The sequence below is a fragment of the Limnohabitans sp. TEGF004 genome (assembly GCF_027924965.1).
Classification (GTDB): Bacteria; Pseudomonadota; Gammaproteobacteria; order Burkholderiales; family Burkholderiaceae_C; genus Limnohabitans.
In genome coordinates this window covers 1,704,326-1,928,468 of sequence record NZ_AP027056.1, presented here as the reverse complement: position 1 = coordinate 1,928,468, position 224,143 = coordinate 1,704,326, and the positions used below count along the sequence as shown (strand labels likewise).

228 protein-coding genes, 1 other RNA gene, 2 pseudogenes and 2 riboswitches (2 of these 233 cut by a window edge) are annotated in these 224,143 nt (G+C 54.5%); of the genes and pseudogenes, 133 read left to right on the top strand and 98 right to left on the bottom strand.

Features of this window, described 5'->3' with window-relative positions; genetic code table 11:
- On the bottom strand, positions 1-98 hold the start of the coding sequence (gene yegQ / locus LINBF2_RS09270; RefSeq protein ID WP_104801028.1) for a tRNA 5-hydroxyuridine modification protein YegQ. 1,270 nt of this gene lie to the left of the window's left edge; the window shows 98 of its 1,368 coding nt (coding positions 1-98); the start codon lies at positions 96-98; the stop codon falls past the left edge of the window.
- A 32-nt stretch (positions 99-130) separates the two neighbouring features.
- Positions 131-1,102, bottom strand: a complete 972-nt coding sequence (locus tag LINBF2_RS09265) for a tripartite tricarboxylate transporter substrate binding protein (protein WP_281888364.1) — start codon at positions 1,100-1,102, stop codon at positions 131-133.
- 89 nt (positions 1,103-1,191) lie between these two features.
- Between LINBF2_RS09265 and LINBF2_RS09260 the strand changes: the two genes are divergently transcribed.
- Positions 1,192-2,412 carry an FAD-dependent monooxygenase gene (locus LINBF2_RS09260; RefSeq protein WP_104801026.1) on the top strand — a complete coding sequence of 407 codons (1,221 nt, stop codon included), beginning with the start codon at positions 1,192-1,194 and terminating at the stop codon, positions 2,410-2,412.
- A gap of 6 nt (positions 2,413-2,418) precedes the next feature.
- Here LINBF2_RS09260 and LINBF2_RS09255 read toward each other — a convergent pair whose 3' ends face one another.
- The 3 genes from LINBF2_RS09255 to LINBF2_RS09245 are packed head-to-tail and all read right to left on the bottom strand — an operon-like array spanning position 2,419 to position 4,867.
- Positions 2,419-2,724 (bottom strand): YkgJ family cysteine cluster protein, encoded by a 306-nt coding sequence (locus tag LINBF2_RS09255; RefSeq protein ID WP_281888362.1) that lies wholly within the window; start codon positions 2,722-2,724, stop codon positions 2,419-2,421.
- A gap of 2 nt (positions 2,725-2,726) precedes the next feature.
- Positions 2,727-3,662 (bottom strand): ornithine carbamoyltransferase, encoded by a 936-nt coding sequence (gene argF / locus LINBF2_RS09250; RefSeq protein WP_281888360.1) that lies wholly within the window; start codon positions 3,660-3,662, stop codon positions 2,727-2,729.
- Positions 3,659-4,867: an aspartate aminotransferase family protein gene (locus LINBF2_RS09245; RefSeq protein WP_281888358.1), complete on the bottom strand. Its 1,209-nt coding sequence runs from the start codon at positions 4,865-4,867 to the stop codon at positions 3,659-3,661. The genes argF and LINBF2_RS09245 overlap by 4 nt, the downstream gene beginning before the upstream one ends.
- Before the next feature lie 198 nt (positions 4,868-5,065).
- Here LINBF2_RS09245 and LINBF2_RS09240 point away from each other — a divergent pair, with 198 nt between their 5' ends.
- The gene (locus tag LINBF2_RS09240) at positions 5,066-5,386 is read left to right on the top strand and encodes a DUF3579 domain-containing protein (protein ID WP_104801022.1); all 321 of its coding nucleotides are present in this window, start codon (positions 5,066-5,068) and stop codon (positions 5,384-5,386) included.
- Positions 5,387-5,531: 145 nt separating this feature from the next.
- On the opposite strand, the gene rpsT is transcribed toward LINBF2_RS09240, so the two are convergent.
- A complete protein-coding gene (gene rpsT, locus LINBF2_RS09235) occupies positions 5,532-5,831 on the bottom strand; it encodes a 30S ribosomal protein S20 (protein WP_104801021.1) in 300 nt (99 codons plus the stop codon).
- Positions 5,832-5,903: 72 nt separating this feature from the next.
- Here rpsT and murJ point away from each other — a divergent pair, with 72 nt between their 5' ends.
- A complete protein-coding gene (gene murJ, locus LINBF2_RS09230) occupies positions 5,904-7,469 on the top strand; it encodes a murein biosynthesis integral membrane protein MurJ (protein ID WP_281888354.1) in 1,566 nt (521 codons plus the stop codon).
- A 15-nt stretch (positions 7,470-7,484) separates the two neighbouring features.
- Positions 7,485-8,210, top strand: a complete 726-nt coding sequence (locus tag LINBF2_RS09225) for a transglutaminase-like domain-containing protein (RefSeq protein ID WP_315259811.1) — start codon at positions 7,485-7,487, stop codon at positions 8,208-8,210.
- 86 nt (positions 8,211-8,296) lie between these two features.
- On the opposite strand, the gene purM is transcribed toward LINBF2_RS09225, so the two are convergent.
- Positions 8,297-9,325, bottom strand: a complete 1,029-nt coding sequence (purM, locus tag LINBF2_RS09220; protein ID WP_281888352.1) for a phosphoribosylformylglycinamidine cyclo-ligase — start codon at positions 9,323-9,325, stop codon at positions 8,297-8,299.
- Positions 9,326-9,407: 82 nt separating this feature from the next.
- Here purM and LINBF2_RS09215 point away from each other — a divergent pair, with 82 nt between their 5' ends.
- The 8 genes from LINBF2_RS09215 (at position 9,408) to LINBF2_RS09180 (ending at position 16,001) form a co-directional block, all read left to right on the top strand.
- Positions 9,408-10,481, top strand: a complete 1,074-nt coding sequence (locus LINBF2_RS09215; protein ID WP_281888350.1) for an AI-2E family transporter — start codon at positions 9,408-9,410, stop codon at positions 10,479-10,481.
- A 6-nt stretch (positions 10,482-10,487) separates the two neighbouring features.
- Positions 10,488-11,174, top strand: a complete 687-nt coding sequence (gene hda, locus LINBF2_RS09210) for a DnaA regulatory inactivator Hda (RefSeq protein ID WP_281888349.1) — start codon at positions 10,488-10,490, stop codon at positions 11,172-11,174.
- Entirely contained in the window at positions 11,174-11,845 is a 672-nt protein-coding gene (locus LINBF2_RS09205) for an HAD family hydrolase (RefSeq protein ID WP_281888347.1), read from the top strand. Before hda ends, LINBF2_RS09205 begins: the two co-directional genes overlap by 1 nt.
- The gene (gene pcnB, locus LINBF2_RS09200; RefSeq protein WP_281888345.1) at positions 11,842-13,386 is read left to right on the top strand and encodes a polynucleotide adenylyltransferase PcnB; all 1,545 of its coding nucleotides are present in this window, start codon (positions 11,842-11,844) and stop codon (positions 13,384-13,386) included. The genes LINBF2_RS09205 and pcnB overlap by 4 nt, the downstream gene beginning before the upstream one ends.
- A 14-nt stretch (positions 13,387-13,400) precedes the next feature.
- A complete protein-coding gene (folK, locus tag LINBF2_RS09195; protein WP_281888343.1) occupies positions 13,401-13,871 on the top strand; it encodes a 2-amino-4-hydroxy-6-hydroxymethyldihydropteridine diphosphokinase in 471 nt (156 codons plus the stop codon).
- 34 nt (positions 13,872-13,905) lie between these two features.
- Entirely contained in the window at positions 13,906-14,268 is a 363-nt protein-coding gene (locus LINBF2_RS09190; protein ID WP_281888341.1) for a DMT family protein, read from the top strand.
- Positions 14,269-14,329: 61 nt separating this feature from the next.
- A complete protein-coding gene (locus LINBF2_RS09185; protein ID WP_104801009.1) occupies positions 14,330-14,977 on the top strand; it encodes a DUF47 domain-containing protein in 648 nt (215 codons plus the stop codon).
- A gap of 13 nt (positions 14,978-14,990) precedes the next feature.
- A complete protein-coding gene (locus LINBF2_RS09180) occupies positions 14,991-16,001 on the top strand; it encodes an inorganic phosphate transporter (protein ID WP_281888338.1) in 1,011 nt (336 codons plus the stop codon).
- Here LINBF2_RS09180 and LINBF2_RS09175 read toward each other — a convergent pair whose 3' ends face one another.
- Entirely contained in the window at positions 16,002-16,448 is a 447-nt protein-coding gene (locus tag LINBF2_RS09175) for a TM2 domain-containing protein (protein WP_104801007.1), read from the bottom strand.
- Positions 16,449-16,555: 107 nt separating this feature from the next.
- On the opposite strand from LINBF2_RS09175, the gene rpsP reads away from it, so the two are divergent.
- The 6 genes from rpsP to LINBF2_RS09145 all read left to right on the top strand — a co-directional run bounded on the left by rpsP (position 16,556) and on the right by LINBF2_RS09145 (position 20,400).
- Entirely contained in the window at positions 16,556-16,810 is a 255-nt protein-coding gene (gene rpsP / locus LINBF2_RS09170) for a 30S ribosomal protein S16 (RefSeq protein ID WP_104801059.1), read from the top strand.
- An 18-nt stretch (positions 16,811-16,828) separates the two neighbouring features.
- The gene (gene rimM / locus LINBF2_RS09165; RefSeq protein ID WP_281888335.1) at positions 16,829-17,392 is read left to right on the top strand and encodes a ribosome maturation factor RimM; all 564 of its coding nucleotides are present in this window, start codon (positions 16,829-16,831) and stop codon (positions 17,390-17,392) included.
- 24 nt (positions 17,393-17,416) lie between these two features.
- Positions 17,417-18,178, top strand: a complete 762-nt coding sequence (trmD, locus tag LINBF2_RS09160; RefSeq protein WP_281888333.1) for a tRNA (guanosine(37)-N1)-methyltransferase TrmD — start codon at positions 17,417-17,419, stop codon at positions 18,176-18,178.
- A 92-nt stretch (positions 18,179-18,270) separates the two neighbouring features.
- Positions 18,271-18,666, top strand: a complete 396-nt coding sequence (gene rplS / locus LINBF2_RS09155) for a 50S ribosomal protein L19 (RefSeq protein ID WP_104801005.1) — start codon at positions 18,271-18,273, stop codon at positions 18,664-18,666.
- Between the two features lie 57 nt (positions 18,667-18,723).
- Positions 18,724-19,398 carry a CoA pyrophosphatase gene (locus LINBF2_RS09150; protein WP_281888330.1) on the top strand — a complete coding sequence of 225 codons (675 nt, stop codon included), beginning with the start codon at positions 18,724-18,726 and terminating at the stop codon, positions 19,396-19,398.
- A gap of 39 nt (positions 19,399-19,437) precedes the next feature.
- Positions 19,438-20,400, top strand: a complete 963-nt coding sequence (locus LINBF2_RS09145; RefSeq protein ID WP_281888328.1) for a CobD/CbiB family protein — start codon at positions 19,438-19,440, stop codon at positions 20,398-20,400.
- Positions 20,401-20,452: 52 nt separating this feature from the next.
- Here LINBF2_RS09145 and rsgA read toward each other — a convergent pair whose 3' ends face one another.
- Complete coding sequence (rsgA, locus tag LINBF2_RS09140; protein WP_281888326.1) at positions 20,453-21,340, bottom strand: ribosome small subunit-dependent GTPase A; 888 nt, start codon at positions 21,338-21,340, stop codon at positions 20,453-20,455.
- Entirely contained in the window at positions 21,337-22,593 is a 1,257-nt protein-coding gene (locus tag LINBF2_RS09135) for a M48 family metallopeptidase (RefSeq protein ID WP_281891317.1), read from the bottom strand. The genes rsgA and LINBF2_RS09135 overlap by 4 nt, the downstream gene beginning before the upstream one ends.
- Before the next feature lie 56 nt (positions 22,594-22,649).
- Here LINBF2_RS09135 and orn point away from each other — a divergent pair, with 56 nt between their 5' ends.
- Together orn and LINBF2_RS09125 are read left to right on the top strand one after the other, a co-directional pair.
- On the top strand, positions 22,650-23,240 hold the full coding sequence (gene orn / locus LINBF2_RS09130; protein ID WP_281888324.1) for an oligoribonuclease: 591 nt from the start codon (positions 22,650-22,652) through the stop codon (positions 23,238-23,240).
- A 217-nt stretch (positions 23,241-23,457) separates the two neighbouring features.
- Complete coding sequence (locus tag LINBF2_RS09125) at positions 23,458-25,455, top strand: DEAD/DEAH box helicase (RefSeq protein WP_281888322.1); 1,998 nt, start codon at positions 23,458-23,460, stop codon at positions 25,453-25,455.
- 111 nt (positions 25,456-25,566) lie between these two features.
- Here LINBF2_RS09125 and LINBF2_RS09120 read toward each other — a convergent pair whose 3' ends face one another.
- Genes LINBF2_RS09120 through LINBF2_RS09105 form a run of 4 tightly spaced genes read right to left on the bottom strand, consistent with a single transcriptional unit; the run spans position 25,567 to position 27,170 of the window.
- Entirely contained in the window at positions 25,567-26,166 is a 600-nt protein-coding gene (locus LINBF2_RS09120) for a 2-hydroxychromene-2-carboxylate isomerase (RefSeq protein ID WP_281888320.1), read from the bottom strand.
- Between the two features lie 21 nt (positions 26,167-26,187).
- Positions 26,188-26,325 (bottom strand): hypothetical protein, encoded by a 138-nt coding sequence (locus LINBF2_RS09115; protein WP_161499763.1) that lies wholly within the window; start codon positions 26,323-26,325, stop codon positions 26,188-26,190.
- A 16-nt stretch (positions 26,326-26,341) separates the two neighbouring features.
- A complete protein-coding gene (locus LINBF2_RS09110; protein WP_281888317.1) occupies positions 26,342-26,557 on the bottom strand; it encodes a SlyX family protein in 216 nt (71 codons plus the stop codon).
- Positions 26,558-26,570: 13 nt separating this feature from the next.
- Entirely contained in the window at positions 26,571-27,170 is a 600-nt protein-coding gene (locus LINBF2_RS09105; protein WP_281888315.1) for a hypothetical protein, read from the bottom strand.
- A gap of 100 nt (positions 27,171-27,270) precedes the next feature.
- Between LINBF2_RS09105 and LINBF2_RS09100 the strand changes: the two genes are divergently transcribed.
- A complete protein-coding gene (locus LINBF2_RS09100; RefSeq protein WP_170108465.1) occupies positions 27,271-27,441 on the top strand; it encodes a hypothetical protein in 171 nt (56 codons plus the stop codon).
- 74 nt (positions 27,442-27,515) lie between these two features.
- Here the strand turns inward: LINBF2_RS09100 and minE are convergent, their stop codons facing one another.
- Genes minE through minC form a run of 3 tightly spaced genes read right to left on the bottom strand, consistent with a single transcriptional unit; the run spans position 27,516 to position 29,374 of the window.
- Positions 27,516-27,767, bottom strand: a complete 252-nt coding sequence (minE, locus tag LINBF2_RS09095; protein ID WP_104800996.1) for a cell division topological specificity factor MinE — start codon at positions 27,765-27,767, stop codon at positions 27,516-27,518.
- Positions 27,768-27,770: 3 nt separating this feature from the next.
- On the bottom strand, positions 27,771-28,586 hold the full coding sequence (minD, locus tag LINBF2_RS09090; RefSeq protein ID WP_281888312.1) for a septum site-determining protein MinD: 816 nt from the start codon (positions 28,584-28,586) through the stop codon (positions 27,771-27,773).
- A 41-nt stretch (positions 28,587-28,627) separates the two neighbouring features.
- The gene (gene minC / locus LINBF2_RS09085) at positions 28,628-29,374 is read right to left on the bottom strand and encodes a septum site-determining protein MinC (RefSeq protein WP_104800994.1); all 747 of its coding nucleotides are present in this window, start codon (positions 29,372-29,374) and stop codon (positions 28,628-28,630) included.
- 71 nt (positions 29,375-29,445) lie between these two features.
- Here minC and LINBF2_RS09080 point away from each other — a divergent pair, with 71 nt between their 5' ends.
- Positions 29,446-31,635, top strand: coding sequence for a TonB-dependent receptor (locus tag LINBF2_RS09080; protein ID WP_281888309.1), 2,190 nt, complete (start codon positions 29,446-29,448; stop codon positions 31,633-31,635).
- On the top strand, positions 31,632-32,489 hold the full coding sequence (locus LINBF2_RS09075) for an alpha/beta hydrolase (protein ID WP_281888307.1): 858 nt from the start codon (positions 31,632-31,634) through the stop codon (positions 32,487-32,489). Before LINBF2_RS09080 ends, LINBF2_RS09075 begins: the two co-directional genes overlap by 4 nt.
- Positions 32,490-32,590: 101 nt before the next feature.
- Here the strand turns inward: LINBF2_RS09075 and LINBF2_RS09070 are convergent, their stop codons facing one another.
- Positions 32,591-33,568 carry a GMP reductase gene (locus LINBF2_RS09070; RefSeq protein ID WP_281888305.1) on the bottom strand — a complete coding sequence of 326 codons (978 nt, stop codon included), beginning with the start codon at positions 33,566-33,568 and terminating at the stop codon, positions 32,591-32,593.
- 140 nt (positions 33,569-33,708) lie between these two features.
- Between LINBF2_RS09070 and LINBF2_RS09065 the strand changes: the two genes are divergently transcribed.
- Positions 33,709-36,093, top strand: coding sequence for a UvrD-helicase domain-containing protein (locus LINBF2_RS09065; protein ID WP_281888303.1), 2,385 nt, complete (start codon positions 33,709-33,711; stop codon positions 36,091-36,093).
- Between the two features lie 38 nt (positions 36,094-36,131).
- Here LINBF2_RS09065 and LINBF2_RS09060 read toward each other — a convergent pair whose 3' ends face one another.
- Positions 36,132-36,908, bottom strand: a complete 777-nt coding sequence (locus tag LINBF2_RS09060; protein WP_281888301.1) for a BPSS1780 family membrane protein — start codon at positions 36,906-36,908, stop codon at positions 36,132-36,134.
- 3 nt (positions 36,909-36,911) lie between these two features.
- Positions 36,912-37,874 carry a homoserine kinase gene (locus tag LINBF2_RS09055; protein WP_281888300.1) on the bottom strand — a complete coding sequence of 321 codons (963 nt, stop codon included), beginning with the start codon at positions 37,872-37,874 and terminating at the stop codon, positions 36,912-36,914.
- A 400-nt stretch (positions 37,875-38,274) separates the two neighbouring features.
- Here LINBF2_RS09055 and polA point away from each other — a divergent pair, with 400 nt between their 5' ends.
- Positions 38,275-41,055 carry a DNA polymerase I gene (gene polA / locus LINBF2_RS09050; protein WP_281888298.1) on the top strand — a complete coding sequence of 927 codons (2,781 nt, stop codon included), beginning with the start codon at positions 38,275-38,277 and terminating at the stop codon, positions 41,053-41,055.
- 21 nt (positions 41,056-41,076) lie between these two features.
- Complete coding sequence (locus tag LINBF2_RS09045) at positions 41,077-41,709, top strand: LysE family translocator (protein WP_281888297.1); 633 nt, start codon at positions 41,077-41,079, stop codon at positions 41,707-41,709.
- Here LINBF2_RS09045 and LINBF2_RS09040 read toward each other — a convergent pair.
- The gene (locus LINBF2_RS09040; protein ID WP_281888295.1) at positions 41,706-42,146 is read right to left on the bottom strand and encodes a MarR family transcriptional regulator; all 441 of its coding nucleotides are present in this window, start codon (positions 42,144-42,146) and stop codon (positions 41,706-41,708) included. The genes LINBF2_RS09045 and LINBF2_RS09040 overlap by 4 nt on opposite strands.
- Before the next feature lie 124 nt (positions 42,147-42,270).
- Between LINBF2_RS09040 and LINBF2_RS09035 the strand changes: the two genes are divergently transcribed.
- Complete coding sequence (locus LINBF2_RS09035) at positions 42,271-44,181, top strand: FAD-dependent monooxygenase (protein WP_281888294.1); 1,911 nt, start codon at positions 42,271-42,273, stop codon at positions 44,179-44,181.
- A gap of 197 nt (positions 44,182-44,378) precedes the next feature.
- Here the strand turns inward: LINBF2_RS09035 and LINBF2_RS09030 are convergent, their stop codons facing one another.
- The 3 genes from LINBF2_RS09030 to LINBF2_RS09020 all read right to left on the bottom strand — a co-directional run bounded on the left by LINBF2_RS09030 (position 44,379) and on the right by LINBF2_RS09020 (position 48,121).
- Positions 44,379-45,653, bottom strand: a complete 1,275-nt coding sequence (locus LINBF2_RS09030) for a D-amino acid dehydrogenase (RefSeq protein ID WP_281888292.1) — start codon at positions 45,651-45,653, stop codon at positions 44,379-44,381.
- 170 nt (positions 45,654-45,823) lie between these two features.
- Positions 45,824-45,924: riboswitch (glycine riboswitch) on the bottom strand.
- 27 nt (positions 45,925-45,951) lie between these two features.
- A complete protein-coding gene (locus tag LINBF2_RS09025) occupies positions 45,952-47,124 on the bottom strand; it encodes a M20 aminoacylase family protein (RefSeq protein ID WP_281888291.1) in 1,173 nt (390 codons plus the stop codon).
- Position 47,125: 1 nt separating this feature from the next.
- Positions 47,126-48,121 (bottom strand): tripartite tricarboxylate transporter substrate binding protein, encoded by a 996-nt coding sequence (locus LINBF2_RS09020; protein ID WP_281888290.1) that lies wholly within the window; start codon positions 48,119-48,121, stop codon positions 47,126-47,128.
- Between the two features lie 107 nt (positions 48,122-48,228).
- Between LINBF2_RS09020 and LINBF2_RS09015 the strand changes: the two genes are divergently transcribed.
- Entirely contained in the window at positions 48,229-49,113 is an 885-nt protein-coding gene (locus tag LINBF2_RS09015; protein ID WP_281888288.1) for a LysR family transcriptional regulator, read from the top strand.
- Positions 49,114-49,178: 65 nt separating this feature from the next.
- Here the strand turns inward: LINBF2_RS09015 and LINBF2_RS09010 are convergent, their stop codons facing one another.
- The 10 genes from LINBF2_RS09010 to catA form a co-directional block, all read right to left on the bottom strand.
- A complete protein-coding gene (locus LINBF2_RS09010) occupies positions 49,179-49,895 on the bottom strand; it encodes an ABC transporter ATP-binding protein (protein WP_281888286.1) in 717 nt (238 codons plus the stop codon).
- Position 49,896: 1 nt separating this feature from the next.
- Entirely contained in the window at positions 49,897-50,652 is a 756-nt protein-coding gene (locus LINBF2_RS09005; RefSeq protein ID WP_281888285.1) for an ABC transporter ATP-binding protein, read from the bottom strand.
- Positions 50,649-51,668: a branched-chain amino acid ABC transporter permease gene (locus LINBF2_RS09000; protein WP_281888284.1), complete on the bottom strand. Its 1,020-nt coding sequence runs from the start codon at positions 51,666-51,668 to the stop codon at positions 50,649-50,651. The genes LINBF2_RS09005 and LINBF2_RS09000 overlap by 4 nt, the downstream gene beginning before the upstream one ends.
- Before the next feature lies 1 nt (position 51,669).
- Positions 51,670-52,554 (bottom strand): branched-chain amino acid ABC transporter permease, encoded by an 885-nt coding sequence (locus tag LINBF2_RS08995; protein WP_281888282.1) that lies wholly within the window; start codon positions 52,552-52,554, stop codon positions 51,670-51,672.
- Positions 52,555-52,616: 62 nt separating this feature from the next.
- Complete coding sequence (locus LINBF2_RS08990; RefSeq protein WP_104800970.1) at positions 52,617-53,789, bottom strand: ABC transporter substrate-binding protein; 1,173 nt, start codon at positions 53,787-53,789, stop codon at positions 52,617-52,619.
- 79 nt (positions 53,790-53,868) lie between these two features.
- Positions 53,869-54,645 carry a benzoate diol dehydrogenase BenD gene (gene benD / locus LINBF2_RS08985; protein ID WP_104800969.1) on the bottom strand — a complete coding sequence of 259 codons (777 nt, stop codon included), beginning with the start codon at positions 54,643-54,645 and terminating at the stop codon, positions 53,869-53,871.
- A 5-nt stretch (positions 54,646-54,650) separates the two neighbouring features.
- On the bottom strand, positions 54,651-55,676 hold the full coding sequence (gene benC, locus LINBF2_RS08980; protein WP_281888279.1) for a benzoate 1,2-dioxygenase electron transfer component BenC: 1,026 nt from the start codon (positions 55,674-55,676) through the stop codon (positions 54,651-54,653).
- Positions 55,677-55,695: 19 nt separating this feature from the next.
- Positions 55,696-56,187: a benzoate 1,2-dioxygenase small subunit gene (gene benB / locus LINBF2_RS08975; protein ID WP_281888278.1), complete on the bottom strand. Its 492-nt coding sequence runs from the start codon at positions 56,185-56,187 to the stop codon at positions 55,696-55,698.
- The gene (locus LINBF2_RS08970) at positions 56,187-57,548 is read right to left on the bottom strand and encodes a Rieske 2Fe-2S domain-containing protein (protein WP_281888276.1); all 1,362 of its coding nucleotides are present in this window, start codon (positions 57,546-57,548) and stop codon (positions 56,187-56,189) included. The genes benB and LINBF2_RS08970 overlap by 1 nt, the downstream gene beginning before the upstream one ends.
- Positions 57,549-57,661: 113 nt before the next feature.
- The gene (gene catA / locus LINBF2_RS08965; protein WP_281888275.1) at positions 57,662-58,597 is read right to left on the bottom strand and encodes a catechol 1,2-dioxygenase; all 936 of its coding nucleotides are present in this window, start codon (positions 58,595-58,597) and stop codon (positions 57,662-57,664) included.
- Positions 58,598-58,835: 238 nt separating this feature from the next.
- On the opposite strand from catA, the gene LINBF2_RS08960 reads away from it, so the two are divergent.
- Positions 58,836-59,840 carry a LysR family transcriptional regulator gene (locus LINBF2_RS08960; RefSeq protein ID WP_281888273.1) on the top strand — a complete coding sequence of 335 codons (1,005 nt, stop codon included), beginning with the start codon at positions 58,836-58,838 and terminating at the stop codon, positions 59,838-59,840.
- Here LINBF2_RS08960 and cynR read toward each other — a convergent pair.
- On the bottom strand, positions 59,833-60,729 hold the full coding sequence (gene cynR / locus LINBF2_RS08955; RefSeq protein ID WP_281888272.1) for a transcriptional regulator CynR: 897 nt from the start codon (positions 60,727-60,729) through the stop codon (positions 59,833-59,835). The two genes, LINBF2_RS08960 and cynR, sit on opposite strands and share 8 nt — an antisense overlap.
- Before the next feature lie 178 nt (positions 60,730-60,907).
- Between cynR and LINBF2_RS08950 the strand changes: the two genes are divergently transcribed.
- The 8 genes from LINBF2_RS08950 to LINBF2_RS08915 are packed head-to-tail and all read left to right on the top strand — an operon-like array spanning position 60,908 to position 67,726.
- Positions 60,908-62,068, top strand: a complete 1,161-nt coding sequence (locus LINBF2_RS08950; RefSeq protein WP_104800962.1) for a muconate cycloisomerase family protein — start codon at positions 60,908-60,910, stop codon at positions 62,066-62,068.
- A gap of 38 nt (positions 62,069-62,106) precedes the next feature.
- Positions 62,107-62,385 carry a muconolactone Delta-isomerase gene (gene catC / locus LINBF2_RS08945; protein WP_104800961.1) on the top strand — a complete coding sequence of 93 codons (279 nt, stop codon included), beginning with the start codon at positions 62,107-62,109 and terminating at the stop codon, positions 62,383-62,385.
- Between the two features lie 7 nt (positions 62,386-62,392).
- Positions 62,393-63,382 carry a tripartite tricarboxylate transporter substrate binding protein gene (locus LINBF2_RS08940; RefSeq protein WP_281891316.1) on the top strand — a complete coding sequence of 330 codons (990 nt, stop codon included), beginning with the start codon at positions 62,393-62,395 and terminating at the stop codon, positions 63,380-63,382.
- 10 nt (positions 63,383-63,392) lie between these two features.
- Complete coding sequence (locus LINBF2_RS08935) at positions 63,393-64,163, top strand: alpha/beta hydrolase (RefSeq protein ID WP_281888270.1); 771 nt, start codon at positions 63,393-63,395, stop codon at positions 64,161-64,163.
- A 42-nt stretch (positions 64,164-64,205) separates the two neighbouring features.
- Entirely contained in the window at positions 64,206-64,922 is a 717-nt protein-coding gene (locus LINBF2_RS08930; protein WP_281888268.1) for a 3-oxoacid CoA-transferase subunit A, read from the top strand.
- Between the two features lie 11 nt (positions 64,923-64,933).
- A complete protein-coding gene (locus LINBF2_RS08925; RefSeq protein ID WP_281888267.1) occupies positions 64,934-65,578 on the top strand; it encodes a 3-oxoacid CoA-transferase subunit B in 645 nt (214 codons plus the stop codon).
- A gap of 52 nt (positions 65,579-65,630) precedes the next feature.
- Positions 65,631-66,833 (top strand): 3-oxoadipyl-CoA thiolase, encoded by a 1,203-nt coding sequence (gene pcaF / locus LINBF2_RS08920; RefSeq protein ID WP_281888266.1) that lies wholly within the window; start codon positions 65,631-65,633, stop codon positions 66,831-66,833.
- Between the two features lie 53 nt (positions 66,834-66,886).
- Positions 66,887-67,726 (top strand): ZIP family metal transporter, encoded by an 840-nt coding sequence (locus tag LINBF2_RS08915; protein WP_281888264.1) that lies wholly within the window; start codon positions 66,887-66,889, stop codon positions 67,724-67,726.
- Between the two features lie 2 nt (positions 67,727-67,728).
- Here the strand turns inward: LINBF2_RS08915 and LINBF2_RS08910 are convergent, their stop codons facing one another.
- Genes LINBF2_RS08910 through LINBF2_RS08900 form a run of 3 tightly spaced genes read right to left on the bottom strand, consistent with a single transcriptional unit; the run spans position 67,729 to position 70,684 of the window.
- Positions 67,729-68,601 carry a sulfurtransferase gene (locus tag LINBF2_RS08910; protein WP_281888262.1) on the bottom strand — a complete coding sequence of 291 codons (873 nt, stop codon included), beginning with the start codon at positions 68,599-68,601 and terminating at the stop codon, positions 67,729-67,731.
- Between the two features lie 46 nt (positions 68,602-68,647).
- Positions 68,648-69,544, bottom strand: a complete 897-nt coding sequence (locus LINBF2_RS08905; RefSeq protein ID WP_104800953.1) for a DMT family transporter — start codon at positions 69,542-69,544, stop codon at positions 68,648-68,650.
- Between the two features lie 9 nt (positions 69,545-69,553).
- Complete coding sequence (locus tag LINBF2_RS08900) at positions 69,554-70,684, bottom strand: aromatic ring-hydroxylating dioxygenase subunit alpha (protein WP_281888260.1); 1,131 nt, start codon at positions 70,682-70,684, stop codon at positions 69,554-69,556.
- Between the two features lie 168 nt (positions 70,685-70,852).
- Between LINBF2_RS08900 and LINBF2_RS08895 the strand changes: the two genes are divergently transcribed.
- The 4 genes from LINBF2_RS08895 to LINBF2_RS08880 all read left to right on the top strand — a co-directional run bounded on the left by LINBF2_RS08895 (position 70,853) and on the right by LINBF2_RS08880 (position 75,146).
- Positions 70,853-71,098: an exodeoxyribonuclease VII small subunit gene (locus LINBF2_RS08895; protein WP_281888259.1), complete on the top strand. Its 246-nt coding sequence runs from the start codon at positions 70,853-70,855 to the stop codon at positions 71,096-71,098.
- Positions 71,099-71,106: 8 nt separating this feature from the next.
- Complete coding sequence (locus LINBF2_RS08890) at positions 71,107-72,027, top strand: polyprenyl synthetase family protein (RefSeq protein WP_281888257.1); 921 nt, start codon at positions 71,107-71,109, stop codon at positions 72,025-72,027.
- Between the two features lie 6 nt (positions 72,028-72,033).
- Positions 72,034-73,890 carry a 1-deoxy-D-xylulose-5-phosphate synthase gene (gene dxs, locus LINBF2_RS08885; protein WP_281888256.1) on the top strand — a complete coding sequence of 619 codons (1,857 nt, stop codon included), beginning with the start codon at positions 72,034-72,036 and terminating at the stop codon, positions 73,888-73,890.
- A 176-nt stretch (positions 73,891-74,066) separates the two neighbouring features.
- Complete coding sequence (locus LINBF2_RS08880) at positions 74,067-75,146, top strand: TRAP transporter substrate-binding protein (RefSeq protein WP_104800948.1); 1,080 nt, start codon at positions 74,067-74,069, stop codon at positions 75,144-75,146.
- Positions 75,147-75,219: 73 nt separating this feature from the next.
- On the opposite strand, the gene LINBF2_RS08875 is transcribed toward LINBF2_RS08880, so the two are convergent.
- The 4 genes from LINBF2_RS08875 to LINBF2_RS08860 all read right to left on the bottom strand — a co-directional run bounded on the left by LINBF2_RS08875 (position 75,220) and on the right by LINBF2_RS08860 (position 79,122).
- Positions 75,220-75,735: a hypothetical protein gene (locus LINBF2_RS08875; protein WP_281888254.1), complete on the bottom strand. Its 516-nt coding sequence runs from the start codon at positions 75,733-75,735 to the stop codon at positions 75,220-75,222.
- Positions 75,736-75,809: 74 nt separating this feature from the next.
- A complete protein-coding gene (locus LINBF2_RS08870; protein WP_104800947.1) occupies positions 75,810-77,330 on the bottom strand; it encodes a TRAP transporter large permease subunit in 1,521 nt (506 codons plus the stop codon).
- A gap of 12 nt (positions 77,331-77,342) precedes the next feature.
- Complete coding sequence (locus tag LINBF2_RS08865; RefSeq protein WP_104801055.1) at positions 77,343-77,882, bottom strand: TRAP transporter small permease subunit; 540 nt, start codon at positions 77,880-77,882, stop codon at positions 77,343-77,345.
- 118 nt (positions 77,883-78,000) lie between these two features.
- Positions 78,001-79,122 (bottom strand): substrate-binding domain-containing protein, encoded by a 1,122-nt coding sequence (locus LINBF2_RS08860; RefSeq protein WP_281888252.1) that lies wholly within the window; start codon positions 79,120-79,122, stop codon positions 78,001-78,003.
- A gap of 61 nt (positions 79,123-79,183) precedes the next feature.
- Between LINBF2_RS08860 and LINBF2_RS08855 the strand changes: the two genes are divergently transcribed.
- The 4 genes from LINBF2_RS08855 to LINBF2_RS08840 are packed head-to-tail and all read left to right on the top strand — an operon-like array spanning position 79,184 to position 81,705.
- Positions 79,184-79,921 carry an ABC transporter permease gene (locus tag LINBF2_RS08855; RefSeq protein ID WP_281888251.1) on the top strand — a complete coding sequence of 246 codons (738 nt, stop codon included), beginning with the start codon at positions 79,184-79,186 and terminating at the stop codon, positions 79,919-79,921.
- Positions 79,918-80,619, top strand: coding sequence for an ATP-binding cassette domain-containing protein (locus LINBF2_RS08850; protein ID WP_281888249.1), 702 nt, complete (start codon positions 79,918-79,920; stop codon positions 80,617-80,619). The genes LINBF2_RS08855 and LINBF2_RS08850 overlap by 4 nt, the downstream gene beginning before the upstream one ends.
- Positions 80,616-81,437, top strand: coding sequence for a substrate-binding domain-containing protein (locus tag LINBF2_RS08845; protein ID WP_281888248.1), 822 nt, complete (start codon positions 80,616-80,618; stop codon positions 81,435-81,437). The genes LINBF2_RS08850 and LINBF2_RS08845 overlap by 4 nt, the downstream gene beginning before the upstream one ends.
- 52 nt (positions 81,438-81,489) lie before the next feature.
- Entirely contained in the window at positions 81,490-81,705 is a 216-nt protein-coding gene (locus LINBF2_RS08840) for an oxidoreductase-like domain-containing protein (protein ID WP_281891315.1), read from the top strand.
- Here the strand turns inward: LINBF2_RS08840 and LINBF2_RS08835 are convergent.
- From LINBF2_RS08835 to gyrA, 12 genes are all read right to left on the bottom strand, one after another.
- Positions 81,692-82,039 carry a helix-hairpin-helix domain-containing protein gene (locus tag LINBF2_RS08835; protein ID WP_281888246.1) on the bottom strand — a complete coding sequence of 116 codons (348 nt, stop codon included), beginning with the start codon at positions 82,037-82,039 and terminating at the stop codon, positions 81,692-81,694. The two genes, LINBF2_RS08840 and LINBF2_RS08835, sit on opposite strands and share 14 nt — an antisense overlap.
- Before the next feature lie 11 nt (positions 82,040-82,050).
- Positions 82,051-83,049 (bottom strand): ADP-glyceromanno-heptose 6-epimerase, encoded by a 999-nt coding sequence (gene rfaD / locus LINBF2_RS08830; protein ID WP_281888245.1) that lies wholly within the window; start codon positions 83,047-83,049, stop codon positions 82,051-82,053.
- A gap of 64 nt (positions 83,050-83,113) precedes the next feature.
- On the bottom strand, positions 83,114-84,043 hold the full coding sequence (gene rfaE1 / locus LINBF2_RS08825) for a D-glycero-beta-D-manno-heptose-7-phosphate kinase (protein WP_281888243.1): 930 nt from the start codon (positions 84,041-84,043) through the stop codon (positions 83,114-83,116).
- Complete coding sequence (lapB, locus tag LINBF2_RS08820; RefSeq protein WP_281888241.1) at positions 84,040-85,191, bottom strand: lipopolysaccharide assembly protein LapB; 1,152 nt, start codon at positions 85,189-85,191, stop codon at positions 84,040-84,042. Before lapB ends, rfaE1 begins: the two co-directional genes overlap by 4 nt.
- Positions 85,181-85,480, bottom strand: coding sequence for a lipopolysaccharide assembly protein LapA domain-containing protein (locus LINBF2_RS08815; RefSeq protein WP_281888240.1), 300 nt, complete (start codon positions 85,478-85,480; stop codon positions 85,181-85,183). Before LINBF2_RS08815 ends, lapB begins: the two co-directional genes overlap by 11 nt.
- 61 nt (positions 85,481-85,541) lie before the next feature.
- Positions 85,542-85,859, bottom strand: a complete 318-nt coding sequence (locus tag LINBF2_RS08810) for an integration host factor subunit beta (protein ID WP_108357859.1) — start codon at positions 85,857-85,859, stop codon at positions 85,542-85,544.
- Positions 85,859-87,538 (bottom strand): 30S ribosomal protein S1, encoded by a 1,680-nt coding sequence (rpsA, locus tag LINBF2_RS08805; RefSeq protein ID WP_281888238.1) that lies wholly within the window; start codon positions 87,536-87,538, stop codon positions 85,859-85,861. The genes LINBF2_RS08810 and rpsA overlap by 1 nt, the downstream gene beginning before the upstream one ends.
- A 182-nt stretch (positions 87,539-87,720) precedes the next feature.
- Positions 87,721-89,736 carry a bifunctional 3-phosphoshikimate 1-carboxyvinyltransferase/cytidylate kinase gene (locus LINBF2_RS08800; protein ID WP_281888237.1) on the bottom strand — a complete coding sequence of 672 codons (2,016 nt, stop codon included), beginning with the start codon at positions 89,734-89,736 and terminating at the stop codon, positions 87,721-87,723.
- A 46-nt stretch (positions 89,737-89,782) separates the two neighbouring features.
- Positions 89,783-90,688, bottom strand: coding sequence for a prephenate dehydrogenase/arogenate dehydrogenase family protein (locus LINBF2_RS08795; RefSeq protein ID WP_281888235.1), 906 nt, complete (start codon positions 90,686-90,688; stop codon positions 89,783-89,785).
- Positions 90,685-91,785, bottom strand: a complete 1,101-nt coding sequence (pheA, locus tag LINBF2_RS08790; protein WP_281888234.1) for a prephenate dehydratase — start codon at positions 91,783-91,785, stop codon at positions 90,685-90,687. The genes LINBF2_RS08795 and pheA overlap by 4 nt, the downstream gene beginning before the upstream one ends.
- Before the next feature lie 27 nt (positions 91,786-91,812).
- Positions 91,813-92,919, bottom strand: a complete 1,107-nt coding sequence (serC, locus tag LINBF2_RS08785) for a 3-phosphoserine/phosphohydroxythreonine transaminase (protein ID WP_281888233.1) — start codon at positions 92,917-92,919, stop codon at positions 91,813-91,815.
- A gap of 7 nt (positions 92,920-92,926) precedes the next feature.
- The gene (gene gyrA / locus LINBF2_RS08780) at positions 92,927-95,614 is read right to left on the bottom strand and encodes a DNA gyrase subunit A (RefSeq protein ID WP_281888232.1); all 2,688 of its coding nucleotides are present in this window, start codon (positions 95,612-95,614) and stop codon (positions 92,927-92,929) included.
- A 216-nt stretch (positions 95,615-95,830) separates the two neighbouring features.
- Here gyrA and ompA point away from each other — a divergent pair, with 216 nt between their 5' ends.
- The 4 genes from ompA to ssrA all read left to right on the top strand — a co-directional run bounded on the left by ompA (position 95,831) and on the right by ssrA (position 98,256).
- Positions 95,831-96,415, top strand: a complete 585-nt coding sequence (gene ompA / locus LINBF2_RS08775; protein WP_104800924.1) for an outer membrane protein OmpA — start codon at positions 95,831-95,833, stop codon at positions 96,413-96,415.
- Positions 96,416-96,484: 69 nt separating this feature from the next.
- Complete coding sequence (ubiG, locus tag LINBF2_RS08770) at positions 96,485-97,204, top strand: bifunctional 2-polyprenyl-6-hydroxyphenol methylase/3-demethylubiquinol 3-O-methyltransferase UbiG (protein WP_104800923.1); 720 nt, start codon at positions 96,485-96,487, stop codon at positions 97,202-97,204.
- Entirely contained in the window at positions 97,204-97,869 is a 666-nt protein-coding gene (locus LINBF2_RS08765) for an HAD-IA family hydrolase (protein WP_104800922.1), read from the top strand. The genes ubiG and LINBF2_RS08765 overlap by 1 nt, the downstream gene beginning before the upstream one ends.
- 12 nt (positions 97,870-97,881) lie before the next feature.
- Positions 97,882-98,256: a transfer-messenger RNA gene (ssrA, locus tag LINBF2_RS08760) on the top strand.
- Positions 98,257-98,949: 693 nt separating this feature from the next.
- Here the strand turns inward: ssrA and LINBF2_RS08755 are convergent.
- The 5 genes and pseudogenes from LINBF2_RS08755 to fabR all read right to left on the bottom strand — a co-directional run.
- Positions 98,950-99,525 (bottom strand): annotated as a pseudogene (locus LINBF2_RS08755) (DUF2461 family protein); the annotation flags it as partial.
- Positions 99,526-99,675: 150 nt separating this feature from the next.
- Positions 99,676-101,211: an FAD-binding domain-containing protein gene (locus LINBF2_RS08750; protein WP_281891314.1), complete on the bottom strand. Its 1,536-nt coding sequence runs from the start codon at positions 101,209-101,211 to the stop codon at positions 99,676-99,678.
- 162 nt (positions 101,212-101,373) lie between these two features.
- Entirely contained in the window at positions 101,374-102,039 is a 666-nt protein-coding gene (locus LINBF2_RS08745) for a TetR/AcrR family transcriptional regulator (RefSeq protein WP_281888230.1), read from the bottom strand.
- A gap of 328 nt (positions 102,040-102,367) precedes the next feature.
- Positions 102,368-103,576 (bottom strand): D-alanyl-D-alanine carboxypeptidase family protein, encoded by a 1,209-nt coding sequence (locus LINBF2_RS08740; protein WP_236658052.1) that lies wholly within the window; start codon positions 103,574-103,576, stop codon positions 102,368-102,370.
- A gap of 130 nt (positions 103,577-103,706) precedes the next feature.
- Positions 103,707-104,384, bottom strand: coding sequence for an HTH-type transcriptional repressor FabR (gene fabR / locus LINBF2_RS08735; protein ID WP_104801857.1), 678 nt, complete (start codon positions 104,382-104,384; stop codon positions 103,707-103,709).
- A 63-nt stretch (positions 104,385-104,447) separates the two neighbouring features.
- On the opposite strand from fabR, the gene LINBF2_RS08730 reads away from it, so the two are divergent.
- The 5 genes and pseudogenes from LINBF2_RS08730 to LINBF2_RS08710 all read left to right on the top strand — a co-directional run bounded on the left by LINBF2_RS08730 (position 104,448) and on the right by LINBF2_RS08710 (position 110,294).
- On the top strand, positions 104,448-105,848 hold the full coding sequence (locus LINBF2_RS08730) for a 3-oxoacyl-ACP reductase (protein WP_104801858.1): 1,401 nt from the start codon (positions 104,448-104,450) through the stop codon (positions 105,846-105,848).
- 1 nt (position 105,849) lies between these two features.
- Positions 105,850-106,764, top strand: a complete 915-nt coding sequence (locus LINBF2_RS08725; protein ID WP_158270139.1) for a MaoC/PaaZ C-terminal domain-containing protein — start codon at positions 105,850-105,852, stop codon at positions 106,762-106,764.
- A gap of 8 nt (positions 106,765-106,772) precedes the next feature.
- Positions 106,773-108,083: an acetyl-CoA C-acetyltransferase gene (locus tag LINBF2_RS08720; protein WP_104801860.1), complete on the top strand. Its 1,311-nt coding sequence runs from the start codon at positions 106,773-106,775 to the stop codon at positions 108,081-108,083.
- A 2-nt stretch (positions 108,084-108,085) separates the two neighbouring features.
- Positions 108,086-109,906 (top strand): acyl-CoA dehydrogenase C-terminal domain-containing protein, encoded by a 1,821-nt coding sequence (locus LINBF2_RS08715; protein ID WP_108326952.1) that lies wholly within the window; start codon positions 108,086-108,088, stop codon positions 109,904-109,906.
- A 95-nt stretch (positions 109,907-110,001) separates the two neighbouring features.
- Positions 110,002-110,294, top strand: a pseudogene (locus tag LINBF2_RS08710) (addiction module antidote protein).
- Positions 110,295-110,470: 176 nt separating this feature from the next.
- On the opposite strand, the gene LINBF2_RS08705 reads toward LINBF2_RS08710, so the two are convergent.
- Positions 110,471-111,379: a hydrogen peroxide-inducible genes activator gene (locus LINBF2_RS08705; protein WP_104801849.1), complete on the bottom strand. Its 909-nt coding sequence runs from the start codon at positions 111,377-111,379 to the stop codon at positions 110,471-110,473.
- A gap of 132 nt (positions 111,380-111,511) precedes the next feature.
- On the opposite strand from LINBF2_RS08705, the gene LINBF2_RS08700 reads away from it, so the two are divergent.
- On the top strand, positions 111,512-111,652 hold the full coding sequence (locus tag LINBF2_RS08700; RefSeq protein WP_161499785.1) for a hypothetical protein: 141 nt from the start codon (positions 111,512-111,514) through the stop codon (positions 111,650-111,652).
- Positions 111,653-111,681: 29 nt separating this feature from the next.
- A complete protein-coding gene (locus LINBF2_RS08695) occupies positions 111,682-112,110 on the top strand; it encodes an organic hydroperoxide resistance protein (protein WP_104801850.1) in 429 nt (142 codons plus the stop codon).
- Between the two features lie 194 nt (positions 112,111-112,304).
- Here LINBF2_RS08695 and LINBF2_RS08690 read toward each other — a convergent pair whose 3' ends face one another.
- From LINBF2_RS08690 to LINBF2_RS08670, 5 genes are all read right to left on the bottom strand, one after another.
- Positions 112,305-112,928, bottom strand: coding sequence for a tyrosine-type recombinase/integrase (locus tag LINBF2_RS08690; RefSeq protein ID WP_281888226.1), 624 nt, complete (start codon positions 112,926-112,928; stop codon positions 112,305-112,307).
- Between the two features lie 336 nt (positions 112,929-113,264).
- Positions 113,265-114,404: an ABC transporter permease gene (locus LINBF2_RS08685; protein WP_066692014.1), complete on the bottom strand. Its 1,140-nt coding sequence runs from the start codon at positions 114,402-114,404 to the stop codon at positions 113,265-113,267.
- A gap of 1 nt (position 114,405) precedes the next feature.
- Positions 114,406-115,578, bottom strand: a complete 1,173-nt coding sequence (locus tag LINBF2_RS08680; protein WP_066692050.1) for an ABC transporter permease — start codon at positions 115,576-115,578, stop codon at positions 114,406-114,408.
- Positions 115,579-115,585: 7 nt separating this feature from the next.
- A complete protein-coding gene (locus LINBF2_RS08675; RefSeq protein ID WP_104801856.1) occupies positions 115,586-116,554 on the bottom strand; it encodes an efflux RND transporter periplasmic adaptor subunit in 969 nt (322 codons plus the stop codon).
- A gap of 1 nt (position 116,555) precedes the next feature.
- Positions 116,556-117,974: a TolC family protein gene (locus LINBF2_RS08670; protein ID WP_233249852.1), complete on the bottom strand. Its 1,419-nt coding sequence runs from the start codon at positions 117,972-117,974 to the stop codon at positions 116,556-116,558.
- Positions 117,975-118,067: 93 nt separating this feature from the next.
- Here LINBF2_RS08670 and LINBF2_RS08665 point away from each other — a divergent pair, with 93 nt between their 5' ends.
- Positions 118,068-118,661 carry a TetR/AcrR family transcriptional regulator gene (locus LINBF2_RS08665; RefSeq protein ID WP_066692010.1) on the top strand — a complete coding sequence of 198 codons (594 nt, stop codon included), beginning with the start codon at positions 118,068-118,070 and terminating at the stop codon, positions 118,659-118,661.
- Positions 118,662-118,761: 100 nt separating this feature from the next.
- On the opposite strand, the gene LINBF2_RS08660 is transcribed toward LINBF2_RS08665, so the two are convergent.
- On the bottom strand, positions 118,762-119,712 hold the full coding sequence (locus LINBF2_RS08660) for a LysR family transcriptional regulator (RefSeq protein ID WP_104801855.1): 951 nt from the start codon (positions 119,710-119,712) through the stop codon (positions 118,762-118,764).
- A gap of 209 nt (positions 119,713-119,921) precedes the next feature.
- Here LINBF2_RS08660 and LINBF2_RS08655 point away from each other — a divergent pair, with 209 nt between their 5' ends.
- Complete coding sequence (locus LINBF2_RS08655) at positions 119,922-120,359, top strand: DUF4148 domain-containing protein (RefSeq protein ID WP_199221736.1); 438 nt, start codon at positions 119,922-119,924, stop codon at positions 120,357-120,359.
- A gap of 647 nt (positions 120,360-121,006) precedes the next feature.
- On the opposite strand, the gene LINBF2_RS08650 is transcribed toward LINBF2_RS08655, so the two are convergent.
- From LINBF2_RS08650 to LINBF2_RS08625, 6 genes are all read right to left on the bottom strand, one after another.
- Entirely contained in the window at positions 121,007-121,399 is a 393-nt protein-coding gene (locus LINBF2_RS08650) for a 4-oxalocrotonate tautomerase family protein (RefSeq protein WP_104801848.1), read from the bottom strand.
- Positions 121,400-121,444: 45 nt separating this feature from the next.
- A complete protein-coding gene (locus tag LINBF2_RS08645) occupies positions 121,445-121,861 on the bottom strand; it encodes a MarR family transcriptional regulator (protein ID WP_104801851.1) in 417 nt (138 codons plus the stop codon).
- Positions 121,862-122,062: 201 nt separating this feature from the next.
- On the bottom strand, positions 122,063-122,473 hold the full coding sequence (locus LINBF2_RS08640; RefSeq protein ID WP_104801847.1) for a hypothetical protein: 411 nt from the start codon (positions 122,471-122,473) through the stop codon (positions 122,063-122,065).
- Positions 122,470-123,810, bottom strand: coding sequence for a recombinase family protein (locus LINBF2_RS08635; RefSeq protein ID WP_104801846.1), 1,341 nt, complete (start codon positions 123,808-123,810; stop codon positions 122,470-122,472). The genes LINBF2_RS08640 and LINBF2_RS08635 overlap by 4 nt, the downstream gene beginning before the upstream one ends.
- Positions 123,807-124,289 carry a DUF2924 domain-containing protein gene (locus LINBF2_RS08630; protein WP_104801845.1) on the bottom strand — a complete coding sequence of 161 codons (483 nt, stop codon included), beginning with the start codon at positions 124,287-124,289 and terminating at the stop codon, positions 123,807-123,809. Before LINBF2_RS08630 ends, LINBF2_RS08635 begins: the two co-directional genes overlap by 4 nt.
- Positions 124,286-124,525, bottom strand: coding sequence for a hypothetical protein (locus LINBF2_RS08625; protein WP_104801844.1), 240 nt, complete (start codon positions 124,523-124,525; stop codon positions 124,286-124,288). The genes LINBF2_RS08630 and LINBF2_RS08625 overlap by 4 nt, the downstream gene beginning before the upstream one ends.
- 290 nt (positions 124,526-124,815) lie before the next feature.
- On the opposite strand from LINBF2_RS08625, the gene LINBF2_RS08620 reads away from it, so the two are divergent.
- From LINBF2_RS08620 to LINBF2_RS08605, 4 genes are all read left to right on the top strand, one after another.
- A complete protein-coding gene (locus LINBF2_RS08620; RefSeq protein WP_104801843.1) occupies positions 124,816-126,057 on the top strand; it encodes a hypothetical protein in 1,242 nt (413 codons plus the stop codon).
- A gap of 10 nt (positions 126,058-126,067) precedes the next feature.
- Positions 126,068-127,048: a hypothetical protein gene (locus LINBF2_RS08615; protein WP_104801842.1), complete on the top strand. Its 981-nt coding sequence runs from the start codon at positions 126,068-126,070 to the stop codon at positions 127,046-127,048.
- Positions 127,049-127,144: 96 nt separating this feature from the next.
- Positions 127,145-127,582 (top strand): helix-turn-helix domain-containing protein, encoded by a 438-nt coding sequence (locus LINBF2_RS08610; RefSeq protein WP_104801841.1) that lies wholly within the window; start codon positions 127,145-127,147, stop codon positions 127,580-127,582.
- Positions 127,579-128,838 carry a HipA domain-containing protein gene (locus LINBF2_RS08605; RefSeq protein WP_281888224.1) on the top strand — a complete coding sequence of 420 codons (1,260 nt, stop codon included), beginning with the start codon at positions 127,579-127,581 and terminating at the stop codon, positions 128,836-128,838. Before LINBF2_RS08610 ends, LINBF2_RS08605 begins: the two co-directional genes overlap by 4 nt.
- A gap of 245 nt (positions 128,839-129,083) precedes the next feature.
- Here the strand turns inward: LINBF2_RS08605 and cadR are convergent, their stop codons facing one another.
- On the bottom strand, positions 129,084-129,533 hold the full coding sequence (gene cadR, locus LINBF2_RS08600; protein ID WP_104801839.1) for a Cd(II)/Pb(II)-responsive transcriptional regulator: 450 nt from the start codon (positions 129,531-129,533) through the stop codon (positions 129,084-129,086).
- Positions 129,534-129,629: 96 nt separating this feature from the next.
- Here cadR and LINBF2_RS08595 point away from each other — a divergent pair, with 96 nt between their 5' ends.
- The 7 genes from LINBF2_RS08595 to LINBF2_RS08565 all read left to right on the top strand — a co-directional run bounded on the left by LINBF2_RS08595 (position 129,630) and on the right by LINBF2_RS08565 (position 138,927).
- Entirely contained in the window at positions 129,630-131,858 is a 2,229-nt protein-coding gene (locus LINBF2_RS08595; RefSeq protein WP_281888223.1) for a heavy metal translocating P-type ATPase, read from the top strand.
- A 61-nt stretch (positions 131,859-131,919) separates the two neighbouring features.
- Positions 131,920-132,291: a cation efflux protein, CzcI family gene (gene czcI / locus LINBF2_RS08590; protein WP_281888222.1), complete on the top strand. Its 372-nt coding sequence runs from the start codon at positions 131,920-131,922 to the stop codon at positions 132,289-132,291.
- A gap of 136 nt (positions 132,292-132,427) precedes the next feature.
- Entirely contained in the window at positions 132,428-133,690 is a 1,263-nt protein-coding gene (locus tag LINBF2_RS08585; RefSeq protein WP_281888221.1) for a TolC family protein, read from the top strand.
- Between the two features lie 8 nt (positions 133,691-133,698).
- Entirely contained in the window at positions 133,699-134,280 is a 582-nt protein-coding gene (locus LINBF2_RS08580) for a hypothetical protein (protein WP_281888219.1), read from the top strand.
- A 35-nt stretch (positions 134,281-134,315) separates the two neighbouring features.
- On the top strand, positions 134,316-135,401 hold the full coding sequence (locus LINBF2_RS08575) for an HlyD family efflux transporter periplasmic adaptor subunit (protein WP_281891313.1): 1,086 nt from the start codon (positions 134,316-134,318) through the stop codon (positions 135,399-135,401).
- Position 135,402: 1 nt separating this feature from the next.
- Complete coding sequence (locus tag LINBF2_RS08570) at positions 135,403-138,522, top strand: efflux RND transporter permease subunit (RefSeq protein WP_104801833.1); 3,120 nt, start codon at positions 135,403-135,405, stop codon at positions 138,520-138,522.
- A 21-nt stretch (positions 138,523-138,543) separates the two neighbouring features.
- Positions 138,544-138,927, top strand: a complete 384-nt coding sequence (locus tag LINBF2_RS08565; protein WP_104801832.1) for a hypothetical protein — start codon at positions 138,544-138,546, stop codon at positions 138,925-138,927.
- Between the two features lie 75 nt (positions 138,928-139,002).
- On the opposite strand, the gene LINBF2_RS08560 is transcribed toward LINBF2_RS08565, so the two are convergent.
- The 4 genes from LINBF2_RS08560 to LINBF2_RS08545 form a co-directional block, all read right to left on the bottom strand.
- Positions 139,003-139,329: a YnfA family protein gene (locus LINBF2_RS08560; protein ID WP_281891312.1), complete on the bottom strand. Its 327-nt coding sequence runs from the start codon at positions 139,327-139,329 to the stop codon at positions 139,003-139,005.
- Positions 139,330-139,385: 56 nt separating this feature from the next.
- Positions 139,386-139,772, bottom strand: coding sequence for a YkvA family protein (locus LINBF2_RS08555; protein ID WP_281888217.1), 387 nt, complete (start codon positions 139,770-139,772; stop codon positions 139,386-139,388).
- Positions 139,773-139,787: 15 nt separating this feature from the next.
- Entirely contained in the window at positions 139,788-140,366 is a 579-nt protein-coding gene (locus tag LINBF2_RS08550; protein WP_281888215.1) for a TMEM165/GDT1 family protein, read from the bottom strand.
- 3 nt (positions 140,367-140,369) lie between these two features.
- Positions 140,370-140,540: riboswitch (yybP-ykoY riboswitch) on the bottom strand.
- A gap of 94 nt (positions 140,541-140,634) precedes the next feature.
- Positions 140,635-141,675, bottom strand: a complete 1,041-nt coding sequence (locus LINBF2_RS08545; protein ID WP_281891311.1) for a DMT family transporter — start codon at positions 141,673-141,675, stop codon at positions 140,635-140,637.
- A gap of 345 nt (positions 141,676-142,020) precedes the next feature.
- Here LINBF2_RS08545 and LINBF2_RS08540 point away from each other — a divergent pair, with 345 nt between their 5' ends.
- From LINBF2_RS08540 to LINBF2_RS08505, 8 genes are all read left to right on the top strand, one after another.
- Positions 142,021-142,293: a helix-turn-helix domain-containing protein gene (locus LINBF2_RS08540; RefSeq protein WP_348773705.1), complete on the top strand. Its 273-nt coding sequence runs from the start codon at positions 142,021-142,023 to the stop codon at positions 142,291-142,293.
- Positions 142,294-142,303: 10 nt separating this feature from the next.
- A complete protein-coding gene (locus LINBF2_RS08535) occupies positions 142,304-142,789 on the top strand; it encodes a hypothetical protein (RefSeq protein ID WP_281888214.1) in 486 nt (161 codons plus the stop codon).
- Between the two features lie 37 nt (positions 142,790-142,826).
- Complete coding sequence (locus tag LINBF2_RS08530; RefSeq protein ID WP_281888212.1) at positions 142,827-143,534, top strand: hypothetical protein; 708 nt, start codon at positions 142,827-142,829, stop codon at positions 143,532-143,534.
- A 15-nt stretch (positions 143,535-143,549) separates the two neighbouring features.
- Positions 143,550-144,002: a DUF6511 domain-containing protein gene (locus LINBF2_RS08525; RefSeq protein WP_281888211.1), complete on the top strand. Its 453-nt coding sequence runs from the start codon at positions 143,550-143,552 to the stop codon at positions 144,000-144,002.
- A gap of 96 nt (positions 144,003-144,098) precedes the next feature.
- Positions 144,099-144,401 carry a hypothetical protein gene (locus tag LINBF2_RS08520; protein ID WP_281888209.1) on the top strand — a complete coding sequence of 101 codons (303 nt, stop codon included), beginning with the start codon at positions 144,099-144,101 and terminating at the stop codon, positions 144,399-144,401.
- Positions 144,394-146,712, top strand: a complete 2,319-nt coding sequence (locus LINBF2_RS08515) for a phage/plasmid primase, P4 family (protein ID WP_281888208.1) — start codon at positions 144,394-144,396, stop codon at positions 146,710-146,712. Before LINBF2_RS08520 ends, LINBF2_RS08515 begins: the two co-directional genes overlap by 8 nt.
- A gap of 188 nt (positions 146,713-146,900) precedes the next feature.
- The gene (locus tag LINBF2_RS08510; RefSeq protein WP_100146969.1) at positions 146,901-147,137 is read left to right on the top strand and encodes a hypothetical protein; all 237 of its coding nucleotides are present in this window, start codon (positions 146,901-146,903) and stop codon (positions 147,135-147,137) included.
- Positions 147,130-147,534, top strand: coding sequence for a DUF6362 family protein (locus LINBF2_RS08505; protein WP_281891310.1), 405 nt, complete (start codon positions 147,130-147,132; stop codon positions 147,532-147,534). The genes LINBF2_RS08510 and LINBF2_RS08505 overlap by 8 nt, the downstream gene beginning before the upstream one ends.
- A 406-nt stretch (positions 147,535-147,940) precedes the next feature.
- Here the strand turns inward: LINBF2_RS08505 and LINBF2_RS08500 are convergent, their stop codons facing one another.
- On the bottom strand, positions 147,941-148,156 hold the full coding sequence (locus LINBF2_RS08500; protein WP_281888206.1) for a hypothetical protein: 216 nt from the start codon (positions 148,154-148,156) through the stop codon (positions 147,941-147,943).
- Between the two features lie 44 nt (positions 148,157-148,200).
- Between LINBF2_RS08500 and LINBF2_RS08495 the strand changes: the two genes are divergently transcribed.
- Positions 148,201-149,448 carry a site-specific DNA-methyltransferase gene (locus LINBF2_RS08495; protein ID WP_281888204.1) on the top strand — a complete coding sequence of 416 codons (1,248 nt, stop codon included), beginning with the start codon at positions 148,201-148,203 and terminating at the stop codon, positions 149,446-149,448.
- A 26-nt stretch (positions 149,449-149,474) separates the two neighbouring features.
- Positions 149,475-149,786 (top strand): HU family DNA-binding protein, encoded by a 312-nt coding sequence (locus LINBF2_RS08490; protein ID WP_281891309.1) that lies wholly within the window; start codon positions 149,475-149,477, stop codon positions 149,784-149,786.
- 58 nt (positions 149,787-149,844) lie between these two features.
- On the opposite strand, the gene LINBF2_RS08485 is transcribed toward LINBF2_RS08490, so the two are convergent.
- The 3 genes from LINBF2_RS08485 to LINBF2_RS08475 all read right to left on the bottom strand — a co-directional run bounded on the left by LINBF2_RS08485 (position 149,845) and on the right by LINBF2_RS08475 (position 151,023).
- Entirely contained in the window at positions 149,845-150,204 is a 360-nt protein-coding gene (locus LINBF2_RS08485) for a hypothetical protein (protein WP_281888202.1), read from the bottom strand.
- The gene (locus LINBF2_RS08480; protein ID WP_281888201.1) at positions 150,201-150,698 is read right to left on the bottom strand and encodes a DUF3489 domain-containing protein; all 498 of its coding nucleotides are present in this window, start codon (positions 150,696-150,698) and stop codon (positions 150,201-150,203) included. Before LINBF2_RS08480 ends, LINBF2_RS08485 begins: the two co-directional genes overlap by 4 nt.
- Before the next feature lie 109 nt (positions 150,699-150,807).
- Positions 150,808-151,023, bottom strand: coding sequence for a hypothetical protein (locus LINBF2_RS08475; protein ID WP_281888199.1), 216 nt, complete (start codon positions 151,021-151,023; stop codon positions 150,808-150,810).
- Positions 151,024-151,184: 161 nt separating this feature from the next.
- Here LINBF2_RS08475 and LINBF2_RS08470 point away from each other — a divergent pair, with 161 nt between their 5' ends.
- From LINBF2_RS08470 to LINBF2_RS08400, 15 genes are all read left to right on the top strand, one after another.
- Entirely contained in the window at positions 151,185-151,736 is a 552-nt protein-coding gene (locus tag LINBF2_RS08470; protein WP_281888198.1) for an elements of external origin, read from the top strand.
- Positions 151,737-151,747: 11 nt separating this feature from the next.
- Positions 151,748-153,898 (top strand): phage terminase large subunit family protein, encoded by a 2,151-nt coding sequence (locus LINBF2_RS08465; RefSeq protein ID WP_281888196.1) that lies wholly within the window; start codon positions 151,748-151,750, stop codon positions 153,896-153,898.
- Entirely contained in the window at positions 153,898-154,107 is a 210-nt protein-coding gene (gene gpW, locus LINBF2_RS08460; RefSeq protein WP_281888194.1) for a gpW family head-tail joining protein, read from the top strand. The genes LINBF2_RS08465 and gpW overlap by 1 nt, the downstream gene beginning before the upstream one ends.
- Entirely contained in the window at positions 154,107-155,615 is a 1,509-nt protein-coding gene (locus tag LINBF2_RS08455) for a phage portal protein (protein ID WP_281888192.1), read from the top strand. The genes gpW and LINBF2_RS08455 overlap by 1 nt, the downstream gene beginning before the upstream one ends.
- A gap of 35 nt (positions 155,616-155,650) precedes the next feature.
- On the top strand, positions 155,651-157,096 hold the full coding sequence (locus LINBF2_RS08450; protein WP_281888190.1) for a S49 family peptidase: 1,446 nt from the start codon (positions 155,651-155,653) through the stop codon (positions 157,094-157,096).
- A 9-nt stretch (positions 157,097-157,105) separates the two neighbouring features.
- Positions 157,106-157,483, top strand: a complete 378-nt coding sequence (locus LINBF2_RS08445) for a head decoration protein (protein WP_281888188.1) — start codon at positions 157,106-157,108, stop codon at positions 157,481-157,483.
- A 3-nt stretch (positions 157,484-157,486) separates the two neighbouring features.
- On the top strand, positions 157,487-158,491 hold the full coding sequence (locus LINBF2_RS08440) for a major capsid protein (protein ID WP_281888186.1): 1,005 nt from the start codon (positions 157,487-157,489) through the stop codon (positions 158,489-158,491).
- A gap of 74 nt (positions 158,492-158,565) precedes the next feature.
- Complete coding sequence (locus LINBF2_RS08435) at positions 158,566-158,823, top strand: hypothetical protein (RefSeq protein ID WP_281888184.1); 258 nt, start codon at positions 158,566-158,568, stop codon at positions 158,821-158,823.
- 2 nt (positions 158,824-158,825) lie between these two features.
- Complete coding sequence (locus LINBF2_RS08430) at positions 158,826-159,473, top strand: DUF6441 family protein (protein ID WP_281888182.1); 648 nt, start codon at positions 158,826-158,828, stop codon at positions 159,471-159,473.
- A gap of 45 nt (positions 159,474-159,518) precedes the next feature.
- A complete protein-coding gene (locus tag LINBF2_RS08425) occupies positions 159,519-159,953 on the top strand; it encodes a hypothetical protein (protein WP_281888180.1) in 435 nt (144 codons plus the stop codon).
- Positions 159,954-159,978: 25 nt separating this feature from the next.
- Complete coding sequence (locus tag LINBF2_RS08420) at positions 159,979-160,923, top strand: phage tail tube protein (protein WP_108360333.1); 945 nt, start codon at positions 159,979-159,981, stop codon at positions 160,921-160,923.
- A gap of 23 nt (positions 160,924-160,946) precedes the next feature.
- A complete protein-coding gene (locus LINBF2_RS08415; protein ID WP_100146950.1) occupies positions 160,947-161,297 on the top strand; it encodes a hypothetical protein in 351 nt (116 codons plus the stop codon).
- A gap of 83 nt (positions 161,298-161,380) precedes the next feature.
- Positions 161,381-161,626, top strand: coding sequence for a hypothetical protein (locus LINBF2_RS08410; protein ID WP_143474188.1), 246 nt, complete (start codon positions 161,381-161,383; stop codon positions 161,624-161,626).
- A complete protein-coding gene (locus LINBF2_RS08405; RefSeq protein WP_281888172.1) occupies positions 161,619-164,240 on the top strand; it encodes a phage tail tape measure C-terminal domain-containing protein in 2,622 nt (873 codons plus the stop codon). The genes LINBF2_RS08410 and LINBF2_RS08405 overlap by 8 nt, the downstream gene beginning before the upstream one ends.
- Positions 164,237-164,716 carry a hypothetical protein gene (locus LINBF2_RS08400; protein ID WP_281888170.1) on the top strand — a complete coding sequence of 160 codons (480 nt, stop codon included), beginning with the start codon at positions 164,237-164,239 and terminating at the stop codon, positions 164,714-164,716. Before LINBF2_RS08405 ends, LINBF2_RS08400 begins: the two co-directional genes overlap by 4 nt.
- A gap of 265 nt (positions 164,717-164,981) precedes the next feature.
- On the opposite strand, the gene LINBF2_RS08395 is transcribed toward LINBF2_RS08400, so the two are convergent.
- The 3 genes from LINBF2_RS08395 to LINBF2_RS08385 all read right to left on the bottom strand — a co-directional run bounded on the left by LINBF2_RS08395 (position 164,982) and on the right by LINBF2_RS08385 (position 166,447).
- On the bottom strand, positions 164,982-165,128 hold the full coding sequence (locus tag LINBF2_RS08395; RefSeq protein WP_281888168.1) for a hypothetical protein: 147 nt from the start codon (positions 165,126-165,128) through the stop codon (positions 164,982-164,984).
- 230 nt (positions 165,129-165,358) lie between these two features.
- Positions 165,359-165,613, bottom strand: a complete 255-nt coding sequence (locus LINBF2_RS08390; RefSeq protein WP_281888166.1) for a hypothetical protein — start codon at positions 165,611-165,613, stop codon at positions 165,359-165,361.
- A gap of 255 nt (positions 165,614-165,868) precedes the next feature.
- Positions 165,869-166,447 (bottom strand): hypothetical protein, encoded by a 579-nt coding sequence (locus LINBF2_RS08385; protein ID WP_281888164.1) that lies wholly within the window; start codon positions 166,445-166,447, stop codon positions 165,869-165,871.
- A 688-nt stretch (positions 166,448-167,135) separates the two neighbouring features.
- Here LINBF2_RS08385 and LINBF2_RS08380 point away from each other — a divergent pair.
- The 13 genes from LINBF2_RS08380 to LINBF2_RS08320 all read left to right on the top strand — a co-directional run bounded on the left by LINBF2_RS08380 (position 167,136) and on the right by LINBF2_RS08320 (position 176,588).
- Positions 167,136-167,387, top strand: coding sequence for a hypothetical protein (locus LINBF2_RS08380; RefSeq protein ID WP_281888162.1), 252 nt, complete (start codon positions 167,136-167,138; stop codon positions 167,385-167,387).
- Positions 167,388-167,399: 12 nt separating this feature from the next.
- Positions 167,400-167,996, top strand: coding sequence for a hypothetical protein (locus LINBF2_RS08375; RefSeq protein ID WP_281888160.1), 597 nt, complete (start codon positions 167,400-167,402; stop codon positions 167,994-167,996).
- Between the two features lie 11 nt (positions 167,997-168,007).
- Entirely contained in the window at positions 168,008-168,811 is an 804-nt protein-coding gene (locus LINBF2_RS08370; protein ID WP_281888159.1) for a hypothetical protein, read from the top strand.
- Positions 168,811-169,605 carry a hypothetical protein gene (locus LINBF2_RS08365; protein WP_281888156.1) on the top strand — a complete coding sequence of 265 codons (795 nt, stop codon included), beginning with the start codon at positions 168,811-168,813 and terminating at the stop codon, positions 169,603-169,605. Before LINBF2_RS08370 ends, LINBF2_RS08365 begins: the two co-directional genes overlap by 1 nt.
- Entirely contained in the window at positions 169,602-170,318 is a 717-nt protein-coding gene (locus LINBF2_RS08360; RefSeq protein ID WP_281888154.1) for a hypothetical protein, read from the top strand. The genes LINBF2_RS08365 and LINBF2_RS08360 overlap by 4 nt, the downstream gene beginning before the upstream one ends.
- Complete coding sequence (locus tag LINBF2_RS08355) at positions 170,315-170,524, top strand: hypothetical protein (protein ID WP_281888152.1); 210 nt, start codon at positions 170,315-170,317, stop codon at positions 170,522-170,524. Before LINBF2_RS08360 ends, LINBF2_RS08355 begins: the two co-directional genes overlap by 4 nt.
- Positions 170,521-171,942 (top strand): SPASM domain-containing protein, encoded by a 1,422-nt coding sequence (locus LINBF2_RS08350; RefSeq protein WP_281888150.1) that lies wholly within the window; start codon positions 170,521-170,523, stop codon positions 171,940-171,942. The genes LINBF2_RS08355 and LINBF2_RS08350 overlap by 4 nt, the downstream gene beginning before the upstream one ends.
- Positions 171,935-172,477: a DUF1833 family protein gene (locus LINBF2_RS08345; RefSeq protein WP_281888148.1), complete on the top strand. Its 543-nt coding sequence runs from the start codon at positions 171,935-171,937 to the stop codon at positions 172,475-172,477. Before LINBF2_RS08350 ends, LINBF2_RS08345 begins: the two co-directional genes overlap by 8 nt.
- Before the next feature lie 10 nt (positions 172,478-172,487).
- On the top strand, positions 172,488-172,931 hold the full coding sequence (locus tag LINBF2_RS08340; protein WP_281888146.1) for an NlpC/P60 family protein: 444 nt from the start codon (positions 172,488-172,490) through the stop codon (positions 172,929-172,931).
- On the top strand, positions 172,904-175,183 hold the full coding sequence (locus LINBF2_RS08335; RefSeq protein WP_281888144.1) for a phage tail protein: 2,280 nt from the start codon (positions 172,904-172,906) through the stop codon (positions 175,181-175,183). Before LINBF2_RS08340 ends, LINBF2_RS08335 begins: the two co-directional genes overlap by 28 nt.
- 66 nt (positions 175,184-175,249) lie before the next feature.
- Positions 175,250-175,633, top strand: coding sequence for a hypothetical protein (locus LINBF2_RS08330; protein ID WP_281888142.1), 384 nt, complete (start codon positions 175,250-175,252; stop codon positions 175,631-175,633).
- A complete protein-coding gene (locus LINBF2_RS08325) occupies positions 175,630-176,094 on the top strand; it encodes a glycoside hydrolase family 73 protein (protein ID WP_281888140.1) in 465 nt (154 codons plus the stop codon). Before LINBF2_RS08330 ends, LINBF2_RS08325 begins: the two co-directional genes overlap by 4 nt.
- On the top strand, positions 176,091-176,588 hold the full coding sequence (locus LINBF2_RS08320) for a hypothetical protein (protein ID WP_281888138.1): 498 nt from the start codon (positions 176,091-176,093) through the stop codon (positions 176,586-176,588). Before LINBF2_RS08325 ends, LINBF2_RS08320 begins: the two co-directional genes overlap by 4 nt.
- Before the next feature lie 3 nt (positions 176,589-176,591).
- Here LINBF2_RS08320 and LINBF2_RS08315 read toward each other — a convergent pair whose 3' ends face one another.
- The gene (locus LINBF2_RS08315; RefSeq protein WP_281888137.1) at positions 176,592-176,741 is read right to left on the bottom strand and encodes a hypothetical protein; all 150 of its coding nucleotides are present in this window, start codon (positions 176,739-176,741) and stop codon (positions 176,592-176,594) included.
- Between the two features lie 242 nt (positions 176,742-176,983).
- Between LINBF2_RS08315 and LINBF2_RS08310 the strand changes: the two genes are divergently transcribed.
- Genes LINBF2_RS08310 through LINBF2_RS08300 form a run of 3 tightly spaced genes read left to right on the top strand, consistent with a single transcriptional unit; the run spans position 176,984 to position 182,064 of the window.
- Positions 176,984-177,910 (top strand): DUF4007 family protein, encoded by a 927-nt coding sequence (locus LINBF2_RS08310; RefSeq protein ID WP_281888135.1) that lies wholly within the window; start codon positions 176,984-176,986, stop codon positions 177,908-177,910.
- Complete coding sequence (locus tag LINBF2_RS08305) at positions 177,903-181,229, top strand: ATP-binding protein (protein ID WP_281888133.1); 3,327 nt, start codon at positions 177,903-177,905, stop codon at positions 181,227-181,229. The genes LINBF2_RS08310 and LINBF2_RS08305 overlap by 8 nt, the downstream gene beginning before the upstream one ends.
- Positions 181,222-182,064 carry a phosphoadenosine phosphosulfate reductase family protein gene (locus tag LINBF2_RS08300; RefSeq protein WP_281888131.1) on the top strand — a complete coding sequence of 281 codons (843 nt, stop codon included), beginning with the start codon at positions 181,222-181,224 and terminating at the stop codon, positions 182,062-182,064. Before LINBF2_RS08305 ends, LINBF2_RS08300 begins: the two co-directional genes overlap by 8 nt.
- A 9-nt stretch (positions 182,065-182,073) precedes the next feature.
- Here LINBF2_RS08300 and LINBF2_RS08295 read toward each other — a convergent pair whose 3' ends face one another.
- Genes LINBF2_RS08295 through LINBF2_RS08265 form a run of 7 tightly spaced genes read right to left on the bottom strand, consistent with a single transcriptional unit; the run spans position 182,074 to position 193,718 of the window.
- The gene (locus tag LINBF2_RS08295; RefSeq protein WP_281888129.1) at positions 182,074-182,691 is read right to left on the bottom strand and encodes a class I SAM-dependent methyltransferase; all 618 of its coding nucleotides are present in this window, start codon (positions 182,689-182,691) and stop codon (positions 182,074-182,076) included.
- Positions 182,688-183,632, bottom strand: a complete 945-nt coding sequence (locus LINBF2_RS08290) for a hypothetical protein (RefSeq protein WP_281888127.1) — start codon at positions 183,630-183,632, stop codon at positions 182,688-182,690. The genes LINBF2_RS08295 and LINBF2_RS08290 overlap by 4 nt, the downstream gene beginning before the upstream one ends.
- Positions 183,629-189,025 (bottom strand): FtsK/SpoIIIE domain-containing protein, encoded by a 5,397-nt coding sequence (locus LINBF2_RS08285; RefSeq protein WP_281888125.1) that lies wholly within the window; start codon positions 189,023-189,025, stop codon positions 183,629-183,631. The genes LINBF2_RS08290 and LINBF2_RS08285 overlap by 4 nt, the downstream gene beginning before the upstream one ends.
- Entirely contained in the window at positions 189,019-190,548 is a 1,530-nt protein-coding gene (locus LINBF2_RS08280) for a hypothetical protein (protein ID WP_281888123.1), read from the bottom strand. The genes LINBF2_RS08285 and LINBF2_RS08280 overlap by 7 nt, the downstream gene beginning before the upstream one ends.
- The gene (locus tag LINBF2_RS08275; RefSeq protein ID WP_281888121.1) at positions 190,545-192,440 is read right to left on the bottom strand and encodes a hypothetical protein; all 1,896 of its coding nucleotides are present in this window, start codon (positions 192,438-192,440) and stop codon (positions 190,545-190,547) included. The genes LINBF2_RS08280 and LINBF2_RS08275 overlap by 4 nt, the downstream gene beginning before the upstream one ends.
- A 38-nt stretch (positions 192,441-192,478) precedes the next feature.
- Entirely contained in the window at positions 192,479-193,453 is a 975-nt protein-coding gene (locus LINBF2_RS08270; protein WP_281888119.1) for a WYL domain-containing protein, read from the bottom strand.
- Between the two features lie 22 nt (positions 193,454-193,475).
- Positions 193,476-193,718, bottom strand: coding sequence for a hypothetical protein (locus LINBF2_RS08265; protein WP_281888117.1), 243 nt, complete (start codon positions 193,716-193,718; stop codon positions 193,476-193,478).
- Positions 193,719-193,885: 167 nt separating this feature from the next.
- Here LINBF2_RS08265 and LINBF2_RS08260 point away from each other — a divergent pair, with 167 nt between their 5' ends.
- The 6 genes from LINBF2_RS08260 (at position 193,886) to LINBF2_RS08235 (ending at position 200,256) form a co-directional block, all read left to right on the top strand.
- Positions 193,886-194,425 carry a macro domain-containing protein gene (locus LINBF2_RS08260; protein WP_281888115.1) on the top strand — a complete coding sequence of 180 codons (540 nt, stop codon included), beginning with the start codon at positions 193,886-193,888 and terminating at the stop codon, positions 194,423-194,425.
- 39 nt (positions 194,426-194,464) lie between these two features.
- Positions 194,465-194,947 (top strand): hypothetical protein, encoded by a 483-nt coding sequence (locus LINBF2_RS08255; protein ID WP_281888113.1) that lies wholly within the window; start codon positions 194,465-194,467, stop codon positions 194,945-194,947.
- Between the two features lie 2 nt (positions 194,948-194,949).
- A complete protein-coding gene (locus LINBF2_RS08250; RefSeq protein WP_281888111.1) occupies positions 194,950-195,558 on the top strand; it encodes a hypothetical protein in 609 nt (202 codons plus the stop codon).
- Between the two features lie 203 nt (positions 195,559-195,761).
- The gene (locus tag LINBF2_RS08245; protein WP_281888110.1) at positions 195,762-196,985 is read left to right on the top strand and encodes a hypothetical protein; all 1,224 of its coding nucleotides are present in this window, start codon (positions 195,762-195,764) and stop codon (positions 196,983-196,985) included.
- A 266-nt stretch (positions 196,986-197,251) separates the two neighbouring features.
- Entirely contained in the window at positions 197,252-198,454 is a 1,203-nt protein-coding gene (locus LINBF2_RS08240) for an SIR2 family protein (protein WP_281888108.1), read from the top strand.
- Positions 198,451-200,256 carry an ATP-binding protein gene (locus LINBF2_RS08235; RefSeq protein WP_281888106.1) on the top strand — a complete coding sequence of 602 codons (1,806 nt, stop codon included), beginning with the start codon at positions 198,451-198,453 and terminating at the stop codon, positions 200,254-200,256. Before LINBF2_RS08240 ends, LINBF2_RS08235 begins: the two co-directional genes overlap by 4 nt.
- A gap of 329 nt (positions 200,257-200,585) precedes the next feature.
- Here LINBF2_RS08235 and LINBF2_RS08230 read toward each other — a convergent pair whose 3' ends face one another.
- Positions 200,586-201,068 carry an Lrp/AsnC family transcriptional regulator gene (locus LINBF2_RS08230; RefSeq protein ID WP_104801075.1) on the bottom strand — a complete coding sequence of 161 codons (483 nt, stop codon included), beginning with the start codon at positions 201,066-201,068 and terminating at the stop codon, positions 200,586-200,588.
- A gap of 104 nt (positions 201,069-201,172) precedes the next feature.
- On the opposite strand from LINBF2_RS08230, the gene mdeB reads away from it, so the two are divergent.
- Complete coding sequence (gene mdeB / locus LINBF2_RS08225; RefSeq protein ID WP_104801076.1) at positions 201,173-203,779, top strand: alpha-ketoglutarate dehydrogenase; 2,607 nt, start codon at positions 201,173-201,175, stop codon at positions 203,777-203,779.
- Between the two features lie 16 nt (positions 203,780-203,795).
- Here mdeB and LINBF2_RS08220 read toward each other — a convergent pair whose 3' ends face one another.
- Positions 203,796-204,704 (bottom strand): LysR family transcriptional regulator, encoded by a 909-nt coding sequence (locus LINBF2_RS08220; protein ID WP_281888102.1) that lies wholly within the window; start codon positions 204,702-204,704, stop codon positions 203,796-203,798.
- A gap of 109 nt (positions 204,705-204,813) precedes the next feature.
- Between LINBF2_RS08220 and LINBF2_RS08215 the strand changes: the two genes are divergently transcribed.
- Positions 204,814-206,166 carry an SAF domain-containing protein gene (locus LINBF2_RS08215; protein WP_281888101.1) on the top strand — a complete coding sequence of 451 codons (1,353 nt, stop codon included), beginning with the start codon at positions 204,814-204,816 and terminating at the stop codon, positions 206,164-206,166.
- Between the two features lie 144 nt (positions 206,167-206,310).
- On the top strand, positions 206,311-207,147 hold the full coding sequence (otnI, locus tag LINBF2_RS08210; protein WP_281891308.1) for a 2-oxo-tetronate isomerase: 837 nt from the start codon (positions 206,311-206,313) through the stop codon (positions 207,145-207,147).
- Here otnI and LINBF2_RS08205 read toward each other — a convergent pair.
- Positions 207,131-207,913 (bottom strand): IclR family transcriptional regulator C-terminal domain-containing protein, encoded by a 783-nt coding sequence (locus LINBF2_RS08205; RefSeq protein ID WP_281888099.1) that lies wholly within the window; start codon positions 207,911-207,913, stop codon positions 207,131-207,133. The genes otnI and LINBF2_RS08205 overlap by 17 nt on opposite strands.
- A gap of 137 nt (positions 207,914-208,050) precedes the next feature.
- Between LINBF2_RS08205 and pobA the strand changes: the two genes are divergently transcribed.
- On the top strand, positions 208,051-209,235 hold the full coding sequence (pobA, locus tag LINBF2_RS08200; RefSeq protein ID WP_281888097.1) for a 4-hydroxybenzoate 3-monooxygenase: 1,185 nt from the start codon (positions 208,051-208,053) through the stop codon (positions 209,233-209,235).
- A 77-nt stretch (positions 209,236-209,312) separates the two neighbouring features.
- Here the strand turns inward: pobA and LINBF2_RS08195 are convergent, their stop codons facing one another.
- Positions 209,313-211,208, bottom strand: a complete 1,896-nt coding sequence (locus tag LINBF2_RS08195) for an FAD-dependent monooxygenase (protein WP_281888095.1) — start codon at positions 211,206-211,208, stop codon at positions 209,313-209,315.
- 100 nt (positions 211,209-211,308) lie between these two features.
- Here LINBF2_RS08195 and LINBF2_RS08190 point away from each other — a divergent pair, with 100 nt between their 5' ends.
- The gene (locus LINBF2_RS08190; protein WP_281888093.1) at positions 211,309-211,992 is read left to right on the top strand and encodes a helix-turn-helix domain-containing protein; all 684 of its coding nucleotides are present in this window, start codon (positions 211,309-211,311) and stop codon (positions 211,990-211,992) included.
- A 3-nt stretch (positions 211,993-211,995) separates the two neighbouring features.
- On the opposite strand, the gene hpaR is transcribed toward LINBF2_RS08190, so the two are convergent.
- A complete protein-coding gene (gene hpaR / locus LINBF2_RS08185) occupies positions 211,996-212,445 on the bottom strand; it encodes a homoprotocatechuate degradation operon regulator HpaR (RefSeq protein WP_104801083.1) in 450 nt (149 codons plus the stop codon).
- Between the two features lie 181 nt (positions 212,446-212,626).
- On the opposite strand from hpaR, the gene LINBF2_RS08180 reads away from it, so the two are divergent.
- The 12 genes from LINBF2_RS08180 (at position 212,627) to LINBF2_RS08125 (ending at position 223,908) form a co-directional block, all read left to right on the top strand.
- Positions 212,627-213,292, top strand: coding sequence for a fumarylacetoacetate hydrolase family protein (locus tag LINBF2_RS08180; RefSeq protein WP_281888090.1), 666 nt, complete (start codon positions 212,627-212,629; stop codon positions 213,290-213,292).
- Complete coding sequence (locus LINBF2_RS08175; protein WP_281888088.1) at positions 213,289-214,056, top strand: fumarylacetoacetate hydrolase family protein; 768 nt, start codon at positions 213,289-213,291, stop codon at positions 214,054-214,056. Before LINBF2_RS08180 ends, LINBF2_RS08175 begins: the two co-directional genes overlap by 4 nt.
- Before the next feature lie 23 nt (positions 214,057-214,079).
- A complete protein-coding gene (hpaE, locus tag LINBF2_RS08170; protein ID WP_281888086.1) occupies positions 214,080-215,537 on the top strand; it encodes a 5-carboxymethyl-2-hydroxymuconate semialdehyde dehydrogenase in 1,458 nt (485 codons plus the stop codon).
- 2 nt (positions 215,538-215,539) lie between these two features.
- Positions 215,540-216,466, top strand: a complete 927-nt coding sequence (gene hpaD / locus LINBF2_RS08165; protein WP_281888084.1) for a 3,4-dihydroxyphenylacetate 2,3-dioxygenase — start codon at positions 215,540-215,542, stop codon at positions 216,464-216,466.
- 16 nt (positions 216,467-216,482) lie between these two features.
- Positions 216,483-216,938, top strand: a complete 456-nt coding sequence (locus LINBF2_RS08160) for a 5-carboxymethyl-2-hydroxymuconate Delta-isomerase (RefSeq protein WP_104801088.1) — start codon at positions 216,483-216,485, stop codon at positions 216,936-216,938.
- A 3-nt stretch (positions 216,939-216,941) separates the two neighbouring features.
- A complete protein-coding gene (gene hpaH / locus LINBF2_RS08155) occupies positions 216,942-217,763 on the top strand; it encodes a 2-oxo-hept-4-ene-1,7-dioate hydratase (RefSeq protein ID WP_281888081.1) in 822 nt (273 codons plus the stop codon).
- An 11-nt stretch (positions 217,764-217,774) separates the two neighbouring features.
- A complete protein-coding gene (gene hpaI, locus LINBF2_RS08150; RefSeq protein WP_104801090.1) occupies positions 217,775-218,581 on the top strand; it encodes a 4-hydroxy-2-oxoheptanedioate aldolase in 807 nt (268 codons plus the stop codon).
- A gap of 16 nt (positions 218,582-218,597) precedes the next feature.
- On the top strand, positions 218,598-220,067 hold the full coding sequence (locus LINBF2_RS08145) for an NAD-dependent succinate-semialdehyde dehydrogenase (RefSeq protein WP_281888078.1): 1,470 nt from the start codon (positions 218,598-218,600) through the stop codon (positions 220,065-220,067).
- A 33-nt stretch (positions 220,068-220,100) separates the two neighbouring features.
- On the top strand, positions 220,101-220,871 hold the full coding sequence (locus LINBF2_RS08140; RefSeq protein WP_104801092.1) for a class II aldolase/adducin family protein: 771 nt from the start codon (positions 220,101-220,103) through the stop codon (positions 220,869-220,871).
- Between the two features lie 141 nt (positions 220,872-221,012).
- Positions 221,013-221,528 carry a TRAP transporter small permease gene (locus LINBF2_RS08135; protein WP_104801093.1) on the top strand — a complete coding sequence of 172 codons (516 nt, stop codon included), beginning with the start codon at positions 221,013-221,015 and terminating at the stop codon, positions 221,526-221,528.
- A complete protein-coding gene (locus LINBF2_RS08130) occupies positions 221,525-222,847 on the top strand; it encodes a TRAP transporter large permease (protein WP_104801094.1) in 1,323 nt (440 codons plus the stop codon). Before LINBF2_RS08135 ends, LINBF2_RS08130 begins: the two co-directional genes overlap by 4 nt.
- Positions 222,848-222,870: 23 nt before the next feature.
- Complete coding sequence (locus tag LINBF2_RS08125) at positions 222,871-223,908, top strand: TRAP transporter substrate-binding protein (protein WP_104801095.1); 1,038 nt, start codon at positions 222,871-222,873, stop codon at positions 223,906-223,908.
- A gap of 65 nt (positions 223,909-223,973) precedes the next feature.
- On the opposite strand, the gene LINBF2_RS08120 is transcribed toward LINBF2_RS08125, so the two are convergent.
- Positions 223,974-224,143 carry the 3' end of an Hsp70 family protein gene (locus tag LINBF2_RS08120; protein WP_281888072.1) on the bottom strand. The gene runs 1,096 nt beyond the window's last position, so the window shows 170 of its 1,266 coding nt (coding positions 1,097-1,266); its start codon lies off the right edge, out of view; it ends in the stop codon at positions 223,974-223,976.

The following is a 224,143-nucleotide window of genomic DNA, read 5'->3' as shown; positions in this document are numbered from 1 at the left end:
CCGGCATACACGGCATCAGCGCCGAAGTCATAAGCGGCTCGCATTTTGTCGAGCGAACCTGCAGGCAACAGGAGCTCGGGGGCTTTGAGTGTGGTCATAGAGGTGTGCTGCTTACAGGGCAGCTAAAAAATCATTCAGGGTCGATTTTCGCATCCCGCACGACTTTTGCCCAACGTGGGGCTTCTGCTTTGATGAGTGCCGCAAATTGCTCGGGCGTGCCGCCACCCACTTCATTGCCTTGGCTCAAGATTTTTTCTTTCACCTCAGCGGTTTGTAGTGCTTGGTTGCACACCGTGTTGAGCTGTTTGACCAGTTCGGGGGACATCCCTTTGGGGCCAATCAGGCCTTGCCAGTTGAGTACTTCAACTTCAGGGAAGCCTTGTTCGGCCATCGTCGGCAAGTTGGGCAACAAGGGCGAGCGTTTTTTGCTGGTGATGGCCAATGCGCGCATGCGGCCACCTTGGATGGAGGGCATGGCGGCATACATCTGTTCAAACATCATGTGAACTTGGCCGCCCATCAAATCGGTGGCCGCTGCAGAGCCGCTTTTGTAGGGGGCATGAATCATGTCGATGCCGGCCGCGTGCTCAAACAAAGCACCGCTCAAATGGTGCGAGCCACCAATGCCGCCCGAGCCGTAGCTGAGTTTGCCGGGCGATGCTTTGGCGGCGGCCACGAGGTCTTTGACCGTCTTGTACGGCGAGTCGTTGCGCACCATCAAGATGAGGGGACCGCGCTCAATCAGGCAAATGGGGGTGAGGTCGTTCAGCGGGTCGAAGTTGAGCTTTTTGAACAAGGCCTGGTTGACAGCCAAGGGCGCGAAGTTGCCCATGCCCAAGGTGTAGCCATCGGGCTTGCCGCGAGCAATGGCTTCGGTGCCAATGTTGCCGCCAGCGCCCGCCTTATTGTCAATGATGATGGGCTGGCCCAAGAGGGTGCCCATGGCTTTGGCCACTTGGCGTGAGCGGCTGTCGGCGTTGCCGCCTGCCGCATAGGGGCAGATCCAAGTGATGGTTTTGCTCGGGTATTTATCTTGAGCCAAGACGGATGTAGATACAAGGCCTAAGCCCGCTGTCGCTTTTAGCAATTGACGACGTTGCATGTCGAAGTCTCCTTGGTATTAAAGATTTCATTCATCATAGGCGGACCCGCGCCGTATTGAGGTGATGCAGACATAGCACAATCACGTATATGAATCGAAATGTGTTGATTGCAGGGGGCGGTATTGCAGGCATGGCCACAGGCTTTGCGCTAGCCCGTGCAGGAGGACAAGCTGCAGTAATTGAGCGTGCGCCTGAGTTCTCAGAGGTCGGGGCTGGCGTGCAGCTGGGACCCAACGTGACGCGCATTTTGCAAGCGTGGGGTTTGGGTGACGCACTCAAACACGTCGCCGCATTTCCTGCGGGCTTGCAGGCCCGCAGCATGAACACGGGTGAGGTACTCGCGATCTTGCCTTTGAAAGACGCGGTGAGCACTTACGGCGCACCGTACGTCACCCTCCATCGCGCTGATTTGCATGGTTTGTTGTTGCAGGCGGCTGTGCGCGAAGGCGTGCAAGTGCACCGTGACGCGGCGGTGCAACGCGTCGACCAAACGCCTGATGCCGTCATGTTGGATGTAATGCAACACGCGCAGCTTCAACACCATCACGCTGCCATGGCGGTGGTCGCCGATGGCGTGTGGAGTCCCTTGCGCCAACAGTTGCTGGGCGATGGCTTGCCCGCTTTCACAGGTCATGTGGCTTACCGCACATTGGTGGCGCAAGCCGACTTGCCTGTGCATTTGCGCAGCCAAGATGTGTCGGTATGGATGGGCGAAAAAGCCCATGTGGTGAGCTACCCTGTGCGCGGCGGTGAATACCTGAACATCGTGTGTTTGGCTGAAGGCCGTTTGTTGGACCACGATGCCAACAATCTCACAGCCTTACAAACATGGAATGCGCAGAAGTCAGAGGCGCAAACGTTGGCCGAGTTGCACCATGCCTTGCGCGGCGCCTGTGCGCCGTTGACTGATTTGATGGCGGCTTGCAGCGATTGGCGTTTGTGGCCCTTGTGCGGCAGACCCGCTATGCAAGGTGCGCACGAACATGTGCAAGGGCGTATCGCTTTGGTGGGTGATGCCGCGCACCCCATGCTGCCGTACTTGGCTCAAGGTGCGGGCATGGCGATCGAGGACGCCTCTGAACTGGCTGTGCAGTTGGGCCAAGTCGCCGCAGAAGGTGTGCCGCAGCGATTGCAAGCGTTTGCCCAAGCCCGCTGGGAGCGCAATGCACGTGTACAAGAAAGGGCGGTGCGCAATGGCCAAATTTTTCATGCGCAAGGGCCGATGCGCGTGGGGCGTGACATGGGCTTGCGCCTGATGGGCGCGCGTTTGATGGATGTGCCGTGGCTGTACGGCTATGGCCGCAGCTAAGCGGGCTTAGTCGAGCGCCGACAAGCCTTGGCGCATGCGTGCACGTTGGCAAGCATCACTGCCTTCTTCAAACTCTCGGCAAGGGGAGGGACGCCATTCGTAAATGCCGCAGGTAGCTTTCTCGCCCACTTTGCCACTCAGCGCTGCGCAGCGTGGTGGCGAGTAATCGGTGCCGCGCATGCGGCACATCGTGGCGGTGAGTTCTTGGCCCAAGCCTGTAGGTACACAGCCGCCGTGCGTGTCCATTTCTTCCACGCTGAAATCCACCCGAAAACTGGCGCAGCAAGCGCCGCAGCTGGTGCAGGCCGACATGCTTATTGACGTCCGAGTAGCAGGTACTCCATGAGTGCTTTTTGCACGTGCATGCGGTTTTCGGCTTCGTCCCACACCACGCTTTGTGGCCCGTCGATCACGTCTGCCGACACTTCTTCGCCACGGTGGGCGGGCAGGCAGTGCATGAAGAGGGCATTAGGTTTGGCCACGGCCATCATCTCGTTGTCCACGCACCAATCGGCGAATGCTTTTTTGCGCGCTTCGTTTTCAGCTTCATAGCCCATGCTGGTCCACACGTCGGTGGTGACCAGGTCTGCGCCTTCGCAGGCTTGCATGGGGTTGGTAAATACTTTGTAGCAATCGCTGTTGCTCAGGCCTGCAATGGCAGGGTTCACCTCGTAGCCGCTGGGCGTGCTGACGTGCACTGTGAAGCCCAGCATGTCGGCCGCTTGCAGCCAGGTGTTGGCCATGTTGTTGCCGTCACCCACCCAAGCCACCACTTTGCCTTTGAGGCATTCGAGTGGGTGCACGGTCAAACCACGGTGCTCGATGAAGGTGAACAAGTCCGCCATGATTTGGCAGGGGTGAAACTCGTTGGTCAAGCCGTTGATCACGGGTACGCGCGAGTTGGCCGCAAAGCTGCTGATTTTGTCTTGGCCGTAGGTGCGAATCATTACCAAGTCAGTCATGCGGCTGATGACTTTGGCGCTGTCTTCAATCGGCTCTGATCGGCCCAGTTGACTGTCGCCCGTGGTCAAGTGAACCACCGAGCCGCCCAGCTGATACATGCCAGCCTCAAAGCTCACGCGTGTGCGCGTGGAGGCCTTCTCGAAAATCATGGCCAGCGTGCGGTCAGCCAGCGTGTGGTGTTTTTCGTAGGCTTTGAATTTCTTCTTGATCAGCGCTGCACGTTGGAACACGTATGCGTATTCATCCGCCGTGAGGGAGGTGAACTGCAGGTAATGTTTGATCGTCATGCTTTTTCTGCCAAGAAGGTTTTGATCAGAGGCACCAAGATGGAAATCAATTCATCACACTCAGCTTGGGTGATGATGAGTGGTGGCAACAAACGCACCACGGTGTCAGCCGTGACGCTGAGCATCAGGCCTGCATCCAAAGCACGCTGCATGATGGCACCGCAAGCGCGGTCGAGTTCAATGCCAATCATCAAGCCTTGGCCGCGAATGTCTTTCACGCCCGCTTCATTGGCAAGCTCACGCTCGAATGCGTTGGTCAGGTACTCACCCATGCGAGCCGCATTGCCCATGAGGTCGTCTTTTTCCATGATGCGGATGGTTTCTAAACCCGCGCGCACGGCCAGCGGGTTGCCGCCGAATGTGGAGCCGTGGGTGCCCGCAGTTAATACGCCTGCTGCTTTGGGCCCAGCGACCACCGCGCCAATTGGCACGCCTGAAGCCAAGCCTTTGGCCAGTGGCATCACATCAGGCACCACGCCTGCCCATTGGTGGGCAAACCATTTGCCTGTGCGGCCCATGCCGCTTTGCACTTCGTCGACCATCATCAACCAATCGTGTTGGTCGCACAGGGCGCGCACGTCACGCAGGTAGTCCATGTGCATGGGGTTGACGCCACCTTCGCCTTGGATGGTCTCCAAGAACACAGCCACCACATTGGAGTTGCCTTCAGTGGCTTGCTTGAGTGCGTCGATGTTGTTCACGGGCACACGGATGAAGCCTTCGAGCAAAGGCTCAAAGCCTTTTTGAATTTTGGGGTTGCCCGTGGCGCTGAGTGTGGCAATGCTGCGACCGTGGAAGGCTTTTTCGTAGACCACGATTTGTGGGTTGCTGATGCCTTTGTCGTGGCCGTATTTACGTGCCAGTTTGATGGCGGCTTCGTTGGCTTCCAAGCCGCTGTTGCAATAGAACACATTGGTCATGCCTGAGAACTCGGTCAGCTTGGCAGCCAGCTTTTCGGCATTGGGTGTGTAGTAGTAATTGCAGCAGTGAATGACTTCTGTCATTTGTTGCTGCAAAGCGGCCACAAACTCAGCGTGGTTGTGGCCCAAGGTGTTGACCGCAATGCCAGCCAAGGCGTCTAAGTAAGCGCGACCTTCTGTGTCCCACACGCGGCAGCCTTGACCGCGTGCAATGGCGATGGGCAAGCGCCCAAAAGTCGGCATGACATGAGGTTCGGTAGGCACAGTGCGTGTAGCGGATGACATGTAGGTACTCCAAAAAGAAAACGACCCAACGAAGGTTGAGCCGTTGAAACGAGATTTTAGAGGCAGAGCTGTGACAAAACAGAGGCAAATCAGAGGTCATGAAAATGCCACAAGTCTTATATAAGATAGAATACTAGTCACCCTAGCGACTGAGGGAGATCCCCCGTTCGCCACGCAACTGTTTTCAGCCTCTACCCGATGGTTTCACACTCCGCCAAAGAAGTTTTTATTCTGGGTATCACCCAAGATGGACGCACGTTTCGCCCCAGCGATTGGGCCGAGCGTTTGGCGGGCGTGATGAGCCAATTCCGCCCGGGCGGCGCCACCCCTGGCAGCCATTTGAGCTATTCGCCTTGGTGTGTGCCCAACACGCTGGACAACAAAAAATGTGTGATTGTTCACACCGACTTGCGCGACGAAGAACCCATGGCTTGGAACTTCGTGATGAACTTTGCCCGTGATAACAATTTGCAAGTTGTTGAGGCTTGTTTGCTGCCTGAGCACCCACCTGCGGTTTAAGTCTCTGGCCCAATGGCCAGGCCTTCAAAAACGAATAGGCAACAAAAAACCCGCTCAAGAGCGGGTTTTTGCTTTTTCTTTGCTGACAGCGCACCCGTTACAAACGGCGGGCTGAACGTTCAGCCCGGGCTGGTTGCCTAATAAATTAGGCGGCGAGTGCCAAGGCTTTCACCTTGGTAGACAAGCGGCTCTTATCGCGAGCTGCTTTGTTTTTGTGGAAGATGCCTTTGTCAGCAATCGTGTCCACAACCGCTTGCATCTTGGCAAACAGTTCGGTAGCTTTGGTTTTGTCGCCAGCGATGACAGCTTTTTCGACGTTCTTCACCGCAGTGCGGTACTTCGAGCGCAACGATGTGTTGGCAGCGTTGATTTTGATGTCCTGACGGACGCGTTTACGGCCTGATGCCAGGCGTGGGTTCTTTTTCTTGGGTTTGGCTGAAGCCATGATAGTTTCCTTATGTGTCTGAGGATGATGTCAGCAAAGCCTGCGATTGTAGCAAATCGCTACACTCATCACGTGTCACTGTTCAAATCTGCCTCCATTGTCTCGGGCTTGACCCTGGTTTCCCGCATCACTGGGCTGATGCGCGAACTGCTGATTGCCTCGACCTTTGGGGCCAGCGCCCTGACCGACGCCTTCAATGTGGCGTTTCGCATCCCCAATTTGTTCCGACGTCTGTTTGCCGAAGGTGCCTTCAGCCAAGCCTTTGTGCCCGTGTTGGCCGCCAGCCGCCAACAGCATGGTGATGACGCCACCCATGTGTTGATCAACCAAGTGGCCACCCTGCTGATTTGGGCCTTGTTCATCACTTCAGTGTTTGGCGTTTTGGCTGCACCTTGGTTGGTGTGGGCCATGGCCAGTGGTTTGCAGCAGTCGCCCGAGGGTTTTGAAGTGGCGGTGGTGATGACGCGCTTTATGTTTCCGTACATCGCTTTTATGTCGTTGGTGGCTTTGGCCGCAGGGGTACTCAACACTTGGAAGCGTTTTGCTGTGCCAGCTGCCACGCCTGTGTTGCTGAACGTGTCCATGATTGCCGCTGCATGGTGGGGCGGCCCATGGTTTGGAACTTTGGGTGTGCCCCCGATTTATGCCTTGGCCGTGGGCGTGATGCTGGGCGGTGTGGCCCAGCTCAGTATTCAGCTTTTGGCGTTGCGTCGTTTGGGTATGTTGCCCCGCATGGGCCTCAGCTGGCGTGCGGTGCGCGAGGCTTGGGGCGGCGAAGGCCCCAAACGCATCTTGCAGCTGATGGTGCCTGCTTTGCTGGGCGTGAGCGTGGCGCAGATTTCTTTGCTCATCAACACGCAAATCGCCTCGCACCTCATGGCTGGTAGTGTGAGTTGGCTCAGTTATGCAGACCGTTTGATGGAGTTCCCCACCGCCTTGCTAGGCGTGGCTTTAGGCGTGGTGCTGATGCCTCAGCTGTCGGCGGCGAAGGCGGCCAACGACACTGCCAAATATTCAGACATGCTTGACTGGGGCTTGCGCCTAGTGCTGCTGCTGGCGCTGCCGTGTGCCTTGGCCTTGCTGATTTTTTCTAAGGCCTTGGTCGCTGTTCTTTATAACTACGGCGCATTTAGTGCCCACGATGTGCAGCAAACCACACTGGCGCTGATGGGCTACGGCGTAGGCTTGCTCGGGCTGGTGGCCATCAAGGTGCTGGCGCCTGGCTATTACGCCAGTCAAGACATTCGCACGCCGGTGCGCATTGCCGTGGTGGTGCTGATCATTACGCAGTTGTTTAACGTGGCATTGGTTCCATACTTCGCGCATGCTGGCTTGGCCTTGTCAATTGGCTTGGGAGCCTTGGTCAATGCTGCTTGGCTGCTGTGGGGCTTGCGCAAGAATGGCACGTATGTGATGAGCGAGGGTTGGTTGCGCTTTGTGCTGCAAGTGTTGGTGGCCTGTGCTGTTCTGGGCGCATGGCTGTGGTGGTCGGCCCAGCATTGGGATTGGACGGCTTTGCACGCCACGCCGCTCTTGCGCGTGGGACTGATGGCAGGTGTGCTGGCTATGAGTGCATTGTTGTACTTCGCCACACTCGCCATCACAGGCTTGAAACTGCGTGCGTTGTTGCGTCGATAAAAAAGGGGCAGAGCTATGGATTTCAAACTCGAAGTACCCACCGCCTTGGAATACTTTGCGTCCTTGGTGCAAAGCGACGAGCAGTTTCCTTTGCTCGAAGCCGCCGCCAGTTTGGCTCAAGACGAATACCCAGAGCTAGATATTCAAGAGGTGCTGGATCTGGTGGATCAGCTCAGCAGTCGCCTCAAACAACGCTTGCCCTCAGATGCAGGTGCCTTGCAGAAGCTGCGCTTGCTCAATAAGTTCTTTTTTGAGGAACATGGTTTCAGCGGCAACCTCAACAACTACTACGACCCCGACAACAGCTACTTGCATGTCATGCTGCGCACGCGCCGTGGTATTCCTATCAGCTTGGCGGTGTTGTGGCTAGAGCTGGCGCAAAGCATCGGGCTGCGTGCGCAAGGTGTAGGCTTTCCGGGGCACTTCTTAGTCAAAGTTCGTTTGCCTTTCCCGAACGAAGGGCAGGTGGTGATTGACCCATTCACGGGTGAGTCGCTCAGCAAAGAAGATTTGTCCGAGCGCTTGGTGCCTTTGCATGCCGAGTCGGGCTTGTTGCGTGATGGCCATGTGTCGGACGAATTGCTCAAACACTATTTACGCGCCGCCACGCCACGCGAAATCGTGGCGCGCATGTTGCGTAACTTGGAAGAGGTCTACACCTCGCATCAAGACCCAGAGCGATTGCTGTTGGTGAGGCAAAGGTTGATGGTGTTGTTGCCCTCGGTCGACGACCAAGATTGAATGCACGGGACAACCTAGCCTGTTCAGAAAAGCAAAAGACCCGCTACAGCGGGTCTTTTGCTGAGTGGGGTCCGAGTTCTGGCTGTTTAAGCCACCACCACCGCAGGGCCATCACCCAGTTCTGCAATCACGCCAATGGTGTGCACTTGTTCGCCATGGGCCTTCAGGACCTCGGCGCAAGCAACTGCGTGGGCGGCGTCAATGACCACCACCATGCCAATGCCGTTGTTGAAAGTGCGGTTCATTTCGATGTCGTCAATGCCCGCTGTGTTTTGCAACCAAGCAAACAGCTCGGTTTGCGGCCAGCTGCCTTTTGTCAGGTGAGCGGCGGTGCCTTCGGGCAACACGCGTGGGATGTTTTCTAACAAGCCGCCACCGGTGATGTGGGCGAGGGCTTTGATGGGGGTCTCGGCCAAAGCCGCCAACACGCTCTTCACATACAAGCGGGTAGGGGCCATGATGGCTTCTTTGAACGGCTTGCCGTCCAAGGTGGCGGGGGCGTTGGCGCCTGCGCGGTCAATCACCTTGCGTACCAATGAGAAGCCGTTGGAGTGCACGCCAGCCGAAGCCAAGCCGAGCACTACATCGCCTGGCTTGACGTTTTGGCCGGTCAAGATTTTGGATTTTTCCACCGCACCCACGGCAAAGCCGGCGAGGTCGTATTCGCCGTCTGGGTACATGCCGGGCATTTCAGCGGTTTCGCCGCCAATCAGGGCGCAGCCTGACAACTCGCAGCCTTTGGCAATGCCGCCCACCACCGCAGCGGCGGTGTCGATGTGCAATTTGCCGCACGCAAAGTAGTCGAGGAAGAACAGGGGTTCAGCGCCTTGCACCAACACGTCGTTCACGCTCATGGCCACCAAGTCGATGCCCACGGTGTCGTGCATTTGCCATTCAAAGGCCAGCTTGAGCTTGGTGCCCACGCCGTCAGTGCCACTCACCAGCACAGGTTCTTTGTAGCGCTTGGGCACTTCAAACAAGGCGCCAAAACCGCCGATGCCTGCCAACACGCCCTCGCGCATGGTTTTCTTGGCCAAGGGTTTGATGCGTTCGACCAATGCATCGCCTGCGACGATGTCGACGCCGGCGTCTTTGTAGGAGAGGGGTTTGTTCATATTGATGAGGTGCTGGGGCGCTGCAAGGTGTGCGCCGATAGAATCAAGCGGTAATTTTAAAGCCATCACCTTCACACGCTGTATGCAATTCACCCCCGCACAACAACACGCCCTCGCTTGGACTGGCCTCGCCGGCGTGACTGCGCTTGTGCTGTGGTTGCTGGGCCCTGTGCTGATGCCGTTTGTGGTGGCTGCCGTGTTGGCTTATGTACTGAGCCCGATGGTGCGAAGTCTCCAGCGTGTGTTTGGTGGGCGTTTGCCCCGTTTGGTGGCGGTCGTGTTGGTGGAAGTGGTGTTTTTGCTGCTGCTGGTGGCCTTGTTCACCTTGTTGATCCCCATCTTGGCTAATGAACTGCCCCGCATGCGCGACCAAGTACCTGTGTTGATTGAGCGCTTGCAAAGCGACATCGCTCCTTGGCTGCAGGCCAAAGGTATTCCGGTCATGTTGGACAGTGCCAGCATCAAAGCCTTTGTGCTCCAAACCTTCAGCACCTCGTTTGACGATGGCTTCAGACAAGCGCTGACTTCGCTGCGCATTGGTGGCAGCGTGGCCTTGGCGGTGGTGGGCAATTTGATCTTGATACCCGTTGTGCTGTTTTATTTGTTGGTCGATTGGCAGCGTTTGGTGCGCCATGTGGAAGCCTTGGTGCCCATGCCTGCACGGGGTACATACGACAGTTTTGTGAACGAATGCGACGAAGTGCTGGGCCAATACCTGCGTGGCCAGTTGTCGGTCATGGCCTTGTTGGCTGTGTATTACAGCGTGGCCTTGTGGGCCTTTGGCTTGGAGCTGGCATTCCCGATTGGCGTATTCACAGGCTTGGCGGTGTTCGTGCCGTACGTGGGCTATGGCGTGGGTTTGGCTTTGGCAGTTCTGGCGGGTGTGTTGCAGTTTGCGCCCAGCGAAGCTTTGCTGATGGTGGCAGTGGTCTATGGCTTGGGCCAACTCATTGAGAGTTTTGTGCTCACGCCCCGCTTGGTGGGTGAGCGCATTGGCTTGCACCCGCTGCATGTGATTTTTGCTTTGATGGCCTTTGGCCAGTTGTTTGGTTTTGTCGGCGTGTTGGTGGCTTTGCCCGCTAGCGCCGTCTTGCTGGTGGCCATTCGCCGCTTGCGTGCGCAGTACCAAGCCAGCGCTTTGTACCGTGGTGTTTGAGTGCAGATGAAGCAAATCGCACTCGACATTGGTTTGGCCCCCGGCCCGACGCTCAAAAACTTTTTCGCAGGCCCCAATCAAGCAGCGTTGCAGCACTTGCAACTGTGGGTGGGTAACGACAAACGCTCACCCGTGCCCACGTATGTGTGGGGCGAGGGTGGCAGTGGCAAAACCCATTTGCTGCGTGCCGTGCAAGCCAGCTTGCGCGATCAAGGCTGCGCCGTTGGTTGGATGGATGCGTCAGTGGCAGAACCCACCGCGTTTGAAGAGTCATGGCGCGTGGTCATCTTGGACGACGTGCACCTCTACACCGCTGTGCAGCAGCACGCCGCCTTCAATTGGTTTGTGAACGCCACCACGCCCAGCGATGGCCAGCAGCGTTGGGTGTTGGCTGCTGGCAATGTGCCGCCCAGCGACTTGGCCCTGCGCGAAGACCTGCGCACCCGTTTGGGCTGGGGCCATATTTTTCAATTGCAGGTGCTCAGCGAGCCTGAGCGCCGCGCCGTGCTGCGCCAACAGGCCGACGACCGAGGTGTGTTCTTGAGCGATGAGGTGATGGACTTCATGCTCAACCGCTTCAGCCGCGACCTCAGCAGCCTCATTCAACTCCTCGATCAACTCGATGGCTATGCCCTGCAAACGCAACGCGCCATCACCATCCCGTTGATCAAAGCCATGCTGGAAGCCATGTGATGAAACTCGCCTTATTTGACCTCGACCACACTTTGTTGCCCATTGACTCGGACCAATCGTGGGGTGAGTTCACCGTGCGTTTGGGTTGGCACGAACGTGATGCGTTCATCAAGCGCAACGACGAGTTTTATGCCCACTACCAAGCAGGCACTTTAGATATTCACGACTACGTGCGTTTTGCGTCTGAGGCGTTTTGCCGGCGTGGGCCCGAAGTTGCGGCGCAGGCCCATGCGCAATTCATGCATGAAGTCATTCAGCCTGCCATTCGCTCCGAAGCGCTGGCGCTGGTGCAAAAGCACCGTGATGCGGGTGACCGCGTCATCATCATCACCGCCACCAACGAGTTCGTGACCCGCCCCATTGCAAAAGCCTTTGGCGTGGACGAGCTGATTGCGGTGGAGTTGGTGCGCGATGCCAAGGGCTGGTTCACCAACGAAATTTTGGGCGTACCTAGCCTGCGCGAAGGCAAAGTGCAACGTCTGCAACAATGGCTCATACGCGAAGGCTTGGATTGGGCCGATGTAGAGACCACCTTCTACAGCGATTCCCGCAACGATTTGCCCCTGTTGGAGCGCGTCAACCACCCCGTGGCGACCAACCCCGACGACACACTGCGCGCCGTGGCCTTAGAAAAAGGCTGGCCGATTTTGGAACTGTTCCCAAAACAATGATCAAACAATTCATCAACAAGCTGATGGGCAAGTCGCCCGCCAGCACGCTGCCCAACTTAGGCAAACGCCATGTGGTGCCTGCCAAAGTGCACGGCATCAACGTCGACTGGGTGGACGAACGCGCCTTGAATGTGGTGCGTACCCTGCAAGACCGTGGCTTTGAAGCCTACATCGTGGGCGGTGCCGTGCGCGACTTGTTGTTGGGGCTCAAACCTAAAGACTTTGACGTGGCCACCAACGCCACGCCTGAGCAAGTGAAGGCGGCATTTCGCCGCGCCTTCATCATTGGCCGACGCTTTCGCATCGTGCACGTGGTGTATGGCCGAGGTCGTGAGCATGAAGTGATTGAGGTCTCGACCTTCCGTGCTCACCTAGATAACACCGAAGCCGAGCAAGTCAAAGGCAACGAACGCAGCAGCAAACAAGAGCTGGCCAACATGAAACACGCTGTTGATGCCAGCGGCCGTGTGCTGCGCGACAACGTGTGGGGCCCGCAAGACCAAGACGCGGCGCGCCGCGACTTCACCATCAACGCCATGTATTACGACCCTGAAACGGGCAACGTGATCGACTACCACGGCGGCATTGCCGACGCGAAGAAAAAAGTCATCCGCATGATTGGCGACCCCGCCACGCGTTACCGTGAAGACCCCGTGCGCGTGATTCGCGCGGTGCGTTTTGCCGCCAAGCTCTCGGTCTTGGGCTTCAAGATGGAAGCTAAGACGGCCGCTCCGTTGAAGAAAGCCGCCAAGCTGCTGGCCGATGTGCCGCAAAGCCGCTTGTTTGACGAAATGCTCAAGCTCTTGCAAACCGGTCACGCGCTGGCCAGCATTCAGCAACTCAAGCTGCAAGGCTTGGCCAAAGGTATTTACCCGCTGCTTGATATCGTGGTGGCCCGTTCAGACGAACAGTTTGTCACCACCGCGCTCAACGACACCGACCGTCGCGTGGGCGAGGGCAAGCCTGTGGCACCTAGCTTCTTGCTAGCTTGCGTGTTGTGGTCTGACGTGCGCGAAACCTGGGCGCATCGCAGCGTCAAGCAGCCATCGTTCCCCGCGCTGCAAGATGCGATTGACGAAGTGTTCGATTCCCGCATTGGCGACGTGTCGGGCCGTGGCAAGTTGGCTGCTGACATGCGCGAAATTTGGATGATGCAGCCGCGCTTTGAAAAGCGCACAGGCAGCGGTCCTTGGACCTTGGTGGACCAAGCGCGTTTCCGTGCCGGCTTTGACTTTATGCGCTTGCGTGCCGATGTGGGCGAGGTGGATGAAGCCTTGTCGGATTGGTGGCAAGAGTTCAGCGTGGCCAGCGACAGCGAGCGCGAAGACTTGTTGCAGCAAGTGCGACTAGAGCAACAAAAAGCCCAGCGCGCACCCCGCGTGCATGCGGTGCGTCGTGCACCCAAGCCCGAAGGTGAAGACCCACGTTTTCGTGAGGTAGAGCCTGAAGGCGAAGACGGCGCCGCATCGCCCGCCAAAAAACGCCGCCGTCGCCGTCGCAAGCCCACGGGCGAAGCCGGTGGTACACCCGCCGCCGAATAAGCAGAGTCTTCGCCATGTCAGCAGCACCCGTCATGGCGTGTGTGGCCCTCGGCGCCAACTTGGGCGATGCGGTGGCCACGGTGCAGCAAGCCTTGCGCGATGTGGCGGGCTTGCCTGAGACGCAACTGTTCAAAGCCTCGTCGCTGTATCGCAGCGCACCCTACGAGGCCCAAGGGCCAGATTTCATCAACGCTGTGGCCTTGATTCACACCCAGCTCAGCCCACTGGCGCTGTTGCATGCCTTGCAAGCGCTAGAGCTGCAAAGTGGGCGTGAGCGACCTTTTAAGAATGCGCCGCGCACGTTGGACCTTGACATCATTTTTTATGGTGACACCGAGTTAGCGACTCAAGAGCTGACCTTGCCCCACCCGCGCTGGCAGGAGCGTGCTTTTGTCTTGCAGCCCTTGGCCGAAGTTTGGCCGGAGCGTGTCAGTGCCGTGCAGTTGGCTGGGGTGAAAGACCAAGCCATCCAGCGCATGGCCTGAGGCCCTGCTTCATCTCACGACCGACGGATTTGCCATGAACTTCTCTGCCATTCCCCTCGCTTTGCAAGCGGTGTTGTTGCTGGTCGCAGCCAACGTGTTCATGACGTTTGCTTGGTACAGCCACCTCAAGAGCCTGGCCAACTCGCCTTGGTACACAGCGGCATTGGTGAGCTGGGGCATTGCGCTGATGGAGTATTTGCTGCAAGTGCCGGCCAACCGCATTGGGTTTCATGAAGCGGGCTTGCAAGTAGGGCAGCTCAAAATCATGCAAGAAGTGATCACTTTGGCAATCTTTGTGCCGTTCTCCGTCTTTTTCTTGAATGAGCCACTGAAATTGGATTATTTGTGGGCTGGGTTATGCATGGTGGGGGCTGTGTATTTCATCTTTCGCACGTGAGCTGGGTTTACACTTCCGTGTCATTTAACTGTCACAAATAAGTCATCCACAGGAGATCCAAATGCTGTTTGGAAAGTTGCTGCCCACCGAGGGCAATTTTTTCGTCATGTTCAACCAGCACGCTGATCGCATCGTCGAAGCTGCGCATGCTTTTTCAAATTTGGTGGCCAATTACGGTGACGCCAATTTGCGTGACAAATACAACCAAGAGGTAGACAACGCTGAGCGTGCCGCCGATCGCATCACACACGAGTGCAATGTGGCGATTCACAAAACCTTCATCACCCCCATCGATCGCGAGCAAATTCACTCGCTCATCAACACCATGGACGATGTGGCCGACTTGATTCAAGACAGCGCTGAAACCATGGCTTTGTATGACGTGCGCGTCATGAATGAAGAGATCGTCCGTTTGACAGACCTGAGCTTGAAGTGTTGCGAGCGCTTGCGCGATGCGGTGTACATGTTGGAAAAAATCTCTGACCACAACACGGCAGAGGCGGCCCTCAAGACGTGTGAAGAAATCGACAAGCTCGAGTCAGATGCCGATCGCGTGATGCGCGGCGCGATGAGCAAGTTGTTCCGCGAAGAGCCTGATGTGCGTGAAGTGATCAAACTCAAAGCCATTTACCAATTGTTGGAAACCATCACGGACAAGTGTGAAGACGTGGCCAACTTGATCGAGGGCATCGTCCTCGAAAACTCTTAATCACGAGCGCCGTATGGAAACCGTACAAACCGCCTTTTGGGTGGTCGCTTTGTTGGTAGTGTTGGCCCTGATGTTCGATTTCATGAACGGCTTTCACGATGCTGCCAATTCAATTGCGACTGTGGTGTCAACGGGGGTGTTAAAGCCCGGTCAGGCCGTGTTGTTTGCTGCCTTCTTTAACTTCGTCGCCATTTTTATTTTCCATTTGAGCGTTGCTGCCACCGTGGGCAAAGGGATCGTGCAGCCCGGCATCGTCGACACCCATGTGGTGTTTGGGGCGCTGGTGGGAGCGATCACTTGGAACGTCATCACTTGGTACTACGGCATCCCCAGTAGTTCGTCGCATGCGTTGATTGGTGGTATTTCGGGCGCTGTGATTGCCAAAGCAGGCACGGGCGCCTTGATTTCTGCTGGCATCTTCAAGACCGTGGCGTTTATTTTTGTGTCGCCTTTGTTGGGCTTCACACTTGGCTCGTTGATGATGGTGGCGGTGGCTTGGATTTTCCGAAGCTTTCGTCCTTCACGCGTGGACAAGTGGTTCCGTCGCTTGCAGCTGGTGTCTGCGGGCGCTTACAGCTTGGGCCACGGCGGTAACGATGCGCAAAAAACCATTGGCATCATTTGGATGTTGCTGCTGGCCACAGGCTATGCCTCGGCCGAGGACAAGTCACCACCCAGCTGGACCATCGTGAGTTGCTACATGGCGATTGGCTTGGGCACCATGTTTGGTGGCTGGCGCATTGTGAAGACCATGGGTCAAAAGATCACCAAGCTCAAGCCGGTGGGTGGCTTTTGCGCGGAAACAGGCGGTGCCATGACGCTGTTCTTGGCGACAGGCCTGGGTATCCCCGTTTCAACGACGCACACCATCACGGGTGCCATCGTGGGCGTGGGCTCTACGCAACGCGCCAGTGCCGTGCGTTGGGGTGTAGCTGGCGGCATTGTGTGGGCTTGGATTTTGACGATTCCCGCCAGTGCCTTTGTGGCTGGCGTGGCGTATTGGATCAGCCTGCAGATTTTTTAATTATTCCGACAGCTCTTTGGCCGCTTCGATTTGGTATTCGAAGTAGCGTTGAAAGCTGAACACGATGCTCGACATGAGCACCGTGGTGCCAATCAATAAGGCAAATGCAATCGCACCGATGGTCAACCAATTGGTTTGACCAGCCGGTGCGTCTTTGTTTTCGGTGCCGTTGAAACGTGTATTCCAAGCTTCCGGCGTCATCAGGCCATACACGATGGCGTTCAAGGCGCAGGCCGCAAAGGTGAAGCCTGCGATGGGAATGAGCCACCAACTGGCGACATCGTCTAAACCGTATTGCTGGACCCGCTCGACCCCGTAAAAGCCCAGGGCCGTTGGAATGGGCAACAACCAGCCCAGGGTGTCCCAGAGGCCAAACAGGTAAAAACGGTGAAGGCCAAAAGGGCCGCCCAAGAAGGCCAACCAGGCTGCGATGGTTTTATTTTTCATAGCCTGAGTGTAGAGCGCTATAATAGAAGGCTTTTCAGCGTGTCGCAGGCCGGGTGGCTTAGCGCGTGTCTCAAACGTTGAAAAAAATTCCACCCGAAGGATTCATCATGGTCGTCATCCGACTTTCACGCGGCGGTTCTAAAGCCCGTCCGTTTTTTAACATTGTTGTTGCCGACAAGCGCGATCGTCGCGACGGCCGTTTCATTGAGCGCATTGGTTTTTACAACCCAATCGCCAAAGGTCAAGCTGAAAGCTTGCGCGTTGCGCATGACCGTTTGAACCACTGGACCAGCGTGGGCGCTCAGTGCTCTCCTACCGTGATCCGTTTGGTCAAGCAAGCTGCTGCTAAGGTTGCTGCTTAATTGAACAAAGGCAATGCAATGATGCTGAACCTTGAGTCTGCGGAACTTCCTGCGGACGCCATCGAGGTTGGGCGCATTGCAGATGCTTGGGGCATCAAAGGCTGGTTCAAGGTCTTGCCCCACAGCGCTTCTCCGGAAGCGCTTTTTTCTTCCAAGCGTTGGTTTTTACAACCCTCGGAAAGAGGTGCCAAGACCTTTGCTGGTACCGTGCTTCTGAAAATCATCGAAGCCAAAGAACATTCTGATTCTGTGGTGGCCACGGCCCAAGAGGTGCCCGACCGTAACACCGCAGAACTGCTCAAAGGCGCACGCATTTTTGTGTCCCGCGCTAGCTTTCCTACCCCCGCGAAAGACGAGTACTACTGGGTCGACCTGATTGGTCTTGATGTGGTTAACCGTGAAGGCGTGGCGCTTGGCGCTGTGCGCGAGCTGTTGCATACAGGTCCACAAACCGTGTTGGTACTTGCTTACGAGGAAGATGGCAAGGCTCAAGAGCGCATGATTCCCTTTGTGTCTGCCTACATCGACACCGTCGATTTGGCTGGACGCCGCATCACCGCCGATTGGCAGCCCGATTACTAAATTGGCCCGTCCAAGGCCATCGCCATGCGCTTTGACATCATCACCCTGTTTCCTGAACTGTTTGAGCCGTTTTTAAAAATCGGCATCACACGTCGCGCCTACGAGGCTGGACTGGTGGATGTGCGCTTGTGGAACCCCCGTGATTACGCCGAAGGCAATTACCGTCGTGTGGACGACCGCCCCTTTGGCGGTGGCCCTGGCATGGTGATGATGGCCGAGCCCCTGTCTGCCTGTTTGGCTGCCATTCGTGCCGATCGTGCCCAAGGCCGTGATCTGGCACCGCTGGTGTTGTTCTCGCCCATTGGCGAGACGCTGCGCCACTCTGCCGTACAGCACTGGTCAGACAGCCAAGGCGCAGTGTTGTTGTGTGGCCGCTATGAAGGCGTGGACCAACGCTTCATCGACACCCATGTGGACCTGCAAATCAGCGTGGGCGACTTTGTGCTGTCCGGTGGTGAGATTGCCGCCATGACCCTGCTGGATGCCGTGGCCCGCTTGCAGCCTGGCGTACTCAGCGACGAAGGCAGCCATCAGCTGGACAGCTTTAACCCTGCTTTGGATGGTTTGTTGGACTGCCCGCATTACACCCGTCCCGAGCAATGGAAAGGGCAGGGCGTGCCCGCTGCGCTGGTGTCTGGCCATCACATCAACATCGAGCGCTGGCGCCGTGACCAGCGTTTGCTGCTCACAGCTCGCCTGCGCCCAGAGCTGATTGATGCAGCACGCGCCGAGGCCAAGCTCACAGCCCAAGATGAGGCTGTTTTGAAGGCTCAAAACTCGCTATAATGGTGGGCTTTTCGATCCTCTGGTCGGCCGCTTCGCGCCTTTGTTGCAAGAAGCCTTTTGTGTAGCGCGACCAAGATCCTTTAGAGGAAAACATGAACCTGATCCAAACCCTTGAGGCAGAAGAAATTGCTCGCCTCGCCAAAGTTATCCCCGAATTTGCACCTGGCGACACAGTCATTGTGAGCGTCAACGTGGTTGAAGGTACACGCAAGCGTGTGCAGGCCTACGAAGGTGTGGTGATCGCTAAGCGCAACCGTGGCCTCAACAGCGGCTTCACAGTGCGCAAAATGTCCAGCGGTGAAGGCGTGGAGCGTACGTTCCAAACTTACAGCCCATTGATCGCGAGCATCGAAGTCAAGCGTCGCGGTGATGTGCGTCGTGCCAAGTTGTATTACTTGCGCGACCGTAGCGGTAAGTCTGCTCGTATCAAAGAAAAATTGGTCAGCAAGTCGGCCGCAGCGCTCAAAGCCGCAGCAGCCGCTAAATAAGCAGGTCTTACCTTGCTTAGAAGCCACCCCAAGTGAAAACTTGCGGTGGCTTTTTCTATGTCCCAACTCCCAGCCTTTGACCCCCAACAAGTGCCCGTGTTCCAAGTGGATGCGCACTTGCAAGCCGTGCCTGCGCAGCATCTCACTGCTGAGGCTTTGCAAGCCCGTTTTGCCAACCCGCCCGTGTGGCAGCCCGAATTGGTGCGCGAGCGCAAGTTCATGGACCGCGCACCCGCCCAAGCCGCAGTGTTGCTGGGGCTGGTGATGCGTGACGAACCTACGGTGTTGCTGACCCAGCGACCTGCGCACATGTCTACGCATGCAGGGCAAATCGCCTTTGCAGGTGGCAAGTGTGACGAGGGCGATGCCGATGTGGCTGCCACCGCTTTGCGTGAGGCGCAGGAAGAGGTTGGGCTAGAAGCGCACCATGTGCAGGTGCTGGGTACTTTGCCTGAATACGTGACAGGCTCAGCTTTTTATGTGACGCCTGTAGTGGCTTTGATTTCGCCAGATATGACGTTGCAGCTCAACACCCACGAGGTGGCAGATGCGTTTGAAGTGCCCTTGGCTTTTTTGATGAACCCCGCCAACCACCGCTGGCATCGCTACGAGTTTGAGGGGGTCACCCGCGAGTGGCTGTCCATGCCTTACCAAGACGGTGAGCAACTGCGCTTTGTATGGGGCGCGACCGCTGGCATGCTGCGCAACTTTTACCGTTTCTTGCGGGCTTGAGGCTCTTAAATTGCGTGTACCTACCGCTATCATCCGACTATGAGTTTTCTATCCCTGCTCCTCGCGTTGTTGATTGAACAAGCCCGTCCTTTGGTACGCGGCAATTGGGTGCACGGCACAGTGCGCTCGTGGGCCAATTGGATCAGCCAGACCTTAGATGCAGGCCACCCCCGTTTGGCGTGGACCACTTGGTCATTGGCTGTGGGCTTGCCTGCCGTCATCGCCACTTTGGTGCATTGGTTTTTGATCGGCGTGTTTGGCTGGCCTGTAGCCATGATTTGGAGCGTGGCGGTGTTGTATGTCACCTTGGGTTTCCGTCAGTTCAGCCACCATTTCACCGACATTCGTGATGCCTTGGATGTGGGCGATGAGCGCTTAGCGCGTGAGTTGCTAGCTGAGTGGCAACATGTCGAAGTTGACAACTTGCCACGCAGCGAGTTGCTGCGTCATGTGATTGAGCATTCGGTGCTCTCGGCACACCACCATGTGTTTGGTGTGCTCACTTGGTTCTCTGTGCTCGCTGCCTTGGGTTTTGGCCCCGCAGGTGCTGTGATTTACCGCATGAGCGAGATGGTGTCGCATGCTTGGCAAGCGAAGCCTAAAGCCACCAAAGGTTGGGTCAGTGACACCTTGCAAAGCGCGGCTTGCGAAGCATGGCGTCGTGTGGATTGGTTGCCAGCCCGCTTGACGGCTACGGCCTTTGCCGTGGTGGGTAACTTTGAAGAAGCCATCGACTGCTGGCGCAACCATGCACAACGTTTCCCTGATGACAATGACGGCGTAGTACTAGCCGCCACAGCGGGGGCGTTGAATGTGCGTTTGGGCGGTGAAGCTTTGCGTGCAGATGATGCCAGCGAAGTCCACGATCAAGACAGTGAAAGTACGCCAGGCCGCACACCTGAGATGGCACATTTGTCTAGCGTGGTGGGTTTGGTTTGGCGCAGCGTCGTGTTATGGATGGTGTTGCTGGCCTTACTCACGTTGGCCCGCTTACTGGGCTAAACCCCAAGGATCAGCGCAACATTGAATCGTGCGCTGATGAACTCTTCGCAGGCTAGTAATTCACAGGCTGTGTGAGCTCGGCAAACAACATGCCGTACAGCTTGTAGCGCGATGGGCTGATGGCCCCAGCTGCTACCGCGTCTTGTACCCCGCACGAAGGTTCGTGCAAATGCGTGCAGTTGTAAAACTTGCAGTTCGCCACATGCGGTTTGAAGTCTGGCATGTAGGCCGCCAACTGCATGGCATCAATGTGATGCACCCCAAACTCTTGAAAGCCTGGTGAGTCAATCAATCCTGTTTTGCGCTCAGCATCGACCCAGTGCCAGGTGGTTGATGTGGTGGTGTGTTTGCCTGAATTGAGTGCTTGCGAAATCTCTGCAGTGGCCACATTGGCGTTGGGCACAAGGGCGTTGATGAGCGTGCTTTTGCCTGTGCCTGAGGGCCCAAGCACCAAGGTGGTTTTGTGTTTTAGGCGTTCAGGCAAGTCGCCTAAATCACCCGATTTAAAGGCACCTTGCAGCACGGTATAGCCCATCTTCACATAAGGCTCTAAGCGGGCGAGGGCGCGGGCATGCAACTCGGTCAAGTCACGCTTGTTGAGCACGATGAGGGGCTTGATATGTTCGGCTTCCGCAGCAATCAAAGCACGCGTGAGCTGCATTTCAGAGAACTCTGGCTCAGCCGCCAACAGAATCAACACTTGGTCTAAGTTGGCTGCGAATGACTTGGTGCGAATCTCGTCTTGTCGGTAAAACAAGTTGTGGCGAGGCTCCACTTTTTCAATCGTGCCTTCGTCGGTGCTGGCCAACCATTGCACACGATCGCCCACGACCACCTGGCTTTTCTTGCCTCGCGGGTGGCAAATGCGTCGTTCGCCATCGGGCGTCTCCACCACGCAGTGTCGTCCGTGGCTGGCTACCACTAAGCCGCTTTGCTTCATGCGGCCATCCGCGCCAAGCGCTGTGAAGCAGGCGGGTGCGAGTAGTAAAACGCCACATACCAAGGGTCGGGCGTGAGGGTGGAGGCATTGTCTTGGTAGAGCTTGAGCAGGGCGTTGGCCAAAGCCTTGCCATCGCTATTCGCCACGGCATACGCGTCGGCTTCAAACTCAAACTTGCGTGAGCGACGTGCAGACAAAGGCGACACAAAGAAGGTGAACAAAGGCAGCACCAGCATGAACAGCAACAAGGCCAATGCGCTGTTGTTGCCGTTGAGGTTGGGCATCACGCCGAGGCCTGTATAAAACCAAACTTGTTGCGACACCCAGCCCAACAAAGCAAGACCAGCAAGGCTGGTGGCAAAGCTGGTGGCCATCATTTTCAAAATGTGACGATGTTTGAAGTGGCCCAGTTCGTGGGCCAACACAGCTTCCATTTCATCGCCATTGAGTTTGGCCAGCAGGGTGTCGAAAAACACCACGCGTTTGGCGGCACCAAAGCCTGTGAAGAAAGCATTCGAGTGGGCCGAGCGGCGGCTGCCGTCCATTACAAAAAAGCCCTTGGCAGTAAAGCCAGAGCGTGTCATCAGCGCGGTTACACGGTCTTTGAGCGTGGCGTCTTCCAGAGGTGTGAATTTGTTGAACAAGGGCATGATGACGTTGGGTGCAATCCACATCACAAACAGTTGGTATACCACCAAGGCAGCCCAGGTGTAGAGCCACCACAGAGAGCCACCTGCTTGCATGAGCCACAACACCAGCCAAAGAATAGGCAATCCCAACACCATGCCAACCAACAAGCCTTTGAGCATGTCGCTCACCCACAGCTTGGGCGTGGTGTTGTTAAAGCCAAAGCGTTGCTCAACGCCAAAGGTTTGAAACAGTGACAAGGGCAAGCCAATCAAGCCGCCAATCAGGCTAAAGCTCACCACCAGCATGATTTGTTGGCCCATGCCTTCGCCCATCCAGTTCAGCGTGACTTGGTTGAGCAAGTCCAAACCGCCGAGCAATGTCCACGCCATTAAAGTGATGGCGTCTAGCCCTAAATCCATCACACCCACGCGCGCCTTGGCCAGGGTGTAGTCCGCTGCTTTTTGGTGAGCCTCTAGGCTGATGGTGTGTGCGAAAGTCGCAGGCACTTGAGAGCGGTGTTGCGCCACGTGACGCACTTGACGGCCGCTGAGCCAGAGTTTGGTAAGCAGGTTGGCCACCAGCAGAACTGCCAGTGTCAAGGTCATCGCGAGAGAGGGATTCATCATGGGGGAGGAGTTTAGATGAAGCTGCCCGTGTGTGATGGGCGACAATCTAGCCCATGTCTGAAGTTGCAACCACTCCTGTTACCCCTGTCGTCCCCAAACTCGCCAAGTCAGACCTGAACTTGGTTTGGCTCGATTGCGAAATGTCTGGCCTTGACCCCGAGCGCGAGCGCTTGCTTGAAATCGCGGTCATCGTGACCAGCCCCGATTTGTCGGTGCGCATTGAAGGCCCAGTGTTTGTGATTCACCAAAGCGACGAGTTGCTGAGCAAGATGGACGCATGGAACAAAGGCACACACGGCAAGAGCGGGCTGATTGACAAAGTCAAAGCCTCCACCGTGACCGAAGAACAAGCGCAAGAGCAACTCATTGCCTTCATGAAGCCCTATGTATCCAAAGGCGTGTCGCCCATGTGTGGCAATACCATTGGTCAAGATCGCCGCTTCTTGAACAAATACATGCCCAAGCTCGAAGGCTGGTTTCACTACCGCAACGTGGACGTGAGTACGCTCAAAGAGCTGTCTCGCCGCTGGAAGCCAGAGGTGTTGAATGCCTTTAAAAAGGCCCAGAAACATACGGCGCTGGCCGATGTGCACGAGTCGATTGACGAGATGATTCACTACCGTGAACACTTCTTGAAACTTTAATTAGGTAAAAACCCGAATCCGTGCCATAATTGCGCTCTTCGCTACAAAGCCGTAGCGAATTTGTACATCTCCCTTCATTCACCGGGCTCGCCAAATGAGCCCCAAGCACTGAATAAACCCCCAGCGGGTCAGAGCAGGTTCCGTTTGATGGTTGATGTTTTTTAACCTAGAACGGAGCAGCCGCACAACTTGCGGCGCTCACGTGCGAGAAAAAATCATGACTGACACTTTAAATGTGACAGGCGAATTTGCGCCTGCCGAAACTATTTCTATTGCTGCTGAAAACGCAGTTGCCACTGAGGGTGTTCACGCACCCGAAGTCGCTCACGCTGAAGCTGAAGCACCTCAAGCCGATGTGCCTAAAGTTGATGTTCCTAATGGCTTCGTTGAACTAGGCTTAGCTCCTGAATTGGTGCAAGCCGTGGGCGATTTGGGCTACACCCAACCCACCACCGTTCAGCTCAAAACCATTCCTTTGGCTTTGCCAAACGACAACGCAGATGCCAAAGCAGGCTTCATCGACTTGATGGTATCTAGCCAAACTGGTAGTGGCAAAACAGCTGCGTTCTTGCTGCCTGTGTTGCACACCTTGATTCAACAACAAGCCCAAGCCGAAGCTGCTGACAAAGCTGCTTGGGACAAGCTCGTGGCTGACGCTGCGGCCAATGGCGAAGAGGCACCTAAGCGCGCTAAGCGCAAAGACCCCACCAACACACGCAACTTCAAAGCCCCAACACCTGGTGCCTTGATCGTTTGCCCAACCCGCGAATTGGCTCAACAGGTGGCGCACGACGCCATCGACTTGGTCAAACATTGCCGTGGTTTGCGCGTGGCTAACGTGGTGGGCGGTATGCCTTACCAGTTGCAAATCGCCAAACTGCAAAACGCTGACTTGGTTGTGGCTACACCTGGCCGTTTGCTCGATCTGCAACGCTCCATGCAAATCAAGTTGGACAAAGTTCAATTCTTGGTGGTGGACGAAGCCGACCGCATGTTGGACCTCGGTTTCTCTGATGACTTGGCTGAAATCAACCAGCTCACCATCGACCGCAAGCAAACCATGATGTTCAGCGCTACGTTTGCGCCGCGCATTCAACAGTTGGCCACACGCGTCATGCGTCAACCCCAACGCGTGCAAATTGACTCACCTCAAGAAAAGCACAACAACATTCGCCAAGTGCTGCATTGGGCAGACAACGCGCAACACAAGCGCCGTTTGTTGGATCACCTCTTGCGCGACACCACCATCAACCAAGCCATCATCTTTGCTAGCACCCAAATCGAGTGCGACGGCTTGGCCAATGACTTGCAACAAGAAGGCTTCTCTGCTGTGGCATTGCACGGCGCGTTGAGCCAAGGCTTGCGTAACCGCCGCTTGATGGCTTTGCGCCAAGGTCAAGTGCAGTTCTTGGTTGCCACTGACGTGGCTGCTCGCGGCATTGACGTGCCCACCATCACGCACGTGTTCAACTTCGGCTTGCCTATGAAGTCTGAGGACTACACCCACCGCATTGGCCGTACGGGTCGTGCTGGCCGTGATGGCTTGGCGATCACGTTGGCTGAGTTCCGCGACAAGCGCAAAATTTATGACATCGAAGCCTACACACGCCAGCAGTTCACTGCTGAAGTGATTCCAGGCATGGAACCCACACAACGCGTTGAACAACGTGGCGGTGCGGGCCGTGACTACGACCGCAAAGGCGGCGGCAAGTTTGGTGGCGGCGGCAACCGTGGCGGCTTCGGCGGCAACAAGTTTGGTGGCGGCGGTGGACGTTTTGAAGGCAATGGCCAAGGTCGCTTCGAGCCACGTTCGGAAGGTCGTTCTGAGGGCCGTTTCGAAGGTCGTCAAGACAACCACCGTTCTGACGCACCTCGTGGCAACAGCTTCGAGCCACGTCAAGGCGCACCACGCGGCAACTTTGGTGATAACCGCGGTTTCAATGAAAACCGTGGCTTCGGCGGCGAAGGCCGTGGCGCTCCTCGTGGCAACTTTGGCGAAGGCCAAGGCGCACCACGCGGCAACTTCGGTGCTCCACGTAGCTTCGAAGACCGCGCTCCGCGCAGCTTTGATGACCGTGCCCCAGCACGTGGCCCACGCGCTCCGTTTGAAGCAGGCCGCACACCGTTTGACAAGCCAGCACGCCCAGCCGGTGGCAAGTCGTTTGGTGGTTTTGACGCTAAAAAACGCGCACCTAAGCCACGTACACCTCGTTAATTAAGTGTCCGCCTAAACAGCGGGCTTAAAACGCATTCAGCCACCGCGTTGCACTTTGTGTGCAACTCCGGTGGCTGAATTGTTTGTGCGCCGTGTTTTGGGTTTGTACTTTTACGACTTGAGAGCGTTGGCTACAAAATCCAAACGGTCTTGGCCCCAGAACATCTCGCCATCAATCACATAAGTGGGGGCGCCAAACACTTGGGCATCGATCGCGCTTTGGGTGTAGCTGTCATAACGGGCTTGCACCTCGGGCGTATTGGACAGCGCCAAGCAGGCTGCATCTAACTTGTGTTCGCTCAGCAAGGCTGCCAAGGTGGCAGCATCAGCAATATCGCGTTCTTCGTGCCACACCGCAGCGAGTACCGCACCTGTGATGGCCAAGGCCGCATCTGTGCCGTGGTGCATGTCCACCGCAATGATGAGCTTGGCTGCAGGGTCGCCGGCTACAGGGAAAAACTTGGGGTGCAGATTCATTGGCAAGCTCAAGGCTTTGCTGAAACGTGCCATTTCTACCAGTCGATACGCTTGACGCTGTGGCGCACGTTTACCCAAAGGCAATCCACCGGAGATGGGAAACACTTGACCTAAGTCCATGGGCATGACTCGTACCTTAGAACCTGTTGCTTTGGCAATTTGTACCAAACGTTGGTGGCCCAAATAAGTCCAAGGGCTTTGTGGGGCCAAGTAGTAATCGACGGTTTTTGACATGGATGTCTCCTTTTGAAATTTTTAAATAAACACGATAGACAGCATGGCCGCATCGTCAATGAGGTTGATGACGGCGTAGGCGCTCAGCCGGTACAGCGTGGATAGTACAAGTTCACGCACTTCGTCCCCAGACGGTACCGCTTGCATGGTCTTCGTCATTGCTTGGATCGTGGGCTCAATAGTGGGGCGGTAGTTCATCACGCAGACTGGTGAAGCCGCCCGATCCGCCATCGGGTGTTTGTTGACGCAGTTGGCTCACTTCGCGAATGAGTGCGTCGATTTGCTGTTGTTGCTGAAAGATGGTTTGGTTGAGTTGCTCCACCAAGTCTTCGGTGAAGCTGGCCTTGATTTCTAGGTCCATCAAGCGTTTGTCAATGTCGGTGTGTGGCATGTGTGCTGGCGTGTTATTCGCTTGTTTGATTGATTTCAGCCAGCTGGTTTCGCAGGCGCTCTAGCTCTTGCTTGTAGCTTTCGGCGTCACCAAAGTCCACAAACCCGGTGTAGTAAGGGTGTGCTGCCATGATTTTTCGGGCATGTTTGATAGGGCACCAATACTGCTCGGTGCGCGCCACCACTTCGCGGCCATAGGCCATCAGGCCGTTGCCATACGAGCAGTATGCACAGTTGATTTTTTCAATCAGGTTCAGATAGGCCAAATGCGTACGGTCATACACAAAGTAATCGCTGCGATTGACACGGGCAATACCATAGGCTCGAAAACAAATGTGCTGGTAGACCGTGATGAAAAGGTCTAGCAGCAGCATGGGAAGCAGTACCGAGTAAATCACGGGGGCCGTCAACACACTCAGCAGGTTGGCTGACAGCATGTAGGGGAGGATGCCTGTTTTGAAGCGGCGCTGCTGTTCCCGCACTTCTCGCTCAAAGCGCACGCGCGTTTCTTCGAAATCGGCCTGCAGTTCAGCGCGCTTGCGCTTCATCTCTTGCTCGATTTCTCGCTCCATTTGTTGGATGCGGGCCAGTAATTCACTGATTTTTGGATTCATAAATCACCTTGTTTCACTAGATTATGGGCGGTTACATGCGAAAATACAGCGAACCTGTGGCCTAATTAGGGCCTGTCACTTTTTTATTTGGAAAAATTTCATGGGAAACAAAATCGTCACCGAAGCCGATCGCCAACGCGCACCAAAGCCAATCCCCCTGCCAGGCACCATGCTGCGCACCGGTGGTCGTGGTCAACGTGTGAGTCTTGAGCGCGGTGTTGCGACACGTAGCAAAAAGAACCCTGGCAAGCGTTCAAACAAAGGCGGTTAATCCCCTTTTGCTTGTGAAAGCCAAATAAAAAGCGACCCTCGGGTCGCTTTTTGTTTTGTGGGCTATGAAGCTTTTTACTCTGGGAGTTCGATTTTGACTTCGAGCACTTCGAGGTTGTCATGACGCTCCAAATTGACCTTGATGTCGTTTGGATTGATCTTCACGTATTTGGACAGAACGGCCACCAAGTCGCGCTGCAAATCAGGCAGGTAGTCTGGCTGCGGGTTGCGGCCTGTGCGTTCGTGGGTGAGGATGAACTGCAAACGTTCTTTGGCAACGTTCGCTGTTTTTTTCTTCTCACCAAGTAAGAGAGAGAGCAACGACATGGCTTACTTCCCGCCAAAAATACGTTTGAACAAACCTGGCTTAACGTGCTCCGTAAAGCGCATGGGCAAGTCTTCGCCCAAGAAGCGGCTGATCACGTCTTTGTAGGCTTCGGACACATCGGTGTTTTCCAGATGAACCGCGGGCAAACCTTGGTTCGAAGCGGTCAACACAGTTTCTGATTCGGGAATCACACCGATCAAAGGAATGCGCAAGATGTCTTGGATGTCGTCTAGCGACAACATGTGACCTTCTTCCACGCGACTCGGGTTGTAGCGCGTGATGAGCAAGTGTTCTTTGATGGGGGTGTCACCTTCGATGGCGCGTTTGGTCTTGCTGCTGAGCATGCCCAAGATGCGGTCCGAGTCGCGCACTGAAGAGACTTCAGGGTTGGTGACGACCAAGGCTTCGTCGGCAAAGTGCATGGCCATCATGGCGCCCACTTCGATACCGGCAGGGGAGTCGCACACGATGTAATCGAACTTCATTTCTTTGAGTTCGTTCAACACACGCTCCACGCCGTCTTGTGACAACGCATCTTTGTCGCGGGTTTGAGAGGCCGCCAGCACGTACAAGTTGTCGCACTGCTTGTCTTTGATCAAGGCTTGGTTCAGCGTAGCTTCACCGTTGATGACGTTGATGAAGTCATACACCACACGACGCTCGCAACCCATGATCAGGTCGAGGTTACGCAGGCCGACGTCAAAGTCGATGACCACCGTTTTGAAGCCGCGCAAGGCGAGGCCAGAGGAAAAACTGGCGCTGGTTGTGGTCTTGCCCACGCCGCCCTTGCCAGAAGTCACCACCACGATTTTTGTCATGAATAAAGCCCTAGTTGTTTCTGTTATTTAATTGCCGAATTTTACAGTGCTTGCATCACCAACTTATCGCCTTGAAGGCTGATTTGTGCGGCTTTGCCAGCCACATCAGCAGGTAAGGGCGCATCGCCACTGGTGCGGTAGGTACCCGCAATCGAAAGCAGTTCTGCTTCAAGGCATGAAGTGAAGATGCGCGCTTGCTCATCACCACGTGCACCTGCGATGGCTTTGCCACGCAGTGGTGCGTAAACATGGATGTGACCATCGGCCATGATCTCTGCACCCGGGTTGACCATGGCCAACACGATCAGGTCGCGACCCTTGGCATACACGTGCTGACCAGAGCGCAGCGGCTTGTCGATGACCATGGCGGCGCCACCGCCCGTTTGTACTTCGCGTACCACTTCTACCTCTCGAATCACCTCTTGCACCACGGTTTCTACGCGCGGGGAGGCAGGCGCTTGAATGTTCAAATCACTGGCTTCAAACAAGCCCGCTTTGCGTGCGTTAGCTAATTGGTGTTCATTTGCGCCGCGCACAGCGACAGGCAGCATTTGGTGTGTGCGTAGCATCAGGCAGACCGATGGGAGGTCGAGCTGCTCGTGAGGGTCTTCTAGGACGCTCAGATCGATTACCACAGGGTCGTTGTCAAAGAAGCCGGGGGTAGCACCCAGACGTCGTGCCATATCGGCTTGGAGGGCTGATGTGTCGGGGGTTTTGAGGAGAAAAGACACCAAGGGCAACGAGGCACTTTTGATTTCGTAGGCGTGTGGTGCGGCAGCTTGGCTCATGGAAGGTGGATCAGAAAGAAAACCTGAACTTTACACGGCAAGGGTATTCATACCTCGGTAAACTTTTTGATATGCATTTCACGCCCACTGCTCGCACCGTTTTCATCCCATTTGCTTTAAGTGCCGTTGCCGCTCTGGCGCAGCAAACCACGGCACCTGCAACGACGGCATCCGACATGGGGCGCATCGAAATCACCAGTGGCCGCGACAACGACACGCAGCAGCGCCGTGAATCTACTGCCAGCAAAATTGTGATTGGCCGTGAAGAGATTGAGCGTCAAGGTGATTCCAACCTTGGTGAGATTTTGAAGCGCATGCCTGGCATCACCTTGGGTGGTGTGCCAGGCCGAGGCGGCGGCATCCGCATGCGTGGCTTGAGCCAAGGCTACACACAAATCTTGCTCGATGGTCAACGCGTACCACCGGGTTTCAGTGTCGAGTCCCTCACGCCGGAGATGATTGAACGCGTGGAAATTTACCGCGCACCCACCGCAGAAACAGGTGCACAAGCGATTGCCGGCACCATCAACATCATCACGCGCGAAGGCCGCAAAGGCATGCCCACCGAGTTGAAAGTGGGTTCATCGTTTCAAGGTGGCTATGCCTCGCCCTCGGCTTCGTTGGTCAAGTACCACGACGCCGACAAGTGGACGGCCAACTACACCCTGTCGGTCAATCGCTATGCAGCACCGGATCACAGTGAGAACGACCTAACCCGTGTCGATAACCTGGGCACGACCGTGCGTCATCGTGTGAGCGACAGCCATTACGACCGTGAAGGCATGAATGCCACCGCACGTTTGCAGCTCAAAGGTGATCCGGCTGAAACGTTTACCTTGATGCCATTTGTAGCGCTGTCGCAAGGCAAGACGCCAGGCACTATGCAGGCCACAGAAACGCTCAATGGCACGGCTGTGGCCAATAGCCCCGCGACAGCGAATAGCGAAAATAAAAATCACTTTGCAGTGGCGCGTTTGAACGGTCAGTGGCGACGCAAGCTCTCCACGGACAGCAGCATGGAGTGGAAGTTCAATGTCGGAGGCTGGAACAGTCACAACGAGTTTCAGCAAACATCCACCAATTCATCGTTGATACCTGGGGTCACAGAAAATTCTCATGTGCAAGACCGTTCTGCCAATCTCAGTGGCAAGTACACGAATGTCATGGGCGGGGGGCATCAGTGGGTGAGTGGGGCAGAAACCGAATCGGTGCGACGCACACAGTCGGTGGTGGGGACTTACATCGTGGGGCCCAGCATGTCGGGCAGCGCGAACTACCAAGCCAGCTCTATGCGTTATGCCGTGTATTCGCAAGATGAATGGCAGCTCACGCCCCATTGGGCCACACACCTTGGCGCACGCTACGAGGGTTTGACCACCGAAGGCAACACATCCGCAGGGGATGTGACCAACCGCAACAGTGTGTTCACGCCTTTGATGCATGCCATGTGGCGTCCAGACCCAGACAGCCGCGATCAAGTTCGCATGAGCCTCACGCGAAGCTTCAAAACACCCACCATGCCCACTTTGTTGGCGCGTCGTGTTTACACGCGTGATGACAATACCCCCACCAACCCCGATGTGTCTGGTAACCCCAATCTCAAACCTGAAACTGCCACGGGCTTGGATGTTGCCGTCGAGCGCTATTTGCCACAAGGTGGTGTGCTGAGCGCCAGCGCATTCCATCGCCGCGTGCAAAACCTCATCCGTAATGTGACCACACGCGAGTCAAATGGCCGATGGTTGTCCAGCCCACAAAACATCAGCGAAGCCATCACAGAAGGCATCGAGCTAGAAGCCAAGTTCCGCATGGATCAGTGGATCACTGATGCCCCGCACATCGACCTGCGCAACAACCTGAGTTTTTACCGCTCACGCGTGCTCAGCATCATGGGGCCTGACAACCGTCTGGACCAGCAGCCCAGCATGACGGCCAACTTAGGGGCGGATTACCGACTCAAAAGTGCGCCACTCACGATTGGCGGCAACATCAACTACAACCCCGGCTACAACACCCGTTTGAGTGCTGAGCAACTCACCACCATTTCGCAAAAACGCGTGATGGATGTGTATGGTTTGTGGCGTGTGGACGGCAGCACTGCATGGCGTTTGACCTTGAGTAACCTCAACCCCTTGAACTACAACACGGGCAGCAGTTATGACAACGTCGGTACGCCTAGCGTCCCTCGCGTCATTGAAAACAGCCGCACCAGCAACCGAAGCTGGACCAATGTGCAAATTCTTCTGGAGAAAAAACTATGATGCAACGCGATGGCGCTTGGTATGACCGCATGTACAACAACCGAGCCTTGGTGCCCGAGCATGCGGCGCACTTTGCTTATTGGCGTGATGCGTCTGCGCAGACACGTGCCACACACCGTTGCTTTCAAGACGTGGCCTATGGCCGTGGGTTGAATGAAACCTTAGATATTTTTCCGAGCGACACAGCAAGCGACAAAGCTCCCGTGGTGGTCTTCATTCATGGCGGCTATTGGCGCTCGCTCGACAAGGCCGACCATTCGTTCATCGCGCCCACCTTCACCGCGCAAGGCGCGCATGTGGTGGTGCCCAACTATGCGTTGTGCCCGGCTGTGACGGTGTCAGACATCACATTGCAAATGGTCAAGTGCGTGGCTTGGGTGTGGCGCAATATTCACCGCTTTGGTGGCGACCCCAGCCGCATCACTCTGGTGGGCCACTCGGCGGGTGGTCACTTGGTGACCATGTTGCTGGCTTGCGATTGGAAAGCGTATGTGCCCGATTTACCCGCCCACTTGGTGACCAAAGCGTTGTCGATTTCTGGTTTGTATGAGCTTGAGTCCGTGCAAGCCACGCCCTACCTCAAAGACAGCTTGCGTTTGAGCGATGAGGTGGTGTTACGCAACAGCCCCGCATGGATGCCAGCGCCCAAGCAGGGCACTCTCTACAGCGTGGCGGGTGACATTGAGAGCGAAGAATTCATTCGCCACAACTTTTTGATTCAGCAAGCATGGGGCAAAGCGCGCGTGCCTGTGGCCGAGACCTTGGACGGCTTGCAGCACTTCAGCATCGTCGAAGCGATGACGCAGCCTGGTCACCGTTTGCATACGCTGGCGCTTGAACTGTTGAACAAATAGGCCGCGTCAACACTCAGCTGCGCAAAAGCAATAAAAAAGCCTGTCATGCGCAAAGCAGACAGGCTTTTTTGTTTGGCCGAAAGTGGGCCGTCACGCGGGGTTTACATCAACAGATGTTCGCCAGCGTTATCCCCGCCCAAGATAACGTAGTTCACCTTGCGCACGTCCATCAACTTGGTGCCGCCGGCGTAGCTGATCGAGCTTTGCACGTCTTGTTCCATTTCGATGAGCGTGTTGGCCAACTTGCCTTTGACGGGCTCGAGGATGCGTTTGCCTTCCACATGCTTGTATTCGCCTTTGTTGAAGTCAGAGGCTGAGCCGTAGTATTCCTTGAACAACTCGCCGTCCACTTCCACCGTCTTGCCTGGCGACTCTTCGTGGCCTGCAAACAGCGAACCAATCATCACCATGCTTGCGCCAAAGCGGATGCTCTTGGCGATGTCACCGTGGCTGCGAATGCCGCCGTCCGCAATGATCGGCTTGGTCGCCACGCGGGCGCACCACTTGAGCGCTGACAACTGCCAGCCGCCTGTGCCAAAACCTGTTTTGAGCTTGGTGATACACACCTTGCCTGGACCCACGCCCACTTTGGTCGCGTCAGCGCCCCAGTTTTCGAGGTCGATCACGGCTTCAGGCGTGGCCACGTTGCCCGCGATGATGAAGCTCTTAGGCAACTTGGCCTTGATGTAGCCAATCATGTCGCGCACGCTGTCGGCGTGGCCATGGGCGATGTCGATGGTGATGTATTCGGGTGTTAAACCAGCTGCAGCCAGTGTGTCCACGGTTTCGCGGTCTGGGGCTTTCACGCCCAAAGAGATCGAGGCGTAGACACCCTTTGCGTGCATGTCTTTCACGAATTGGACATTGTCCAAATCGAAGCGGTGCATCACGTAGAAGTAGTTGTTTTGCGCCATCCACAAGCAGATGCTTTCATCCACCACGGTTTTCATATTGGCGGGGACAACTGGCAAGCGAAACTTGCGGCCACCGAGTTCAACACCTGCATCGCATTCAGAGCGGCTTTCCACGCGGCACTTGCGTGGCAGCAACAAGATGTTGTCGTAATCAAAAATTTCCATATTCCCAAGCTCCAGAAAATAACGTTCGAAGATTGAGCGCTTGGCTTGGCCGGTTTTTTCAGGTGCAAAAGGCAGACCAAAAAAAACCGAGCACAAGAATCTTGGGCCCGGTGGCTGATTCTAAACCCTAAAATTGACGGATGCATTTTTCACCCGATACCTCGCCCTTGCTCCAAGGCCTCAACAACGAGCAAGCCGCCGCAGTCACGCTGCCGCAGGCGCATGCCCTCATCTTGGCGGGGGCGGGGTCGGGTAAGACGCGGGTGCTGACCACGCGCATTGCGTGGCTCATGCAAACCGGGCAGGTGTCGCCAGGCGGCATCTTGGCGGTGACGTTTACCAACAAGGCCGCCAAAGAAATGCTCACGCGTTTGTCGGCCATGCTGCCTGTGAGCGTGCGCGGCATGTGGGTGGGCACCTTCCACGGGTTGTGCAACCGCTTTTTACGCGCCCACTGGAAGCTGGCCAATTTGCCCCAGTCTTTTCAAATCTTGGACACCCAAGACCAGCTCAGCGCCATCAAGCGCTTGAGCAAACAGTTCAATGTGGATGACGAGCGTTTTCCACCCAAAGAAACCATGCGTTTCATTGCCGGTTGCAAAGAAGATGGCCTGCGCCCCAAAGATGTGGTGGCCCGTGATCCTGATGACCGCAAGCGTGTTGAGTTGTACGAGCTGTACGAAGCCCAATGCCAACGCGAAGGTGTGGTGGACTTTGGGGAACTCATGCTGCGCTCATACGAACTGCTGCGCGACAACGATCCGCTGCGTGAGCACTATCGCCGCCGCTTTCAGCACATTTTGGTGGACGAGTTTCAAGACACCAACAAGCTGCAATACGCCTGGCTCAAACAACTCGCTGGCCCTGTGGACCAAGGTGGCGGTGCCATCTTGGCGGTGGGTGACGATGACCAAAGCATTTACGCCTTCCGTGGCGCACGCGTGGGCAACATGGCCGACTTTGTGCGTGAGTACAACGTCACGCACCAAATCAAGCTCGAGCAAAACTACCGCAGCTTCAGCAACATTTTGGACAGTGCCAACCACCTCATCAGCCACAACAAAGGCCGCTTGGGTAAAAACCTGCACACCACGCAGGGCGCAGGCGAGCCCGTGCGTGTGTATGAATCGCCCACAGACTTTGCCGAAGCGCAATGGATGGTGGAAGAAATGAAGCAACTCTTGCGCGATGGCCAAAACGGTGATGGCACGAATGGCGTGCAACACCGCAGCGAGATTGCCGTGCTGTACCGCAGCAACGCACAAAGCCGTGTGATTGAAACCGCGTTGTTCAACGCCGCCATGCCGTACCGCGTGTACGGTGGTTTGCGCTTCTTTGAGCGCGCTGAAATCAAACACGCCTTGGCCTATTTGCGCTTGTTAGAAAACCCACGCGACGACACCAGCTTCATGCGCGTGGTCAACTTCCCGCCGCGTGGCATTGGCGCGCGCAGCATCGAACAGTTGCAAGACGCCTCGCGAGCCATGGGCTGTGCCATGAGCGACGCCGTCACTGCTGTGGCAGGCAAAGCTGGTACCAACCTCAGCGCCTTTGTGGCCAAGATTGATGTGTTGCGCGAGCAAACACAAGGCCAAAACCTGCGCCAAATCATTGAGCTGTTGCTCGACCACTCAGGCCTCATCACGCATTACCAAGGCGAACGCGAAGGCCAAGACCGCATTGAAAACTTGCAGGAATTGGTTAACGCTGCCGAGAGCTTCGTCACACAAGAAGGCTTTGGCCGCGATGCCGTGGCCTTGCCCATCGATGAACACGGTCAGCCTGTGGTGACGGATGGCACTGAACCCGCAGCGCCGCAAACCATGATCAATGCCGACACCGGCGAAACCTTGTCGCCCTTGGCCGCCTTCCTCACGCACGCCGCGTTGGAGTCGGGCGACAACCAAGCGCAAGCGGGTCAAGACGCGATTCAGCTGATGACGGTGCACGCATCCAAAGGTTTGGAGTTTGACTGCGTGTTCATCACGGGCATGGAAGAGGGCTTGTTCCCTCACGAAAACTCGATGAACGATTTTGATGGCCTGGAAGAAGAGCGCCGCCTCATGTACGTGGCCATCACGCGTGCGCGCAAACGTTTGTATCTGAGCCATTCACAAACCCGTATGTTGCATGGCCAAACGCGCTACAACCTGAAAAGCCGTTTCTTTGAAGAACTGCCAGAGCACACCATGAAGTGGATCACGCCTGCGCGTTCAGCGTTTGCAGATGCGATGCCCTCACGCCGCGATGCATGGCAGAACAACAACGGCTGGCAAAACAACGCATGGGGTGGCGGTGCAGCCACCGCTGCGGCGCCAAAGCCTGTTCCTCAACGTGCAGCCCCTGTGACCAGTGGCCCTAATGCATGGGTGCGCAGCGGTGTGCAGGTGTTCCACGCCAAGTTTGGCGAGGGTGCGGTCATCAGCATTGAAGGCGTGGGCGACGATGCCCGTGCACAAGTGAACTTCCCGCGTCACGGCATCAAGTGGTTGGCGCTGAGTGTGGCCAAGCTCACGCAGGTTTGAGGTGATTCAAGCGTGGTGCGCAGCACCACGCTGCTGCTTTAAGCGTACAGCGTGTCTGACGTGAAGCAGTCTTTGAAGCTGTAGTACGTCGAGCAAAAGAACATCGAGGCCAGCATCAGCATGGCGGGCAGCAGTGCCATGGCGGCAAACTCGCTGTCGCCCATCAAGCTGCCAATGAGTGTGATGGCCAAGGTGGTGCCCAAAAAGATGAACGACCACATGAGGCCAAACACCAAAAACGCACGCCAGTTGCTCATGCAGGCCACGGTGCTGAAGAACAGGCTTTTAGCCACTTGGAGACCATGCCAATGCGTGAGCGCAGGTGCATGCCAAAACACCAAAGACAAAGGCAAGTACAGCAGCAGCGAAAGCCACATGGCATTCTGAAAATCGGGGTCCATCACGGTTTCGACTTCTAGCGAACCACCCACCAAGTACAACTTAGCAAAGTCACCGCCATCCATCAGGGTGGACAAGCCCATGACACCCACAAAGCAGAGTGCGTAAATCAGGCCCAACACGACCATGTTGCGCTTGCCATCTGCACCGGTCCTGAACCCCGCGGCCAATATGAAGGGCATGGGGAACTTGCCCAGTTCCACTTCACGCGTGGCGGCCATCAAGCCCAGTGATGCGGCGGGCAACAGCATCAACGCCAAGAAGCCGCCCAGCACTGGCACGATAGACAGGATGGACATGCTTGCCATGAACATGAAGAACAAGCCTGTGAGTGCCAGCGGTTGCTTCCAAAAAGCACGGATGCCTTGGCGCACCCAGAGTGAGCCAGTTTTTGCGGGAACGACGTTGAGTTTCATAGCTCAGAGTGTGACAGGGTGTGCCACACGTTGGCGCAACACACGCTCAAAGTGTGTCGGATCGTGGGGTTGCAACATGCTCGCTTCGCGCGGCAGGTGGAAGTCCCATAGACGCGATGTCCAAAAACGCAAGGCACCCGCACGCAACATGGGGTTGAGCAGCTGGCGCTCAGCTGGTGTGAAGGGGCGCACGGCTTGGTACGCACCAATGAACGCTTTGGCTTTGGCTGCATCGTGCGTGCCGTCAGCATGGGTGATGCACCAGTCGTTCAAACACACGGCCACATCAAACAGCCAGGTGTCCACGCCTGCAAAGTAAAAGTCGAAGAAGCCCGTTAGCTCAGGTGCTTCGGCTGTGCCATCAAACATCACGTTGTCGCGGAACAAGTCGGCGTGGATGGGGCCACGGGGCAGGGCGGCGTAGGCCGATGACGCGGCTGTGTGGTTTTGATAGGCCAGCTCGGTTTGAATGAGTGCGGCTTGTGAGGCATCCAAATACGGCAGCACCACAGGCACGGTGTCGTTCCACCAAGGCAGGCCGCGCAAGTTTGGCTGCTGGCGGTTGTAGTCGCGCCCAGCTAGATGCATGCGGGCCAGCATGTCGCCCACAGCGGCGCAGTGGGCAGCGGTGGGACTAAGTTCGCTTTTTCCACGCAAGCGGTTGACCACCGCAGCAGGCTTGTCTTCAACGGTGAGCAAGATGTCGCCGTCTTGGTTAGACATGGGGTCTGGCACAGGAATACCGCCTTGTGCCAAGTGTTTCATCAGGTACAGATAAAACGGCAGTTGCTCGTGCGTAAGGCGCTCAAACAGCGTGAGCACGTATTGGCCCTCGGCGCTGGTGAGAAAGTAATTGGTGTTCTCAATGCCGCCTTGGATGCCTTTGAGTTCGACCAACTCGCCAAGCTTGAGTTGAGTGAGCAGTTCTTGCGCGGAGGACTCTGAAACTTCGGTGAAAACTGCCATGACTGCCAAGGTATTAAAAGTTGGCGTCATTGTAGTTTGCGTGACTGTTTACTTTTGCTGGGCTCGCTTGGGGGTTGAGGGATGAGCGGGTTCCTCATGCTGGGGTACCAGAAATCGTCACCCGCTCATCCCCCAACCCCCAAGACTACGGCCTGCGGGTTTGTGGCTCCGCTGTTGCGATTGCCATATCAGTTCGTACGAACGGCAGTTGTGTTTGCGCTGCGTGGCAATGTGCCAACGGCACGAGCCATGCTGCAGGCGTTCCAAAACCTGTGTCGCAGACTGGGCGTGGCTGGTGGGCGTCGCCATGATTTCTGGTACTCCAGCATGAAGCAGCGACGCCCACCAGCCGCGTCCAGCGAGCCCAGCCAAAAAAGCACACAAGGCACAATCACAACCTATGAGTGAATCCAAAACATTGCTGCTGGTTGACGGCTCCAGCTACCTTTACCGCGCCTTCCATGCCATGCCCGACCTGCGCGCTGTGCCAGGCGACCCAACGAGTGCGGCCACAGGTGCCATTCGCGGCATGATCAACATGATGCAGGCCTTGCGCAAAGAAGTGCCCACTCAACTGGCCGCTTGTGTATTTGACGCCAAAGGCCCCACCTTTCGCGACGAGATGTACCCCGCGTACAAAGCCAACCGCTCGCCCATGCCGGATGACTTGCGCTCGCAAATCGAACCCATCCACGCCATGGTGCGCATGTTGGGCTGGACGGTGCTTGATGTACCGGGCGTAGAGGCGGATGACGTGATTGCCACTTTGGCCGTGACTGCAGCCAAACAAGGTGTGACGGTAGTGGTGTCGAGTGGTGACAAAGATTTGAGCCAACTGGTGAACGAACACATCACCATCATGGACACCATGAACGGAAAAAAGCGCGATGTGGCTGGCGTGACCGCCGAGTTTGGCGTGCCGCCCTCGCTGATGATCGACTATCAAACCTTGGTGGGCGACACGGTTGACAACGTGCCCGGCGTGGCCAAGGTGGGCCCAAAGACTGCTGCCAAGTGGCTGATGGAATATGGCTCGCTCGACAACTTGCTGCAAAACGCCAGCGCCATCAAAGGCGTGGCGGGCGAGAACTTGCGTCAAGCCGTTGAGTGGCTGCCCACAGGCCGTCAGCTGGTGACCATGAAAACCGATTGCGATTTGTCGGCCTACGTGCCCAACTTGCCAGCACTCGATGCGCTGCACTTGGCCGAGCCTGATAAGCCTGCACTCAAAACCTTTTACGAAACCTATGGTTTCAAAGGCTTGGCTCGCGCCATCAGCGAAGGTGGCGATTCAGCTGGAGCATCCGAAGCTAAGCCAAAGTTTGAACCCAACCCCAGCTTGTTTGACGAACCCGAAGCAGTTGTATCTACCGTCACCGACAAACATTACGACTGCGTGTTGGACTGGGCCATGTTCGACACATGGCTGGCCAAACTCAACGCTGCCGAGTTGGTGGCGTTTGACACCGAGACCACATCGCTTGATGCCATGCGCGCCGAGATTGTGGGTTTGAGTTTTTCAGTGAAACCCGGTGAAGCCTGCTACATCCCATTGGCACACAGTTATGGCGATGCGCCCACGCAGTTGCCCATGGACGAGGTGTTGGCCAAGCTCAAGCCTTGGTTTGAAAACCCAGCCATTCACAAGTTGGGCCAGCACATCAAATACGACCGCCATGTCATGGCCAACCACGGCATCGAGGTCAAGGGCTACGCGCACGACACCATGCTGCAAAGCTATGTGCTGGAAGTGCACAAGCCCCACGGCCTGGCCAGCTTGGCCGAGCGCCATGTGGGACGCAAAGGATTGAACTACGAAGACCTGTGCGGCAAGGGTGCGCACCAAATTCCGTTCTCGCAAGTCGAGGTGGCGCGTGCCACCGAATACTCCTGCGAAGACTCGGACATGACGCTGGACGTGCATCAAGTGCTGTGGCCGCGCTTGCAAGCCGACGACAAACTGCGCTTCATCTACCAATTGGAAATCGACAGCAGCGAAGCCCTGTATCGCATCGAGCGCAACGGTGTGTTGATTGACGCGCCTACGCTGGCGGCACAAAGCCACGCGCTAGGCCAACGCATCGTGCAGCTAGAAACCGAAGCCTATGAAATTGCAGGCCAGCCATTTAACTTGGCCAGTCCTAAGCAACTGGGCGAAATCTTCTTTGACAAACTGGGCTTACCCGTTATCAAAAAAACCGCCACCGGCGCACGCAGCACCGACGAAGAAGTGCTGGAGAAATTGGCCGAAGACTACCCACTGCCTGCCAAAATTTTGGAGCACCGGTCTCTCAGCAAACTTAAAGGCACTTACACCGACAAGCTGGCGCTCATGGCCTTGCCCCGCACAGGCCGCGTGCACACGCACTACGCGCAAGCGGTGGCGGTGACAGGCCGCTTGTCGAGCAACGACCCCAATTTACAGAACATCCCAATTCGCACCGCCGAAGGCCGCAAAGTGCGCGAAGCGTTTGTGGCCCCTGCGGGCTGCGTGATCGCCAGTGCCGACTACAGCCAGATCGAGCTGCGCATCATGGCGCACATCAGTGGTGACGAGGCGTTGGTTAAAGCATTCCATGATGGCTTAGACGTGCACCGCGCCACGGCTGCCGAAGTGTTTGGCGTGGGTGTGGATGCAGTCAGCACCGAGCAGCGCCGCTATGCCAAGGTCATTAACTTTGGCCTCATCTACGGCATGAGCGCGTTTGGTTTGGCTAAGGCGCTGGGCATCGACAACGGTGCGGCTAAGAACTACATCACCCGCTACTTTGAACGCTTCGCGGGCGTGAAGCGCTACATGGACGACACACGCGAACAAGCCAAAGCACAAGGCTATGTAGAAACCGTGTTTGGCCGCCGCTTGTACTTGCCCGAAATCAACAGCCCCAACGGCCCACGCCGCGCAGGCGCAGAGCGCGCAGCGATTAACGCGCCGATGCAAGGCACAGCCGCCGACCTCATCAAGATGAGCATGGTGTCCGTGCAAAAAGCCATTGACGAGCAACAACGCCAAACCAAAGTCATCATGCAAGTGCACGATGAACTGGTGTTTGAAGTGCCCGAGTCAGAAGTGGCATGGGTTCGCACCGAAGTGCCACGTCTGATGGCTGACGTGGCGCAGCTCAAAGTGCCTTTGCTCGCAGAAGTCGGCGTTGGGCCGAATTGGGACAAGGCGCACTAAGGCTTTGTAGAAACCAGCACCATGCTCACCCTCGACCAGTTACTAGCCTTCTTGCTAGCCGCCAGCCTCATCACCATTTCGCCCGGCCCCGACAACCTGATGGTGCTCAGCCTCGGCATGTCGCGTGGTCGCAAGCAGGGCATGGCGTTTGGCTTGGGGTGTGCGCTGGGTTGCTTTAGCCACACGCTGCTGGCGGTGGTGGGGGTTAGCTCGTTGTTGGTGGCGTCGCCTGTGGCGTTTGCGGCGCTGCGTATTGGCGGCGGTGCGTATTTGTTTTGGTTGGGTGTGCAGGCTTTGCGCAGCCGGGGCGGGGCCACTGTGCCCACCCATGCCGCCGATGCACCCGAACAGTCAGCCATGCAGCTGCTGTGGCGCGGTGTGTTTGCCAACGCGATCAACCCCAAAGTGATGCTGTTCTTCTTGGCTTTCTTGCCGCAGTTTGTGCAGGCTGACCGTGGCGATGTGCCTTGGCAGTTGGCTCAACTGGGGGGGGCGTTTACCGTGCAAGCAGCGTTGTTGTTTGGCTTGTTGGGTTACTTTGCGGGCAAGGTTGGGCAGTGGTTTGCGCGCTGGCCGCTGGTGGCGCTGTGGTTTGACCGTTTGGCCGGTGTTATCTTTTGCGGCCTTGGCGCACGTTTAATTTTTATCTCTTAGGCCTCGTCGGCCGATTTGTCGTGCCACACCACTTGTCGTGCCAGTTTGATAAAGCGCTCTTGCTCGGCCGCGCTCAAGGGGTGAAGAATGTCAGCTTGCAGCTCATGCACGATGGGCTGCAGAGCCGAGTAAATTTTGTTGCCTTTGGCTGTGAGTGACAACTCGCGCGATCTGCGGTCTTGCTCGCTCACCACGCGGCGCACCCAGCCCTTGGTGTCTAAACGCTCAATCACGCCGCCAATGGTGGCGCGGTCGTAGCCAATGATTTCGGCCACGGTGGCTTGGTCGACATGCGGGTTGTTGGCGATGGCGTCTAGCGCGGCGTATTGCACTGAGGTCAGGTCATAGCCCGCGGCTTGGGTGCGCTGCGCAAAGATTTGTGTGGATTGCTGTTGCAGGCGACGTATCAAGTGCCCCGCCATGTCTTGCATTGCCATGCCTGTGTCTCCGTAGAAATACCGATATGGTAATCATACATACCATCTTGACGGATATTAGTAAGCATAGTTATCATTTGCCTGTGCCGAGGTTTCGGCGAGGTTTCAACAATGGAGACAAGACATGCAGTTTTACAAAGACGGATTTCGTGGTGGCAGCCCAGACATCAAACCAGCAGCACCCAACCGACGCAACCGTGGCATCAACGAGCCCTTGCCCGAAAAAGTAGATGTGTTGATTTCCGGCACAGGCCCTGCAGGCCTTTGCTTGGCGGCACAGCTGGCGCAGTTTTCAGAGATTGAGGTGATGATTACCGAGCGCATGCCCAGCAACATCATCAAAGGCAAGGCCGACGGCATCAACACGCGCACGATGGAGATGTTCCAAGCGTTTGGGTTTGCCGACAAGGTCAAGCGCGAAACGTATTGGGTCAACCAAACCGCGTTTTGGATGCCTGACCCGAAAAACCCCAAGCACATCAAGCGCGTAGGCCGCGTGCAAGACGTGGCCGACGACAGCTCTGAGATGCCGCACATCTTGATCAACCAAGCGCGACTGCACGAGTTGTTTTTAGAGGTGATGAAGAACTCACCCTCACGCTTAGAGCCCGACTACAGCTGGGAAGTGGTGGGCCTGACCATTGACGAGACAACCGACGACCACCCCGTGACCGTCACGCTGCGCGATTCCAGCGGTGTGAACTGGGGGGCAACACGCACGGTGCGCGCCAACTACGTGGTGGGCTGCGACGGCGCACATTCGGCGGTGCGCAAAGCCATCGGCGGCGAACTGCATGGTGACGCCGCGCACCAAGCCTGGGGCGTGATGGATATTTTGGCCAACACCGATTTTCCTGATGTGCGCCAGAAGTGTTTGATCTCTTCGGCCAATGAAGGCAACGTGCTCATCTTGCCGCGTGAAGGGGGCTATGTGTTCCGCATGTATGTGGAGCTAGACAAACTTCGCCCAGACGAAAAAGCTGCACACCGCAAGTTCACCCAAGACGACATGATTGCAGCGGCCAACCGCATCATCAAGCCGTATGCGATTGATGTGAAAGAGGTGGTGTGGTGGTCCATCTATGACATTGGCCACAGCATCACCGATCGCTTTGACGATGTGCCCGATGGCGAGGACCGCGACCCCCGCGTGTTCATCGCAGGCGACGCGTGTCACACCCATTCACCCAAAGCGGGGCAGGGCATGAATGTGTCGATGCAAGACACCTTCAACCTCGGCTGGAAAATGGTGCATGTGCTGCAAGGCCGCGCCAACCCCAGCCTGCTGCGCAGCTACACCCAAGAGCGATTGACCGAAGCCAAGCGTTTGGTAGAGACCGACCACAAATGGTCACGCGTCATGTCCGCTCCCACCACACAGGCCGAGCGCGATGGCACCGAAGAGCCTCGCATCATTCGCCAGTTCAAAGACAACTTAGAGTTCACAGGCGGCACAGCCGTGAAGTACGACACCTCGACTTTGTTTGCAGCCAGCGCACACCAAGCATTGGCCACAGGCGAAGAAATTGGCCGTCGTTTCCATTCAGCGCCCGTGGTGCGCGTGTCAGACGCTAAGCAAATGCAACTGGGCCATGTGGCACAGGCCGATGCACGCTGGCGCATTTATGCATTTGCTGGCAAGGCAGATACCTCTAGCGCGGGCTCAGCCATTCACAAGCTGGCCGACTGGTTGGAGACCAACGCCAACTCACCCATCGTCAAGCACACACGCAAGGGTGAAGACATTGATGCGGTCATCGATTTCCGCGCCGTGTTTCAACAAACCTTCGATCAGCTCGCTTACGAACACATGCCCTCGTTGCTTAAACCTAAAACAGGCAAGCTGGGTTTGCAAGACCACGCAAAAGTTTTCTGTGTGGACCACAAAGGTGTGGGCGATATTTTTGACATGCGTGGCATCGATCGCGACAAGGGCTGCATGGTGGTGGTTCGTCCTGACCAATATGTGGCGCATGTGTTGCCGTTGGATGGCTATGAGGAACTGTCCGCTTTCTTTGCGGGCGTTCTGCGCTGATTAGCTCTTGGCCCAGCACGAGTTGAGCCAGGGTTGACTGCAGCAGTCCGTCGCTCTGTAATTTTTTAGAAAACGTAGCTTTTAGAAAGACCCGCGATGCGTCTGTTGGGTCTAGATATAGCGCTTTGACATAGCTAAAAAACCGAACGGTAGAGATGCACAAGGTACCTCTAACGTTCGGTGAAGGTGCTTTCAGCTTACAGATTGCCAGCAGTGGCTGCGTGCAAATTCATCGCTTGCACCGACGTTTGAGCTGATGCTTTGACGATGGTGTCTGATACCAGCTCAGCGGTCACGGCAGACAGCGTCCAGCCCAAGTGCCCGTGACCGGTGTTGTAGAACACGTTGGCGGCTTTGCCCTGGCCTACGCGCGGCATCATATTGGGCATCATGGGTCGCAAGCCAGCCCATGGCACCACCGAGCGGGTGTTGATGCGGGGGAAGCATTGTTCAACCCACTCAACCAAGGGACGAATGCGGTCCGCACGAATGTCACGGTCGATGCCATTGAATTCGGCAGTACCCGCTACGCGGAAGCGGTTGAGGCCTAAGCGGCTGGTGACCAATTTGGTTTCGTCATCCAGCAGGCTCACATTGGGTGCGCCCATTTGGCTTTCTTCGTCGTTGAGGTTGACTGTGATGGAGTAGCCTTTGACGGGGTAAATGTTCACGCGGTCTCCCAGCTGTGCCGCAAAGTTTCGGCTGGCAACACCTGCACACACGACCACGCTGTCAAAGGTATGAACACAGGGGGACGCATCCTCTTGTGCCACGGTGATGACGGCTTGTTGTCCGTTGCTTTGAACCGAAGTCACATCTTGGCCATACAGCGTGTGCACACCCAGTCGTGCTGCCGCAGCGGCTAATCCGTTGGTGAATTTGTGAATGTCGCCCGTGGCATCACTTTCCGTGAAGTAGCCACCGTAGTAAGTACCAGCCAAGGTTGGCTCGATGGCTTTCATTTCCTCTGGGGTCACGGCATGGCGAGGAAGTCCACCCTTGGCCAGCATGACTGACACTTTGCCTGCATGGTCAAACCCTTTTTTGTCACGGTAGATGTGCAGGATGCCTTCTTTCTTCAGGTCGAAATCAATGCCTTCTTCTTGCGCCCAAGCAAACAAGTGTTGACGCGCGGCCACTGCCAAACGCGCTGTTTCAATGGTGTTGCGTTCGTAATGGGGCATGGCTGCAATGAACTCAGCAAACCAAGAGAGTTTGTGCCATGTAGGTGCTGGGTTGACCAGCAGCGGCGCGTCACTTTTGAGCATCCACTTGAGGCCTTTGAGGATGGTGGACCAATGCGTCCAAACTTCTGCGTTGGATGCAGACAGTTGCCCGCCGTTCGCAAACGAGGTTTCCATCGCAGCATAGCGATGGCGTTCAAACAAGGTCACGGCAAAGCCGCGTTTGGCCAAGGCATAGGCTGTTGTGACACCCGTGATGCCGCCGCCAATAACTGCGATTGTTTTCATGATGAAGGAACTTTCAAAACGTCAAGGGTTGAGCTTTGGCATGCAAACACGCATACACAAAGCGCCCCCTCTGTTTTTGGACCTGAGAGATTCACGGTGGCGTGTGACGGCCATCGCTTGCTCCTTCGGTGCACTGACGGACGAATGCGTCAGCAGCTCTTCAGAGTTGGGTCATGTCACCGGTCCGTTTGCCTGAGAGTTTCCGGGGCGGTTGCTCCTTCGGCGCTGCCCAGCACGCTTGGGCGTTGGCAGTCTCTCCCGATGACATGTCGACACAAGGTCGAGTAAAAATCAAATATCAGTTTGCCAGAAATCTTTCTACCAACGCGACCCAATAAGCAGCGCCAGTGGCAATGTTGTCGTCATTGAAATCGTAGCCTGGGTTGTGCACCATGCACGCACCAGCTGAGTCTGCATCACCGTTGCCAATGAGTAAATAGCTGCCCGGTATTTTTTCAAGCATGAACGCAAAGTCTTCACTGCCTGTCAAGGCTGGGCCTTGCAAGGTCACGCGTTCGGAGCCTACTAAATCAAGCGCCACTTGTCGTGCAAAGTCTGTTTCAGATTTTGAGTTCACCAGCACACAGTAGCCGGGACGCCAATCGATATCGGCACTCACGCCGAAACTCTCGGCTTGAGCCACCACCAAAGCTTTGATGCGTTGCTCAAGCAAACATCGCACGGCTGGGTTGAGGGATCGCACGCTGAGCTCTAGGGTGGCCAACGCAGGAATGACGTTGTTGGCTTGACCTGCATGCAATGCGCCCACCGTGACGACGGCCGTATCGAGCGGGTCGACGTTGCGCGACACGATGGTTTGCAGCGCCATGACGATGGACGATGCCGCCACTAAGGGGTCTGCAGATCTGTGGGGCATAGCCCCATGACCACCGGTGCCGTGCACACGGATGGTCACGTAATCGCTCGAGGCCATGGCTGCACCGTCACGAAACACAAAGTGCCCCACGGGTGTGCCTGGCATGTTGTGCATGGCAAAAACGGCATCGCACGGATGGTGCTCAAACAAGCCGTCTTCGATCATGCGCACCGCGCCACCACCACCTTCTTCGGCCGGCTGAAAAATCAAGTTCAAAGTGCCTGTGAATGACGCATCTTGCGCAATCGATTTGGCAGCAGCCAAGAGCATAGCGGTATGACCATCGTGGCCGCATGCATGCATCACGCCGGGTTTCACACTCGACCATTCAGCCCCTGTCGCTTCTTGAATGGGCAGAGCATCCATGTCCGCGCGCAGGCCTAAGCGACGGCCTTGCCCTCGCGTCAATGTGCCCACCACACCTGTGCCACCCAAACCACGGTGAACAGCATAGCCCCAGCCCTCTAGCTTGGCAGCGACCAAGTCAGACGTGCGGTGCTCTTCAAATGCCAACTCGGGGTGGCGGTGGATGTCGCGGCGCAGTTGGATGAATTCACCCACTCGCTCGGTCAGTGCATCACGCAAGTAGGTCATATCACTGGGGCTGCAAGTCGATCGATTTCGCGATGGCGCGGAATTGTGCCGTGCCATCCACATAGGCTTTATCCACAGCCTTCAAGGACAAAGGCTTGGCAACCAATTGGCTATTGGCGGCCAGACCACTTCTGACGGCAGGATCTGACAGCGAATCAGTGATCGCTTTGTGAATGACTTGAACCACAGGTTCAGGCGTGTCTTTTTTTACAAAGTAGCCTGTCCAAATGTTGAAGGTGAAATTCTTGAGTGACTTGCTTTCGCTGATCGCGGGGTAGTCTTTGACAGACTCTAGGCGCTCGCTGTTGAGCATGGCGAGCACTTTGAGCTTGCCTTGCTTTTGCAACTCCTCATAAGCCTTACCAAAGGGGGCCAAAAAGATATCGACTTGGCTGCCCATCAAATCTTGGTTTGCAGGTGCCGCGCCTTTGTAGGGCACATGCGTCATGGGAATGTTGGTCACTTTGGACAAGTGCTCACCCAGCAGGTGATAAAAACTGCCAGGCCCAACGCTGGCGTAGGTGATGGGGCGACCGGCTTGTGCTTCTTTTTTAGCGTAGACCAAAAACTCATCGACAGAGTTCACGGGCAAATCTTTGCGTGCCAAAAATGCAATTTGTGCTGTCGCGATCATCTGCACCAAACGGAAGTCTTCGCTCTTGAACTTCACAGCAGAAATAGCCAAAGGCGCCAAGATCAATTCGTTCGGCGAGCCTTGAAAAATGATCTGACCATCGGCCGGTGCGTTCAACACTTTTTGTGCAGCGATGGAACCACTGGCACCTCCCAAGTTGTCGACGATCACAGTTTGTCCCAGGTTCTTGGACAATGTGTTGTTGACCGTGCGTGCAATCACATCAGACAAGCCGCCTGCTGGGTAGGGCACCAACAGCGTGACGGGTTTGCTTGGGTAAGCATCTGCTTGGGCTGATGCTGTAACAAACAGGCTGCATAGCACTGTGAGTAGATTCAGAGTTGTACGGCGATTGAATGTCATGGGTTGTCTCCTTGTTGATATGAATGAATCGTAAGAAGTGATGGTTTGTATGTCCAATGCATAATAATTAATGAATCCATAATTTAAATGCATTGATTGGAGCCGCGATGACTTTGGTGCAATTGCGACATTTTTTAGAGCTAGCCAATACCGCTTCGTTCAGCAAGTCTGCTGTCAAATTGCACTTGAGTCAGCCTGCGCTGAGTCGAAGCATCAAGTCCATAGAGGACGAGTTTGGTCACCAACTCTTTGACCGTGTGAGGCGAAAAATTGAACTCACTGCATTTGGGCAGTACTTCTATGTGCAGGCACGAGACTTAGTTGACCGTGCTACCAACTTGAAGCAAAGCAGCCATCAGTTGCTCAGTGGTCAAACGGGTAAGGTCAGAGTCGGTTTGGGGTCTGGTCCAGGCGCCTTGCTGACGTCGCCTTTGATGAAGTACGTTGCCAGTGAATTTCCAAAAGCCCATCTAGAAATTGCAAGGGGTCATACAACTCTGTTGGTTCAGGCTTTGCGTGATCGGCATCTTGATGCGCTGGTGTTGGACATTCGGTCTTTGAGTCCGTCCAGTGACCTGGAGGTGGAAAGTTTGTGCGAACTGCCAGGTGCATTCATGTGTCGCAAAGGCCATCCTTTGAGCAAAGCGCGTCAAGTCACGTTAGCAAGACTCAAGGACTATCCTGTTGCCTCAACACCTCTCAGCGATGAGGTCGCCCGCATCCTGGTGGATCGTTATGGTGCAGATGCACATCCTGATGTTCTGGTCAATGTGCGTTGCGATGAAATTTCAAGTTTGCTGGATGTGGTGCGATCGACAGATGCCATCTTGGTCGCTGTTCGATCTTTAGGACCAGACTTAGTGGCCCTCAAGATGTCGCCGGAGTTGAATGCAACGGCAAAGTTTGGCTGGGTCTCGCTCAGGTCCCGCAGTGAGTCACCTTTGTGCAGCTATTTACGCACGGCTACAAAAGAAATATTGAGCGGGCATTAGCCATGCTCCCTCAGACCATCAAGACGCCACTTGATGGCAAGCGACGTCTTGATTCACTGCAACCTTTAAACGCCAAGTAATTTGGGTAAGGTATCGTCAACTGCCACTTGGCTAGACGGTCCTGCAAGTGCCACTAAACCTTTTTGCAGCACGATCGCTTGATCGCTGTGAGCCAACACACGACGGTAGTCGCGGTCAACAATGAGCGTCGCAATGCCACTGTCCCGGATGTTGGCAATGACGTTCCAAATTTCATTCACGATCAAGGGTGCCAACCCTTCCGTGGCTTCATCCAGAACAATCAAGTCAGGGTGCGTCATCAAGGCCCGTCCAATAGATAGCATTTGTTGCTCGCCGCCTGATAGCTGGTTACCCATATTGCTTAGTCGCTCTGTGAGACGTGGAAAAGTCTGCATGACGCGGTCAAAGGTCCAGTCTTTTCGGCCATCGGTTCCGGGGCGTGCAGACATCAATAAATTTTCTCGCACCGTCAGATTTGGAAAGATGCCGCGGCCTTCAGGCACATAGGCAACGCCCAAACGTGCGACTTGGTGGGGTTTGAATCGGGAGGCATCTTCACCAAACAGCGTGATCGATCCCTCGCGCTGCGTGAGATGACCCAATAGCGTTCGGATCAGTGTGCTTTTACCCATGCCATTTCGCCCGAGTAGGCCCATGGTCTGGCTGCGCTGAATCTTGATATCAATGCCATGCAGCACATGGCTTGACCCATACCAGGCATGCAAGCCTTTAGCGTCGATCAAATAGTCGTTGGTTGTCATGTCAGTGTCCTTCTCCAAGGTAAGCGTTGCGCACTTCAGGGCTCTGACGAATAAAGGCCGCGTCACCTGAAGCGATCTTGACGCCGTTGACCATCACCGTGATGACATCGGCAATGCGAAACACTGCATCCATGTCGTGCTCTACCAACAAAATGGCGTGCTCAGCACGCAGGGTGTCGAGTAGCTTCAGCATTCGGTCTGTTTCTTCTGCGCCCATGCCCGCAAGTGGCTCATCAAGCAGCAGAACTTGTGGCTGAGTCGCTAAGCACATCGCGATTTCAAGTTGACGCTTTTGACCATGTGACAACATGTTGGCTTGACGATCGAGCATGTGTTCTAAACCCGCACGACTGGCGGCATCGTGCGCTGCAGCCTGGGTCACTGGGCATGCATTGGCTGATTGCCACCAAAGCCAAGGTTTTTGTGATTGGGCTTGGGCAGCCAATCGGCAGTTCTCGTAGACCGTGAATGTTGGGTAGATCGTGTTTCTTTGGTAGCTTCTACCCAGGCCTGCACGCGCACGACGCGCTTGCGTCCACTGCGTCACATCTTCACCCATCAAATGCACTGAGCCGCTGGAGGCTGGAATCTCGCCAGACAACATGTTGATCAGCGTGGACTTTCCTGCACCGTTTGTGCCGATGACGGCATGCACAGTGCCACGTGTCAATTCGATGGAGACATCGTTGACCGCAACCAGACCTCCCCAACGTCGTGTGATGTGGCTGCCGCGTAGCAAAACTTCTGAAGGCTTCATGATGTACCTTTCGTGGTGGTCAGGTCACCCAACCCTGAGTCATCTGACTGCGCTCCAACCAAACGGGTTCGCAGTTGCCCCGGAAGACTGACCAGCCCATTGGGTAAAAGTGCCACAGTGGCAATGATGGCCAGGCCTAGTCCTAAGTGCCAGTGCTTGGCGAACTCGCCAAACACAGACTCTGATTTGAAAAATTCTTGCAACAGCGCAAATGCAAAGGCGCCAACAAGTGCACCGCGCAGATGGCCAAGGCCGCCCAGAATGATCATCACCAAGACCGCACCTGACAAGTGCCAGCTCATCATCTCGGGGTTCACAAAACCGTCTTTCACTGCAAACAAAAAGCCTGCCAACCCCGCAATGGCGCCAGAGAGGGTGAACGCTGCCAACTTATAGGTGTAGGTTGAAAAACCAGTGGCGAGCATGCGTTGCTCATTGACCCGAATACCCGCCAAGGCTCTGCCAAATCGGGAGCGTAAAAGCACCGCTAAAAATACAAACACCAGAAAGAGACAAGCCAAGGTGAAGAAATACATCGACGTTGGAGAGTCAAGGTTGATGAGATCTCCCAAGACAGGCTTGATGTTGAGATAAATACCATCTGACCCGCCACCCAGTGGGGTGTCATGCACCACAAAGTAGGCCATCTGGGCAAATGCCAACGTCACCATGATGAAGTACGCGCCCTTGGTACGTAACGACAAGGAGCCGACCACAAAGGCATAGAGTCCTGCCGCCAGCACAGCCGCTGGCAACAACCACACCAGCGATGCGGCTTCAGTGTCTGACGACGCGCGAACTGCTACGTAAGCACCAATGCCAAAGAAAGCGGCTTGGCCAAAACACACCAAGCCAGCGCCTCCCACAATCAACTCAAGGCTGAGTGCCAAGATGGCGTAGATCATGATCTTGCTCATCAGATCAATGCCGAAATTGCCGCTCAGCCATGGAAAGCACGCAAGCGATGCAAAAAACAGCACGACAAAAGGGAGTTTTGGGTTTTTGTTGTCAGTCATTTCATCCACCCACTTTAAAAAGGCCATCTGGTTTCCATAACAAGATCCCAGCCATCAAGAGATAAATCAATACGCCAGAGGCTTGGGGTAATAGCACCTTGCCAAAGGTGTCCACCACGCCAATCATCAGAGCCGCAGCCAGTGCACCTTTGATAGATCCAATGCCACCAATGACCACCACGACAAAGCAGATGATCAACACTTGGTTGCCCATGCCCGGATACACCGATGACACTGGCGCGGCCACCATGCCGGCCAACGCTGCAATGGCCACACCCGCAGCGAACACCACGCGGTATAAAAACTGGATGTCAATGCCTAGCGATTGCACCATTTCGCGGTTGCTTGCGCCCGCGCGAATCATCATGCCCAGTCGGGTTCGTGTGAACACGAAAAACATGGCCAATGCCAACCCTAAGCAGACGGCTGATACGAACAGTCGATAAATGGGATAGGTCATGACCTCGCCCAGTTGCAGTGAGCCCGCTAAGAGGTCTGGCACCTGAACGCCATACACATCATCACCCACCAGCAAACTGCGCAGTTCCTCAAACACGAGAATCAGCCCGTATGTCATCAGCACTTGCTGTAAGTGTTCACGGTCGTAGAGGTAGCTGTAAAACGCCCATTCCAAAAAATAACCCAACAGAACGGACAGCACCACGCCGACACATAGAACCGCAAAGAACCCTCCGCCAAAGGTGCCGCTCACGATGGGTGACAACGCGAAGGCCATGTAGGCACCAATCATGTAAAAGCTACCGTGCGCTAGGTTGATCACGCCCATGATGCCGAAGATGAGTGTCAAACCTGAAGCGACCAGAAACAGCAATAAGCCGTACTGCACCGCATTCAGACACTGAATGAGAAAGTTTGTGAGATCCATAGAGCTGATGCGTTACGTCCTTTCCACGGTTGGAAAGGACGGGTGTTGACGAAGGGCCGAAATTACAGGCGGCAACCCGTTGCAGGATCTTCAAGCGCTTTGCTGGCAATGCCAATCACCTTGTTTTCCTTGCCGGAAACTTGGCGCAAGTACATGTCTTGAATGGGGTTGTGCGCTTTGGAAATCGTGAATTTCCCACGCGGACTGTCGATGGTGGCTTTGGTCAGTGCAGCGGCAAAGCCTGCCGTATTTTTTGCGTCACCCTTGACCGCAGTCAAACCGATGCCCAACATTTGCGCAGCGTCGTAGCCTTGGACGGCATACACATCAGGCTGCATTTTGAAGGTCTTCACATAGGCAAGACGGAAAGCGTTGTCACGTGGGGTGTTTAAGTTGTCCGCGTAATGCAGCGATGTCAGTACACCTTCAGCAGATGCACCCTGAGCTTCCAATGTGCCATCGGTCAGAAAGCCAGTGCCAAAGAGAGGGATGTTTTTCTTCAGGCCAGCACCGTCATAGTCTTTGACAAACTTCACGGCAGCGCCGCCAGCAAAGAAGGAGAAAACAGCATCAGGTTTGGCAGAGGCAATTTCAGTCAACAGGGATTGGAATTCAACGTTCGGGAAGGGCAGCGTCAATTCTTTGGTTACCTTTCCACCCGATTTCTCAAAGCCTTCTTTGAAGCCTTTGGCCATCTCATCACCAGCGGCGTATTTCCAAGTGATGGTGGCTGCGGTTTTATGGCCTTTAGCCGCCATGGCTTGACCAATCGCGAAACCCGGCTGCCAATTGCTAAAGCTGCTGCGGAAAATGTTCACCGCACACATGGAGCCTGTGACGGCGTCAGCGCCACCGTTGGGATTGATCATCAAGGTGCCGGTGCCCTTGGCGACGCGAGCCATGGCCATTGCGACGCCTGAGTGCACGCTGCCGATCAAAACGTCCACGTTGTCGCGTTTGATCAGTTTGTTGACGTTGTCAATCGCTTTAGATGGATCTGACTCGTCGTCGACTTTGAAAAATTCAACTTCACGCCCACCGATCTTTCCACCTTGTTCAGCAAGGTAAAGCCTGAAACCATTTTCAATAGCGGTGCCCAATGCGGCAAAAGTGCCAGTGGCGGGCAACATGAAACCAACCTTGAGTTTTTGTGAGGTCTGTGCCATGGCCATTGGAATGGTGAATGAAACCGCTGCGGCGAGTGCAGCACGGCGAGAAAATTGCGAGATATTCATGGTGTTTGTCTCCTGGGATGTGCCGATCAGTGACGGCTTTTTATCTGTGGGTGAGGGGTTTTATCAACGGAAAAATGCATCAACCTTGGTCGCCACCACCGACCGGCAGAACCGTGCCAGTGATGTAAGACGAACGGTCTGAAGCCAAAAAGAGGATGGCTTCTGCTTGTTCGTCGAGCGTTCCGTAACGCTTCATCAAGGTGCTAGAGATCGTTTGATCGACAATTTCTTGGTACCAAGCTTTATCTTTGCGACCCAGATTTGACGTGTTGCGTGGAATGCGACGTGGGGGTGCTTCTGTTCCACCAGGTGCTATCGCGTTGACGCGAATACCACGCTCACCGTTTTCGAATGCCAAGCATGCAGTCAATGCATTGACACCACCCTTCGCTGAGCCGTACGGAACGCGGTTGACGCTGCGTGTCGCGATGGAGGACACGTTCACAATGGCGCCCTTTTTTTTCTTCAGCATGTAGGGCAACACTGCGCGACAGCTCCACAAGGTGGGAAATAGCGAGCGTCGTACTTCAGCTTCGATCTGTTTAGGGTCGTAGTGCTCAAATGGTTTGGTCCAGATGGTGCCACCGATGTTGTTCACCAAAATGTCGATCCGACCAAACGCCTTATGCGTTCTCTCTGCTGCTTGTTCTGCGCCCTCAAATTGCTCAAGGTCTGCTTCAATGGCAATGACCTCAGTGATGGCTGACAGCTGCTCGCGTAATTCTTGAACCAGAGGCGATCTGTCAACCAGCGCTAAGCGGGCGCCTTGCGCTGCTGCAAGCTCAGCAACACGTTGGCCAATGCCTTGTGCAGCGCCTGTGATGAGCATGACTTTGCCTGCAAATTCTTTGTTCATATGGGTTACTCCGAAATGGGGGTGGTCGCATTGGGCGTGAACTTTTCATAATGAAAACTCACGGGACTCAAGGCGATGTCTTTGAAATGTTTTTGTACGGCATCCACCATGGGAGGCGGACCGCACAAATACACATCGACATCGCCGTCATGCAAGACATCTGGTGACATGTATTGCGTGACAAATCCTTGTTTGTCATGGCCTGTTTGCGGGTCGGCCACACAGGTGGTGAAGGTGAAGTTGGGCAGTCGGTTAGCAAAATTCACTAAACGATCGACCATGACTAAATCTTGATCGCGTGTCACGCCATAGATCAAGTGAATCGGCAGAGCGTGCGCTTGTTTCTCAAGGACTTCTAGCATTGACAAAAACGGCGCAAGCCCAGTGCCACCTGCTAGAAAGAGCAAGGGTCGAGTGGGAGTTCGCAGATAAAAGCTGCCCATGGGCCCTTTGATGTCAAGCGTCTCGCCTGACTGGGCGCGATTCAACCAGCCGCTCATCAGCCCCTCAGGAACTTGCTTGACCAAGAAAGTCATGCGGGCACTTCCCGGTGCTGAACTGAACGAGTAAGACCGGTGTTGGTCGCTGCCTGGAACGCCGATGTTGACGTATTGACCTGGTAAGAAGTCCGGTGCATCCGATGGGGCATCTAAGACCAACTCATAGGCAGCATCGCCAAGCGAGGAGACCTCAGCCAATGTGGCAGAGAACTGCGCCGTGCCAGTTTTACAAGCAGTGGAGGGCACAGGCACCGAGATGACGCAATCTGAACTAGGCACCATTTGACATGTCAGAACCAAGCCCTCATTGGCTTCATCTTGTGTCAAGGCTTCATCAATGTATTCATCGCCCATGTCATACGAGCCACTTTCTGCTCGGCATTTGCATGTGCCACACACACCGTCCGAGCAGTCCATGGGCAAATTGATGCGATTTCTGAAAGCACTGTCGAGCACTTTTTCGTCTGCGCCACACTCTATGAAGCGTGTGACACCATCCTCGAAGTTCAAGGCTATTCGATAGCTGGTCATCTTGTGAACCCTTCTGATCTCAGATGTGATAGATGTCAATGACTTGGCTGATGTAGTCATTCTTTAAGACAATCTTTTTGCGCGTGATTTGGAAACTGTCGTCGCCCATCACCTTTAGCGTTAAAAAGATGGCGCCGAAAAAATGATCTGTGACCTTGTAGCGGTGGCTCAACGTGTGGAAGTTGTATCTGACGTCCAGTGAGTCACCACGGTCCGCCAAGATCTCCACATTGCTGATCATGTGATTGGTGCGTGGTTCGGGCATGGAGGCACTAGAGCGCTCCGTCTTGATGCGAAACACACGATCCTCCAAACCATTGCGGTTGGGGTAGTAAATCAGTGAAATCTCACTTTGTGGATCCTCTGTCAACTGATCGTCATCGTCCCAAGATGGCATCCAGTATTGAACCTCTGGGGCATACATGTCCAACCAAGCATCCCACTCGCGGTCGTCAAGGTGGCGCGCTTCTTTGAATAAAAAGCCGCAAACATCGCTGAATTTTTGGCTCATCACTTTGCTCCTTCTCGCTCTTTGGTCAGCGCTTTTTGCATGCTCTCTGCCCAATAGTTGTGTTGACAAACGAACAGACCTTCGTCTTCACTTCGACCGCCGCTGACCAGTGGGGTCATACCCATTTGTCGGGCGTTTTCATCTGGACCATGCACCCAAAGCGGCGCGCCGCGACTCAAATCATTCCAAGGTGCAGCCTTGGCGGCATAACCTGTTTGGCAAGAGCGAAATTCCTCGAGGTCATCCGCTGTTCCCATGCCCGAGACGTTGAAGAAGTCCTCGTACTGACGAATGCGGGTGGCGCGGCTTTCAGCACTTTCACCCTTAGGTGCGAAACAGTAAATCGTGACTTCTGTCTTATCCACACTGATGGGGCGCGTGACTCGGATCTGTGTAGAAAATTGATCCATCAAATACACATTCGGGTAAAGGCAAAGGTTGCGTGTTTGGTTCACGATCAAATCGGCCTTGGCTTCTCCGAGGCGATCTTTGAGCTCTGCACGATGGTCATACACAGGACGCACTTCTGGGTTCATGGTCTTCGTCCACAGCAGGATGTGACCGTTTTCAAATCCGTACACACCACCCACGCTCTTGCTCCAGCCGTTTGCATCGACAGCCTTGGTGCCACCATCTTTGCGTCGTCCCATCGTTGCGGCGTAATTCCAATGGACAGAGCTCACGTGGTAACCGTCGCTGCCGTTTTCCATTTGAAGTTTCCAATTGCCGTCGTAGGTGTAAGTCGAGCTACCACGCAAAACTTCCAGTCCTTCAGCGGCTTGGTCAACGATTTGGTCGATCACCACTTTCGTTTCACCTAAAAACTCTTGCAGGGGTTGCACATCAGCGTTCAAGCTACCAAACAAGAAGCCTTTGTAGCTTTCAAAGCGAGCCACCTTCTTCAGGTCATGCGAGCCATTGGTGTTGAATTGGATGGGATATTCCGTGGTCTTCTCATCTTTGACCTTCAGCAACTTGCCTGTGTTTGCGAACGTCCATCCATGAAACGGGCAGGTGAAGCTGCCTTTGTTGCCGTGCTTGCGGCGGCACAGCATCGCGCCTCTGTGCGCACATGCATTGATGACAGCGTTCAAGCTGCCATCTTTGGTACGAGTGATGACGATTGGCTGTCGGCCGATGTAGGTGGTGAAGTAGTCGTTGATCTCTGGGATTTGGCTTTCATGCGCCAAGTAAATCCAGTTGCCTTCGAAGATGTGTTTCATCTCGAGTTCAAAGAGATCCGCGTCCGTAAAAATATCGCGACGGCAACGAAAAACGCCGTTTTCAGGATCGTCTTGCAAGGCGTTGTTCAATAAGTTTTCCACGTCGGCATATTTGTCGACGGATACGTTCGTATTCATGGGTGTGTTTCCTTTGGGTAGGGGCGTCCGCCGCAACTGAGGTTGCGGTTTTTCGTCTGTCGTCATGCCTGGTGGTGCCGAATGAAAGTCATTCGGCCCACCTCGGTTGAAGATCAGGCTGCTAGACGAGGGCGCTCAACGATCTGGTTATCTGAGCCATTGACCAAGGGGCTCAGCGTCATGTCGAATTTGATTTCACAGAATGGGCCACTCAGACCATGCGCTTTGATGCTGGCCTCGTCCGCGTGTTCAACAACTGGGGGAACCAAGCCGTCTCGTGTTGCGTACGCGAAATCATCATTCACCAATGGGTCACCATCAATGTTGATTTGTGTTGTCAACTTGCGGTGGCCATCTGCTGTGACAAAGAAGTGGATGTGCGCAGGACGATTGCCATGACGACCCAACTGATTCAGCAACGCCTGAGTTGGACCGTCGGGTGGGCAGCCATATCCCACTGGCACGATGCTCTGGAACTTATAACGACCCTGTGCATCGGTCATGATGGTGCGGCGCATGTTGAAGGCCTTTTGCTCGCCAGTAGGATCAAAGTGAGAATAGAACCCCTTGGTGTTGGCGTGCCAGACTTCAACAGATGCGTTCGACACAGGCTTGCCATCTGCACCATACACAGTGCCGTGCATGATGAGAGTTTTACCTGATGTATCGCTGCCATCATCTAATCGTGTAAAGCCATGAACGACAGGCGCACCAGCGACGTAAAGAGGTCCTTCGATCGCACGTGGTGTGCCATCGGTCAAGCCAAGTGCTGCGTCTTCGGCGTCCATGCGCATGTCGAAATAGCGGTCCAGTCCCAAACCAGGAGACAACAAGCCTGCCTCGCTGCGTGCGCCAAGCTGATTCAGGTAAGCAACGCCGGCCCAGTATTCATCCGATGTGATGTCCAAGTCTTCGATGGCCTTGAACAGGTCAGACAAGATGCGATGAATGATGGTTTTGGTGCGTGGATTGCCGCCTGTTTGTGTCAGGCCACTGGCTATCTTTAAAAAATCTTGAACTTCATTTGTTTTGAAAATTTGAACGGTCATGGTTATCTCCTAGAGGTTGGTCTTACTTGGTTGCTTGGGGAACGCCCCCTTCACATTGCAAAAAACTGTCTGAGTTAGTTAACGTGTTTGTTGCATGGGTTGAATTAAAGGGCAGTGCCATCAATACATCCAATACCAAATTCATCCGTAGCGATACCTTTTGCATATAGTGAATGGTTTTTGTGTTAAAAATCAGCCACTTACAACGCACCATATCTAGCGGGTATGGATTACCCTAATGGATCTTCGTCAATTACGTTATTTCGTAGCAGTTGCCACGACCAAGAACTTCACGCGTGCAGCTGAGCAAATGCACATTGCACAGCCACCACTGAGTCGACAGATTCAGCTCCTTGAGGAGGAGCTCGGTGTCCTGTTGATTCAACGCAGCAGCAGGCCTTTGCGCTTGACCGACGCGGGGCGCGTTTTTTACGAAGAAGCCTTGCAGGTGCTTCATCGGGTCGAGCAAATGAAAGCGGGTGCCAAACGCGTTGGTCAAGATCGACGCCAATCCATTTCAATTGCCTATGTCGCATCGACTTTGTACGGCGGCCTTCCTATGCTGATTCGCATGTTTCGCAAGCGTTACCCCGAAACAGACATTCACTTGGTCGATCTGAGTTCGGTGCATCAGATCGCGGAGCTGAAATCAGGGCGTATCGACTTGGGATTCGGGCGGATCCGAACTGGCGACACGTCAGTGGCTCGCGTGGTTTTAAGGGAGGAGCGTCTGGTTCTTGCCTTGCCGCCAAGTTCTCCCTTGGCGAAGGCACGCGGCAGGATCAGTCTGAAGGAGTTGGTCAATCAGAATCTGATTGTTTTCCCCAAGGATCCACGGCCAAGTTATGCAGACCACGTCTTGAGCTTGGTTCATGACCAAGGCATTCAGCTCGGTGAAATTCACGAAGTTCGTGAGATACAAGCCGCTCTGGGTTTGGTGGCATCAGAAATGGGGGTGTGCATTATTCCTGCAGCGGCTCGGGTCAGGTCCGATCTGGTGTATCGCGTCATAGATGATGAGCGTGCGACTTCTCCGATCATCTTGAGTCATCGTCTCAATGACGATTCTTGGTATATCGCTGCTATCAAAGAACTGATCGTGGAAATGTATGCAGAGAATCCGCCATGGTTAGACCTAGAGAACAATGCATTCCCATCCCTGTTAGGCAAAGAGGTGCCCATCACAACGTCTACAAAAGTCAGTCGACGAAAAGGAAGCAGTCAAAAGCTGTCGTCTAACTAAACTTGCCGCCACTTTGGGTCTGACTTCCCAGTTCCTGCACGAAGGCTTGGGCTGCCATTGAGCGTGATGCGCCCTTGCGCCACAAAATCCCAGCGTGTCGCAGAGGCTGTGGGGCATGTAATGAAATTGCCCGAAATTGCGTTTGGTTCATAGATGCGGCTCGTTCAGGAACGATCGTGGCCAGCGTTCCCGTTTTGCAGGCCTCGATCAACGCATTGACGGATTCCATCTCGACACGAATTTCGGGTGAGATGTTTGCTGATTTGAAAGCTTCATCGAGCATTCGCCGAGTCGCAAAACTTTTGGGCAGCAAACACAACGGGACGTTTTTTAAATCTTGCATGCGCAGCGAACGGCGTTTGGCCAAACGGTGATCCACGCTGACGAGCAGCTGTAACTGTTCGCTGAACAAATGCTCGGCATCAATGTCTGCATGTTGGGTTGGATGGAAAGCAATACCCACATCGAGTTGTCCTGAGACTAAGTGTTTTTCAATCAGATCAGCACGAAGATCCCGGATCGAAACACGAATGCCAGGGTAGTTTGCACTGAAGTGCGCCACAGCAGCAGGCACAAGGGTATCCATGAACGTGGGAATAACGCCGACGGTCAATGTCCCAGATTGCAGTCCATTCAATTGAGCGAGCGCCATGCGACCTGCTTCTAGCTCTTGTATTGCTCTGCCTACAAAACTTTTGTAGGCCAATCCAGCCTGAGAAATTTTGAGACCTCGTCCAATTCGGTCAAATAAGACCGTCCCCAACTCATCTTCCAATTGACGCAGACCGTGGGAGAGTGTGGATTGGGTGATGAACAGGGCTTGTGCAGACTGCGTGAGATGTTCAGTTTCGGCAAGACTGAGGAAGTATCTGAGTTGTCGAAGTTCCATGGTTCAAAATATAGTTCGATTGAAACGAACATTATGTTCTAAATAATTCATTTGATGAATTGATTTGTGACACATAGGATTGCGTTGTCGATGTGCTGAATTTTTGATTTTCTTCAAAACGGTGCGCGTCGATAGATCAAGAAACATCCATTCCAATTTCATCACTGAATAAGACGCCATGCCTCACATCATTTCGCTGCAACCGCGCATCATCGATATTCCAACAGTTCGGCCTCATAAACTGTCCTTTGGTTCAATACAGCAACAAAGTTATTGCATCGTTCGGATCGAGTTGTCCGACGGTGCAGTGGGGTGGGGCGAGGCGGCCACCATTGGTGGTGCGTCTTGGAATGAAGAGTCCCCCGAGAGCATCTTGCATGCAGTCAAGGCGTATTTGACGCCAGCAGTTCTCAACCAAGAAGCAGGTGGTTTTGAATCGATTTTGCTTCGCATGGATAAAAGCTGCCGTGGCAACTACTTCGCCAAAAGTGCCGTTGAGATGGCGCTCATTGATGCAGTGGCTCGGTCTCAGAATTTGCCAGCTTGGCAATTGCTTGGCGGTAAGTTGCATGAGCGTTTGCCTTTGGCTTGGACTTTGGCGACAGGCGATGTTGGCAAAGATCTAGAAGAGGCTTACCGAAAACTAGAAGAGCGGCGTCACCGCATCTTCAAAATAAAAATTGGCGCACGTTCGCCGCAAGACGATGTCGCACTGGTCAGTGCCATCGCGCGCGAATTGGCTGGTAAAGCACGATTCACGGTGGATGTGAATCAGGCTTGGGATGTCAATACGGCTCGAAGATACGTCCCCGAATTGGCAGATGCTGGTGTGGACTTGATTGAGCAACCTGTTGCAAAGTGGAACATTGAAGGTTTGACTTCGTTGGTCGGTATGCAGATGCGCACGCTCATCATGGCTGATGAGAGCGTTTGTACACCTCAGGAGGCACTCATGTTGTCAAAACAAAACGCGTCACATGTTTTTTCACTGAAAGTGGCAAAGCATGGTGGCTTACTTCGCACACGCAAAGTCGCTGCGGTTGCCGAGGCTGCTGACATCGATTGGTATGGCGGCACGATGCTCGAGACATCGCTGGGCAGTGCTGCATCGGCGCACGTTTTCTCGACGCTCCCAGGTAAGCACCATGGTTGCGAATTGTTCGGGCCGCAACTGCTGGTTGACGACATTGTCGAGACACCCATGTTGGTGAAAGACTTCGATTTGCATATTCCAGATGGTCCAGGATTTGGCGTCACGATTGATGAGAAAAAGCTCGATCGCTTCGACAGAGAGAAGCAAGGCCTGACCCCCACACATTTTGATCTCGGACGCAAATAAGCATCCTGAAATCAGCCAATTAACCCAAGGAGAAATTAATGTTGTATCTCGTGCGCATGGATGTTCGTATTCCCACAGGTGCTGATCCTAAACAGATGGATGAAATCAAGGCTCTCGAAAAAGCGTATTCGCAAGAGCTGCAGCGTGACGGACGTTGGGTTCATTTGTGGCGTGTCGTCGGTGAGTACGCCAACTACAGTGTGTTTGATGTGAGTTCAAACGATGAGTTGCATCAGCTTCTTTCTGCGTTGCCTCTGTTTCCATACATGGAGATCCATGTCACACCTCTGGCTCAACATCCATCTTCCATTGTCTGAGGTCATGATGAAACTTCACAAACTAGTCAACAGCGTCAGCTTGAAATGGCTGGCTATTGCAGCCTGCGGTTGGATGGCCATCTCATCTGTGCATGCAGCCTATCCAGACAAACCCATCCGCTGGATTGTTCCGTTCCCACCTGGTGGCGCCATGGACAGTATTGCGCGCTCTGTTGGCGAGCAGCTGTCGCGCAAGTTTGGGCAACCTGTGGTGATTGAAAACAAAGCGGGTGCGGGTGGTAACTTAGGCGTTGACTTCGTGGCCAAGTCACCTGCCGATGGTTACACCATGGTGATCACATCCATTGGTATGGTGACCAATCGTCACTTGTACGCCAAGTTGGGCTATGACCCAATCAAAGACTTTGCGCCGGTGTCGATGCTGGCTGTCGTGCCCAACATGCTGGTGGTCAATCCAACGAAGGTGAAAGCAAAAAGCCTGCGTGACTTGATTACTGAAGTCAAGGCAAAACCCGGAAAGCTGACCTATGCATCAGCAGGTAACGGAACTTCAATCCATTTGGCCGGTGAGTTGTTCACATCCATGACCGGTTTGGACATCCAACACATCCCTTATCGCGGCAGTGGCCCTGCTGTTTCCGATTTACTGGGTGGACAAGTGGACATGATGTTCGACAGCGTGTCATCGGCACGTCCCTATGTACAGGCAGGTAAGTTGAATGCCTTGGGTGTCACCACGTCAAAGCGGTCAACCGCCATGCCAGAAGTGCCAACCATTGCAGAGGCTGGCGTTCCAGGGTACGTGCTTTCTCCTTGGTTTGGTGTCTTCATGCCTGCAGCAACGCCGCCCGATATTGTGAAATTTATGAATGTAGCGTTGATCGAGGCGATGAGCCGCACTGAAGTCAAAGCGCGCTTCTCCGTATTAGGTGCGGAAGCGATTGGCAGCACACCAGAAGCATTTGCTTCTAGTTTGCTGGCAGAGAGCGCGAAATGGGAAAAGCTCATTCGCGAGAAAAATATCCAGCCTGACTGAAAGAGAATGAATGTCTGATATTTACTCAGTGCAACTTTCAGATGGACCAGGACTTCCAGTTGTCGTGAGCCATGCCTTGGGCCTGGATCACGCCATGTGGTCGGGCTGGATAGATGCCCAAAAAGGACAACGTCCCATATTGGCGTATGACCATCGTGGACAGGGCCGATCTAAGCTCGGCTTGCGCCCGCTTGATTTAGACCTCTTGGTAGAAGATGCAGCCACACTCGTCAACGCGTGGAAGCGCGGTCCTGTCGTCTTCGTAGGCCTGTCGCAGGGTGGCATGGTCGGGCAAGGATTGGCCATCAAGCACCCGAGTTTGGTGAGGGGACTTGTGTTGGCTCACACCGTAGGGAGTTATGCACCTGCAGCGCAAGCCGCTTGGAAGGAGCGCATCGCTATTGTTGAGCAGCGCGGAATAGCAGCTGTTGTCGACCTGATTTCACAGCGGTATTTGTCTGAAGATTTTCGAGCAAACAACCCTCAAGTCACAGATGCACTTCGCGCTCAGATTTTGGCTAACGATGCAAAAGCCTATGTTGCCAATTGCCAAGCGGTTGCCAGCGTCAATTGGTTGAATGATTTGAAATTGATCGGCTGCCCCACCTTGGTTTTAGCTGGAGCGTTAGACATGGGGGCAACGCCAGCGATGGCAGAAGCGATACATCATGAAATCTCAGGTTCGCAATTAGAAATTTTTGAGCATGCATCTCATCTGAGCCCACTTGAGCAACCAGAAAAATTCCAACACGCTGTTGGTGAGTTTTTAAATAGACTTTGAGTCTATTTCCCCGCCTTTTTATTTGAAAAATTTCATAAAAATATGATCAACAAAATTTGCAAAAGTATTCCTGATGCTTTGTCCGGAATCAAAGACGGATCGACGGTCTTGATTGGCGGTTTCGGTACTGCCGGTATCCCAAATGAGCTCATCGACGGATTGATTCAGCATGGTGCACGCGAACTGACAGTCGTCAACAACAACGCTGGCAACGGAGGCACCGGGTTGGCTGCCTTGCTCAAGGCAGGACAAGTACGAAAAATCATTTGTAGCTTTCCTCGGCAAGCTGACTCATACGTCTTTGATGAGCTCTATCGAAGCGGAAAGATCGAGTTGGAGTTGGTACCTCAAGGGAACTTGGCTGAACGACTTCGTGCCGCTGGCGCTGGTGTTGGTGCGTTCTACACGCCAACTGGCTTCGGAACAGAGCTGTCATTGAATGTAGACGGAACACCCAAAGAGACGCGTCGTATCAATGGCAAAGACTATGTGCTCGAGTATCCAATCTACGGCGATGTGGCCTTGATCAAAGCTGAAACGGGCGATCGTTGGGGGAACCTAACCTTCCGTAAAGCAGCGCGTAATTTTGGACCTGTCATGGCCACTGCAGCCAAATGCACCATTGCAACTGTTCACGATGTGGTCGAACTGGGCAAGATGGATCCTGAGTCAATCGTGACCCCTGGAATATTCGTCTCACGCATCGTGAAGATTGAACGCGTGGCGACACAAGCGGGCGGCTTCAAGCAAGCTGCGTAAGGAAAACTTGTATGACTAATTACACAAAACGAACAAAGCAAGAACTCGCTCAGCGCGTGGCGCAAGATATTTTTGATGGCGCGTATGTCAATCTTGGCATCGGTCAACCCACACTGGTTGCCAATTACTTGCCTGAGGGCATGGAGGTCGTCCTTCACAGCGAAAACGGCATCCTAGGGATGGGACAGGCACCGTTGACTGGAGAGGAAGATTACGACTTGATCAACGCTGGCAAGCAGCCTGTGACCTTATTGGCAGGCGGTGCTTATTTCCATCATGCAGACAGCTTTGCCATGATGCGTGGTGGTCATCTCGACATCAGTGTTTTGGGCGCATTTCAGGTGTCAGCGACTGGCGATCTTGCCAATTGGAGCACGGGTGAAGCAGGTGCGATTCCTGCGGTGGGTGGTGCGATGGACTTGGCGGTTGGTGCCAAACAGACTTGGGTCATGATGGATCTCCTCACTAAAAAAGGCGAGAGCAAGGTTGTGCAAGAGTGCTCATATCCCCTCACGGGATTGGGCTGCGTCAAGCGCATTTATTCTGATTTGGCAACGTTGGAATGCACCCCTGAAGGTTTGAAGCTGATCGATCAAGTGGATGGTTTGAGCAAAGAAGAGCTTGAACGACTCATCGGTCTCCCAGTTCACGTCTGATGAACAAAAATCAGGACTGAAATGTTGAAGAAGAATTTTTAAGAGAACTCATATGACTGAAGCCTATATTTGCGATGCAATTCGTACCCCCTTTGGACGTTATGGCGGCGCGTTGAGTAGCGTTCGTGCTGATGATTTGGCCGCAGTTCCAATCAAGGCCTTGATGGAGCGCAACCCCACAGTCGACTGGTCGCAAGTGACCGATGTGCTTTATGGCTGTGCCAACCAAGCCGGCGAAGACAACCGCAACGTGGCGCGCATGGCTGCTTTGCTCGCAGGCTTGCCCATGGAGGTGCCAGGTGGCACGATCAATCGCTTGTGTGGTTCAGGCTTAGACGCGGTGGGCACCGCAGCACGCGCCATCAAATCGGGCGAAGCGGCGCTGATGATCGCGGGCGGTGTCGAGAGCATGAGCCGTGCCCCCTTTGTCATGCCCAAAGCCGAGAGCGCATTCAGCCGCAACAACGCGGTGTATGACACCACCATTGGCTGGCGCTTTGTGAACAAGCTCATGAAGGCGCAATACGGCGTGGACAGCATGCCCGAAACCGCAGAAAACGTGGCAGTCGATTACAAGATTGAGCGCGAAGCGCAGGACCAAATGGCTTTGCGTAGCCAGCGCAATGCATTGGCCGCCATCCAAGATGGTCACTTTGCACGCGAAATTTGTGCTGTGACCATTCCCCAGAAAAAAGGCGATGCTTTGGTGGTGAGCCAAGACGAACACCCACGCGACACCAACCTAGAGTCGTTGGCCAAACTCAAAGGTGTGGTGCGCCCCGAGGGCAGCGTGACAGCAGGCAATGCCAGTGGCGTGAACGATGGCGCTTGTGCTTTGTTGTTGGCCAACGAAGCGAGCGTGAAGCAATATGGTCTGACGCCCAAAGCTCGCGTGGTGGGCATGGCCACTGCTGGCGTGGCTCCGCGCGTGATGGGCATTGGCCCTGCGCCTGCCACTCAAAAAGTGCTGGCACAAACGGGTTTAACGATTGAGCAAATGGATGTCATTGAACTGAACGAGGCTTTTGCTGCTCAAGGCCTGGCCGTACTGCGTATGTTGGGCTTGAAGGACGACGATGCCCGCGTGAACGCTTGGGGCGGTGCCATTGCGCTGGGTCATCCCTTAGGTGCTTCGGGCGCGCGTTTGGTCACCACGGCCATCAACCGTTTGCACACCACAGGTGGGCGCTATGCGCTGTGCACCATGTGCATTGGGGTGGGGCAGGGGATTGCCTTGATCATCAAGCGGGTTTGAACTAAACCTTTCCTATTTTTAGTGGTCGTCTTTGGGCGCGAGATAATCTGCTCATGACTTTGATTTCAATTCTTGTGGGTACCTTAGTTGCCGGCATGGGCAGTGTGTGGCTGGCGGCCTTGTTGGCTTATGCGCTGCTGTCGCGTTTCACCCAGCATTTGTTGAGCCTTGCGGCGGGCGCTTTGCTCGCGACGGCGTTCACACGCCTGTTGCCAGAGGCTTTTGAGCTGTCTGTGGAGGCGGGCGTTTCAGCACATGCTTTGTTCGTGGCGCTTCTGGTGGGCTTGGTGTTTTTCTTCTTGCTCGACAAAGCTGAGTTGTGGCACCACGGGCATGAGCATGGGCATGACCATGACCATGCTCACAGCCATGCACACGACCATACGCATGAACACGCACATCACACGCACGATGTGCATCACCAGCATCACGACCATAGCCACCACAGCGGTGGCTGGGCGGTGCTGTTGGGCGACAGCGTGCACGCCTTTGGCGATGGCATTTTGATTGCGGCGGCTTTTGTGGCAGACCCGCGTTTGGGTGTGGCCGCTGCGTTGGCGGTGATGGCGCACGAAGTGCCGCACCATGTGGGCGACTTGGTGGTGTTGCGCCAAACGCTGAGTAACCCACGCGCTGCCTTGTTCAAACTCACGCTGGCCGGTGGCGTGACGGCGATCGGTGGCGTGATGGGCTATCTGCTCGTGGGTGCATTGCACGAGTACTTGCCGTTTTTCTTGGTGGTGGCTGCCAGCAGCTTTATTTATGTCGCGCTGGCTGATTTGATTCCGCAGTTGCAAAAACGTCTCTCGCCGAAAGAGACAGCAGCCCAAGTGGCTTGGCTGTTTGCAGGCATTGCCCTGGTCGCCGCTTTAGGCGAGTGGGCACAGCACTGATTTCAAGATCTTTTGCAGGGCAGGCTAGGGGTGTTGCACCACTCGCTCCAGCTGCCTGCATACAAGGCGGTGCGTCCTAGGCCCGCTACTTCCATGGCCAGCACATTGGGCACAGCGCTCACGCCACTGCCGCAGTGGTGCACCACGGTGTCTGGTTTGGCATCACCCAGCAAGGCAGCAAATTCAGCACGCAATTCGTCTGCGCTTTTGAAAAAACCCTTGGCGTTGAGGTTGGTGTTGAATGGGCGGTTCAGTGCTCCGGGAATGTGGCCTGCCACAGGATCGAGTGGCTCCACCTCGCCGCGATAGCGCGGTGCGCCGCGTGCGTCGATGAGGGTTTGTGAGCCGTCGTTCAAATGCGCAGACACGGTGGCGGTGTCTACCAATCTCACCAGCGGCTCGCGCAGTGCAAAGTTGCCTATCGCCTGCGTGGTTTTGGTCGCTGTAGTTGTCTCGCCTGAAGTCACAGAGCCACTCGCAGCCACCCAAGCTTGAAAGCCACCATCCAGCACGGCCACAGCATCGTGGCCACACCACTTGAGCATCCACCACAAGCGGCCGCAGTAGTTCATGCCGTTGCGGTCGTACACCACCACTTGGGTGTCTTGGTTCACGCCCATGCTTTGCAACCAAGCTGCAAACACGTCGCGCTGGGGCAGCGGGTGGCGGCCACCATTCACGCGCTTGCTTGCGTCGTGCGTGGCGAGGTGAAGGTCCAGGTCAGCGTGTTGTGCGCCTGCGATGTGTTGCTCTACATACTGGGCGTAGCCTGCCGATGGGTTCATCAAATCGAAGGTGCAGTCAAACACAGCCACAGCCGCACCGCTGGTTTGGAAGGCTTGGAGTTGAGCAACAGAAATGAGTGTGGTGTACATGGTGTTTTCCTTTGCGGCTTCAACGCTTCACGGATGATGAGTGGTGTCAGTGTTCTTCGGCAGGTGTTTGTGGTGCGGCACGTGCACGCAGCAAAGTGGCAGAGATGCCGCTTAGGGTAATAAGTGCCATACCCGCCCAACCGATGAGTGGGATGTCATCACCAAACAGCAGCAAGCTGTAGAGCGCAGCAAACACAATGCCCGAGTATTGCAAGTTGGCCACCACCAGCGTGGCGCCGTGGCTGTAGGCGCGTGTCATGCACAGCTGACCGAGTGAGGCAAAAATGCCCACGGGGATCAGCCACACCGCGTGCTCCCACTCCCAAGTAGAGATACCCATGAATGCCATACCTGCCAGTCCTGCCAGGATGGTGCCGATGGCAAAGTAAAACACGGTGCGCGTTTCGGGTTCTCCAATGCGCCCCAAGGCCGTGACTTGCATATAAGCAAAGGCCGCGCAAAAGCCAGACATGAGGCCAATGAGACCTGCATAAATTTGGTCTTGTGCCATGGTGGGTCGCAGCACCATGACCACGCCCGCAAAGCCGGCCATGACGGTGAGGGCTAAGGGGCCTTGTGACCAAGCGCTTTGACCTTCACTCGGTTTCCAATTGATGAGAGAGCCGCCCACGATGAAGGCGGCAATCCAAACGCTGCTCATGTAGTTGAGCGTCATGGCAGTGGCCAGTGGCAGCTTGGCGATGGCGTAAAACCAAGCACTCAATGAGGTAACACCGATGATGGACCGCCACACGTGCATGCCCAAATATTGGGTGCGTAGCGAGATGTTTTGTTGTTGCGCAATGACTACTAAAAAAATGCAACCCACAACGCCACGGTAGAACACGAGTTCAGCCGAGTTGAAGTGGGCGGAGCCATATTTGACGCAAACCCCCATGGTGGCAAAAAAGGCTGCACCCAGCAGCATCCACAGGGCTTGCATGCGTATGGCTTAGCTTTGTGCGAAGTTGAGTTTGCCGCGGTACCACTCGTGGAAGTGCTGCATGCCGTCTTCCATCGGGCTTTGGTAAGGGCCGACTTCGTTGTCGCCGCGCTGCATGAGAGCCTTGCGACCTGCGTCCATGCGCTCAGCAATTTCGTCGTCCTCAATGCAGGTTTCCATGTAGGCCGCGCGTTGGGCTTCGACGAACTCGCGCTCGAAGGCCACGATTTCTTCTGGGTAGTAGAACTCCACCCTGTTCAACGTTTTGGTGGGGCTGACAGGGTGCAGTGTGGACACCGTCAGCACATGTGGGTACCACTCCACCATGATGTGAGGGTAGTAGGTGAGCCAAATCGCACCGCGCTCGGGCAGCGCACCGCTGCGGTAGTTCAGCAGCACGTCGTGCCATTTTTTGTAGACGTCAGAGCCGGGTTTGCCAAAGGTGTTGGCCACGCCCACGGTTTGCACCGAGTACTCGGGCTTGAATTCCCATTGCAAATCGTCGCAGGTGACAAAGTTGCCCAAGCCAGGGTGGAAGGGGCCGACGTGGTAGTCCTCAAGGTAGACCTCGATGAAGGTCTTCCAGTTGTAATTGCACTCGTGCAGCTCGACGTGGTCGAGGGCGTAGCCATCAAAGTTGAGGTCTTTGGCTGGGCCCATGCCTGCGAGGTCAGCCAAGATGTCGCGGCCGTTGTCTTCGAACAGCATACCGTTCCACTCGCGCAACTTGTAGTTGTTGAGGTTCAGACAAGGGTCGTGCGAGAAGTGGGGCGCACCCAGCAATTCGCCAGAGGGTGCATACGTCCAGCGGTGCAGAGGGCACACGATGTTGCCACCGGCAGAGCCTGGAGCTTGGGTGTTGAGTGAACCACGGCCCTTGAGCATCACCGCTTGGCGGTGACGACACACGTTGGATACCAGTTCTACGCCTTTGGCCGAGCGCACAAGAGCACGCCCTCCGCCTTCATGCGGCAAAGCATAGTAATCGCCCACATTGGGCACAGCAAGCTGGTGGCCCACATAACGGGGCCCTTGCTGAAAGATGGTCTCCAGTTCGCGCTGAAAAAGCGCGTCATCGAAATAACTGGTAACTGGTAGTTGGCTGTGCGCCTGCTGCAGTTGAAGACTTAAATCAGACATGGGTGACCTGACCTAAAGACTCCCCACAGGGAGATAAGTGGACAAAAATAAATCGGCCCGAAGGTCGATTGAAGGATGCCCATTGTACCCAAGGGGGTCAACCATGCCCCGCATGCAGCCTAAAATGGCAGGCTATTTGACCCACCTCAAAACGGATATCCGCACACCATGCCCAAGGCCAAAACCACCCCAAGCGGCGCAGAAACTGCGCCCGTCAGCTATGAGGCTGCTTTGAAAGAGCTGGAAGGCTTGGTGCAGCAAATGGAGTCAGGCCAGTTGCCATTGGCTGATTTGTTGTCTGGGTACCAACGTGGTGCCGAACTTTTGGGTTACTGCCGTGCACAACTGGACGCGGTGGAGCAGCAAATCAAGGTGCTCGACAACGGGGCTTTGAAATCTTGGACACCCACGTGAGCGCTGCGATGACCCCCTCTATGACGTCTAACGAACTCGACCAATGGACTAACCACTGGTTGGCTGTTGTTGAAGACGCGTTGTCTGACTGGATTAGTCCTCAAGCTCCCGCAGACTTGGGTGAGGCTATGCGCTACGCCGTGCTCGATGGCGGCAAGCGTTTGCGCCCCCTGTTGGTGTTAGCGGCGCGTGAGGCCGTGGCCCACGGCCAGAAAGATGCAGCACTGGACGAGGCCGCATTGCGCGCCGCTTGCGCCGTAGAGCTGATTCATGCTTATTCACTGGTGCACGACGACATGCCTTGCATGGACAACGATGTGCTGCGCCGTGGCAAGCCGACCGTGCATGTGCAGTTTGGTGAGGCCCAGGCCTTGCTGGCGGGCGATGCTTTGCAGGCCTTGGCCTTTGAGTTCCTCACGCCTGACGCATCTTTGATTCCCTCTTGCGTACAAGCCCGGCTTTGTCGTTTGCTCGCCACCTCAGCCGGTCACGCCGGCATGGCCGGTGGTCAAGCCATTGATTTGGCTAGCGTGGGTGTGGCGTTGACTGAAGACCAGTTGCGCCAAATGCATCGCCTCAAAACTGGCGCCTTGTTAGAAGGCAGCGTCATGATGGGCGCAGCGTGTGGAGAAACCACACCGCAAGCGCTGAGTGGCTTGAAGCGCTATGGTCAAGCCTTGGGCTTAGCCTTTCAGGTGGTGGACGATATTTTGGATGTCATCGCCGATTCAGCCACGCTTGGTAAAACTGCGGGTAAAGATGCCGCGAATGACAAACCTACCTACGTGTCGTTGTTGGGTTTGGAAGAGGCAAAGTCATATGCGCAGTCGTTGTTGCGCGAGGCGCTCGGTGCCTTGCACAGCACAGGCTTGACGCACACCCACACGCTGGCCGCGCTGGCCGAGCGCGTGGTGAACCGGAACACTTGAATACACATGCCTAATTTGTTGCAAACCATCAATTCACCCGCAGACCTGCGGGCTGTGCCGCGCCACCAGTTGCCAGCACTGGCCGATGAGTTGCGTTCGTTCGTGCTCAACAGCGTGGCCAAAACAGGTGGACACCTCAGCTCTAACCTCGGCACGGTTGAGTTGACTGTGGCTTTGCACTATGTGTTCAACACACCGCACGACCGTATCGTGTGGGATGTGGGTCACCAAACTTACCCACACAAAATCTTGACGGGTCGTCGCGACCAAATGGGCACGCTGCGCCAACGCCACGGCCTGAGCGGTTTTCCGCGCCGTGACGAAAGCGAGTACGACGCCTTTGGCACGGCGCACTCGTCCACCAGTATTTCGGCTGCTTTGGGCATGGCCATCGCCGCGCAACAAAAAGGCGAACAACGCCACGCCATCGCCGTCATTGGCGACGGGGCGATGACGGCAGGCATGGCCTTTGAGGCTTTGAATAACGGCGGTGTGTCCACGTCTAAGTTGCTCGTCATCTTGAACGACAACGACATGTCCATCAGCCCACCCGTGGGTGCGCTCAACCGCTACTTGGCGCAGCTCATGAGCGGTAAGTTTTACTCGGCCGCCAAAGAGGTGGGCAAGCAAGTGCTCAAAGGTGCACCGCCCTTGTTTGAGTTGGCTAAGCGCTTTGAAGAACATGCCAAAGGCATGGTCGTGCCAGCCACTTTGTTCGAGAAGTTCGGCTTTAACTACATCGGCCCGATTGATGGGCATGATCTTGAGTCACTTATTCCCACGCTGGAAAACATCAAACACTTAGAGGGCCCGCAGTTCCTGCATGTGGTCACCAAAAAAGGCCAAGGCTACAAGCTGGCCGAGGCCGACCCTGTGGCCTACCACGGCCCGGGTAAGTTTGACCCCGCCGTGGGTTTGGTGCCTAGCACGGGTGTTGTCAAAACCACCTTCACCCAAGTGTTTGGTGATTGGCTGTGCGATATGGCTGAGCACGACCCATTGCTGGTGGGTATCACGCCCGCCATGCGCGAGGGCTCGGGCATGGTCGAGTTCAACAAGCGCTTCCCCGAGCGTTATCACGATGTGGGCATTGCTGAACAACATGCCGTCACGTTTGCGGCGGGTTTAGCCTGTGAAGGTTTGAAGCCTGTGGTGGCGATTTATTCCACCTTCTTGCAACGTGCGTATGACCAAGTGATTCACGATGTAGCACTGCAAAAGTTGCCGATGGTGCTGGCGCTCGACCGCGCAGGCATTGTGGGCGCGGATGGTGCCACGCACGCAGGCTTGTACGACATCCCGTTCATGCGTTGCATTCCCAATGTCAGCATGGCCTGTCCTGCGGACGAAAACGAATGCCGTCAGTTACTGACCACCGCTTACCAACAAGACCATTGCGTGGCCGTGCGTTACCCCCGCGGTGCTGGCGCTGGCGTGCCTGTGACGCCTGGCTTGAATGCGTTGCCTTTTGGTAAAGGTGAGGTGCGTCGCGAAGGCAAGCGCATTGCCATCCTCGCGTTTGGCACGCTGCTGTACCCAGCGTTGCAAGCGGGTGAAGCACTCAATGCCACGGTGGTGAATATGCGTTGGGCCAAGCCACTCGATACCGAGTTGTTGGCTCAAATCGCAGCCACGCACGATGCCCTGGTGACGGTGGAAGAGGGCGCCATCATGGGGGGGGCAGGCTCTGCGGTGTTGGAGGCGTTGCAAGACCTGCAACAGCCCAAACTGGTGTTGGTATTGGGCATTGGTGATGTGTTCACCGAGCACGGAGATCCGGTCAAGCTCTTGGCTGAATTGGGGCTGGATGCAGCAGGCATTCAAGCGGCCATCGAAAAGCGTTTTGCAACGCTTTTGAATTAACTTTCCATTGAAGTAATTTCAAGCCTTCTGAAGAATTTTGAAATACAAGTTCTTCGGGGGTAAACCCGCGCCTCTGAGGGTGTTCGCTACTGCATACAATGCCCCATCGTTTTGAAGCGCTCATCACAAATGTGTGTCGCAAAACGGTTTGTTTTAACAACTCAAGGGAGTCTTTCATGGACCGTCGTTCCGTTATTAAAAACGCTGGTATTGCAGGTATTTTGGCTGCCGGTGCAGCCCCAGCAGTGCACGCACAAGCCGCTATCCGTTGGCGCTTGGCTTCGAGCTTCCCCAAGTCGCTCGACACCATCCACGGTGCTGCTGACACATTCGCCAAGGCTGTCAAAGCCATGTCGGGTGGCAAGTTCGAAATCTCGGTGCACGCAGCTGGCGAAATCATGCCTGCGTTCGGCGTGGTCGATGGTGTGCAACAAGGCTCTATCGAAATGGCTCACACAGCCCCTTACTACTTCTTCGGTAAGGACGAAACATTTGCTTTGGGTTGTGCCATTCCTTTCGGTTTGAACAGCCGTCAAATGACTGCTTGGATGTATGAAGGCAACGGCTTGAAGCTGATGCGCGAGTTCTACGCCAAGTACAACATCGTGAACTTCCCAGGCGGCAACACAGGCGCTCAAATGGGTGGCTGGTTCCGCAAAGAAATCAAATCGTTGAATGATTTGAAGGGCTTGAAGTTCCGTATTGGTGGCTTCGGCGGCAAAGTGTTGGAGCGTTTGGGCGTTGTGCCACAAAACATTCCTGGCGGCGACATCTATCCAGCGTTGGAAAAAGGCACCATCGACTCAGCCGAGTGGATTGGCCCATACGACGATTTGAAATTGGGCTTCAGCAAAGTGGCGCCTTTCTACTACTACCCAGGTTTCTGGGAAGGTGGTCCAGAGTTGGACTTCTTCATCAACGACAAAGCATTCGCTGCCCTGTCGCCTGAGAACAAGGCCATCGTGGAAGCCGCTGCTGCCATGGCGCACACTGACATGCAAGCCAAGTACGACGCACGTAACCCCGCTGCTTTGAAGCAGTTGGTGGGCTCTGGCACCAAGTTGCGCGAGTTCCCGAAAGACGTGATGGCTGCTGCCTTCAAAGAATCCATGGCTTTCTACGACGAAATCAGCGCCAAGAACGCGAACTGGAAAAAGGTTTACACCGACTACGCGAAGTTCCGTGGCGACTCCAACCTGTGGTTCCAATTCACGGAAGCCAAGTTCGACTCGTTCATGCAAAAGCAAAAGCTGTAATTCAGCCTTTGTGCAGGAACAAAAAAACCGCGCTACGGCGCGGTTTTTTTATGGGCGTTTGTTTTCAGTCTTTTTAAAACTCGCGAAACGCTGCCAGCTCTGCGCTCAGGCGTTCGCATTCGGCTTGCACCTGTGGGCTGCTGATGTAGAACACGGCAAATTTGCCCATCAAGGTCCGCACATAAAAGCGTGGCGCCATGAACCATTCCAAGCCACGGATGCGGATGAGTTTGGCGTAGGCCAGTTCGTCGTAGCTCATGTGCTTGTCCCAAATCCAGGTTTGGTGAATGCCTTTGGCATCGAGTCGTGCACGGCTGTGCATGACATGCCATGTGGTCCAGGCGAGCAGGGCCCAACCCAACACAAACCAGCCCGCATTGCGTAAACCATTGACGCTGGTGTCGCCGCCAAATTTGCCTTGCTGCCACAGGGTCAGCAGCCAATAACCTGAACCCACCAAGGTGGTCCAGGTGATGGCTTGAAACCAGCGTGAGAACGCTGGACCTTCAACGCCATCGTCGATGGAGGGGTGAAACACAAAGGGTGTTGGGCCCAGGGCTGGCGTGGTGGTTTGTTCGGTGGTGGTCATACGGATAGGTGTGATGTGACTGGCAAGAAAAAGCCCCTCAGGCGTACCGGAGGGGCTGGTCGTCGTTGGGGACGTTATTTTTTGAACAAGTCTTCCATGCGCTTTTGCTCTTCGGCAGCGGTTTCGCCTGCTGCAGGCTTGGTGCCATCGAGCTTGAGCTCGGCTTCGGGTGTCTCTTGCTCGGTGGGCATTTCAATGACCACTTTGTCGAGGTCGACCTTTTCTTCTTTGTCCAAGAACATGGTCACAGTCTCGGGCACGAAGATCACGATCACCACCAAGACCACTTGCATGATCACCCATGGAATGGCACCCATGTAGATGTCGTTGGACTTGACGGGTTTTTCGATGCGACCTTCTTTGAACAGGGTATCCGCAATGCCACGCAGATAGAACAGCGCAAAGCCGAAGGGCGGATGCATGAAGCTGGTCTGCATGTTCACGCACAGCAGCACGCCGAACCACACCATGTCGATGCCCATCTTCTCGGCAACTGGGCCGAGCATGGGCAAGATGATGAAGGCGATTTCAAAGAAGTCCAAGAAGAACGCCAAGAAGAAGATGAAGATGTTCACCACAATCAAGAAGCCCACCACGCCACCAGGCAAGCCTGTCAGCAAGTGTTCGACCCACTTGGCGCCGTCCACACCTTGGAACACCATGGAGAACACGCGTGAACCAATCAGGATGAACACGACCATGGCGGTGAGGCGCATGGTGCTGTGCATGGCTTCCCAAATCAGGTCTTTGTCCAAACGGTTATGAATGGCAGCCAAGATCAAAGCGCCCACGCAACCCATGGCACCGGCTTCGGTGGGGGTTGCGATGGCGGTGTTGATGCCCGGCAAACCGCCCATCGAGCCCAAGACCGCGAAGATCAAGAAGGCTGATGGGATGATGCCGCGCAAGCACTTCATCCACAGGTGGAAACCATCTGCTGTGCGCGCTTCTTTTGGAATGCCTGGCACGTGCTCGGGCTTGATCAGGCCGAGGGCAAAGGTGTAGAGCGCGAAGATGCCGACTTGCAGAATCGATGGGCCCCAAGCACCTTTGTACATGTCGCCCACAGAGCGGCCGAGCTGGTCAGCCATCACCACCAACACGAGTGAGGGTGGTACCAACTGGGTGATGGTGCCTGAGGCTGCCAGCACGCCAGTGGCGTAGCGCATGTTGTAGCCGTAGCGAATCATCACGGGCAGTGAAATCAAGGCCATGGCAATCACTTGGCCAGCCACCGTGCCGGTGATCGCGCCCAAGATGAAGCCTACGATGATGACCGAGTAGCCTAAGCCACCGCGCACGGTGCCAAACAGCTGACCCATGGAGTCGAGCATGTCTTCGGCGAGGCCACACTTTTCAAGGATGGCACCCATGAAGGTGAAGAAGGGGATGGCCAGCAACAAGTCGTTGCTGAGAATGCCAAAAATGTTCAACGGCAAGTTGGACATGAAGCTCACAGGGAACCAGTCCATGCTGATGGCGAAGAGGCCACAAGCCAAGCCTAAGAACGCCAGCGAGAACGCGACAGGGAAGCCAATCAGCATCGTCAGCACAAGGCCGCCGAACATGATGGGTGCGAAGTTTTCCATTTGCATGATCGTGAGTCCTTATTGCACTGGCTTTTCGTAGTGCGTGTCCATTTCAAACTTGCCTTGCAAGTAAGCCACGCGCTTGATGATTTCACTCAAACCTTGCAGGAACATCCAAGCAAAGCCCAAGGGAAGAAGGAGCATGGCGGGCCAACGAATCAGGCCGCCTGCGTTGCTAGACATTTCGTTGGTGACCAGCATCTTGAGAAACAGAGGAAAGCTCAACCAAGCCAACATGGCCATCACGGGCAACAAGAACACCACCAAGCCAAACAAGTCCACGTAGACAGGCGCGTTCTTTTTGAGTTTTCCGTAGAACAGGTCCACGCGCACGTGTTCGTTGAGTTTGAGCACCAAGGGTGCGCCCAACATGACCGTGGCTGCGAACAAGTACCACTGAATTTCGAGCCAACCGTTTGAGCTGATGTCAAAGCCGTAGCGGATGAATGCATTGCCTGCCGAGATGACAGCGGCTGCTAATACGCCGAATGCCGCCAAGTGACCAAACTGTTCACTGATGCGGTCAACGCCTAATGCAAATTTAAGAAGTTTTGACACTGAGTGCCTCCATTTTTTGCCAACCCGTGATGGTACCAAGACAAACGCTTGCTGTGTCTTCACCCACATGAAGATTTCAGAGGTGACTTGAAATTAGTTCACATGCCCAGTGGTCTTATCAACTGGCCTTTTTGGTCCGTCTGAAGGTCCACCACGGCAGCTGTTGGTTCAGTGATTGCACCTGCCCACTGTCTTGGGCTGCGTAGCCCGGTAGGGCGTTGAGTACCTCATGCCAAGTAGGCGCTTGCAGCAGTGTGCGCAGGGCTTGTGTGGCGGGTGTGTCAAGCGCGGATTTGAGGCAAACCAAATGAAATTGTTCACGCACCAAGGGCACAAAGCCCAGGCTTCGTGCTGCGGCAGTGCTTTCAATTCCCAAGCCCACATCGCCCCGTCCTGAGGCAATGGCTTCGGCCAAAGCGGTGTGGGATGGCTCTTCCTCAGCGCTGCTGTTTAAGGCGTTTGGTTGGATGTGGTCTTGCCGCAGCAAGTCGTCCAGCAGCACACGTGTGCCGGTGCCTGGGCTGCGCTGCACAAACCGAGCTTGGGTGCGCACTACATCGGTCAAGTTTTGCAGCTGCAAAGGGTTACCCGCAGCGGTGATGAGGCCTTGAGAACGCGTGGCAAAGCCAATGATTTTGTGCAGGCCCGGCTGTAATAAATTTTTGTAGGCGGCCGCGGTGTGTGAGGCATCGCCAGGGTGGCTTTGCGTGTGAAAACCAGCCAAGGTGCAACGCCCTTCGTTGAGGGCGCGAATGGCGTCTACGCTTCCGCAAAAACGGATGTCCAAATGCAAACCGTCGTTGGCCGCGTGTTCGCGCAGGCGCGGCAAGGCGTCGTCGTGGCTGGCATACAGGGTGAGCACGTGGGCGTCGGGGTCAAAAGCTACGGCAAAAGTGCGTTCTAGGTCTGCACGCAAAGCTTCTAGCTGTGGTGCTAGGCGTGCTTGGGTTTGGCGCTCTGCCCACATGAGCTTGTCGCCAAATTCGGTCAGCTTGGCCGATTGGCCTTTTTCCCAAATGATGAGTTCGTGGCCCAGCACATCTTCCCAGCGCTTGAGCTCGCCCCAGACATGGCGGTAGGACAGGTTCAGCTCTCGCGCTGCCGCAGAGATCGAACCTTTTTGGTCTACGGCTTGCAGCAAGTCCATCAAGGGATGACGCAACAAAGCAGCCTCGTTACTTGAGGTTGTATCGCTGTCATCTCTGTGACTAAGTGTGTAGTGAAGGCTGACGCTATGCACGGATTTACATATGGTGGGGTATTAGGTAGCTGGCTACGATAACTGAAGTTTTGATTGATTTATGACGACGTTCACCGATACCGCGCTGACTGCGCTTCATTTACTGACTGAATTAGACCCCGTGCTTTGGTCCATTGTTGGACGCTCCTTGTGGGTGAGCGTGCTGGCCACGGTGATGGCGTGCAGCATCGGTGTGGTGCTGGGTGCTTGGTTGGGCGTGGCGCGTTTTGCAGGGCGCGATGCGCTGCTGACGGTGCTCAACACTTTGCTGGCTTTGCCCTCGGTGGTGGTTGGTTTGTTGGTCTATTTGCTGCTGTCGCGCACGGGGCCTTTGGGTTCTTTGGGGTGGTTGTTCAGCCTTAAGGCCATGGTGCTGGCGCAAACGATATTAGTGCTGCCGGTGGTCACGGCGCTCACGCGCCAATGTGTGGAAGATGCTGAGCGCAACCACGGCGAGCAGCTGCAGTCGCTGGGCGCCAAGCCTTGGCTGCGCAGCGTGCTGCTGGCGTGGGACGAGCGCTACACCTTGCTCACCGTGTTGATCGCTGCCTTCGGTCGTGCCATTTCCGAAGTGGGTGCGGTGATGGTGGTGGGTGGCAACATCGAAGGCTTCACCCGTGTGATGACGACGGCCATTGCGCTGGAAACCAGCAAGGGTGATTTGCCTTTGGCTCTGGCCTTGGGCCTGGTGCTCATGAGTGTGGTGTTGTTGTTGAACGTGTTGATTTCTGCGCTGCGTCGCTGGCGACAACGCATCGACGGTGCTGGCGCTGACCCCGTGCAAGGGGTGCTGGTATGAGTGCGGTGTTGAGTTTGCAAGATGTGTCGGTGCAGTTCGATACGCACATGGCGTTGCACGATGTCAACTTGCAAATGAAGGCTGGCGAGCGTGTGGCGTTGGTGGGCGCGAATGGCTCTGGAAAAAGCACACTGCTGCGCGTGGCGCATGGTTTGTTGAAAGTTTCAAGTGGCAGCGTGGCTGTGGCTCCTGAGGTGCACCAAGCCATGGTGTTTCAGCGCCCGCACATGTTGCGCACCTCGGTGCTGCGTTTTGTGGTGTGGGGTTTGTGGCTGCAAGGCACACCTTGGCGTGAAGCGCATGTGCGTGCCATGCAGGCGCTAGAGCGCGTGGGTTTGCAAGATATGGCTGAGCGTTCGGCACGCACTTTGTCGGGCGGGCAGCAGCAGCGCTTGGCACTTGCCCGTGCGTGGGCCTTGAACCCTAACTTTGTGTTGTTGGACGAGCCCACGTCTAGCCTTGATCCGCATGCCAAACGCGAGGTGGAGCGCTTGTTGGCTGAGTGGGTGGCATCGTCGAATGTGAGCCTGCTGTTCAGCAGCCACAACTTAGGCCAAGTCAAGCGCTTAGCCACCCGTGTGATTTATTTAGAGGCAGGCCGTGTGTTGGCCGACCTGTCCATGGAAGAGTTTTTCAATCGACCTTTGGGTGAGAGCCACCCCGAGGCACATTTGTTTTTAAAGGGAGAGTTGGGATGACACGTCGTACACATTTGGTTTCGTTGGCTGGTTTGCTGGCTGTGGCTTTGACATTTGGCAGCAGCGTGGCCCAAGCGCAAGCACCTAGCATCGTGATGGCGTCGACCACGTCCACCGAGCAATCGGGTTTGTTCTCACACTTGCTGCCGGCTTTCAAACAAGCCACGGGCATTGACATCAAGGTGGTGGCTCTGGGAACTGGCCAAGCTTTGGACACTGGTCGCCGCGGCGATGCAGATGTGTTGTTTGTGCACGATCAAGTGGCCGAAGAAAAGTTTGTAGCTGAAGGCTTTGGCGTAAAACGCCTGCCTGTGATGTACAACGACTTCGTGCTGGTTGGCCCTGCGAATGACCCAGCCAAAACACGCGGCAAAGACATCGTGTCTGCCTTACAAAAAGTGGCCAACACGCAAGCCGGTTTTGTGTCACGCGGTGACAAAAGCGGCACACACGCGGCTGAATTGCGCTTTTGGAAACAAGCGGGTTTAGACAACAAAGGCAGTGGCTACAAAGAGTGCGGTTGCGGCATGGGCCCAGCGTTGAACATTGCGTCATCTACGGGCGCATATGCACTGACAGACCGTGGCACTTGGTTGAACTTTAAAAACCGTCAAGATTTGCAAATCTTGGTCGAAGGCGACAAGAGCTTGTTCAACCAATACGGCGTCATGGTGGTCAACCCCGCCAAGCACCCGCATGTCAAAGCAGATTTGGCACAGAAGTTTGTGGACTGGGTCGTTTCACCCGCAGGTCAAGCTTCGATCAACGGCTACAAAATTGGTGGCGAACAACTGTTCTTCGCCAACGCCAACAAATAAGCGTGTGCGGTGCGGCTAGGATTCGTGCATGAGCATCGAATCTTTAGCCAGCATGCCTTTGAACGATGGGCGTAGTGCACAGGTCTTTTTTGCTGAGGCGCAAGTGCTTGCCGCGCAATGCGGTGTGACCTTGCGCACACCACCGCCTGAGCCCACTACTTGCTGTGGGCGGGGCTGCAATGGCTGTGTGTGGGAAGGCTTCTTCGCTGCTGCAACGTTTTGGCGTGAAGACGCGTTAGAAGCTTTGAGGAACGCTAGGGCTTTTTAGCAAATGCTTGGCCATCGACGGTCAAGCCTTGTTCTGAAAACTGCTGCGCTTTGTTTTGACGAATGCCTGAGACGCGTTGCATCAGATCGTTCCAGTCTTTGAAGGGGCCTTGTGTGCGAGCTTTGAGCACCTTGGCGCTGAGTGCTGGGCCCATGCCTTTGACACTGTCTAATTCGGCCTCGTTAGCTTGGTTGATGTCTAGCGCTAAGGCCATGTCGCAGCACATCAGTGCGACAGCAGCGCTCAACCATACGCGCGATAAACCCTTCTGTACGCTGCGTATCGTCGCCTTGAACATCGAGCAACCACCGAAGTCGTTTTGCAAGATGTTCATGGACGGCGTGCTTACTTGCTCAAAGTCGCCATGTATTGCGTCACACCGCTTTGCACATCGGCAAATGCGTGGTCGCAGCCGCTGGCGCGCAGGTTGGTCAGGTCAGCTTGTGTGTAGCACTGGTATTTGCCACGCAGTGCATCGGGGAAGGGTACGTATTCGATCAAGCCCGCTTTAGCAGCACTGGTCAAGTCCAACGTAGCTTCACCTTTTTTGGCACGCATGGCGTTGACCACGGACAAGGCCACATCGTTGAACGGTTGTGCGCGGCCAGAGCCGAGGTTGAAGATGCCAGATTTGTCTGGGTTGTCTAAGAACCACAGGTTCACAGCGACCACGTCATCGATGAAGACGAAGTCGCGCATTTGCGCGCCTTGGGCGTAGCCGCCGTATTCGCCAAACAACTTCACTTTGCCTTCAGCGTTGAATTGGTTGAACTGGTGAAACGCCACGCTGGCCATGCGGCCTTTGTGTTGCTCGCGTGGGCCGTACACGTTGAAGTAGCGAAAGCCCACCACTTGGCGCTTGAATTTCTTGAAGTTGTTGTTGCACTCCAATCGCATGCGTTGGTCAAACAACAATTTGGAGTAGCCGTACACATTGAGCGGCAACTCGTATTCAGGCGTCTCAATGAAGGTGTCGCTGCCGCCGTAGGTGGCAGCTGACGAGGCGTAGAGCAAACGTGTGCCGCTTTGTTGGCAGGCGTTGAACAAGCCACACGAGAGGGTGTAGTTGTTGTCCATCATGTACTTACCGTCACTCTCCATGGTGTCGCTGCAAGCGCCTTCGTGGAACACGGCTTCAACTTTGCCAAAGGCATTCTCGGCAAAGAGTTCGTAGAACACGTCTTTGTCGAGGTAGTCGGCAATCTTCAAATCGGCGATGTTGCGAAACTTGTCGCCTTCTGTCAGGTCATCCACCGCGATGATGTTGGTGATACCGCGAGCATTCAAGCCCTTGATGATGTTGCTGCCGATAAAACCAGCGGCGCCTGTGACGACGATTTTCATAACTTCTCCAGATTCATCAAGGCACTTTGCGTAGCCCTTGGTTTTGTATTTATCGGGCCTGGACTTAGGCCATCAATTCTTCGTAGCTGACCGTGGCCGTACCAAACTTGCCCACCACCACGCCACCTGCTTTGTTGGCCAATGGCATGGCATCACGTAAGCTCAAGCCAGCCGCCACCAAGGTGGCCAAAGTGGCAATCACGGTATCGCCAGCGCCTGTGACGTCAAATACTTCACGTGCTTGGGCAGACACAGTCAATTCGCCTTGTGCATCGAACAAGGTCATACCTTCTTCGCTGCGGGTGAGTAGGAGTGCATCGAGCTTGAGCTCTTGGCGTAGGGCGTGGGCTTTTTGCACCAGCTCGGCTTCGTTGCTCCACTTGCCAATGACTTGTTCGAGTTCTGCACGGTTAGGGGTGATGCAGGTTGCGCCTGCGTAGCGTGAGTAGTCGCTGCCTTTGGGATCAATCAACACAGCTTTGTCAGCAGCGCGAGCGGCCGTAATCATTTGCGACACATGGGCCAAGCCGCCTTTGCCGTAGTCAGAGAACAGCACCACTTTGTGAGCTGCAAGCAACTGCATGAACTGATCGGTTTGCGAGGCCAGCACTTCGTTTTGCGGCGTGTTCTCAAAGTCCACGCGCAACAGTTGTTGCTGGCGGCCAATGACACGCAGCTTGACCGTGGTTTTGAGTTGGCTGTCGCGGCCTAAGTGTGGGGCGATGCCGGTCTTGGCGACCAAGTCTTCCAGTAAGTGGCTGGCTTCGTCGTCACCGACGACCGATAGCAGGGATGCATGTGCACCCAAGCTCACCACGTTGTAGGCCACGTTGGCGCAGCCGCCTAAGCGGTTTTCTTCGCGTGTGATGCGTACCACGGGCACGGGGGCTTCGGGGCTGATGCGGTCGACGGCGCCATACCAATAGCGGTCTAGCATCACGTCGCCTACGACCAACACGTGGGCAAGGCTAAGTTGTTGTTTGTTCACTGTCATAGTTCTTCCACGCGACGGGCGGGGTAGCTGTCCCAAGCTTGGCAGCCTGGACATTGCCAAAAGTGTTGGCTGGCTTCAAAGCCGCAAGCAGCGCAGCGGTAACGTTGCAGCGGTTTGGCTGCGCGTTCAAGGGCGCGTTGCACTTGCGGGTGAAATTCTTCGTGCTCAAATTTTTCGTTGGCAATCCACTGCGTCGCAGCGACCAACGAAGGTTCACGTTCTAAATGCTTCGCAAACAAACCACCCGTGTTGGTTTCACCTTGTGCTTTGCGCAGCGTGACGATGGCGTTGAGCACATCGAGTGAGGCTGTTTTGGCGTAGCTGGTTTCTAGCAAGGCGATGGCTTTGGGCGCGCAGTTCAAAGTTTGCGCCAATGCGGCGAGCTTCGGCGCGAGCAAAGGCAAAGAGGCAGGCACTTGCGTAGCCAAGTTTTCCAGCGTGGCGTAGGCGTCGCTGGCGCGGTCTGTCTGTTCATACGTCTTGGCCAGTGCGATGCGCGCGCGCGCGTTGTTGGGCGCCGCTTCCGTGGCTTGCTTGAGCAAGGCCACCACTTGATCGGCGTGTTGCGTCACGTCAAGGCTTTCAGCCTCTTCGCACAAGTAGTGCGCCAAGCGGCCTTGAAAACTGCCTTGACCGCTGTCGCCCAATTTCTTGGCGATGACCGAGGCCTTGGCCCAATCGCGCGAACGTTCGTAAATGCTCAGCAATGCCAAGTGGGCTTGTGCTTGGTGGGCGGTGCCTTCGAGTTTGGTCAGCGCGTCTTCGGCGCGGTCAAGCAAGCCAGCTTTGAGGTAGTCCAAGGCGAGGGCGTGTTGGGCGCGGTCGCGGTCGGCTTGGCTCAGGTCGCCGCGTGACAGCAAGTGCTGGTGCACACGCACGGCGCGTTCGTATTCGCCACGGCGGCGAAACAAATTACCCAAAGCAAAGTGCAGCTCAGAGGTGTCGGGGTCGTGTTGCACGGCCTCGATGAAAGCATCGATGGCTTGGTCTTGCTGTTCGTTCAGCAAGTAATTCAAACCTTTGAAATACGCTTTGGGTGTTTGACGGTTTTCAAGGCGCAACTGGCGCAAGTCCATGCGCGAGGCCACCCAACCCAAGATGAAGGCCAAGGGCAAGCCCAGCAAAATCCAGCTGAGGTCAAATTCCATGTGTAGGGTCCGCAGGAGAGGGGGCTGACACTGTCGGCTCAGAGGTTGAGGTGTTGGCCAGTTTGGCCAAGCGACGGTGTTTCCACCAGCGCGGCACCATGCCAATCACGCCCACCGCCACGCCCATGACGAAGACGGTCAGCAGCACCAACACCAACGGCGCGCTCCACGTGGTGCCAAAAAAGAAATGGACCACGGCGTCGTGTTGGTTGTTCAGCGCAAAAGCGAACAGGGTAAAAAAAATGGCTGCTTTCAGTAACAACTGAAGCAGCCACATGAGGTTTTTCAAGTTAGCTCCTCTGTGACGAGAACCATTTTAGCCTTGCGGCATCTTGAAATAAACCGTTTGCTCAACCTTTGGGTGCAGACCCCGCCAACAATTCTTGAGTGCGTGTGTCCACCGCTTCGCGCAGGGCTTTACCCGGCTTGAAATGAGGCACACGTTTCTCAGGAATCGCCACGCTTTCGCCGGAACGCGGGTTGCGTCCCATGCGAGGCGGGCGACGGTTGATCGAAAAACTGCCAAAGCCTCGCAACTCAATGCGGTGCCCGCGCACCAGCGCGTCGCTCATCGCGTCAAGAAGCGTCTTGACAGCGAACTCGGCATCGCGGTGCGTGAGCTGCCCAAAGCGGGCAGCCAGTTCTTCGACCAGGTCTGAACGGGTCATCAGTTGTTGTCGAGCTTAGCGCGCAACAAAGCGCCCAAGCTGGTTGTACCAGCGTTTTCGCTCTTAGATTGGCTAGACAAGGAAGCCATGGCTTCTTGTTGGTCCACAGCGTCTTTGGCTTTGATGGACAACTGAATGTTGCGGGTCTTGCGATCCACGTTCACCACCACAGCAGTCACTTCGTCGCCAACTTTCAACACGTGGCTTGCGTCTTCCACGCGGTCGCGTGAAATTTCGCTGACGCGCAAGTAGCCGATGATGTCTTCGCCGAGGTCGATTTCAGCGCCCTTAGCGTCCACAGTCTTGACCTTGCCGGTAACGGTTTGGCCTTTGTCGTTGATCGACACGAAGGTGGTGAATGGGTCTGAGTCGAGTTGTTTGATACCCAAGCTGATGCGCTCGCGGTCCACGTCCACAGCCAAGACCAAAGCTTCAACTTCTTGACCCTTCTTGAATTCGCGCACAGCGTTTTCGCCGGTTTCGTTCCAAGACAAGTCAGACAAGTGAACCAAGCCGTCGATGCCGGCAGCCAAACCAACGAACACGCCGAAGTCGGTGATGGACTTGATTGGGCCCTTCACGCGGTCGCCGCGCTTGGTGTTTTGAGCGAAGTCTTGCCAAGGGTTAGCTTTGCATTGCTTCATGCCGAGGCTGATGCGGCGCTTGTCTTCGTCGATCTCGAGGACCATGACTTCGACTTCGTCGCCCAATGACACGATCTTGGAAGGCGCGACGTTCTTGTTGGTCCAGTCCATTTCAGACACGTGCACCAAGCCTTCGATGCCTGGTTCGAGTTCCACAAACGCGCCGTAGTCGGCGATGTTGGTGATCTTGCCAAACAAGCGAGTGCTTTGTGGGTAGCGGCGGTTGACGCCCATCCAAGGATCGTCGCCCATTTGCTTGAGGCCCAAAGACACGCGGTTTTTCTCGGTGTCGAACTTGAGGATCTTGGCAGTGATTTCTTGACCAGCTGTGACCACCTCAGATGGGTGACGCACACGACGCCATGCCATGTCGGTGATGTGCAACAGGCCGTCGATGCCGCCCAAGTCCACGAATGCACCGTATTCGGTGATGTTCTTGACCACACCATTGACGATAGAGCCTTCTTTCAAAGTCTCCATCAACTTGGCGCGCTCTTCGCCCATCGAAGCTTCCACCACAGCGCGGCGTGACAACACGACGTTGTTGCGCTTGCGGTCGAGCTTGATGACTTTGAATTCCATGGTCTTGTTCTCGTAAGGAGACAAGTCTTTGATCGGACGTGTGTCGATCAATGAACCAGGCAAGAAGGCGCGGATGCCGTTGACCAACACGGTCAAGCCACCCTTGACTTTGCCGCTGGTTGTACCAGTGACAAATTCGCCAGATTCCAGAGCTTTTTCCAAGCTCATCCACGATGCCAAACGCTTGGCAGTGTCGCGGCTCAAAATGGTGTCGCCGTAGCCGTTTTCAACGCTACCGATCGCAACTGACACGAAGTCACCAGCTTGGACTTCGAGCTCGCCCTTGTCGTTCTTGAATTCTTCGATTGGCACGTAAGCTTCAGACTTGAGGCCAGCGTTCACCACAACGTGGTTGTGCTCGATGCGGATCACTTCAGCAGTGATCACTTCACCGGTGCGCATTTCGGAGCGCTTCAGAGATTCTTCAAATAGGGCGGCAAAAGATTCAGACATTTATTTCCTTTGTCTCATCACGGGAAAGAGGGCAGCGTAACTGCTGCGCCACATGGGCCTGCGATAAGCGGTGGTTTTGTGGCGTGAGCCACGGGTTAAGTTTTAGATCCGTAGGGCCAGTGCGCCAATGTGCAGCGCGAGGGGAGCCTAACGGGCCAGGTTTTGCAGCCTATTTCAAAAATTTAAAACGGCTGCTTTGCTTGCCACCACGTCAACACTTGATCTACCGAGGCTTCGATAGAGAGCGATGAGTTGTCGAGTTGGTAAGCATCTTGTGCCGCTTTCAAGGGCGCCACGCTGCGCGATGAATCGCGTGCGTCGCGGGCCTCTAAGTCGGCGCGAAGACTGTCAAGTGTAGTCGAAATACCCTTTGAAATCAATTGCTTATGACGACGCTCGGCGCGCTGAGCTGCGCTCGCAGTCAAAAACACTTTCAAAGGCGCATCAGGGAAGATGACGGTGCCCATGTCGCGGCCATCGGCCAACAGGCCGGGTAGGCGTTGAAAACTGTGCTGTAGGGCTACCAAAGCGGTACGAACGGTAGGTAAAACGGATACTTTTGAAGCATTCATGCCGGCTTGTTCGGTGCGAATGGCGTTGCTGACGTCTTCGTTACCCAGCCACACGGCTTCGCCCTCAAAGCGAACGGGCAGGGTGCGGGCGAGGTCGGCAATGCGGGCTTCGTCGTTGGCCTCTAGCGATAGACCAGCTTTCAGTGCGGCATAGGCGGTCACGCGGTAGAGAGCGCCTGAGTCAAGGTAGTGATAGCCCAAGGCCTGCGCCACGCGGCTGGCCAAGGTGCCTTTGCCAGAAGCAGTGGGGCCGTCGATGCAAATGACGGGAATGTCTTGGACCTTCGCGTGCGACACCGAGAACAAGGCCTCGAAGTAATCGGGGAAAGTTTTGGCCACGCACTTGGGGTCTTCAATGCGCACGGGTACTTGGTCGGCGTTGAATGCTGCTAGCGAGAAACACATGGCCACGCGGTGGTCGTCGTAGGTGTGGATGCTGGCGGCGTTCCATTGGCCCTGCGCAGACGCATTGTTGTGTTTGCCATTTGGCAAAGGGTGAACCGTGATCCAGTCTGGGCCTTCTTCCACCGTCGCGCCCAGCTTGCGGCATTCGGTAGCCATGGCCACGATGCGGTCGGTTTCTTTCACACGCCAGCTGGCGATGTTGCGTAGGGTGGTAGGACCGTCCGCATACAGCGCCATCACAGCCAGGGTCATGGCGGCATCGGGGATGTGGTTGCAGTCGAGGGTGATGCCTTTGAGCGGCCAAGCGCCACGGTTGATTTCGAGCCAGTTGGGTCCACTAGTAATTTTTGCGCCCATTTGTGCGGCAGCGTCCATGAAGCGGATGTCGCCTTGGATCGAATCTGCGCCTACGCCTTGGATGCGGATACCGTCGCCTTCAGCGATAGCGCCGAGTGCGATGAAATAACTGGCCGAAGAAGCATCAGCTTCGACGTGAATCGTGCCTGGCGATTGGTAGCTGCAACCTTGCGGAATGGTGAAGCGTTGCCAGCCATCACGCTTCACCGCAATGCCGTAACGCGCCAACAGATTGAGCGTGATGTCGATATAGGGCTTGCTGATGAGCTCGCCCACCACTTCAATCACGATGTCTTGTGATTTGGCAGCCAAAGGCAAAGCCATCAACAACGCTGTGAGGAACTGGCTCGACACATCGCCGCGCACTTGAATGGGGGCATCTACTTTGAGGGTGGGTTTACCAATGTGCAGCGGTGGAAAGCCGTCGTTGCCCAAGTAGTCAATCTTGCAGCCGAGCAAACGCAACGCATCGACCAAATCGCCAATTGGACGCTCGTGCATGCGTGGCACGCCCTTGAGCGTGAAGTCACCGCCCAGCACTGCGAGTGCAGCGGTGAGTGGGCGCATAGCAGTGCCTGCGTTGCCCATGAAAAACTCAATCGCGTCTTGGTGCTTGAGCTGACCACCTAAGCCCGTGATGGTCACGGTCGTGCCTTGCACGTCCACACCGCAGCCGAGTTGGCCTAGTGCGGCCAACATCACGCGAGTGTCATCCGAATCCAGCAGGTCGTGCACGACGGTGGTGCCTTGGCACAGAGCCGAGAGTAGCAGCACACGGTTTGAAATGCTTTTAGAGCCAGGCAGCGTGACAGTGCCAGAAGCGCCTTGCAGCGCGGGGAGGTCGAGGAAGGCGGTGGAGAACATGTTTGTTAATGTGAAAGCACGTTCATGGTTCAGATGAAGTGCATCTTCATGAGCGCTGTGTTTCAGAAGCGGTGTTGCACGCGTTGCCCGCATGCAGAGTCCAAGCCGAGCGCACATCGCTGGCTTGTTGAATCAGGTGTTGCAGCGCTTGAGCGTCGCCGAGTTTCAAGGCGTCTTCAAACTGGTCGAGCGCAGCGCGAAAGTACGCGACTTGAGTTAGGACTTCTGCATGGTTGGCGCTCAGGATGTCGCGCCATACCGATGCATCGCTGGCGGCGATGCGCGAGAAATCTCGAAAGCCAGGGCCCGCCATGTCTAAAAATGCTGCGCCTTGCGGCTGTGTCATGAGTGCATTGACCGCTGCAAATGCCAGCATGTGTGGCAAATGGCTGACGGCGGCAAACGTGGCATCGTGTGCCTCAGGTGTCATGGTGCTTACGTGGCTGCCCACGGCAGTCCAAACTTCATGTGCCGCTTGCAGGCGGTGAATGCCTGTTTTAGGCAAGGGCGTGAGGATGGTGCGGCGCTCTTGGTACAGCGTGCTTTCAGCGTGCTCGATGCCAGCTACTTCTTTGCCTGCGATCGGGTGGGCAGGCACAAAGCAGCTCAGGCGTTCGCCCAAAGCGGCTTGTGCAGCGGCAATCACATCGCACTTGGTCGAACCCACATCCATCAGCAAGGTATTGGGTTGCAACACATCTCGCATGGCGGCAAAGCTGCTGTGCATGGCGCCCACTGGCACGGCCAGTAAGACAAGGTCAGCGCCTTGCACGGCTTCGGCCACGCTGTTGCAAGCTTGGTCGATGACCTTAAGTTCAACCGCGCGTTGGCGTGTTTTGTCTGAAGCGCTAAAGCCGACGATGGTTTGCACCAGACCCGCCTCGCGCAAGGCGAGCGCAAACGAGCCGCCCATCAGGCCACAGCCGATGAGGGCGAGCCGTTGAAATTTCATTCTGAAACGGGGTAAGAACCCAAGACCTTGTAGAACGCGCACAAGCTTTGCAGCTCTTGCAGCGCCGCCGCCACATGGGGCTGGCTGACGTGGCCTTGGATGTCGATGTAGAAGTAATACTCCCACTGGCCCGATTTGGCAGGGCGTGACTCAAAGCGCGTCATCGACACGCCGTTGTTTTTGAGCGGGACCAACAAGTCATGCACAGCACCCGGGCGGTTGGGCACCGACACCACCAAGCTGGTGCAGTCGTTGCCCGACGCAGGCGGTGTGGCCAAGGTTTGTGGCAAGGCGATGACAGCAAACCGTGTGCGGTTGTAGGCCTCGTCTTGGATGGCGTGGTGCACGATGTGCAGGCCAAACTGGCTGGCTGCGCGTTCGCTGGCTAAAGCCGCCCACTTCGGGTTGGTAGCGGCGAGACGCGCGCCTTCGGCGTTGCTAGACACTGCGCGGCGCTCGGCCAAGGGCAGATGTTGGCTGAGCCAACCTTGGCATTGGGCCAAGGCTTGGGGGTGAGCCATGACCACTTCGATGTCAGCATCGGAGTTGATTTGGCGCATCAAGTTGTGACGCACCAAGAGGCTCACTTCACCCACCACATGCACGGGTGAACGCAAGAACAAATCGAGTGAGCGGGCCACCACACCTTCGGTGGAGTTTTCCATGCCCACCACGCCGTATTGGGCCGTGCCCGCAGCGGTGGCGTGGAAGACTTCGTCGAAGTTGGCGCAGTAAATCAGGTTGGCGGCGCTGCCAAAAAATTCAATCGCAGCTTGTTCGCAAAACGTGCCTTGGGGGCCGAGCACCGCCACGCGTTGGGGCGCTTCGAGTGCCAAACAAGCCGACATGATTTCGCGCCAGATGGAGGCGATGTGTTCGTTTTTGAGCGGGCCTGGGTTGGCCTGCGTGATCTTGTCGATCACCTGCGCCACGCGGTCAGGGCGAAAGAACGGTGAGCCTTCGGCGCGTTTGATCTCGCCCACAAGCTCTGCCACTTTGGCGCGGTCGTTGACCAGTTGCAGCAGTTGTTTATCAAGTGCGTCGATTTGTACGCGCAAGGCGGCAAGGGCTTCAGATTGAACGGGTTGTTGGCTCATGGTGTTGTTGTTCGTTCAGATGCTCAATCAAGCCTGTGTTTTTTCAAACGCTTGCATGTAGTTCACCAACGCTTGCACGCCTTCAATCGGCATGGCGTTGTAGATGCTGGCGCGCATGCCGCCAACTGACTTATGGCCTTTGAGTTGCAACAGGCCAGCGGCTTTGGCGCCTGCTAGGAATGCGTCATTGCGTGACTCATCTGCCAAGAAGAAAGGCACGTTCATACGCGAGCGGCAGTCGTGTGCGACCTTGTTGCTGTAGAAGCTGGAGTTGTCCAAGAAGTCATACAGCAGCTTGGCTTTGGCGATGTTTTGTTGCTCCATCGCTGCCACGCCACAGAGTTCACCTTCTTTTTGGCGTTTGAGCCATTGGAAGGTCAGGCCCGCCATGTAGATGCTGTAGGTGGGCGGCGTGTTGTACATCGAGCCGTTGTCGGCTACGGTTTTGTAGTTGAACGCACTGGGGCAAGCTTTGAGTGCATGACCCAGTAAGTCTTCGCGCACGATGACGAGCGTCACGCCTGCGGGGCCAATGTTCTTTTGTGCACCACCAAAGGCCACGCCGACTTTTGACCAATCGACAGTGCGCGAGAGCACGTGTGAAGAGAAGTCAATCACCAGCGGTGCATCAGAGCCCAAGGCTTTGAGGTCGGGCAGGATGTGGAACTCCACACCGTGAATGGTTTCGTTGGTGCAGATGTGCACGTATTGCGCACCCGCACTGAGTTGCCATTGCGCTGCGGCAGGGATAGACGTGAAGTGGCTTTCAGCACCCGTGGCCGCCAAATGCGATGTGCAGTATTTGCTGGCTTCTTTGTAAGACTTCTCGCTCCAGCTGCCAGTGACCACCACATCAACGATTTCGCCGCGTGAGAGGTTCAAGGGCACGATGGCGTTTTCTGCCAAGCCACCGCCTTGCATGAACAAGATTTTGAAGTTGACTGGCACGGCCAATAGCTCGCGCACATCGGCCTCGGCCTGTTCGTAAATGCTGATGAACTCTTTGCCGCGATGGCTCATTTCCATAACGCCCATGCCGCTGCCGTTCCAGTTGGTCATCTCGACGGCGGCTTGCTGCAGCACTTCCAGCGGCATAGCCGCTGGACCTGCAGAAAAATTAAAGGGGCGAGTCATGCTTGGATTAGCCTTCGCTTGGGGCGTCAGTGCTGCCTTCAGCGTTGTCGTCTTCAGCGCCTTCGCTGAAGTGAGCATTGGCATCGTTTTCGACGATGCGTTGCAAGCCGCTGAGCTTGGCGCCTTCGTCCAAACCGATCAAGGTCACGCCTTGTGTGGCGCGGCCCATTTCACGAATCTCAGCCACGCGGGTACGGACCAGCACGCCGGTGTCGGTGATGAGCATGATCTCGTCGTCCGCTTGCACCAAGGTAGCTGCCACGACTTTGCCGTTGCGCTCAGATTGCTGGATGGCAATCATGCCTTTGGTGCCACGGCCGTGGCGGGTGTATTCGCTGATGTTGGTGCGTTTGCCGTAGCCGTTTTCGGTGGCGGTCAACACGCTGGCGCGGGCCACGGTTTCGTCAGTCACTGCTGCTGGATCTTCTTGTTCAGACACCAACATGGCGATGACGCTTTGGCCTTCTTCGATCATCATGCCGCGCACGCCGCGGGCACTGCGACCCAAGGGGCGCACATCGTTTTCGTCAAAGCGCACGGCTTTGCCGCCGTCGCTGAACAACATCACGTCGTGCTTGCCGTCGGTGAGGGCAGCACCAACCAAGAAATCACCTTCATCCAAGTTGACGGCGATGATGCCGCCCTTGCGTGGGTTGTTGAACTCGTCGAGCGAGGTCTTCTTGACCGTGCCCATGGACGTGGCCATGAACACAAATTGGTCTTCAGGGAAGGTGCGTGCTTCGCCGGTGAGGGCTAAGACCACGTTGATTTTTTCGCCTTCTTGAAGCGGGAACATGTTGACGATGGGGCGACCGCGTGAACCGCGTGAGCCCGCAGGCACTTCCCATACTTTGAGCCAGTACAAACGGCCACGGTTAGAGAAGCACAGCAAATAGTCGTGCGTGTTGGCGATGAAGAGTTGGTCCACCCAATCGTCTTCTTTGGTCGCTGTGGCTTGCTTGCCGCGACCGCCGCGTTTTTGTGCGCGGTATTCAGATAGAGGTTGACTCTTGATGTAGCCGCTGTGGCTGAGCGTGACCACCATGTCGGTGGGCGTGATCAGGTCTTCGGTACCTAAGTCTTGGGCGTTGTGCTCAATCACGCTGCGGCGTGCGCCGAGCTTGCTTTGGCCGAATTCATTTTTCACCACGGTCAGCTCGTCACCAATGATGGTGGACACACGCTCAGGCTTGGCCAAGATGTCGAGCAAGTCATCGATCTCGGCCATGACGTCTTTGTATTCGTTGACGATCTTGTCTTGCTCAAGACCCGTCAAGCGTTGCAGACGCATTTGCAGAATTTCTTGTGCTTGGGTGTCGCTCAAGCGGTACAGGCCGTCGTTGCCCATGCCGAATTCTTTTTCCAAGCCATCGGGTCGGTAGTCGTCGGCGTTGATCACGCCGCCATCGGCACGGCTGCGGGTGAGCATTTCGCGCACCAGTTGGCTGTCCCAGGACTTGGTCATCAACTCAGCCTTGGCCACAGGGGGCGTAGGCGCGTTGCGGATGATGCGGATGAACTCGTCGATGTTGGCCAATGCCACAGCCAAGCCTTCCAGCACATGGCCGCGTTCGCGGGCTTTGCGCAGGGTAAAGATGGTGCGGCGTGTCACCACTTCGCGGCGGTGACCCAAGAACACGGCAATCAGGTCGCGCAAATTGCACAACTTGGGTTGGCCGTCAATCAAGGCCACCATGTTGATACCGAAGGTGTCTTGCAGCTGGGTTTGTTTGTACAGGTTGTTCAACACCACCTCAGGCACGGCACCACGCTTGAGTTCAATCACCAAGCGCATGCCCGACTTGTCGGACTCGTCTTGGATGTGGCTGATGTCTTCAATCTTCTTCTCGTGAACCAATTCGGCCATGCGTTCTTGCAAGGTCTTTTTGTTCACTTGGTAAGGCAACTCGTCCACGATGATGGACTGGCGTTGGCCTTTGTCGATGTCTTCAAAGTGGCACTTGGCGCGCATGACCACACGGCCGCGGCCTGTGCGGTAGCCATCTTTGACACCACTGATGCCGTAAATAATGCCGGCAGTGGGGAAGTCAGGCGCTGGGATGATTTCCATCAACTCGTCAATGGTGGCTTCTGGGTTGCGCAGCATGTGCAAACACGCATCCACCACTTCGTTCAGGTTGTGGGGCGGGATGTTGGTGGCCATACCCACGGCAATGCCGGAGGAGCCGTTGACCAGCAAATTAGGAATGCGGCTGGGTAGCACCAACGGTTCTTTTTCAGAGCCGTCGTAGTTAGGTCCGAAGTCGACAGTTTCTTTGTCGATGTCGCTCAACATTTCGTGAGCGATCTTGGATAAGCGAATTTCCGTGTAACGCATCGCCGCTGCGTTGTCGCCATCGACCGAGCCGAAGTTACCTTGGCCGTCCACCAACATGTGGCGCAACGAAAAGTCTTGGGCCATACGCACGATGGTGTCGTACACCGCGCTGTCGCCGTGCGGATGGTATTTACCAATCACGTCACCCACGATACGGGCTGACTTCTTATAAGGACGGTTCCAGTCGTTGTTGAGCTCGTGCATCGCGAACAAGACGCGGCGGTGCACAGGCTTTAAGCCGTCACGCGCATCGGGGAGGGCGCGGCCCACAATCACGCTCATGGCGTAATCTAGGTAGCTGCGACGCATCTCCTCTTCTAGGCTGATGGGCAAGGTTTCTTTGGCGAACTGGGTCATGAAAGAGGCCGTAAAGCAGGAAACCGAACATTTTAGGCTGATAAGTAGGTGGCCTACTTGTGGCAGCTATGCAACAACTTTTGACTTACCTGGTGATGAGTAGAAGTTAGGTGTTTTGGATATGGCACAATATTTCTAAGCGTCACAGGTAAGCATGCCTTGACTGCCTGAATTCGCAGAGTGGTCTGCGGCTTATAAATCCCTCAGAGGTGAATCATGAAAAATTTGAAGAACTTGGCAGCTTTTGTTGCTACCGCTGCTTTGGCAACTGCTGCTATGGCTCAAAACGTTGACAACTGGCGCAATGCTTCTGGCGACGTGTGGAAAAACTCCACAGGTTTGTGCTGGCGTGATGCCAACTGGACACCTGCTACTGCAGCTCCTGGCTGTGACGGCGCTGTTGCTGCCGCTCCAAAAGCTCCTGCTGCCGCTCCCGTAGCCGCTGCTTCTAAAGTGACTTATGCTGCTGACGCATTCTTTGACTTCGACAAGTCGGTGGTCAAGCCTGCAGGTAAGGCCAAGTTGGACGACTTGGTGTCCAAAGTCAAGGGCATTAACTTGGAAGTCATCATTGCTGTGGGTCACACTGACTCTATCGGCTCTGACGCTTACAACCAAAAATTGTCAGTGCGTCGCGCTGAAGCTGTGAAGGCTTACTTGGTCTCTAAGGGCATCGAGAAAAACCGCATCTACACCGAAGGTAAAGGCGAGAAGCAACCTGTTGCTGACAACAAGACCAAAGAAGGTCGCGCTAAGAACCGTCGTGTTGAGATCGAAGTTGTGGGTACCCGCAAGAACTGATCTGACTTGATCTAAAAAAGAAACCCCGCCTCGGCGGGGTTTCTTTTTGGTTGAACGACAATACAGACCATGCATCAAACAGCCACGCACACCAACGCCGATCCTGCCGAATTGGCCAAATTTTCAGACCTCGCCCACCGCTGGTGGGACCCCGAGAGCGAGTTTCGCCCTTTGCACCAAATCAATCCATTGCGTTTGGATTGGATCAATGGCATTACGCCTTTGCAAGGCAAAAAAGTGTTGGACGTTGGCTGTGGTGGTGGCATTTTGACTGATGCCATGGCGCGTTCTGGTGCCCACGCTTTGGGCATTGATTTGGCGACCAAGTCGCTCAAGGTGGCGCAACTGCACGCTTTGGAAGCGCAAACGCTCAATGTGCAGTACCGCGAAGTGGCCGTAGAAGCTTTGGCTGTTGAGCAGCCTGCCAGTTTTGATGTGGTCACCTGCATGGAGATGCTGGAGCACGTGCCAGATCCGTCGTCCATTGTGCGTGCGTGCGCCCAATTGGTGAAGCCCGGTGGTCATGTGTTTTTTTCCACGCTCAACCGCAATGCCAAATCGTTTTTGTTTGCCATCGTGGGGGCGGAGTACGTGTTGAACCTGCTGCCCCGTGGCACGCACGAGTACGCCAAGTTCATCCGTCCCAGCGAGCTGGCGCGTGATTGCCGCGAAGCCGGCCTTGAGTGGCAACACACCCGTGGAATGGAATACAACCCGCTCACTCGTCGCTACTGGTTGAGTGGTGACACCAGCGTCAACTACATGGTTGCAACGCAAAGGCCTCTGTGATGCTGAAACATATCCGAGCGGTGCTGTTCGATTTGGACGGAACCTTGATTGATAGTGCTCCTGACCTTGGCGCAGCTGCTGACAAAATGCGTACCGACCGCGGTATGCCGTCACTCCCCTACGAGTTGTACCGTCCTTTGGCGGGTGCTGGTGCACGTGGCATGTTGAAGGTCGCGTTTGACATGACGCCCGAACACCAAGGCTTCATGGCCATGCGCGAAGAGTTCTTTGCCAACTACGAAGCCGCCATGACCGTGCGCACCTATGTGTTTGACGGCGTGGACGATTTGATTGAGCATCTTCAACTGCGCCAAATGCCTTGGGGCGTGGTGACCAACAAAATGGCGCGTTTTACGGATCCGCTCACAGCCGCCATGCCCTTGTTTGCAAGTGCGCGCGCTATCGTGAGCGGCGACACCACACCGCACCCCAAACCGCATCCCGAACCCTTGTTTGAAGCAGCCCGCCGTTTGGCCTTGCCGCCCGAGGTGTGTTTGTATGTGGGTGACGACGAGCGTGACATTGCTGCAGGTCGAGCCGCAGGCATGCCTACCGTGGCTGCCACCTACGGATATTTGGGCGAAAAGACCGATGTCAGCACCTGGGGTGCAGATTTATCTGTTGATTCACCAAATAAGCTCTTGCAATTGCTGGCAGAGGCCTAAAATACGAGACTTGGGGCTGCACTGGTTTCGACATGGGTTCGGACGCGTGGCAGGGCATGTCGAGGTTCTGATCCTCGTTAATCTTCGGAAAAAAAACTAACTGCAAACGACGAACGTTTCGCACTCGCCGCTTAATCCGGTGAGCCTTGCAACAGTTGGCCGATAGGCTGGGTTAGGGGGTCGCAAGACTTCCTAGCTGCAAGGGAAAACATATAGGCTGGCATCACCTCGGGTACCTTGAGGTGGTGTGAGAAAAAAGGGTACTGGCTGGGTGCGTAGCGTGTCGCTGCGCGACGCACACGGCGAGACTCAAATCAGACGACTACACATGTAGAACTGTACGAAAAAGGCTTGTGGACGCGGGTTCAAATCCCGCCAGCTCCACCATATATGGGGGACAGAACTTTCTCTGTCCCCCTTTTTCTTTGCTTCAAAGCCCTGTCTTTGCGGGCTTTCGGCTCATTGCTTGTGGACACACGCGGTCACGTTTCCGTGGTTTCTGGTCGCTACAGGTGAATTTCTCTCTCTTTTCTCTCCAAGCTTGTGGACGTGTCCATGAGCTGAGTCCAGCATTTATGCGGGTTTGAGTTGACGAGTTTGACCTTCTGATTGGCCGGGCAAAGGGGACTTAAAGGCAACAATGAGAAATTTTTGTACCAAGAGTTTTAGGTGCGGTTTCGACCTAAATCCGAGGTTGGACTTCGTGGTGCTCATGACCGCTTAGCAGCGATTGCAGTCGGCTGACGCAGCAAGGCACGACAACATTAATGCCACAAAGCGGCTCTTCGTTTTGGTGGATGGGGCTACATTGAGTGGCGGCTATGAGGGGTAATGCAGTCCTAGGCAGTGAGTTACACGACAAACGCGAATTCACCGACCGTTCTTCGACTGCCTGTACTGGCGGTTTCGACCCATTGCAGCCAGTCGCATCTGGCATCCAAGTTTGAGCTTTCGCTTACGAGCAGCCACTGCAACAGACCTCACCTGCATTCTTCGTTGACTGGTTTTAGTTGAAAAACTAACCGGCCCAAAGTTCAGGATCGCACTCCACAGATGAATGTAGAAGATAGTCGGCGAAGACTACGTGAGTGCATCTTCGAGCAAACGATTGAGGCGGATCAGCTGCTTGTAGTCCTCCACCAGCGCCGGCACCAGGCCCTGGGAAATGAACTCGGTGTTGCTGAGTTTCTTCACCACCAAAAATCTTTTGAGTTTCAACCACGCCATATCCGGATGGTCTGGATCGAACCCCCGTGGCGGACGGGAAGCAACTTCCTCGCGTGAAAAGTCGCTCTCAAAGCGCGCCTTGAATGCAGGATCGGCAAACAATGCGTGAAACGGTTGGGCATTGTGTGCGATGGCGTTCCTCACTTTTTTCAGCTGTGGACCCGATGGCATAAAAAGCCCACCCGCCACCACGACGCTCCTATAAGGCGGGATGTTGGGAAGGATGCCAAAAAACAAATGCGGGTTGCGCTCAAAGCGAGACTCCGACGGCTTGGAAATGGAAATGGACAGCCAGTCTTTGCAGCAAGGGCCACCGCTGACGATGTGGTTGGCGGTCTTTTTGATCCTGCCGATCCCTTTGACCGGGAAGTGGTAGTCCGGCACGCTTGGCTGAAGTGCCGTCTTTAGCCTCTCGGCAAGGTCAATAAATGGCCCCCTGACATTGGCTTCTTAAGCAGCTTGGTTTTCCTCCAACCAGTTCGGGTCGGTTTGTTGGCCAGCTTCGGTTAGAAATGGGAGTGTTTGGCTTGAAAATTTCATTGATGGCTGCCTTGGTCGCACTTGTGCGTCGTCGTGAAGTTAGAAAAGACTGATCTGCGTAGATGGCTTGACGTTCACCTGCTTTGGTGCAGGTGTGCGCTGACTGCTTGCCCCCTGTCGGGACCGTTCGTTGAAACCAGGGGCCGCCTGCAAACCTAGACTAGACCGCAACGCGGCGATCTCGGCCTTGACGGCGCGGTGCATTTGCTCGAAGTCGACCAAGGGAACCGGGTAGTCGTTCGCGCCTTCCAAGCCAAACCGATGCCGCAACGTCGCGGGCATGGCCCAGGGCATGACGATCCACTCGCCGGGCACCGCCGCCAGCTCAGGCACCCAACGGCGCACGAACTCACCCTGCGGGTCCAACTCGCGCGCTTGCGTGACCGGGTTGTACAGGCGCAGCACCGGGCTGGCCGCCATGCAACTGTGCATCTGGATTTGGGTGTAGTGGATGCCTGGCTCGAAGTCGACGAACATCTGCGACAACCAATCGGCCACAGGCCGCCACGGCAAGGACAGGGTGTGCGTGGCCACCGTCACCAGCATGGCGCGCATGCGGAAGTTGAGCCAACCGTGGTGGTGAAGGAGTCGCATGCAGGCGTCAACCATCGGCCAACCTGTGCGGCCGAGCCGCCATGCATCGAAACGCGCCATGTCCATGGGGCGCGACAGTTGCTCCATTTCAGGCACCAATGCTTGGCGCTCCATTTCCGGCTGGTTTTCCAGCACCTGCAGCGCGTAGCAATGCCACCAGAGCCGCGTTACATAACTGTGGAGTTGGCGATGCCAGTGCGTCCGTGGCGCGGCTTCGCGGGCCTGCAGCATGGTCTGTGCGATCTGGCGCAGACTGAGGCTTCCGTGAGCGATGTGTGGGCTCAGGCGCGAGCATCCCTGCTCGGCACTGATAGGGGAACTCATGTTGGCCCCGTAGCCTTGCCCACGACTGGCCAAAAAGCTGTCGAGCAGTTCATGCGCAGGCTGCAAGCCGCCCCTTTGCCTTCCTGCGCACGGCAAAGGGTCGGCCTTGATGGCCGTCGGCAGCCGCAGCACCGATTGACCCTCGGCAGGCTCGATCCAGGAGAGATGGTCTGGCAAGCGCTCCAAAGGCGCTGCGACCCAGGCATCCCAATGCTCCTTGAATCGCCGACCACGGCGCGATACAGGACGAACCACCCCGCTCTGTGGGTACTCGTGCCAACGCACACCATGGTCACGGCACCAAGCGGCAACCGCACGGTCTCGTGCATAGGTCCAAAGACCGCCGGTTTCCTGGTGGCTGTGCAGCGTGAACGGGCCCAGCCGCTGGTACAGCGCATCCAACATCTGGATGATTGGCGTAACGTGAATTTCCAACGCGGTGCCCAGCGATTGGAGTTGCGCGTCCAGACTCAGCAGGCATTCGCGTACAAACTGCCATTGCCGATCACTGGTGCAAGGTTGCTGCCAGTGCTCAAGCTCAACGGCATAGACGCACAACACCGGCCCCGCGGCTGTGGCGCGAGCGAGCGCCGCATGGTCTTTCACACGCAGGTCGCGTTTGAACCAGACCACCTGTGGTGGACCCGATGGGGTCATCAGCGACAAGTCAGGCCTCGCCGGGTGGGCAGAAAATTGACGCCCAAAATGCGATTGCCGACTCGCATGGCTCTAGCCGCATTAGGGGTGGCAAGGCACACATGAAGGATCTCCATTAATGTCAAAGATCCGCAGTCTAACAATAATGGACGAATTCGTCCTTTATGTGATGGCTTGTCCTTCGTTAGCCACGGCGATTTTCTCTTGCAGTAATTCGATGGCGTCTTGCACGCACTGTGAAGAACGCATCCGAAGCTGGGCGTGGTCTATGCCGAATGCTGCCTGAAAAGACAGCGGCTGAACCGCCAACTCCACAAAGCGCTGGGCCAACTTGATCAGAGCTGGGTCGGCAGCGCCGTGGTTCGCGGCTCTGAGCCCCTTCAACACGTAAGCGACAGATCCATCAAAACTGACTTGGTAGGCCATCAGCGCAAGGTCGGGGAAGTTATCGGCCTCTGCTGCCGTGATGCGCATGAACGCCACACAACGCGGGTGCAACATACCGTCAATCAGTGCCTCACCAACCGCCTGCAAGCGTTGACCCAGATTCAGCCCCTGGGGCACTGGTGCCATGTGGTCAAACATCGTCTGGATAGAAAGACTGACCACCGCAGCGAACAAATCGCCCTTGCTGGGATAGCGGGCGTATAGGCTGGACTTACCCACCTCAGCGTGCTGTGCCACCAGATCCAAAGTGGTGCGACCAAAACCCCTCTCAAGGAACAAAGACGTTGCCACCAGCAAGATGCGTTCATCAAACTGACCGGCTTGCGAAGCAGGTGGGCGACCTCGACGTCGGTCAGGCTTATCGCGGCTAGGAGAGGGCATCGAGGCAACTTTGCGTCTTAAATTGGGAAGAATGACAGGTTCCGCAAGCTAACTAGTCTCGTCAAGACCCGTCCTTCAGACAGGAGATTGTGCGATCAAAATCATACGGCTGTTCAATCTTGTCCGATCGCTCTCAGCCCAAATATTGGATTGATTCAGTAACTGCATCGTCCGCTCCTGGCCGGTAGCAGCCAGCAGGTCTGAGCCAACGATAGTTCCCGTTGCGACGCCGATATCCTCAGCTGCCAGCCTGTGGCCTGTCGGTATGCGTTAAGAACCAAGGGACCGCAGAGGTCCCCCGCGTCAGCCCTCCGCTGCGTTCAAGCCATCACTTGCCGAACCACTTGGCCACGTACTGCCATGTGCGCAGCAACAGACCGGCGCGCTCCACATCGGCCTGCGCCACGAGCGGGGTTTCGCCCAGCGGCTTGCCGTTCGAGGTGGCGACCACCTTGCCGACCACGGCGCCCTTGGCCACGGGCGCTTCCAGGCCCGGTTTCAGTTTCACCGTGGCCTGCACCTGCTGGCCGCGTGGCACGGTAAGCATCCATGGCGCGCCCAGGACCGCACCCACGGTGTCGGCCTTGCCAAAGCTCACCTTGGCCGTTGTGACCACTGCACCTGGCTGGATCGGGACAGCTTTTTCGAAGCTGCCAAAGCCCCAGCCGAGCAGCGTGCGCGTGTGGTCGGCTCGTGCCTGTGCGCTGTGGGTGTTGAGGATGACCGAGATCAAGCGCATATCGTTGCGCTTGGACGAAGTGACCAGGCAATAACCGGCCTCAGCGGTGTGGCCGGTCTTGAGGCCGTCCACAGTGGGGTCGGTGTAGAGCAGGGCGTTGCGGTTGCCTTGCTTGATGCCGTTGTATTTGAAATCGTGTTCGGCGTAGATGGGGTAGTACTCGGCGCTGTCGCGAATGATGGCGCGCGCCAGTATGGCGAGGTCACGCGCGGAGGACTTGTGCTCCGGATCGGGCAGACCCGTAGGGTTGACGAACTGGGTGTACGTCATACCAAGGCGCTGGGCCTCGGCGTTCATCAGCTTGGCAAAGCCGGCCTCTGAACCGGCCATGTGTTCGGCAATCGCTTTGGAGGCATCGTTGCCTGACTGGATGACAATGCCGCGCAGGATGTCAATGACGGTGGCCTGGCTATTGAGCGGCAGGTACATGCACGACTCGGTGCCCGAACCGCGGCACCAGGCGTTCTGGCTGACTGTGACCAGATCGGTCTGCTTGAGCTTGCCTGAGCGCAGCGCTTGCTCGACGATGTAGCTGGTCATCATCTTGGTCAGCGATGCGGGGGGCAGCGGCTCGTCGGCGTTGGCCGAAGCCAGCACCTCGCCGGAGTCAAAGTCCATCAGCAGCCAGGCCTTGGCAGGCAGCGCCGGCGGGTTGTCGGCCAGGGCCGTCTGGGCGGCCAGAGGCGGCAGGGCGTTTGCAGAGGCTGCGGCGGCCGCAGCCTTTTTGTGCGCTGCAGGCTTGGCGGCAGCGGGGTGTTTGGCCGCGAAGGACGCCGAGCTGGGCAACAGGGTGCCCACAGCGATGGCCAGGGCGATGGGGAGAAGAGAGAAAGTCTTGGCTTGCAGGGTGTGGTTCGGTAGAGCATCGATTGTCGCGGATTGGGGGCGGGTTTCTTGGGATGGCTGCCGATTGGCAGTCACCGCCGCTTCAGCGCCGCTCTGCCTCGCGCCAGCTGGCCGCGCCCAGCAAGATGATCTGCAACTGCTGCACGAAGTCCTGCACCATCGCCTGCTCGGACTGAGGCTCGTCGGCGGGCAGATCCAGAACCTCGGGGGCGGCGGCCAGCAGGGTGTTGACCATCAGGCCGCAGACCATGTGCAGGCTGGCCTGCGACAGGCCCTGGTAGGCCTCCAGCGGCGCCAGGTCGCGTGCCGTGTCGTCCACAAAACGCTGCACCTCGTGGCGGATCGCCAGCCGCAGCACCCGGCTGCCACCCGCGCGCTCGCTCGAGATGAAGCGGAACAGCACCCGGTTGTCGCGCACGTACTGCAGGTACACCTGCACCGACTGGCGCACCACGCTGGTCTGGGCCGAACTCGGCTGGCGCGCCTGGCGCAGCAGGCCGCGAAGCGTGGCCCCCACCTCGTCCACCAGGCTCAGGCCCAGCTCGTCTGGGCTGCGAAAGTGCCGGTAAAACGCATTGGGCACCATGCCGGCCTCGCGCGCGATCTCGCGGATGCCCAGGCTGGTGAAGCTGCGTCCCTCGCCGATCAACCGCAGCGCGGCCTGCACCAGGCTTTGGCGGGTCAGGTCCTTGCGGTCTTGCCGGCTCAGCGGCGGCTCGGGCGTGGCGGGGGCGGGGGTGTCGGGACGGGCGTTCGGCATGGACGGATTTGGCGGTTTGGGTTTTTCGGTGTACGATCGTACACAAACAAAGGAGCCCTGTCCATGTCCGACGCTTACCTCAACTTTGCCAACTCGGCCTTTGGCGCGCGCCTGGCCGGCATGCTGGGCCTGCCGCGTCCCGTGCCGCTCGAGCGGTTCGAAGCCGGCCAACCGGTGGTTGCTGGCGACGTGCTGGTCGGCGCCGGTGGTACGCCCGAACTGCTGCCCGCGCTGCTGGCTGCCTTCCGCGCCATGCGGGCCGCCACCGTGGCGCACCGCAGCGTGCAGGGCTGGACCGCGATGGCCAACCAGGCCGGCTTGATGAGCGGGCTGTGGAGCACCGGCGAGCAGCCGGGCGGTCCCCTCAAGGCCGTGGTGTTTGACGCCACCGGCCTGGCCACCGTGGCCCAGGCCGAGGCGCTGTACCAGTGCTTCCACGACGCGGTGCGCTCACTGCAAAGCTGCGGCCGCGTGCTGGTGCTGGGCCGCCCGCCCGAAGCCTGCCCGGTTGCCGAGCAGGCCACGGTACAGCGCGCTCTGGAAGGTTTTGTGAAATCGCTGGCCAAGGAGGTCAAGCGCGGCATTGCGGTGCAACTGGTCTATGTGGCGCCGGGAGCCGAGGCGCAACTCGAAGGCACACTGCGCTTCTTTTTGTCGCCGCGCAGCGCCTATGTGTCGGGCCAGGTGGTGCGGCTGGCACCCTTTGAGGCCCCGGCCCCGAGCGACTGGGTGCAGCCGCTGGCGGGCAAAAAGATTTTGGTGACCGGCGCGGCGCGCGGCATTGGCGCGGCCATTGCCGAAACCCTGGCGCGCGATGGCGCCCAGGTGGTCTGTCTGGACGTGCCGCAGGCCCAGGACGCCTTGCAGGCCGTGGCCGAGCGGCTGCAGGGCCGCGCGCTGGCGCTCGACATTGCCGATCCGGCGGCCGCCGGGCAGATCGCCCAGGCGGCCCTGGCTGACGGCGGCTGGGACGGCGTGGTGCACAACGCCGGCATCACCCGCGACAAGACCATCGCCAAGATGCCGCCGCACCTGTGGCAGACGCTGGTGCAGGTCAACCTGGTGGCGCAGCAGGCGATCAACCAGGCCTTGCTGGAGCGGGGCGCGCTCCAACCCCAGGCACGGCTGGTGTGCGTGTCGTCCATCTCGGGCATTGCCGGCAACCTGGGGCAGACCAACTACGCGTTTTCCAAGGCTGGCGTGATCGGCCTGGTGCACAGCCAGGCGCCACGCCTGCCCCGCGGCATGGCCATCAACGCGGTGGCGCCGGGCTTCATCGAAACGCAAATGACCGCCGCCATCCCGCTGGCCATCCGCGAAGCCGGCCGGCGCATGAATTCCATGGGGCAGGGCGGCCAGCCGGTCGATGTGGCCGAAACCATCGCCTGGCTGCTCAGCCCCGCCTCGCAGGGCGTGAATGGGCAGGTGGTGCGCGTGTGCGGCCAAAGCCTGCTGGGGGCTTAAGGTGCAGCGCCAGAACATCACACCCGCCAGCACGCTGAGCAACTTGGCCCGTGCGCTGGCCAGCAGTTTCAAGCGCCCCGGGCCGGTGCGCGCGCTGGCCCCGGTCACGCTGGTGCTGCCGCGCGTCGTGGTCGACGCCGCGCACCTGGCGCGTTACGCCGAGGTCTGCGGTTTTGCCCCGAGTGCGCAAGCGCCGCTCACCTACCCGCAGATGCTGACTTTCCCCCTGGTCATGACCTACATGACTTCGCCCGCCTGCCCCTGGCCTGCCATGGGCACGGTGCACCTGGCCAACGCCATCACCCAGCATGCGCCGCTGGCCGCAGGCGATGCGGTGCGGGTGGAGCTGAGCAGCGGCGAGCTGCTGGCGCACGACAAGGGGCAGGTGTTCACGCTGCACCTGCGCGTGCTACGCGAGTCAGATGGCGAGGGCGATGGCCAATGCGTCTGGCAGGCCACACAAACCCTGCTGCGCCTGGGCGTGAAGTCGCCCGTGGGCGCACCGTTCAACGGCGCCGTGGGGCCGGAACTCGCCCTGACCCAGGCCGGTGCATTCGACGCCCCCGCCGACACCGGCCGCCGCTACGCCCCGGTGTCGGGCGACTACAACCCCATCCACCTGTCGGCGCTGAGCGCGCGCTTGTTCGGCTTTCCGCGCGCCATCGCGCATGGCCTGTGGACGCAGGCGCGCGCGCTGGCCCTGTTGCAAGCCGCCGCGCCGGCCACTGTGCTGCAAGCCGCTTCGCTCACCACCGTGTTCAAGCGGCCCGTGCTGCTGCCGACACGCGCCTCGCTCTGGCAGGCGCAGGCCAGTACAGGCCAGACCGTGTTCGAGGTGCGCGACGCACGCGGCGAGCAGGTCCATCTGCGTTCCGAACTCCGCGCCGAACCCGCGCATCAACCCACCATTTCCTGAGCCCCACCATGACCCCCAACAGCACCCTCCGTCGCGTCGCCATCGTGGGTGGCAACCGCATCCCGTTTGCGCGCTCCAACACCGCCTACAGCCGCGCCTCCAACCTCGATATGCTCACGGCCACGCTGCAAGGCCTGGTGGACCGCTTCAACCTGCATGGCCAGCGCCTGGGCGACGTGGCCGCAGGCGCGGTGATGAAGCATTCGCGCGACTTCAACCTGGTGCGCGAAGCCGTGCTCTCCACCACGCTCTCGCCCGAGACCCCGGCCTTCGACCTGCAGCAGGCCTGCGGCACCGGGCTGGAGGCCGCCATGCTGGTGGCGCACAAAATTGCGGTGGGCCAGATCGAATGCGGCGTGGCCGGCGGGGTGGACACCACCTCGGACGCGCCCATCGCCGTCAATGACCAACTGCGCCGCACCCTGCTCGATGTTTCGCGCGCGCGCAGCCCCTGGCAGCGCCTGCAGCGGGCGCTGCGCATCCGCCCGGGGCAGTTCTTCCAGCCCGAGCTGCCGCGCAACGGCGAGCCGCGTACCGGCCTGTCGATGGGCGAACACGCCGAACTCATGGCCCGCGAATGGGGCATCACGCGCGAAGCGCAAGATGCCCTGGCCCTGCAAAGCCACCACAACCTGGCGCGCGCCTATGGCGAAGGTTTCTTTGTCGACCTGATGACGCCCTTCCTGGGCGTGAAGCAGGACAACAACCTGCGCCAGGGCCTGAACGCTGAACAGCTGGCCAAGCTCAAGCCGGTTTTCGACCGCAAGGTGGCGCCCGGCCAGGGCACGCTGACGGCAGGCAACGCCACACCGCTGACCGATGGCGCCTCGGCCGTGCTGCTGGCCAGCGAAGCCTGGGCGGCCGAGCGTGGTCTGCCGGTGCTGGCCTACCTCACGTTCAGCGAGGTGGCGGCGGTGGACTTTTTCAACCCCGACCCGGCCAAGAAAGAAGGCCTGCTGATGGCCCCCGCCTACGCCGTGCCGCGCATGCTGGCGCGCGCTGGGTTGACGCTGCAGGACTTCGACTTTTATGAAATCCACGAAGCCTTTGCCGCCCAGGTGCTGTGCACCCTGCAGGCGTGGGAAGACCCGGCGTTTTGCCGCGACAAGCTCGGCCTGGCGCAGCCGCTGGGCGCCATTGACCGCAGCAAACTCAATGTGAACGGCAGCTCGCTCGCCGCCGGTCACCCGTTTGCCGCCACCGGCGGGCGCATTGTGGCCACGCTGGCCAAGCTGCTCGCGCAAAAAGGCAGCGGGCGCGGTTTGATTTCCATCTGCGCCGCTGGCGGCCAGGGCGTCGTGGCCATTCTGGAGAAATGAGCATGTTGAACTACAAAGCCCCGCTGCGCGACATGCGCTTTGTGATGAACGAGGTGTTCGACTACCCGGCGCACTACCGCGCGCTGGGCAGCGGCGAAGACGCCTCGCCCGAGGTGGTGGACGCCATTTTGGAGGCCGCCGCCACCTACTGCGAAGAGGTGCTGGCGCCGCTCTACGTCTCGGGCGGCGAAGAGGGCTGCCACTTTCAGGCGGGCGAGGTCACCACGCCCAAGGGCTTCAAAGCGGCGTATGCGCAGTTCGTCGAGGGCGGCTGGCAGGGCCTGTCGTTCCCCACGGCTTACGGCGGGCAGGGCCTGCCCGTGTCGCTCAACCTGCTCAAGAGCGAGATGATGGGCACGGCCAACTGGGCCTTCAGCATGTACCCCGGTCTGAGCATCGGCTGCATCAACACCATCTTGCAGTACGGCACCGAGGCCATGCGCCAGCAGTACCTGCCCAAGCTGGTGGCGGGCGAGTGGGGCGGCACCATGTGCCTGACCGAGCCGCAGTGCGGCTCTGACCTGGCGCAGGTCAAGACCCAGGCCAAACCGCTGGGCGACGGCAGCTACGCCATCACCGGCACCAAGATCTTCATCTCCAGCGGCGAGCACGACTTGACCGACAACATCGTGCACATCGTGCTGGCGCGCCTGCCCGAGGCGCCCGCCGGCACGCGCGGCATTTCGCTGTTCATCGTGCCCAAGTTTCTGGTGGGCGAGGGTGGTGCTTTAGGCACGCGCAACGCGGTGCACTGCGGCTCGATCGAGCACAAGATGGGCATCAGCGCCAGTGCCACGGCGGTGCTCAATTTCGACGGCGCCATCGGCACCCTGATCGGTGAACCGAACAAGGGGCTGGAGGCCATGTTCACCTTCATGAACACCGCGCGCATCGGCACCGCCATCCAGGGCGTGGCCCATGCCGAGCTGGCTTACCAGGGCGCGCTGGCCTATGCCTGCGAGCGCCGTTCCATGCGCGCGCTCTCGGGCAAAAAGGAGCCCGAGCAGGTGGCCGACGCCATCGTCTGGCACCCCGACGTGCGGCGCATGCTGCTCACCCAAAAAGCCATCGCCGAAGGTGGCCGCGCCATGATCTACGGCGCCGCGCAACTGGCCGACAAGATGTTTGCCGCTGCCTGGGCCGGCGACCAGGCCGGCTACAAGCGCCACGACGGCGAACTGGGTTTCTTCACCCCCATCCTCAAGGGCTTTTTGACCGAAATGGGCCTGGAAGCCGCCAACCTGGGCATGCAGGTGTACGGCGGGCACGGTTACATCCGCGAGCATGGCATGGAGCAGATCGCGCGCGATGCCCGCATTGCCACGCTGTACGAAGGCACCACCGGCATCCAGGCGCTGGACCTGCTGGGGCGCAAGGTGCTGCTGCAAACGCGCGGCCAGTGCGTGCGCGACTTCACCGCCCAGATGTGGGTGCTGGCCCGGCCGGGCCTGCTGGCTGGGGGCTTGCGTGGCCGCATGGCCCGCGCCCTGGCGCGCCGCGCCGTGCAATGGAATACGCTCACCCTGCGCCTCATGCTCAAGGCCAAGGCCGACCCGGAGCAAGTGGGCGCGTCGTCGGTGGACTACCTGATGTATTGCGGCTACGTGATGATGGCCTACCACTGGGCGCTGATGGCCCAGCGCGCCGAGCAGGCCCTGCACAGCGGCCAGGGGCCAGAGTCAGCGGCGTTCTACCAGGCCAAGCTGCAAACCGCGCAGTTCTACTTTGAACGCCTGCTGCCCCGCGCCGACGCCCACCACCGCATGGCGCTGGCGCCGGCCAGCACGCTGCTGCAGATGCCGGTGGCGGCGATGGCGGGTTGAACCCGCTTCACCGCTTGGCGGCATGGACAGCAATGTATCTCAATGGATACAGAGCGCCATAAAAACGATCTATGCGCCAACTGAAGGGGTAACCGATGACTGCACTCAAACTGCGGAAATGGGACAGCGCCCAACACCTCAAGACCGAAGAGGACATGGCGCTCTATATGGAGGCCTGCCTGCAAGAGGCAGGGGATGATGCTGCCAAGGCCCTGGGCACCATTGCCCGGGCCAAGGGCATGTCGCAACTTTCGCGCGTACGGGCCTGGGCAGGGACAGCCTCTACAAGGCGTTGTCAGGGGAGGGCAACCCCAGCTTTGCCACGATCCTGAAAGTCACGGCGGCGCTGGGCATCCAGCTCCACGCACAGCCCATGCAGGCGGGGTAAGCGTGATGGGTGTTGGGGTAGGAGCGTTTGTGGCTCATGCCCTGTAAAGGCTGGTTGCTGTCGCTCGTCCCAAGCCGGTCCAATGCCAGCTTCCGACCCCAAGCAGTCGGTGAGCAGCGTTTGCTGCATGTCCGCCTTTCAATTCATCGATACGGCAGTTGTGTAACGGTAGGCTTCTAATTCTTTTTACGATGGACAGCAACCATCACCTTCGCAATCGCTTCGAACTCGGCCGAGTGGGCGGATGTGGCGCGAGTCACCAATGCAATTACCCGCTTGGGGGCAGGGTTTGCCAGAGGCATTGCTTTGAGCGATAGATTTTGAAGAAGGCCGCTCTTGATCGCCATCTCCGGCAGTAAGGCCACGCCCATGCCTGAGGCGACCATCTGAACCAGCGTCAGTAGACTGGTGGCTTCCATTCCGTCCACACTGGCAACCTCTGCCGTCCGGCAGGCCTGCAGAGCGTGGTCGCGCAGGCAATGCCCTTCCTCGAGCAGCAGCAACCGCTTCGTCCATGCGCTGCTGAGCTGGATCGCTTTGCCGGTGATGGCGGGGTCTTGCTCTCGTCCCACCAGCCAGAACTTGTCCTTGTAGAGCGGTTGCACGCGCAGGTCATCCGTGTCGTAGGGCAGTGCGATCAGTGCGAAGTCCAGCTGGCGGTCGCGCAGCCGCTCCAGCAGATGGGCGGTCAGGTCTTCGCGCAAGGCCAACTGCAGTTGCGGGAATTTCTCGCGAAGGGCGGGCATGACAGTCGGCAGCACAAATGGGGCAATGGTGGGGATCACACCCAGGCGCAGCTGCCCTTGCATGGGTCGTGACGCGTCCGATGCAAAGTCGCTCAGGTCTTCGGCAGCAGCCAGCACCTGCCGCGCACGGGCCACCACCTCTTTGCCTACCGCCGTCAGCGCCACGGTCTGTTTGTCCCTCTCCACCAGTTGCACACCCAGGGTGGATTCGAGTTCCTTGAGTCCCGTGCTCAGGGTGGACTGGCTCACAAAACTCGCTTCGGCTGCGCGGGTGAAGTTCAGGTGCTCGGCCAGGGCCAGCAGGTAGCGCAGTTGTCTCAGAGAGGGCAGGGCAGCCATGGTCGGGTTCCTTGGGGCTTTGTTATCTGAATTTTAGATTGATTCAGTTGAAATTATGCGTTGGACCGATTGATCGCCGAAATCCACAATTCATCCCATCGCAACACATCTTCACCACCAAGGAGCTTAAAAATGGCACGTCCCGAAATCAAAACCTGGCAGAACCTCGAAGCCGCATTCGCGGGCGAATCGATGATTCGCCCTGGCAGGCCAGGCTACAACGAACAAAACTGCTTTGCAGAAAAGCTTGCCAGCGCTGCTGGCGTGAATTGATTTTTTAACCCCTGAAATGGAGAAATGACATGACCACGAAACTCGACAAAGTCCTCTACACCGCCAAGGCACGTACGACCGGAGGCCGCGATGGCCGCGCCGTGTCCGACGACGGCTTGCTTGATGTGAAACTCGCTCCGCCAAAGGAACTGGGTGGCATGGGCGGCGCGACCAACCCCGAGCAGCTGTTTGCGGCGGGCTACTCGGCCTGCTTCATGGGCGCACTCAAGCATGTGGCCGGCATGAAGAAGGTAGCCGTGCCTGCTGATGCCAGCATTGAAGCCAGTGTGGACATCGGCCCGATCTCCCAGGGCTTCGGCATTGCCGTGCAGATGACCATCAACCTGCCGGGGCTGGACCGTGCGGTGGCGCAGGACTTGGTGGATACAGCGCACCAGGTGTGCCCGTATTCGAACGCGACGCGCGGCAACATCGTGGTCGATCTGACCTTAGGGTGATCTGCCGATCCTCAGGCGTGCACTGAGCAAGGAGTACCGTGCCTTGAGTCGCTGTTCGCCCCAGAACGGACTTCCAGGACGAGCATGCCGGCGACCGCTTCTGGCCGAAAGCAACACTTTTGAATGCACCCACATAGCTGCCATTGAAGGCGGTCGACCCGGTGTCGGAACAAAGGCCGCCTTCAATGACCGTCTCAGATTTCAGTCTGCTCGGAGATTTCAAGAGCGTCGTCGACCTCGATACCCAGGTACCTCACGGTCGATTCCAGCTTGGAGTGACCGAGCAGCAGTTGCACGGCTCGGAGGTTCTTAGTGCGTCGATAGATCAGCGTGGCTTTGGTCCTTCGCATCGAATGGGTCCCATACTCGGAACGATCCAGACCAAGCTCATCCAACCAGTGCCCGAGAATCCGAGCGTACTGCCGGGTTCCGAGGTGGGGGGAGTCGTGGAGCCTGCTCGGAAAAAGAAAGTCGTCGGATTTCAATGCCGCCTGCTTGATCCACGCTTGCAAGGCCTCTCTGGTGACAGCCGTGATCTCGAATTGCACTGGGCGCTTGGTCTTGTGTTGCATGACGATTGCTCGGTTGGCCACCTGATCGCCATGGGTCACGTCGCGGACTTTGAGTGATACGAGGTCACATCCGCGAAGCTTACTGTCGATACCAAGGTTGAAGAGGGCGAGCTCGCGAACCCGTCCTTCCATCTGAAGCCGTACGCGTAGGGCCCAGATGTCTTTCACCTTGAAGGGCGCTTTCTGCCCGACGATCTTGCCCTTGTTCCACGGTTCGTGATGAACCACATTGGTTGAGGTTTCCATGATGGTCTCCCATCGAGTTGAGGGGAGCAAAGCATGCGCTTTTGGGGTATAACCGCCTTGCGCTATATCAAGTCAGAAGAGATCACTCCAGTTGAACTGATGACTGCAAACGAGTGGGGCCGTCAACCAGCGCATTCGGCCAGAAGCTGCCATCAGCAGAACTTTGATCAACGGCCGCTCAGGGTCCAATCGCAATCCTCGGCTGCGATCAGCGTCCAGATCGTCGGCGTCCCAGGGGGCGATATTGCGGATGAAGTCGACGCGTGGCTCTTCCTCGAACCAGCAGCGTGCCTTCACAGCAGCCCATTGCCTGCGCGTGTGCAAGTATCTCCGTCCTCAATCGCCCTGCGGCTTACCGCCGAATTTCAAGACGAAGCTGCCGGCCACCACGGTCAGTGCCAACAGGCAACCGAGATAGGGCATCACGCTTTGCAGAGGGGCTCCCATTTGATTCAGGCGCAATGCAGCCTGCACTCCAGACGTTGTCGGTATCAACCACCGCAGATACTGCAACGGGAGCGGCAACGCTTCTGGCGGCCAGGAAAATCCGGCAAGAAACACCATCGGCAATGTCGAAAAAAGCAGGACTTGAAGGACCCGTTCGCGATCTCTACACCACAGGCCCACAAGTGACCCCAGCGTCACGATGGCCGACACGTACAGGACCAGGAAAACCAGGGAGCCAGCCACGTTGTTAGCGCGAGGGTAACCGTAGAGCCAAAAGACCCATCCGAAATAGAACAGGCCAGACACCAATCCCGGCAACAGGAATGCCAGCCAGCGCCCGATCCAGGCCATTGGACTGGCATGAGCCGCGCCTCGTTCGACCCAGGTCGCCACCAGCATACCCACGCCCATCAGGAGGGTCTGGTGCATGATGAACAAGGCAACGGCAGGAACAATGAAGCTGCTATAGCCTTCTGTAGGGTTGAACAGCGCCATGGCCCGGAAATCCACGGGAGTGCGGCTCTCGCCGGCTTGGCGGGGACTCTGTCCTTTGGCCTCTCGCTGCCTGATCTCAACACCTGCCGAGGCTGCGCCCACGGCCTCAGAAAAGCCGTACTGAACTGCCTTGCTGATGAGGGGATAGGCCCCGTTCGAGACCACGGTCACCATAGCGGGCATTCCCCTGGCAACATGGGCTTTCAGGTCGTCGGGCAGGACCAGATAGCCATCAATCTCACCACGGCTCATGGCGGCTTGCGCGGCTCGCTCATCCGCCCCAACTGCCTTGACCTCGATGCGAGGATTGGCAAGTGCCAGACGATGAATCGAGCGTGAAAGCGCCGAGTGATCCTGGTCGACAACCGCCACCGGGATCCGGGTCACGACCTCCGGGCCAAAGAACCAGGGGTAGAAGAAAGCATAGAACAGGGGCGCAGCCACAAAGATCATCAATGCGCCCTTGTCGCGCAAGACGTCCCTCAGCGTTGCGACGAACCCTGACCTCAGCGAAGTGGGATGGTGCGAGGTCATGTCAACGCGCTCCCCAGGTCGATGGCTTGTCGCGAGCCTGGACCAAGCCCAAGGCCGCCAGCCCGAGCAACCCGAGGGTGGCCAGCAGGAATACAGCAGGTGTGGCGGCACTCGCGCCGAAGGTTAAGCCCATCAGCAATTGCTCGGTCTGCAATCGGATGTAGTGGGTGAACGGCATTGAGGTCGCCCACATCCGAGCACTGTCAGGCATCGCACTCAGCGGGAAACTCATACCGCTAAACGCGAATGCCGGGGCGGTCAAAAGCCCCGTGACGGACAACGCAGTGCGCAAGGACTTGGTCAGAGTGGCCGCCGCTGCACCCGCGGCCAGCGATAGCGCCATCAGTAAGGTCATGGCCAAGAAGATCCAGAGAAGGCTCCCAGAGATGTCCCAGCCACGCCCGGCCGTGATGTACCAGAGCGCTGCGGCTCCCACGCTGGTCAGAGTCACCCAAGGAATCGCCAGCTTGCCCAGCAGGGCTGCTCCGACGGCCCGCGGCCCCTCGTGCTGCAGCCACTGCCCCAGCGTCCTATCCCTGAACTCACGGCCGACCGCCCATGCCCCAGCCGTCATCGCGAGGATGTGAAGGATGGCGGGGATCGCGGCGGCAGTCAGGTACTTTTCGTAGTTGCCAGACCCGTTGAACAACGCGATTGATTGGATTTGGATCGGGTTAAAGCTGACCTTGGCCTGTTGGGCCGATTCACCTCGCTTGTTTCGAGCAGACATTTCGATGCCGGCGGCCAGGGTCCCAACCACCGTGCGTACATCCCGCTGCAGCAGACTCGAATGCGTGGCGAACTGAGCGTTGTGACGCAGAATGACCTCCGCCTTTATCCCACGCTTGATGTCTCTCTCGAAGTCCCGGGGGATGTTGATCATCCCGTAGACCCGCACCTCTCTTAGGGCAAGTTGGACCGAGGACTCGCTGTCGAATTCGTCCACCACTTGCATGCCAGGCGAGGCGTTGAGCATGCGGACCAGTTGTCGCGATAGCGCGGAATGGTCTTCATCCATCACGCCAACAGGCAGATTCCTGGGGATGGCGCTTGAGAATATCCAAACGACCAACACCACGGCCAATACAGGCACCCACGTCACCATCGCCAAGTCCCAGGGACTTTGACCAAGGCGATGGACCTCCCGCCTGGTGCTGTTGAAGAAGTGGCGCATGGTCAATTCACTCGACCAGCACGGACATGCCAGGGCGAACGCCCTCAATCATTTGGGACGGGCGGGCACGCACCTCGAAGGTCTTGATGTCAAAGCCCTGATCGGACCTGGTGGCACGCCACGTGGCGAAATCAGGCAGGACTGCTGCCCGGTAGACCTTGAAGCGAACCTTACGGCCTTTCAGGGCAGGCAAGGTGGCATCGAATTCTTTGCCGACGGCGAACTTGTCGAGTTTGTCTTCGCGCACGTTGAGCACCACCCACTGATCTGCCATGTTGGCAACCGTGACCACGGGGACGCCTTGGGGCGAAATTTCACCCACGCGCCCCAGCACCTTGACGACTTCGCCGGCCACTGGGCTCTTGAGTTCCGTCTCGGCCTTGGCCGCCTGGACTTCAGCTACGACTCCAGCCAATTGACGCGCCTGTGCGGCGGCAGCTTGCTTGTCCTCGGCACGGGCCCCGGCGCGAGCCATCTCGTATTGGGCCTGTGCAGCCAGGGCTTGATCGCGGGCTGTCTTGAAATTGGCTTCGGCCTCGTCGCGCTTTTGCGCAGCGATCAAGCCGTCCCTGGCCAATCCTTCGATCCGCTTGAACGACGCCTGTGCCAGGTCCGCCGCCGCCAATGCGCGCTGCCAGTTCAGACGGGCGATTTCCACCTCCTGGGGGCGGGCGCCATTTTGTGCCTTGGCCGCGGTGGCCTGCGCAGCCTCCTGGGCCGCAGTGGCCTGCGCCAGTTTTGCGGTCACCTCAGGACTGTCCAGGCGAATCAGCGGCGAGCCGACCGTGATGACATCCCCTTCCTTGACCAAGATGTCCGCGATCCGGGCACTGACCTTGGAAGCGACGTCTACTTCCTGAACCTCCATTTGCCCCTGGAACGCCTCGGCGCCAGGCTGTTGGGCCTTCCATAGGCCCACGCTGAGAACGGTGACTGCGCCGATGATGGCCAGAGTGATGGGTAGTTTCTTGTTCATCTCATTGCACTTTCAGATCGGCACGAGCCATGTAACTGCCGAATTGATCGGACAGGCCAGACACTTCAAGGAGATCGGCGAGCGCCTTGACATAGTCGTAAGCCGCTTGCGCCTGTTCCGTTTTGGCTTTGGCCAGGTTCACTTCGGCGTCGATCAGTTCCAGCGTGGAGTTGGTACCCGCCTTCTGGCCCTTGGTCTTGAGTTGGAGGACTGCATTGGCCAACTCCAGACTCGGGGTCAGCGCAAGGAACTGGCGCCGGGTTTGGTCGACGGCCATCCAACGTTTCTCGACCAGCAAGGCAATGTCATTTCGGGCTTGCTTGTCCTGGCTGTCCGCCATCTCGATGAGCCGGTGAGAGGCTTCGCTCATTAAGGAGCGGTCCACGCCACCCCACAACCTCCAGCTGACCCCGACGCCCACAACCCAATTGGCCTGGTCCGAGGAGCGCAGTTGGCGTTGGCCAAAGGCGAACACCGCAGGCTTCTTCTGAGACTCTTCCAGCGCATGAATTTGCTCGGCTTCACGCTTCTTGGCAGCCACCTTGGCCAATCCCGGGTGACGTTCCAGGGCCGCGTCAGTGAAGTAGCCGAGCGGCTCGATCGGCGAACTGATCACGAACAGCGGGCTCATCGGTTGAATCCGCTCATTGTTGCGAAGGGTTCTGGCCAACGCCGTCGAGGCTAATTCAGCGTCATCCCGGGCCTTCAGGGCGTTACGCTTGGCATCCTCCATCGCTGCGCGAGCCTGTAGTCGCTCGACCTGTGCGACAAGACCTGCTTCCAGCATTCGCTGCGTGGCGGCGTCATGCTCCGAGACGGTTCGGTAGGCCACTTCACGCAATCCGGCGACGCGTTCAGCCAGTTGGGCGCCGAAGTAGCGCTGCACGAACTCATTGAACACTTCCTGTTGTACCTGGCGGCCGTCTGCCCGGGCCTCTTCGGTTTTGGCTTGCAAGGCCTGTTTGATTGCCGTGGTGGCGCCCCCGGTGTAGATCGGCAATATTGCCGAGACTGATGAGGTATTGCCACTGCGCTGCGTGCTCAGATCGAGGCTGTTCGGAAGTGGCGGCAGGCGTGTTAGACCGGCCGCCAGCGGCGCCGGCAACGCTGCAATCGACGAACCGATCGTGTGCGTCAGGGGGGTCAGATCAATGCCCTGTACGGCGCCCTGGAAGCGGAAAGCCGCAGCTCCTGCGGTCACCACGGGACCACCCAGATGCCGAGTGGCCTGCTCTTTTAATTGTGCGCTCTCAACAGAAAAGCGAGTCATTGCCAGGCGATCTGAATTGGCTTGCAGTCGATGGGCGGCTTCTTCGAAGTTGAGAGCTTCGGCATGTGTCAGCGTGGGAAGGCAAGCTGCCACCCCCATCAAGGCACTGAGTGTCAGCCTGGCAAGCAATCGATTTTGTTGATTCAACATGGCATTCTCTAGTTCGGTACCAATTGGTACCATAATCAAAATTCTACGCCGATTTTCGGTACTGTCAAGTACCGAGCATGAGATACTCGAACCATGAGCCGACCACAGATCCCTGACGATGAACACCGCACCCGGTTGCTGGAGGGAATGGCACGCGCGGTCACTGCTCACGGGTACGCGCAACTCACGACTTCAGACATCGTTCGCGAGGCGAATGTGTCCAAGAGGACCTTCTACCAATACTTCAAGGACAAGACCGACTGCCTGATCGCGCTGTTCAACCACTCTGCGCAAAAGATCGAGGCCACGCTGCGTGCCAGCATCGATCCCAAGCGAGATTGGAGTTCGCAGATTGATCTGACCATCAGGCTCTATCTGGAGACCTTGGCCGCCAATCCCTTGCTACTGCGCGCGTTGTTTGTGGAGATCCTTGCGCTTGGACCTGCTGGGCTGGTCGCCAGGCGCTTGGCAATGGAAAGACTAGCGGGGGTACTTCTGGCGGCCGCCGCCAACCATCGCTCAACTCCGATCCCGCAATGGCTGGCCACTGGGCTGATTGGTGGAATCAACGAAATGGTGCTGCAGCACATCGAGCAAGACCAGATTGCCCATTTGCCCCGATTGAGCAACCAAGCCGCCGCATTCATGAAAAACGCACTCCAAACCCGTGTGATGGAACCGACCTAGCGCGTCGATGGTCAGTCTGCAGGCGTCCATCGACACGCTTTCTCCATTTGAAGGCATCTGAAAATTTCAGGCTGAACCGCGGCCCGCGTGCGTCGGTGGCTCAACCAACGGAATCCGCTTTCGTTGAAGTGAATGCCTTCAAGGCCTTGTCGGTCTGAAGCTTTGTTTGCTCGATCAGATACTCCAGAAAAACCCGTGTCCGGTCGGGAATGAACTTACGGCTCGGCAATGCCGCATACAAGGCCAGCCGCCCTGTGATCCAGGGAGAGAGCACCCGAACCAAAGTGCCTTGTGAGAGGTAAGGTGCCGCGATATCCAAGGGCAAAGACATGATGCCGGCGCCATCAAGCGCAGCGCGCAACAGCGTGTCCATGTGGTTGGACAACAAAACAGGCTGAACCTCCACCTCCTGCCATTGTTCTTCTCGTTGAGGACTCCACAAACGCCAAATGCGTGGTCGGGTTTGGGGCGATTTCGATCTCAGGCAATCATGGTGCGCCAGCTCCTCTGGCCTGCGTGGCTCCCCCCGGCGCTGCAGATAAGCCGGCGAAGCGACCAGGAAAGCTTCTGACTCGATGACCTTGCGCGCCACGATGTCAGCGTCGAAGTTGTCATCGGTGCCGAGCAAGGTGATGTCGAAGTCCTCAATGGCTGGCTCGGCCACGGGCGACACATGCAGCTCGATCCGCACCGCAGGGTACTGGCTGCGAAAGCGGCCCAGCAAAGGCGCGACAACATAGGTGGCCAGCAGGGGCGGCGCTTGGATTCGCAGCACGCCGGCCATCTCGGTGGTGTGCGAACTCGCCATCGCATCGGCTTCATCGATGTCCTGCAGGATGTGGCGTATGCGGCTGAGGTATTGCTGGCCAGCCTCGGTGAGTGAGAGGCGCCGAGTGGAGCGCTGCAACAGCCTCGTGCCCAAGTGTTCTTCCAGGTCGGCCACGAGCCGGGTGACCACGGGGGCCGACATGTCCAGCGCCCGCGCTGCAGCGGCAAAGCCGCCCTCGTCCACCACGCTCTCAAAAACACGCATCGACTGCAGTCGGTCCATCCAGCGCTCCTTACAGGCTCTTCAAGAGCTTGCATTATTTCTCTTTTGGAAATGACCCAATGTTTTATTAGCTATTTTTCCTTCGAAAAAGAAATTTTAAAGTTCATCCCATCGATGCAGCGCTTTCCACACGAAGGTCCATCGACCCGGCCAGAAGCTCCGTCATGTTGACAGACCGGCCGTTTCTTGAAACCGAAAGGAAACCAATCATGAACCGCTATACCCTCTCCGCCCTGACCCTTGCCGTGGTGGCAGCCCTGTCCGCTGGCCATGCCCTGGCCTTTGATGCCTCGGCCCCCAAAACCCGCGAACAGGTCAAGGCTGAATTGGCCGAAGCCATCCGCACCGGCGACATCGTGGTCAATGGTGAAACTGGCCAAAAAGCCAATGAACTTTTCCCTGGCCGCTACCCGGCCAAACCGGTCGTCGAAGGTAAGACCCGCGAGCAAGTCAAAGCCGAGCTGGCCGAAGCCATCCGCACCGGCGACATCGTGGTCGACCAAGAGAGCGGCAAGAAAGCCAACGAACTTTTCCCCGGCCGCTACCCGGCTAAACCGGTGGCCCAGGGCAAGACCCGCGAGCAGGTCAAGACCGAACTGGCCGAGGCGGTTCGCACGGGCCAGATGCCGCTGGTCAGCACTTACTGAACGGACCCGTTTGATTGGACCGCATGACTTCGGTGTGAATGCATGCAGTCCACGCCGGGGTCATTGAAATCAGTGAATTCGGCGCTCAGCGCCGCGTTCACTGGAGCCGGGCAAGCCGCATAGATGGTTCGGGATGATGCTAGATCGCTGAGATGCAGCCACATGGCCATGTCGTGCTGGGCGCGCCGATGCACGAGTTCGGCCTGCCTGCATACCTGCTTTGGCATCTCCGGGGAAATCTAGGACTTTTGCAGGTCCGCTGATTTGCGGCCGAACGCCTGTTCTGAACTTCGCTATTAACCAGGAGCGGAAGTTCATTGTGGGTTCGTCGACGACCGCATCGGGTCGGGAGTGTCTTTACAGCTAGCGCTAGACCGGTCGTTCATGTTCGCTAAAGCGCTAATCACCTGCACAGCATGTCAAGTGCCCGGTATTGGTAGTACAGCAGTCTTTGGAGGCACTACCTGTTGTATGACGGGTAGTGATAGAGGCGGCCATAACGACCGCTCACCACGAGTGGCTCAGTTCAGCCTATTGCAGCCTTTTAGGCGAGTGAGCTGGAGACGGGTTTGGTCTGATCGCCATTATTGGAATTCCAACGGTGAATGTCTCTGAAGGGTTGAAAAATGGTTATCTAAATTAACTCGTCATCCGTGGTGATAACGGTACTCCTGAGTGAGTCCACTGAACCCATAGGACGTAGCCCTCACATCCTGCACATAGATGTAACTTTCATTGTGCAAGTCACCAAGTAGCGTCGAAAAAGCATCAAACGCTTCCCGGATGTACTGAGCTTTTTCAGCTTTGGTGTTGGTTTCGTCGGTTACTTTGATATCAAAGTAAATACTGCTCTTGCCATGCTCCGCCAACGACTTGCCCGCAACAATCCAGTCTTCCGGGTGGACGTACTCTATGGCTATCGCGGTGACCTCCGGGTCCTTGTGCAAAATTCTGCTGGTAAGTTCCAAGAGAATTTTCGAGATACTCTTTGTCATCTCCTTTGACCGCTGTCCGCTGACTTTTACATTCAAAATTGGCATATGAACTCCTTTAATTAGCTATGCAACTATATAAACAAGAAATGCTCATTCAAGGCCTGAACGAACACTACGAATCTTCGACACTGTTTCTCCAAATTCAGCCTCGCCCAGAAGCCTTTTGAGCTTACTGGTCACTGTCCCGCTTGCTTTATTTAATGCAGCATGGATGGCAATGGCATTCTTTGTAGGTTGGATACAGACTTCTCGTCCATCTCCATCGCGCCCACGTCGCTCAATGAGCCCCTTAGTTTGCAGTAAGTCCAATGCGCGTGTCGCGGTAGGTCTGGCTATGGAGAGTTCATCTGCAAGTTCGCGCTGAAGCAATCCAGGTTTGGCAAGTATCACCCGCAGCATGAACGCTTGCGGCGGAGACAACCCAAACATCGAAAATGCTTCAGTCCATTCACGCTCAAGGCGACGAGCCAAAGCGGTGGTGTTGAAATATAAGCAATGGTCAAACATCGTAGATAGCATACTTGATTTTGATTAGCTATGCAACTACCTGTACATTCATCAACCGGTGATTTGTAATACGGTTAAAGCGGATATAGGAAAACCAAATCTGACTGTAGGCTCTTGGCCAAGAATGCGTGCATACGAAAACATCCGTTCCTCATGAAACTAGGTGATTCAGTAAGCATGCTTAGGACGAAGTCTGCCGCTCTACATAAACTGTTTTTGCCAAAGGTCTGGCAGCGCATTTCGCGTGAACCACATCATGCTCATTTCCTGTGAATACTGACCTTTAAGAATGTGCTGAACAAGCAAAGGATCTAAAAGTGTGATGCGTAGTAGCTCATTGACCGTGCTTGGATTGAGTCCTTCCAATTTGGCGATCTCGGTGCCACTCCTTACTTCGCCAGAGTCCAATAGTCGCTGCCAGTAAAACGCTCGTGCCAGTCCTTGCAGCAAGGGGACATTGATGCCGGAGTTAACGGTGTCGCCCTGAATGTTTCCTCCGGTGAGTTCAAGATCTTCCACAATAGTTTCCCGACCCGGCCGACGTTTGAGCTTGAGCGAAATACGCGTTGTGATACGCAAAGGTGCTTCGGCCGTGTGAGTCATTTCGCTCATGCCAACATCTCCATTTCCAGTCGCTCAGCACCCACCGTTTTGGGTTTCATCGTCTCGAGCAATGGCAACCATCCTTCGGTGCGCCAGTTGATCGAAATCGAATCGTCTTCCAAGGTAACCCGCTCAACTAGGCTGCGAATGATGTTTCGTTTGATCTGATCAAAGAAGGTGTCCCAGATATTTGCAGTTCGCTGCAAGATAAGCACCACAGCTTGAGGTTCTGGAATACCGGGATTGAGTGCTTGTATCTGATGCCAATAATTGTTGAGCATCGTTCCCGATCGCAAAAAATCAAGAACCTGTTCAGTCACTGCGTTCTCCACCAAATCGGCGGGTTGGTTTGGAATGTCGCTGTGACATGCACCAGAATTCACCTTTTTATTGTGCACGTAGTAACGGTAAACCTTTCCCGATTTCTTCTGCGTAGCCACAGGTAGATACAAATCTCCCTCTGGGCTATAGATTAGGCCTCGAAGCAAGAATTCCTTTTGCGCTTTTTGAGCCCAAGCCGACCTGGTGTTTTCTTCGCTGTCTTTTGTCATCAGTTTTTGAACATGCTCCCAAGCAGCTTGATCGATCAAAGGTTCATGTGCACCTGCAAAGAATTGACCCTTGTGCTGCAGTTGGCCCAGATACACCCGGTTGTGCAGGACCTTGTAGAGCGCCTGCTTGCAAAAATGGCGTCCCGTCTTTGTCAGGATTTTCTGGTCCTTCATGTCTTGGACCATCAGTGTTGTGGAGTGGGTGCGTCTGTACGTGTCAAAGATCCACCTCACCGTCGCAGCTTCTTGCGGATCAACTAGCAGCAAGCGGTTTTCAACTCGGTAGCCTAGAGGCACCGGACCGCCCATCCAGATGCCTTTGCGCTTGGATGCGGCGATCTTGTCGCGGATGCGCTCGCCGGTCACTTCACGTTCGAACTGAGCAAATGACAGCAGCATGTTGAGCATCAGCCGACCGGTGGAGGTGGCTGAGTTGATCTGCTGGGTGACCGAGCTAAAGCTGACCTTGTGCTTGTCAAAGACCTCCACCATCTTGGCAAAGTCAGCCAGCGAGCGTGACAGGCGGTCAATTTTGTAGACCACGATCATGTCCACTTTGCCAGCCTTGATGTCGGCGAGCAGGCGTTTCAAGCCGGGGCGCTCCATGTTGCCACCGGAGTAACCGGGATCTTCGTAGGTGTCTTGAACCGCAACCCAGCCTTCAGCGCGTTGGCTCATGACAAAGGACAGACCTGACTCGCGCTGTGCATCAATGGAGTTGAAAGACTGGTCCAGCCGTTCATCGGAGGAGACGCGGCAGTACACCGCACATCGTTTAGGTGCCACCATGGTCATGCAGCCACCTTGGACTTGAGGCCAAAAAAGGCCGGGCCGGACCATTGGGTTCCAGTGATGGTTTTGGCAATGGCAGACAGACTGCGATAAATCTGACCGTTGTACTCATAGCGGCCATCGGCCAGTACCTGCACCCGGTACTCTTGGCCATCAAACTCTCGCACCAGCGTGGCACCGGGCATGGCCACGGCTTTGGCTGGGGTTTTGCTCTTAATCGATGAGAACTGTTGACCGTAGTTGGCCAACATGTCACGGGTTGACTGAGGCAAGCTACCGAAGGTCAACTCCTGCAACCGGTATGCCAGACGTGAGGTCATGAACTTGCGGTTGGGGTGAATTGGCCTGCGCGGGAAATGGTGATCCCACAGTTTCCAAAGCTCAGGCATCTTCATCTCATGCAAGGCTGTGACCTCGCTTTGAATGGCGTTGAGTTGGTCGATGTTGCGCTGCTCGCGCGGGGTGATGGATCGTGGCTTCATTGGCGAACTCCTTGTTCTGTAGACGGGTTCGTATTGACGCTCTGCCAGGCATAGAAGTCCACAAACTCATCTCTGTCAGTGGCGTAAAGCCGACTGTTATTTGCTTTAGTCAGTAACGCGTGTTGAATAACTGCACCATGAGCCATCAGATTGCTGATCTGTTGCAGGGAGAGGTATCCACTCTTCTCGGGCCGTTTGTCAGGGACTTTTGTTGATAGGTTTTGGTGGTGGGTCATGGATAGGCACTTATTGCAAAAACTGTCCACGAATCGTAAGAACGACCCCCCTAAAAAGTAACGTGTTTTAGCGGCCCAAAGGGGGACAACTCTTTCTAAGGTCGCATGGTTGTTAGCTTTTGGGTAGGCCTGCCTGATGGAATCAGGTCTCTGTTGATGGTTTTGACAGATTTTCCAAATGCTGTATATTTATCCAGCAAATCCGACATTTATCCATCAAAGCTCAAGTCCTCAAGGTCCTGAGTTGGGACGCCTCATTCCCGAAATAAAAACGATAAAAGGAGACAACTGTGAGCAAACTACAGAATTACGCAGACATTCTGATAAATCTTCCCATTGACGAGACGCTCAAAACGTTCTTGGAGCGGCACGCGCTACCGTTGCCAGAGGGGTGGAGCTGGCAAGACAACATTTACACGTCACGCACACTGGTCAAGCTCATCCAGAGCTATCTAGATACGGTTAAGCGTGACCGCATCATTGCGGGCTTGCATGCAAGTTCAACACTTGCACACCCACTGGGAAAGCAGGCCATGTTTCAAGCAACCCATGACAAGCCCAGTGAGTTAGTCGGACTGATTGGTTGCAAAAACGATTTGCATCGCTCGTTCTGGCTCTACGTCAACCACCCCGCATTGTTTGAGGCTGCAGCTGAGATTGAATATTTGGACCAGCACAGCCAGCAGGCCCAACAGCATGATCTGGGGCTACGACGTGAGGTCAATCGTGACGAGCGTTCGATCACTGAGTTTTGCGACGCGATCAAAGTCTTCTACCAACGCGAGTTAGGTTGTGGCGAGGTGTGTGTGGTCAATGTGCTGGATCGTTCGCAAGGTACCCACTTGATCACGATTCACGCCAAAGATCTCGCTACTGCGCGTCTGGAGTTCGAGGGCGCTCAGTTGCAGCGCCGAGTGGGTAGTCCAAACATTCACATGGTGTTGGAGTACTCACAGATTACAGGCGTTGTAAGAACCATCATTAGGGGCGGAGCGAAATATCACGCCATGCTGTGTGAGGCTTTTGCGGCGCATATGTTGGGTGTCAGTGCGGAAGCCCAGCGCATTCAACGCCCAGTGTTGGATCTCTCAAAACTTCGCTTAGGGTTGCAAATTCCACAGGCATTCGAGGATGGTTTTGTGGGGTTGCAAGTTAAGAGCCTGCATTTGTTGAGCCCTTGTGAGCGGTTGAAAATTGAATGCTCGGCTAGTGGCTCCACCGATCGCCAATGCGTGACGGATTTGATTGGGGCGTATTTTCAGAATGAAAACCCACTCAGCCGTGGCTGGGAGATTCACGCTGCCACACTGAATCTGTTCATGGCTCCTGCACAGGGAAAGTCACGCTGTCCACTAGTCAGCGTAGAAGTGACGAGCAAGGGGCGTTTGAACTTGCACAAGTTCGATGAGAAGTTGCGTACCCAGCTCGAGGGTTACCTTGTCCATCTCGAAATTCTTGAGCCAAAGCAGGCGCTGAACTTCCATGAAGCCGGGAAAACGGGGAGTAGTCAGCCAATGAGCCTTTTCGAGTGAAGGAGTTCATATGCCTACGAATAAAAAAGCGATGGCTTTGGCTTCGTTGCTCCTGACCCGTGGTGGGTACTCCTACGAGCGTTCTATTCCTAAAACGCAAGTCGCTGGACTGAAGGTACTGAGCGAGCTCAAGGCAGTGGTGCCAGGGCCATTGGATTCACGTTACGCAAGTTGTTCCTTTTGTGGCTTGTACCGAGGTCCTGTGTTTCGATGCGATGGTGAGATGCATGTTCAATGCCCAGACTGTGGTCCTTACAAGGTGGATTTATCTGAGCAACGTAACTGGGCTGTCGATATCGAATGGCTGATCAGAAAACTTCGTGCGGCATTGAACATCCCAGCGCATATTTCTGTGCAAAAACTTCATGAAGGGGTGTGGCAGATTGGGGTCAACAAGAAACGAGCAGTTTTGTTGGCTCAACGGATTGAGCTCGTTGTGGCGAACGCGTTGCATCTGTTTCACGGTAAAACACCTCGCCCAGACAGTTGGGTGATCACGCCAAGGCCTCTGGGTCGAACCTCATCGGACCCACTCTCAGGCACCGCGATCTGGTGGCATCTTGAAGATCGCTTTGCGATTCACGGGAATGGGTTGCGGCTCGTGGGTGAGGGGAGTGATGAACTCAATCTTGTGGTGCAGCCCAAATTAGCTGCGGTGCATGGACCGTTTTCTGAAACCTTTGAATGGGTTCATATGCCAGATTGGTCGAGTCAGCCTGTTCGGTTGACTGCGGCACAGGCGGCAATCTTTGAAGTGCTCTGGCGGTACCAAGGGCAGCCGCAGTCAGCTGAGACGATCATGCGCAAGGCGCATCTGTCTAGTGACAAGCTCATTGATGTGTTCAAGGTGAAGACAGCGAACAAGGGCGATCCTTTGTACGAAGGGCCTATGTATGCGTATCAGTCCCTTGTTGTTCGAAACCGTCGCTTAGGCATGTATTCCTTGGGAGTCGCCTCAGTTAATTTTGACCCCTTGGGAGCAAAAAACTAAGTAATTCAGATGATTTGGTGAAATTTGACCTCATGGGGATAAATTATTGCGTAAACAGAGTTTTTATGACATGATATGACCTCATGAGGTCAAAAAATGAGAATAGAAGAATCCCAACTCAATAAGTTAGCCAAGGCTTTGGAGTCTGAGCGTAAGCGTCAAAAGCTTTCTCGGGAGGAGGCCGCGTCAGTTTGTGGCGTGAGCGCATCTTTCATTCGTGATGTTGAAGCGAATCCAGAAAACTGCAGTCTTGGAAAACTCGTAAAGCTTATCAGCGGACTGGGGCTCAGTCTGAATGTCGCTGGGTTACCTCAAGTCGAAGAGCTAGATAAGGAGCGATTGCAGAAAGCTCAGAAGTTGGGTTTACATATTGAAACGAATCCCAAAACTCGCGCGGGGTTAGGCCTGCATATGACGCATCCGAGTAAGCGATCTGATTTTGGTGTGTCTGATGATCAAGTCGTAACCCCCAGAGGCCTTCGACAAGCGCTAGGCTCAGGCATTGCTTCGTTGGGCAATGGGGGTAAATCATGATTCGCTTGCGTGTATGGGCGAATGCTCAGCCAATGGGGTGGTTTGGCCATGAAGCCGCACAGTATTTTTTCCAATACGACGAACAATGGATTAAGGATGAGGCCGCATTTCCATTGGCGCCTCAATTTGAATTGCGATTGGAGCCCCACAGAGGGGATGCCATAAAAACGTTCTTTGCCAATTTATTGCCAGAGGGAACGCCGCTTGATGAAATCCTGAATCAAATCCAGCTTCGCGATGCCAATACCTTTGAAATTATTGGAGAAATGGGTGCTGATCTACCAGGAGTGTTGTCTGTCCTGCCAGAGGGTAAGGAGCCAGACACTCAGCAAAAATACAGTGAGCTGTCCAAAGAAGAATTAAGTCAACGAGTTAAAGCGCGTGCCCAAAAGAAGCCGCTGTTGACTTCCAATGAACAAACTCGCATGTCACTTGCAGGTGCGCAAGACAAAGTCGGGTTGCGGTACGACGGCAAGCGAGATCGCCTTTACGACAGTGTTGGGGGCTCGCCCACAACACACATTGCAAAACCAGACTCGAGGTTAGAGAAGTATCAACCTAGTGCAATCAACGAGTACCTCTGCATGAAGTTGGCTCATGAAATGAGACTTTCGGTGCCGTGCGTTGATTTGATACAGGTGCCTGAGACACTTTATGTTGTGGAGCGATATGACCGCGCTGTTGTCAAAGGAGCGATCGTTTGCTTGCATCAAATTGATGCATGCCAGCTTTTAGGTGTGGGCGCTGATTGGAAATACGAGAGACAAGGTGGCTTGGTTAGTCTCAAAAAAATCGTGCATGCGTTTCGCGGCTTGATGCTTTCAGGTAAGGACTTGTTGTCAGTCCAGAGATGGGTCATGTTTAATTACTTGATTGGCAACAGTGATGCGCACGCCAAAAACATTTCATTGATGGTCAATAGCCAAGGCTATGAACTGGCTCCTTTTTATGACCTTCTGTGCGTGCAAGCCTATGGTGACAACGATTTGGCTCTGTTCATCGGGGATGAGAGTACCTACGATGCTGTTGGCTCTCACTCGTGGGAGGCTTTTTGTGAGGACTGTGGATTCGGTTTCAAACCGACGATGCGGCAGTTTAGAAAAATGGCCGAAGATATCGGAAAGTCTTGGGATAAAACTGTAGCCACTGCTATCAGTCAACATCAAATTAACGAATCGGAGAAGGCGCTTGTTGAGCGAATAGGTGCTGTTATTGATGCAAACAGCAAAGCTGCTCTTTCGATGACCGCAGCTTAAATCAACTCATCTTTTTTCTAAGCCCAGTCAGGCATGCCTGATTGGGCTTTTTCTTTGCCGCATCGCTCTCTAATCCTTGTCATTTCAGGCCTTGGCTAATTTAGAGCTATTTTCGCAAGCTGGTCTGATAAGCTTTTTGGGGATGAGCAGCTACTTATTCCAGTTAAGTTGACCACTGAGTCCGGTAATGTGACCAGCCAGTCCAGTGCTGTTGACCAAAATTACTAACGGGTCGTTCTCAAGTTTTATGCGTGTGTTCCAGAAATATGTCCGGCAATGCTTTTGAGAGCAGCAGATTTGCGTGGAGGCACAGACAGCTCAGCAAGAATGCCGCATTGATTTGTCTCTTTGGATTCTGTGCAAGTTTGTCTCAGCTCTTTTAGTTGACGCTCTAATGCTTTTAGTTCTTTAATCCTTGACGCAACGTGCGCTATGTGTGCGTCTACCAATTCATTGACGCCCGCGCAGTCTCCTTGTGGTGCATCCTTGAACGTCAATAAGGTGCGAATTTCGTTCAGCGTCATATCTAGGCTTCGACAGTGGCGAATGAACGACACCCGTGTGGCGTGATCAGGGCTATAAATTCGGTAGTTGCCCTCCGTGCGAACCGTCTCAGGCAACAACCCTTCGCGCTCGTAATATCGAATCGTTTCCACCTGTGTATGAGTGGTTTTGGCTAATTCACCGATCTTCATCGTGGTTTTCTCAACTAATTTGAAGACTTGTATTTTAAGTGGTTGACTCTGTAGCGGCTATAGGGTTTTTAATATAGGCAACTAGGAGTAATCGTCATGTCAGCCACTGAGCAAGTTCAGCCATCTAAAACTCAAACTTCCTGCGGATGCGGGACTGCTTGCGACACCACGCCTGTCACTTTTGAACAGACCAGTAACGTTATTTCAAATCTTGATGGACAGAGGTTTCGTATTGCCAACATGGACTGCGCCTCAGAGGAATCAGAAATTCGCCATGCGCTGACAAATGTTGAAGGTATTCAAAGTCTGGGTTTCAATCTGACCGCTCGAGAGTTGACGATTGCGGCTGATGAACAGGTCGTTATAGAAGCGGTTAACGCCATTCGCAAGGTAGGCTTTAAGCCAGAGCCTTTAAATAGTGACAACGCAAATGATGGCAACGTTGTATCTCACAGCTTTTGGGCGTCATGGGGAAAATTGATTTGTGCATTGGCACTGTCTTTGGCCGCTGAGGGCCTGGCATTTGCCCTCCCTGATTACTTGCCAACAAAGATACTAGGCATGGCGCTTGCCGCTTGTGCAATCGCCTTGGCTGGGTTTTCTGTTTACGGCAAAGGTGTATCGGCTCTGATGCAGGGACGCTTGAACATGAACGCCCTAATGACGGTGGCTGTCACAGGTGCCTTCTTAATTGGGCAATGGCCTGAAGCCGCCATGGTGATGGCGCTGTATGCGATTGCAGAAGCCATTGAGGCCCGCGCAGTTGACCGTGCTCGTAATGCCATCAAAAGCCTTTTGGCACTTGCACCAGAGCAAGCCGAAGTTCTCCAAGCTGACGGTCAATGGCTGCAATGCCCCGTCAAAACCATTGAAGTAGGGGCGACTGTGCGTGTGCGTCCAGGTGAGCGAATTGCCCTTGATGGTGTTGTCACGTCGGGCATCAGTGCCGTCAATCAAGCCCCTGTCACTGGCGAAAGTCTTCCTGTTGATAAAGCAGCTGGTGATGAAGTCTATGCAGGCACCATCAATCAGTCGGGTGCGCTAGAAATTCGGGTCACTGCTTTGGCTTCGGACAGCACCTTAACTCGCATCATTCACGCCGTTGAGCAAGCTCAGGCTTCACGTGCGCCAACTCAACGGTTCGTCGATCAATTTGCGACCATTTACACCCCTGCGGTTTTTGTTTTAGCTGTTGCGGTTGCTGTGCTGATGCCTTGGCTCACGGATTGGACTTGGATGCAAGCACTCTACAAAGCCTTGGTACTTTTGGTCATTGCTTGCCCTTGTGCCTTGGTCATCTCCACGCCTGTCACTGTGGTCAGCGGTTTGGCAGCAGCGGCACGCCGTGGCATTTTGATTAAAGGCGGCGTTTATCTTGAAGAGGCCCGAAGCATCAAGGTGGTGGCATTAGACAAAACGGGAACGATCACACAAGGTAAACCCAAATTGGTAGCGTTTGAACCCATCGATACAAGCCTAGACCCCGCAATGATTCAATGCATCGCGAAAAGTCTTGCTGCTCGTTCAGATCATCCCGTGTCTAAAGCCATTGCCGAAGGTCTCACAGCAGATCTGCAAGACGTCAGCGATTTCCAAGCCGTTGTAGGACGAGGTGTTCAAGGTGTGATTGACACGCATAACTATGCGTTAGCCAATCACCGTTGGATTGAAGAGCGCGACCAATGCTCTGCTGAACTAGAAGCTCGCCTCAAAATTCATGAAGAAGCAGGACAAACCGTCACCATATTGACCAATGCCAATCGGGTGATGGCTTTGTGCGCTGTGGCTGACACGATTAAACCGTCATCTACACAAGCAGTGGCTGAGTTAAAAGCGATGGGCGTAACTCCCGTGATGTTGACTGGTGACAACATTGCCACAGCTCATACAGTGGCAGCCCAAGCAGGAATTGATGAGGTCAGAGGTAACCTTTTGCCAGAAGACAAACTAGAAGCGATTGCTGAGTTGCAGAAAAGATTTGGCGTCACTGCCATGACGGGTGACGGAATTAACGACGCACCAGCCTTGGCAAAAGCCAATATCGGTTTTGCGATGGGAGGCGCTGGCACACATACAGCGATGGAAGCGGCTGATGTGGTTGTGATGAACGATGACTTACGTCGCTTACCTGAGACCATTCACTTGTCTAAGAAAACACATGCCGTGCTTTGGCAAAACATCACATTGGCTCTAGGCATCAAGGCGGTGTTTTTGGCTCTGGCAATTTTTGGTGATGCATCCATGTGGATGGCAGTGTTTGCCGACATGGGGGCAAGTCTGTTGGTTGTCTTCAACGGTTTACGTTTGTTGAAAACCCCAAAGTGACCATGTTTATTCAGGGCGTAACTAACCTTCACTTTATTCTTTGCTGATAGACTCTAAAACAATGCAACGCTGGATAGTCATTCTTTTGCTGGTATTTACACCGCTGCAGCTCTCTTGGGCTGCAGTGAGTGGTTATTGCCAGCACGAAAGCAATACCAGCTCCCAAGCACAACATCCCGGTCATCACGAGCATGAGCACAAGTCTGGCGACTCCGCGTCCGATTCAAAAGTGCCCACCTCAAAGATGAACAATCTCGACGGTACTGATACAGATTGCGCCAGTTGCCACGCCGGTTGTTGTGCAGCACTGATTGTTCAAACTAAAATACCTTCATCCCAAGTGCCTCAGCACATGACGGCAACCCAAACCGAACTCTTCTTTCGTTCTGCTATCGAACGACCAGAACGACCTCAGTGGAACCACCTCGCCTGATCGGTGAGGTTTGTTCAATCCATCGCTTTAGCCTATTTCATAAGAACTGAACCTCAGTTCTGAAGTGGCTGCGCATGTCGATGCAGCGTCTTTACCGATCTCCAAGTCATGGTTTTTAACGACCTAGGAGAGTCGAATGTATCGAAGAGAAAAATGGAATTACAAAAGGCAGCTGTGTGCAGTAGCAGCCTTTTCAGTATGCAGTGTCATTAATGTATTTGCGCAAAATACCAATCAGCCAAGGCAAATTCAAAGCGTCAAAGATATTTTTGATGCCACTTGGTTACGTCAACCTGAAGCGCAAGCTTTAGAGTCACGGCAGCAAGCCTTGCAAGCTCAAAAGCGAGCGGCGGCAGCATTAACGCCAGAACCCGCAGCGGTAGAGCTGAACTCAAAATCTGATCAGTGGAACAGAAATTTGGGGGCACGGGAGGAACAAATCGCAATCGCAGTTCCGATGTGGTTACCTGGCGAACGAAGCAAAAGCTCTGCGCTTGCAGAAGCTCAAGCCAACGCTTTAGAGTATCAAATCAAAGCCAATCAACTGCGTGTAGCTGGAAAAATTCGAGAAGATTGGTGGAATTTACACCGTGCTCGCATTGAGCAAGAAGTCACTGCGGATCAATTGACCAATGCGCGACGCTTGGCTGATGATGTCGCAAAACGTGTGAAAGCAGGTGATTTAGCTCAATCGGATCAACACCAAGCCGAAGGTGCCGCTGCAGTGGCTGAATCTGCGTATGCCATGGCTCAAGCCAATTTAGAACTTGCCACTCAAATCATCCAATCATCGATTGGGGCAACAAGTTTCTCAATCCTGGATCTGTCAGAAAGCCCTGAGTTGCCGCCTTCAGCTGAATATCCACAAGTACACGCTGCGTTGATGGAATTACAAGCACGCTCGGATGTTGCTGAGCGTACTGTTGCATTGGCCACTACAAGGACAAGAGCGAACCCTGAATTCACAATCGCTAAATCCAGAGACCGCGGCAATTTAGTAGATCCCTACAGTTCCAAAGTCACGATTGGTATTCGACTTCCTTTTGGTAGTGGTCCTCGCTATGAGGCAACCGTGGCTAACGCTCAAGCAGAGGCAACACAAGCCCAAGCTCAATTGAGCTTAGAGCGAGACCGTACACAGTCGATGTGGCGCATCGCTCAAGCAAAAGCCAACGCTGCGCAAGCCCAGCTCAAAGCAGCAGAGCGCAGAGCCAAATTGGCTTTGGAGTCTCGCACTTTCTTTGATAAATCGTTTCAGCTTGGCGAATCCGACTTGCCAACTCGTCTGCGCATCGAAGCGGAAGCCGTTGAAGCGCGACGTCAAGCAGCCCTCAGTCGTATCGAATATTCAGCGTCCATCTCAGCACTACGCCAAGCAGCTGGACTCTTACCTCAATAAGGTGCGTCATGAATCAATCAACATTACTAAAAATTTCAATGAATATTTCATCAAGACTTAGAAACATTTGTCTGATCCTTAGTTTGACTCTTTCCAGTCTGAGTTGGGCCGGGGAAGGTCATGGAGATGTCAAAGCCAACGCATCAGCTACCTCCACGCCACGTTTTGCAGCAGTTTCAGATGCACTCGAATTGGTAGGTGTTTTGAATGGCAAGCAAATAACACTCTACTTAGATCGGCTTGAAACCAATGAACCTGTCAAAGAAGCACTAATTGAGCTTGAGTTTTCAGGCGTTAAATTTTTTGCACAGAAGTATGGTCAAGATAAATTTGAAGTTGTGCTGCCAGCTGAGCCGCAACCCGGTCTTATCAGCGTGACGGCGACCGTCACGATTGACGAAGAAGTTGACTTATTGGCAGGAGAGTTGGACTTTCATCCAGATGCGTCCGCGCAGGGTAGCAACTCTAAGAATAGGTTGCATAAGTGGTTCATCTGGGCTTTATTTTCTGCTGCCGTGCTGGTAGCGCTATTTTTTGTTCGCAAGCGCCTGATGACTCACCAATCAAACAGCACAGGAGGTGCAGCATGACTTTCAAAACAAAATTTTCAACATTGACTGTCGTGATGGCCGCAGTAATTGCTCTGTGTCCGGCGACTAATTCTTGGGCTGGAGAAGGTCATGACCATGGAGGTATATCGGCCACTCCCAGTATGAATGGTCCTCAGCGTTTGCCTGATGGCAGTGTCTTCTTGCCGAAGTCAGCTCAACGCCAGTTGGTAATTCGCACCATCAAAGCTGAAATTGCAGACTTACCGAAATCTATAGAACTCAACGGTAAGGTCAGCATGGACCCCAATGCAGGAGGCAAAGTGCAAGCCATCAATGCTGGCCGAGTCGAGGCCGGCCCCAAAGGCTTGCCAAATCTCGGTAGTGCGGTACGCAAAGGTGATGTTCTTGCCTATCTAGTTTCCTCACTGGCACCTATTGAGCAATCCAATCAGTTTGCACAGCTGGCAGAACTGAAGGCAGCTAAATCGCTTGCTGAAAAACGACTGGCAAGATTGAGGGAGTTATCAGATACCGTTCCACGCAAAGACATCGAAGCTGCTGAGAGTGACTTGCAAAGTTTAACGGGTCGTGTCTCAGCTGTTAGCACAGGACTTAATCACAGGGAGCCGTTGGCAGCCCCGGTTTCTGGAGTGATTGCATCATCAAATGCTGTGGCAGGACAAGTGATTGATGCGCGTGAGTTGGTATTTGAAATTGTGGACCCAGCACGTCTGAGAATTGAGGCCTTGGCCTTTGATACTTCGCTCATCGCCAGTGTAGATAAAGCGTTTGTTGCCGTAAATAACCAGCGGATCGCGCTTCAATTTTTGGGCGCAGCACGTAGCTTACGTGAGCAAGCATTACCCATGAATTTCAAAGCCCAAGGGGAGGAACTGAGCGCTTTGGCTCTCGGTGAACCAATAAGAGTTGTGATTCAGACCAAAGATAAGGTGAAAGGGATGGCTGTACCAGTGTCTGCGTTGATGAAGAATCCTGCCAATCAGTCTATTGTTTGGGTCAAAACAGCCGCTGAGAGATTCACGCCTCGCACGATTACTTTTGAACCCTTGGACGGTACGCGGGTTGCAGTTACATCGGGTCTTGAAAGTGGCGATCTAATCGCGGCACAAGGTGCAACATTGATTAACCAGGTGCGCTGATATGTTTAAGTGGTTACTTGAAAACAGTTTAGCCAATCGATTGCTGGTGATCATCGCTAGTGTCGTGTTGATGACTTACGGTGCATTCACGTTGACAAAAACGCCTGTGGATGTTTTTCCTGATTTGAACAAACCCACCGTGACCATCATGACCGAGTCAGGTGGCATGGCTCCTGAGGAGGTGGAGCAACTCATCACATTCCCACTAGAGACTGCGATGAACGGCTTGCCTGGCGTCGAATCCGTCAGATCAATTTCTTCAGCCGGTTTGTCTTTTCTGTATGTGACTTTTAGATGGGATACAGACATCTTTCGCGCAAGACAGTTAGTATCCGAACGACTTTCAGCTATGGAGGGCGGCATCCCGGTAGGCATTCTTCCGCGCATGGGGCCAATTAGCTCCATCATGGGTGAGATCATGCAAATCGCTATACCCGTCGATACGCAGAAGATCTCGGCCATGGCAGTTCGAGAATATGCAGACTGGGTTTTGCGTCCCCGCCTACTGTCAGTTTCCGGTGTCGCGCAAGTCATCCCGATTGGTGGCGAGGTTCGTCAGTTTCAAGTGCAACCTAATACAGCTCGCATGGCTGAATTGGGGATTTCTCACGACCAGATGGAAGCTGCGCTGAAAGGGTTTTCCGCTAACACATCAGGTGGTTTTTTAGAGCTGAACGGTCGGGAATACCTAATTCGCAACCTTGGACGAACTTCCCGGTTAGATGATTTGAAAAATCTGGCAGTGACTTCAAAAAATGGACAACCGATCCTGTTACGTCAAATTGCCGAGATCACTTTTGCTGCGGCATTAAAGCGTGGTGACGCTGGGTTTGAGGGAAAACCTGCAGTCATTCTTGGCATCCAAAAGCAGCCAACGGCTGACACGATTGCTCTAACCCGTGCAATTGAAGATGCCCTGCTGGGTTTGAAATCGTCCTTGCCAGCTGGCATGGAAGCCCCCCGAGTCACGTTCAGACAAGCAAGCTTCATCGAAGCGTCCATCAATACGCTGCAAGGTAAATTGATTGGTGCATCTGTTTTTGTAGCTGTGATTTTGTTCTTTTTCTTGGGCACGGTCCGACCCACCATCATCGCTTTGACAGCGATTCCTGTATCAATCTTCATTACCTCTTTGGTATTTAAGTACTTTGGTCTGTCTATCAACACCATGACACTTGGTGGGTTGGCCATTGCCATTGGAGGTTTGGTCGACGACGCAGTTGTTGACGTAGAAAACATTCTGCGAAGGTTAAAAGAAGACCGTATAAAACATCCGCAGCATCGCCTTAATCCCCTGGAAGTTGTGGCAAAAGCCTCAATGGAAGTTAGATCTGCCATTTTGTACGCCACGGTGATCATCGTCCTAGTTTTTATTCCGTTGTTTGCATTGCCCGGATTGGAGGGCAAGCTCTTTGTTCCCTTGGGTATTTCTTTCATCGTTTCTACTTTGGCATCCTTGCTTGTTTCAGTGACCATCACCCCAGTGCTGAGTTATTACCTTCTTCCATCAATGAAGAACTTGGATCATGGCGACACCAAGGTTTTAATATGGCTCAAAACCCGATACGCAAACAGTCTTCAAAGTATTCTGCACAAGCCTAAGATTGCATTGATTACCTCTGGTATAGCTGTGCTAACGGCGATTGCGGCAGTTCCGTTCTTTCCTAAGACTTTCTTGCCGCCATTTAGCGAAGGAACATTGCTGATTGGATTGCGCTTAAATCCCGGTGTGACCTTGTCTGAAACAACGGCCTTAGCCAGACAAGCTGAGGTCTTAGTTAAGCAAGTGCCAGAGGTCACCCATGTCGGTCGTCGAAGCGGACGAGCTGAGCTTGATGAGCATGCAGAAGGCGTCCATGTGAGTGAGCTGGACGTTGGGCTTAAGCCTACGGCAGAGTTGAACCGCAGCATGGATGAAATCAAGGCAGATATCCGATCTCGCCTTGTGAATTTACCCGCTGCACTTGAAATCGGACAACCCATTTCTCACCGAATCGATCACATGTTGTCAGGTGTGCGATCACAAATCGCTATCAAAATATTTGGGGATGACTTGGATGGTTTACGCGGGCAAGCCGATTCACTGCGTGCACAGTTAGCGACTATTCCTGGTATCGCTGATTTGCAAATTGAAAAGCAAGTGTTGGCACCGCAAATCAAGGTTCGCATTGACTATGCCGCCGCAGCTCAGTATGGAATTCCAGCGCCACAAGTGCTTTCTACTTTACAAAGCTTGGTGGAAGGCGAAAAAATCACACAAATTGTGGAAGGCGGTCGGCGTTTTGCACTGGTCGTGCGCTTACCCGAGTCAGCTCGCTCGGTTGAGGGCTTGAGCCAAATCTTGATTGAGACACCCAATGGTCGAGTTCCTTTGTCAAAGTTGGCGACGATTGAGGATGGAGATGGTCCAAATCAAATCAGCCGCGATGATGGAAAACGCCGCATAGTTTTATCCGCAAACGCATCGGGCCGGGCTTTATCGGAAATTGTTGCGGATATCCGGGCAGTGGTTGCTGAAACCAAACTACCTGAGGGTTATTTCATCACGCTTGGAGGACAGTTCAAAGCCCAAGAAGAAGCATCACGACTAGTTGGTCTTCTTTCAATTGTGTCGCTGGTGCTGATGTTTGTCGTCCTTTACAGCCGCTACAAGTCAACGCGTCTTTCAGCGTTGATCATGGTGAACATACCGCTGGCCTTAGTCGGTGCAGTTCTCGGGTTGTGGTTGTCGGGACAACCGTTGTCTGTTGCCGCTTTAGTGGGATTCATCACATTAGCTGGTATTTCAGTCAGAAACGGCATCTTGAAAGTTAGTCACTACATCAACTTGATGCGCTTTGAAGGTGAATACTTTGATCACAAAATGATTTTGCGGGGTTCGCTTGAACGATTGAGCCCCGTTTTGATGACCGCTTTAGTGACTGCTTTTGCATTGGCGCCATTGCTTTTCGAAGCAGAGCGCCCAGGGACTGAGGTCTTACATCCAGTTGCGGTTGTGATTTTTTCAGGACTAATCAGCTCCACGCTGCTGGATACGTTCCTGACTCCAGTTATGTTCTGGCTCTTTGGTCGTCGAGATGCCGAACGTTTGCTTGAAGACAAAGACGCCGAAGCACTTTAATTTATAAATGAAAGGTCAGAAATGAAATTCCAAAAATTTGCGATTGTTCTGAGTTTGCTGTTGAGCACTGCCGCATTCGCAGCCGGAGAAGGTCATAGTCATGGCAATGCCCAACCAATGCATGGAGGTGTGGTTACTGAGGTGAAGGACATTGAATATGAATTTGTGGCAAGAGCCGATGCTTTGCAACTTTATCTGCGCGATCACGGTAAGCCTGTAAATATCACTAAAGCTTCAGCCAAAGTCACGATGCTTTCAGGTGGTGAAAAGCAAGAGGTTGAACTAAAACCAACGGGCGACAAACTTGAAGCCGTTGGAAAATTCAATACGCTTGTCGGAACAAAGATAGTTGTGCAAGTCATCAACACTTCCAAAGTGGCAACAGTGCGATTCACGCTCAAATAATCTGTCAAAAAATCATGTGCAAAGGTTACTTTCTACTTGCTTGTTTGTATTTCCCCAATTGGCCAATGAAGTTATTCAAAACTCCCAACGCGGTTGAAAGGCGATGATGCTCATTCCAGCCAATGCCACTGCAACACCAGCCACATCCCAGATTGATGGGCGAACGCCATCAACAAGCCAGAGCCAGACTATGGCAACACTGATGTAGACCCCACCGTAGGCAGCATAAACACGCCCAGAGGTGGCGTCATGCAAAGTCAGTAGCCAAGCGAACAAAGCTAAGCTAATCGATGCGGGTATGAGAAGCCAAATGGATCCTCCCTGCCGTAGCCAGAACCAAGGTAGGTAGCAGCCAACAATTTCAGCTACGGCCGTAGCGAAATAGAGAAATAGTGTTTTCATATTTGAGCTTTTAAAAAAGATAACCCAGCTTTGGAAGTTTAAATTTGAAGTCGTTCCTAGAACGATACCCAATTCCAAAGCACAACCGCCGTCACCGCCCAAACTGAAACAACAAACACAATTCCCCAACGGCTAGTTGGCTTGGCTTGCTTCTCCTGCATCCAGTCATCTGCCTGTTGTTGACACACAATCAAGATGTCCATCGGCAACAGCTTCACCGTTAACCAGATAAGTGCTGGCAACAAGATCACATCATCAAGATAACCCAGCACAGGAATAAAGTCTGGAATGAGGTCGATAGGACTCAGTGCGTACGCCACCACAAACATACCCAAAAACTTTATCAATTTAGGCGTGCGGGGATGTTTTTCAGCGAACCATAGGGTCACGCTGTCTCTTTTGATTTTCTTTGCCCAAACTCGAATGGCCTGTAGAAATCTCATTGCCGATACCTAAACTTAGAACCCAAAACCTGAGCCAGCACCTAGCAATGTAGCGATACCCAACACAGCGAAAACACCAGCAGCAATGGAGTGAATAAGTCGCATTGGAATTCTGTCAGCGAGCTTATCGCCCACGAAGACAGCAGGTACATCCGCAATCAACATACCAAGCGTAGTTCCAATTACAACCAACAGAGGTGTTGAATAGTGCGCTGCCATTGCCACTGTTGCGATTTGAGTTTTGTCGCCCATCTCAGCCAAAAAGAAGGTGATCAGTGTTGCGCCAAACACTCCAAAACGTTTTGCAACTTGTGTTTCATCTTCTTCGATCTCATCTGGAATCATTGTCCAAATTGCCATGCAAATGAATGAGGATCCAAGTACCCAACGTAATGTTTCTGGGTTAACTGTAGAGGTAATCCATGCACCAAGAGCACCTGCAAGACCATGGTTGATGATCGTCGCAATGAGAATGCCAGCAATGATTGGTATTGGTTTTTTGAACCTTGCCGCCAGAATGAACGCAAGGAGTTGGGTTTTGTCTCCGATTTCGGCGAGAGCAACAGCACCAGTAGAGACGAGAAGGGATTCCATAAAAGCTCCAAGGCTGGATCAAAGACAAATGACCACGACGCATCTCCAGCCTTATGGAGGCATCATGGTCAAAGGTCTTGCCAGGCTTTGGGCTGCTTACGCCATGACCGTATGGTCAAGTGTGTTGACGTAAGCCTCTTCAAAATGAGAGCGGCTATTCCCAGTGACGCTTATGATTTTAACATCCAAGTCATCAGAAGCGCTGAGTACCAATCAGGTAGCGGCGAACTGTTGTTGGCCATTCGTTGCTTTCTAATTTTGTAGATAGTCAGTGAGTGTGTCGATGGTGAATATCTGGATAGTGTGGGTGTTTGTGGATCACTTCGGTATGCACATGCCTGTGACTGTGAGGCTCCTGCCCATCCCACGCAAAGTTGTGGGTATGTTGATGATGAACATCATGCGTGTGACCGTGCTCATGGTCAAGTGATTCATGGTGATGCTCATGTTCGTGGTGCTCGGTGAGGTGAATCCAGACACCCACCGCCATCAGACAAGCCGCCAGCCAAAAAAGCCCACCCGTTGCCTCGTCCATCAGCACCACCGATATGGCTGCACCAATGAAGGGGGCCGTTGAAAAGTAAGCACCCGTTCGAGCTGTGCCTAAGCCACGTAACGCCAGAACAAACAAAACAAGGCTCAAGCCATAACCTATCAATCCTAGTGTCATGGTTGAGAAAACCACAAGAACGGCTGGTAACGACAGACCCAAGAGCAAGGCAAGTACGCAGTTGACGGTGCCTGCGATCAATCCTTTGATACCAGCAATGAACAAGGCATCCGAGGCAGACACTTTACGTGTTAGATTGTTGTCGATGGCCCAGCAAAGGCAAGCCAAGGCAATCAATACGGGGCCAAGCAAATTCGAGCTGGCATAAGCATCTGCTTGCCAAGACAGGGCGATGCCGCCAAGAACGATGGCCACCATACCAAGCACGATGCGTTTGTCTGCGCTTTCTCGAAACACTACCCATGCAATCACAGCAGTCAGCACAGCTTCTAAGTTAAGTAGCAAAGAGGCAGCCGAGCCAGTTGTATAGCCCAAGCCCAATAGAAGAGCGACAGGCCCCAGCACACCACCAAACAAGATAGCGCCTAAGAGCCAAGGCCATTCGGCAGCACCAAGGTTTGGAGACTGCCAGCCTCGGTCGCGAATGATTCGAAGTAGAGCTAGACCAATACCGCTACCAAGGTAAAGCAATCCAGCCAGCATCACTGGAGCATCGTCACTGACTAAGAGCTTTGCAAACGGTGTACTTGCTCCAAAGAGCGTCGCAGCGAGCAAAGCATAGAAAACATCATGATTCACTTTGGACAATTCCTTGTAGGGCTTTGATGAGTTAGAAGTAAATAATGACGAGAAGAAAAATTGCAATCTAGTTAATTGAGTGAAGGACAGATTGGCTACGCCAGTCTATCTTGGCCAGATCTATCACATTTTTAAACATTAGTCACGTGGTTTGACTCGGTGGTATGAATTGTCGGTCACGACGGATTGGCACGTGTGGTCGATTGGGACTGTAATGTTTAGCAGCCGTCCGCAAGATTGGCGAACTGGAGTTTTCGCATAAGTTCACCAATCAGTTCCTTATCAGTTCTCCATTGATTTCCTGAAATAGAGCCGTTGTCCCTCTACTAAATCAAAGGAGTAAATATGCGGTCTGCAACACCTGCCCGAACCGGGCGCACTTCCCCTCTCGGCACACCAGGTCAAGATGCTCTGCCTGCCGAGCGAATGGTCTTCACCGAGGCTGATTTGGCTTCTCGTTGGGGCATGAGTCCAAAGACTCTGCAGCGCTGGCGAACCGAAGGTCGTGGTCCTCACTATCTAAAGCTCGGCAAGCGCGTGACCTACACCGTTAACGCGATTGAGGCGTACGAGAACTTCGTGCAACACATCTCAACTTCACAACGTGTCGCAAGCTGAGGAGCCAAACATGAACCACCTCCAACTCCACCAGGCCGCTTTGCCTGACCTCTCGGCCAACCAAATCAGCCGACTCCCCAAAGACCAACTGGCTCAGTTTAGCCATGCGGTGCAAGAACTCCATGACTGGACCATCCAGATGCGTGGTCGTATTAACCGTGGTCTTGAACAACGCTACGACGAACAAATCCGACAAGCCAATAACTTTGGTGAGGAGGAGTCAGCACGTTTCCGTATTGACGACGGTGACTTGCAGATTGATGTCTCGCAAGCAAAAGAGATCGTCTGGGATCAGGAACACCTCACCCAAATCGCCGACCGCATGGTCGCAGCCGGGGACCGCGTGCAGGACTTCATGGAAGTTCACTTGTCAGTTTCCGAGGAGGACTATGCCAAGTGGCATCCATTGCTTCGTGCTGCTTTCCAGCCCGCGCGCCAAGAGCTTGTCACCGAGCCTCAATTCAAGATTCGTTGGGTCGGCGAAGTCCAGCTCTGAATCAACCCCCTCATTCACACATTCATTGGATTTACATATGTACCCAGAACAACACACCCATAGCGCTCCCAGCAGCTGGAGCGATTTCAACGACGCCGAAGCCCAACAAAGTGGCTTTGACCTGATTCCCAAAGGTACCCAAGCCGTGGTGCGTATGACCATCAAGCCTGGTGGTTACGACGAACCTGAGCGCGGATGGACTGGCGGCTACGCAACTGCTTCACATGAAACGGGAGCCGTTTTCCTGTCGTGTGAGTTTGTTGTGCTGCATGGTCAATTTGCCAAACGCAAGATCTGGAGCAATGTTGGCTTGCACTCCAACAAAGGACCCACATGGGGACAAATGGGGCGCAGCTTTATCAAGGCGGTGCTCAACAGCTCGCGCAACATTCACCCGGATGACAACTCACCCGAGGCGGCGCATGCGCGACAAATCCGAGGCTTTGCAGATCTCGATGGCGTGGAGTTCCCCGCACGCATCGGTGTTGAAAAAGACGGCAAGGGTGAGCTGCGCAACATCATCCGCATGGTGATTGAGCCTGACCATAAAGACTATGCCGATCTGATCTTGGCCAAGGCGCAAGCAGCAGGGCATGGTGGATCAAATGGTGGTGCACCCGCTGCGGCTGTCCCCGTGTCACACGTGCCGCCTGCTAACTTGCCTCCATCGAACTACCCACCCACGGGGTACTCCACCCAAACGCGAGTACCCAGCACACAGGGACGTCCTTCATGGGCTCAGTAAGTCAAGTCGAGACACATGGTGAGCAAACGCGCAGTCATGAAGTGTTGGGTGTGTTCACGGCAGGCCAGAGGCTTCGGTCATGCAGACATTCGATTCAAGGTGGGACGTGCAGCACGCTACCCCGTCGACTGGGTGTTTTGTTCGCAGCGTTGCCAGCGGTGTTTTCACAAACTCTACGAAGCTGGTGTGCGTTTGCTCAACCGTGGCGATGCGCGCACCTCAGTGAAGGAGGGCAATGTGATTGATCCTTCCGAAGCTGAGATGGCCGCCATGCATCGTTGCCTAAAACCCTTGGGCGAGGCAGCGAACGAAGTGGGCATGGACCGCGCGCTGAGTACTTACTCACAGGAGGAGGCTTTGCTTCTGATCAACGCGGTTGTCACCACCTATGTCGAAGCGATGGTGCAAGCGCATGAGGCAAGCAAGTACCCGCCTTTGCGAATGCTTGGCCAAGAGTCCTACGGCTAGACACGCAACCCAAACGCAGCACTAGCTGCTGCGCTTTATCCAATTTTAAAAACCTGATGCTGACCGTGCCAACGGTCAGCAGGGAGAGCTTTTGCCATGACAAATCAAATACCCCGAAACACAAACGCCAGTCCGAACTTTGAAACCATGCTCTCGTCTGAGCAAGCGGCAGTCGCATTCAATCTGCCGTTTTACTTTTTCCGAAATCCCTACAAGCGCAAGAAGCTGCAAATCCCGCATTACTACATCAACAAGCTCGTGCGCTATCGCTTGAATGAGTTACGGGTGTGGCATGCGCAACTCGGTGAACTGTTGGCGGCGCAAGCAAAGGAAGCACAAGACCAACTTGCGTCTGAGTCATCTCGCCAATCTCAAGGAAGCGAGGCTGCACATGCTTGATTTCAACGACCCCGCCCAAGAGGCGTTTCGCAAAACGATTCCACCTAAAACGGATATCTCGCGCGAAAAAGATGACATCCGACAAGCCTTGCTTGAACGCCTGAGCACTCTCATCGCTGAGATTTGGCCAGCAGGCAAACGCCGTAACACCAAGTACTTGGTGGGCGATGTGATGGGCGGCCCAGGTGACAGTTTGGAGTTGCTGCTCTCAGGCCCCAAAGCAGGACTGTGGACTGACCGCGCAACAGGTGAGGGTGGTGACATCTTCGATCTGATTGCACGTCACTACCAGCTCAACATACAGACCCATTTCCCGGATGTGCTCAAACGTGCCAAGGATTTACTGGGTCGAGTGGACTCACTGCCGCAACGCCCCCCAAGTAAAGACAAGGCCAAAACGCCTGCAGTCGATGAACTTGGGCCCGCTACTGCCAAGTGGGACTACCAAGATGCATCAGGCAAGCTGATTGCGGTGGTCTACCGCTATGACCCTGAACCCGGCAAGAAAGAGTTTCGTCCATGGGATGTGAAACGTCGCAAGATGGCCCCCCCTGACCCGCGTCCCTTGTTCAACCAACCCGGAATCTCGTACGCCGAGCGAATCGTTCTGGTCGAGGGTGAGAAGTGCGCTCAAGCGCTCATTGAGTTGGGCGTGTGCGCCACGACTGCCATGCACGGTGCTAATGCGCCCGTGGATAAAACTGACTGGACACCACTTGCTGGCAAGCATGTGCTCATCTGGCCTGACCGCGACAAGCCTGGTTGGGACTATGCGGACCGTGCGTCACAAGCCATCCTGCTTGCGGGGGCACTCAGCTGCGCGATTCTCCAGCCCCCAGAGGAAAAACCTGAAGGCTGGGATGTGGCCGATGCGCGCGTAGAAGGATTCGATGTCGCTGGTTTTATCGCGGCAGGCGACCGCATGCCCGTTGTGCGTCAAGCCGACGAGAACATGGCAACAGACATTGTGGATGGATTGGACTACACCACAGAAGATGGCTTGGCCATGGCGTTTACGCGTCAGTTTGGTGAGGACTGGCGGTTTTGTTCACCATGGGGCAAATGGTTGGTGTGGAATGGCGTGCGCTGGAACATCGACAAGTCGCTCTACGTGCATCACCTGAGTCGAACGGTTTGTCGTGCCGCGTCCTACAAAGCAGACACGCCAAGACTCAAGTCCCGCTTGGCTGGATCGAGCACCATGTCTGCGATTGAACGCATCGTTCGCACCGACCCACGTCACAGTGCGACCGTTGAGGAGTGGGATGCCGATCCTTGGTTGCTCAATACGCCTGGTGGAATCATTGACCTCAGGCGTGGCGGAATGGGGCCGCACAGGCGCGATCGACGCATGACCAAGGTCACCACAGCCACACCCAAAGGCGAGAGCCCCGTGTGGGCTAATTTCCTTGAGAACGTGACGGGAGGCGACAAAGAGTTGCAGCTGTACTTGCAACGCGTGGTGGGCTACTGCCTCACGGGCGATATCAGCACGCACGCGTTGTTCTTCTTGTATGGCACAGGGGCAAACGGCAAGTCCGTGTTCGTCAACGTCATCTCAACCATCTTGGGTGATTACGCGGCTAACGCTCCCATGGACACGTTCATGGAAACACGCTCAGATCGTCACCCAACAGACCTTGCGGGCTTGCGTGGCGCACGCTTCGTCTCGGCCACAGAAACCGAGCAGGGCAGGCGTTGGAACGAATCCAAGATCAAAGCCATCACAGGTGGTGACTTGGTGACGGCTCGACTGATGCACCAAGACTTCTTCACCTACCCACCTCAGTTCAAGCTCTTGATTGCGGGCAATCACAAGCCTGCCATTCGCAACATCGATGAGGCGATGCGTCGTCGCATGCATTTGATCCCTTTCACGATCACGGTGCCTCCTGAGAAACGTGACCCCTTGCTCACGGAGAAGTTGCTCTCTGAGCGTGACGGCATCTTGGCTTGGGCGCTACAGGGTTGTTTGCTCTGGCAGCAGATCGGGCTCAAGCAACCTCTCTCGGTGACCAGTGCCACGGATGAATATTTCGAGGGCGAAGACGCCATGGGGCGTTGGATGGATGAGCGCTGCAAGCTTGGAGCCAATGACAAAGCGCTGACGGTGACTCTCTTCAACGATTGGAAGCAATGGGCCGAGATGAGCGGTGAGTTCGTGGGCACACAACGCCGATTTTCTGATGCCCTCATCACGCGACGTTTCGACAAGTGGCGCAACTCCATGGGCGTTCGGGGCTTTGCGGGTATCGACATCAAACAGCCCACCAATTTCCCTAATCGCAGCTACCCCTACAACGATAATTAGGAGATAAAAATGAAACTAAGGAATTCAAAAACAGGTACTTTGACACTTACGACACTACTTAACAGTAGTTCTCTACGCGTACGTACATACGCGCATAAAGAGAAGGAATGTTTTAAAACGTCAAATGCGTCATTCGACGCATTTGCCCTTCCATCGGCACATGGATATTTCACGGTTGGAGGTGTTCAATGAACATTCCCCAACCGCACTATCCATCGCCCCTTGGGCGCATGCAAGCCAACCCCATGGATGTTGAAGCCACTAAGCGCCAAGGATGGCAAGAGCAACACATCTTGGTCATCTCTGAGCAAGACACACGCCTGAACTTTTTGGAGCGCCAACTCATTCGCAGCATTGGTGAGCGGCTCTACGGCCAATCACACCATGCCTCACCAAACTCACCCAAGAGAGGCCAGCATGGATGAGGTGTGGACGATTGATGTTGTGGCTGAGCGTTTCACAGAAGCTGCACGCACTGCGAGGCGACTGCCTCGAGTGACTGTGCAAGGCTACGTGAGCACTTGGCCAGTGGTCGTGCAAAGTGAACTCGAGGCATATCCCGATCGCGAGAAGCTTTATCGATTGCCGCCACCTAGTCCTAAGGATGTGGACCTGATGCTTGAGGTCATGCAGTGGGTGCAAGTCTTGGAGTTGGATGAGCGGCACTTGGTGTGGATGCGCGCCAAGCGATACGACTGGCGAGAGATCGGTAAGCGCTTTGGCTGCGACCGCACCACAGCGTGGAGACGTTGGAAGCGCGACATTCAAGTCGTGACCGACAAGCTCAACGCCAAAGCAAAACCATCTGCGAACCGTTTGTGAGGGTTCTAGCGTGATTTGAAGTGAGTAAGCGGCGCAGTTAAAGGGGGAGAGGAAATGCGCGGTTTATGAGCCCAAATCACGCTGCAACATTTCGGCGTTTTGAAGCTACATTTCTGTCTATGGTCGCGGCAGTTGTGAGTCAAGTGAACCCACACAGTGACCGTAAGTGGCTAAGTGCGAAAGAGTAAGTGACTCGTAGCGCGTGACCTCACGAATCCATGCGCCATCTCAGGCACAAAACGCTCAACCACTGGCGTCAATCAAGCCAAGTTACCCCCAACCTCCTGAATTCACGGGTCCTTCCTGGCGATAAACCTATGCGGGGGGCAAAGGCGCGAGATTTCGCTACCGACAGCCCTAAATTCGGGGTACGCAGTACGCACCGGGTACGCACCCAGTGCCCATCTCAAATGATTTGAATGTCACCTAGCTTGACGTAGTGGTCGAGCTTATCGAGTGGCATGAACACAGTGTGCTCAGCATCTTTCTGGACTTCGAGTTGGCCGTCCTTGGCGGGGCCTGTGACCTCGTAAGTCCCTGCGACTAGTGGTGCAAAGCCTGCATCGCTTCCATCTTTATTTTTCTGACGGGCTAAGACCCCGTTTATGACTTTGATTCGCACTGCAGCTTTTCGTTGTTGTTTGCGAAATTTTACCCAAGGCCCCTATGACACCCGAGATTCGAATGATCGCGGTCGATACGCTCATCCCGTACGCCCGCAATGCCCGCACCCACAACGATGCGCAGGTCGCACAAATCGCAGCATCCATTGCCGAGTACGGCTGGACCAACCCCATCCTCACAGACGGTGAGCGGGGCGTCATTGCAGGCCATGGTCGATTAATGGCTGCCAGAAAGCTTGGCCTTAACGAGGTGCCAGTCATCGAGCTGGCTCACCTGACCCCTGAGCAAAAGAAGGCGTACATCTTGGCCGACAACCGCATTGCGGAAAACGCAGGCTGGGACCAAGAGCTCTTGAAGCTCGAGCTGGCTGAGTTGCAAGCTGCCGACTATGACTTGTCTCTCATGGGCTTTACGGATGACGAGATTGACGACTTGCTCAATCCGCAAGATGAAGGCGGTGGTTTAACCGAGGATGATGCAATCCCAGAACCACCAGTAGATCCTGTTTCCAGACCTGGGGACTTGTGGATTCTCGGCAACCACCGCCTCCTTTGTGGTGACTCCACGGTGCTCTCAGATGTTGAGCGTCTCATGGATGGCCAACTCGCAGACATGGCCTTCACGGACCCGCCCTACAACGTGGACTACGGCAATAGCGCCAAAGACAAGATGCGCGGTAAAGACCGTCGCATCCTGAACGATGCACTGGGCGATGGGTTCTACAAGTTCTTGTACGACGCATGCCTGAACTTGCTCATCATGACCAAGGGTGCGTGCTACGTGTGCATGAGCTCTTCAGAGCTCCACACCTTGCAGAAAGCTTGGCTCGATGCGGGTGGTAAGTGGTCGACCTTTGTGATTTGGGCGAAGAACTCGTTCACGTTAGGACGTGCTGACTATCAGCGCCAATACGAGCCCATCCTCTACGGGTGGAAGCAAGGCTCGGATCACTTTTGGTGTGGTGACCGTGACCAGGCTGACGTTTGGTTTTACAACAAGCCCCGCGTCAATGACCTGCATCCCACGATGAAGCCCGTGGAGCTGGTTGAGCGCGCAGTGAAGAACTCATCCAAGAGCCGAGACATCGTGCTCGATTTGTTCGGCGGCTCTGGCACCACAGCCATTGCTTGTGAAAAAACCAACCGACACGCCCGACTCATGGAGTTGGATCCCAAGTTCGTGGATGTGATCGTCAAGCGTTGGGAGGACTTCACTGGCAAGAAGGCGGTCCTTCACCGTGCAGATACGGTAGAGCTTGATACGCCTCAAGTTCTTGACGAAAACCCTTGAGCGAGTTGACATAAAGCCGTGTCAGAATCTCGACCGTTCATCAAAAGGAGAAAAAATTGAATAAGACTGAATTGATCGAGGCGTTGGCCCACGAAACTGAAATGTCAAAGGCCGCTGCTGGTCGTGCAATCGATGCATTGCTTGAAATCATCACCAAGTCTGTTGCCAAGAAGCAAGATGTCCAGTTGATTGGCTTTGGTACTTTCAAAGCCAGCAAGCGTGCTGCACGTACAGGTCGCAACCCACGTACTGGCGAGACATTGAAGATCGCTGCAGCCAATGTGCCTAAGTTCACACCTGGTGCAGCTTTCAAAGCAGCATTGAACAAGAAGAAGTAATCACTTCTCTTGTGCATCGCACAAGGCGGCAAAGGTTCAGGCCTAGCCGCCTTTTCTTTTATCCCAAGCGCGCCACATAGCGCGCATAGTCCCCGCCCTCGGGGTTGACGTAGAGGAAGGGGCGACCTGGTGCTTTGATCTCAACGCACAAGAATCCGTCGCCTGTGCCCCCTCCTTTTCCTGCAAGCCAATCGCGTGACCTGAGGAGCGTTCTGCCAAAGCTGTCGAATTCATCCGCAGTCATCTCGCGCGTTTCGATTACGAGCACCTTGTAGTTACCGTAGCCGCCAACTTCTTCGAGGCTGCAAGGCTTTCGCGCAAAAGGCAGCTCAACGCTGAGTTCCTCAACTTCAATTTGCTTGCCGCCGAAGTTCAAGGTGCGGGGTATGCGCTCAATCGTGATGGTCATCGTGCTCATGCTGTTACTCCTTCGCTGCTGATGCGATAGGTGCGCTCTTGGCCCGTTGCTTTGTCTGAAGTGATGGTGAGGCCAAGTTTCTTTTTCAGGGCCCCGGCCATCGCGCCGCGCACCGTGTGTGCTTGCCAGCCTGTGGCTTCAATCAGTTGATTCAAGGTTGCGCCGTCAGAGCGCTTGAGCAACTCAATCATTTGGGCTTGCTTGCTGTTTTCTCTTGTGCGTGGTGTTTTGGGATTTGCTGGCGCGGTGTTTGTATCTGCTGCTGGCGCGTTGATTGCCCCCTTGCGTGGCACACCGAGCGCGTCGTAGCCCTCGGCTGCAATCAACCAGTCGCTGGCGCTCTTGGTGATGAGTGCGCGGTTGAACAAGCCGTCGAGCACTTTTTGGCGCGCTCCGCCTTTGATGTTCTCGGGGAACCATTCAATCTTGCCTGCTGTGTGTTGGTGGGCGTGGGCAAGGATGGCTTGCTGGGTGGCTGTGAGTTGTGTGGTCATTTCTTTCATTCCTTTTCCAAATCTTTATCAGTGAGGTGCGTGATGAACGCTTCTATTTCCGATCGAGTCAAGCGAGTTGTGAATCTCTTGCTTGAACTCCTTGTGCTCTTTAAGCCTTCTTTGTCGTCTCCTTCAAAGCAGCCTGAACCCCTGCCTCAAACGCAGCCTTCAGAGCCGACTCAATCGCCCAAACCGAAACGTCGTGAAAGTCCAAAGAGTCGCGGTTCTGTGTCTGCAGGGTCTCAACAAAAAAGTGCTTCAAAGCGATCTGCTCCAAAAGCAAAGAGGGCGCGGTGATCGCGTTGGCTGTGGTGTGGTGGTTCATCAATCGCTCCAAAAAAATTAATCAAATGCGTTAGCGCATGTACGTATGAACGCTCTGTTCGTGAACAAGATCAAGTTCTTCTTTGAGTCAGACTGAATCACTTGGACATGAGTGCGCTTTAGTACGCTTTTTCGCGCGCACGCACTCACAGGACCTCATTCATGAGCCAAAACATGTCCATGCGCGCTTATGCCCGCTACCGTGGAATTTCCGAAGGCGCTGTGCGCAAAGCCATCAACTCAGGGCGCATCACGGCCAATGCCGATGGCTCCATTGATGTGGACCGGGCTAACGATGAGTGGCGGCGCAACACCGATGCTTCTCAACAGCGCGGCGAACAACGCCCTGTACCCAACGAGGCGATTGCCAGCGTTCGTGAGGCGTTAGGGGATTCATCTGGGGCACAAGCGCCTGCAGTGGGTGGCACCACCTTGCTGCAAGCCCGAACGGCCAATGAGGTGCTCAAAGCGCAAACCAACAAGGTGCGCTTAGCGCGCCTCAAGGGTGACTTAGTGGACCGATCCCAAGCGGTGGCCCATGTCTACAAATTAGCGCGCACACAGCGCGATGCGTGGCTGAACTGGCCCGCTCGTGTCTCTGCACAGCTAGCGTCTGACTTGAACGTCGATGCTCACCAAATGCACCAAGTCTTGGAGAAGGCGGTGCGAGAGCATTTGCTCGACTTAGGTGACATGGCGGTGCGAATCGATTGAGGAACACCAATGTGTTTGAACACTACGACGGAATTGATGCCATTGCTGAGGCGTGGCGCGAGGGACTCACCCCTGACCCATTACTGAGCGTTTCTGAATGGGCTGACCAATACCGCTTCTTGTCGGGTAAGTCAGCTTCTGAGCCTGGCCGCTGGCGCACGAGCCGCACGCCTTACCTCAAAGAGATCATGGATTGCCTCTCGCCCACCTCACCCGTGGAGCGAGTGGTCTTCATGAAGGGTGCTCAGGTGGGCGGTACCGAGTGCGGTAACAACTGGATTGGCTATGTGATTCACATGGCACCAGGTCCGATGATGGCCGTTGCCCCCACGGTGGAGATGGCCAAACGAAACTCCAAGCAGCGGATTGATCCGTTGATTGAAGAGAGCGAAACACTCTCGGCCCTCATCGCACCTGCGCGCGCACGTGACTCAGGCAACACCATCCTTGCCAAGGAGTTCCGAGGCGGGGTGTTGGTCCTCACAGGCGCTAACAGTGCGGTGGGTCTGCGTTCCATGCCTGTGCGTTACCTCTTCTTGGATGAGGTGGACGGTTACCCCGGTGACGTAGAAGGTGAGGGTGACGCCATCTCGCTGGCCGAAGCGCGTACCCGTACGTTTGCCCGGCGCAAGATTTTGATTGTGTCGACCCCGACCATCTCTGGTGCGTCACGCATCGAGCGGGAGTTTGAGCAATCCGACCAGCGCCACTTCATGGTGCCGTGCCCTCACTGTGGGCATGAGCAACGCTTGCAGTTTGAGCGGCTGATTTGGGAGAAAGGCCAACCTGACTCGGTGCGCTACCTCTGCACCGGATGCGAGGAGCCGATCTATGAACACGCCAAGACCCAGATGTTGGAGCTTGGGCGTTGGGTGGCAACGATTCCCGGTAACGGTCGCACGGCTGGTTTTCATCTGTCTAGTCTGTACAGCCCAGTGGGCTGGCGCAGTTGGGTGGAGATTGCACAGGCGTGGGAGCTGGCGCAAGGTTCGGCCACGGCGCTGAAAGCTTTTAAGAACACCGAGCTGGGTGAGACTTGGGTCGAGCAGGGCGAAACGCCTGAGTGGGAACGCTTGCTTGAGCGGCGTGAGTCCTACCGCATGGGCATTGTGCCCTATGGCGCGCTACTGCTTGCAGGCGGTATCGACATTCAAAAAGACCGCATCGAAGTCTCCATCTGGGGCTTCGGACGGGAGAAGCGCTCTTGGCTCATTGAGCACCGGGTGCTCGAAGGCGATACCGCCCGAGATGATGTTTGGCTGCGTTTGGGGCTCATGCTGCAAGAGAGCTGGACGCACATCAGCGGTGTGCCGATGCGTTTGGTGCGCATGGGACTTGATACCGGCTATGCAACCCAAGAGGCTTATGCCTTTGTGCGTCGCCAGCACGACCCACGCTTGTTGCCTATGAAAGGCGTTGCGCGCGGAGCCGCGTTGGTTGGCTTGCCCACTGCTGTGGACATGACCACCAACGGCAGACGTCTGCGCCGAGGCCTGCGTGTCTATGCGGTGGTGGGTGGCATTGCCAAGCTGGAGTTCTTCAACAACCTGCGCAAAACGATTGAGGTCACCGAAGACGGCGAGATCGTGTTCCCCAACGGGTACGTCCATCTGCCGAAAGTCGATGCCGAGTACGTCCAGCAGCTGTGTTCAGAACAACTGGTCACGCGGCGTGACCGCAATGGCTTCTCGTTTCGCGAGTGGCAAAAAGTGCGCGAACGCAACGAGGCCTTGGACTGCTACGTCTACGCGCGTGCTGCTGCCAGTCTGGCGGGCTTAGACCGTTTTGAGGAACGTCACTGGTTGGAGCTAGAGCGCCAACTGGGCATTCCGCTGAGTGCTGAGCCACCTGAGTTGCGTATGGATGGACTGTTCCCGGTGCGTCCAGGTTTTGAGACGCCTGAGTTCTTGCAAGGGATTCAGGGTGTGCGACCACCCAACGATGACATGGACTTTGTGGAAGCAGAGCCCAAGGTCGAAGTCCATGCCGATCAGGATGAAGAGGTGGATGAGCCTGTGGAGGATGTGCCATGGCGCAGCCCGTCTCCATTGCCCAGTGCCCCAATTCTTACAACTCTCCCAGCCACCCCCGTCGGTGGCTTTTTTATGAACAAAGTCCCCCAGCGCGGCAGGAGGGTCATTCGCAGTAACTGGATGAAGTGATGACGAGCTATACCGAACAACACCTTCAGGCTTTGCGAGAGGCCTTGGCCAGCGGCGAACATCGCGTGACCTACGACGGCAAGAGTGTCGAGTACAGAAGCGTGACCGATCTCAAGGCAGCCATTGCTGAAGTGGAGTCGCAGATTGCACGTGCCGCAGGTAAGCGCAAGTCTCGCCAGATCCGCATCACAACGTCTAAGGGGTTGTGATGAGTTGGATCAACACCATCAAGCGCCGGATGTTTGGCAACACTCCGGTCTATGACGGCACGGGGATGGGACGGCGCGCGCTGAAATGGAATCCGGGCAATCCGGGTGCTGTCTCAGCGCTGGCGCTCACCCAAGACCAGCTGCGCACCAAGAGCCGCGATCTTGTGCGTCGCAACGCTTGGGCCGCTGCAGGCATTGAAGCCTTTGTGGCCAACGCAATTGGCACGGGCATCAAGCCGCAAAGCATGATTCAAGACCAACCCCAGCGCGAGGCAGTGCATGCCCTGTGGTGGAGTTGGTGTGAGGATGCCGATGCGGCGGGACTTACTGACTTCTATGGCCTTCAAGGCTTGGCCACGCGCGCCATGCTCGAAGGTGGTGAGGCGTTTGTGCGCATGCGCTACCGAAGAGCAGAAGACAACCTGTCTGTGGCGTTCCAGCTCCAAGTGCTCGAAGCAGAGCACTTGCCCATCAGCCTGAATCAAGACTTGCCCAACGGCAATGTGATTCGAGCGGGCATTGAGTTCGACCTCTTGGGCCGACGCGTGGCGTATCACCTGTACCGCGCGCATCCCAATGACGGAATGCTGGCGCCTATGTCAGGGACGGGTAGTCTTGATTTGGTCCGGGTGGATGCGACTGAAATTGTGCATCTGTACCGACCACTTCGACCGGGTCAGATTCGGGGTGAGCCTTGGCTTGCCAGAGCGTTGGTCAAGCTCAATGAGCTGGACCAGTACGACGACGCTGAGCTGGTGCGCAAGAAGACGGCTGCCATGTTTGCGGGTTTCATCACCCGCATGGCCCCTGAGGACAACCTCATGGGCGAGGGTGATGCCGATGAGAGCGGTGTGGCCTTGGCAGGCATGGAGCCTGGAACATTGCAGATCTTGGAGCCAGGTGAGGACATCAAGTTCTCTGCACCTGCGGATGTGGGTTCGAGCTATGCCGAGTTCATGCGTCAGCAGTTCAGAGCGGTGGCCGCAGCCATGGGCATCACGTTTGAGATGCTCACGGGTGACTTGACCCAAGTGAACTACTCATCCATCCGGGCTGGACTGTTGGAGTTTCGGCGTCGCTGTGAGACCTTGCAGCACGGCGTGATCGTGCATCAGTTGTGTCGCCCGATATGGCGCGCATGGATGCAGCAAGCCGTGCTCGAGGGCAAGCTTGATTTGCCCAACTACCGCATCAAAGCGCGCGAGTACCAAGCGGCCAAGTGGATCCCGCAGGGCTGGCAATGGGTAGATCCCGAGAAAGAGTTCAAGGCCATGCAGTTGGCCATTCGCTCTGGCTTGATGAGTCGCTCAGAAGCAATTTCGTCCTACGGCTACGACGCGGAATCCATTGATCGGGAGATCGCCGCAGACAACGCACGCGCCGATTCGCTGGGCTTGGTGCTTGACACCGACCCACGCTTGGTCGCACGCAACGGAGCTACCAACCAAGTCGCTCCCACCCATCCACCAGATGTGCCTGATGCGCCGCTGGTGGACCAAGAAACCTAGACACGGTTCTTTTCATCTCATAACTCAGAGGTCCTATGACAAATCTTCCGACGATGCCGTATCTGGCTTCGCGGGTTTTTGGCACGCCTTTGCTCATTCATCCCCGCAAGCTTGAGGTCATCCTCTCGGTGGTGGGGCCACGAATGGGCATGGTCGTTCCAGAAGCCTCTGCGCAGCTGGCGCAAATCTCTCCTCCTGAGCGTGTGATGCGCACAGACCTTCAAGTACCCAACATCGCAGTCATCAGCATCCTAGGGACGCTGGTGCGACGCACGGGGGCCATGGATGCAGCTTCTGGCCTGACCAGTTATGCCTCCATCAGCGCGCAAATCAATGCGGCGATCAACGATCCCAATGTGGACGCTGTGCTGCTTGATATTGACTCGCCTGGTGGTGAGGCGGGCGGGGCGTTCGATCTGGCCGACGAAATCGTGAGTGCGCGAAGCACCAAGCCCATCTGGGCGGTGGCCAATGACGATGCGTTCTCTGCCGCGTACGCGATTGCCTGCAGTGCTGAGCGCATTTATCTGACGCGCACAGGTGGTGTGGGCTCCATTGGTGTGATTGCTCTGCACGTAGACCAAACGCAGCGCGATGCGCTTGATGGCTACCGATACACGGCCATCTACGCAGGGGACCGCAAAAACGATCTCTCGCCGCACTTGCCACTCTCCAACGAAGCGTCCACGGCGCTGCAAACGGAAGTGGATCGGCTCTACGAGATGTTTGTCTCAACGGTGGCAACCAACCGAGGGTTGGATGCACAGGCTGTGCGAGACACACAAGCAGGACTCTTCTACGCGGGTGACGCGATTGAGGCTGGGTTTGCTGATGCCATTGGCACGGCAGACGACGCCTTGCGCGCGCTGGCGGTTGAAGTCCAACAACGCAAATCTGCCATCGCGCGATCGTTTGGATCGGGGCGCGAGATGGAAGTCTCACTTCCCGATCCAGTTCTTTCTAAGGAGAAATTGATGTCTCAAGCATCACCGCAGTCATCCGGACCGCCTGCAGTCACTGAATCGACAGAAGCTGTCGCCACCACTTCCACCGGTGTGGTTCCTGAGGATACGAATCCACAAGAGTCTCATCAAGAAACTGAATCACCTGCTGGCGCTGATGCTCCAAAGGGTGAAGCCACTGAAGTGGTTCAGCCTGCAGTTGCCGCCGCATCTGCAGCGGCTGCCAGTCATGACATCCGTAAAGCCAGTGCCAACGTGCTGGCCGTTGCCGAGATGTGCTTGTTGGCTGGTAAGTCAGACATGACGTTTTCTGCGCTGGAGCGTGGCTTGAGTGTGGAGCAGGTTCGCAATGAGTTGTTGGCCGCCAAAGCGTCCGATAGCCCCGAGATCAGCTCTCGCATTTTGCCGCAAGCCGGTACCCAAACGACGACCAAGCCTGAGCAAAGCCCTGTGGTGATCGCTGCACAGCAGCGTGCCCAAAAACTTGCAGCCAATCGTCCTTCTTACAAATCCAACTAGGAGTTTTAAATGTCGGTTCTCACCAATGAGTTGACCTTGGGCGATTTGCTCAAGTATGAGGAAGAGTCCCTCTATTCCCGCGACCAAGTCACAGTCGCTGCAGGCCAGAACTTGCGCATCGGCACGGTCCTCGGACGCGTTGATGCCAACGGCAAGGTCAAAGCGCTCGACCCCGCTGCCACCGATGGCACGCAAATCGCCACGGCTGTTTTGTTGCAGTCCGTGGATGCCACCACAGGCGACAAGTCCAGCGGCATCGCTGTGACCCGTCAGTCCATCGTCGCGCACCACGCACTCGTGTGGCCCGCAGCCATCACCGCCGAAGAAAAAGCGACTGCCACTGCGCAGCTCGAAGCTGTCGGCATTCTCGTTCGTCAAGGAGCCTAAGCAATGAACAATCCTTTCCAGTCCCCCGCGTTCTCGATGACCGCACTGACCGCCGCAATCAACATCTTGCCCAACCAGTTTGGCAAGATTGAACAGATCAACCTCATGCCTGCCAAGCCTGTGCGTTTTCGCCAAATTGCCATTGAAGAGCGTGATGGTGTGTTGAACCTTCTGCCCACATTGCCTGTGGGTGCCCCCGGCACGGTGGGCCAGCGTGGTCGTCGCAAGTTGCGCTCGTTCATGATTCCTCACATCCCACACGACGATGTGGTGTTACCCGAGGAAATCCAAGGCCTGCGCGCTTTTGGTTCTGAAACAGACACCGAGACAGTAGCTAATGTAATGACCGATCACTTGCAGTCCATGCGCAACAAGCATGCGATCACTTTGGAGCACTTACGCATGGGTGCTTTGAAGGGCGTTATCTTGGATGCAGATGGCTCCGTGCTGTATGACCTGTTTGAAGAGTTCCAGATCACGCCTGCCGTGTTCAATTTCGAACTCAGTAAGAAGGACACAGACGTCAAGAAAAAGTGCCTGGACCTGAAGCGCTACTTTGAGCTCAACCTCAAAGGCGAGTACATGACCAATGTGCGCGTGCTGGTGTCCTCGGACTTTTTCGATGCGCTCACCAGTCACCCCAATGTGATCCGTGCTTATCAGCTCACCCAAGAAAGCGCCATGTTGCGCACGGACCAACGCTCTGGTTTCACCTTTGCAGGTGTGACATTTGAAGAGTACTTGGGCCAAGCGACTGACATGTCGGGCAATCTGCGCCGCTTCATTGAACCCGGCCAAGGTCAGGCGTTCCCAGAAGGTACGCTCGATACGTTTGCCACGTACTTCGCGCCTGCTGACTTCAACGAGACGGTTAACACTTTGGGCCAACCGCTCTACGCCAAGCAAGAGCCTCGTGACTTTGGTCGCGGTACGGACTTGCACACGCAGAGTAACCCGTTGCCCATGTGCCATCGCCCGAGCTTGTTGGTCAAAGTCGTCGCTAGCTGAGGGGCTAGTTGATGAGTCGAGATCCTTTCGTTCAGCTCATCTCTCGGTTGTTTCTTCGCTTGGGAACTCCCGCTGTGTACATCACACAAGCGGGGGTTTCTCTCGATGTGCGGGTGATCGCCAAAGCGCCTGATGCGGTTCAAGACTTCGGTCAAACCCATCTGGTGGTCGATACCCAGCGCTTTGAGTTGATGGCGTCCGAGGTCAAACAGCCAAGAGATGGCGATCGATTGGTGTTGGGTGGGACGCGTTATGTCCTCCATGGGGAGCCGCTCATTGACCGTGAGCGGCTCGTCTGGACGGTGAGTGCATCTATCTGGCCGGAGGATTGAGTGTGTCGTCAAGACTTATTGCTGCGCTGAGTGGCAATCTTCAAGAACTCATGGCCGCTGAACTCAAGGCTGCCAGACATGCGGTGACCACTGGTGTGCGTGATGCCACCGATGGTCTCAAAGGTGAGCTGCGCAGTCAGATCACTGGGGCTGGTCTAGGCGCGCGTCTTGCCAATACCTGGCGAGGTGAGGTGTATCCCAAGGGGCGCGAGAGTCTGGGAGCAGCAGGCTTGGTTTACAGCCGAGCGCCTGTTGTTGTGGCGGCCCATGACGAGGGCGCACTAATTCGTTCGAAGAACGGGTTTTGGCTCTCCATTCCATTGCCAGCCGCAGGAACAGGCCCACGCGGCAAGCGCATCACACCGGGGCTTTGGGAGCGCATGCGCGGCCAGAGACTTCGATTCGTCTACCGAGCGGGTAAGCCGTCACTCTTGGTGGAGGACAACCAACGTGCAAGAGCAGGCAAGCGGGGCGGTTTCACAACCGCTTCTGCTTCGGCGCAGCAGTCCGGTAAGGGGCTGGTGAGTGTGCCGATCTTCTTGCTGGTGCCTCAGGCTCAGCTCAAGAAGAAGTTCGATATCAATTCAGCCGTTCAACGCTGGGAATCCCAGCTCATACAAAACGTCATCTCCAACTGGCCCGATGAATGAGGGCAGGAGCTGATTTACCGGAGCAGGCCATTGGCCTGTTTTTTTATGTCCAAGCGTGAAGAAGCCGTCGGGGCTTTGTTTCAGTTGTTGGGGCAGTTGCCCCTTGGTGGCAATGCTCCTAAGCGCAACAGCGCGCTGCCCGAGCGCATGACAGAGCACTCCATGGTGGTGCTGCGTGATGGCGACATGAATGAAGTTGAGGTGATGCTCTCGCCGCTGACTTATCAGTGGGAGCACTCAGCCAATTTGGAGGTGTACGTGAGTCACCCCGATGGCGCGGAGCGAGACGCGCGCATGGATGCGTTGCTCAAGCAGTTCTCGTTGCTTGTCAGGGCAGACCGGACTTTGGGTGGCGTTGTGGAGTTCATTGAAATCCATCCCCCGAAGTTCGAAGAAGTCGCACCCGATGGCGCTGTGGGCATCAAGGCCTGCACCTTGGATGTGGTGATGCATTACGCAAGCAGCGATCCGCTGGCTTGAATCTTTTTGAAACTGGAGAAAAACTATGGCCCGTGCCTATGGCGCAAATGCCAGCTTGCTGGCTGCATTCGAACCTTCCTACGGAACGCACCCCAGCGGCACGACCGAGTACTGGAAGCTCCCCTTTGTGTCCACCTCGTTGGGGTCTGAGCAAGGCCTTATTGCCAATGACCTGATTGGATTGGGTCGAGACCCCAGCGCACCCATTCGGGATGTGATCAAGGTCGAGGGCGACATGGTGGTCCCCATCGACTTGCGCAACTTTGGCTTGTGGCTCAAGGCATTGTTGGGCGCTCCTGTTTCTACAGGCGATGTGGATCATCAGCACACCTTTGGCTCTGGTCAGCCTGTTTTGCCAAGCCTCGCGCTTGAGACTGGTCTGCCTGATATCCCCGCGTACTTTGAGTCTTCGGGTGTGATGGTCAACTCCGTTCAGGTCAAGTTCGCGCGCTCAGGTGCAGCGGATGCGACCTTGGGGTTAATCGCGCAAGGTGAAGTCAAGCAACTGGTGTCAGTGGATGCAACACCGCAGGCGCTCGGAATCACCCGCTTTAACCAGTTCCAAGGTTCGATCAAAAAGAACGGACAGGCGCTTGGCAACGTGGTGGCGGCGCAGCTCACCTATTCAAATAACCTAGCCCGCATCGAGACCATCCGTTCTGACGGAAAAATCGAAGGGGCTGATCCAACGGTTGCCAGTCTGACCGGAAACCTTGAGGTTCGGTTTGCCGACACAGACCTCATCGATGCGGCGACCAACAACGCACCGCTTGAGTTGACGTTCAGCTACGTCATTGATGCCACGAAGAGTTTGACCTTCATCGCGCATGAGGTGTACCTACCAAAGCCCAAGCTTTCCATTTCCGGGCCTGGTGGCATTCAGGCCACCTTCAACTGGCAAGCCGCCAAGAACACCGCCGCAGGTCGGATGTTCACGGTCATTCTTCACAACGACGTGGCCAGCTATTGAGCCACTCCAAGAGATTCATTCCCATGCTCAAACTCAACTTAAAACGTGAGCCGTATTGGCTCGACTTGAACCATGGCGTGCGCGTCAAGGTCAAACCCGCCACCACAGCGCTGGTCATGGCTGCGCGCCATGCGGCGTCTGTCATCGATGGCAAAGACCATGCTGCAGCGGGTCAACGCACCGCAACGCTGATCACCGAACTTGCCAAGCTGGCGGTGCTGGCTTGGGAAGGTGTGGGTGACGAAAAGGGCAAGGCCACACCAGTGACCCCAGAGGGCATTGAAGCCTTGATGGAGCTGTGGCCTGTGGCCGACGCTTTCGAGCGTGAGTATCTGGCGGCGCTTTATTTGCTGGATGCAGAAAAAAACGTCTGAAGGCTCGCACCGAATGGCACTTCGGTGGCGGGCCCACGTACTGCGAAGCGTGCGGTTCAACGTGCCCTGAGTGTCCATACCGATTGAACGCGCCCCAAACCGAAGAAGGCTGGCAGGCGCTGTCGGTGCTGGAGGTTTGTGCGGCTCAGCTTCGCATGGCCCAGAACACAGTTATTGGTTTGGACTTCAACGCATGGAAACAAGCCAGTGAGGTTTTGGATGCGGATGTCTGTGCGATGTCGCACATATTCCCTGCGATTGAGGCAGGGGTGACGGCAGCCATGAATTCTTCAAGCAACGTATCAACAACAGGTAACGGACATGGCTGAACGCAATCTCGCAATTCGACTCTCGGTGGTGGATGGCGGCAAAGTCAAGGCTGAGTTGTCTGATGTGGGCGAAGCCGGAGAGAAATCCCTCAAGCGCATTGAATCAGCTTCCCACCCAGCATCGGCGGGTTTGCAGATCGTCTCCAAAGCTGCGAACGATGCATTCGCCCAAATGGAAGATGCAACGTCACGTCTTGGCATGCTCGGTACCGTGTTGGGAAAACTCGGTCCCGCAGGTTTGATTGCTGGAGCTTCGATTGCCGCTGCAGGCTACGGCATGCACCAGTTGATCGTGCCCGTGGCTGAGGTGGGCGAAGAGCTCAACAAGCTCTCTCAAAAAACGGCTGTGTCCGTAGAAGCTTTGTCTGCGCTGCTTTATGCGTCTGAGTTGTCGGATGTGAGCACGGAGAGTTTGACCAAGGCTTTGAAGTTCTTGTCGACTGCCATGTTTGACGCGAAAGTCAAAGGGGGCGAGGGCAGCGCAGCGTTGCGTGCGTTTGGCATCTCTGCTGTGGATGCACATAACCAGATTCGCCCGACCGAAGAAGTCTTGCTCGACCTGGCAGACAAGTTCTCTGCCATGCCTGACAGCGCCGAGAAGGCAGCATTGGCTGTGAAGCTTTTTGGCAAGAACGGTCTGGACATGATCCCGATGCTCAACCAAGGGCGTGAGGGCATCACGGCCATGATGGAAGAAGCCAAGCGTTTGGGTTTAGTGATGTCGGCAGATGCTGCCCGAGCTTCTGAAGAGTTCAACGACAACCTCAAGCGACTGCACGCAGTCAACGAAGGTGTACAGCGCCAAATTGGCTCGGCATTCATTCCAATCTTGGCCGACCTGACCGATCACCTCTTCATTGCCAAGACGGAGACGGGCGGTTTTAGCAGCGAGCTCATTGCCATCAGCAACAACCGCCAGCAAGTCCTCAACTACCTTGAAGACGTTGCCAAGGGGCTTGGCTTCATCGCCGAGTCTGCGGTGTTGGCCAAGCGGGTGATCTCTCAGCCATTCGATAGTTTGTCGGTGGTGAGCAAGGACGTCGAGACTTGGATGAAGAGCGACATGTTGCGCTCGATGAAGTCCATGGGCTACAACGAACAGCAGATTGATGCAGAGATTGCCAAGCTGCAAAGCGCTCGTGACAAGTTTGTCGAATCGGCCAATGAGCGCCTGGCACGCATCAATGACAACCCGGGCTATGTGAACTCTATTGAGAAGTTCTTCGACGAGCAACGTCGCACCGTTCGGGTGATGGGGCAGAAGTTTGTCCTCGATACGGCAGAGCAGGCTGCACAGGTTCAAAAGATCTATGACGAGTTCTTGCCAAAGATGCCCAGAAAGGCCCCCACGGGGATGGACCTCTCGGGGTTTGATAAGAACAACGAAGGCCTGCAGTTCTTAAAGCAACTTGAGCAACGCTCACTGCGTGTGACGGGAGGTGAAGCTGCCGAGCTAAGAGCCAAGGCGCTTGACTTGGAGAAGAAGGGCTACGCGGGCGTTCGGGCTGAGGCTGAGAAGTACATCCAGGTCATTGAGGCCATGGAGAAGCAAAAGGTCTCGGACAAGAAGTTCGATGAGTACGAGAAAGAGCTCCAAAAGGTCTACCAGATCACCGAAGGCTACATCGGCAACAACCGACTCAAGCAAGAGGAGCTGGTGCTCAAGCGTCAGATGCTTGATGTGGGTGAGGTCGAACGCGCGGGCATGCAAGTGCGCTTCGATTTGGAGAAAGCGGCCTACGCTGCACGTAAACAAGCGGATCAAATCACTGACCCGGGTCTGAAGGCCGAAGCCATCGAGCTGATCAACCACGCGCTGTCTCGCCAGTTACCTGTGATTGTGGATTTGGCTCGTGCCAATGCGGAGTACCAACGTAGCTTTGATTACGGCATGCGCTCATCTGTTCGCAGCTATGTGGAAGATTCCACCAACGCTGCCAAACAAGCTGAGCGGGCAGTGACTTCTGCTTTCAAGGGCATGGAGGATGCGCTGGTTCAGTTCGTGACCACGGGCAAGCTCGATTTCAGCAGTTTGGCCAACTCCATCATTGCTGACCTGGTGCGCATTCAGATCCAGCGGATGGTCACTTTGCCATTGGCAGGATGGTTGGGCGGTTTGGGTTCAACACCCACTCCTACACCCGGGGGCAGCATCGTTCCAATCGGTGCGACAGACCTTATGAATCCCTTGGTCGCAGTGGCGCACACCGGTGGCTTGATTGGATCGGACAATTTGGCTTCCCGCTCCGTTGGGCTTCACAACTTCGCAGGTGCTACCCGTTATCACACAGGTGGTTTGGTCGATGGGGAGGTGCCCATCATTGCCCAGCCCGGTGAGGCTGTGTTCACGCCCGGTCAGATGCGTGCATTGGGTGGGGCGCTTTCCTCAAAGAACCAACCGCAAGTACGCGTAGCCGTGAACGTGATCAACAACGCTTCTGGCGTGGATGCGCGAGTGCAGTCCTCGCAACAGGCGGATGGCTCCATGCGTCTGGACATCATCGTTGAGCAAATCGAAGCCCGCATGTCCCGCTCAATTGGCCAGGGCACGGGCATTGCGCCAACGCTTGAGCGTCGCTATGGACTCAACCCCGCCGCAGGAGCAATGCGATGACTAATTTAGTTTGGCCGGACAAGATCCCGCTTCCCACAGTCGATGGGTATCAGATATCCCCAAGTGAGGGGGTGATTCGAACGGACATGGAGTCAGGCGCTGCGCGTGCACGGCGTCGGTTTACACAAACCCCTGCCAAGGTGGCTGTTCGCTGGAATTTGAGACCACTGACCTACGCCATCTTTGAAGCTTGGTTCAAACACGAAGCGAAGGAGGGGGCGGAGTGGTTTGACATTGAACTGTTGGGTGGCATTGGGATGGCGACACACCAAGCCAGATTTACCAAGGCCTATCAAGCCAAGTTGGTTCGAAAAAACCAGTGGGAAGTGACGGGTGAGCTGGAGATTAGAAATCGCCCGACATTGACGCAAGGTGCGCTTGGCATCTTGCTCGATAGCGAACTTGAAGACTTGCAGCGATCAGCTGACAACTTTGACATTTTGGTAAATCAACACTTGCCCACCGAAAACTGGTGATTGAAAGCTTTTAATGGCCTTAAACCTACAGCAACAAATTGAAGCAGTGGTTGATAAGGCAACTGCTGACGCAACGATTCTGCATTCGATCGTTCATGGCAATGACCATACAGATGTTGTGACAGAGGGTGGTCCGGTCAAGACGGTGGCCAAGGCGATCAAAGGTGTTCAAGATGACTTGGCAGCTTCAAGAACTGAGCTAACGCAACAAGTTACGGTTGCCACCACTCAGGCAAGCAATGCCGCTCAAAGCGCAACGCTTGCTTCAACGAAAGCGGCTGATGCAAGTGCCACTTTGACGCGCGTCATTGATGAAGCGAACAAGGCCACCAGCGCGACGGTCATTCCAACCAAAACGTGGACTGGAACTGGGGCGTTGACGGATTTCACGCTTGACTACCCAGTTGGCCATCCTGGTGCGCTTCAAATCACAGTGGCTGGAGTTTTACAAACTCCGTTCGTGTCCTACGCCTTGGCAAACTCGACCACTGTGCGCTTCAGTTCTGCGCCCGTCAATGGCGTTGAGATCACGGCCCGAATTCTCGACAAAGAGAGTCAAACGGGTGCGGCGTCCTCAATGGATTGGGCCAGCAAAACGAACGGGCCAGTTCAAGGTAGCGAGTACTCAGCAAAGTACCAAGCTCAAGCAGCAGCGGGTAGTGCCAGTGCTGCGGCAACATCTGCCAGTGGTGCAGCCACGAGTGCCTCTGCATCGGCAGCCAGCGCAACGACCGCATCTTCGAAAGCAGATGCGGCAGGCGTATCAGCAAGTAATTCGGCAACTTCTGCTGTTACTTCTTCAACCAAAGCGAGCGAGGCGGCGAGCTCTGCAACAGCTTCGGCTGCAAGTGCCACGGCTGCGGCGGCTTCCGCAACTACGGCAAGTACAAAGGCCACTGACTCAGCAGCGAGTGCGACTGCCTCGGCAAGTTCCGCAAGTCAGGCCAGTTCAAGTGCCACATCGGCTCAGGATTGGGCGACTAAAACCACAGCCCCTGTATCGGGGAGTGATTACTCCGCCAAATACTACGCACAGTCAATTAGCACGGCGGCGGCAACTGCGACCCAAAAAGCAAGTGATGCTGCAACCAGTGCAACGGCAGCGGCGGGTTCAGCTACCACGGCAGGTTCAAAAGCCACGGACGCGGCGACCTATGCGACCAATGCGGCAGCATCTGCTGTGGTGGCAACAACGCAAGCTACTGGTGCTTCGAGCTCTGCGACGTCGGCAACCAGTTCGGCGAGTGCTGCAGCAAGTTCGGCCACCACGGCTTCGACTAAAGCAGGTGAAGCGCAAACGAGTGCGAATACGGCAGCAACATCGGCTACCAATGCGGCGACTAGCGCAACAAGTGCTGCCGCTTCTGCGACCTCCGCATCAGGAGCTGCCAGCACAGCTTCGACAAAAGCAAGCGATGCAGCGACGAGTGCGACCGCAGCTGCTGCATCGGCCACCACAGCAGGCACGAAAGCAACAGATGCAACGACTTCAGCCACCAATGCGGCAGCTTCTGCGGGGGTGGCGTCAACGCAAGCCACCGCTGCATCGACCTCAGCAACCGGGGCTGCAAGTTCGGCGAGTGCGGCGGCGGGCTCGGCCACCACAGCTTCCACCAAAGCCACTGATGCGCAAACCAGTGCAACTGCTGCAGCCGCATCCGCTACGAATGCCGCGAGCAGTGCAACCAACGCCACTGCATCCGCGACGGCTGCTTCTACTTCTGCCAGCACGGCAGGAGCAAAAGCGACTGATGCACAAGCAAGTGCGACAGCGGCTGCAAGCTCTGCAAGTTCTGCTTCTAGCAGTGCGGGTAATGCGTCAACGGCATTAACGGCGGCTCAGGCGCAGGCCGTTCGTGCCGCAGATTGGGCGGAGAAAACGTCTGCAACGGTAGACGGCACCGGCTACTCTGCAAAGTATTGGGCGTCGCAAGCGGCAGGCTCTGCTGCAGCAGTAACGGCCAATACCGTGATTCCCGCTGACGTTTTTACGGGAGACGGGGTCAAGACAGATTTCACGCTGAGCCGACCAGTCGGTTATCCCGGCGCTTTGATGGTGACGGTTGCAGGTGTCCCACAAGCTCCGCTTGATTCCTACACAACGCCATCAACGACAACGCTGAGGTTTTCGTCAGCTCCGGCCAATGGCGTTGGCATCAGCGTTCGCTATCTCGATAAGGAAGCGCAATCTGGTGCAGCCGCGGCTGAGGAGTGGGCGAATAAAACTTCTGGGCCTGTTTCTGGTGCGACAGAGTATTCGGCCAAGTATTACGCGCAATCCATTGCTGCAAACGCAGCAACTGCAACGCAACAGTCTGCGGCGGCAGCTGCATCTGCAAGTGCCTCCGCGACTAGCGCAAGTCAGTCGGCATCCTCGGCAACCGCTTCAGCTAACTCTGCGACGCAATCTCAGAGTTACATGAATCAAGCGCAGGGCTATGCCGCTGCGGCAGGTGGATCGAACGTCGCGCCGCAAGTGTTCACTGGCAATGGATCTGCAACGGACTTCACGCTAAGTACTGCGGCGTCCAGCGTTCACAAGTTGATTGTCACGGTCAATTACGTGGTGCAGGACTCACTGGATGCATACGTCTTGGTGAACTCAGGCACAACGTTGCGATTCACGTCAGCACCAGCCGCCAGCGCGCGGATCGTGGTGCGTTACATCTAACTAGGAGAAATCATGGCAATTACACGTATCCCCAAGGCGGGGCTAGATGATGCCTTGCAGACGGAGATTACTGGTAAGTTGGACAAAGCAGGTGGAACCATGACCGGGTCCATCACGATGACCAATGGGGCCCTCTTTAAAAGCAGTGTGACGGGTGACGATGCTCGTAACACTGGCTACAAGATGGGGGATGGACAAGACCTCGGTGAGATGGGGCGATCAAGTCAGTACTACGACGACCGGGCAAGCAACTGCAATGGATACCTGCCGAATGGCAATTGCGCAAGCAATGCCAATTGGGTACCACCTAATGCGAACTGGTGGACTTGGGGTTTGGGTTTTAACTACTGCGCGAATAGCGGTCAGTACGACGGGGTAGGTGGTACGAGTTATGGCAACTACGCTGTTCCGTCTGTTGTATTGAACTACGACGGCTATTACCTTGCGCAAGATGAGATTGGTGGTGCTGAGTACCGCCGTTGGTATCGAGCATGCAACTGCAATTGCAACTGCGGGGGATATTCCAACTGCAATTGCGGGACGACGGCTTTTAACTGTCGAACGAATTGCAACTGCAACTGTAATTGCAATTGCAGTACGGACTGTTGAGGAGCGCGGTCATGAGTAATTCGAACACCATTGGTGGCCGCTTGTTCAACATTCCTTCGCCAGTTGAAACATTTGGTGCGTTCCCAGTTAGTTACCGAGTTGAGCGAGATGTACAAGCACAAACAATCACGGTGACGCCATGGCGTATCAATCCTGAGTCGCATGAAAAAGAGTATGGATCTCGCCCATTCGTTTTTGATCCAACCGCCATCAAGTCACACATTGATCTTGGTAAGCACTGGGGCATTCATACCAATTGGGCGCTTGAGTCGCGATTTGGCTGGGAAGACTTAGGGTATTTGCACTCTGTATTTCCACAGACAAATTTGCACAAAAACCCTTTCTTGCTTGGTCGCCCCCTTCATCCTCGTGTCGTATTGTTCTTCGTGCCATTCGAAGAAAGTTCGATTGAAGAGGTTGCTGTTTTGGTCTATTCACCGCAAAGCATGCCGCCAGAGGGGTTTTCTGAATTTGTAGAGGTGCGCTCTAGGGTGTCTCTGTACAACGCAGTCCTTCCCTCGATTGAGTTGGAGGTGGGCAGTTCTTGTTCGGCTGGTGAGTCGCTCCCCTGTGTTGCGCGACTGATTCAGCCTGCGTACGAGACCAACGACATGCCAGCAATTGAAACGCGAAGTGGCGTTTTGTACCTTGAGTGTGAGGCTGGGTTCTTGCCAAAGACCAAAGTGCCGATCGTGAATGGCGTTGCGAATTTCAATTGGGTAGCTCTAGGCCTCAACTCTGGGGATGTTGGTTTGGTCAAAGTCGGCTTTAAGTATTTCAGTCACAAAACCAGCGCATCAGTGGAGGTGGTTTGATGTGGGAAGTTCATGCAGACAGCATTCCAAGCCATATGACCGTGGCTGCTTATTTGCGGCAAGAAACGGATTTCGAGCTGGCAATCGCTGAAGTGATCGACCCAGAGCTTGAGAACATTGTTGCGATCAGGGATGTGCCTCATGTGCTGGTTCCCTCGAATTTGTCGCACGAGTTCGCCGTTGCCTTCAAAGAGTTCAAGTCATTGGTTTGGGAGTCTGAAATCAGTGATGCCAGTCCTGGTGTATTCAGAAATCTATCCCTCTCCAGAACTGGTCAGGCAGTAGCACCTATAGATCCGTATCTTGTCGCCGAGCCCGCACGGTTTAGTGGTGCAGATCACTTGGCTTTTGTTCATCGTTCAGAGGTTGCAAGGTTGCCCGGATTTGGGGCCTTGCTTGATCAGTTCTCTTTGACGGTTGGATCTGGACGTCTCACTGTGTTGGTCCCTCCTAATCCTCTGAATGCGCCACTGGTTCATCCTCATCGAGACACTTCATTTTTTGAAGAGTTGAGATTGGACATCTGCTTGGCTGTGTCGCAGGGGATCGTTCTGTCAATTGAGGATATGGATGACCTGAGCTTTATCCAAGGCAAGTGTTTATGGCTGAACTGTTCAAAGTACAAGCACACCCTCATCAATCGACATTCATGGCTAGGTAGCCGCTGTAGTGTGCACTTCAGTGTTTGGCCTTGGATTGAGTTTGATCATCAGACTCGAATCTATCGCCCAAACAGGTTTTACGGTTGCAAACACCCCGTCCAGATGATTATTGATGGAGATTTGACGCGATGATTTCAATTGATACGTGTCGAATGATGAGCCTGTGGCCTAGTCATATCTTGATTGATCAGCTTGTTGAGCTTGACGATGTCCGTGAGACTTTGGCACAGGAGGCTGAACGCTTTTATGAGCGACACACGCAATCGACTGCCAAGTTGGCACATCGAGCTGATACGGTTTCCATGATGTCTGAGCAACCTAGCCGGGCATTGCTGCGATTGTTGACAGCCATCGAGCAAAGAGTTGCTGTTTACATACAGAAAGCATATCCATCTCTTGATCCGTCAGAGCTGGTTGCTACGTACAACACTTTCGTGAACCGCCAGCGTGGTTTGGGTAAGTGGGCGATTCCACACCGTCATGTGGGGAACCAATTGGTGGCGACCTACTACCCACGTGTGCATCTCGGATCACGTGAAGGTAGCGATGCGGTGGGACTGCCTGGTGCTTTGTGCTTCCATGATCCCAGACCCGTGCAGGCCAATTGGATGCTCCGACATGAAAACAAGCTCTTTGCACAAACGCCCCTACAAGGGGCGTTGTTCATTTTTCCGGGCTACTTAGAGCATTCCACATTTCCGATGTTTGATCCCGAGAGCGACAAGGTCGCCATCGTCACAAATGTGCGCTTTACGCACCGTGACGATCAAGGCGGGGATCGAACTTGGTCTGCTGCGCAAATCCGTGCTCACACCCAAGATAAATCTATGGAGTCCGACCAATGAGTCTCGATCTTACGGTTCGCCATGGCTACGAAGTCGAAGTAGCACAGGTGGATGAAACAAATCTAGTGATGACCGTGCTGGTGATCAATACGGATGGCAAAGCATCTGGCCGTCACATTTTTGACCTTAAGACATTAGCTGGTGCCGATCTGGCCAAAGTGTGTCGTGAGGCTTACCCCATTGCATTTGAGGAAGTTGCACCATGAAATTTAATTTAACCTTGAACGGCCAGAACGGGTTTGTAAAACAGGCGCTCTACGACTCTGAAGATTCCAGCTTGGTTTGGGCAGATAACGGTGAGCCATTGCCGCTGCCTCAAGCATTTCCTCGACAGTCAGATATGCAGTGGGGTGCGTTTTGGCATTTGCACCATCCGCGTAACCCAGCAGGCAAGTCAAAAGATATCCGACACTTGAAGCTTCAGCTCGGTCTCAAGTGCAACTACGCTTGCCAGTATTGCTCCCAAGCGCATCAGCCCCATGACATTGATGGTCACCCCGAAGATGTTGCGCCATTTATGAATCAACTGCAGAGCTGGTTCGCGGGTGGTGATGATGGACGAGGAGAAGGCGTAAAGATTGAGTTTTGGGGCGGAGAGCCTTTCGTCTACTGGAAGCTACTCAAGCCTTTGGGCAAGGCTGTCAAAGCTAAATATCCGAATGCACAGCTATCGATCGTTACCAACGGTTCACTCTTTGATGATGAAAAACTTGCTTGGGTTGAACAGTTGGACGTGGGGATTGGTTTGTCGCATGACGGGCCTGCACAGAGTTACCGTGGTCCTGATCCATTGAATGAACCTGAAAACTTGGCTCAGATCAAACGGTGGGTATCCCGTCGGATGTCGATTGATCGAATGAGTTTCAACACGGTGCTTCACCGTAACAATCAGTCGCTCAAGGCAGTTCGGTTGTACTTTTCCGAAAAGTTAGATTTGCCTGTGCAAGCCATCGTCCTCGCCACGGAGGAGGTGATGCTTCCTTACGACCAGAGTGGCTTATCTCTTTCTCTGCATGGCAGTGATCACAAGCGCTTTATGCACCGGGTGTTTTGGGAGCTGGTGACTGGATCTGGCATGGCAGTCGGGACGATGCGTGACAAAGTCGATGAATTCATGAGATCGCAAGCACAGTCACGACCTCTAGACGCTCTTGGTCAGAAGTGTGGAATGGACAGAGATGATTCGATTGCCGTAGATATGAAGGGCAATGTGATGACTTGTCAAAACATGAGTGCTTCGACAAATCACAAAATTGGCCATGTTGAACAGTTTGAAGAAATCAGCCTCAATACGGCCTATCACTTTAGTACGAGAAGCGAATGTCCTCGCTGCCCAGTCGCTCAGTTATGCAAAGGGGCATGTCTATTCCTAGAAGATGACTATTGGGGTGCTGCCTGTGATAACTCATTCAGCCACAACCTGGCTGTCTTGGCGGCTGCGATCTATTACCAGACCCAAGGTTTGATTTTGACGCGCATCGAGGGGGAATCGATTCGACGTGACGGAGTTGATGCAGTTGAAGTCATTTGCCTTGATTTCGTGGAAAGTAACGGTGACATGAGCGTCGTTGCGCCTCTCGATCGAGTTGTGAAACCATTTCCAGTTCGGGTGACGCATGCCTGATGTCACGCTTTCAGAGGCGTTGCGCGAGGCATATGCGAGCGCACCTTCTGATGTTGTGATCCTGCACACCTTGGAGCTGCGCCACCCTGACTTTAAAAATGAGTCGGGTGTGACAACAGCTATCAGGGTGGTGCGAGACCAACAAGACCTCTTCGCTCGCCTCGAAGCCTCAGCACCGTTGAACTCAAGTGAAACGGTGAGGTTCGTGGCCATGGGGTTCGATTTGGATTTGCCGCCTGTGGACATCGCACCTGTTCCTGAGGTCGTGTTGACCTTGGACAACGTTTCACGCGAGATCGTCAAACACCTTGATGCTGCATCCGAGTCAGAAGCTTCCATCGAAGTGACCTATCGCCCGTACTTGTCAAACGATGTGGAGGGGCCGCAGATGGATCCTCCCATCACGTTGGTACTGACCGAGGTGGAGGCAGTTGTGATGCGAGTGACCGCAAGAGCGCGCATGGTCGATATCGGAAATAAAGCGTTTCCAGGTCGGTTGTACACATCAACAGAGTTTCCGGGACTTGCCCGGTGATGGGTAAGTCATGAAACCAACAGACGGTTACTGGGCGCATCGATACATCGGTCGCCCGTGGATAGCAGGCGCACGAGGCCCCGAGTCATTTGACTGCTGGGGCCTTTTTTTATGGGTGCAGAGAAATCACTTCGGACGAGTGCTTCCGCTCATCCCTGTGGATGCGCTGGATCTGCGAGTGGTGCTCAGGACATTCAACGAGCACCCTGAGCGCAAACGCTGGCAGTGCGTACCAACGCCAAAACATGGGGATGCTGTGCTGATGCGTCAGTCCAGATATCCGGTGCATGTCGGTGTTTGGCTAGACATCGATGGTGGAGGCGTGCTCCATTGCGCGCATGGTGTGGGTGTGGTGTTTCAGGACTTGTGGGCGCTTGACCGTCACGGTTGGCGTGTCGAGGGGTTTTATGCATTTCGAGGTGAGCCATGCCAAGCAGCAATGACGGTGTCGTAGTTTGGCTTCGAAACCCATTCGATCCCCATGAGCGTGATGTCCATCACGTTCAGGGCAATCCAACCATCAGCCAATGGATGAAACAAGAGCAGATTGTTTTTGAGCAACCAACGCTGGTGCTCAAGAACGGTAGGCCTGTGCTGATGGCTGAACGCTGCGTGACCCTCATTGAGGCTGGAGATGTCATTGCATTGGTGTCGCTGCCGCAAGGTGGTGGAGGCGGGGGTAAGAACCCGTTGCAGACGGTTTTGATGATTGCCGTATTGGTCGTGGCCAATGCCTATGGTGCTGAGCTTGCCGCTTCGTTCGGGTATTCGGGGGCAGTCGCGACTTCGGTGGCCTCAACGGCAATTGCTGTGACGGGTTCCATCATCGTGAATGCCTTGGTGCCGCTGCCCAATCAGAGCCTGCCCAATGCCACAGCCAGCTCATCTTCACCAAGTCCAACCTACTCACTGCAGGCGCGTGGCAACTATGGGCGACTGTCCCAGCCGATTCCTGTTGTGTATGGGCAGCATCTGATTTATCCGGATTTGGCAGCGATGCCCTATACGGAGTACGTCGACAACGAGGAGTACCTGCACCAGCTCCATGTGATCGGTATTGGGCACTTTCAGTTTGAAGAGCTCTCAATTGATGACAGTCCCATTTCTTCGTTCGAAGAAGTACAGGCTCAAGTGATTGAGCCAGGCGGTCAAAACACCTTGTTCAACAACGATGTGGTGACTGCTGCTGAAGTCACCGGGCAGGAGTTGATTGCCGTCGCTGATACGGGCGGCAGCATCATCGGACCATTTGCGCTGAATCCTGTGGGGACTCAAATCAATCAAATAGGGATTGATGTGGTCATGATGCGTGGTCTTTACTACGCAACAGACAGTGGGACGCTAGACAGTCGTGCGGTCCAGTGGCGTGTTGAGGCGAGAACCATCAACGACGATGGAGATGCCACCTCGGGATGGATCCATCTTGCGGATGAGTCCTATTCGGCTGCCACCAATACGGCACAACGCAGAACCTACAAGTACGTGGTAGGGGCAGGTCGCTATGAGGTGCGCGTTCAAAGGCTAGATACCAAAGACACCAGCAACCGTGCGGGGCATGAGCTTCGCTGGGGGCAAGCAAAGGGCTATCTGGTAAATCCATCATTGCCATCGGACTTGACCTTGCTGGCATTGCGCATGCGGGCAACAGATAACTTGTCACAGCGGTCATCTCGTTTGGTGAACTGCTTGGTCACACGAAAACTCCCTGTTTGGTCCAAGACCACAGGGTGGAGTTCACCTCAAGCTACTCGCTCGATTGCTTGGGCATTTGCAGATGCAGCGCGCTCGAGCTACGGGGCAGGGTTGCCTGATGCAAAGATTGACTTGAATGCACTCGGTCGACTGGACGGCGTGTGGTCTGCGCGTGGTGATACGTTCAATGGCGTGTTTGACCAGAACCTAACGGTTTGGGACGCCATGGGGCAGATTGCTAGAGCTGGACGTGCGGTTCCGTTCCTGCAAGGCGGCATTGTGCGCATTGTTCGAGATGAACCCAAGACCATCCCTGTGGCCTTGTTCTCCACCCGAAACATCGTGCGCAGCAGTTTGAAGATTCAGTACGTGATGCCGGGGGATGCGACAGCGGATGCGGTTACGGTTGAATACTTCAATCCCAAGAGCTGGAAGCCTGATGAGGTCACGGTGGCCCTCGCGGGGTCGGCCCTGTCTAAACCTGCTCGCTTGAAGCTCTTTGGTTGCACCGACAAGTTCCAAGCTATGCGCGAGGGCAAGTACATCGCAGCGGCCAATCGGTACCGCAGGCGAATCATCACTTTTAGGACAGAGCTTGAAGGGCTCATCCCGACCTATGGGGACTTGGTAGCCATCAGCCATGACATGCCTAGCTGGGGCGTCAGTGGTGAGGCCTTGTCTTGGGATGGTGCATCAAAAGTCTTAGTTTGTTCTGAACGCTTGCCTTGGCAGACAGGGGCGAATCACTACATCGCTTTGAGACGCGTAGATGGTTCTGTGACTGACCCAATAGGTGTGACGCTCGGAGCGACAGAGCGACATGCAGTGCTGCAGCAAGCTCCGAGCATTGCACTCCAAACCGGTGGAGGTGAGGAGCGAACGCACTTTGCATTTGGGGTGGGGCAGACCTGGGCCCAGATGGCGCGCGTCATGAGTGTGAAGCCTCGAGCTGATTTGGTGGAGGTGACCTGCGTTGCAGAAAGTGTCGCAGTTCACGCCGCTGATCAAACATAAAACGAACGAGTTGTTCACAACCCGCCTTGAAGTGATTCAGGCGGGTATTTTTTTGGGAGTTATCAAATGCCAGAACCTACGAGCAGCGGAGTGGCAGGCGCCGCCGCTGCATACAAAGCCTTTGGTGGAACGGCTGCTGCCGCAGCCAGTGGTGCAACGCTTGCTGCTGTCGTGGTCATGCTTATGACACCACCCCGCGATAAGCGTGAGTGGACAGTGGGGTTGATCAGTACGGTGGTTTCAAGCATCGGCGGTGGTGCAACCACTATCGAGTATTTCCAGCTTCACCACTGGGCGTTCTCAACGGTGGGCCTGTGCGCCATGGGCGGTTTGATCTTTGCTTGCGGCTTGCCCGGCTGGGCATTGGTGCGGTGGATTTTTAACTTCATAGAGCAGAGGCGAGATGCCTCGATTGATGAGGTTGCCAAAGATGTGAGGGAGATGCTGTGAAACCACAAGACTTCATTGCGCTCATTGGTCCTGCCGCACGGGCTTGTCACAAGTCCACTGGCGTACCAGCCAGCATTACCGTTAGCCAAGCGGCACTCGAGTCTGGCTGGGGTGAATCAGGGCTCACCAAAACGGCCAAGAACCTGTTTGGGATCAAGGCCGACAGTTTGTGGCGCGGTGAAACCGTAACGCTTGACACCAAGGAATTCATCCGAGGGCAGTGGGTCGTTGTGCCTGCTAAGTGGCGCAAGTACCCGACGTGGCAAGCAAGTGTCGATGACCATGCTGCATTCTTGAAGCGTAACCCTCGCTACAAAGACTGCTTCCTGTGTGTGTCGGCTCAGACCTTTGCACGAGCACTCCTCAAGGCTGGATACGCGACTGATCCTGACTATGCCGACAAGCTGATCCGTTTGATTGGTACCTACAACTTGGGTTCGTTGGACGGGGAGGGGATATGAGCTGGATCCGTGTTTTAGTGGAACTAAACAAATCTTTGCTACTCAAGGGGCTGCTGCTTCTCATGGCGTTTTTACTAGGTCTGCAGATGGGGCAATCCCGTCTGCAGCGCCGGTGGGATGCTGAGAAACAAACTGTGCAAATCGCTCAAGCAAAGCAAGAGCAGCACGCTGCCGATGTGGCCCAAGTTCAAAACCAAATATCTAAGGAGATCTCAGATGACTATCGTAAGAAGTCGAGTTTGTTGGCTAGCCGTGCTGTTGTCGCTGAACGGGTGCTCGACAACTACGAGTCCAATGCAGACAGTTTGTCCCCCGTTTCCGCAGGTCCCGAACGAATTGATGGAGATCCCACCAACTATGTACCTATTGCCAATAGAAGTGAAGGTGCAACCCTAAGTTGCGAACGGACTATGCAAGACGCTGCCCAGGCTACTTTGATGCTCGTTGAGCTTCAAAAATGGCTTCTCAGTCAGCAAAGGCTCTACCCACGGTAAGTGCTACAAGTTTTTTAAGTAAAACATCACAAGTTTTCCTTGCCACCTACTTTCCACGTCTCTCGCCCCTTTTTTACCGTTTGCGACATTACGTCTTGCTCTTTGTAATTGCTTTTTGATTTTTGCTAGTTGAATGATTTGTTTTGAATTCATAAATTAATTCTTTATTATTGATATATATTAATTAATATAGTGATTTATAAAAACAATTAGAGCTTTAGGTATGTTTCGGCGTATTTGGAAATCATCAAGTGCAGAGGGGTTGGGAAGGTTACTTGTACTGTTTGCATGTACAGTATCAGTATTGTTGAACCTCCAAAATTCTCATTAAATTGATTTGTGAGGGCATGTACTCAAACTGGTGAAAGTCACCAGTTACTCGTTAAAATGAACCTATGCGTAAAACAACTAGGTCGAGCAGCGGTGCTCACTTCTCAGGCCATGAGACATTCCCGCTTCGTCAAATGTGGCTGAAAAAAGCCTTTGATAAGGCAGATTCCTCGATGCAGGTGCCAAAGGCAATCTTCACAGATGAAGGTGCTATTGCGACTTTTGGTGTTGGTAAAAACATGGTTAGCTCGATCCGTCATTGGGCTTTGGCGTGTGATGTCTTCAGGGAGTCTGCTGAACATCCTGACAGTTTTTCCATATCGCCAATTGCAATCCAAATTTTGGATGACAGCGGATTAGATCCGTATGCAGAGAACCCTACATCGGCATGGCTTGCTCATTGGTTATTGGCCGGACGGGGTGCTCGGTCCACAACATGGCGTTGGCTGTTCAATCAAGTAACTGCCCCAACTTTTACTCGACAAGAACTTGAGGCTCCTCTAGCAGATTTCGCAAGAAAGCTAGAGCCAAAACGCAAACTTTCAGCGTCAACTTTGTCGCGTGATATCGAAACTTGCTTACGAAGCTATGCACCTCGATTTGCGGGTGGTTCGCCTGAAGATTTTGCTGAGCCACTATTAGGTGAGCTTGGATTGCTGCAAGAAGTCCATAAGGGGCAATATGCATTCCGCCGAGGATCCAAAGCAACTTTGCATGACGGTATGTTTGCATACGCGCTTCTTGATTTTTGGGAAAACACAGACGCAGGTCTAAGTTCATTAGCGTTTGAGACTGTTGCTTATGGTGAGGGATCGCCGGGACGTGTTTTCAAACTTGATGAAGACTCTGTCGCTGAGCGATTGATGGTTCTAAGTGATCTGACTAAAGGTTTTTTGGCCTGGACTGATACAGCCGGATTGCGCCAAGTTCATAAACAACCGGGTGACTCAGAGAAGTTACGCCGCGAAATGATTCGAGTAGCTTATGAATGATGAAGGTTTGATGCTCAAAGACATCATCCGTGTTTCTCGCCACTATCAGCGGTCCATTCGCGTGGACGCTGACTTGGGGCGTCACGATGCTTTAACTGGGTTTATTTGCCATTCAACTGCAGCCTCTGTTTTGGACAGTATGTCCAAGCAAGTTACAGAAACTAATCAAAGGTCGTTTACTTGGACGGGGCCTTTTGGTGGTGGCAAATCTTCTTTGGCAGTTGCTTTGGCAAGTGCGCTACATCCTGAAAAAGCACTGCGCGCAAAAGCGCGAACTGTTCTTAATCTAGATCGATCTGCTTCATTTGATCGTGCATTCCAAACCCGCAAGGGATGGTTAATAGTCCCGGTTGTCGGTAAGAGAGGAAGTGTTGTTTCTGAGCTTAATGCCGCATTGCGTAAGGCTAAAGGCAAGGGTAGTGACAACCGCAAGATCTCTCCAACGGCATTAATAAATGAGCTGGTTCAAACAGCGGAAGATCGAGCACACGATGGCGTTTTGGTCGTTCTTGATGAGATGGGCAAATTTCTAGAGGCCTCTGCAATGGGGCAAGGAGATGATGTTTATTTCTTCCAAGAATTGGCAGAAGCTGCGGCACGTGCTAACGGTAAATTGGTCATAGTAGGAATCCTGCACCAGTCGTTCGCTCAATATGGAGCCAGGCTCGGTACGGATACCCGTAATGATTGGTCGAAAGTTCAAGGCCGATACGTTGACTTGCCTTTTGTTGCTGCCAGCGATGAAGTTGTTGAATTAATTGGTCGCGCTATTGAGGCAGATCGTCGGCCACCATGGATGCAAGATGCATCCAATGCAGTCGCTGAGTCGATAAGATCTCGACGCCCAGCAGTTGGTAAGAAGTTTGGGCAGGCCTTGAGCTCGTGCTGGCCACTTCACCCAACAATGGCGGCGTTATTAGGACCGATTTCAAAACGTCAATTTGGCCAAAATGAACGTAGCACGTTTGGATTTCTTTCGTCTGTAGAGCCGCATGGCTTTCATTCTTATCTTGAGTCCACGCCATTAAAGGCTGCTACTTGGTATCGCCCAGATAACTATTGGGATTACTTGCGCGCCAACTTAGAGCCCGCAATTCTTGCGTCGCCTGATGGCCATCGGTGGTCGCAAGCAGTTGAGGCCGTTGAGCGTACAGAGGCAAAGTCAGGTAGTCCTTTCCTCGTAGAGCTCATTAAAAACATCGCCATCATTGACTTGTTTAGAAATGGATCAGGCTTAGCTGCTGACTCAGATGTGCTCGGTTCCATTTTCTACAAAGAGCCAATTTCAAATATTGAAAAAGGACTCCAAGAGCTTGCACGCTTGAAGGTCGCTTTGTTCAAGAAACATACTGGCGCTTGGTCTGTTTTTGAAGGTAGTGACTTCGATATCGATGCAGCAATCGCTCAAACCTTAGCTGCCTCATCAGGGGTTGATTACAACCATTTGGTGCAGTTGATGGGGTTGCACCCCGTTGTTGCTAAACGTCACTATCACGAGACCGGCAGTATGCGCTGGATGAATCTCGCACTTTATCGACTTGATGAGGCGGAGCGTCTTGCTGAAAAGTTCACGCCTGTCGGCGGAGAGTTTGGTTTGTTCGCGCTCGCATTGCCTGGTCGCGGTGTGAGCCTTAAGGCTGCACAAAAACGTGCTCAAGAAAGCACCCGTTTGCAACCATGGCCAGTATTGGTCGGTATTCCCAAAAATCATGCTCGTATTGAGGAGCTCGGCTCTGAATTGGTTGCGCTTGAAATTGTTAAGGATCGTCATGAACTTCAAGGGGATGCGGTAGCGCGTCGAGAGGTTCACGCACGTTTGGCTTCAGTGCGTGCAAATCTAGAAGAACAGCTACAAGTTGCGGTGACAAACGCACACTGGTTTACAGGTGTCGATGAGCCTGTCGAAAACGGTGCTCGTTTGTCTCCAATAGCATCTGAGCTGGCGGACGAGCTTTATTCGGACGCGCCTCCGGTATGGAGTGAGTTGGTAAATCGAGATAGTGTTTCAAGTACAAGTGTTAAGGCTCGACGGGATTTGTTGCATCGCATGCTTGATCATGAAAATGTCGAGAGTCTTGGCATTGAAGGATTTCCAGCTGAACGTGGGTTATACGAAACCCTGCTGGGAGCTACGAAACTGCACCGTCAAGATGAAGATGGCGTTTGGCGTTTCATGGCTCCAAATAAGAAGCACGCATCTGAGTTTTTACCGTTGTGGAAGGCTGCCACGAAGCTGTTTGTCAATGCTACGGCTCGTGTTAAGGCCTCTGCTATCAATGAACTTTGGTTGGCCCCTCCGTACGGTGTGAAGTCTGGAATACAGCCGATCATCTTTACTGCATTTTTGATGGCGCATAAATCGAATGTTGCTGTCTATAAAGATGGAATGTTTATTCCACGAATAACGGATGCAGATATTGATGAATATCTACAGGATGCAAGTCGTTTTTCTTTACGATGGATCGTCATTGATGAAGAGAAAACACACATCCTGAACGGTATTGCACAGATTCTTTCGGATGTTGGACATGCTGCTGAAGCTCGAGATCCATTAGAGGCTGCGCGAGGGCTTGTTGCGCTTGTATTCAATTTGCCTGTTTGGGCTCAAAGAACTCATCAACTAAGTGAAACGGCTCGATCGATTCGTGATACTTTGTTGAAAGCAAGCGATCCGCATAAAGTTTTGTTTGTTGATTTGGTTGCACTCTTTGATAGCAGCGACGCAACTTCATACATCAATGCTCTTAAAGCACCGATTTCAGAGCTCGCTGGTGCATATGAAGCCATGTTGAAGAAAGTTGAGGCCGAGATGCTTAATGCACTTGATGCTCCAGCTGATCAATTGAATCGCTTGCGAATTCGTGCTGAGACGGTATCGGGTATCACAGGGGATTTAAGACAAGATTCATTTGCGACAAGACTTGCAAAGCATGATGGCAGCAAGGAAAGCATTGAAGGTATCTTGAGTATGGCGGCCAATAAGCCTCCGCGTGATTGGACTGATCGCGATATTGATGTTGCGTCGTTAGAAATTTCGCAATTCTCATTACGCTTTAGACAAGCTGAAGCGTTTGTGGCAGTTCGAGGACGTAAACCAAATAGTGAAGCATTTGCAGTTGTGATTGGTGCAGGTTCTGATGCAAGAACAATTACGCGCTCGTTTGCAATTACAGATCGTCATCGAGCTGCTGTTGAGTCCAAGGCTGATGAAATTGCAGATCAGCTAAAACGGCAAGGTCTGGATACTGACGTATTGCTTGCCATCCTTGCCAAAGTCGGGATGCGATTAACGAACGATGAGGAAAGTAACCATGTCTGAACGCCATGTCTTAGGACTGTCAGGAGGAAAAGACAGTGCCGCACTCGCTGTCTACATGCGTCAAGCTCACCCTGAGCTAAACATCGAGTACTTCTTCACCGATACAGGCAAAGAGCTTCCTGAGGTTTATGAGTTCCTTGGACGATTAGAAGGTTACTTAGGGAAACCAATCGAGCGATTAAATCCTCGACGCGGCTTCGATTTTTGGTTGCGTGAATACAACCACTTTTTGCCGTCTCCTCAAACACGTTGGTGTACAAGAAAGCTTAAGTTGACTCCATTTGAACAATGGATAAAGCCGATGCTGTTGGCGGGTGAAAAAGTTACTTCGTATGTTGCGATTCGAGCTGACGAGGAGTTCCGTGAGGGCTATTCATCGAAGCAAGAGAATTTAAGTGTGAAGCTTCCCTTTAGAGAGGCCGGTATTGATAAGCCAGCCGTCGTTGATATTTTGGAATCTTCTGGCGTCGGATATCCGAAGTACTATGAATGGAGGTCACGTAGTGGATGTACGTTTTGCTTCTTCCAGCAGAAAATTGAATGGGTGCGATTGCGAGAGCGACACCCTGAAGCGTTTGAAGAAGCTAAGTCGTTGGAGAAAGATGCGTTAGAGCATGGTTCGCCTTTCACTTGGTCTGCTGGCGAATCACTGATCGAGATGGAAAAACCGGAGCGGATCGCGCAAATCATTGAAGACTATGAAAAGAGACGCGCCCGTGCCAAAGCCTCAATTCCAATCAATCCACTAAGACCCGTTCGAACTTGCCCTGAAGATATTGATGATGTTTACGGTGAGGATGAGGGGGGAGGTTCTTGTTTAATTTGTCACAAGTGACGTTGGTGATTATTTGTGTGCCACTATGTTGATCCACTGTAAAGACGCCCTTCCTGCAAGTGAGTCTGTGGTTCGCCATGTGGATTGAATGAAGAATCCAGACTTCCTCAATACATCAACTAGTTCGGTTTCTTCATATCTCGAATAAAACCTCCCGTCGATACTAGTGCTCTCGCCGAATCCAGCCTGCATGGATAAGAAGAAATAACCGTGAGCATGAAGACATTCATAAATTTTTTGAATTGCTAGCGGGAATTTCTGTTTGGGTAAATGTAAGAGTGATGCACAAGCCCAGACGCCATCAAATGCATTTGTAAATTTGATGTTTTCAATTTTCTCAACTGTAACTTCGCATCCAGAATGGTTTCTAGCAATCTCAGCTAATGCATGTGACGGTTCTATTCCGATTGCAAAGAGTCCTCTATCTTTAAAAACTTTTAAATCCCGACCACTTCCGCATCCAACATCTAGCACCTTGGCTTTATGAGGCAGGTTGATTAGAAATTTGTCGTGAAGGCTTGAGATTTTTGCTGATTGAGTGATGTCTGCATAGTTGCGCGCATTAGCCTCGTAATAGGCTAAATTCATTTCGTCAGTATTTTTTGCACTACGAGAAAATTCATTCACAGTTTGGTGAGTCCTTTGTCGCGCCAATTAATGATTTGTGCGTTAATTTTTTGAAATCCATCATCAACCAATGATTGCATCTGAATGGGGAATGTGGCGTTTTCATCGGCCTTGGTCGCATTGATTTTTTCATTTTTCGCACCAGCTTCATGAAGACGCTTCAAGACAGAAAAATGAGCCAAGTAGTCACCAAGCACTGCAACCAAATCTTTGTCTTCCGCCCGAAGATATCCTGTTTTGTCCCGTATTAGATTTGCGATCTGTTCGCCTACGTTTACAACATCTGTAAAGTAAGGTTCAACGTTGAATCCTTTGTTGTAAACGTCTTCAAGATTTTTAACTGTTCTAAAGCGACTCCATTGCCCATTCTTGAAAATTTGAAAAACCAAATTATCGAAGTCTTGGCCATCCATTTTTTCAAACCGGAACATATCGGGGGCTGCATGTATCAGTACATGATTCATTTGTCGGTACATCGCATTTGATTGGCCTAGTAGTGCTCGAAGGGGTCCGTAAAATTCCGAAACCTGCTTCAGTGTCCACTCCATGTAAGCATTGGTGATTTCTGCTCGTTCTTTCGATTCATTTAATTTGTGTTGGTGCTGAAGACCAAACCATCCAAGAGCAACAGTAAATGCTATTCCTACCAAACTCATCCAACTTGTTCTAAAGGCGGTGTTGTCCGCCCGCTCACTAGATTGGGCAAGTGTTTTATCCAATAAATCAAGTCTCTTCGTTATCAATATGTGGTCATCTCTTTGCGTTTCAAGCTGATTTTTAAGGAGATCAAGTGCTGCAGAAGATGAGTCTATGTGCGGATTTGTTTCAACTAATTTAAGCGGTTGATCTTGATGGCTTGTCTTTGCCTGCAGATAGCTGACAGGTGCCAAAGCTAAGAAATAACAGAGGAGAACTTTTAAAAAGATAGTGTTTTCTTTCATTGGTTGTCCTCTCGAATTGCGTTTACTGCAAGTGAGATCTCTTCGTCACTTAAAAAAGGAGCCTGTGAAAAAACAAGACCTTGCTCACCGTTTAGTTTTGCTGCCATGTGGCCTCTTCCAAGAAGCATTTCAGCCCCAGGTCTATCAAGTGCAATTTTGGATGTGGCTTCACTTGCAACTTTCAAAATTAATCTGTTTCCTAGGTTCTCTCTAAGTTGCATTGGCATAACGTCTTTATCTGGACGCTGAGCGGCGAAAATCAGATGAATTCCAGCAGCACGCGCTTTTACGCCTAATCGTTGTACGGCTGCACTTACAGCGCCTTTGTATCCATCGTCAAGCATCCAATCGGCAAACTCATCGTGAACAACAAAAAGCATAGGCAATCGGTCTTCGGGAGCTGACTTTGAGTTGAAAGTAGATAAGTCACGAGCTCGCGCCTGGGCAAATGCTCGGTATCGATTTTCCATTTCCTCTACGAGTGAGTCCAACACTTCAGTGGAGCGTTCGCGCGTAGTAACAATCGGTTCACGCATGTGCGGTAAGTCTTCAAGAGCAGAGTAATCCACTCCCATTTTGGGATCGATCAGAACAATTTGAGCAAGATTTTTCTTGTTTGTTGCTGCAATGTCTAGAAGAACTGCTTGGATCAAAACTGATTTCCCACTGCCAGTTGCACCTGCAACAAGAGAGTGGGGTTCATGGGATGCTAGTCCCCCGAATTCACTTCCGAGATTTAAGTAAAGGAGTGCGCCATTAACTTCTTGCAAGCCCAACACAAAAGATGTGTTGATACCTGCAGCGTTTCGGTTCACTTGCCGTTTGGCCCATAGATCCCATAGAGATACTGCTTGTCGTTTACTTCCCGCAATCGTGACAACGATTTCACCAGGCTTAGGTTGAACGGTGACAAGATTTATGGCGTGCGTTGTTAATAGTTGAGTTCGCTTTGATTCGATGTCTTCAACTTTTAGCCTATCTGAACCTGCTAGTCGAACAAGGCATCCATTTGGCGTTAAACGGGTGCCAAGAATGGCGGCCTGGAGACCATAACCATTAAGTGCTGTTTTAAGCTTTTTAGTGACTTCTTGAGCCCAAGCGTCACGTTCATCATCGGCCACAGTCGTTGCAATTTGCTTAGATGTAATTAGCTGAGTTAGATGCTCGCCCATGCCATGCAAGGCGGTGTCTTCCATCTCGAGGAAAGAAGTTTGAATTGATTTTTTCTCATTCGATGCTTGTGCATCAACTTCTGAAATAGTGGGTTGCTCAACATCAGCTTTAATGGGCGTGGTTGAAACTTCAGATTCGCCAATAGAACTGGCGGAATCGCCAAGTTGCTCTAGCATTGCATGCCAAGCTACACGTGCGGCTGGCCGGTTGAATGTCGAGTTTTTCCAAGGTTCATAGCCACCAAGAATTGCTCGGACCTGAGCCGTGTTGCTGTTTGCCGCGTAAGCCTCAACTAATTTTCTTAGTTCGGGTCTGTCAAAGACTTCTTGCCAAGCTTGGACATCATCTGTTTCATCAATTTTTATCTGCTCTGAGGCAGATGTTGATTGAGTGGGGTCGGTCGAATGTATAAATACATGCGAATAGCCTTGAAGGGAAATTTCTATATCACCCTCACGTAGCTTTGCTCTGGCTCTTTCTAAAAGGCCAGAGAGTCCTGGCGGTATCTCTGCATCAATTAGCAAATCGGCCAATCTTGATAGCCAAACATCACGATCAAGTCGACCTGGATCTCCAAATAACGCAGCTCTAAATGTTGAGAGCGTAGCCATTAGTTGTGCTTTGGATGAGCGGCGCGCTTCTGCTGCACCATCAGAGGATACGTACTTTGATTCAACGACTGCTATTCGCAGATATATCCCTGCGTCAGTTTCCTCTACGCATAGACCAAGTATGTCGGCAATACGGCTCTCGCGTTGTGCCAGCCAGTCAGCATAATCGTCCAAAAGGAAGTAGACCCCAAACGATCGAGCTGGATTTGTTTGCGCAGAGAATTCTTCGGCTATTAAATGACGACTTAACACTACCCCAAGCATTTCGCCTGCTGATACGCCACGTTTTGCGGCTCTCAAGACGATATCCCCTGAAACAAGTAGGGCGTCTTTCTTCACCTTTTCTGCCACATCATCAATTTGTTCAGCAGAAAGATTGAGGCTCAGTTCGTTCAAGCGTCTTCTTGTAAGCAGACTAAGAAGTCGGAGCTCTGAAGTCGAGCTGACAATCATGTTTCGACCGTTAGTGTTCGCTCTTCGATAACGAACAACTGTTACTCCGCTATGTTGAAGCTGACGCTTATCTAGCAATTCGTCATAGGTTGCAACCCATTCAGCTAATGAATGAGCATCAGCCATTGTTGCTGCCAGTGCTTCATGCTGAAGAGAAATGCGCCGAGCTGGTAAAAAACGAGAACCAACTGGGGCGTCTGTTTGCCTTGCAACAGCAGCGACAGCGCCAACGTAAGCCCAACCTGAGGCCGTTTGCCATGGGCAAGTCAAAAAGGTTGTGGACTTGAGTTCGTTTTCTCCTGAGACGCTTCTGTATGACCATCTTGAAGGGGCATGCTCTAGGCTTGGACGATCATTAGTCCAGTCCATCGGCAGCCATTCTTCTTGTGCAGTCCTTGAAACAACATCATGCAGAAAAGCGATATCAAATGGCTTGAAGCCACCTTCTCCTTGAGCAGGCGTTGAGGCGGCTGGAGTGACTGCAATACGAAGCTTTGAAATAAAGTTATCTGATGTTTCACTGACAACAGGCAGCTCAGGGTCATCGCCTGCTTTGTTTACAAGCTCAGCATAAATTCTTCGCAGCTTAGACGGCTCACTATGGCGCACTGATACGTTGCACTGAAAATCGTCTTCAGTTTGAAGTCCTGCTAGCTCACGAACTGTTGATAAAGGAAGTTCTGCTGCATCGGCGTTATAAAGAAGAACGCTTAGGTTGGTTGCTTCATGCGGCTGTAGTCCAACATATCGTTCCAGCAAATCTTTTGCTTGCTTAGCCGCAGACGAAGGGTCTACGTCTGTTAACGTGTCTTCCTCTCCTTTGACCGGGCGTTCGAAAAGACTGTAGCCGTTAACAGTGCTTGTTTCTGAAACTAAAACTGGGGCACTGCCGCGCATGAGGACCGCAATTTCAGGATAGTACGGATGTGCTAATTCTTCTGAAAACTCCCTAAAAAAGATGTCTCGATGGCCAAAGAGGACGTTTTCACTAGTGAGTAGATGCGTAACTAAACCTGCTGTGCGGCGGGTCTTGACTGCCAAAGCTTTCATTCGCTCTGGGTGCCAAGGTGGAATGATTAGAGATGGTTGTTCTCCAGAAACTCGGGCTGTTCCAATCGTGAGAACTTCGGAAACAAGTTTGGCGCGACAAACATCACCACGAGCATGAACAAGAAGTGCATTAAGAAGCGTTGCGAACGATTCTGCTTGCCGCATAACCGATTCACCTTGAAGACCTGTTTCAACAAAATCTTTCATGCCTGCTATGTAGTCGGCTTCGAAGGTATCCCAAGCTGTGCGTAATTCAACACGCTGTTCGTCAGTCAAGCGCCCCTCAGAGGCAAGTTCCTTAATTCGATCCTTAATTTCAGCTCGGAGACTCCGCAATTTGTTTGCAGGAGGGACTAAGGATCCTGCATCTCTTGAGAAAGTTGCCTCAAGAGTTCCTGTGTCTAACAGCGAAACACTTTGAACACCGCCTTTTTTGCTTACAAGCCTACGAGGTACTTCGGTGCAACCTACTGCACCTTTTTCCAGTAATCTGCGCATATCAGACACCATTGCTAAACCAATGGACTCAGGGCGATAGCTCCAAACAAGTTGTGTTTTGTCTACGAGGGTTTCTTGATCACCGTTGCGTTGAATAAGCGATACATCAAATTTAATTTGGATGGCAGCTCTTGCAAGCGATGAAACTGATTTGACAGTACCGCGAAGCTCTTTTTCTTTGGCAAAAAACTTCTCATATTCAAACAATGGATCGGGAAGGTTTGCTGCGCCCATGCGCTCTACGCGCCATTCAACTCTTGCCCCCATGAGTTCTTTTAGTCCACGGTACATCGCAGAAAAATAAGATCCAACGTCATAGTTAAAGCGTTCACGCCATTCTTTACGGCCTTTATTTACGGTGAATCGTAGGATTCGCTCTCCCGTTACATCACCAGTGCCTGCAAGTAGGTGGTGAGCTACGCTTGCGAATCCATCAAAGAAATCGTGACATTCAATCGCTTTTCCGAATATGGCTTTTTCCCATCGAGCGTGTAGTTGCTTAGATTGCTCAATATGGCGACGATGAAGTTCAAAGAATGCTTTGTCGTCATCGTTCCATTCGGAACGTCGTTCGCGTGCTTTTAGGTCATCTAAATGACGTTTCCACTTTTCATCAAGTGCATCCGCGTCTTCGCAATCATGCTCAAAAAAACGAAGCGTGGACTCTGCCAGGCCTTGCAAGCGCTCTTTAGGCTTGTCGAAGATGTGGCAAATGCCATCGGTTTCCCATTCGAACTCTGCAATCTCGGTTGCAGGTTCACTGTCCCCTAGGGGGGCATTAATAAAAGCTTCTAATGCTGCTTGGGCTGATTCAGCAATGTCTGCGGCATTGTCAATCAGACGCTGACGCATTTCATCTGGATCTAGAGGCTGACCGTTGGGGCGGAGTCTTAGTAGTAGTGGTGCTCGATGAGTGAAAAGTTTTTCAAATGCTTTTTTCCATGGATTTGCAGCGTTACCGTATGTCCTGGTACTTGAAAAGAAAGACGTGTCTCTAGGTAATCCAACTTTCGGCAAGGACCAACCAATGGCATCACGGATTGGTAAACCTCGAGCCGAGGACATTGCCTCTGTAATGTGCGAGCAAAAATCGCCAAGTTGAATCAGTGAAAGCTCATTAGCTGCAATTAATCCTTTCAGTGCCGCTCTGAAAACTAATTTATCTTCAACGACAGGTGTTAGCCCTGCAACATGAAACGTTGCGTCAACCCAAACATCTTCGTTTGCTCGAAGTTCTTTTGCGCCTAGAGCCGTAACGTGCCCAAGAGTGTCTGCAAGATTATGCTCATTGCCATTTGCCGTCAGGATTGCTTCTTTATTTGTTTGTGCATTGTTTCGAACAAATCCAGCATTGTGTTGAATCAGTACATGCTCAGGAAGACCTTGTCCTTCAACTAAGGATTCTGGAATCATCAAATCAACACGTGTTGAAAGTGCGTGATTTGCCTGAACTGCCTTTGCAACAGAGGCAATTTGTGATGGAGAGAGTTTGTCAAGTCGAAATAGGGCTGCGGAGTCCTGTGCTGCACCGTCAACTTGTCGAGCGTCGTTTATTCGTTTCGCGAGAATGTCAGCGCCGACGCGCCCAATGATGCGATCGGTCAGCAATTTTCTTCTCCTTTAAATCCAAATGGATTTTCAACAAATGAACATGAGTCAGATAGCCTTCGAACCAACCCAAGACCAACGAGTCGTGTTTCTAGATTGGATCGGTTTTCGCTAAGCGCCTCTTGATCAACTAATTTATCCGCAACCAATCTTGCTCCTTCAGCGTCGCCGATGACTAGTCCATAACGACGCTTTGCTTCTGTTAAAAATTCATCAAACTGCATTCGATCATCAACGATCGTTATGACTAGTGTTTTGATAAGGCGGTCATTCGGGGCATACCTCGTTCGTCGAGACAATCTGCGTGAACTTAATCCGATTGCTCGAGACCACGAAGCATGAATTTTTCCAACGTGTTGTTCATGACGCGAGAGCGCTTTATCGACCAGTGTTTCAATGAGCTTGTCTCCACTCATTTGTGAGTAATCAGCTTCATCATCAGACTCACTTGCAGGCCATTGAAACCAGTCTCGCATTACTTTTGCACGTTCGGCATCGGGGTAGTCTGATGTCGCGGCTGCATCCCATTCGGTGGTGAGTCGAATTTTTTCGATTGCGGCTCGAACAGCTTTTTGTGAAATCCCTTGATTGAATTGATAGGAATCTCCAGATAAGGCTCGAACTTTGGTTCGTTCTTTGGAAACGATTTCACAAATTAATTCAACTGGATCATCATCGCCAGAAACTTGTTTTCCTTGCTCCAAGAAATAGAGAAGTAAATTTAGACCTGCAGAAGTAATTAAGTGCTCTAGAGCGTCATAGATTGGCATGTCTTTGGCCAAGATTGCCAACCAGTCATCACACAATTGATCAAAGCGAGGATGAGTTTCGTGTGGAAGATAACCAGTATCTCGAGCATCTGAGGCTAGCTGTGGCTCGCCCTGTAATGCTCGAACAAGTCGATTCATTGGAGCCGATTTGTTAAACAAACGATTTGAAAGAATCGCGCCCAACTCAGGACCTCGCTTTGCGCGACTAAGCATCTGATAAAGAAGCTCGCCAGTGCGTGCAAAGAATCGTCGGTCATTGCTGACTGAACCTGGGTCAATCCTTAGATCCTCATAGAGAGCATCAGGGCCAAATGGAAAGACAAATTTAGAACTCCATCGCTTATTGCTTCTTGCTTCAAATGCTGATGATCGAAGAAGTTCAATTGCTTTGGCAAAGTGATCAAAGTTCGAGAAGGCTTGGCGCAGATAGCTCATGTCTTCGTCGCCATGCTTTGTTGCGTCTTGCGCAAAAAGGGCGCTCCATTCACGCCATTTTTCGTCGTCTGGAATTGATCGTTCTCTTATGGCTTCAACAAATGGGTTGTTGAACAGCAATCCGCGCAATCGAATTTGCCTTTGTGGTCTGTATCGAACTTTCGAAGTAGCACTAGCAATTAAAGGGGAATCTAAGTTCGACCCAAGAACTCCTAAAAATTCAAGAACTGTTAGATGGGGTAGTTGTTCGTCATAAAGACGATGTCCCCAAATGTGTTCGTCTACTGCGAAGTCGACACTGTCGATGCGTTGTCTCATGCCGAAATCCTCACGGTGATCGGACGAGAAAATCCGTGCCCACCTTGTTCAATGTCAATAAAGTTGAGGGTGATTGATCCCTCGTCAGCACTCGTCTCCTCGTCATCGTCTTGTGCGTTGTTGTTTCGTATCAATTCAGCTTTACGAAGAAGTTTTGCTTTGAAAGCTAGCATGTCCTCTAAGCATTCATTGGAGAAACTTCCCGGCAGAGCGCCATCAGCAACTCTGGACAAGAACTCAAACCTCACAGGTGTTATATCGAATGTCACTGAATTTCCCGCTCCAGGAGAGAGGGCAACGTCTAACGTTGGTCTATCTGTTATTGAATCAAGTTTGATAGCGAGTCCAATCCCGTTTTGTCGGCGTGATGGTGCTTCTGTGTCGCAGAGAACACTCACTTTCGATTGGGTAAATCCGCCTGAGCTAGCAACAAAAATACGATCTTCGTTATCAACCAAAAGACCCGTCATAACTCTGTTTAGTCCTCTGACTAGTCGCCCTCGAACAAGTTCAGAAACAGGTTTTTTATTCAATAGAGAGGTCCGCATCTCTAGGTATTCGCCTGCGAATCGGAAAACTGTCATTGACCAATAGGGGTAACCTTCTTCGCCATTGGGTAGTGTGAAGAAGAGTCGTCGTCTTTGAGCTTCTAAGAGCTTGATGAAATCGGATGCTCCACCTTCAATTCGTGCCGCTTCTTCTCCTTCTAAGTACTTATCCTGCGCGCTAAGAAGTCGTGCATTTGCGCCGTAGACAGGATCATTTCCTACAAGCTTTGCGAATGATGGAGCGAGTTTTGAGTCATCCTTTCCATAGACCAGTAAACCATCTGCACCATTAGTAGTTTCATTCCCGACACCAAAGGCTGCCATTGCTTTAAATACAGGGCGATCTGCTAGTCGTCGTCTTGGTAAGTTGGCTCCAAATGCATTGCCATAGACGCTTGCACGATCAATGACACCTTGTTCTTGAATCCACGACACTTCTGAACATGACATCAAACCATCTTTAGCTTCTCTGTGTCCTAAGATCATGTTGGCGCACAAGGCCAACAAATCTCGAACGGGCATATGAAGACCGTTAAGTCGAGCAATTTCTACTAAGTCGCCTAGCCGCTGGCTGAATTGGCCACCATCACTTTGACCTAACAATCGTTGACGATTTTCAAAGATTGGACAAACTTTTCCATCAGCTTTGAGAGTGCATGTAGAGCAGTTATTCCATTCAACGTGATTTGCAACTGCCGCAACTACTTCTTCAAGAGCTTGACGGCCAGCATTGCGACTCAAGTCAAATACGGCTAGTCGATTAGGGGCTTCACCTGCTTGTAAAAAGAATTCTTGTAGCGGTTTTCTAAGTGGGTGAGGGCGGCCTTGCCGACGTCCAAGATCTCTTAACCGGTCCAAAGCTTGGCCATGATTTGCCGCCATGATTACTATTTCAGAATCGTCGCCGCCAAGGACTGATTTTTCAAGTCTAGCTAGTGGTGCATCGCTTTCTTCGCCATTGAATTCGCTTAAGTCTTTGATGAAAACAGCTAAACGCCCATCAGCAAGGCGATGCTCTTTAATATTGCCTTTATCTGCCCAGTCTTTTTCCTTGCCTCCTATTGAGGTCCATAGTGCGCGGCAATGATATGTTTTGCCATCCCCTGCAGTCCCTGCAATCAGCATTGAGCCAGGTCGACCGGAGGCAATGTGCTGTTTCATTTGCTCTAGCATCGGCGCACTGAGGGTGATGGGTTGAACCTTTGCTCTTCCTACCGCTCCTGCAACGTATTCGTCAAACATCGTCAAGTTGTTAGGCGTTGGTCCATAGGTTCGTAAGAAGCGAACCCATGCGCTTGCTGGTGGTGGACCAGTTTCAGTGGAAGTTGTAATGATTTCAGTCAATTTTTGACTCCGAGGCCCCCTGTTGGGGAGTTTTCTAATTAATGTGATGACGTTCTGTAAAGCTTAGCGGCTTTATCCAGTTCATCGGAGATTTGGTTGCGTAACTTTTTTGGTTCGATTACTTCGGCGTCTGCCCCGTAACGAAGAATGTCTCCCAGTAACTCTCGCTCATCTGAGTAGGGGATGCTGAGAGTGAAGCTGCCGTCAGCTAATAGTTCGGTTCTTTGTTCCGGGTGCCACATTTCGTTTTTCACCCAGTCAGTTCGCTTGGGCGAGAACCTTAATGTGGCCCAAGATGTAGGTCTGCCTCCAAAGATCCCATAGCCGCCGTCAAGCTGCTGGCGCATTGCTTGCAAATCAATATCCTTTGCTGAATTCGTCAGAACTTCACAAGCTGGAATTGCATCTACTGCAAAACTTCGAATTTCTCCTCGCAGGTGGCACCACGCATCCACGTACCAGTTATCTCTGTAGTGGACCAGTTGCTGGGGTGAAATTGTCCGTTCAACGCAGTTTCCGTTTTGCCTATTGAAATGCTGAATTTTGAGTTGTCTGCGCTCGAATACAGCCTTTGCAATCTGTTCAAAGGACTTCAGATGTAGGCGCCGCTTGCCAGCGTGAACTAGCCTTACTCGCTGTGAAAGAGTCTGAGAGTCAATCCCCTTTGAGCTCAGCATGTCATCTAAGCGCTTTTGCAATGGTTTTAGTTTGGGGCCAAGTAATCCGGGCTCAAGTTGATCAAGCATGCTTTGAATAGTGAGCAACGCAAGTATTTCGTCTTGGCTGAACCAAAGACCAGGAAGTTCTTCTCTCGAATCAAGTTGTTCTATTCGATAGCCGCCAAGGTCACGGTCAAATACGATCGGAATGTTGAGTCTGTCCCTCAACTTTGCGATGTCACGCTTGAAAGTCGCGGGGCTTATTTCCAGCTTGGTTAGGATTTCATGACGTGGAACGGCCCGCCGACCTGTAAGTAGGGTCTTGTAGCTGTAGAGGCGGTCAATTTCACTCATGTTTTCTGCTTATTTCGATAGATTATTGGTTATCTGAGATAGCGTTTGTGAGGGCTAGCGACAATTTTTCTCTCCGGCTTAATTTCTTAGGTGCGTACTCAATTCCGAACTCTATTTGTATGAATTTGACCTCAGAGTGAGTTCTTTTTAATTCATTGCTTCTAAATTCTATGTGTGCCTTATCTGAATTATCAGTAATTTGAGCATTAGTTGCCCCTAAAACCATCAAGAGTTCTAGCCAAATTAGTAGGACTGAAAGCAGCATGATCCTCACCTTATAAGTTGTAGCGGGGACAGTTTCCAGAACTAGAGGCTACTGACGTGAGCCTGTAGCCTGTAATTTTGACCAGTAAAACGAGAAATCTCTTCCTAGGCTCATCTCTTGAGCCTTGACCCAATGACACTCAATTCAACAGAAATGGGGAGTGGGTGATGAGATTTGAAGTTTTGGTTGGAAACATCGTCAAACAACTTGATGTTGAGGCAGTGGTCAACTCAGCCAATGCAAATTTGAGACTAGGTTCTGGTGTCGCCGGTGCTATTCATACAGCGGCAGGTCCAAGACTTGAGGAGTTTTGCAAACCGTTTGCCCCACTGGAGCTGGGGAGCGCGCTTATCACTCCTGGATTCGACTTGCCAAACAAATGGGTCATCCACGTTAGGTCTGCGCATTACATCAATAACGCTGAACCAGAGCGTTACATGTCTTTTGCAATTCTTTCAGCCCTTCGAGTTGCACAACAAAACAGCATTAAGTCCATCGCGTTGCCAGCAATCGGCACCGGGATGTTTAAGTTTCCAGCCTTGCTCGCTTCAAGGATAACTGCGAGGGCGCTACATCTGTTTTCAGGGAATAGCAGTCCTATTGAGCTAGTGCGAATTTGTGTTCCTAGTGAAGAAATGCGAGCGCAATATCAATCGGCACTGGAATTAGAAACAGGACTGATTGATGAGCAACAGATCTCGACGTGAACTAGGTCTTCCCATATCAATAAAAACAGAAAGAAAAAGATGACAGCACAAATTCCTGAACGTCTTCGATATCAAGGCGAAGAATATGCAATGTGTACTAATCCACTGTCTGACTATTTTTTGATGGGTGGTGAGTCACCAAATTTTGAGATGACTTGCACCGCACTTTGGAGAGGGTACGTTGGATCGTGGGAGATCGTTGCTGACCGGTTGTATCTGATTGGATTGAACGGCAGTCTTGACGGGGGGCGAAAAGCTAGTCTTGAGACGGTATTCCCTGGATTCAGTCGTCGAGTGTTTGCGCATTGGTTCAGCGGGAAAATTCGCCTCCCACAGGGGCGTCAACTTGAATATGTTCACATGGGATATGGCAGCACTTACGAGCGAGATCTATTGCTGACGATTGAGCGCGGTGTTGTTACACAGCAAACCATAAAACAAAATGGAACTGCAGATCATGATGCTCCAGATGGTTATGGAGTCGCAGCAATGACCATCTTTAGTGCAAAGTCTAAGGAGTAGTCATGAGCTACGTGAATTTGTATTTAGGTTTAGGGCTAATCCTATCTGTCTGGATGTTTTTTGAGAACAAGTGGCATGAAAAGAAAAACGACGATGCGTTGAAAAACATATTGCGATCTACTGCTGTGCAAAAGTCTCACTTTTTAAAAGTTGTAATGAGTGAGTTCATTGCCCCGGTACTGTTCTTCGCTATTGGGGCTGTCGTATGGCCTGGACTTCTTTACCTAAAGTTGAAAGAGCATGGGAGCTTATTTCAACGCGAAAAAACGGGATGGCCGAACGAACCTATTTTTGAAATACAGAGGAAAAACCTAATAGAAAAATTAACCGTCCAAGAGATTGAGGCGCGCGAAATTGTTCGAGATCCTCTTGGTGCCGTGCCTATTGTTCCCTTTGGTCATCTAAACAAAGGGTGGAGAAAATTTCTAGACAGCACTTATAAAGATTTCGAATTATGGAGTTTCTCTGCAGAGTGGGATCCATGGGGTGGTCCTGAGTTCCGAAAAGGATACGTGCAAGTCCATCAAGGTTGGATCGGCTCGTATTTTCTGACGGTTTGCATAGAAATTGAGAAAGCTCCCGAAACCAAATCACTGAGGAAGAGGGCTTAGCATTGACCATCACTAGTCAATGGCAGTCAGCATCAAAGCCTCAAAAAGAGCAAGTTCGATTCAAGGCATGTTTGAAGCGTGGAGGTTTAGAAAATTTGATAAATCTGATTCAGATGAAATTAGGCAAATGAGTTTCTAAATCAACAGAACAAAATTCTTGCAGGCCTTGATAGACTGTAGAAACCCTAATTCTTGATTCAGCGATGACGCCGATTTATCCCCGACTGACGACTCTCATTTCTAGTTTGGATGCAATTCCGGGCGCCCGTCGTGGAAACCCATATCCTGAAGGAGATGGACCAGGCGGTCAGCTTGCTGAGCAGATTCAGAGGTTTCAAGAAAAACCAGAGATTGAAGTCTTGGATTCTTCCATTTTGCCTGCCGACGATAGTGATCGTGATACGGAGCAGGCAACGGCAGGTACGCCAGTTTTTTGGTTTCCTGATGAAGCTGACTCCAATGATGTTCTTCGACAACTCGCCGGGGCGAACGGAAAAGAGTACGAGCGTTTGTCCTTGGTGCGCGGAATTGATGCATTTGGATGGTACATGGGATTTCATCAGCGCCAATACCAGTGGGGCATATATGTCCCAGTGACGGGGGTTGCAGCTTATGCGATGCAGGCTCTTGCTGGGGTGGATATTTCCGCAGAGCAAAAACTCAACATCGCAATGCGTTCAATCTTGGCTCATGAACGCTTTCATTTCGCAGCAGACGTCGGAGTTGCGCAACTCGAACTGGCATTGCAACGTCCTATCTATTGGCCTGCGCGAGATAACAGCAATGCCTGGTCTGAAATTCATCTGGTGGAAGAGCAACTTGCAACGGCAGCTCAGTTGAGAGATCTGCGTTTTGCACGTGACAGCGCTTCGCGCGCCGCAAGTAAGGGGGTGACGGAGCATTCGCGTCTTCTGCCACCCGGATATCGCGACGGCTACAAACTGGTGGGCAGTCGTCACGATTTAGAAGCACGAATGCTTGATCATGGCCAGGCTGTGTGGGAGGCGGCCCTTGGAGCTCCCCCTGCGTATGGGCTTGAAATGCACCATCTCTATCCAGCATTTCGTACGTACGAATTGGCACGCTGTCCTGTGCATGTATTGATGGATCAGGCTAAATATGGGCTAGGCAATTTGCCTTTTTTCCTGATCTGCTCGGTTGAGATTGCAGAAGAGAGCACTGAATTTCTCAAGAAGTTGCGAAAGCTTCCTTCGCATGCTCGCAAGAAGTGGGATAAAACCCGAAATCTGCTGGCGCAATCCACCAGCATTCCAGGCCTTGATTTCAAGCCTTGGCCACCAGGGGGCAGAGATTGTTTTTCGGTTCGGGTCGATCGAACTTTGCGCGCTCACCTTAGGTTTGATAGCTCTCTGACTCGGTGGCTTGCCGAATCGATTGGATTTCATACTGAGATGGGACACGGCTGATCCTTGAATCTGTTGGGGATTCGATAAGGAATTTGCCGCCTTAGATTTATTCGTTCATCGTGTAGTTACAAACTGCGGACAGTAAATTTTTCATTTGAATGTAGGCATTAGGCTGATCTAAGTCACTAGCGCTCGGCGGTCTGAGCGACCTCAATCATCATCACCGGACATTCGACGGCTGCGGCGTGCTAGTCAGAGGCTTCCCGGTAACAGCTAATATCCATGGAGCTATCCAAGCTCTATATAAGGATGAAAGGGAGAGGCCAATGATTTCAATCGGCGACATCTACGATAAGGATATTAATTTTTTGTTCGGCTCAGGCGCCTCGTCTGGCTTACTCCCGACGCTTCAGCTGAAGATGCGGAAAGGGGAGGGCGACACCCGCTACTCGCTTGAGGAACTTGCTAACAATTTTGAGCACGAGGGCGCGAACAATAAGTTGGTGGCTCTATTCATGCACTACTACGCCTCTTGTATCAGGCCTGCGGAGAAGATGACTCTTGAGAGCGCCTCCGCCACGGAGGAAGGTGCAAAGACGATTAACAACTACCGGATCTTCTTGAACACTGCGCTAGAGATGGTAAAGCGTCGCAAGGCGCTTGACAGAAAGTGCAACGTGTTTACTACGAACTACGACGGGTGCTTCCCGCTTGTCGCCGACGCGCTTATCAAAGAAGGGCATACCGACTTTGTGCTTAACGATGGCACTCGTGGGTTCACGAAGCGCATCTTGCAAGCGCGCAACTTTGGGTCCTACCTTTGCCATTCGGGCGTATTTGATAGGTATCAAGCCAGTGTTCCCCAAATCAACTTGATCCATCTGCATGGTTCAGTCTATTGGAGCAAGAGTGGAAACTCGATTCTGGTTAACTACGACTTGTCGGGGCGCGCAGACCTGCTTGACGCAGGTCAAGCTGCAACATTGCAGCCATTCTCCGCAGCGCTCGAGAAGCAGGATACAGAGCTCATAGATTTGCCACATACAGATTTCTCTGACGATGAGATGAATGCCTTTTGGTCGAAGTACAAGGAAATTCCAATCGTCAATCCGTCGAAGTGGAAATTTCATGAGACAGTCTACGATGAGCATTACTACCAAATGCTGAGATTGCTCAGCTACGAGCTTGAAAAGCCCAATGCTGTGCTCATCACATTTGGCTTTTCATTTGCAGACGAGCACATCCTACATCTCGTAATGCGGTCGCTCTCTAATCCTCGCTTGCAGGTCTTTGTGTGTTGCTACAACGCGAGTTCTCACTCAGCCATGGAGGATGCCTTCAAAGGGCATCGCAACGTCAAATGCCTGGTCCTTCCAGACAATCAGAAGATGGACTTTACGGCTTTCAACGAGCAGGTTCTAGCTTGGCCGGATGCATCAGCATCTAATTCTCCAACAGATCTAGCTTCGGCCCTCGCGGAACCTGCGGGCGAGCCTGTTGTGCCTGATGACTTCAAGGACTTGGCATGAGCATCCGTGTTGGGGAGGTAATCGCCATCCATGGCACGAAAGTGGTTCTGAAGATTGATGAGCAATCAAGCAAGGAGACACTTTTTCTAAATGGCGACAAGTACAAAGGCGTTTCCATCCGCGAGTACTTGTCGATCCAGCGTGGCTTTCGCGACATCATCTGCATGGTCGAGGGCGAGTACTTAGACGAGAGCCGAGTAGAAACGGGCAATGGCAAGGCCTCCTTCGTGCGTAAAGTCGAAGCAAGGCCCATCGGGTTCTTCGATCGCAAGGGTTTTACCCAAGGCATCAAGTTCCTGCCCATGATTCAGGACTCGGCGTATCTGTTGACGGAAGATCGCATCAGATCCATTTTCGACCGCAAGTCCGACGGGAGCTTCAAGATAGGGCAAATGCTCAAGGAGGAAATTGCTGTCGGGCTGCCATGGAAACGTCTGTTCAACAGCCACATCGGCATTTTTGGCAACACGGGCAGCGGCAAGTCGAACACACTGGCGAAACTCTACACGGTTCTGTTCGACCAAAAGCTCCCCCACATTGCAGGCAAAAGTCGGTTCGTCGTCCTCGACTTCAATGGCGAGTATGGCAGTGATCAACTCGCGCCTGCTGGGCATAAGAAGGTCTACCAGTTGTCGACTCAGCAGCAACAGGGCGGCGCTGATGAAGGCAACAAGTTCCCGTTAGCTCCAAGCGAATTCTGGGACATCGAGACCCTTGCCCTGTTATTCCAAGCGACTGCCAACACGCAGCGGCCCTTCTTGAGCCGCGTCGTTGCAGGTAGAGCGAAATACGAAGCTCATGAGGGTTCGCTCGCTGCCTATGCCAAGAGCAAATTTCGCCAGTCGTTCTGCGCTGGCGAAGTTAGACCAGCAACGCTCGACCTTATGCGAACAGTAGCGCGGCGCTTGAACAACCAAGTGGTCGAGGCCATGCTCAGCGGAGTCATTTGGCACCAAAAGGTGGGACGGTTCAAGTTCAACGGGGAGTTCATCGACACCGAAGGCGACGACTACGATGCCCAAATTGCACCGATGATTGACACGCTGAGCACTGAAGGCCTTGATGTCTTCGACCAGCTTATTGTCCGCGTCAACCTTCAGCTCATATCAGATCTGAATGCGGGATACGTCCAGTTCGAGCACATCCAGCCACTACTCAAACGGGTGGAGTCTTCGCTAAAGAGTTTGCGCCAAGTGTTGATCATCGGGAACGCCGACGATGACGAGAGAGTGCTGACCGTCATTTCAATGCGTCGGTGCAATAACGAAGTCAAGAAGGTTCTGCCGTTGTTGTTCGCGAAGCACTATTACAACTCTCACAAAAAAATGGTCGTGGCCACACCACCAGACCATACTGTCCACCTCATCATCGATGAGGCACACAATATTTTGTCCGAGCAGTCGACAAGGGAGAGCGAGAGTTGGAAGGACTACCGCCTTGAATTATTTGAGGAAATCATCAAGGAGGGACGCAAGTTCGGCATGTTTATCACGATAGCCAGTCAGCGTCCGGCAGACATCTCGCCAACAATTGTTTCGCAGTTACATAACTTCTTTATCCATCGCCTAGTGAACGACAGGGACCTCTTTCTCATCGACAACACCATCTCAACGCTAGACGCCTTGTCTCGAAGCCTCATCCCAGGGTTGTCTCAAGGGTGTTGCGTTGTCACAGGAACCGCGTTTGAACTTCCTATGGTCATCCAGGTTGATCGACTCCCAAACAACAAACAGCCAGACAGCGAGGATGTTGACCTCGAGAGGCTATGGGGCGAGGAACCTGCTCAAGAGGCACAGGCATGAGAGTCTTTACTAAAGCACACTCGTCAGGGCGAGTGACCGCTTGATCAAGGTTAGCGCGCGTTCGGCCTGTGGTAGCGAAGGACAGCAGTCGCTGCACATCAGTCCTACACACAGATTTGTGGATCTCGGTTCAAATCCATAAATTTAATATGCACAATATCGGTGCGTTTTTGACGTTAAGTTCTTACCGCGCATTACCGCTCCTTTACTATTCATTACTAAGTAGTCGAAATAGAGAGTTCGTAAGTCGTCAACCATCCACCACCATACACAAGGGCTCGGAAAATCTCCGAGCCCTTTTTCTTTGCTTCAAAGCCCTGTATTTGAAACTACAAGTTGTGCAAGGGAAGTGCAGTTTTGTAGCGCACCTGCTTGAGCGCAAAACTGGATCGAATCTTTTCAACCTGCGCGATCGGTGAGAGCTGTTCAAGGATGAAGCTCTCTAAGGCGGGCATGTCAGGAACTGCCACGCGCAAGAGGTAATCCTCATCCCCGGTCATCAAGTAGCACTCCATCACCTCATCGCGCAAGGTGATGCGCTCTTCAAACTCTTGAAGTGCCTGGCGACTTTGTTGCTTGAGGCTGATCGAGATAAACACGTTCAGATGCAGCCCTAAATGCTTGGCTTCAAGCAAGGCGACGTATTGCCGGATCAGGCCGCGTTCCTCCAACGCCCGCACACGGGCTAAGCAAGGCGACGGCGATAAATGAACCCGACGGGCAAGCTCGACGTTGGACAGACTTGAATCGGCCTGAAGCTCTTCAAGAATCTTTAAATCGGTGGCGTCAAAGTTTTTTGTGCTTTGATTCATTGCTTATTCAAAATTAAATGCCATATAAATTCGAATAATGCATGAATTCAACATCAACTGCCATGGCGTATTCCCTACAGTCTTCGCACGAGGAGACATTTGGAATGAACGACATGACCGAGCCACACCATTTCACACCATCAGCAGACATAGACAGCGATCCATCAGAAACCCAAGAGTGGCGTGATGCGTTGTTGTCACTTGCCACAAACGAGGGGCCTGTTCGCGTTCGACACATTCTTGATGAGTTGGTTCGCTTTGCCCGTACGAAAGGCATCGGTTGGCAGCCTGAGTTGAACACGCCCTACATCAACACCATCGGTGTAGATGCACAACCGACGTTTCCGGGCGATCTGGCTGTGGAAGAGCGTCTTGCTTCGCTCATGCGTTGGAACGCGCTGGCGATGGTGGTGCGTGCCAACCAAGCCTATGGTGAACTCGGTGGCCACATCGCCAGCTACGCGAGTGCCGCTGATTTGTTTGAGATGGGATTCAACCATTTCTTTCATGCACGCAATGAAACGCACCGCGGCGATTTGGTGTTTTTCCAACCCCACAGCGCACCCGGTGTGTATGCCCGTGCATTTCTTGAAGGCCGTTTGAGCGAAGCTGACTTGCTGCATTACCGCCAAGAAATCACAGCACCTGCCAGCGGTGCGCGCGGTCTGTCCAGCTACCCGCATCCATGGTTGATGCCCGACTTTTGGCAGTTCCCCACCGGCTCGATGGGCATTGGTCCGATCAGCTCGATCTATCACGCACGCTTCATGCGCTATCTCACACATCGTGAATTGCTGGACTGTGACACCCGCAAAGTCTGGGGCGTGTTTGGCGATGGCGAGATGGATGAACCGGAGAGCATGAGCGCGCTCACGCTTGCCGCCCGCGAAAAACTCGACAACTTGGTGTGGGTGGTCAACTGCAACCTGCAACGTTTAGACGGCCCTGTGCGCGGCAACGGCCGCATCATCGACGAGTTGGAAAAACTCTTTGCAGGTGCGGGCTGGAACGTCATCAAGTTGGTGTGGGGCAGCGACTGGGATGGTTTGTTTGCGCGCGACACGACAGGCGCCTTGGCGCGTGCATTTGCACAAACCGTGGACGGTCAAATGCAAACTTTCGCGGCCAAGGACGGCCGCTTCAACCGCGACAACTTCTTTGGCCAGAACGAGGAACTCGCTCGCTTGGTAGAGGGCATGACAGATGAACAAATCGATAACCTCAAACGAGGCGGTCACGACTTGGTCAAGATTCACGCGGCTTACGCAGCGGCTGCGGCCCATACAGGTCAGCCGACCGTGATCTTGGCGCAGACCAAGAAAGGCTATGGCATGGGTTCTGCGGGGCAAGGCAAGATGACCACCCACAGCCAAAAGAAATTTGATGAGACCGACTTGATCGAGTTCCGCAACCGATTCAACCTGCCTCTGAGCGACGAACAAGCGAAGGGTCTGGCGTTTTTCAAACCCGCAGAAGACAGCGCGGAGATGCGTTACCTGCGTGAACACCGAAGCGCATTGGGCGGGGCCATGCCCAAACGCGAAACCGCTTGCGATGTGGTGCCTGTCCCCGCAATAGACAGCTACGCGCAGTTCGCCCTCAAGGCGGATGGCAAGGAGATGAGCACCACCATGGCGTTTGTTCGCATGCTTGGCACGTTACTGAAAGACCCCACATTAGGCCCACGCATCGTGCCCATCGTCGCTGACGAAGCGCGCACTTTTGGTATGGCCAATTTGTTCAAACAAGTTGGTATTTACAGCAGCGTCGGTCAGCGCTATGCGCCTGAAGACATCGGCTCTGTGCTCTCTTACCGCGAAGCCTTAGAAGGACAAATTTTGGAAGAAGGCATCAGCGAAGCCGGTGCAATTGCCAGTTGGACGGCAGCAGCCACCAGCTACAGCGTGCACGGCATGGCCATGCTGCCGTTTTACATTTATTACTCCATGTTCGGCTTCCAACGCGTGGGTGATGCGATATGGGCAGCTGCCGATCAGCGCGCCAGAGGCTTCTTGTTGGGTGCAACTTCAGGCCGCACCACCTTGGCGGGCGAGGGCCTGCAACACCAAGATGGCAGCAGTCACTTGGTAGCTGCCACCATCCCCAACTGCAAGGCCTATGACCCAGCCTTTGCAGGTGAACTGGCGGTGATCGTTGACGCGGGCATGCGTGAGATGTTGGTGGAGCAGCAAGACGTTTTCTATTACGTCACGCTCATGAACGAAAACTATGCCAACCCCGATTTGCCAGAAGGCGCAGCCGAGGGGGTATTACGCGGCGGCTACCACTTTGGCAGCTATGGACCTAAGGCGGGGCAACGTGTGACCTTGCTGGGCTCGGGCGCCATCTTCACTGAAGTGGTGCTGGCCGCGCAGCAACTTGCTGAGCGAGGCATCGGGGTGGATGTTTACAGCATCACCAGTTGGAGCGAGTTGGCCCGAGATGGCATGGCGCACGAGAGCGATGGCGATACGCCTTACTTGGCCCAACTTCTCAGCCACAGTTCAGGCCCAATCGTGGCTGCGACCGACTACGTGCGAGCAGTGCCTGAGAGTGTTCGCGCTTATGTGCCTGCAGGACGCACGTACCGTACTTTAGGCACAGATGGTTTTGGGCGTAGTGACACGCGCGCGGTGCTGCGTTCGTTTTTTAATGTGGATGCTGAAAGCATCCTGGCTCGCGCATTGGCTGAGTTAGATGCGAGTGTCTGAGCCCTTTTGACAACGATTAAGCCAATTCGCTCATCCAATAATCCGAGCCGCGTGCGAACGCTTGTTCAGTTAAAAAATCACAGCATGCTCTGATGCGCGCTAGGTTGTGGGTGTCAGGGTGTGTGATGAGCCAGTACGCACGTGTCAGATGAATCTCCGTCGGCAAAACACGTGTCAGCACAGGTGACTGTCGTGCCATGAAGTGAGGCAAAACACCCAGTCCAGCACCGCCCTCAATCGCCGTCAATTGGCTGATGACGTTAGAGATGTGTAGCCTTGGTTGGATGTTGCGGTCCACCATGGGTAAGTAATCCAGCTCCGAAGTCCACATCAGATCCTCGACGTACCCGATCCAACCGTGTGCGAGCAAATCTTGTCGCGTGGTAATCGGTGCGTGCGACGCCAAGTAGTTGCGGCTGGCGTAAACGCCCAATCCAAAGTCAATGAGTTTGCGTGCATAGACGCGACCTTGGTTGGGTCTAGCCATGCTGATGGCAATATCGGCTTCGCGCTTGGACAGGCTAAATGACCGCGGGTTGGCCACCAGTTCAATGTTCAGGTCTGGATGTTTGTGGCTCAGATGTGCAAGCTGCGGGGCGAGGAAATAGGTACCAAATCCCTCGGGCGTCCCCATCCTCACGTTGCCTGTTAATTTCGATGTGTCCGCGTGTAGTCGTGCACCCATGCGAACCGTCAGAGACTCGATTTCTTCCGCATCACCCAGCAATGCTTCGCCCTCTGGTGTCAGGGCAAATCCCTCCGGTCGTCGCTCAAACAGCTTGACGTGCATCGCGTCTTCGAGTGCGCTGATGCGACGACTCAGTGTCGAGTGGTCAACCCCCATGCGGCGTGCGGCAACGGTGAGTCGACCCGCACGCGCCATGGCGAGAAAGGATTGCAAGTTGTTCCAGTCAAAGTTGCTCATGTGAATTTGTGCACAGACAGGTTGAGAGAATACATATTCTCGTGCAAAAAAATGTGATGTATCTTCGCGCTCAGTTGTTCAAAGCGTAGAAAAACCAAAGGAGATAGGCATGTCGTTGATTCAAAAACTCAAGAAACGCGCGGCTGAGAGCCGCCCCGTGCGCGTGGCGGTCATTGGTGCTGGCAAGTTCGGCTCGATGTACCTGTCACAGGCACCGCGCACCCCTGGTATCCATTTGGTCGCTGTCGCTGACCTGTCGCCCGACCGGGCGCGTGCTTCGCTGGCGCGTGTGGGCTGGGAGTCTCCTCGCTTCGCGGCCACCTCGCTGGCGCAAGCTGCCAAAGACGGCAGCACATTCATCACAGACGATGCGCCTTCGGTCATTGCCAGCGACTATGTGGACATCGTCATTGACGCCACGGGTAGTCCTGCCGCTGGCATTGCGCACGCTTTGTTGTGCTGTGAGCATCGCAAGCACATCATCATGGTGAACGTGGAAGCCGATGTGTTGGCTGGGCCGTTGTTGGCGCGTCGCGCCAAAGAGGCGGGTATCATTTATTCGATGGCCTCTGGCGATCAGCCTGCCTTGATTGCAGAAATGGTGGACTGGGCACGCACCATTGGCATGGAGGTGGTGTGCGCTGGCAAGGGCACCAAATACCTGCCCATCTACCACCAGAGCACCCCCGATACCGTCTGGGGCCACTACGGCTTCAATGCAGATCAGGTGGCGGGCGGGGACTTCAATGCGCAGATGTTCAACAGTTTCTTGGACGGCACCAAGTCCGCGCTTGAAATGGCAGCGGTTGCCAATGGCTGCGAGCTGACGCCCCCCAAAGATGGTTTGTACTTTCCGCCTTGTGGTGTTGATGATTTGCCGCACATCCTGCGTCCGCGTTCTGACGGTGGCATCTTGGCGCAAAAGGGCATGGTGGAAGTGGTGTCCTCAATTGAGCGAGATGGTCGCCCCGTTTTCCGTGATTTGCGTTGGGGCGTGTATGCGGTCTTTGAAGCGCCGAGCAAATATGTGATGGATTGCTTCCAGCAATACGGCCTCAAAACCGATTCGACGGGGAAGTACGCGGCGATGTACAAGCCCTATCACCTGATCGGTTTAGAGCTGGGCATCTCAGTGGCGAGCATCGCTGTGCGTCAAGAGGCAACGGGCGCAACCGGTGAGTGGCGCGGCGATGTCGGCGCGACAGCCAAACGTGCGCTTAAAAAGGGCGAAAAGCTGGATGGTGAAGGCGGCTTCACGGTCTACGGCAAGTTGATGCAAACCGAGGACTCTTTGCGACTGAATGCCTTGCCGATTGGCTTGGCGCACAACATGACTCTCAAGCGCGACATTGCGGCTGGCGAAGTCGTGACCTGGAATGACGTGGCGTTTGACGCGACCCAACAGGCCGTGGCTTTTAGACGCGAACAAGAGGCGGTGTTTCGCCAAGAAATGAAAGCTTGACCTTTCTGAAGTGACCAACAACCGCCTTCAGTGACGATCTATCCCAGCTCGTTTGGGGTTTTGGAAGCGGGTACATTGGTTTCATACGTTAGAGCTGCGCATCACGTTTGGTGCCCGCTGGTAAGACACATTCAAGGAAGAACCATGCCCCGTTTTGCTGCCAACCTGACCATGATGTATTCGGATCTGCCTTTTCTCGAACGTTTCGAGGCCGCAGCGAAGGATGGTTTCAATGCTGTGGAATATCTTTTTCCTTATGCCTATCCCGCTGTTGAATTGGCAGCACGCCTCAAAGGCAACGGTTTGCAGCAAGTGCTTTTCAATACCCCGCCTGGTGGCATGACCTCAGATGATGCGCAGCGTTGTTGGGAATTGGGAGATCGTGGCACAGCATGCCTACCCGGACGTGAGGCTGAGTTTCAGGCCGGCTTGTCGCTGGCGTTGGCTTATGCGGAGGTGTTGGACTGTCCTCGCATCCACGCCATGGTTGGTGTACGCCCCGCAGATTTAAGTGCAACGCAGGCAGACCAAACGCTCATTGACAACCTCAAGTGGGCCACCGAACAAGCTGCCAAAGTGGGTTGCGACTTGATGATCGAGCCCATCAACCCGCGGAGCATTCCTGGCTTTCATTTGCAACGCCAAGACCATGCGCATGCCATTCTTGATTCGGTGAACGCACCGAACTTAAAAGTGCAGATGGATCTTTTTCATTGTCAAATCGTTGAAGGCGATCTTTCAATCAAGATCAGTCAATATCTGCCCACAGCTCGGGTGGGGCATTTTCAGATCGCGGATGTACCTAGCCGTCACGAGCCAGGTACAGGCGAGGTCAATTGGGCTCATGTGTTCGCGCTGATTGATCGCATCAGCCTCGACACCAATTGGAATGGCTGGATTGGTTGTGAATACATACCAGCCGACACAAGCAGTGGCGGGACTTCGCGTGGTCTTGACTGGCTGCTCAAATCAACGGCCTGAGGGCTTGCGCAGTTTGTTGCAGCAAAGGCAGCCAGCGCGTTGCTAAATCTGGTGCGTTGGGGGCTGCGCCTGAACGCACCAAGTTCAGCGCAGCCACCGTGTCGCCACGCTGATTGCGCAGCGGTACAGCCAAAGCGTCAACCCCTAATTCATGCTCTTGTGTCGCCAAGCAGTAATCTTGCTTGGCGATGCGCTTGAGTTTTTGTTTCAAGTCTTTCACCTGTGTGGCGGTGTGTGCCGTTAAGCGACTCAATGGATTGGCCTCTAGCCATGTTTTCATCTCTGGCGGTGTCAAGTTGGCCAGCAGCACTTGCCCCGTTGATGTGGCATGCGCGGGCAAGCGTGTGCCCACATGCAGGCCGTAGGCCAGCACGTGATGACTGGCCTTGATGGGCAAGTCTGGTCCTTGCCAAATACCTCTTGCCACGATGATCACCGCATCGTTTTGCAGCACCGCGACAGAGCACGACAGTTGCGTGGCCAAGCTCAGCTGATGCAAGGTGGGCTGAACCGCGCGCGGCAATCGAGCACCTGACAAATAACTCCCCGCAAACCCCAGCACTTTGGCGGACAACCAGTAATACTGACCATCGGTTTCCAAATATCCCAAGTGGGTGAGTGTGAGCAGATGCCTGCGTGCGGTTGCACGGGTCAGGCCGGTGCGTTGTGCTGTGAGCGTCGCGTTGAGGCGTTGGCGCTCGGTGTCAAAACTTTCTAACACGGCCATGCCACGGGCCATGCCTTCAATCCAGTCAGCTTTGTTCATGGTGCTTCGTTGTGGGTAGGTTGCGCGATGATCGTGCAATCATTCTAATCACCGCGCATGATTGCCTGTTGGACTTTGCGTTAAATCAAATACGCCTTTAATCTCACGGCACTTCTAAACACACAAGGATTTGAGACATGCGTACACAAGTGGTGATTGTGGGTGCGGGCCCTTCGGGTTTGTTGTTGGGGCAACTGCTGCACAAGGCGGGCGTGGATGCCATCATTTTGGAACGTCAAAGCCCAGACTACGTGCTGGGCCGCATCCGTGCGGGCGTGCTGGAGCAAGTGACCTTGGACGTGTTGGCTCAGGCGGGCGTTGACCAACGCATGAACAAAGAAGGCTTGGTGCATACCGGCTTTGATTTGCTGTTCAAAGGCGAGCGTCACCGCATCGATTTGGCTGGCCTCACAGGCGGTCAAAAAGTGATGGTCTATGGCCAAACCGAAGTCACCCGTGATTTGATGGATGCACGCCAAGCGGCTGGCTTGACCTCGATCTACGCAGCCGACGATGTGCAGATCCACGACTTTGACAGCGATCACCCCAGCGTCAGCTACAGCAAGGACGGCAAAAGCCACACCATCTCGTGTGACTTCATTGCGGGTTGCGATGGCTTCCACGGTGTGTGCCGTGCCAGCGTGCCGCGCAAGTCGATTCAAGAGTTTGAAAAGGTGTATCCCTTCGGCTGGTTGGGTGTGTTGTCCGACACGCCGCCTGTGCATGAAGAATTGATTTACGCCAATAGTCCGCGTGGTTTTGCTTTGTGCTCGCAGCGCAGCCTCACACGCAGCCGTTACTACTTGCAAGTGCCGCTGACCGACAAAGTGGAGCAGTGGAGTGACGACGCGTTCTGGGGTGAGTTGCGTAACCGCTTGGACCCCGAAGCGTGCGATAACTTGGTGACAGGCCCAAGCATTGAAAAAAGCATTGCCCCTTTGCGCAGCTTTGTGACTGAGCCCATGCGCTTTGGCGCGTTGTTTTTGGCAGGGGACGCCGCCCACATCGTGCCACCGACAGGTGCCAAAGGTTTGAACTTGGCCGCCACCGATGTGAAGTATTTGTCGGATGCACTGATTGAGGCGTGTGTCGAAAAATCACACGCAGGCATCGACCATTACTCCACCCGTTGTTTGGCGCGCATCTGGCGTGCAGAGCGCTTCTCTTGGTGGTTCACCAGCTTGATGCACCGTTTCCCAGATCAAGGCGAGATTGGTCAGAAGTTCCAAGAGGCTGAGTTGGATTACCTCATCCACAGCGAGTCAGGTTCGCGCACGGTGGCTGAAAACTATGTGGGCTTGCCTCTGAATTTCGGCGAATAAGCTCAGCAGAGCCCCAATGAAAAAGCCTGATGGGTCAACCATCAGGCTTTTTTCAGTTCAAGAACTGTTGTGTGACCTTACTTCGCTGGCAACATGTGTTGCGCGAAAAACGTCTTCAGTTCATGGCGTGCATTGAGCGGGAAGATACCTGCCACATACTGATCTGGGCGCACGATCACGATGGCGCCGTCCTGATGGATTTCGCGATCGCGGAAGATGTCGCGCCCATGGCCTGATGCAAAGATCTGATTCACATCGACAAGACCAAACGGTGTTTTGATGGGCTTGAAGACTGCAGGCACATCGCTTGGTTCCACCTGGGTGTAGTCTTGTTGGTAGACCACCTTGGTGTCAAAAATGGCATCTGTGTCGCTGTTGTGCGGTGTGTACTTCACGCGAGGTGACTCTGCGTCGTTCAGCCACCATTGTGCGAAGTCGGCTGTGGGTGTACCTGAGTTTGCCGGTGCTGCGCCATCTGCAAACACATACACACGCCAGCGGCCATCGGCCTCATGCAAGTGGCCCAGGTGGCGCCAACGGTTGTCAGCGCGTCGCATCACCTCGGTGGATTTGAAGCGTTTACCAATCGGGAAACCTGTTGCCAAATCTTGGTGTTCAAGGCCTGCAACGATCTGGTTCTTGGGGTACTGCGTCATGAACCCCATGGGGAACTCAATTGTTTTCTCGTACCAACGCGCCAAGTCTTGCGGGTCATCCCATTCTTCGACAGGGCGGGCCATGAGTGTGGACCACTCTTTGTCGAAGTTGATGAGGTCTTGTGCAATCACGCGACGCTCGGACGAATACGTGTCGAGCAGTGATGCCGGTGCACGGCCTTCAAGCACCGCCGCGAGTTTCCAAGACAGGTTCCAGCCGTCTTGAATTGACACGTTCATGCCTTGGCCAGCTTTGGCCGAGTGTGTGTGACACGCATCGCCCATGATGAAGGCACGAGGATGCTGCTCACCGATGCGATCCGCAGGGACGTTGTCAAAGCCTGTGGTCACGCGATGTGCCACTTCGTAGACCGACCACCAAGCAATGCTCTTCACATCCAAGGTGTAGGGATGCAAGATGGCATTGGCGCGACGGATGATTTCGTCCAGACTGGTTTTGCGAATTTCACCCGCATCGTTCTCATCGAGGTTGCCGAGATCAACGTACAAGCGTGAGAGGTAACCACCTTCACGAGGGATCAACAGGATGTTGCCTGCGCTGTGTGACTGAATAGAACACTTCACCTGAAAGTCTGGGAAGTCCGTGTTGCACAACACGTCGATCACGCCCCAGGCATGTAGTGAGGCATCGCCTTCTAGTTTGTGTCCGAGTGCGGTGCGCACGTTGCTGCGTGCACCATCGCCGCCAACCAAATATTTGGCCCGCACGGTGCGCACTTCGCCTTGGCGTGGGCCTGCGATGTATTTGATGCGAGCCGCCACTGGGTAGTCATGGCTCTCGTCAATTTCTAAGTCAACAAATTCAACGCCGTAATCGGGCAGGACTTTGCCTGGTGCTTGTTCTGCATAACCCAAGAAGTAATCCAAGACACGTGATTGGTTCACATAGATATGTGGAAACTCACTCACGCCATGGGCGTCATCGGGCACGCGCGAGACTCGCACAATGTTTTCGGGGTTCTTCTCATCGGGCTTCCAAAAACACATCTCGACGTTGCGGTAGGCCTCATCCACGATGGCATTGGCAAAGCCAAATGCTTGGAAGGTTTCGACTGATCGGGCCTGAATGCCGTCCGCTTGTCCTTGTGTCAAACGGCCTTCGCGTCGCTCGATGGCGCGCACGTTGATGCTGGGGAAATGGGCGAGCTGTGCCGCAACGGTCACGGCGGCGGGGCCTGTGCCAACGATGAGCACATCCATCTCATCAGGAATCTCTGTTGGGCGGTTGATGCCGTGGCCGGCGGCCGGTTTGATGCGGGGGTTTTCTGAAACGTAACCGCGATGGTGGAATTGCATGAGTGGTCTCCTTTGTCTCTATAATTGCAACATAATGTCAAATATAGAGATAGTCTAACCGAGGCATGACATTCAACGCAAGCATTCAATGGGTGACCTGATGACAAAACTACAAACCGTGAATTCCCGTGAGTCCAAAGCAGATGGCGGCTCTCAGACCTTGGCGCGAGGTCTGACTGCGCTAGAAATCATTGGCAGCGTGCCTGAGCCCATCAGCGTTGCGGCGCTGTCGCAGCAGTTGAACATCCACCGCTCCATGGGCTACCGCCTTGTCAAGACGTTGGAACAGAGTGGCTTTGTCGAACGCGATGTGTCGGGTGGACTCATCGTCGGTTCTAAGCTGGCCATCCTTGCGCGTGGCGTTGCCAAAGACTTGCGTTCGGCAGCAGCCCCTGAACTCGCAGCCATTGCCGAGGCGTTGGAGATGACTGCTTTTTTGGTGGCCTATGACGGTGAATTCGCCGTGACGTTGAGCAGTGCAGAACCTAAAAACTTAGAGACAACCTTGGGCAAGAAGCCAGGTAGCCGACATGCCGTGGGTCAGGGGGCGCCGGGCAAGGTGATTCAGTCGCTGTTAAAGCCAAAAATATTCCCACCGCAACCGTTTGAGGTGAGTGAAAACGAGGTGATCCACGGCATTGCGTCCATTGCGGTGCCCCTGCATCTCTCTAGTGGTCAGCCCGCTGCGATTGCGGTGCTTTACATACCGCACAAGGTGAACGTGGCCAAGGTGGCCAAGGCGCTCACGGCGGCAGCGAATCGCATTTGCGCGGTGATGGGCTAACCGTCAGTCGCCGATTTCTTCGTGGCTGTCGAGGTTTTGCAGCAAGGTGTCGAGCGTGTCATACACCTGCTGCAATTGCTTGACGCCCACTTTCTTTTCAAGCTCTAGGTATTCGCGCTCGATGATGGGGGCAATGCTTTTACCCAACTTTTTTGTGGCTGCTGTGACGGTTACTTTGACGCGTCGCTGATCGTGTTCCATGCGTTCACGTTTGATCAACCCAGCTTCTTCCATGCGCATCAGAACCCCGGCAATGCTGGGGCTGGAAATCAAGCAACGCTCGCACAACTGACGAGGTTCCAAGCCATCTTCGTCCAGCAGTACACGCAGAATTCGCCACTGCTGCTCGGTTACGCCGTGCTGATTCAGCACAGGGCGAAAACGGCTCATCAAGGCTTCCCTTGATTGCAGGAGGAGGTGGGGCAAATTCTTATGCCGAAGCGGGCTTTTCATTGGTTTAAATCAGGTTGACCGAGCGAACTGTACCGAATTCAAGACGAGCCTGAGGATTGGGCGGAAGGCAATCTAGGGATAACACCGGTGAAAAAATCATCCAAGTCGGATTGACTTACTAACAAGTGAGTGTTTAAATTACGTACATGTTAGCAAAATGCATCACCTCAAAGAATTGACCATGTCGAATATTTTTCAAATGCCCCACGGGAGCACTGTGTACGGCACATTGTTAAACCATCGCGAAGCCTTGGCGGCTTTGGGTGATCAGGTGAATGTGGCGCCTTACAAGGCGCCACCCAAAGCACCGATTCTGTATATCAAGCCGCGCAATACGTGGGCGCAAAGTGGCGATGCGGTGGTGGTGCCATCGGATGCGCCTGAGCTGCAAATGGGGGCAACGTTGGGGCTGGTCATTGGCCGTGTGGCTTCTAAGGTCAGCGTTGCGGATGCGTTGAACCACGTGGCTGGCTATGTGGTGTTGAACGACATCAGCGTGCCGCATGACTCGTTTTATCGCCCCTCCATGCGCTTCAAATGCCGTGATGGTTTTTGCCCCATGGGTGCCTATGTGCCGCGTGCGGCGGTGGTCAACCCTGACGCGCTCACCATGACCGTGGCGATTGATGGCGTGGTGGTGCAACACACAGACACGGGGGGGCGTATTCGCTCGGTGGCTCAGTTGTTGGTCGACGTCACAGAGTTCATGACCTTACATCCGGGTGACATTCTCAGCATTGGCATCTCTGCCAATGCACCCCTCGCACATGCGGGGCAACGCGTGACCGTCAGCATCGCTGGCGTGGGTCAAATTGAAAATACATTGGTCGCGGAGGAGTTGGTATGAATCGCGCAAAAGTAGCTTATGGTGGCGCCATTCATGAAGCCTACGAGCACCCTGCAGGTTTGAAGTTGGCCGATGGCCGCGTGGTCGCTGAAGACGCGGTGGTTTGGTTGCCGCCTTTTGAGGTGGGCACCATCATCGCTTTGGGCTTGAACTATGCAGACCATGTGAAAGAACTCTCCAAAGAGTTGACGGTCACCGCCAAAGATGAGCCGCTGGCGTTTCTCAAAGGTCGCAGCTCTTTGATTGGCCATCGTGCGCAAACCCGTCGCCCTGAAGGCGTTGCCTTTATGCACTACGAGTGCGAGCTGGCCGTCGTCATTGGTAAAACGGCCAAAAACGTCAAGCGTGCAGACGCGATGCAATACGTCGCTGGCTACACCGTGGCCAATGACTATGCGATTCGGGATTACTTAGAGAACTACTACCGTCCCAACTTGCGCGTGAAAAACCGCGATGGCGGCACGGTGTTGGGGCCTTGGTTTGTGGATGCCGCAGATGTGGCTGATCCACACGCGTTGTCGCTGCGCACGTTGGTCAACGGGGTGGTCACACAACAAGGCAACACCGCTGATTTGATTTCGGATATTCCAACCTTGATTGAATATTTGAGCGGCTTCATGACGCTCAACCCAGGGGACGTGATCTTGACGGGCACGCCGGATGGTGTGGTCAATGTGAATGTGGGCGATGAGGTCGTCACCGAGATCGACGGCATCGGTCGGCTGGTCAACACCATCGTGGCGGATGCCACGTTTGGTCGTTAATTTTTTGGATGTAGGAGAAGCATATGCGTATCGAACACTTGATCAACGGCAAAGCCGTCAGCGCCAACCAGTACTTTGAGACGGTGAATCCAGCGACACAAGAGGTCTTGGCTGAAGTTGCCAGCGGCACCTCCGTGGAAGTCAATGCTGCCGTGCAAGCAGCCAAAGATGCATTTCCAGCGTGGGCTGCACGCCCCACGACTGAGCGCGCAAAAATCATGCGCAATCTGGGTGACTTGATTGCCAAGCACGTGCCCGAGATCGCACAAGCCGAAACCAAAGACACAGGCCAAACCATCAGCCAAACAGGCAAACAGTTGGTGCCACGCGCTGCCGATAACTTTTACTACTTCGCTGAAATGTGCACGCGTGTGGATGGCCACACCTACCCAACGCCAACGCATCTGAACTACACCTTGTTCCACCCCGTGGGCGTGTGCGCCTTGATTTCCCCTTGGAACGTGCCATTCATGACATCCACGTGGAAAGTGGCGCCTTGTTTGGCATTTGGCAACACGGCTGTGTTGAAGATGAGCGAGTTGTCGCCTTTGACCGCTGCCCGATTGGGTGAGTTGGCCCTTGAGGCCGGCGTGCCTGCGGGTGTGTTGAATGTGGTTCATGGCTACGGCAAAGAAGCTGGCGAGCCGCTGTGTGCGCATCGCGATGTGCGTGCCATTTCTTTCACTGGTTCTACCGTGACGGGCAATCGCATTGTGCAAGCTGCGGGCCTCAAAAAGTTCAGCATGGAACTCGGCGGCAAATCACCGTTTGTGATTTTTGAAGATGCCGATCTCGATCGCGCATTGGATGCCGCCATCTTCATGATCTTCAGCAACAACGGCGAGCGCTGCACAGCGGGCAGCCGCATCTTGGTGCAAAAGAGCATTTATGCCGACTTCGCCGCCAAGTTTGCCGAGCGTGCCAAACGCATCGTGGTGGGTGATCCCTTGGATGACAAAACCATCATTGGCCCCATGATCAGCCAAGGCCATTTGGCCAAGGTGCGCAGCTACATCGAGTTGGGCACAAAAGAAGGCGCATCCATCTTGTGTGGTGGTTTGGATGCACCCGAGTTGCCCGCGCATTTGCAAAAAGGCAATTTCGTTCGCCCCACAGTGTTTGCCGACGTGGACAACCGCATGCGCATTGCGCAAGAAGAAATCTTTGGCCCCGTGGCGTGTTTGATTCCGTTCACCGACGAAGCCGATGCCATCCGCCAAGCCAATGACATTGAGTACGGTTTGTCCAGCTATGTGTGGACCGAGAACATTGGCAAAGCCCACCGCGTGGCCGCCGCCATCGAAGCAGGCATGTGCTTTGTGAACAGCCAAAACGTGCGTGATTTGCGCCAACCTTTTGGTGGCACCAAGGCCAGCGGCACAGGTCGCGAAGGTGGCACTTGGAGTTACGAAGTGTTTTGCGAACCCAAAAACGTGGCCGTGTCGATGGGCAGCCACCACATTCCACACTGGGGAGTTTGATCATGGGCCAACTCGCATTAGCCGCCAAAATCACACACGTGCCCAGCATGTACTTGAGCGAGCAGCCAGGTCCGCGCTTTGGCACACGTCAAAGCGCCATTGATGGCCACAAAGAAATCAGCCGTCGCTGTCGCGACATGGGTGTGGACACCTTGGTGGTGTTTGACACGCATTGGCTGGTCAATGCGAATTACCACATCAACTGCGCGCCGCATTTCAAGGGCAACTACACCAGCAACGAATTGCCCCACTTTATTAATCACATGGCGTTTGAGGCACCAGGCAACCCCGAGCTGGGCCACCTGCTCGCCAAGGTTGCCAACGAGCAGGGCGTGGAGACACTGGCGCACGACAACACCACACTCGACCCCGAGTACGGCACGCTGGTGCCACTGCGCTACATGAACGAAGACCAGCACTTCAAAGTGGTGTCGGTCTCGGCGTTGTGCATGGTGCATTACCTAAACGACAGCGCTCGTCTGGGCTGGGCCATGCGCGAAGCCGTGGAAAAACATTACGACGGCAAGGTGGCTTTTTTGGCCAGCGGTTCACTCTCACACCGTTTTGCGCAAAACGGTTTGGCGCCAGAATTTGCGCACAAGATTTGGAGCCCGTTCCTCGAGCAGCTCGACAAGCAAGTGCTGCAAATGTGGCACAACCGCGAATGGAAAGCCTTTTGCGAAATGCTGCCCGAGTACGCCAGCAAAGGCCACGGCGAAGGCTTCATGCACGACACCGCCATGTTGATGGGTGCACTTGGTTGGACGGCCTATGACGGTGAGGCGGACATCGTGACGCCGTACTTCGGCGCGAGTGGCACAGGCCAGCTCAATGCCATTTTTGATGTGACACCGCAAGACGGCGCTCAGGTGCCCAAAGCCGTGGCCAGCAGCGCGGATGGCTACACCGCCATCAGTTCACGTTTGTGATGTTTGCGAGAACGCCATGCCACACCTTGTGATTCTTTACACCGGCCAGCTCGATGCGGAAGTGAACATGACGACTTTGTGCCGTCAAATGGCTGACGCCATGTTGACCGTCAAAGACGAAACCGACAAACAAGTGTTCCCCACAGGTGGCACACGCGTGTTGGCCTATCCAGCGCCGCACTATGCCGTGGCCGATGGTGGCGCAGCAGGGCAAGCGGCGGCGCAGTTTGAAGGCAACCCACACGGCGGCTCTGGCGACTATGCCTTTGTGTACCTCAACGTGCGCATGGGCAAAGGCCGAAGCGAAGCCACACAGCAGCGCGCTGGACAAACCTTGGTCGAAGTGGCCAAGGCATTTTTTGCCCCCGTCATGGCACAACGCCACATCGGCATCACCTTGCAAATCGATGTGGGCTCCGAAGTGTTTGACGCCAAGCACAGCAATATTCACCCTTTGTTTCAAAAGAACTGAACGATGTCTGTTTTCACCGAAGCCCAAATTCAAGCACTGGCGCAAGAGCTGCATCAGTCTGAAAAATCACGCGTGCAAATTGAGCACTTCTCCAAACGTTTTCCCGGCATGACCATCGAAGACGGCTACCGCATCAACCGTGCGTGGATGCAACTGCAATACGCCGAAGGCCACCAAGTCATCGGTCACAAAATTGGTTTGACCAGTCGTGCCATGCAACAAGCCAGCCAAATTGACGAGCCCGACTACGGCACCTTGCTCGACTACATGCGTTACGAGTGCACCCCAGGTCAGGTGTTGGACATCCCCATGCATAACTTCATCGCACCCCGTGTCGAAGTGGAGTTGGCGTTCATCTTGAAGAAAGATTTGCGCGGACCTAATGTCACTGTTGAGCAAGTGTTGGACGCCACCGAGTACGTGACGCCTGCGATTGAAATCATCGACTCACGCATTGAACAGTTTGACCGTCACACCAAAGTGATGCGCAAAGTGTTTGACACCATCAGCGACAACGCCGCCAACGCTGGCATCGTGTTGGGTGCCAAGCGCGTGGATCCACACACCACCAACTTGCCTTGGTGCGGTGCAATTTTGCGTTTGAACACCGTGGTGGAAGAAACCGGTTTGGCGGCAGGCGTGCAAGGCCACCCCGCCGTGGGCATTGCTTGGTTGGCCAACAAGCTGGCCCCTTGGGATGAGTATTTGAAGGCGGGCGAAATCGTGTTGGCGGGTTCCTTCACCAAGCCCGTGCCCGCCAAAGCCGGTGACGTGTTTGATGCTGACTACGGTGATCTGGGTCAACTGCAATTCCGTTTTGTGTAAGGCGACGTACCATGCAAATCACCAAAAACACATTCCGCGACGCGCTCAAAGCAGGCCAAAGCCAAATTGGTTTGTGGGTGGGCCTCGCTGACGCCAACGTGGCCGAAGCCTTGGCCGGTTGCGGCTTTGATTGGTTGCTGCTCGATGGCGAACACGCACCCAACGATGTGCGCACCGTGCTGGAACAACTGCGCGCCGTGGCGCCTTACCCCGTGCACCCCGTCGTGCGCCCCGTGCAAGGCGATGTGGCACTCATCAAGCAGTATTTGGATGTGGGCGCACAAACTTTGTTGGTGCCCATGATTGACACGCCCGAGCAAGCCGCGTTGATGGTCAAGGCCATGCGCTACCCACCCCATGGCATTCGTGGTGTGGGGGCTGCGTTGGCACGTGCTTCGCGTTGGAACCAAGTGACCGATTACCTCAAACAAGCCGACGACGAAATGTGTTTACTGGTGCAAGCCGAAACCAGTTTGGCTGTGCAAAACCTCAAAGCCATTGCGTCGGTCGATGGCGTCGATGGTGTGTTTTTCGGCCCCGCAGATTTGTCGGCGTCGATGGGCTACCGCGGCCAACCTGCACATCCTGAGGTGGTGAAAACCATTGTGCAAGGCATTGCCACTGTGCGTGCCGCAGGCAAAGCCGCTGGCATCTTGATGGCCGATCAAAAAATGGCCCACATGTATCTCGAAGCAGGTGCGCAGTTTGTGGCCGTGGGTGTGGACACCACGTTGCTGGTGCGAACGGCCACAGAGTTAGCGGCTGCATTCAAAGGGCCACGCAACGCCGTGACCGACAACTCCCCCAAAGTTTATTGAAACGAAATTCCCCCACATGCACACGCTCCAACTCAAAGACACTGATCTGCTCAAGTCGCAGTGTTACATCAACGGCTCATGGGTAGATGCCAGCAATGCCAGCACGATTGCTGTCTTGAACCCCGCGGATGGTTCGCACATTGCTTCCGTGCCCAATGCCGGCAAAGCACTGGCACAACTGGCGATTGATGGTGCGGCCAAAGCACAAGCCGAATGGAAACTGCGCACCGCCGAAGACCGCGCGCGCATCTTGCGACGTTGGTACGAATTGATGTTGGCGCACCAAGATGATTTGGCGCTCATCATGACCAGCGAGCAAGGCAAGCCTTTGTCAGAAGCCAAAGGTGAAATCGCCTATGCCGCGTCTTACATTGAGTGGTTTGCCGAAGAGGCGCGTCGTGTGTATGGCGAGATGGTGCCGTCACCATGGCAAGACAAACGCATTTTGGTCACGCGCGAGCCCGTGGGCGTGTGCGCCGCCATCACGCCGTGGAACTTTCCCGCAGCGATGATCACGCGCAAAGTGGCGCCCGCTTTGGCCGCAGGCTGCGCCATCGTCGTGAAGCCCGCCGAGCAAACGCCGTTGTCGGCGTTGGCCATGGCTGAGTTGGGGCAACGTGCAGGCATTCCCGCTGGTGTGTTCAGCGTCATCACAGGTGATGCGCGTGAAATTGGTGGCGTGCTCACAGCCAGTCCTGTGGTGCGCAAACTGACCTTCACGGGCTCCACCGAAGTGGGTCGAATCTTGGCCGCGCAGTGTGCGCCGACGCTCAAGAAGATGTCGTTGGAGTTAGGCGGCAACGCGCCTTTCATTGTGTTTGACGATGCCGACTTGGACGAAGCCGTGCAAGGTGCGCTCGCGTCGAAATACCGCAACACCGGCCAAACCTGCGTGTGCGCCAACCGCTTGTTGGTCCAAGCCGGTGTGTACGACGCCTTTGCCGCCAAGCTCGCCACGGCTGTGCAAGCGCTGAAGGTGAGCCATGGTTTAGACGAGGGGGCCGCACAAGGCCCCTTGATTGACGAAGACGCCTTGGCCAAAGTAGAAGACTTGGTGGCCGATGCCGTCCAACACGGCGCACGCGTGCTGACCGGTGGCAAACGTCACGCCTTGGGTGGCACGTTTTACGAACCCACCATCTTGGGTGATGTGACAACCGCCATGCGCATTGCCAGCGAAGAGGTCTTTGGCCCTGTGGCACCGCTGTTCAAGTTCAACACCGAAGCCGAGGCCATTGCCTTGGCCAACGACACCGAGTTTGGTTTGGCCGCTTACTTTTATGCCAATGACATGGCCCGCGTGTGGCGCGTGGCAGAGGCTATTCAAGCGGGCATGGTGGGTGTGAACACAGGCGTCATTTCGACGGCAGTGGCCCCCTTTGGCGGTGTCAAACAGTCAGGCATGGGGCGTGAGGGTTCACACCAGGGCATTGAGGAATACATGGACACCAAATACATCTGTTTGGGTGGCGTTGGCGCACGTTGACCTCTCGTCATAAGAAGAGGCAAGGAGACAAAAATGAGCAAGTTTGAAACAACCTATCCCCGCCCCGAGCGCTTCAGCGAGGCCGAGTGGGCCGCACGCGTTGAACTCGCAGCGGCTTATCGCATTGCCGATCACTTGGGTTGGACCGAGTTGATCTACAACCATATTTCACTGCGCGTGCCCGGTGAAGACGGACACTTCCTCATCAATCCCTTTGGCTTGCACTACTCAGAAGTGTGTGCCTCCAACTTGGTGAAGGTGGATGTGCACGGCAACATCATGGGTCATTCTGACTGGCCGATCAATCCTGCGGGCTTCACGTTCCACGGTGCGATTCATGCGCGTGTGCCCAATGCGCATTGCGTCATGCATGTGCACACCACCGCCACGCAAGCGGTGTGTTGTTTGAAAGAGGGTTTGTCTTTCACCAACTTTTACGCGGCGCAGCTGTACGGAAAAATCGCGTACCACGACTTTGAAGGTATCACCGTCCATCTGGACGAGGGCATGCGCATTCTGGACAGTTCACAAGGCATGCCGGTGTTGCTCTTGCGCAGCCACGGGCCCGTGACGATTGGGTTTAATTTGGCCAATGCTTTTTCATTGATGTGGCTGGTCAACCGCGCATGCGAGGTGCAGCTGGCGTCTCAATCCATGGGCGAGACCTTGCCCATTCCTGTGCCCGTGCTTGAAAACTGTGTGCGCGATTCTTTGAACTTCGATCCCAAATTTGGCGGTGGGCAAGATGCATTTGATGCATTGCAGCGCATCGTCGATCGGATTGATCCAAGTTACCGCGGGTAAATAGAAGCTTTCCAATTTTGCATAGCCAGCAATGGGGTATGCAAAAATGAAATAGCTGATAGAACGTAAATTCATGGACCAATTGGCAGACCCTAGCCAAAATAGGGGACTGAAATATAAAAAAATAATTGAGGAGAACTTATGAGTGAAAGCAAAGCGCCAAGCTCTGGCGTTGACCGTGTTCTAGAGCTTTTGTGCGATGCCAGTGCCACCATTGGTGGCTTGGTGTTGGTCGCCATCGCTTCTGTCACGGTGGTGAGCGTTGTGGGACGTGCCTTTTTTTCGCATCCCATCTTGGGCGATGTGGAGCTGGTGCAATTGGGTTGCGCGGTGGTGGTGGCTTCTTTCTTGCCCTACACACAGTTTCGCAACGCCAACATCATTGTTGACTTCTTCACGACCCATGCCTCGCAAGAGACTCAAACCAAATTGGATGGGTTCGGTACTTTGCTGTACACGCTGGTGATGGGCTTGATCGCTTGGCGTGTGGCTGTGGGCGGCATTGACATCAAGGCCAACCAAGAAACCTCCATGTTGATGGCCTTGCCACTGTGGATTCCCTACATGTTGATGGTGCCAGGCTTGGTGTTGTGTACCGTCATTGGATTGGTTCAAACCTTGGAACACTTCGGTTTGATTGAGAAGGAAAACGTATGAGCACGATGAGTATTGGCTTGTCCATGTTTGGCGCCATGTTGGTGCTGATGGCGGTTCGCGTGCCTATCGCGATTTCTATGTTTGTGCCAGGCGCGTTGGGCTACATGGCCTTGTCCGGCTGGTTGCCTTTGATGTCGCACCTCAAGGGCGCGGTGTACAGCCGTGTGTCGATTTACGACTTGTCGGTCATTCCTTTGTTCATGTTGATGGGTGCGTTTGCCGTACACGGCGGCTTGTCCAAAGCCTTGTTTGACTTCGCGAATGCGTTGCTCGGTCGCTTCAAAGGCGGCATGGCCATGGCTGGTGTGTTGGCCTGTGCTGCCTTTGGTTCTATCTCGGGTTCGACCGTGGCCACCACTGCCACGATCGCGCAAGTGGCTTATCCAGAAATGCGCCGCATCAACTACTCGGGCCGACTCGCCACTGCGGCGTTGGCCACGGGCGGCACGATGGGGGTGTTGTTGCCACCGTCTGTCACGTTGATGGTCTACGCCATCTTGACTGAACAGAACATCACCAAGATGTTCTTGGCTGCCTACATCCCCGCGTTGATCGCGGCTGTGGGTTACCTGATCGCCATTGCGGTGATCGTTCGCATCCACCCTGACCAAGCGCCTCAAGCCAAAGCAGCCACAGCCAGCGAGCTGATGACAACAGCGCTGAACGTGTGGCCCATTGCTGCCATCTTTTTGGTGGTGTTTGGTGGCATCTACGGCGGTGTGTTCACCGCCACAGAGGGTGCAGCCATTGGTAACGTGTTGACCTTTGCCATCACTTTGCTGCGTCGCGAGATGACGTTTGACAAACTGGTGGCGTCTATTCGCACCACGGCGCAAACCAGCGGCATGATCTTCTTGATCTTCATTGGTGCTGACATGATCAACGCCTCCTTGGCTTTGTCGCAACTGCCAGCGCAGTTGGCCGACATGGTGGGTCATTTGCAGATTTCACCGTTGGTGGTGATGGCAGGCATCATGATTTTCTACATCATCCTCGGTTGTGTGATGGATGAGATGTCCATGATTTTGCTGACCGTGCCCACCTTGTTCCCCGTGATTTTGGGTATGGACTTCTTTGGTTTGAATCCTTCCGACAAGGCCTTGTGGTTTGGTATCCTGATCCTCACCGTGTGTGAGATTGGCATGATCTTCCCGCCCGTGGGTTTGAACGTGTACATCATGAATGGCTTGGCCAAAGATGTGCCCATGGTCGAGACCTACAAGGGTGTCGTGCCGTTCCTCATCACAGACGGCATTCGTTTGGCGTTGTTGATTGCGTTCCCAGCCATCTCGTTGTGGTTGGTGCATTTGTTGACTTAAATTTTTATAACCTGGAGACAAAAATGAAGACTCGTTTTCTCAAAGTTGCAGCCGCTGCCGCGTTCACCGCAGCAGCCTTAGGCCAAGCAGCATCGGCCCAAGAAGTGACGCTCAAAGTGCACCACTTCTTGCCCGCTTCGTCCTACGCACAAACCTTGTTCATTCAACCTTGGTGTGACCGCATCGCCAAAGAGTCCAACAACAAGATGAAGTGCCAGATTTACCCATCCATGCAATTGGGTGGCTCGCCCCCTCAGTTGTTTGAACAAGCACGTGACGGTGTGGCTGACGTGGTGTGGACACTGCCTGGCTACACAGCAGGCCGCTTCCCCTCGGTGGAAGTGTTTGAAATGCCCTTCATGATGCAAAGCCCAGAAGCCACCAGCAAAGCGGTGTGGGACTACGTGGACCAATATGCCAAAGCTGAGTTCAAAGACGTCAAAGCGCTGGCCTACCACGTCCACGGTGACGGCGTGTTTCACATGGTCAACAAGCCCATCCGCACTGCCGCTGATTTGAAGGGTGTGAAGCTGCGCGCTCCGACACGTGCCACCAACAAGTTCATCGCCATGTTGGGCGCAACCCCTGTGAGCATGCCAGTGCCTCAAGTGGGTGACGCGTTGTCCAAAGGCGTGATCGATGGTGCTGTGGTGCCTTACGAAGTGGTGCCCGCGGTAAAGATTCAAGAGTTGGTGAAGTTCCACTCTGAGACTGACCCAGCTGAGCCAGCCTTCTACACCTCTGTGTTCATCTTCGCGATGAACCAAGCCAAGTACGACTCGTTGTCGCCTGAGCTGAAGAAAGTGATTGACCGCAACAGTGGTCAAGCGTTGTCGGGTATGGCCGGCAAGGCGTTCTTCGAGGCTGATGCGGAAGGCAAGAAGCTGACCACCAAGAACACGACCAACGTGATTCCAAAGGCTGAGTTGGAGAACTGGAAAAAGTTGTCACAACCTTTGTTTGATGCCTGGGTGTCAGACATGAACGCCAAAGGCCACAACGGCAAGCAAATGCTCGATGGTGCAAAGTCTTTGATTGCCAAGCACGCTGCAGGCAAGTAAAGCGTTTTTCGCGCAACAAAATGGGGCCGTTCGCGGCCCCATTTTTTATTTGTGTGTTGTGTGAGTCAGTGCCGGCTGTAAACCAAGCCCGAGGCCACGCCGCCAAACAAATCGCCTTCGACCAAGGGCACACCCCCAAACTCAGTTTGCAGCGCTTGCTGAAACGTGCGTAGCGCCGATGAACCACCCGTGAGGTAAATGGCATCGGGCTTGCCGTGTGTGAGGCCTGCACGTT

What these genes read in the sequence shown, in the direction of transcription:
- LINBF2_RS09265 (WP_281888364.1), bottom strand. Translation starts at nt 1,102, where the DNA reads ATGCAACGTCGTCAATTGCTAAAAGCGACAGCGGGCTTAGGCCTTGTA.
- LINBF2_RS09260 (WP_104801026.1), top strand. Translation starts at nt 1,192, where the DNA reads ATGAATCGAAATGTGTTGATTGCAGGGGGCGGTATTGCAGGCATGGCC.
- LINBF2_RS09255 (WP_281888362.1), bottom strand. Translation starts at nt 2,724, where the DNA reads ATGTCGGCCTGCACCAGCTGCGGCGCTTGCTGCGCCAGTTTTCGGGTG.
- argF (WP_281888360.1), bottom strand. Translation starts at nt 3,662, where the DNA reads ATGACGATCAAACATTACCTGCAGTTCACCTCCCTCACGGCGGATGAA.
- LINBF2_RS09245 (WP_281888358.1), bottom strand. Translation starts at nt 4,867, where the DNA reads ATGTCATCCGCTACACGCACTGTGCCTACCGAACCTCATGTCATGCCG.
- LINBF2_RS09240 (WP_104801022.1), top strand. Translation starts at nt 5,066, where the DNA reads ATGGTTTCACACTCCGCCAAAGAAGTTTTTATTCTGGGTATCACCCAA.
- rpsT (WP_104801021.1), bottom strand. Translation starts at nt 5,831, where the DNA reads ATGGCTTCAGCCAAACCCAAGAAAAAGAACCCACGCCTGGCATCAGGC.
- LINBF2_RS09225 (WP_315259811.1), top strand. Translation starts at nt 7,485, where the DNA reads ATGGATTTCAAACTCGAAGTACCCACCGCCTTGGAATACTTTGCGTCC.
- purM (WP_281888352.1), bottom strand. Translation starts at nt 9,325, where the DNA reads ATGAACAAACCCCTCTCCTACAAAGACGCCGGCGTCGACATCGTCGCA.
- LINBF2_RS09215 (WP_281888350.1), top strand. Translation starts at nt 9,408, where the DNA reads ATGCAATTCACCCCCGCACAACAACACGCCCTCGCTTGGACTGGCCTC.
- hda (WP_281888349.1), top strand. Translation starts at nt 10,488, where the DNA reads ATGAAGCAAATCGCACTCGACATTGGTTTGGCCCCCGGCCCGACGCTC.
- LINBF2_RS09205 (WP_281888347.1), top strand. Translation starts at nt 11,174, where the DNA reads ATGAAACTCGCCTTATTTGACCTCGACCACACTTTGTTGCCCATTGAC.
- pcnB (WP_281888345.1), top strand. Translation starts at nt 11,842, where the DNA reads ATGATCAAACAATTCATCAACAAGCTGATGGGCAAGTCGCCCGCCAGC.
- folK (WP_281888343.1), top strand. Translation starts at nt 13,401, where the DNA reads ATGTCAGCAGCACCCGTCATGGCGTGTGTGGCCCTCGGCGCCAACTTG.
- LINBF2_RS09190 (WP_281888341.1), top strand. Translation starts at nt 13,906, where the DNA reads ATGAACTTCTCTGCCATTCCCCTCGCTTTGCAAGCGGTGTTGTTGCTG.
- LINBF2_RS09185 (WP_104801009.1), top strand. Translation starts at nt 14,330, where the DNA reads ATGCTGTTTGGAAAGTTGCTGCCCACCGAGGGCAATTTTTTCGTCATG.
- LINBF2_RS09180 (WP_281888338.1), top strand. Translation starts at nt 14,991, where the DNA reads ATGGAAACCGTACAAACCGCCTTTTGGGTGGTCGCTTTGTTGGTAGTG.
- LINBF2_RS09175 (WP_104801007.1), bottom strand. Translation starts at nt 16,448, where the DNA reads ATGAAAAATAAAACCATCGCAGCCTGGTTGGCCTTCTTGGGCGGCCCT.
- rpsP (WP_104801059.1), top strand. Translation starts at nt 16,556, where the DNA reads ATGGTCGTCATCCGACTTTCACGCGGCGGTTCTAAAGCCCGTCCGTTT.
- rimM (WP_281888335.1), top strand. Translation starts at nt 16,829, where the DNA reads ATGATGCTGAACCTTGAGTCTGCGGAACTTCCTGCGGACGCCATCGAG.
- trmD (WP_281888333.1), top strand. Translation starts at nt 17,417, where the DNA reads ATGCGCTTTGACATCATCACCCTGTTTCCTGAACTGTTTGAGCCGTTT.
- rplS (WP_104801005.1), top strand. Translation starts at nt 18,271, where the DNA reads ATGAACCTGATCCAAACCCTTGAGGCAGAAGAAATTGCTCGCCTCGCC.
- LINBF2_RS09150 (WP_281888330.1), top strand. Translation starts at nt 18,724, where the DNA reads ATGTCCCAACTCCCAGCCTTTGACCCCCAACAAGTGCCCGTGTTCCAA.
- LINBF2_RS09145 (WP_281888328.1), top strand. Translation starts at nt 19,438, where the DNA reads ATGAGTTTTCTATCCCTGCTCCTCGCGTTGTTGATTGAACAAGCCCGT.
- rsgA (WP_281888326.1), bottom strand. Translation starts at nt 21,340, where the DNA reads ATGAAGCAAAGCGGCTTAGTGGTAGCCAGCCACGGACGACACTGCGTG.
- LINBF2_RS09135 (WP_281891317.1), bottom strand. Translation starts at nt 22,593, where the DNA reads ATGAATCCCTCTCTCGCGATGACCTTGACACTGGCAGTTCTGCTGGTG.
- orn (WP_281888324.1), top strand. Translation starts at nt 22,650, where the DNA reads ATGTCTGAAGTTGCAACCACTCCTGTTACCCCTGTCGTCCCCAAACTC.
- LINBF2_RS09125 (WP_281888322.1), top strand. Translation starts at nt 23,458, where the DNA reads ATGACTGACACTTTAAATGTGACAGGCGAATTTGCGCCTGCCGAAACT.
- LINBF2_RS09120 (WP_281888320.1), bottom strand. Translation starts at nt 26,166, where the DNA reads ATGTCAAAAACCGTCGATTACTACTTGGCCCCACAAAGCCCTTGGACT.
- LINBF2_RS09115 (WP_161499763.1), bottom strand. Translation starts at nt 26,325, where the DNA reads ATGACGAAGACCATGCAAGCGGTACCGTCTGGGGACGAAGTGCGTGAA.
- LINBF2_RS09110 (WP_281888317.1), bottom strand. Translation starts at nt 26,557, where the DNA reads ATGCCACACACCGACATTGACAAACGCTTGATGGACCTAGAAATCAAG.
- LINBF2_RS09105 (WP_281888315.1), bottom strand. Translation starts at nt 27,170, where the DNA reads ATGAATCCAAAAATCAGTGAATTACTGGCCCGCATCCAACAAATGGAG.
- LINBF2_RS09100 (WP_170108465.1), top strand. Translation starts at nt 27,271, where the DNA reads ATGGGAAACAAAATCGTCACCGAAGCCGATCGCCAACGCGCACCAAAG.
- minE (WP_104800996.1), bottom strand. Translation starts at nt 27,767, where the DNA reads ATGTCGTTGCTCTCTCTCTTACTTGGTGAGAAGAAAAAAACAGCGAAC.
- minD (WP_281888312.1), bottom strand. Translation starts at nt 28,586, where the DNA reads ATGACAAAAATCGTGGTGGTGACTTCTGGCAAGGGCGGCGTGGGCAAG.
- minC (WP_104800994.1), bottom strand. Translation starts at nt 29,374, where the DNA reads ATGAGCCAAGCTGCCGCACCACACGCCTACGAAATCAAAAGTGCCTCG.
- LINBF2_RS09080 (WP_281888309.1), top strand. Translation starts at nt 29,446, where the DNA reads ATGCATTTCACGCCCACTGCTCGCACCGTTTTCATCCCATTTGCTTTA.
- LINBF2_RS09075 (WP_281888307.1), top strand. Translation starts at nt 31,632, where the DNA reads ATGATGCAACGCGATGGCGCTTGGTATGACCGCATGTACAACAACCGA.
- LINBF2_RS09070 (WP_281888305.1), bottom strand. Translation starts at nt 33,568, where the DNA reads ATGGAAATTTTTGATTACGACAACATCTTGTTGCTGCCACGCAAGTGC.
- LINBF2_RS09065 (WP_281888303.1), top strand. Translation starts at nt 33,709, where the DNA reads ATGCATTTTTCACCCGATACCTCGCCCTTGCTCCAAGGCCTCAACAAC.
- LINBF2_RS09060 (WP_281888301.1), bottom strand. Translation starts at nt 36,908, where the DNA reads ATGAAACTCAACGTCGTTCCCGCAAAAACTGGCTCACTCTGGGTGCGC.
- LINBF2_RS09055 (WP_281888300.1), bottom strand. Translation starts at nt 37,874, where the DNA reads ATGGCAGTTTTCACCGAAGTTTCAGAGTCCTCCGCGCAAGAACTGCTC.
- polA (WP_281888298.1), top strand. Translation starts at nt 38,275, where the DNA reads ATGAGTGAATCCAAAACATTGCTGCTGGTTGACGGCTCCAGCTACCTT.
- LINBF2_RS09045 (WP_281888297.1), top strand. Translation starts at nt 41,077, where the DNA reads ATGCTCACCCTCGACCAGTTACTAGCCTTCTTGCTAGCCGCCAGCCTC.
- LINBF2_RS09040 (WP_281888295.1), bottom strand. Translation starts at nt 42,146, where the DNA reads ATGGCAATGCAAGACATGGCGGGGCACTTGATACGTCGCCTGCAACAG.
- LINBF2_RS09035 (WP_281888294.1), top strand. Translation starts at nt 42,271, where the DNA reads ATGCAGTTTTACAAAGACGGATTTCGTGGTGGCAGCCCAGACATCAAA.
- LINBF2_RS09030 (WP_281888292.1), bottom strand. Translation starts at nt 45,653, where the DNA reads ATGAAAACAATCGCAGTTATTGGCGGCGGCATCACGGGTGTCACAACA.
- LINBF2_RS09025 (WP_281888291.1), bottom strand. Translation starts at nt 47,124, where the DNA reads ATGACCTACTTGCGTGATGCACTGACCGAGCGAGTGGGTGAATTCATC.
- LINBF2_RS09020 (WP_281888290.1), bottom strand. Translation starts at nt 48,121, where the DNA reads ATGACATTCAATCGCCGTACAACTCTGAATCTACTCACAGTGCTATGC.
- LINBF2_RS09015 (WP_281888288.1), top strand. Translation starts at nt 48,229, where the DNA reads ATGACTTTGGTGCAATTGCGACATTTTTTAGAGCTAGCCAATACCGCT.
- LINBF2_RS09010 (WP_281888286.1), bottom strand. Translation starts at nt 49,895, where the DNA reads ATGACAACCAACGACTATTTGATCGACGCTAAAGGCTTGCATGCCTGG.
- LINBF2_RS09005 (WP_281888285.1), bottom strand. Translation starts at nt 50,652, where the DNA reads ATGAAGCCTTCAGAAGTTTTGCTACGCGGCAGCCACATCACACGACGT.
- LINBF2_RS09000 (WP_281888284.1), bottom strand. Translation starts at nt 51,668, where the DNA reads ATGACTGACAACAAAAACCCAAAACTCCCTTTTGTCGTGCTGTTTTTT.
- LINBF2_RS08995 (WP_281888282.1), bottom strand. Translation starts at nt 52,554, where the DNA reads ATGGATCTCACAAACTTTCTCATTCAGTGTCTGAATGCGGTGCAGTAC.
- LINBF2_RS08990 (WP_104800970.1), bottom strand. Translation starts at nt 53,789, where the DNA reads ATGAATATCTCGCAATTTTCTCGCCGTGCTGCACTCGCCGCAGCGGTT.
- benD (WP_104800969.1), bottom strand. Translation starts at nt 54,645, where the DNA reads ATGAACAAAGAATTTGCAGGCAAAGTCATGCTCATCACAGGCGCTGCA.
- benC (WP_281888279.1), bottom strand. Translation starts at nt 55,676, where the DNA reads ATGACCAGCTATCGAATAGCCTTGAACTTCGAGGATGGTGTCACACGC.
- benB (WP_281888278.1), bottom strand. Translation starts at nt 56,187, where the DNA reads ATGAGCCAAAAATTCAGCGATGTTTGCGGCTTTTTATTCAAAGAAGCG.
- LINBF2_RS08970 (WP_281888276.1), bottom strand. Translation starts at nt 57,548, where the DNA reads ATGAATACGAACGTATCCGTCGACAAATATGCCGACGTGGAAAACTTA.
- catA (WP_281888275.1), bottom strand. Translation starts at nt 58,597, where the DNA reads ATGACCGTTCAAATTTTCAAAACAAATGAAGTTCAAGATTTTTTAAAG.
- LINBF2_RS08960 (WP_281888273.1), top strand. Translation starts at nt 58,836, where the DNA reads ATGGATCTTCGTCAATTACGTTATTTCGTAGCAGTTGCCACGACCAAG.
- cynR (WP_281888272.1), bottom strand. Translation starts at nt 60,729, where the DNA reads ATGGAACTTCGACAACTCAGATACTTCCTCAGTCTTGCCGAAACTGAA.
- LINBF2_RS08950 (WP_104800962.1), top strand. Translation starts at nt 60,908, where the DNA reads ATGCCTCACATCATTTCGCTGCAACCGCGCATCATCGATATTCCAACA.
- catC (WP_104800961.1), top strand. Translation starts at nt 62,107, where the DNA reads ATGTTGTATCTCGTGCGCATGGATGTTCGTATTCCCACAGGTGCTGAT.
- LINBF2_RS08940 (WP_281891316.1), top strand. Translation starts at nt 62,393, where the DNA reads ATGAAACTTCACAAACTAGTCAACAGCGTCAGCTTGAAATGGCTGGCT.
- LINBF2_RS08935 (WP_281888270.1), top strand. Translation starts at nt 63,393, where the DNA reads ATGTCTGATATTTACTCAGTGCAACTTTCAGATGGACCAGGACTTCCA.
- LINBF2_RS08930 (WP_281888268.1), top strand. Translation starts at nt 64,206, where the DNA reads ATGATCAACAAAATTTGCAAAAGTATTCCTGATGCTTTGTCCGGAATC.
- LINBF2_RS08925 (WP_281888267.1), top strand. Translation starts at nt 64,934, where the DNA reads ATGACTAATTACACAAAACGAACAAAGCAAGAACTCGCTCAGCGCGTG.
- pcaF (WP_281888266.1), top strand. Translation starts at nt 65,631, where the DNA reads ATGACTGAAGCCTATATTTGCGATGCAATTCGTACCCCCTTTGGACGT.
- LINBF2_RS08915 (WP_281888264.1), top strand. Translation starts at nt 66,887, where the DNA reads ATGACTTTGATTTCAATTCTTGTGGGTACCTTAGTTGCCGGCATGGGC.
- LINBF2_RS08910 (WP_281888262.1), bottom strand. Translation starts at nt 68,601, where the DNA reads ATGTACACCACACTCATTTCTGTTGCTCAACTCCAAGCCTTCCAAACC.
- LINBF2_RS08905 (WP_104800953.1), bottom strand. Translation starts at nt 69,544, where the DNA reads ATGCAAGCCCTGTGGATGCTGCTGGGTGCAGCCTTTTTTGCCACCATG.
- LINBF2_RS08900 (WP_281888260.1), bottom strand. Translation starts at nt 70,684, where the DNA reads ATGTCTGATTTAAGTCTTCAACTGCAGCAGGCGCACAGCCAACTACCA.
- LINBF2_RS08895 (WP_281888259.1), top strand. Translation starts at nt 70,853, where the DNA reads ATGCCCAAGGCCAAAACCACCCCAAGCGGCGCAGAAACTGCGCCCGTC.
- LINBF2_RS08890 (WP_281888257.1), top strand. Translation starts at nt 71,107, where the DNA reads ATGACCCCCTCTATGACGTCTAACGAACTCGACCAATGGACTAACCAC.
- dxs (WP_281888256.1), top strand. Translation starts at nt 72,034, where the DNA reads ATGCCTAATTTGTTGCAAACCATCAATTCACCCGCAGACCTGCGGGCT.
- LINBF2_RS08880 (WP_104800948.1), top strand. Translation starts at nt 74,067, where the DNA reads ATGGACCGTCGTTCCGTTATTAAAAACGCTGGTATTGCAGGTATTTTG.
- LINBF2_RS08875 (WP_281888254.1), bottom strand. Translation starts at nt 75,735, where the DNA reads ATGACCACCACCGAACAAACCACCACGCCAGCCCTGGGCCCAACACCC.
- LINBF2_RS08870 (WP_104800947.1), bottom strand. Translation starts at nt 77,330, where the DNA reads ATGCAAATGGAAAACTTCGCACCCATCATGTTCGGCGGCCTTGTGCTG.
- LINBF2_RS08855 (WP_281888251.1), top strand. Translation starts at nt 79,184, where the DNA reads ATGACGACGTTCACCGATACCGCGCTGACTGCGCTTCATTTACTGACT.
- LINBF2_RS08850 (WP_281888249.1), top strand. Translation starts at nt 79,918, where the DNA reads ATGAGTGCGGTGTTGAGTTTGCAAGATGTGTCGGTGCAGTTCGATACG.
- LINBF2_RS08845 (WP_281888248.1), top strand. Translation starts at nt 80,616, where the DNA reads ATGACACGTCGTACACATTTGGTTTCGTTGGCTGGTTTGCTGGCTGTG.
- LINBF2_RS08840 (WP_281891315.1), top strand. Translation starts at nt 81,490, where the DNA reads ATGCCTTTGAACGATGGGCGTAGTGCACAGGTCTTTTTTGCTGAGGCG.
- LINBF2_RS08835 (WP_281888246.1), bottom strand. Translation starts at nt 82,039, where the DNA reads ATGAACATCTTGCAAAACGACTTCGGTGGTTGCTCGATGTTCAAGGCG.
- rfaD (WP_281888245.1), bottom strand. Translation starts at nt 83,049, where the DNA reads ATGAAAATCGTCGTCACAGGCGCCGCTGGTTTTATCGGCAGCAACATC.
- rfaE1 (WP_281888243.1), bottom strand. Translation starts at nt 84,043, where the DNA reads ATGACAGTGAACAAACAACAACTTAGCCTTGCCCACGTGTTGGTCGTA.
- lapB (WP_281888241.1), bottom strand. Translation starts at nt 85,191, where the DNA reads ATGGAATTTGACCTCAGCTGGATTTTGCTGGGCTTGCCCTTGGCCTTC.
- LINBF2_RS08810 (WP_108357859.1), bottom strand. Translation starts at nt 85,859, where the DNA reads ATGACCCGTTCAGACCTGGTCGAAGAACTGGCTGCCCGCTTTGGGCAG.
- rpsA (WP_281888238.1), bottom strand. Translation starts at nt 87,538, where the DNA reads ATGTCTGAATCTTTTGCCGCCCTATTTGAAGAATCTCTGAAGCGCTCC.
- LINBF2_RS08800 (WP_281888237.1), bottom strand. Translation starts at nt 89,736, where the DNA reads ATGTTCTCCACCGCCTTCCTCGACCTCCCCGCGCTGCAAGGCGCTTCT.
- LINBF2_RS08795 (WP_281888235.1), bottom strand. Translation starts at nt 90,688, where the DNA reads ATGAAATTTCAACGGCTCGCCCTCATCGGCTGTGGCCTGATGGGCGGC.
- pheA (WP_281888234.1), bottom strand. Translation starts at nt 91,785, where the DNA reads ATGAGCCAACAACCCGTTCAATCTGAAGCCCTTGCCGCCTTGCGCGTA.
- serC (WP_281888233.1), bottom strand. Translation starts at nt 92,919, where the DNA reads ATGACTCGCCCCTTTAATTTTTCTGCAGGTCCAGCGGCTATGCCGCTG.
- gyrA (WP_281888232.1), bottom strand. Translation starts at nt 95,614, where the DNA reads ATGACCCAGTTCGCCAAAGAAACCTTGCCCATCAGCCTAGAAGAGGAG.
- ompA (WP_104800924.1), top strand. Translation starts at nt 95,831, where the DNA reads ATGAAAAATTTGAAGAACTTGGCAGCTTTTGTTGCTACCGCTGCTTTG.
- ubiG (WP_104800923.1), top strand. Translation starts at nt 96,485, where the DNA reads ATGCATCAAACAGCCACGCACACCAACGCCGATCCTGCCGAATTGGCC.
- LINBF2_RS08765 (WP_104800922.1), top strand. Translation starts at nt 97,204, where the DNA reads ATGCTGAAACATATCCGAGCGGTGCTGTTCGATTTGGACGGAACCTTG.
- LINBF2_RS08750 (WP_281891314.1), bottom strand. Translation starts at nt 101,211, where the DNA reads ATGACCCCATCGGGTCCACCACAGGTGGTCTGGTTCAAACGCGACCTG.
- LINBF2_RS08745 (WP_281888230.1), bottom strand. Translation starts at nt 102,039, where the DNA reads ATGCCCTCTCCTAGCCGCGATAAGCCTGACCGACGTCGAGGTCGCCCA.
- fabR (WP_104801857.1), bottom strand. Translation starts at nt 104,384, where the DNA reads ATGCCGAACGCCCGTCCCGACACCCCCGCCCCCGCCACGCCCGAGCCG.
- LINBF2_RS08730 (WP_104801858.1), top strand. Translation starts at nt 104,448, where the DNA reads ATGTCCGACGCTTACCTCAACTTTGCCAACTCGGCCTTTGGCGCGCGC.
- LINBF2_RS08720 (WP_104801860.1), top strand. Translation starts at nt 106,773, where the DNA reads ATGACCCCCAACAGCACCCTCCGTCGCGTCGCCATCGTGGGTGGCAAC.
- LINBF2_RS08715 (WP_108326952.1), top strand. Translation starts at nt 108,086, where the DNA reads ATGTTGAACTACAAAGCCCCGCTGCGCGACATGCGCTTTGTGATGAAC.
- LINBF2_RS08705 (WP_104801849.1), bottom strand. Translation starts at nt 111,379, where the DNA reads ATGGCTGCCCTGCCCTCTCTGAGACAACTGCGCTACCTGCTGGCCCTG.
- LINBF2_RS08700 (WP_161499785.1), top strand. Translation starts at nt 111,512, where the DNA reads ATGGCACGTCCCGAAATCAAAACCTGGCAGAACCTCGAAGCCGCATTC.
- LINBF2_RS08695 (WP_104801850.1), top strand. Translation starts at nt 111,682, where the DNA reads ATGACCACGAAACTCGACAAAGTCCTCTACACCGCCAAGGCACGTACG.
- LINBF2_RS08690 (WP_281888226.1), bottom strand. Translation starts at nt 112,928, where the DNA reads ATGGAAACCTCAACCAATGTGGTTCATCACGAACCGTGGAACAAGGGC.
- LINBF2_RS08685 (WP_066692014.1), bottom strand. Translation starts at nt 114,404, where the DNA reads ATGACCTCGCACCATCCCACTTCGCTGAGGTCAGGGTTCGTCGCAACG.
- LINBF2_RS08680 (WP_066692050.1), bottom strand. Translation starts at nt 115,578, where the DNA reads ATGCGCCACTTCTTCAACAGCACCAGGCGGGAGGTCCATCGCCTTGGT.
- LINBF2_RS08675 (WP_104801856.1), bottom strand. Translation starts at nt 116,554, where the DNA reads ATGAACAAGAAACTACCCATCACTCTGGCCATCATCGGCGCAGTCACC.
- LINBF2_RS08670 (WP_233249852.1), bottom strand. Translation starts at nt 117,974, where the DNA reads ATGTTGAATCAACAAAATCGATTGCTTGCCAGGCTGACACTCAGTGCC.
- LINBF2_RS08665 (WP_066692010.1), top strand. Translation starts at nt 118,068, where the DNA reads ATGAGCCGACCACAGATCCCTGACGATGAACACCGCACCCGGTTGCTG.
- LINBF2_RS08660 (WP_104801855.1), bottom strand. Translation starts at nt 119,712, where the DNA reads ATGGACCGACTGCAGTCGATGCGTGTTTTTGAGAGCGTGGTGGACGAG.
- LINBF2_RS08655 (WP_199221736.1), top strand. Translation starts at nt 119,922, where the DNA reads ATGAACCGCTATACCCTCTCCGCCCTGACCCTTGCCGTGGTGGCAGCC.
- LINBF2_RS08650 (WP_104801848.1), bottom strand. Translation starts at nt 121,399, where the DNA reads ATGCCAATTTTGAATGTAAAAGTCAGCGGACAGCGGTCAAAGGAGATG.
- LINBF2_RS08645 (WP_104801851.1), bottom strand. Translation starts at nt 121,861, where the DNA reads ATGTTTGACCATTGCTTATATTTCAACACCACCGCTTTGGCTCGTCGC.
- LINBF2_RS08640 (WP_104801847.1), bottom strand. Translation starts at nt 122,473, where the DNA reads ATGAGCGAAATGACTCACACGGCCGAAGCACCTTTGCGTATCACAACG.
- LINBF2_RS08635 (WP_104801846.1), bottom strand. Translation starts at nt 123,810, where the DNA reads ATGACCATGGTGGCACCTAAACGATGTGCGGTGTACTGCCGCGTCTCC.
- LINBF2_RS08630 (WP_104801845.1), bottom strand. Translation starts at nt 124,289, where the DNA reads ATGAAGCCACGATCCATCACCCCGCGCGAGCAGCGCAACATCGACCAA.
- LINBF2_RS08625 (WP_104801844.1), bottom strand. Translation starts at nt 124,525, where the DNA reads ATGACCCACCACCAAAACCTATCAACAAAAGTCCCTGACAAACGGCCC.
- LINBF2_RS08615 (WP_104801842.1), top strand. Translation starts at nt 126,068, where the DNA reads ATGCCTACGAATAAAAAAGCGATGGCTTTGGCTTCGTTGCTCCTGACC.
- LINBF2_RS08610 (WP_104801841.1), top strand. Translation starts at nt 127,145, where the DNA reads ATGAGAATAGAAGAATCCCAACTCAATAAGTTAGCCAAGGCTTTGGAG.
- LINBF2_RS08605 (WP_281888224.1), top strand. Translation starts at nt 127,579, where the DNA reads ATGATTCGCTTGCGTGTATGGGCGAATGCTCAGCCAATGGGGTGGTTT.
- cadR (WP_104801839.1), bottom strand. Translation starts at nt 129,533, where the DNA reads ATGAAGATCGGTGAATTAGCCAAAACCACTCATACACAGGTGGAAACG.
- LINBF2_RS08595 (WP_281888223.1), top strand. Translation starts at nt 129,630, where the DNA reads ATGTCAGCCACTGAGCAAGTTCAGCCATCTAAAACTCAAACTTCCTGC.
- czcI (WP_281888222.1), top strand. Translation starts at nt 131,920, where the DNA reads ATGCAACGCTGGATAGTCATTCTTTTGCTGGTATTTACACCGCTGCAG.
- LINBF2_RS08585 (WP_281888221.1), top strand. Translation starts at nt 132,428, where the DNA reads ATGTATCGAAGAGAAAAATGGAATTACAAAAGGCAGCTGTGTGCAGTA.
- LINBF2_RS08580 (WP_281888219.1), top strand. Translation starts at nt 133,699, where the DNA reads ATGAATCAATCAACATTACTAAAAATTTCAATGAATATTTCATCAAGA.
- LINBF2_RS08575 (WP_281891313.1), top strand. Translation starts at nt 134,316, where the DNA reads ATGGCCGCAGTAATTGCTCTGTGTCCGGCGACTAATTCTTGGGCTGGA.
- LINBF2_RS08570 (WP_104801833.1), top strand. Translation starts at nt 135,403, where the DNA reads ATGTTTAAGTGGTTACTTGAAAACAGTTTAGCCAATCGATTGCTGGTG.
- LINBF2_RS08565 (WP_104801832.1), top strand. Translation starts at nt 138,544, where the DNA reads ATGAAATTCCAAAAATTTGCGATTGTTCTGAGTTTGCTGTTGAGCACT.
- LINBF2_RS08560 (WP_281891312.1), bottom strand. Translation starts at nt 139,329, where the DNA reads ATGAAAACACTATTTCTCTATTTCGCTACGGCCGTAGCTGAAATTGTT.
- LINBF2_RS08555 (WP_281888217.1), bottom strand. Translation starts at nt 139,772, where the DNA reads ATGAGATTTCTACAGGCCATTCGAGTTTGGGCAAAGAAAATCAAAAGA.
- LINBF2_RS08550 (WP_281888215.1), bottom strand. Translation starts at nt 140,366, where the DNA reads ATGGAATCCCTTCTCGTCTCTACTGGTGCTGTTGCTCTCGCCGAAATC.
- LINBF2_RS08540 (WP_348773705.1), top strand. Translation starts at nt 142,021, where the DNA reads ATGCGGTCTGCAACACCTGCCCGAACCGGGCGCACTTCCCCTCTCGGC.
- LINBF2_RS08535 (WP_281888214.1), top strand. Translation starts at nt 142,304, where the DNA reads ATGAACCACCTCCAACTCCACCAGGCCGCTTTGCCTGACCTCTCGGCC.
- LINBF2_RS08530 (WP_281888212.1), top strand. Translation starts at nt 142,827, where the DNA reads ATGTACCCAGAACAACACACCCATAGCGCTCCCAGCAGCTGGAGCGAT.
- LINBF2_RS08525 (WP_281888211.1), top strand. Translation starts at nt 143,550, where the DNA reads ATGGTGAGCAAACGCGCAGTCATGAAGTGTTGGGTGTGTTCACGGCAG.
- LINBF2_RS08520 (WP_281888209.1), top strand. Translation starts at nt 144,099, where the DNA reads ATGACAAATCAAATACCCCGAAACACAAACGCCAGTCCGAACTTTGAA.
- LINBF2_RS08515 (WP_281888208.1), top strand. Translation starts at nt 144,394, where the DNA reads ATGCTTGATTTCAACGACCCCGCCCAAGAGGCGTTTCGCAAAACGATT.
- LINBF2_RS08510 (WP_100146969.1), top strand. Translation starts at nt 146,901, where the DNA reads ATGAACATTCCCCAACCGCACTATCCATCGCCCCTTGGGCGCATGCAA.
- LINBF2_RS08505 (WP_281891310.1), top strand. Translation starts at nt 147,130, where the DNA reads ATGGATGAGGTGTGGACGATTGATGTTGTGGCTGAGCGTTTCACAGAA.
- LINBF2_RS08495 (WP_281888204.1), top strand. Translation starts at nt 148,201, where the DNA reads ATGACACCCGAGATTCGAATGATCGCGGTCGATACGCTCATCCCGTAC.
- LINBF2_RS08485 (WP_281888202.1), bottom strand. Translation starts at nt 150,204, where the DNA reads ATGAGCACGATGACCATCACGATTGAGCGCATACCCCGCACCTTGAAC.
- LINBF2_RS08480 (WP_281888201.1), bottom strand. Translation starts at nt 150,698, where the DNA reads ATGACCACACAACTCACAGCCACCCAGCAAGCCATCCTTGCCCACGCC.
- LINBF2_RS08475 (WP_281888199.1), bottom strand. Translation starts at nt 151,023, where the DNA reads ATGAACCACCACACCACAGCCAACGCGATCACCGCGCCCTCTTTGCTT.
- LINBF2_RS08470 (WP_281888198.1), top strand. Translation starts at nt 151,185, where the DNA reads ATGAGCCAAAACATGTCCATGCGCGCTTATGCCCGCTACCGTGGAATT.
- gpW (WP_281888194.1), top strand. Translation starts at nt 153,898, where the DNA reads ATGACGAGCTATACCGAACAACACCTTCAGGCTTTGCGAGAGGCCTTG.
- LINBF2_RS08455 (WP_281888192.1), top strand. Translation starts at nt 154,107, where the DNA reads ATGAGTTGGATCAACACCATCAAGCGCCGGATGTTTGGCAACACTCCG.
- LINBF2_RS08450 (WP_281888190.1), top strand. Translation starts at nt 155,651, where the DNA reads ATGACAAATCTTCCGACGATGCCGTATCTGGCTTCGCGGGTTTTTGGC.
- LINBF2_RS08445 (WP_281888188.1), top strand. Translation starts at nt 157,106, where the DNA reads ATGTCGGTTCTCACCAATGAGTTGACCTTGGGCGATTTGCTCAAGTAT.
- LINBF2_RS08440 (WP_281888186.1), top strand. Translation starts at nt 157,487, where the DNA reads ATGAACAATCCTTTCCAGTCCCCCGCGTTCTCGATGACCGCACTGACC.
- LINBF2_RS08425 (WP_281888180.1), top strand. Translation starts at nt 159,519, where the DNA reads ATGTCCAAGCGTGAAGAAGCCGTCGGGGCTTTGTTTCAGTTGTTGGGG.
- LINBF2_RS08420 (WP_108360333.1), top strand. Translation starts at nt 159,979, where the DNA reads ATGGCCCGTGCCTATGGCGCAAATGCCAGCTTGCTGGCTGCATTCGAA.
- LINBF2_RS08415 (WP_100146950.1), top strand. Translation starts at nt 160,947, where the DNA reads ATGCTCAAACTCAACTTAAAACGTGAGCCGTATTGGCTCGACTTGAAC.
- LINBF2_RS08405 (WP_281888172.1), top strand. Translation starts at nt 161,619, where the DNA reads ATGGCTGAACGCAATCTCGCAATTCGACTCTCGGTGGTGGATGGCGGC.
- LINBF2_RS08400 (WP_281888170.1), top strand. Translation starts at nt 164,237, where the DNA reads ATGACTAATTTAGTTTGGCCGGACAAGATCCCGCTTCCCACAGTCGAT.
- LINBF2_RS08395 (WP_281888168.1), bottom strand. Translation starts at nt 165,128, where the DNA reads ATGGCCAACTGGGTAGTCAAGCGTGAAATCCGTCAACGCCCCAGTTCC.
- LINBF2_RS08380 (WP_281888162.1), top strand. Translation starts at nt 167,136, where the DNA reads ATGAATCAAGCGCAGGGCTATGCCGCTGCGGCAGGTGGATCGAACGTC.
- LINBF2_RS08375 (WP_281888160.1), top strand. Translation starts at nt 167,400, where the DNA reads ATGGCAATTACACGTATCCCCAAGGCGGGGCTAGATGATGCCTTGCAG.
- LINBF2_RS08370 (WP_281888159.1), top strand. Translation starts at nt 168,008, where the DNA reads ATGAGTAATTCGAACACCATTGGTGGCCGCTTGTTCAACATTCCTTCG.
- LINBF2_RS08365 (WP_281888156.1), top strand. Translation starts at nt 168,811, where the DNA reads ATGTGGGAAGTTCATGCAGACAGCATTCCAAGCCATATGACCGTGGCT.
- LINBF2_RS08360 (WP_281888154.1), top strand. Translation starts at nt 169,602, where the DNA reads ATGATTTCAATTGATACGTGTCGAATGATGAGCCTGTGGCCTAGTCAT.
- LINBF2_RS08355 (WP_281888152.1), top strand. Translation starts at nt 170,315, where the DNA reads ATGAGTCTCGATCTTACGGTTCGCCATGGCTACGAAGTCGAAGTAGCA.
- LINBF2_RS08350 (WP_281888150.1), top strand. Translation starts at nt 170,521, where the DNA reads ATGAAATTTAATTTAACCTTGAACGGCCAGAACGGGTTTGTAAAACAG.
- LINBF2_RS08345 (WP_281888148.1), top strand. Translation starts at nt 171,935, where the DNA reads ATGCCTGATGTCACGCTTTCAGAGGCGTTGCGCGAGGCATATGCGAGC.
- LINBF2_RS08340 (WP_281888146.1), top strand. Translation starts at nt 172,488, where the DNA reads ATGAAACCAACAGACGGTTACTGGGCGCATCGATACATCGGTCGCCCG.
- LINBF2_RS08335 (WP_281888144.1), top strand. Translation starts at nt 172,904, where the DNA reads ATGCCAAGCAGCAATGACGGTGTCGTAGTTTGGCTTCGAAACCCATTC.
- LINBF2_RS08330 (WP_281888142.1), top strand. Translation starts at nt 175,250, where the DNA reads ATGCCAGAACCTACGAGCAGCGGAGTGGCAGGCGCCGCCGCTGCATAC.
- LINBF2_RS08320 (WP_281888138.1), top strand. Translation starts at nt 176,091, where the DNA reads ATGAGCTGGATCCGTGTTTTAGTGGAACTAAACAAATCTTTGCTACTC.
- LINBF2_RS08315 (WP_281888137.1), bottom strand. Translation starts at nt 176,741, where the DNA reads ATGAATTCAAAACAAATCATTCAACTAGCAAAAATCAAAAAGCAATTA.
- LINBF2_RS08310 (WP_281888135.1), top strand. Translation starts at nt 176,984, where the DNA reads ATGCGTAAAACAACTAGGTCGAGCAGCGGTGCTCACTTCTCAGGCCAT.
- LINBF2_RS08305 (WP_281888133.1), top strand. Translation starts at nt 177,903, where the DNA reads ATGAATGATGAAGGTTTGATGCTCAAAGACATCATCCGTGTTTCTCGC.
- LINBF2_RS08300 (WP_281888131.1), top strand. Translation starts at nt 181,222, where the DNA reads ATGTCTGAACGCCATGTCTTAGGACTGTCAGGAGGAAAAGACAGTGCC.
- LINBF2_RS08290 (WP_281888127.1), bottom strand. Translation starts at nt 183,632, where the DNA reads ATGAAAGAAAACACTATCTTTTTAAAAGTTCTCCTCTGTTATTTCTTA.
- LINBF2_RS08280 (WP_281888123.1), bottom strand. Translation starts at nt 190,548, where the DNA reads ATGAGACAACGCATCGACAGTGTCGACTTCGCAGTAGACGAACACATT.
- LINBF2_RS08270 (WP_281888119.1), bottom strand. Translation starts at nt 193,453, where the DNA reads ATGAGTGAAATTGACCGCCTCTACAGCTACAAGACCCTACTTACAGGT.
- LINBF2_RS08265 (WP_281888117.1), bottom strand. Translation starts at nt 193,718, where the DNA reads ATGCTGCTTTCAGTCCTACTAATTTGGCTAGAACTCTTGATGGTTTTA.
- LINBF2_RS08260 (WP_281888115.1), top strand. Translation starts at nt 193,886, where the DNA reads ATGAGATTTGAAGTTTTGGTTGGAAACATCGTCAAACAACTTGATGTT.
- LINBF2_RS08255 (WP_281888113.1), top strand. Translation starts at nt 194,465, where the DNA reads ATGACAGCACAAATTCCTGAACGTCTTCGATATCAAGGCGAAGAATAT.
- LINBF2_RS08250 (WP_281888111.1), top strand. Translation starts at nt 194,950, where the DNA reads ATGAGCTACGTGAATTTGTATTTAGGTTTAGGGCTAATCCTATCTGTC.
- LINBF2_RS08245 (WP_281888110.1), top strand. Translation starts at nt 195,762, where the DNA reads ATGACGCCGATTTATCCCCGACTGACGACTCTCATTTCTAGTTTGGAT.
- LINBF2_RS08240 (WP_281888108.1), top strand. Translation starts at nt 197,252, where the DNA reads ATGATTTCAATCGGCGACATCTACGATAAGGATATTAATTTTTTGTTC.
- LINBF2_RS08235 (WP_281888106.1), top strand. Translation starts at nt 198,451, where the DNA reads ATGAGCATCCGTGTTGGGGAGGTAATCGCCATCCATGGCACGAAAGTG.
- LINBF2_RS08230 (WP_104801075.1), bottom strand. Translation starts at nt 201,068, where the DNA reads ATGAATCAAAGCACAAAAAACTTTGACGCCACCGATTTAAAGATTCTT.
- mdeB (WP_104801076.1), top strand. Translation starts at nt 201,173, where the DNA reads ATGAACGACATGACCGAGCCACACCATTTCACACCATCAGCAGACATA.
- LINBF2_RS08220 (WP_281888102.1), bottom strand. Translation starts at nt 204,704, where the DNA reads ATGAGCAACTTTGACTGGAACAACTTGCAATCCTTTCTCGCCATGGCG.
- LINBF2_RS08215 (WP_281888101.1), top strand. Translation starts at nt 204,814, where the DNA reads ATGTCGTTGATTCAAAAACTCAAGAAACGCGCGGCTGAGAGCCGCCCC.
- otnI (WP_281891308.1), top strand. Translation starts at nt 206,311, where the DNA reads ATGCCCCGTTTTGCTGCCAACCTGACCATGATGTATTCGGATCTGCCT.
- LINBF2_RS08205 (WP_281888099.1), bottom strand. Translation starts at nt 207,913, where the DNA reads ATGAACAAAGCTGACTGGATTGAAGGCATGGCCCGTGGCATGGCCGTG.
- pobA (WP_281888097.1), top strand. Translation starts at nt 208,051, where the DNA reads ATGCGTACACAAGTGGTGATTGTGGGTGCGGGCCCTTCGGGTTTGTTG.
- LINBF2_RS08195 (WP_281888095.1), bottom strand. Translation starts at nt 211,208, where the DNA reads ATGCAATTCCACCATCGCGGTTACGTTTCAGAAAACCCCCGCATCAAA.
- LINBF2_RS08190 (WP_281888093.1), top strand. Translation starts at nt 211,309, where the DNA reads ATGACAAAACTACAAACCGTGAATTCCCGTGAGTCCAAAGCAGATGGC.
- hpaR (WP_104801083.1), bottom strand. Translation starts at nt 212,445, where the DNA reads ATGAAAAGCCCGCTTCGGCATAAGAATTTGCCCCACCTCCTCCTGCAA.
- LINBF2_RS08180 (WP_281888090.1), top strand. Translation starts at nt 212,627, where the DNA reads ATGTCGAATATTTTTCAAATGCCCCACGGGAGCACTGTGTACGGCACA.
- LINBF2_RS08175 (WP_281888088.1), top strand. Translation starts at nt 213,289, where the DNA reads ATGAATCGCGCAAAAGTAGCTTATGGTGGCGCCATTCATGAAGCCTAC.
- hpaE (WP_281888086.1), top strand. Translation starts at nt 214,080, where the DNA reads ATGCGTATCGAACACTTGATCAACGGCAAAGCCGTCAGCGCCAACCAG.
- hpaD (WP_281888084.1), top strand. Translation starts at nt 215,540, where the DNA reads ATGGGCCAACTCGCATTAGCCGCCAAAATCACACACGTGCCCAGCATG.
- LINBF2_RS08160 (WP_104801088.1), top strand. Translation starts at nt 216,483, where the DNA reads ATGCCACACCTTGTGATTCTTTACACCGGCCAGCTCGATGCGGAAGTG.
- hpaH (WP_281888081.1), top strand. Translation starts at nt 216,942, where the DNA reads ATGTCTGTTTTCACCGAAGCCCAAATTCAAGCACTGGCGCAAGAGCTG.
- hpaI (WP_104801090.1), top strand. Translation starts at nt 217,775, where the DNA reads ATGCAAATCACCAAAAACACATTCCGCGACGCGCTCAAAGCAGGCCAA.
- LINBF2_RS08145 (WP_281888078.1), top strand. Translation starts at nt 218,598, where the DNA reads ATGCACACGCTCCAACTCAAAGACACTGATCTGCTCAAGTCGCAGTGT.
- LINBF2_RS08140 (WP_104801092.1), top strand. Translation starts at nt 220,101, where the DNA reads ATGAGCAAGTTTGAAACAACCTATCCCCGCCCCGAGCGCTTCAGCGAG.
- LINBF2_RS08135 (WP_104801093.1), top strand. Translation starts at nt 221,013, where the DNA reads ATGAGTGAAAGCAAAGCGCCAAGCTCTGGCGTTGACCGTGTTCTAGAG.
- LINBF2_RS08130 (WP_104801094.1), top strand. Translation starts at nt 221,525, where the DNA reads ATGAGCACGATGAGTATTGGCTTGTCCATGTTTGGCGCCATGTTGGTG.
- LINBF2_RS08125 (WP_104801095.1), top strand. Translation starts at nt 222,871, where the DNA reads ATGAAGACTCGTTTTCTCAAAGTTGCAGCCGCTGCCGCGTTCACCGCA.